Annotated in this window: 118 protein-coding genes and 2 pseudogenes; 60 read left to right on the top strand and 60 right to left on the bottom strand. The window is 47.1% G+C overall.

The window, feature by feature from the left end; genetic code table 11:
• Window positions 1-33 precede the first annotated feature (33 nt).
• Window positions 34-420 (top strand): annotated as a pseudogene (locus SFV55_RS30225) (DUF5615 family PIN-like protein).
• A 396-nt stretch (window positions 421-816) separates the two neighbouring features.
• On the opposite strand, the gene SFV55_RS14920 reads toward SFV55_RS30225, so the two are convergent.
• Window positions 817-1,278 (bottom strand): DUF1569 domain-containing protein, encoded by a 462-nt coding sequence (locus SFV55_RS14920; protein ID WP_320030317.1) that lies wholly within the window; start codon window positions 1,276-1,278, stop codon window positions 817-819.
• Between the two features lie 288 nt (window positions 1,279-1,566).
• On the opposite strand from SFV55_RS14920, the gene SFV55_RS14925 reads away from it, so the two are divergent.
• Window positions 1,567-1,773, top strand: coding sequence for a hypothetical protein (locus tag SFV55_RS14925; protein ID WP_320030318.1), 207 nt, complete (start codon window positions 1,567-1,569; stop codon window positions 1,771-1,773).
• Between the two features lie 159 nt (window positions 1,774-1,932).
• Here SFV55_RS14925 and SFV55_RS14930 read toward each other — a convergent pair whose 3' ends face one another.
• On the bottom strand, window positions 1,933-2,436 hold the full coding sequence (locus SFV55_RS14930; protein WP_320030319.1) for a fasciclin domain-containing protein: 504 nt from the start codon (window positions 2,434-2,436) through the stop codon (window positions 1,933-1,935).
• Window positions 2,437-2,640: 204 nt separating this feature from the next.
• On the opposite strand from SFV55_RS14930, the gene SFV55_RS14935 reads away from it, so the two are divergent.
• Complete coding sequence (locus SFV55_RS14935; protein WP_320030320.1) at window positions 2,641-3,066, top strand: DUF4174 domain-containing protein; 426 nt, start codon at window positions 2,641-2,643, stop codon at window positions 3,064-3,066.
• 355 nt (window positions 3,067-3,421) lie between these two features.
• Here the strand turns inward: SFV55_RS14935 and SFV55_RS14940 are convergent, their stop codons facing one another.
• From SFV55_RS14940 to SFV55_RS14950, 3 genes are all read right to left on the bottom strand, one after another.
• Window positions 3,422-4,735, bottom strand: a complete 1,314-nt coding sequence (locus SFV55_RS14940) for a TlpA disulfide reductase family protein (RefSeq protein WP_320030321.1) — start codon at window positions 4,733-4,735, stop codon at window positions 3,422-3,424.
• 618 nt (window positions 4,736-5,353) lie between these two features.
• On the bottom strand, window positions 5,354-6,064 hold the full coding sequence (locus tag SFV55_RS14945) for a hypothetical protein (RefSeq protein ID WP_320030322.1): 711 nt from the start codon (window positions 6,062-6,064) through the stop codon (window positions 5,354-5,356).
• A 129-nt stretch (window positions 6,065-6,193) separates the two neighbouring features.
• Complete coding sequence (locus SFV55_RS14950) at window positions 6,194-6,703, bottom strand: sulfatase/phosphatase domain-containing protein (RefSeq protein ID WP_320030323.1); 510 nt, start codon at window positions 6,701-6,703, stop codon at window positions 6,194-6,196.
• Between the two features lie 262 nt (window positions 6,704-6,965).
• Here SFV55_RS14950 and SFV55_RS14955 point away from each other — a divergent pair, with 262 nt between their 5' ends.
• The 5 genes from SFV55_RS14955 to SFV55_RS14975 all read left to right on the top strand — a co-directional run bounded on the left by SFV55_RS14955 (window position 6,966) and on the right by SFV55_RS14975 (window position 12,150).
• Window positions 6,966-8,405, top strand: coding sequence for a PKD domain-containing protein (locus SFV55_RS14955; protein ID WP_320030324.1), 1,440 nt, complete (start codon window positions 6,966-6,968; stop codon window positions 8,403-8,405).
• 287 nt (window positions 8,406-8,692) lie between these two features.
• Window positions 8,693-9,667: a DUF1593 domain-containing protein gene (locus tag SFV55_RS14960; protein WP_320030325.1), complete on the top strand. Its 975-nt coding sequence runs from the start codon at window positions 8,693-8,695 to the stop codon at window positions 9,665-9,667.
• Between the two features lie 160 nt (window positions 9,668-9,827).
• A complete protein-coding gene (locus SFV55_RS14965; RefSeq protein ID WP_320030326.1) occupies window positions 9,828-10,274 on the top strand; it encodes an AAA family ATPase in 447 nt (148 codons plus the stop codon).
• Entirely contained in the window at window positions 10,264-11,028 is a 765-nt protein-coding gene (locus SFV55_RS14970; RefSeq protein ID WP_320030327.1) for a tRNA(His) guanylyltransferase Thg1 family protein, read from the top strand. The genes SFV55_RS14965 and SFV55_RS14970 overlap by 11 nt, the downstream gene beginning before the upstream one ends.
• Before the next feature lie 171 nt (window positions 11,029-11,199).
• Complete coding sequence (locus tag SFV55_RS14975) at window positions 11,200-12,150, top strand: SH3 domain-containing protein (RefSeq protein WP_320030328.1); 951 nt, start codon at window positions 11,200-11,202, stop codon at window positions 12,148-12,150.
• A gap of 126 nt (window positions 12,151-12,276) precedes the next feature.
• Here SFV55_RS14975 and SFV55_RS14980 read toward each other — a convergent pair whose 3' ends face one another.
• Complete coding sequence (locus SFV55_RS14980) at window positions 12,277-13,218, bottom strand: hypothetical protein (RefSeq protein ID WP_320030329.1); 942 nt, start codon at window positions 13,216-13,218, stop codon at window positions 12,277-12,279.
• Window positions 13,219-13,476: 258 nt separating this feature from the next.
• Here SFV55_RS14980 and SFV55_RS14985 point away from each other — a divergent pair, with 258 nt between their 5' ends.
• Window positions 13,477-14,025 (top strand): hypothetical protein, encoded by a 549-nt coding sequence (locus tag SFV55_RS14985; RefSeq protein WP_320030330.1) that lies wholly within the window; start codon window positions 13,477-13,479, stop codon window positions 14,023-14,025.
• A 353-nt stretch (window positions 14,026-14,378) separates the two neighbouring features.
• Here the strand turns inward: SFV55_RS14985 and SFV55_RS14990 are convergent, their stop codons facing one another.
• From SFV55_RS14990 to SFV55_RS15020, 7 genes are all read right to left on the bottom strand, one after another.
• Entirely contained in the window at window positions 14,379-16,163 is a 1,785-nt protein-coding gene (locus tag SFV55_RS14990; RefSeq protein WP_320030331.1) for an adenylate/guanylate cyclase domain-containing protein, read from the bottom strand.
• 8 nt (window positions 16,164-16,171) lie between these two features.
• The gene (locus SFV55_RS14995; protein WP_320030332.1) at window positions 16,172-16,537 is read right to left on the bottom strand and encodes a hypothetical protein; all 366 of its coding nucleotides are present in this window, start codon (window positions 16,535-16,537) and stop codon (window positions 16,172-16,174) included.
• Between the two features lie 129 nt (window positions 16,538-16,666).
• A complete protein-coding gene (locus tag SFV55_RS15000; protein ID WP_320030333.1) occupies window positions 16,667-16,849 on the bottom strand; it encodes a hypothetical protein in 183 nt (60 codons plus the stop codon).
• A gap of 172 nt (window positions 16,850-17,021) precedes the next feature.
• Window positions 17,022-17,198: a hypothetical protein gene (locus SFV55_RS15005; RefSeq protein ID WP_320030334.1), complete on the bottom strand. Its 177-nt coding sequence runs from the start codon at window positions 17,196-17,198 to the stop codon at window positions 17,022-17,024.
• A gap of 85 nt (window positions 17,199-17,283) precedes the next feature.
• The gene (locus tag SFV55_RS15010) at window positions 17,284-17,544 is read right to left on the bottom strand and encodes a hypothetical protein (protein WP_320030335.1); all 261 of its coding nucleotides are present in this window, start codon (window positions 17,542-17,544) and stop codon (window positions 17,284-17,286) included.
• 108 nt (window positions 17,545-17,652) lie between these two features.
• Window positions 17,653-18,294 carry an START domain-containing protein gene (locus SFV55_RS15015; RefSeq protein ID WP_320030336.1) on the bottom strand — a complete coding sequence of 214 codons (642 nt, stop codon included), beginning with the start codon at window positions 18,292-18,294 and terminating at the stop codon, window positions 17,653-17,655.
• Window positions 18,295-18,615: 321 nt separating this feature from the next.
• Complete coding sequence (locus SFV55_RS15020) at window positions 18,616-19,794, bottom strand: serine hydrolase domain-containing protein (protein ID WP_320030337.1); 1,179 nt, start codon at window positions 19,792-19,794, stop codon at window positions 18,616-18,618.
• Window positions 19,795-19,953: 159 nt separating this feature from the next.
• Between SFV55_RS15020 and SFV55_RS15025 the strand changes: the two genes are divergently transcribed.
• Window positions 19,954-20,490: a GrpB family protein gene (locus SFV55_RS15025; protein WP_320030338.1), complete on the top strand. Its 537-nt coding sequence runs from the start codon at window positions 19,954-19,956 to the stop codon at window positions 20,488-20,490.
• 36 nt (window positions 20,491-20,526) lie between these two features.
• Here the strand turns inward: SFV55_RS15025 and SFV55_RS15030 are convergent, their stop codons facing one another.
• Both SFV55_RS15030 and SFV55_RS15035 read right to left on the bottom strand, forming a co-directional pair.
• On the bottom strand, window positions 20,527-21,783 hold the full coding sequence (locus tag SFV55_RS15030) for an alpha/beta hydrolase (RefSeq protein WP_320030339.1): 1,257 nt from the start codon (window positions 21,781-21,783) through the stop codon (window positions 20,527-20,529).
• Between the two features lie 11 nt (window positions 21,784-21,794).
• Entirely contained in the window at window positions 21,795-22,640 is an 846-nt protein-coding gene (locus SFV55_RS15035; protein WP_320030340.1) for an alpha/beta hydrolase, read from the bottom strand.
• Between the two features lie 123 nt (window positions 22,641-22,763).
• Between SFV55_RS15035 and SFV55_RS15040 the strand changes: the two genes are divergently transcribed.
• From SFV55_RS15040 to SFV55_RS15055, 4 genes are all read left to right on the top strand, one after another.
• Window positions 22,764-23,252, top strand: a complete 489-nt coding sequence (locus SFV55_RS15040; RefSeq protein ID WP_320030341.1) for a peptidylprolyl isomerase — start codon at window positions 22,764-22,766, stop codon at window positions 23,250-23,252.
• A 117-nt stretch (window positions 23,253-23,369) separates the two neighbouring features.
• Entirely contained in the window at window positions 23,370-24,455 is a 1,086-nt protein-coding gene (locus tag SFV55_RS15045; protein WP_320030342.1) for a hypothetical protein, read from the top strand.
• A 69-nt stretch (window positions 24,456-24,524) separates the two neighbouring features.
• The gene (locus SFV55_RS15050; protein ID WP_320030343.1) at window positions 24,525-25,343 is read left to right on the top strand and encodes a hypothetical protein; all 819 of its coding nucleotides are present in this window, start codon (window positions 24,525-24,527) and stop codon (window positions 25,341-25,343) included.
• A 100-nt stretch (window positions 25,344-25,443) separates the two neighbouring features.
• On the top strand, window positions 25,444-26,997 hold the full coding sequence (locus tag SFV55_RS15055) for an arylsulfatase (protein WP_320030344.1): 1,554 nt from the start codon (window positions 25,444-25,446) through the stop codon (window positions 26,995-26,997).
• Window positions 26,998-27,253: 256 nt separating this feature from the next.
• On the opposite strand, the gene SFV55_RS15060 is transcribed toward SFV55_RS15055, so the two are convergent.
• Complete coding sequence (locus SFV55_RS15060) at window positions 27,254-27,835, bottom strand: TIGR00730 family Rossman fold protein (protein WP_320030345.1); 582 nt, start codon at window positions 27,833-27,835, stop codon at window positions 27,254-27,256.
• A 283-nt stretch (window positions 27,836-28,118) separates the two neighbouring features.
• On the opposite strand from SFV55_RS15060, the gene SFV55_RS15065 reads away from it, so the two are divergent.
• Window positions 28,119-30,854 (top strand): family 78 glycoside hydrolase catalytic domain, encoded by a 2,736-nt coding sequence (locus SFV55_RS15065; protein ID WP_320030346.1) that lies wholly within the window; start codon window positions 28,119-28,121, stop codon window positions 30,852-30,854.
• 102 nt (window positions 30,855-30,956) lie between these two features.
• Window positions 30,957-32,426 carry a TlpA disulfide reductase family protein gene (locus tag SFV55_RS15070; RefSeq protein WP_320030347.1) on the top strand — a complete coding sequence of 490 codons (1,470 nt, stop codon included), beginning with the start codon at window positions 30,957-30,959 and terminating at the stop codon, window positions 32,424-32,426.
• Window positions 32,427-32,519: 93 nt separating this feature from the next.
• Here the strand turns inward: SFV55_RS15070 and SFV55_RS15075 are convergent, their stop codons facing one another.
• The 5 genes from SFV55_RS15075 to SFV55_RS15095 all read right to left on the bottom strand — a co-directional run bounded on the left by SFV55_RS15075 (window position 32,520) and on the right by SFV55_RS15095 (window position 41,011).
• Window positions 32,520-33,599: a hypothetical protein gene (locus SFV55_RS15075; RefSeq protein ID WP_320030348.1), complete on the bottom strand. Its 1,080-nt coding sequence runs from the start codon at window positions 33,597-33,599 to the stop codon at window positions 32,520-32,522.
• Window positions 33,600-33,785: 186 nt separating this feature from the next.
• Entirely contained in the window at window positions 33,786-34,688 is a 903-nt protein-coding gene (locus tag SFV55_RS15080; RefSeq protein ID WP_320030349.1) for a DUF2231 domain-containing protein, read from the bottom strand.
• The gene (locus SFV55_RS15085; RefSeq protein ID WP_320030350.1) at window positions 34,689-35,795 is read right to left on the bottom strand and encodes a 6-bladed beta-propeller; all 1,107 of its coding nucleotides are present in this window, start codon (window positions 35,793-35,795) and stop codon (window positions 34,689-34,691) included. It abuts the gene before it with no gap.
• A 152-nt stretch (window positions 35,796-35,947) separates the two neighbouring features.
• Window positions 35,948-37,453, bottom strand: coding sequence for a DUF1501 domain-containing protein (locus tag SFV55_RS15090; RefSeq protein WP_320030351.1), 1,506 nt, complete (start codon window positions 37,451-37,453; stop codon window positions 35,948-35,950).
• A 336-nt stretch (window positions 37,454-37,789) separates the two neighbouring features.
• A complete protein-coding gene (locus SFV55_RS15095; RefSeq protein ID WP_320030352.1) occupies window positions 37,790-41,011 on the bottom strand; it encodes a DUF1553 domain-containing protein in 3,222 nt (1,073 codons plus the stop codon).
• Between the two features lie 139 nt (window positions 41,012-41,150).
• Here SFV55_RS15095 and SFV55_RS15100 point away from each other — a divergent pair, with 139 nt between their 5' ends.
• Window positions 41,151-41,522 (top strand): hypothetical protein, encoded by a 372-nt coding sequence (locus tag SFV55_RS15100; protein ID WP_320030353.1) that lies wholly within the window; start codon window positions 41,151-41,153, stop codon window positions 41,520-41,522.
• A 20-nt stretch (window positions 41,523-41,542) separates the two neighbouring features.
• On the opposite strand, the gene SFV55_RS15105 is transcribed toward SFV55_RS15100, so the two are convergent.
• From SFV55_RS15105 to SFV55_RS15115, 3 genes are all read right to left on the bottom strand, one after another.
• Window positions 41,543-42,301, bottom strand: coding sequence for a hypothetical protein (locus SFV55_RS15105; RefSeq protein WP_320030354.1), 759 nt, complete (start codon window positions 42,299-42,301; stop codon window positions 41,543-41,545).
• A gap of 101 nt (window positions 42,302-42,402) precedes the next feature.
• On the bottom strand, window positions 42,403-43,374 hold the full coding sequence (locus tag SFV55_RS15110; protein WP_320030355.1) for a tetratricopeptide repeat protein: 972 nt from the start codon (window positions 43,372-43,374) through the stop codon (window positions 42,403-42,405).
• A 118-nt stretch (window positions 43,375-43,492) separates the two neighbouring features.
• A complete protein-coding gene (locus SFV55_RS15115; protein WP_320030356.1) occupies window positions 43,493-44,521 on the bottom strand; it encodes a DUF4340 domain-containing protein in 1,029 nt (342 codons plus the stop codon).
• A gap of 184 nt (window positions 44,522-44,705) precedes the next feature.
• Between SFV55_RS15115 and SFV55_RS15120 the strand changes: the two genes are divergently transcribed.
• Window positions 44,706-45,725 carry a DUF4291 domain-containing protein gene (locus SFV55_RS15120; protein ID WP_320030357.1) on the top strand — a complete coding sequence of 340 codons (1,020 nt, stop codon included), beginning with the start codon at window positions 44,706-44,708 and terminating at the stop codon, window positions 45,723-45,725.
• Between the two features lie 264 nt (window positions 45,726-45,989).
• Here the strand turns inward: SFV55_RS15120 and gldG are convergent, their stop codons facing one another.
• The 4 genes from gldG to gldA are packed head-to-tail and all read right to left on the bottom strand — an operon-like array spanning window position 45,990 to window position 50,039.
• Window positions 45,990-47,708 carry a gliding motility-associated ABC transporter substrate-binding protein GldG gene (gene gldG / locus SFV55_RS15125; RefSeq protein WP_320030358.1) on the bottom strand — a complete coding sequence of 573 codons (1,719 nt, stop codon included), beginning with the start codon at window positions 47,706-47,708 and terminating at the stop codon, window positions 45,990-45,992.
• Between the two features lie 2 nt (window positions 47,709-47,710).
• The gene (gldF, locus tag SFV55_RS15130; RefSeq protein ID WP_320030359.1) at window positions 47,711-48,442 is read right to left on the bottom strand and encodes a gliding motility-associated ABC transporter permease subunit GldF; all 732 of its coding nucleotides are present in this window, start codon (window positions 48,440-48,442) and stop codon (window positions 47,711-47,713) included.
• A 4-nt stretch (window positions 48,443-48,446) separates the two neighbouring features.
• Window positions 48,447-49,115, bottom strand: a complete 669-nt coding sequence (locus tag SFV55_RS15135) for a hypothetical protein (protein WP_320030360.1) — start codon at window positions 49,113-49,115, stop codon at window positions 48,447-48,449.
• Window positions 49,116-49,124: 9 nt separating this feature from the next.
• Window positions 49,125-50,039: a gliding motility-associated ABC transporter ATP-binding subunit GldA gene (gene gldA, locus SFV55_RS15140; protein ID WP_320030361.1), complete on the bottom strand. Its 915-nt coding sequence runs from the start codon at window positions 50,037-50,039 to the stop codon at window positions 49,125-49,127.
• Between the two features lie 274 nt (window positions 50,040-50,313).
• On the opposite strand from gldA, the gene SFV55_RS15145 reads away from it, so the two are divergent.
• The 3 genes from SFV55_RS15145 (at window position 50,314) to SFV55_RS15155 (ending at window position 53,767) form a co-directional block, all read left to right on the top strand.
• Window positions 50,314-50,697 carry a DoxX family protein gene (locus tag SFV55_RS15145; RefSeq protein WP_320030362.1) on the top strand — a complete coding sequence of 128 codons (384 nt, stop codon included), beginning with the start codon at window positions 50,314-50,316 and terminating at the stop codon, window positions 50,695-50,697.
• 162 nt (window positions 50,698-50,859) lie between these two features.
• On the top strand, window positions 50,860-52,425 hold the full coding sequence (locus tag SFV55_RS15150; RefSeq protein ID WP_320030363.1) for an adenylate/guanylate cyclase domain-containing protein: 1,566 nt from the start codon (window positions 50,860-50,862) through the stop codon (window positions 52,423-52,425).
• Between the two features lie 112 nt (window positions 52,426-52,537).
• A complete protein-coding gene (locus tag SFV55_RS15155) occupies window positions 52,538-53,767 on the top strand; it encodes an outer membrane beta-barrel protein (RefSeq protein WP_320030364.1) in 1,230 nt (409 codons plus the stop codon).
• Between the two features lie 21 nt (window positions 53,768-53,788).
• On the opposite strand, the gene SFV55_RS15160 is transcribed toward SFV55_RS15155, so the two are convergent.
• The 3 genes from SFV55_RS15160 to bglX all read right to left on the bottom strand — a co-directional run bounded on the left by SFV55_RS15160 (window position 53,789) and on the right by bglX (window position 59,626).
• Window positions 53,789-55,036, bottom strand: coding sequence for a zinc dependent phospholipase C family protein (locus SFV55_RS15160; RefSeq protein WP_320030365.1), 1,248 nt, complete (start codon window positions 55,034-55,036; stop codon window positions 53,789-53,791).
• A 75-nt stretch (window positions 55,037-55,111) separates the two neighbouring features.
• Window positions 55,112-57,184, bottom strand: coding sequence for a M48 family metalloprotease (locus tag SFV55_RS15165; protein ID WP_320030366.1), 2,073 nt, complete (start codon window positions 57,182-57,184; stop codon window positions 55,112-55,114).
• A gap of 144 nt (window positions 57,185-57,328) precedes the next feature.
• Window positions 57,329-59,626 (bottom strand): beta-glucosidase BglX, encoded by a 2,298-nt coding sequence (gene bglX, locus SFV55_RS15170; protein ID WP_320030367.1) that lies wholly within the window; start codon window positions 59,624-59,626, stop codon window positions 57,329-57,331.
• A gap of 406 nt (window positions 59,627-60,032) precedes the next feature.
• Between bglX and SFV55_RS15175 the strand changes: the two genes are divergently transcribed.
• The 3 genes from SFV55_RS15175 to SFV55_RS15185 are packed head-to-tail and all read left to right on the top strand — an operon-like array spanning window position 60,033 to window position 63,665.
• A complete protein-coding gene (locus SFV55_RS15175) occupies window positions 60,033-61,406 on the top strand; it encodes a DUF3500 domain-containing protein (protein ID WP_320030368.1) in 1,374 nt (457 codons plus the stop codon).
• A gap of 22 nt (window positions 61,407-61,428) precedes the next feature.
• Window positions 61,429-62,730 (top strand): HupE/UreJ family protein, encoded by a 1,302-nt coding sequence (locus SFV55_RS15180; protein ID WP_320030369.1) that lies wholly within the window; start codon window positions 61,429-61,431, stop codon window positions 62,728-62,730.
• Window positions 62,727-63,665, top strand: a complete 939-nt coding sequence (locus tag SFV55_RS15185) for an alpha/beta hydrolase (protein WP_320030370.1) — start codon at window positions 62,727-62,729, stop codon at window positions 63,663-63,665. The genes SFV55_RS15180 and SFV55_RS15185 overlap by 4 nt, the downstream gene beginning before the upstream one ends.
• 19 nt (window positions 63,666-63,684) lie before the next feature.
• Here the strand turns inward: SFV55_RS15185 and SFV55_RS15190 are convergent, their stop codons facing one another.
• A complete protein-coding gene (locus SFV55_RS15190; RefSeq protein WP_320030371.1) occupies window positions 63,685-64,575 on the bottom strand; it encodes a helix-turn-helix domain-containing protein in 891 nt (296 codons plus the stop codon).
• Between the two features lie 106 nt (window positions 64,576-64,681).
• Between SFV55_RS15190 and SFV55_RS15195 the strand changes: the two genes are divergently transcribed.
• From SFV55_RS15195 to SFV55_RS15215, 5 genes are all read left to right on the top strand, one after another.
• Window positions 64,682-65,644 carry a VOC family protein gene (locus SFV55_RS15195; protein ID WP_320030372.1) on the top strand — a complete coding sequence of 321 codons (963 nt, stop codon included), beginning with the start codon at window positions 64,682-64,684 and terminating at the stop codon, window positions 65,642-65,644.
• Window positions 65,645-65,774: 130 nt separating this feature from the next.
• On the top strand, window positions 65,775-66,494 hold the full coding sequence (locus tag SFV55_RS15200; RefSeq protein ID WP_320030373.1) for a PIG-L deacetylase family protein: 720 nt from the start codon (window positions 65,775-65,777) through the stop codon (window positions 66,492-66,494).
• 1 nt (window position 66,495) lies between these two features.
• Window positions 66,496-67,113, top strand: coding sequence for a 4-carboxy-4-hydroxy-2-oxoadipate aldolase/oxaloacetate decarboxylase (locus SFV55_RS15205; RefSeq protein WP_320030374.1), 618 nt, complete (start codon window positions 66,496-66,498; stop codon window positions 67,111-67,113).
• The gene (locus SFV55_RS15210; RefSeq protein WP_320030375.1) at window positions 67,085-67,882 is read left to right on the top strand and encodes an NAD(P)-binding domain-containing protein; all 798 of its coding nucleotides are present in this window, start codon (window positions 67,085-67,087) and stop codon (window positions 67,880-67,882) included. Before SFV55_RS15205 ends, SFV55_RS15210 begins: the two co-directional genes overlap by 29 nt.
• Before the next feature lie 356 nt (window positions 67,883-68,238).
• Complete coding sequence (locus tag SFV55_RS15215; protein WP_320030376.1) at window positions 68,239-69,318, top strand: 4-oxalomesaconate tautomerase; 1,080 nt, start codon at window positions 68,239-68,241, stop codon at window positions 69,316-69,318.
• A gap of 5 nt (window positions 69,319-69,323) precedes the next feature.
• Here SFV55_RS15215 and SFV55_RS15220 read toward each other — a convergent pair whose 3' ends face one another.
• From SFV55_RS15220 to SFV55_RS15235, 4 genes are all read right to left on the bottom strand, one after another.
• Window positions 69,324-70,784 (bottom strand): hypothetical protein, encoded by a 1,461-nt coding sequence (locus SFV55_RS15220; protein WP_320030377.1) that lies wholly within the window; start codon window positions 70,782-70,784, stop codon window positions 69,324-69,326.
• Window positions 70,785-70,905: 121 nt separating this feature from the next.
• Entirely contained in the window at window positions 70,906-72,513 is a 1,608-nt protein-coding gene (locus tag SFV55_RS15225; protein ID WP_320030378.1) for a gliding motility-associated C-terminal domain-containing protein, read from the bottom strand.
• Between the two features lie 121 nt (window positions 72,514-72,634).
• Window positions 72,635-73,213, bottom strand: a complete 579-nt coding sequence (locus SFV55_RS15230; protein WP_320030379.1) for a DinB family protein — start codon at window positions 73,211-73,213, stop codon at window positions 72,635-72,637.
• A 66-nt stretch (window positions 73,214-73,279) separates the two neighbouring features.
• Window positions 73,280-73,861 (bottom strand): Crp/Fnr family transcriptional regulator, encoded by a 582-nt coding sequence (locus SFV55_RS15235; RefSeq protein ID WP_320030380.1) that lies wholly within the window; start codon window positions 73,859-73,861, stop codon window positions 73,280-73,282.
• A 184-nt stretch (window positions 73,862-74,045) separates the two neighbouring features.
• On the opposite strand from SFV55_RS15235, the gene SFV55_RS15240 reads away from it, so the two are divergent.
• The 4 genes from SFV55_RS15240 to SFV55_RS15255 are packed head-to-tail and all read left to right on the top strand — an operon-like array spanning window position 74,046 to window position 78,774.
• Window positions 74,046-75,626, top strand: a complete 1,581-nt coding sequence (locus SFV55_RS15240) for a serine hydrolase (RefSeq protein WP_320030381.1) — start codon at window positions 74,046-74,048, stop codon at window positions 75,624-75,626.
• Between the two features lie 52 nt (window positions 75,627-75,678).
• Complete coding sequence (locus tag SFV55_RS15245; RefSeq protein ID WP_320030382.1) at window positions 75,679-76,203, top strand: gluconate 2-dehydrogenase subunit 3 family protein; 525 nt, start codon at window positions 75,679-75,681, stop codon at window positions 76,201-76,203.
• Window positions 76,204-76,219: 16 nt separating this feature from the next.
• Window positions 76,220-77,920 carry a GMC family oxidoreductase gene (locus SFV55_RS15250; protein ID WP_320030383.1) on the top strand — a complete coding sequence of 567 codons (1,701 nt, stop codon included), beginning with the start codon at window positions 76,220-76,222 and terminating at the stop codon, window positions 77,918-77,920.
• An 11-nt stretch (window positions 77,921-77,931) separates the two neighbouring features.
• Window positions 77,932-78,774 (top strand): sugar phosphate isomerase/epimerase, encoded by an 843-nt coding sequence (locus SFV55_RS15255; RefSeq protein WP_320030384.1) that lies wholly within the window; start codon window positions 77,932-77,934, stop codon window positions 78,772-78,774.
• 117 nt (window positions 78,775-78,891) lie between these two features.
• Here SFV55_RS15255 and SFV55_RS15260 read toward each other — a convergent pair whose 3' ends face one another.
• The 3 genes from SFV55_RS15260 to SFV55_RS15270 form a co-directional block, all read right to left on the bottom strand.
• Entirely contained in the window at window positions 78,892-79,725 is an 834-nt protein-coding gene (locus tag SFV55_RS15260; RefSeq protein WP_320030385.1) for an exo-alpha-sialidase, read from the bottom strand.
• A 162-nt stretch (window positions 79,726-79,887) separates the two neighbouring features.
• On the bottom strand, window positions 79,888-80,568 hold the full coding sequence (locus SFV55_RS15265; protein WP_320030386.1) for a hypothetical protein: 681 nt from the start codon (window positions 80,566-80,568) through the stop codon (window positions 79,888-79,890).
• 78 nt (window positions 80,569-80,646) lie between these two features.
• Entirely contained in the window at window positions 80,647-81,546 is a 900-nt protein-coding gene (locus tag SFV55_RS15270; protein ID WP_320030387.1) for an Rpn family recombination-promoting nuclease/putative transposase, read from the bottom strand.
• A 483-nt stretch (window positions 81,547-82,029) separates the two neighbouring features.
• On the opposite strand from SFV55_RS15270, the pseudogene SFV55_RS15275 reads away from it, so the two are divergent.
• Window positions 82,030-82,302 (top strand): annotated as a pseudogene (locus SFV55_RS15275) (DUF2442 domain-containing protein).
• A gap of 53 nt (window positions 82,303-82,355) precedes the next feature.
• Here the strand turns inward: SFV55_RS15275 and SFV55_RS15280 are convergent.
• Both SFV55_RS15280 and SFV55_RS15285 read right to left on the bottom strand, forming a co-directional pair.
• Window positions 82,356-83,045: a hypothetical protein gene (locus SFV55_RS15280; protein WP_320030388.1), complete on the bottom strand. Its 690-nt coding sequence runs from the start codon at window positions 83,043-83,045 to the stop codon at window positions 82,356-82,358.
• Window positions 83,046-83,051: 6 nt separating this feature from the next.
• Entirely contained in the window at window positions 83,052-84,377 is a 1,326-nt protein-coding gene (locus SFV55_RS15285; RefSeq protein WP_320030389.1) for an AIPR family protein, read from the bottom strand.
• Window positions 84,378-85,150: 773 nt separating this feature from the next.
• Here SFV55_RS15285 and SFV55_RS15290 point away from each other — a divergent pair.
• Both SFV55_RS15290 and SFV55_RS15295 read left to right on the top strand, forming a co-directional pair.
• Window positions 85,151-88,870, top strand: a complete 3,720-nt coding sequence (locus SFV55_RS15290) for an NAD(P)-binding protein (protein WP_320030390.1) — start codon at window positions 85,151-85,153, stop codon at window positions 88,868-88,870.
• 24 nt (window positions 88,871-88,894) lie between these two features.
• A complete protein-coding gene (locus tag SFV55_RS15295) occupies window positions 88,895-93,925 on the top strand; it encodes an adenylate/guanylate cyclase domain-containing protein (RefSeq protein ID WP_320030391.1) in 5,031 nt (1,676 codons plus the stop codon).
• Between the two features lie 8 nt (window positions 93,926-93,933).
• Here the strand turns inward: SFV55_RS15295 and SFV55_RS15300 are convergent, their stop codons facing one another.
• The gene (locus tag SFV55_RS15300) at window positions 93,934-94,695 is read right to left on the bottom strand and encodes an RNA methyltransferase (protein WP_320030392.1); all 762 of its coding nucleotides are present in this window, start codon (window positions 94,693-94,695) and stop codon (window positions 93,934-93,936) included.
• Window positions 94,696-94,713: 18 nt separating this feature from the next.
• Here SFV55_RS15300 and SFV55_RS15305 point away from each other — a divergent pair, with 18 nt between their 5' ends.
• Window positions 94,714-97,161 carry a BamA/TamA family outer membrane protein gene (locus SFV55_RS15305; protein WP_320030393.1) on the top strand — a complete coding sequence of 816 codons (2,448 nt, stop codon included), beginning with the start codon at window positions 94,714-94,716 and terminating at the stop codon, window positions 97,159-97,161.
• A gap of 61 nt (window positions 97,162-97,222) precedes the next feature.
• Here the strand turns inward: SFV55_RS15305 and SFV55_RS15310 are convergent, their stop codons facing one another.
• Window positions 97,223-98,626: a serine hydrolase domain-containing protein gene (locus SFV55_RS15310; RefSeq protein ID WP_320030394.1), complete on the bottom strand. Its 1,404-nt coding sequence runs from the start codon at window positions 98,624-98,626 to the stop codon at window positions 97,223-97,225.
• A 193-nt stretch (window positions 98,627-98,819) separates the two neighbouring features.
• On the opposite strand from SFV55_RS15310, the gene SFV55_RS15315 reads away from it, so the two are divergent.
• The 3 genes from SFV55_RS15315 to SFV55_RS15325 all read left to right on the top strand — a co-directional run bounded on the left by SFV55_RS15315 (window position 98,820) and on the right by SFV55_RS15325 (window position 101,699).
• On the top strand, window positions 98,820-99,884 hold the full coding sequence (locus SFV55_RS15315) for a sensor histidine kinase (RefSeq protein ID WP_320030395.1): 1,065 nt from the start codon (window positions 98,820-98,822) through the stop codon (window positions 99,882-99,884).
• Window positions 99,881-100,594 (top strand): LytTR family DNA-binding domain-containing protein, encoded by a 714-nt coding sequence (locus tag SFV55_RS15320; protein WP_320030396.1) that lies wholly within the window; start codon window positions 99,881-99,883, stop codon window positions 100,592-100,594. The genes SFV55_RS15315 and SFV55_RS15320 overlap by 4 nt, the downstream gene beginning before the upstream one ends.
• Before the next feature lie 262 nt (window positions 100,595-100,856).
• The gene (locus SFV55_RS15325) at window positions 100,857-101,699 is read left to right on the top strand and encodes a fumarylacetoacetate hydrolase family protein (RefSeq protein ID WP_320030397.1); all 843 of its coding nucleotides are present in this window, start codon (window positions 100,857-100,859) and stop codon (window positions 101,697-101,699) included.
• 328 nt (window positions 101,700-102,027) lie between these two features.
• Here the strand turns inward: SFV55_RS15325 and SFV55_RS15330 are convergent, their stop codons facing one another.
• The 7 genes from SFV55_RS15330 to SFV55_RS15360 form a co-directional block, all read right to left on the bottom strand.
• A complete protein-coding gene (locus SFV55_RS15330; RefSeq protein WP_320030398.1) occupies window positions 102,028-102,906 on the bottom strand; it encodes a hypothetical protein in 879 nt (292 codons plus the stop codon).
• Between the two features lie 33 nt (window positions 102,907-102,939).
• Window positions 102,940-103,134: a hypothetical protein gene (locus SFV55_RS15335; protein ID WP_320030399.1), complete on the bottom strand. Its 195-nt coding sequence runs from the start codon at window positions 103,132-103,134 to the stop codon at window positions 102,940-102,942.
• 215 nt (window positions 103,135-103,349) lie between these two features.
• Complete coding sequence (locus tag SFV55_RS15340; protein WP_320030400.1) at window positions 103,350-104,456, bottom strand: type I restriction endonuclease; 1,107 nt, start codon at window positions 104,454-104,456, stop codon at window positions 103,350-103,352.
• Between the two features lie 1,050 nt (window positions 104,457-105,506).
• On the bottom strand, window positions 105,507-109,922 hold the full coding sequence (locus SFV55_RS15345) for a DEAD/DEAH box helicase (protein WP_320030401.1): 4,416 nt from the start codon (window positions 109,920-109,922) through the stop codon (window positions 105,507-105,509).
• Window positions 109,923-109,929: 7 nt separating this feature from the next.
• Window positions 109,930-113,106, bottom strand: coding sequence for a VPS10 domain-containing protein (locus SFV55_RS15350; protein WP_320030402.1), 3,177 nt, complete (start codon window positions 113,104-113,106; stop codon window positions 109,930-109,932).
• Window positions 113,107-113,237: 131 nt separating this feature from the next.
• The gene (locus tag SFV55_RS15355) at window positions 113,238-113,738 is read right to left on the bottom strand and encodes a DUF1761 domain-containing protein (RefSeq protein WP_320030403.1); all 501 of its coding nucleotides are present in this window, start codon (window positions 113,736-113,738) and stop codon (window positions 113,238-113,240) included.
• 91 nt (window positions 113,739-113,829) lie between these two features.
• Window positions 113,830-115,005: a DUF819 domain-containing protein gene (locus SFV55_RS15360; RefSeq protein WP_320030404.1), complete on the bottom strand. Its 1,176-nt coding sequence runs from the start codon at window positions 115,003-115,005 to the stop codon at window positions 113,830-113,832.
• A 116-nt stretch (window positions 115,006-115,121) separates the two neighbouring features.
• On the opposite strand from SFV55_RS15360, the gene SFV55_RS15365 reads away from it, so the two are divergent.
• The gene (locus SFV55_RS15365) at window positions 115,122-116,306 is read left to right on the top strand and encodes a DUF5009 domain-containing protein (protein ID WP_320030405.1); all 1,185 of its coding nucleotides are present in this window, start codon (window positions 115,122-115,124) and stop codon (window positions 116,304-116,306) included.
• 23 nt (window positions 116,307-116,329) lie between these two features.
• Here the strand turns inward: SFV55_RS15365 and SFV55_RS15370 are convergent, their stop codons facing one another.
• The 3 genes from SFV55_RS15370 to purL form a co-directional block, all read right to left on the bottom strand.
• Window positions 116,330-117,547 carry an MFS transporter gene (locus SFV55_RS15370; protein WP_320030406.1) on the bottom strand — a complete coding sequence of 406 codons (1,218 nt, stop codon included), beginning with the start codon at window positions 117,545-117,547 and terminating at the stop codon, window positions 116,330-116,332.
• Window positions 117,548-117,895: 348 nt separating this feature from the next.
• A complete protein-coding gene (locus SFV55_RS15375; RefSeq protein WP_320030407.1) occupies window positions 117,896-119,017 on the bottom strand; it encodes a TlpA disulfide reductase family protein in 1,122 nt (373 codons plus the stop codon).
• A 6-nt stretch (window positions 119,018-119,023) separates the two neighbouring features.
• Window positions 119,024-121,267 carry a phosphoribosylformylglycinamidine synthase subunit PurL gene (purL, locus tag SFV55_RS15380; RefSeq protein WP_320030408.1) on the bottom strand — a complete coding sequence of 748 codons (2,244 nt, stop codon included), beginning with the start codon at window positions 121,265-121,267 and terminating at the stop codon, window positions 119,024-119,026.
• 241 nt (window positions 121,268-121,508) lie between these two features.
• Here purL and SFV55_RS15385 point away from each other — a divergent pair, with 241 nt between their 5' ends.
• Window positions 121,509-122,042 (top strand): SRPBCC family protein, encoded by a 534-nt coding sequence (locus SFV55_RS15385; RefSeq protein WP_320030409.1) that lies wholly within the window; start codon window positions 121,509-121,511, stop codon window positions 122,040-122,042.
• A 115-nt stretch (window positions 122,043-122,157) separates the two neighbouring features.
• On the opposite strand, the gene SFV55_RS15390 is transcribed toward SFV55_RS15385, so the two are convergent.
• Window positions 122,158-123,288, bottom strand: coding sequence for a Gfo/Idh/MocA family oxidoreductase (locus tag SFV55_RS15390; RefSeq protein WP_320030410.1), 1,131 nt, complete (start codon window positions 123,286-123,288; stop codon window positions 122,158-122,160).
• Between the two features lie 153 nt (window positions 123,289-123,441).
• Here SFV55_RS15390 and SFV55_RS15395 point away from each other — a divergent pair, with 153 nt between their 5' ends.
• Window positions 123,442-125,823, top strand: coding sequence for a LamG-like jellyroll fold domain-containing protein (locus SFV55_RS15395; RefSeq protein ID WP_320030411.1), 2,382 nt, complete (start codon window positions 123,442-123,444; stop codon window positions 125,821-125,823).
• Window positions 125,824-125,878: 55 nt separating this feature from the next.
• Here the strand turns inward: SFV55_RS15395 and SFV55_RS15400 are convergent, their stop codons facing one another.
• Both SFV55_RS15400 and SFV55_RS15405 read right to left on the bottom strand, forming a co-directional pair.
• Window positions 125,879-127,537, bottom strand: a complete 1,659-nt coding sequence (locus SFV55_RS15400; RefSeq protein WP_320030412.1) for a choice-of-anchor B family protein — start codon at window positions 127,535-127,537, stop codon at window positions 125,879-125,881.
• Between the two features lie 5 nt (window positions 127,538-127,542).
• A complete protein-coding gene (locus SFV55_RS15405) occupies window positions 127,543-128,190 on the bottom strand; it encodes a YigZ family protein (RefSeq protein ID WP_320030413.1) in 648 nt (215 codons plus the stop codon).
• A gap of 219 nt (window positions 128,191-128,409) precedes the next feature.
• On the opposite strand from SFV55_RS15405, the gene SFV55_RS15410 reads away from it, so the two are divergent.
• Together SFV55_RS15410 and SFV55_RS15415 are read left to right on the top strand one after the other, a co-directional pair.
• Window positions 128,410-128,979, top strand: coding sequence for a DUF1599 domain-containing protein (locus tag SFV55_RS15410; RefSeq protein WP_320030414.1), 570 nt, complete (start codon window positions 128,410-128,412; stop codon window positions 128,977-128,979).
• 73 nt (window positions 128,980-129,052) lie between these two features.
• On the top strand, window positions 129,053-130,510 hold the full coding sequence (locus tag SFV55_RS15415) for a MauE/DoxX family redox-associated membrane protein (protein WP_320030415.1): 1,458 nt from the start codon (window positions 129,053-129,055) through the stop codon (window positions 130,508-130,510).
• Window positions 130,511-130,583: 73 nt separating this feature from the next.
• On the opposite strand, the gene SFV55_RS15420 is transcribed toward SFV55_RS15415, so the two are convergent.
• The 4 genes from SFV55_RS15420 to SFV55_RS15435 all read right to left on the bottom strand — a co-directional run bounded on the left by SFV55_RS15420 (window position 130,584) and on the right by SFV55_RS15435 (window position 137,457).
• On the bottom strand, window positions 130,584-133,448 hold the full coding sequence (locus SFV55_RS15420) for an SDR family NAD(P)-dependent oxidoreductase (RefSeq protein ID WP_320030416.1): 2,865 nt from the start codon (window positions 133,446-133,448) through the stop codon (window positions 130,584-130,586).
• Between the two features lie 74 nt (window positions 133,449-133,522).
• Entirely contained in the window at window positions 133,523-134,869 is a 1,347-nt protein-coding gene (locus tag SFV55_RS15425) for a TlpA disulfide reductase family protein (protein ID WP_320030417.1), read from the bottom strand.
• A 2-nt stretch (window positions 134,870-134,871) separates the two neighbouring features.
• Entirely contained in the window at window positions 134,872-135,405 is a 534-nt protein-coding gene (locus tag SFV55_RS15430) for a hypothetical protein (RefSeq protein WP_320030418.1), read from the bottom strand.
• A 135-nt stretch (window positions 135,406-135,540) separates the two neighbouring features.
• Window positions 135,541-137,457 carry a caspase family protein gene (locus tag SFV55_RS15435; RefSeq protein ID WP_320030419.1) on the bottom strand — a complete coding sequence of 639 codons (1,917 nt, stop codon included), beginning with the start codon at window positions 137,455-137,457 and terminating at the stop codon, window positions 135,541-135,543.
• 244 nt (window positions 137,458-137,701) lie between these two features.
• On the opposite strand from SFV55_RS15435, the gene SFV55_RS15440 reads away from it, so the two are divergent.
• The 15 genes from SFV55_RS15440 to SFV55_RS15510 all read left to right on the top strand — a co-directional run bounded on the left by SFV55_RS15440 (window position 137,702) and on the right by SFV55_RS15510 (window position 161,422).
• The gene (locus SFV55_RS15440) at window positions 137,702-138,139 is read left to right on the top strand and encodes a hypothetical protein (protein WP_320030420.1); all 438 of its coding nucleotides are present in this window, start codon (window positions 137,702-137,704) and stop codon (window positions 138,137-138,139) included.
• Window positions 138,136-140,304, top strand: a complete 2,169-nt coding sequence (locus SFV55_RS15445) for a sensor histidine kinase (RefSeq protein ID WP_320030421.1) — start codon at window positions 138,136-138,138, stop codon at window positions 140,302-140,304. Before SFV55_RS15440 ends, SFV55_RS15445 begins: the two co-directional genes overlap by 4 nt.
• 26 nt (window positions 140,305-140,330) lie before the next feature.
• A complete protein-coding gene (locus SFV55_RS15450) occupies window positions 140,331-140,990 on the top strand; it encodes a response regulator transcription factor (protein WP_320030422.1) in 660 nt (219 codons plus the stop codon).
• A gap of 64 nt (window positions 140,991-141,054) precedes the next feature.
• Complete coding sequence (locus tag SFV55_RS15455; protein ID WP_320030423.1) at window positions 141,055-142,812, top strand: CHAT domain-containing protein; 1,758 nt, start codon at window positions 141,055-141,057, stop codon at window positions 142,810-142,812.
• Complete coding sequence (locus SFV55_RS15460) at window positions 142,809-144,839, top strand: hypothetical protein (protein WP_320030424.1); 2,031 nt, start codon at window positions 142,809-142,811, stop codon at window positions 144,837-144,839. Before SFV55_RS15455 ends, SFV55_RS15460 begins: the two co-directional genes overlap by 4 nt.
• The gene (locus SFV55_RS15465; protein WP_320030425.1) at window positions 144,836-146,965 is read left to right on the top strand and encodes a WD40 repeat domain-containing protein; all 2,130 of its coding nucleotides are present in this window, start codon (window positions 144,836-144,838) and stop codon (window positions 146,963-146,965) included. The genes SFV55_RS15460 and SFV55_RS15465 overlap by 4 nt, the downstream gene beginning before the upstream one ends.
• A 345-nt stretch (window positions 146,966-147,310) precedes the next feature.
• Complete coding sequence (locus SFV55_RS15470) at window positions 147,311-148,036, top strand: hypothetical protein (RefSeq protein WP_320030426.1); 726 nt, start codon at window positions 147,311-147,313, stop codon at window positions 148,034-148,036.
• Window positions 148,037-148,288: 252 nt separating this feature from the next.
• Window positions 148,289-149,146 (top strand): hypothetical protein, encoded by an 858-nt coding sequence (locus SFV55_RS15475; RefSeq protein WP_320030427.1) that lies wholly within the window; start codon window positions 148,289-148,291, stop codon window positions 149,144-149,146.
• A 346-nt stretch (window positions 149,147-149,492) separates the two neighbouring features.
• Window positions 149,493-151,913, top strand: coding sequence for a TonB-dependent receptor (locus tag SFV55_RS15480; protein WP_320030428.1), 2,421 nt, complete (start codon window positions 149,493-149,495; stop codon window positions 151,911-151,913).
• Window positions 151,914-152,263: 350 nt separating this feature from the next.
• Window positions 152,264-152,581, top strand: coding sequence for a hypothetical protein (locus SFV55_RS15485; protein WP_320030429.1), 318 nt, complete (start codon window positions 152,264-152,266; stop codon window positions 152,579-152,581).
• Between the two features lie 509 nt (window positions 152,582-153,090).
• Window positions 153,091-154,983 (top strand): CHAT domain-containing protein, encoded by a 1,893-nt coding sequence (locus SFV55_RS15490; RefSeq protein ID WP_320030430.1) that lies wholly within the window; start codon window positions 153,091-153,093, stop codon window positions 154,981-154,983.
• Entirely contained in the window at window positions 154,980-156,065 is a 1,086-nt protein-coding gene (locus tag SFV55_RS15495) for an ATP-binding protein (protein WP_320030431.1), read from the top strand. Before SFV55_RS15490 ends, SFV55_RS15495 begins: the two co-directional genes overlap by 4 nt.
• Complete coding sequence (locus SFV55_RS15500; RefSeq protein WP_320030432.1) at window positions 156,066-156,683, top strand: hypothetical protein; 618 nt, start codon at window positions 156,066-156,068, stop codon at window positions 156,681-156,683.
• A complete protein-coding gene (locus SFV55_RS15505) occupies window positions 156,683-160,933 on the top strand; it encodes a WG repeat-containing protein (RefSeq protein ID WP_320030433.1) in 4,251 nt (1,416 codons plus the stop codon). Before SFV55_RS15500 ends, SFV55_RS15505 begins: the two co-directional genes overlap by 1 nt.
• A 126-nt stretch (window positions 160,934-161,059) precedes the next feature.
• Window positions 161,060-161,422: a hypothetical protein gene (locus SFV55_RS15510; RefSeq protein WP_320030434.1), complete on the top strand. Its 363-nt coding sequence runs from the start codon at window positions 161,060-161,062 to the stop codon at window positions 161,420-161,422.
• The last annotated feature ends 653 nt before the right edge of the window (window positions 161,423-162,075 follow it).

A 162,075-nucleotide genomic window follows, 5' to 3' on the forward strand; every position in this document is an offset into this window, starting at 1 on the left:
AAACGAAATCATCATTGAAGTACAGACGGCGGCATGATCAGCGTCAAAGGCCTGAAATATTTAACGGATGAAAACATCGATGTTGAACTGCTCGAATTTTTGAGGGAGCAGGGTTTTGATGTTTTCGACATCAAAGAAGCCCGGCTTTTTCGCTTGTCAGATCGGAAAATTCTTGAAATGGCCCACAATGAGTAAAGGGTTGTAATCAGTCAAGATAGTGATTTTGGCACCTTGATATTCAGAGACAGCGTCCCATTCTGGGGGATAATTTATTTGCGGCCTGGGCATGCATCTCCTGATACACATGTACAAACCATGAGGACCATTTTGGAGACGAACCCTGACCTTTCTTTACCTTTTTTGATTGTTGGCGAAAATCACGGTGAAAAAGTAAAATTGAGAATTCGTATTTTTGAATAGGTAGTGTAAATGGTGAAGGTGTTTTATCTTTCGCCCGTTCTGGTGAAACCAAGTCAACAAGTGATGCAAGGGCAAGTTAGCAGCACTGACCCAATGGGTAAAGACCCGCCAGGATCAGTGCCCATTGTTTAGGATTTGAAATTGACGCGGCAATGCGTTTTGATAGTCAGGGGTTTAGCAAATAAGGTTGCTCCTCACGGGATCACAACTTCTTTTTCAAAAGCCTCATCCTTAAAGATTCATTTAAGAGTGAGGCTTTTTTGTTGCAAAGATCAATGCTAACTCGTATCTAACATCTTAAAGTCGACCCCTCCACCAGATCGCCAAGCCTTCTACTCCCCTCACCTCTATCACCCCTCTAAAGGACGTATCTACGACCAAGAGTCCCTTTTTCGCCTAATTGCTGAATTGTTTAAGGTGGTAATCCATATGAACAAACACCAATTTTCCCCACTCATTGGCGGTCAATTTACCCAATAAGGGGTGGGGGTGTAGGGAATCTTGTTGGTTTTTAAATTCAGCCAACAGGTTCAACAAAATCATTCTATCATTTTCAAAACCAGTTGGTAAGGTTCCAGCATTGCCGATTCCTTGTTGTTGTTCCTTGATTGTGGTTAGGTTTTTGGGCATTTCTTTCATCAAATAAATGGCCACCCATTTGTAGATGGTTCTGTAGTACAAATTGGTTTTGGTTAAAGTTGGTTTTTGGTTTAAGGCAAGCCGCAACTGGTCTGAAAGGTGACACAGCATTTGTTCGACTGACATTGTGCCAAACAGCCTGGGGCTATTGATGGTAAGCTGTTGTATCCGATTGAGCATGTATTCGTATGCTTCCTGCTTGTTGATGTTCTTTTGCATGTGGCAATTCGTTTTAGATGACGATGCAAAGTTCCATCAATCAAGAACCAATCGGCAGGACAAATGTCCAAAAGTGATGTTGTTCAGATTTTTCGTTTACGGCTTGCGGGCGGCTTTTATTCTCCGCAATATTTGCGGGTTAATTCGTTTAAACGGCCCGTTTTTATCGCTCTCCTGGCCATGTACTTGAACAAAGGTTCCGCGATTTTTTGAAGCCCAACCATACGTTTTGTCCTCCCCATTGTGGTTAATGCAATAGCGCATTAGCCCTTTATTGATAAAGCCGACATGCTTGCAAACCTGGCCCCCCGCCAAAAAGAACGCTCCTTTTTTAAGTTGTTTTTCTTTAAAGAGTTCCTTGACCCAATCAATCTCGGTTTAGGTCAAGTCAATAATGGATTGTATGTGGCTAATCAATTGCGCTGTCATCCTTGGCTCACTGTCGAAATTACCGCCAACACGCTGCGGCTTTACGAAGTTCTGAAAAAAAAATGAACCCAACAAGGAATTTTAGGGCCTGGAACGCCCTGGGGAGGGAGGCTTTGCTAGAGCTGGCTGTGCTGCAACACAAACCTTTGGGGGTATGAATGGGTGAATTGGAAGGGCTTTGCTTTTAAAGCGCCTTCCAATTCAATACTAAAACACTGTGCTCAATTATTTCGGTAATACTACAGTGTCAATGACATGGATTACACCGTTTGAGCCGGTCAAATCAGTCGCGGTAACGAAAGCAACACCACCGTTTTCGTCCGTCAGTTTCACTTTCTTCTTCTCCAAAGACGCGGTGAGTTTACCTCCACTTACCGTGGTCAGCACAACTTTTCCCTTACCTTTTTTGATGGCAGCCAAAACAGCCTTGGCATTCAAGTTGCCAGCCACTACGTGGTAAGTTAAAATTTGTGCAAGCTTAGCCTTATTGGCTGGCTCCAACAAAGAAGCAACGGTGCCGGCAGGCAATTTGTCGAAAGCTGCATTGACCGGGGCAAACACGGTGAAAGGTCCCTGTCCACTCAGCGTCGTAACAAGATCAGCTGCTTTGAGGGCTGCTACCAAGGTAGTGTGGTCGGCAGAACCAACGGCAATTTCTACAATTGATTTGGTTTGGGCGAAGCTTGTAGTTGATACAAGCAAGGAAAAAATAAAAAAGAAATGTTTCATTTCGATATGGTTTGCCTGCCTAACAGAACCAATGGGTAAAGGTTTTAGAAAATGGTGTACTGGTGAATCTTTCTATTGAAAAGACAAAAAAGCGACATCTTTGGGCAGCGAACAATTGTTGAGCAATTTAGTTGAGTTGAATGGTCAATTTAGGGGCGGTTACGTTCTAGCTGGTCAACATTTGCATCATTTATTCCCATTCCTATGAATAGTTCAATGTTTTGCTTCATTTCCTGTTTAGCCTTTGGCGTATTGGGTGGCTCCACCCTTTTTGCTCAACCATTGGAGCAGTACCGCTGGAAAAATCGCATTTTATTGGTTTTTGCTCCTGATCCTCAAGACCAGCAGCTCAAGGAACAACTGTCACTGCTTCAGCCCAGCCGTGCTGGGCTATTGGAGCGGGACCTGAAGGCAATTGTCGTAAATCCAAAATCAGACACCAATGTAACTGCTGCCGATGACAAGCATTTGTACCAAGTTTACAAGGTTGAAAAAGAAACTTTTAGAGTCGTGCTCATCGGCAAAGATGGTACTGAAAAATTAAGAACCAGTCAGCCTATTTCTCCCGCTGAGCTTTTCCGGATCATCGATGCAATGCCCATGCGACAATCAGAGCTGAAGCGGAATTGAAGGGTGGGCATTGACCTGGTTTGTCCTAGTCAGGGCCCAGTTCGGGCAGGATGAGTGGATAAAGCGGAAGCGTACCTGTATAGCAGTGTTCGGAATTATGTGTTTGAAAATGAGGGGTGTTTGCTGGAACTAGACTTACTGGAGTCGTATTTGCCAAGGAGTAGTTTTGTGTATCTGCCAGGGGTTGATGGTCAAGAATGAAGAGAGGTGATGGATTTTCTTTAGCATCGTGCAAGCTCTTGCGTCTTGAAGACGCAGAGATAATAGGTGCAGGTTATGAGACACTGCACCAGCGTTGCGTTTTGGAGTTCATAGGGAAGACTTGGACGAGCGGGAGAAGTCAAACCAGAATACCTCACTCCTTCAATGCTGAAAGCAATTGCTGAAAAAGCCTGTCCCCCTCACTTGGCGCAAAAGCATTGGGCGTTTGTACCTTGCCATCTTTGCCAATTATCATATAAGTTGGATAAGATCGCAATTGGGAGCTTGGATCAACTTTTCGCCAAAAATCATTCAGCACTGCTTCATTGAGTAAATAATGATAGCCACTTAAGTTAAAGTACTTTGCAGTTTCTTGCCAATGTGGTAGCGGGTTCCTGGTTTTTTCATGGGCTAAATACAAGTAGGCTACTGCCTCGTTTTTAAGTTTATCCTTTAAAGCAGGCAGGTGTTTAAATTCTTCTCGGCAGGGGCCGCACCAGGTACCCCAGATATCGACCAAAATCACTTTCCCAACAAATTCTTTACGATGAATGATTTCATCCAGGGAATTGAACAATAATTCCGGTTCATAAAAATGGACCATTGGCAATTGTTCATTGGTTCGTTTCATGTTTTTTTCTATCTCCTTCATTTTGAGGGCAATGCGTTCTAAATATGGGCTTTGGGGAAACTTTTGAATGAATTTTTCAAATAAAAAGCTTAAATTTTCAAAATCGCCATCTTCTTGTGACTGGTAAATTCTATTGGCGAGAGCTTTTTCAAATGCAGCATCGCACAGCTCTTGTTCACAAAGGACATAAAAAGGTTTATTGTATTTATCCTTCCCCAATAACTCCATCAACTCGTCCATGGATGAGGTTCCAAATTGTTTCAACCAGTAGCTGGAGTCCTGTCCGAGGCCAATTTGAAACTTCCTTTCCAGGTGAGCATGCCAGCTTCCAATGTAATGATTATAATAAGGCCCGAACTTGTGGTCAGGAGCACAAGATTTGCTTTTAAATAAACTATCGTTTCTATTGCTCCAGCTTAAATTATATTGTTTAAGGCTTTTATATCCCACTTCGAGCCCTGCCTTAATTTTCAAAAGCAGGTAGTAATATTCAATTTCGGCTTCCAGAAATTGGTAACTTTCTTTGGCCATTTGGTTTTGCAGGGTTTTTAATAGTTGCTTTTCATGTAGCTCCTCCAGGTGAAAAATGGAGTCAACAAAACGGGAATTGGTTTTTTCCTCAGGCTTTAATTTTCTGAACCTTTCATGGTAATTTGGAAAAGGTCGGCTGTTGATGAATTGGTTTTCCAGACCTAGTTTGCCCCGAAAAACCAGGGAGTTTGCTTTATCCGTACAATCCAAATCAAGGGATAACGTATCGCTCGACGAATTTAAAAGAAGAATTATAGGTTCGCCTGCAATGAGTAACTCAGCAACACGGATTTCCTGGATGTGCACATGGCTTATAAAATGCCCCTTTGCGGTCACTGGAATCTTGACATTGTCACTCTGAAGATGAAATCTCCCAAAAAGAACATTTAATTGAATTTCATTTTGAGTGCAATGTTTTAGATTTCCCAACAGAACCATGGCATTTAGGCTGCTTGAATAAGATAGCGCCAAAATGACCAGTATCTGAACACTAATGTTTGATTTATTCAAGGTGTTCAAAATGAGTGATTTAATGGTCAAATCATTTTGTGGAACAGCGTTTAATTCCAGTCGTACAATTTCAGAGCATGTCTAAATATTTTTGTTTTAGGCGAAAATGAGGTCGATTTAGGGGGAATGAGGCACGAAAAGCGGAGTGTAGCAGCACTACATGAGCATTTTCGGAACGAAATTCACCCTAAATCGGGACATTTGCAGCAAAACAAAAATTTTTAGACATGCGCTCAGACTTTCCTTGAACAAAGATCAGAAAATCGAAACAATTGCAACTAAAAAATGCAGCTTTATGTTTTATACACAATTCCGGATGAATCATGTTGGAGATTCCTGAAGTTTTCTTTGTGAAAAGAATGTCGCTTTAGAATGGTATTGAAAATTCGGGATGACGACTCAGCTTGGTTATGGCTACAGTTGAATTCCGTTGATAGAATACCCCAAAAAGTTGCCGATGGACTGATTTTTGAGCACCACCCGGTAGCGGCGGTTGGTAGATCCCGTTAGTACAAAGACTTTCTGAACTTCATCTTTACCCAGAACATGAGACTGGAAAGGCTGCGCACTGTTGCCGTTGTAAACAAAAATGTTACCAACGGCTTGACCGGAAGTTCGGTGCACGATGATGCGCACCTGATCTCCGCAGGCGGGGCTCAACTCGACCGATTTTTGGGTCTGCCCAGAGAGGTTGCCCGTAACGGGTGCACTGCCCGGTGCCAGCGAAGTGGTGATGCCAATGATTTTGCATTCGTAATCACTTTTCAAGCCTACGGATGAGTTGCTGATGACCACTTTTACTTCTTTTCCGTTCACATTGGTAGCGGTATAACGTTCGGTTCGGGCGTAGGTAACCCCATTGGGGAAGCTAAGGGTTGATTTTAAAACATCATCGACATAAATTTTTGCCAGGGTTTCGGCGCCACTGGGGTTTTTGGTGACTTCAACGACTACCTGATCGGTATTGGGGGTTACGGTAACCCTCGCTGGTCCTGCAGGCAATACGGTACCACTTCGTTCGGCCAAAATGGATTCACAGCCATTGGCTTGACCATACCCGCTGGAAAGGTTGAGCGCGAATACCAGACAAATGGGAATCAATGCAAACAGGCGGCAGTTTTTCATAGTCTTGAGTTTTGAAGATGAAAATAATGATGCAATATTATGCACCATTTGCCTGCGGCGAATCATACTTTTGGGTGAATTTTTAGTTGGATTATCTTTTACTCCCACCAACTGGACGTGCTTCCTTTTTCAAAGTTTGGTCAAATGCAGCCAGTGCATTTTTAAGCTCATTGGCATTTCTGGGTATTCCTGGATAACATTTTTGCTTTCTGAAACATTTTTCTTCAAGTTATAAAGTGCTTCGGTTTGTTGGAATGTTTCCGTCTTCCCATTTTTCCCATTTTTTCCTGGATTGGTAGCAACGGCATCCCTAATGGGTAAAATGTATTTCCAGTTGCCCTTCCGGATAGCGGATGGTTTTTCATTGGAATAATAATAAAAATACCGCTTGTTCAGCTTTTTTATCTTCTTGCCTTGTAGGGCAGGGAAAATATTCATCCCATCAATCTTTTTGGCGGGCAATGGGGTTCCGGTAAGGTGGCAAATGGTAGGAAGAGTATCCATACTGGTAACTAAATCATGGGAAACCTTTCCCTTGGGAATTACCCCAGGCCAGGACACAAGGCACCCTGAACCCGCCTTCGAAGACATCAAACTTCCTGCCCCTGAGAATGCCTGCACTTCCGCCATGATTGCCATATTTATTGGCTTTTGCTTGATGAAATCGACGGAATGTTCGGTATCCCGTTTGGTCAAAGTGCTTTGATCAGCCGGTAATTGGGAAGACTTTTACGAGCGGGTCGGTAAACAACTTTTGCGTTTTGCAATAATTCCTCTAATTTTGGCAACAAAAAGTATGCGTACTTTCCGTTCCTAAGCCTGGTTTTTCTTTTTATTTCTTGCTATCAAATTAATTTTCGCAGAAAAAACAATCAATAGTACACCATACAATCAAAACCCAATGAAGAAGTTGTTATCCTATATTTTTATTGTATTCAGTATTTTAGGATGTAAAAAAGAGCCCGTTGAAGTGCTGCTTGCCGATTTTGACTATGCCTCCTCTACGGGAACCACGATCTGCAGTGTAGCCCCATGTACCCTTTCTTTTACGAACAAATCTACGCCTTCAGAAGGGCTGAGCTACTTGTGGGAATTTGGCGATGGAAGCAGCTCAAGCGAAAAAAATCCTACCCATACTTTTGAAAAGGCAGGGGTTTATCAAATCAGATTGAGCATCAAAAGCAAAAGCGGATCAAGTTCTTCTAGCCAAAAAAGCATTGAATTTAAAGCTACGCCTACGTTTACCAAAAGTTTTCCGGCCAGGCCAGGAGAAACGATCACTGCCAACTTCTGTACTACCTTTTCCGATGGTGATTTCTTAATTGTTGGCCAAAGAATCCTCAACAACAACAATACTGAACTCTACATTTTAGGGCTGGACAATCCCACTGGAGAAGTCAAACCGGGATACCCTAAATCTTTTCCAATTGCTGCTGATGTACTTCCTCAAGCCATCGTCAGGCTCTCCAATGGGGGCTTTGCCCTGACGGGAAGAAAATTAGGCAACCAACAAACTTCAGATCAAGGCGTATTGATGGTTTTGGACGATCAAGCTAATTTATTACCTACTTATCCCCTGGTTTTTGATGCCAAACAACTGCGGGAAGGGACCGGAATCGTTCAGCTACCGGATGAGAGTTTGATCATAGTAGGTTCGGCTACCCCGCAAGGCAATTTTGGTGAACTTGCTTTATTAAAAACCAACCTCAGCGGGAAAATTGCCGCAGGGTATCCTCGTACTTATGGTTTTCAGTTCGGGAGTACAGCCCATAACGTCAAAATTATGGACAATAACCTGGTCATTAGTGGGGAAACCTGGCTGCCCAATAGAAATGCAGAAGGAGTCGTCCTGCTTACCGATCTGAACGGGGCCATCCAGCCTGGTTTTCCACTCAGCAGGGGGACTACCGAGCCGGATTCCTTCATTAAAGCGCTGGGTAACAACCAACGGATTACCTTGGTTGGTTATTCGATTGATCCCGTAAGTACCAGGAAATCAATGTATATTGCCAACTTAAACAATGCATCAGCACTGAATTTTGAATTGGATCAATTGTACAAATCGGGCGTTGAATCAGAAGCACTGGACATCATGCGGCTGGATGATACTCGAATGGTTGTGCTAGGGGCAAGTTGGAAAGCCGTATCAGGTGATCGAGATCCTGTCTTGCTGTTTTTGGACAACAATGGCAAAGTCACCGCAGAATCGAATGCCTTCAACAGCAATCAAGATCAAAGACCCGTCGGTATCCTACCTACCGAAGACAAAGGAATACTCATCGTGGCCTTTGATTTTGCACAAATTGATGTCTTTAAGGTAAAAAGCAACGGCCAGTTTTGAGTAAAAAACCAAGGACTGAGTCCTCCTGAATTGTTTAGGAAACCTTAAAGCTCATTTCTTCATGGTTTTTAGTTTTGATAATGAAAATCATGATGCAATATTATGCACCATTTGCCTGCGGCGAATCCTACTTTGGGGCGAATTTTCAGGGGGGCTTGGGCGAGCGGTGCATACGGGTATCTGCTTGTCACGCTCCTTTGAAAAAATCAATCCTGTGGTTGGAATTCACGAACTTAGTTTTTATATAAAATATTTATGCTGTGTATTTGAATGTAAATATATATTTTATGGCAATTGAAGGCGTTAGGGTAAAATGCACACATGGTCTCTTATTGCTATTCCTCACCGTTGTCTACTCAACAGCAACTGCTCAAAGACATTTGCCGAACATTGTGGTAAGCACCGATATTGGCGGGAGCGACCCCGATGATTATCAGTCGATGGTGCATTTGTTGATGTATGCGGATCGCTTCAACATCAAAGGCTTGATCAGTTCTCCGCCCCATGGAGGCAGAAAGCAGCATATCGTAGAAGTAATTCAGGCTTATGAAAAAGATTACACCAAGCTCATTAAGCACGCTGAAAATTTTCCAAGCCCACAAGACCTGTATCGGGTGACCAAACAGGGGGCTACAGCGATACAAACCCACCACATTCCAGACAAACCCAGCGAAGGCGCAAAATGGATGATCAAAAAAGCCAGGGAAAATAAACGGCAACCCTTGTACATCCTGGTTTGGGGTTCAATGACCGATGTTGCTCAAGCCATTCACCACCGACCTGGGATTAAAAAGAACATCCGGATTTATTCAATCGGTTCCTGGAATACGGTACAGGATACAAATTCAAGAAATTACCTCTATCATCAACACCCGGATTTATGGTGGATTGAAAACAATTCAAGCTTTCGGGGAATGTACCTGGGTGGATATCAGGAAGGAGATTATGGAAATGAATCTTTTGTAGCAGCTCACGTGAAAGGTCACGGCGCATTGGGGGAATTATTCTGGGAAAAGAAAAAGGACATAAAAATGGGTGACACGCCTTCAGTATTGTATTTTTTACATGGGGACATCAACAATCCGGAAGCAGAAAGTTGGGGTGGTTCATTTAGTAAAAATGCGCATGGTCCAAATTTTTGGACTGATAATTCTGCTGATTCACTCCGGCAAAATGACCGAGCTGGGGCAAAAACGGTTAATAAATTCCGCAAAGCGTATCTGGATGATTGGAGCAAAAGAATGCAATGGCTAAAAGATTGAAGTAGTCAATCTGGTATGTTTGAAAAAGTTTCAGCTTTGCGCTTAATGTAAATCTACGCAGGGCCCTGCGGCTCTACCGTGCCGTCTAATTCTACAATTGATCGTTTCCCCGCCCTTGGAATCTTTCACCCCCCATCCTTGTTTACCCTCCAAAAACCTCATGCAAGCCATCCTTTTCATCGGCATCCAAGCCACTGGAAAAACCACCTTTTACCTCAACAACTTCTTTCGCACCCACGTCCACATCTCTCTGGATCAGCTCAACACGCGCAATAAGGAAGCCCAGTTTATCGACACCTGTTTGAGTACCCAGCAGGCTTTCGTGGTCGACAATACCAACCCGACCCGCGCCGAGCGGAAAGGCTACATCGATAAGGCCAAATCCCGGCATTTTCGGGTGATTGCGTATTACTTTCAATCCAGTCTGGAACAGGCGCTGAGGTGGAATGCCCAGCGTGAAGGCAAAGCCCGAATACCTGAAATTGGCATCAAGGGCACTTACCGCAAATTGGAACTTCCTACGCTGGATGAAGGTTTTGATGAACTGTATTACGTTGCCTACGAAGACAACGAGTGGCAAGTCAAAACCTGGAACAATGAAATTTGACGATTTAGACCTCAAAATGCGGATCTACGAAACTGCTCCCGACCGCTGCGTAGTGCCCAATATGTACATGGTGGCGCGGCTGGACGGACGCAATTTTACCCGGCTCACCAAGGAGACTTATGCCTTCGAAGCCCCATTTGACGAAAAATTCCGGGATTTGATGATCGACACCCTCAAACACTTGATGAACTGTGGCTTCAAAGTCATTTATGGCTATACCGAAAGTGATGAAATCTCCTTGTTGTTTGATTTGAATGAAAATACCTTTGGCCGCAAACACCGCAAATACAACTCCATTTTGGCCGGAGAGGCCAGCGCCAAATTTTCCAGTTTGCTGGGTGGTATGGGTGTTTTTGATTGCCGCATTTCGGAGTTGCCCACGGCACAGTTGGTGGTGGATTATTTTCGCTGGCGCAACGAAGACGCCTACCGCAATGCCCTCAACGCCCACTGTTACTGGCGTTTGCGGCAGGAGCAACTGAACAGCAGCCAGGCTACCCGACAGCTCGAAAACATGAGTGTGGCGCAGAAAAATGAACTCTTGTTTCAGCGTGGGATCAATTTCAACGATTTGCCCAATTGGCAAAAACGGGGAATCGGGGCCTATTGGAAGCGGTATTCCAAGGAGGGACTGAATCCAGTTTCGGGCCAAAATGCCCGGGTAGAACGCAGCACTTTGTACATTGATCTGGACTTGCCGATGCGGGAAAATTACAGCCAGATGCTGAGTAGTTTTCTGGGGGTTAAAGGATAGGAGAGGGCTAGAGGACGTCCAAGGCTATGTCTCGTGCCGCAACCCCCAAATCCCCCACCCAGAATATCCCTCCCCACTCCACATTTTTACAAAAAGCCATATCTTGCTCGCGCATCCGTGTAGTGCCCATCCTTGCACGGCTCCGCACCCGATTCACCGAACAACATCAACATGAAAAAAATCAACCCACCTAACCCATACCAACCCAGCACCATTTTCATCACCCTGCTATTGCTTTTTACCTCAGCCCAGCACTTAAACGCACAAGCCAAAGCCCCTTCCCAAGACACGACCTGTCCATCCTGGCATTACCGGGAAGACATCGTACCCGAGTACTTCAAGCCAGGCTTCCAAACCGCCATTTTTGGCAACAATGTCAATGTACGGAAGTCCCCATCACCCACAGGCGCCGTGCTGGAGATGCTGCCCATTGGTCAAGCCGTAGAGGTTATCGCAGTTGACACCGCGCGCCTTACCCTCAATGGCCGCACGGCGGCTTGGCATTTGGTGGCCTGGTCGAACGCCAAAAAGGAGCAAAAGCAAGGTTGGGTTTGGGGCGGGTACCTGTCCTTGGCGGGAGGGGGCTGTCCAGGTCAGCTGAGCTTTTTGCTGGGCTGCACCGAGGTAAAAAAAAGCGAGCAGGGCTGGTGGAATCGGTATGTGCACGAAATAAAGGCCGTCAAGGACTTTCAGATGGTGGACAAAATCCAATTGCCGGAGGTACGCCTTGGTGAAGCGCAGGGTTTTTATTTTGGCATCCAGTCATCAAGGGGATTACCCGAGGTGCAACATGTACTGCTTTTCGACTGGTCGCAGGGTACGTGTGGAGGGCTGCAAGAGAGCATTTATGCGTTGTGGACCAAAGCCGGCCATTTTCAATTGCTCCCGCCCTTGAGATCAATGGGCGAAGCGGGCTTTTATGCACAAACTGAACAGTACATTTTTCCCGATGAAACAGAGAATGTGAAATACAAATATCCCTTGATGTACCTCCTGGAAAAACCGGAAAACAAATCCGCTATCCTTTATATGAAAGAAGACAGCAATGGCGATGAAAACGGAGCTGGCGTTTCCATTTCAATCACCAAGCTCAAATTGGTCAACAATGTTTGGAGAAAGTGAGGCGGCATCAGCTAGTCTGCAATTGGAGTTGCACCCAGAGAATTCAACAAGCTCGGGAAAAGCGCAAAAAAGGTAAAAGGGAATGAATCCCCACCCATTGCTACCTTAGCGCCCCAGCTACAGCTTTTACCAATTCAACGCATTTTTGCCCATTGGATTGGCGCGAATGCCCAAACCCAAAAAACGCTGATCAGAGAAATACCGAATGTTGTAATAGTCTGGCCCAGTGTAGGCACGCAAGAAAAAGGATAGATCAGATTGTTTGCGGAAAGGTTGGAATTCCAGGCTAAGCTGGTAAGCGCTGGCGGGTTCAAAGCGGCTGCCATTGCCCAACATCACATCCAAACGAGTGGCAAGCTGGATGGTCGGGCTCAAATTGAATTCATTTTCGAGCAAAATCCGTTGGTTGTAATACAATTCAGCGAGGTTTTCTTCTCTGGTGGCATAAAAGTGTTGTTCGAAGGAAATACGACCATTGATCGAAAATCCATTGCCTCCGCCACTTATATCCGTCCACTGTAGTCCCAGCTCGCAGTAATCGGTCGTAAAATTTCCACTGCCAAAATTAATTCTGCGGGTTCCAGGTACAAAGAAGTCCTCTTTTTGACCATTGGAATGGTGGGCCAATCTATACACGATGAACAAACGATGCTGGGGCTTGATGAGCCATTTGGTAAGTTTTGCACTGGCTAATTTTGAGGATTTTATGCGCTGGAATAAAGTAAGGGTAGGCATAAATGAAGGCGTTTTGATGGGGAAGCTTTCATTGTCGGCCATACGCAGGATGATTTTGGGGGCAACACTCAGGGCAAACCTGCTGCTATCGCCAAATCGAACCCAATAAACTGGCGCAATTTGCGCCTCCATAAAGTTGCCTCGCTCTATTTCGTCACTGCTGTTCTGGTTACGGGTAGGGATGTTACCGCGCATGAGCTGAATGTAAGATCGCTCGCTCACCGTATGCAGCAGGTTGTTTGAAAAAGTGCTTTGGTCTTGAGCCACAGCAGGCAGCGCTCCAAACGACAACAAGAAAAAAACCAGGGTGTAAAGCGTAGATGGGTGCTTCATGAATGGGTGTGTTTTTAAGGAATGGGTGTCATTCAACTCGCCAAAAGTAGCAATGTTCACAAAATCCATGCTCACCTGAATAGGTGATATTGTTAGCCTATTCCTCTGCGCGCAGGTACTAATGAGCTTGCACTGGCCACAGCCCCCTCACTTAAAAGCCTGCTCATAAGCCCGGATGACCCGAACATTGGGAGAACTATCCCCCGAGTTCACAAACACGGTGATTACAACATCCTCCGGAAAACAGTAATAATAGGCATGAATTCTCCCGCTCGCCCAAGTCTTCCCCATTATCCCATGCCACAACGCTGGTGTAGCCCAGCGATTAATGACATCGAGCGGTTATCTGCCTTGCTCATGCTCAAACACATTTGGGAGCCACAATTCGTTCTTGAGCATCCTGAATTGATCTTTATTCACCTGGAGCCCAAAAACCAAGAGGTTAGCGACTTTGTCGTTTCTCTGCTTGCATATCTTTTCAAAAACGCCGAGATTGAGCGGGAAACCATCAACAGATTCATTAAGCACTTTCCAGACAATTTAAATCACAAAGCGATGACTGCTTACGACATGATTCAAGCGGAAGGAATCGAAAAAGGCATCGAGCAAGGTGCTGAGCTCAAAGAGCGCGAATTCATCAAAAACCTATGGTCATTCCAGGAGTTTTCCCTGGAGAAAATTGCCTTGCTATCTGGCACTAGCTTGGAGCGCGTAATCGAAATTCTTTCAGTACATCTACAGACTGAGGGGCTAAGTGAGGCTGTTGCTGCTCAAACACTGGAAGCTTATCAGGCTAAGTTTGTTTAGGTTGAGCTTGCACTACACGATGGTCCAAGTCTTCCCCATTATCCCAAGCCACAACGCTGGTGCAGCCCAGCGATTAATGAGGAAGACTTGGTCGAGCGGGGGCTGCCTTTCAGCCGGGTTACCCCAAGCCTGTTTTTCGGAGACCCTGATCACCCCCGTCTTCTTTTCATCAAAATCATCATCTTTCAAGCTCACTTCACTCAAGAAATCCCGAGTAAAGTGGGATAAGACCACGAATTTCTGGCGAGAAACCCATCATATTGAAAACAATCAGACGCTTGTTCGTAGTCTACCTAATTTCAACGGTAATCATCATCCCAGTGAAAATGGCATCTAATCGCCCATTCTACATCTCATGATAAAAAGTACATCTTCAAGGCTCCTCTGTTTTTCACCTCAATTTCACCTCGGTATTCACAAGGAAATTCCGCTTTGATTTGTTGATAAGTCGTATCGGATAGGTTGATGCGGCCAGGTTGTGAGGCGGACTCCATCCGTGCGGCAATGTTAACCGTGTCGCCCCAAATATCATATTGCCATTTTTTGATCCCGACAATCCCGGCCACTACCGGGCCTGAATGAATCCCGATCCTGATTTCAAAGTGATTGAGCCCATCCTCCAATTGCAAGGCTTGGTTGACCAATTCAACCATTTCCCTGGCGGCCAGTATCACATTGCGCGCATGCGCCTGGTTGGGGGTCGGCAGCCCACTGGCACACATGTAAGCGTCGCCGATGGTTTTAATTTTTTCGAGGCCATATTTCGAAGTGATTTCGTCAAATCCCTTGAAATAAAAATCAATACTTCGAACCAGGTGCTCAGGCTCAATGTGTTCGGCCTTTTTCGAAAATTCGACAAAATCCGTAAACAGTACCGTCACCTCATCCAGCTTGACGGCCTCTACTTTGCCGTTCTTTTTGAGCTCCTGGGCTGTTTCAGCGGGCAAGATGTTCAAAAGCAGGCTTTCGGAACGTTTGTGCTCTCTGGAAATGGCGCGGTAAAACCAGTACAAAGCCCCTAAAATGATAATGATTAAAACCAAAATAATGGCCAGCGCAATCATCTGATTCTGCTGATTGCGCCTTTGCTCTTTGAGTAGATCGACCTCGGTTTGCTTTTGGGAAACCTCAAAATTGGTACGCAAATCGGCCATGGCTTGTATTGATTTGAGGTTGTTCACACTGTCTCGGTAGGTGATGTGATTTTTGTAGTATTGCAGTGAGGTTTTGGTATCCCCAATTTTTTCGTAGAGTTCTGACAGTTTGAGGTTGGCGTCCCTAATTTGTTCTTTCAACCCATATTGCAAGGCCAAGTCCAAACTTTTTTGGGCATATGTCTTTCCCCGGATTAAATCCCCTTTTGCAAAATAAATGTCTGCCATCGAAATGAGGTACTCACAGATAGGGGGATAATCTTCAACTTCTTCCAGGATCAAAATTGCTTCATTAATGATTTCTTCCGCCTGCTTGTGTTTACCAAGTTTGGTATACAGCATGCCGATGTTGCCCAAACTATAAGCTTTACCGTTGGGGTAGTCTAGTTTTTCAAAAATTTTACTCGATTCCTTAAAGTAACTGAAGGCAGTATCGTAAGTGTTGGTGTTGTAAAATTCATACCCTGCATTGGCCAAAGTTGAGGCAAGTGCAATGGATTCTCCGGATTGACGCAAAGTGTGAATCGCTTTGCTGTAATAAAGTTTAGCGTTGACATGATTATTGGAAACAGAGTATACGTCAGCAATCGTACTGTAAACCATGCCTTCACCTTGACTGTATTTTTCCCTTTTGGCAGCCTCCAAACTCTTGAAATAAGCAGCTAGGGCCTCCTCCAGTTCACCCAGCAGGCGTTTTTTATTGCCTTTTTGAAAATATCCACGGTGTAAGTAAAGGTCGTTTTTTTGTTTTTTGGACAGCACAATCAATTCCTCAGCGTAGGCCAGCGCCAACTGAAGGTCATTGATTTCATTAAAAGCCAGATTTCTGAGCAACTCTAAGTGCTCAAGGCCACGGGTTTTATCCGCTTTATATACAATAGCTAGGCTGTCAGCTATTTGCTGATCCTGGCTATAGCTAGCATGCACTGTAAAAAAAAGAAAGCCTATTGAGAGCCAGTAAGCTTTCTTTTGTGGTAATTTCATAAATCAGATTATGGATTCATTTGAATCCTTGGGTCATAAGTATGCGGATGGCCCTCCGTATCTTCCCAGGAAATGGAGTAATCCTCAAAGGTGTATATCTGGCCCATCGCAACACCAAACCAATAAGGGCCATTCGCGCCTTGTATTTCCTGGGGACCCAATATGAAGAGATTTTGAGACGCATCATTTTTCTTTGTAATGGCGGTTATCCTCGCAATATTTGCTGCGTCAGGACTGATGGTCCACGTAATCCAATCTCCAGCAGCAACAAAAGAGACATCTGTCTCGCCACCATCGGATAAGGTTAATGTACCGGACTGTAAATCGGCTGCTTTGATGATAATGCTATACAATTTGGGCTGTGGGCTGCTCATTTTTATTTGATTTAGGTTTTAGGTGAAAGGGAGAGAATCTCCTATTGTCAGGAACTAAGTTAACAATAATTTTAGCGATTGACAATAGTTGTGTTCTTTTTTTGCAAAGTATTTTCTGCGTTACTTAGGTCACTTTCTGATTTTTGATGATGCGGTCAAAAAGGCCGGCGTCAAGCGTTTTAGCAGCATGGCCAGCTGCTCTTTAGCTCCACCGATGTAAACGTTTTTTTGCCGCTGCTGGATGGCCTTGAGTGCTTTTTGGGCAAATACATCTGCCTGCATTCCCTGGGCATTGCGGCTGGTTTTGAGCACTTATTTTGGCAAAAGTTTACCTGATGGTCAAAATTTTGAAGGAAAAATTACAAATTCCCAAAACTATGAATGAAATTCTCCAAATTTTAAGCGTGTCGATTTTGGACAAAATGCCTGTTTCTCAGCTACTTGGAGTGTATGAAATTGAAAACTCCGAAACTCCAATTTCTAATCAGTTGAATATCTTTTGATTAGAACCGGACACTAGTGAAGTCAAACCTATTTGCCCCCAAATTAATTGTGTATTGGTGTCCAAAGCCACTTCGGCAGGGGTATGATCTTCTTCTAAAGTTTTTATCAAAAAAAAGACACCATCAACTTTACTAAGAATTTCAGTATATTTTTCCATTCTTATATTTTACATCATTAAGTTAAAGATTCCCCCGCTAGTCCAAGTCTTCCCCATTAACCCCAAAGCGCAACGCTGGTGCAGGTCATGAGAGTGATGGACGGGCATCTGCTTTGAACACATTCCTAACGGCGATATTTTTCTTTTCAACAGCACCCCGTAAATTAGCGAGGGCGCTGTTGAAAAGAAAAATATCTACTTTGACGGTCGTTGCTCCCAAGTGCTTCTGGCCGAAAAAATATTTTTTGTCCGTTTGCTTAAATTTTGTCGCGTTACGCTTGGAATTCAACATAGAAGACACTGCACCAGCGTTGTGCTTTGGCGATGTATAAGAAGAATTGGACAAGCGGGAAACTTTTAACTTCTACCGCTCGAAAGTTAGCAAGGAAGTCTTGAACTCAGGCGGTAGGCAGTTGGGAATGCCAATCATTTATACTTCGCATCCCTATCTTTACTATTTCAAAAAAGCTACCTTTGCATTTTCGTATTTGGGTAAAAACTCTTTCAAATTTGCAATGCTTTTGATGGGGCCATCGTCGGCAGCCAGGTTGATCAGCCAATTTGGGATGTTCCCTCCGGGATCTGATTTGAGTTGATATTCCAGGCGTACCATACCATTTGGTAAAGGGGTATAGGTCCATTTGGATTCAATCATTTTAATCCGCACCACGCCGTCTTTTTCGGGTATTGCATTGTAAACGGATTTGCTTACGAACGTAACTTGTTTTGTATAGGGATCCTGTTTCATAGTGTAATGGACAATCATATCCCGATCAGAAAAAGGAAAGGGGAAATCGCTGTACATGTACAAATACCCTTCAGTTTCACTTACCTCTTTTAACTGAGAAGATTCTTTAAGGCGGTAAGCCCAGTTTTTTAGATTGGGAATGTCACAGGCCATTGCGACCACTGCATTTAAACTGGCTTTGACTTCAGTCCGAAATTTTATTTCTAAAATATCGGAAGTGCTGTCTTTGCGTGTAAAAACCTGAATTCCATTTCGATCACTTCGGAATTTCCAGGAATTGTTTTGGGCGGACAAATGATAAGCAGATAAACTCGTTATCAGGCATACAAACAGACTAAGGCGTTTCATTTCGGGTGTTTTTAAATACTGGGCAACGCCAGGTTTTGCGCATGTTTTTTGGTATACAGGTACAAATCCTGACGAGTCGAAGTAAAAATTAGATCCTTTGTCTGAATATACGATATCAACTAAGTTTTGGTTTAATGGCTTGGCTAAGTTTTCCCATTAAAATTTCAGGCACAGCGCAGGTGGACGGTCTCTCATAACCATGTACCAGCTTTGCAGCTCGGAAGTTAACGAGGAAGACTTGAACTGGGGGGCCAAATAGCCCAAGTCTTCTTGCTCCAACATAAAAGCCTCCCACCATGGTGATTTGTCGACCCCTTGCCTTCACTTAAAAGCCTGCTCATAAGCCCGGATGACCCGAACATTGGGAGAACTATCCCCCGAGTTCACAAACACGGTGACTACAACATCCTCCGGAAAACAGTAATAATAGGCATGAATTCCCCGCCAGCTGCCGTTGGGGGTGGGGTGGCCCCAATCGCCTCCGGAACCAAAATGTTCGCCGTAAGCATTTTTGCGAATCTTGAATGGATAATCGAGTTGAAATAAAGTAGCCAGCGCATTACTTGACAATAGTTTTTTGTCGACAAAGGCTGCATTGATCAATTTGGCAGCATCGGCAGCGGAAAGGTACCACCCAAAACCACCCGCGTATTCACTCAGGTCATTGAGGTTCGATTGGCCTGTCCATCCGGTGAGTTCACCTGGTTCATTGGAGTAAGGAAAAGGATATTGAAAAACCGGTTCAAGGTCGGTCATCCTGCACTCAGCAGGAGGGATTCCAGCTGCCTTGAAGAGCGATTGATTGACAAAAGTTTTGTAGAGGTTAGCGGTTACCATACCAACAACCAATGAATCTGCAGCGGGCTGCAACTCCTGATACCCTGTAGCATAAGCAATCACTATTCTCAACAAGCCATAACTGGTATTTTGATAATTGAATTTTCCACGTTTTTCTGGATTGGGGCCTTTTTCCATCAGTTTTCTCAATGAAGCAGTGCCCGATGAAAGGGCATCAAGCGGGCCGTCCAGGCCGCTCCTCATCGCCACCAGATCCAGGATGCTCAGGTTTTCAAAGTCGGGATGGAACTTCCAATACGAAGGTAGATAAGCCTTCACTGGATCATCCCAATTCAATTTTTTTTGATCTACCAATTGAGCAATGGCAAATGCGGTAACGGTTTTGCTTAGGGAGGCAACATGGATTCGGGTAGAAGATAAAAAGGGTAGCCCTTCCTGGTTTAACCGATCGGCCGGGCTTATTTTAAAACCGCCCGATTGATCATAGCGGAGTTTACCTTTTTTCGAAATCGTATAAGCCCAGCCGACGGAACTATCCCGATAAATGTTGCTCAAGTTCGCGCTGAATTTTTCAAGATCCAGGGTCTTTGCATCTTTGCTGGTGTTCAGATAATTTAAGTGTTGGGCTGGTAGAACACTCACTCCAAAAAGACCCAAGAGTAAGGTAATGGTAAGTTTTTTCAGGAAAGAGGGTTGCTGCATGGCGCTGGGTTTAATGGGTATTGCAAAGTTAGGGAAATAGTATTAATCTCGCTTTGGAAGGGAGATAGAGGGACAATGAATTTTTGATGTGGCTGAGCCTTAAGAGTAAAGCAAAAAACTGTAAGCGCGGACCACCTCAACCGTATACAAAACCAACCAATGCTCATCGAAAAATACAACCCAAACTGGGTGAAGCAATTCAACGACATCAAAAGCCAACTTGAACCAGTTCTAAGCGGGCTTGAATGCAGCATTGAACATGTAGGCAGTACCTCCGTGCCCCAGTTGGATTCAAAACCCATCATTAACATTGACATTGTATACTTTGTAAAATCCGATTTTGAAAAAATAAAACTGGGGCTTGAAAAAATTGGCTATTACCACAATGGAAACCAAGGACTTGAAGGCCGGGAGGTGTTCAAAAGGAATGGGCAATTGAGCCATGAGGTATTGGACCGCATCAAACACCATCTTTACGTATGCCCAACGGATAGTAAAGCGCTTGAAAGGCACCTTTTATCCCGCAACCATCTGCGCAAAAATGAGGAGGCCAGGATCAAATACCAGCAAATGAAATACGCATTGGCCGAACAAGCGAATCAGGATCGAAAAAAATACCAGGAGTTGAAAGAACTGTATGTGAATGATTTTATTGATTCGATTGTGGAAATGGAAAAAAGTGGAGGCACAATATAGCCTTGCCTTGGGTGGGCAGGGGACCAATTCCTTCCCTCACTTACTCCACACCTCAATCACCACTTCCTTTCCTTCCCCAATCTCCAGCACATAATCCTTTACATCCCCCGGCCTTTGTCTGCTGAAAACCCTTTGCTTATCAATACTCGGATTCAAGTTTCGTTTTCTCAAGAACTCGCCCCATTCCTTTTTGTCAGCATCGCTGAGGGTATTGTCCCTTTGTTTCGCCATCATTTTGATCATAAAAGGATCGCGGCTATTGCTGGTCCAGCGGGTCGCTTCCTGGCGCACTTCTACTTTGTATTTCCCCTTTACCGGCCCCTGTTCGGCGGGTATGGAAAACCGGCCCAGCTCGCCAGTGCCCGTATTGGTCATATAAATGATCACCGGAGGATCATTGGGATTATCCAGCGGAGTGAGCATGATCATTCCCCTTAAAAGAGGGCTACCATCCAATTTTACCAGCCCATTCAAAGCCAGACGTTTTTTGGGAGAAAGAAACCCATTGGTATGCATCCAGTTCCAGAGCAGCTTGGGCCATTCCCCCAAAATGGGATCACCTACCGCAAAGCCGGCGCCATGTACCCCGTTTTGAAAGAAATGCGCTTCTACCTTGACTTTGTTTTTAACCAAATCCACAAAGAGGGTACTTAGCCCATTCAGACTTCCGGCGTCTTCCACCGTGCCAAACATAAAAGTGGGCGGCACTTGTTTTAGCCGTTCTGGAGAAAGGGCTGCAGGGAAAGGCATGGCGCCATAGGCCAGGATGTCAAAATTGGGCAAAGCAGATTGCTTCTCTAGCGGGTCCGTGGCATTGGCATCTCCCAGGCTTGCGTTGAAGCCCAGGTCTGCCACCAACATGGCTCCAGCCGAGAACCCTACCGCGCCCACCCGATCAGGGTCGATCTGGTATTGGGCGGCATTGGCCCGGATGTATTGCACGGCTCTTTGGCCATCGGCCAGCCAGTCTTTTCGATCATAAAGTGGCCTCAGCCTGTAGCGCAACAAAAAGGCTGTAATGCCCCGCTCTTTTAACCACTGTGCCACCAGCACACCTTCATGATCGACTGCCCGGATGGTAAATCCACCGCCGGGAATCACCAAAACAGCCGTGCCGTTTTGTTTGCTTTTTTCCGGAACAAAAGGAATCACTGCTGGCTTGTCCTCGTCTGAAGTCCCCGTGGCACCGGGAGCGCCCTGTGGCCACAGCAGGATGGGCGCAGCCAGGGAAGACTGAGCATGGCTGCTGGAAATGGATAGGCAAAGCAGGAATGGGTATATCAGGTATTTCATGTGATAAGCTTTTATAAGTGCTTTTTGATAAACTGATCCATCAGGTTCACAAAATCCGGAGCAGAAAAATCTTTGCCTCCGTGCCCCATCTCATTCAAAAAATGCAGCTCACTTTTCACTTTTACCGCCTGTAGTTTCAGGTGCAATTCGATGCTTTGGTTGATGGGCACCTGTGGATCCTGGTTGCCGTGGGCCAAAAAAGTAGGCGGGTCCTGGGCGCCTGCGAGGAAGACTGGGCTGGCTTTTTCTATCAAAGTTGCCTCTACCTTTTCCAGCGGCTTCCCAAAAAAGAGGGCCAGGGCCGGAGTTCTTACATTGATACCATGGGGCGTAGACTGGGCTAAAATGTTTTTAAAATTGCTGGGCCCAAAGAGGTCCAGGAGCAAGTCTACCCTGGAGCTGGTGCTGGTATAATCTCCCATGGTTCCTTCCAAAAAAGCATCTCCATTGCTCAACGCAGCCACTGCGGCCAAATGCCCACCAGCGGAAGATCCCCAGAGGATGATTTTATCCGCCTGGTAGCCATATTTTTTCTGATTGGCCCGGAGGAATCGGATGCTGGCTTTGATGTCGTGGATCATGGCCGGAAAAACCGCTTCGGTAGTCAGTCGGTACTCGATGCTGGCCAAGGCATATCCTTTTGGTAATAACTCCTTGGGCGGATCGGCTTTGGAGCCTCCATGCCAGGCACCCCCGTGTACCCAAATGATCAGTTGGGCATTGGTAGTTTGGGGTGGTAAATAAATGTCTAAAGTGAGGTCTCTTTGGGGTGTTTTGGCGTAAATTAGGTCTTTATGGTCTTGGGCCTGGGTGTTTATTTGCTGGATTAGCAAAAGGAGCAAAAGCCATTTTTTCATAGGGAATTCGAGTTGCTGGGTGTGGAAAGGATCGGACGCTTACCAAAAGTATCCCCAAGGGGAGTGTCCAACAGCTTAAAGATAATACTAAAAATACTACCTTTGCGGCCTCAAAGCACAAACATGCACACAGTTCAAAAAAACACTGTAGTAACCATCAGCTACAAGATTCAAGAAATAGGTGGTGAAGTTTTGGAAGAAAGCCAGGAAGGTTTCCCCTATCTGCACGGTGGGTACGACAACATTTTCCCCAAAGCGGAAGAGGTGTTGGAAGGGAAAACGCTGGGAACAAAAATTGAAATTGACCTTGCACCCGCAGATGCCTATGGCGAGCGTGACCTCAACCTGGTGCGGGTAGAATCCCTGAGCGATCTAAACATTCCCGGACTACAAATAGGGGATATGCTGGAAGAGGATGATGAAGAAACGGGTGAAACCATCATCTGGCGTGTGATAGCGATGAAAGATGACCAGGTAATGTTAGACCACAATCACCCTTTGGCGGGTTTGGGGATTCGTTTTTCTGCTGAGGTGTTGGGCATTCGTGCGGCTACTGCTGCGGAGGCCGAGCATGGGCATGTGCACGACGAGCACGATTCGCACGGGCATTAGGGCGATAAAAAAACAAGCGATCATTTTGCATCATGGGTTAGATTGTGCTGGATTGACTTCAGCACAATCTTGCACTGAATACGCGATTTTTCCTATTTTTGGAGAAATTCCTTCTCCATGAAATCGATCCTCCTCGGTAGCCTGCTGTACTTTGTATCTTTTCTTCCTCAGACCATTGCCCAAAAAACGAGTGTTTCCATCACGGGCAATCAATTCAAGATCAACAAACAATTGACCTACCGGGGACGGGAGTGGCATGGCCACAAAATAGAAGGACTACTCTTTAACTCCCGGATGGTGCAGGGTATCTTTGACGATTTGAACCCAGCAACCCGGGATCAATTTCAATACGCCGACACCAAAAAATGGGATCCGGAGCGCAATACCCGGGAATTCATCGCGGCAATGCCCTTATGGAAAAGTCATGGAATGTTGGCTTTTACCCTTAATCTGCAAGGTGGAAGTCCATTGGGGTATGGCAACAAAGGTTGGATCAATTCGGCTTTTGACCCTCAGGGGAACCTGCGCCCCGATTATTTGCGCCGTCTGGAAATGATCCTCAACCGAGCCAATGAATTGGGTATGGTGGTTATTTTGGGCTACTTCTATTTTGGCCAGGACGAACATTTGCAAGATGAGGCAGCGGTCATCCGGGCAGTAGACAACATCAGCTCCTGGCTGCTCAAGAAAAAATACCGGAACATCCTGGTAGAAATCAACAATGAATGCAACATCAGCTACAATCACCCAATCCTGCAACCAGAGCGGGTACATGAACTGATTGAGCGGGTGCAAAATACGCGCAAAGGAAATTACCGACTTTTGGTCAGTACAAGTTATGGCGGAGGTACTTTACCCCAACCCAATGTGCTTAAAGTGGCTGATTTTGTCTTGCTGCATGGCAATGGGGTACGCGATCCTGCGAAGATTACCAAACTGGTGACTGATACCAAAAATGTGGTGGGCTACCACAATACTCCCATCCTGTTCAACGAAGACGATCATTTCAACTTCGAAGCGGAGCAAAATAATTTTGTAGCGGCCATTCAGGCTTATGCCTCCTGGGGATATTTTGACTACCGTATGAAGGACGAAGGATTTGAGGACGGCTACCAAAGCGTGCCCGTGGACTGGGGAATCAATTCGGAACGAAAGAAGGGTTTTTTTAAGTTGTTGCGGGAGGTGACCGGGTTTAAGGAATGATGGAAAAATTTGAGGCTTCGCCTCGAAGGGTAGGAAACGACAACAAAGGAAAAATGGATGAAACGAAAAATGAAAAGAGTCTCTGCATTCGATTTTGTATGGCCCGGTTTAATGAACATTAGCTGTGGCCTAGTTTTGATGCTGTTTGCTACAGGCTGTAACAGCAAGCCCGAAAAGCAGGCTTTCCAATCTAATCCCGGCCCCTCAGGGTTCCATCCTCTACTGCTTCAACAAGACTCTGGTTTTGTCACCAAAAAAGACGGCCTCCCTTTTTTAATTGCCAATAACCTAACGGACACTGTTGGTCGCTCTTGGGACAACTTGCATGACAGTGACACCCTTGGCAAATACTACAAAGTCAAAGAAAGTGGCCATTTTTATTATTGCAGCATCGATTATAGCCCTGAATACACCTTTGAAACCCACCTGATCATTGAGTTGAACCAGGCTGGGAAGCTACTTCAGTCGGCCCGATTTTTTCACGGCAATTATTCATGTTGCTGGGACAACCTCTACGAAGGCTTCAATCGCTACGGCGATTTTTTTGGCATCAAAACCTGTTCAACGGGTTTGGGTTTTTGTGCCACTGATTTGTATCTGTTTAAAACTTTGAGGCAGCAGGAGGAGCAAACTTCTATTCCTTTGGGCCAATGGGCTGCTTTTGGGAACGATATAGGGGAGCCGCGTAGTATTAGTGCCGGTCTGGAGTGGAACAAGAACGAACTGATCGTGCATTATCTATTGGAAGATGGTGAACTGGACGACGAGGGTAAGTTTAGGGTGAAGCTGACCCGGAAAATGGACGCAACTTTCATTTTCCAAAATCAGCAATGGGTTTGTAAAGACAGTGATAAATTGGCGAAGTTTGACCTGTGGTTGGATAGATAGGTGGTTGGTTGGACGCAAAGGAAATTTCAGCTGTTTGCATTTCCAAAAATCCCCTTAGTTTTAAGCATCCTACTGAATTGCTCGCAAAAGGCCATCAACCATGAAAATAATCCTTCGTCTTTTCTTTGCCAAAAAGCCCCTTTGGGTCAGCATTTGTTTGTTGCTGAGCGGTATTGGTCAAATCCTTGCCCAAAACAAGCCCAATATCCTCATTATTTACGCCGATGACCTAGGCATTGGTGACGTCAGTGCCTATGGCAAAGGCAAATTGGCTACTCCCAATATCGATAAACTGGCGCAGGGCGGCTTGCGCTTCACCAACGCTTATGCGACCTCGGCTACTTGTACGCCGAGCCGCTACGCCCTCCTGACCGGGCAATACCCCTGGCGGAATCCACGTGCAAAAATCCTCACGGGTGACGCGCCAGCCTTGTTGGATACCGCTCAAAAAACGGTCGCTGATTTGCTCAAAACTCAGGGCTACCGCACCGGGGTTGTAGGCAAATGGCACTTGGGCTTGGGCAATGGCAGCATGGACTGGAATCAGCCTATCCAGCAAAACCCCAACGACCTGGGTTTCGATTACAGCTTCATCATGGCGGCTACCACCGATCGGGTGCCAACGGTTTACATCGAAAACCGCCGGGTTGTGGGTCTGTCGGCTCAGGACCCATTGCAAGTGAGTTATGAAAAAAACTTCCCTGGAGAGCCTACTGCATTGACCAACCCTGAATTGTTGACCAAACAAAAATGGCACCACGGCCACAATCAGAGTGTGCACAACGGCATTCCCCGCATTGGTTTTATGCGCGGTGGCAAAGCTGCCCTTTGGCAGGATGAAACCATGGGCGATGTGTTTGTGGAAAAAGCGCTGAACTTCATCGGTAGTGACGCAGCCAAGCCTTTTTTTCTCTATTTCGCTCTTCATCAGCCGCATGTACCTCGGGTGCCACACCCTCGTTTTGTGGGTAAATCGGGCATGGGCCCGAGGGGGGATGCCATTCTGGAGTTGGACTGGTGCGTGGGAGAAATTTTGAAACACCTGCAAAACAAGAGATTGTTGAACAACACTTTGATTCTTTTTTCCAGTGACAATGGCCCCGTGCTGAACGACGGTTATTACGATGATGCAGTGGAAAAAGTGGGCGCACACGACCCCTTCGGTGGCTTGCGTGGAGGTAAATACAGTTTGTTTGAGGGCGGTGCCAAAGTGCCTTTTATCGTGCATTGGCCGGCTCGGGTTAGTCCTGGTGTGTCGGATGCCTTGTTTTGCCAACTGGATTTGTACGCTTCCCTTGCCGCTTTGCTGAAACTCAATACCCCGGCAATGGACAGCCAAAATCAACTGACAGCTTTGTTGGGAAAAGACAAAAAGGGGCGCAAGGAGTTGGTATTGGAAGCATCGGGAAGATTGGCTTATCGTTCCGGGCCATATGCCTTTATTCCACCGTATAAAGGTATGGCTGTGCACAAGGAAGTGAACATCGAGTTGGGGGTTGCACCCAGCGCGCAATTGTACGATTTGCGCAGCGACCCCGGGCAAAAAAACAATCTGGCGAGTGGTTCGGGCAAGTTGTTGACCAAATTGAAGTCGGCTATGCAAAAAGCGGTGGGAGCTTACCAAACGATCAATGAGGATATTCAGTTGAAGTGAATAGTTCTTTAGACGACATTGCTTGACAGTTTACTCGAAGGACATGAATTGCCACGTGCTTTAGCGCGTGGGTAGCAGGATTGTTTGAAAATGGGCTTTAGCCCTCTTTTAAATATAAACGCCAGGACTAAAGTCCACCCAAAAGTCAATACCCTTCCACGCGCTAAAGCACGTGGCAATTCATGTCCTTCGCTTCTGAGATACAAAAATGTCCAGTTGTATGACCATGGACTTGTTTGAAATTTTTACACCTCCTTTACACATCCTCCTTCCGAATCCACTTAGGCACATGAATCGGCTGATAATTCCTCATCTTTTCCAATAATGCTTTAGGCTCTTTGGCATCCAGAATCAGCCCCCGATTTTCTGTTTTTAAAAACTCATCCGTCACTGCACGGCCCAAAAACTCAATCAGACTATCATAAAAACTCAGGATGTTGAGCAGCCCCAGGGGCTTTTCATGCAAACCCAATTGCGCCCAGGTACACAACTCAAACAACTCATCTAGCGTGCCGAAACCACCCGGCATGGCGATGGCCCCATCCGATATTTCGAACATCTTCATCTTGCGCTCGTGCATGGTTTCGGTGTAAAACATTTCGGTCACTCCTGGATGTTCCACTTCCTTGTGGGCCAAAAAATGGGGAATCACCCCGATTACTCTACCTCCATTTTCCAATACCGCATCGGCAATCACGCCCATGAGGCCTACTTTTCCACCCCCGTACACCAGGGTGAGGTTTTCTTGCACCAACAATTCGCCCATTTGGCGGGCTACCTGGGTATACTTAGGGTCGGCACCGGTATTGGCTCCGCAAAAAACGGTTAATGCACGCATGAGTACTTTTTTTGCAAAGAAAAGCAGCTTGGGGGCGATAAAAAAATAAATGTTCATTTTGCTAGAGGATTAGATAAGTAAACGGTTCAATTTAAGTGTCTTATCTAATCCTCTGGCTAAGGAAAAATGAACATTTATTTTTGCCCCAATACTTGGTTTATTCCATACTGTTTTTTCAAAAAAATTATCATAATAGGGATAAATCGTGGAAAAATCAGGATATTTAATTCAACTGCTCCATTGCAGACACAGCCTATTCAGTAAAGTCCTACAATTTTTAACCATGTCAGCAAGAATATTAGCCCTGTTCGTCTTTTTTTTACCCCTGACCCTCAACGCCATTGCGCCCTTACAGGTGGCTCAACTGACTTGTGAGTACCTGGAAAACCCGCTGGGGATTGATGTGGCCAAGCCACGTTTGTCCTGGACTATTAGTGCTACTGCCCGCAATCAAAGCCAGTCCGCCTACGAAATCGTCCTCCATACCGATCAAAAACAATTGGAGCAAAACAAGGCCAGCATCTGGTCAACTGGCAAAATCAATTCCGCTCAAAACCTGCATATTGAATACGCCGGACCAGCCCTGCAATCCTTCACCCGCTACTTTTGGAAAGTAAAAGTTTACAACCAAAACGGGGAAGCTTCGGAGTGGAGCAAAACCGCCTGGTTTGAAACAGCCATGATGAGCCCCAAGGACTGGCAGGCGAGTTGGATCAACGATGGCAGTATACCTCCCACTCAGGAAGAAAAATACTACGAAGATGACCCGATGCCGATGTTTCGCAAGCAGTTTTCGACCAGTAAAAAAATCAACTCAGCGCGTTTGTACATCTGTGGACTGGGTTACCACGAAGCCTTTTTGAATGGGCAAAAAATTGGGGATCATGTGCTCGATCCTGGGTTTACCACCTATCGCAAACAGGCCTTGTACGTGGTGCATGATGTGACCAACCAGGTACAAAAAGGAAACAATGTTTTTGGAGTCCAATTGGGCAATGGCTGGTGGAATCCCCTGCCACTGCGCCTGTTTGGCCGCTGGGATTTGCGCAATTTTCAGGAAACGGGCCGCCCTTGTTTGCGGGCCGAAATCCACCTGACTTACAGCGACGGCAGCAAAGAAATAATCGCCAGCAATGACACCTGGGAAACCGCGCCAAGCTCCATCATCCGCAACAACGTCTACCTCGGTGAACACCAGGACGCCCGCCTGGAACGCAGCTTCAATGAGGCAAAACCCTGGTCAAAAGCCAGCTTGTGCAAAGGCCCTAGTGGTGAACTGACCGCTCAAATGCAGCCACCCATCCGCATCACCAAAACGATTCGCCCGCGCAGCATCAAGTTGATCGGGAAGGATACTTTTTTGGTGGACATGGGGCAAAACTTCGCCGGGGTGGCCAGCTTCAAAGTCAAAGGCCCGGCCGGGGCCAAAATCACCATGCGCTATGGGGAGGATACCCTAAAAAACGGCCACCTGAACTGGTGGACTACCGTGGCCGGCCAAATCAAGGAAGCCTGGCGACTCAGCGGTGGCCCGGGAGCTCCCAAAACCGCCTGGCAAAAGGACGAATACATCTTGCGCGGCGATGCCCTCGGGGAAACTTTTGTGCCTCGCTTTACCTTCCACGGCTTCCGTTACATTGAGATCGTGGGCTGGCCGGGTCAGGCACCTGCTCTGGACGATATCCAGGGCCTGCGGATGAATACGGACTTATCACCCAATGGCAGTTTTGAGTGCTCCAATGCGCTATTCAACCAATTGCACGAAGTCATTCAATGGACTTTTTTGAGCAACGTATTTAGTGTACAATCGGACTGCCCCGCCCGCGAAAAAATGGGCTACGGTGCGGATATGGTGGTGAGCTCCGAAGCGTTTTTGTACAACTACAACATGGCCAATTTTTACGGCAAGACCGTACGCGACTTTGCCAATGAACAGCGCCCTGAGGGGGGGATCACCGAAATTGCCCCTTTTACCGGTATCGCCGATCGGGGCTATGGCGACCAGTCGGGTCCACTGGGTTGGCAGCTGGGTTTTCCTTTTTTGCAAAAGAAACTGTACGAGTTCTATGGCGACAAACGGGTAATCGAGCAGTATTACCCGGCCTTCGAACGGCAGATGGCTTTCCTGCAAAGCAAGGCTGTCGGCAATCTCTTCTACTGGGACATTAGCGACCACGAAGCGCTGGACACCAAGCCGGAGGCCCTGACTGCCGCCGCTTTTTATTACCACCATGCCCTGCTGATGACGGAGTTTTCCGAGATTTTAGGGAAAAAAGAAGCCGCGGAGAAATACCAGAAACTGGCCGCTAACATCAAACGCGCCATTGTGAACCATTACCATGTGAATGGCACCGGGCGTTTTGACAATGCAACCCAGTCGGCGCAATTGTTTGCCTTGTGGTACGGTCTTGCACCCGATCGCAAACAGACCTTGGACGTGCTCCAGCAGGAGTTTCAACGCCACAACATGCACGTTTCCACGGGTATTTTTTCCACCAAATACCTCTTTGACGTGCTGCGGGAAGAAAATCTGAACGAGTGGGCCTACCAGATCGCCAACCAGCGCGATTACCCGGGTTGGGGCGATATGCTGGCCAAAGGGGCTACCACCTTGTGGGAAACCTGGGGCGACCCTGGGTTCACCTATTCGGCCAATCACCCCATGTTTGGCTCCATCGATGAATGGTTTTACCGCTCGCTGCTGGGAATCAACCCCACCGCTCCCGGTTTTTCCAAAGTCATCATCAAGCCCCAACCAGCTGGGGATTTGACCTGGGCAAAAGGGGCTTACCAGTCGGTGCAGGGTAAAATTGAAAGTGATTGGAAAATTCAGGGTTCCACTTTTTCGCTGCGGGTGAACATTCCTGCGAATGTGCAGGCGGCGGTCTGGATCAAGTGTAAGGAAAATGGCCGGGTCACGGAGAATGGAGTGGCTTTGAGTGGGCTGAAGTATCGGGATGGGTATGCGGTGGTAGAAGTGGGATCGGGGGAGTATCGCTTTGAGGCTGAATACCAATAATTTTGAGGGCGACAATTGTTGTGTTGTATGTTAAAATAAATTATTTTCGTCTGTAGTTTAAATAAATACACACCAACACTTGTCACCTCAAAATTAGAATAGATGAAATTATCCTCTTTTTTATTACTAAACTGGCTGCTGTTGGCCTGGAACGCCAATAACCTCGCTCCAAAAGAAGTCACAATCTCGGGGAAAGTCAATGCAGGCACCCTTAAAGAAGTGATTTATACGATCCCCCATCGAGGGATTTTCCATTGGGTGCTTAAAGCGAGTGCCCCGGTTGATGCGCAGGGGAATTTTCAGATTAAAATTCCATGTGAACAAACTTCCATTGTGGCCATTGGCGGGTCCGACCAAACCAAAAAGACCCTGATCCTTAGCCCAGGGGAGCACTACACACTCAGTCTCGGCGCAGAAAAAGACGAAGATTTTTTTGAAGCAAAAGGCCCCAACGAGGCCGGGCAAAAATTGTTTCATGCCCTGCCGAACCCAGGATTTGTGCAAGCCGCTGCCCGTAAGTATTTTAAAGATACCGTCATCAGCGAGATCAAATCCAAAATCGCGGCAGAAAAAGCCAAAGACCTGGAACCCTTTTCTGCCTTGCTCAAGGCCAAAAAAATCACCCCGGCTTTTTTTGAATTGGTCAAAGCAGATCGGGATTGTTATTATGCTACCATGCAGGCACAGATCGTTTGGGTGAAATTGCTGCGAACCGATCCTGATAAAATCAAAAGCTTTTCTCCTGTCTATCAATCCTGGTTTGCGGAAACAATGAAAGAATACCCTATCAACAACAAGAGCTTAACTCGCTCCTTTTGGTGGCAGGAGTATGCGGATACCTATCAGGGTGTTTCGATGTTTTTAGACAAGGATTTTGACCCCAAGCAACTCGAAGCGCACTATAAAAACGAAACAATTCATACGTTTAAAATGAAAGATGCCCCAAAACGGTTTAGTGGGGAGTTTTTGGAGTATTTTCAATTTTCTTACCTCTATAGTGCCTGTTTGCAAAAGGAATATGAAAAGGAGCTGATTGCTTTGGTGGAACAGTTCAAACAACAGTATCCTCAAAGTCCCTTCACCAAGTATCTCCAACCTTTGGTCGATCCCATTGTTGAATACCATCAGGCTCAAGCCGCTGGCTTTTCAGACCAATACAAATTTGTAGAAAACTACGCCGACCTCAATTCCCTGGAAGAAGCACTCCAGTCATTTAAAGGGAAAAAATTGTACATTGATGTATGGGCAACCTGGTGTGGCCCCTGCAAGGCCGAGTTCGCCCATAAAGAAGGCCTTAAAAAACTGTTGGCGGAAAAAGGCTACGACATCTTGTACATCTCCATTGATGAACCCGAGCGGGAGGAGGCCTGGAAAGGTATGATCAAGTATTACAAATTGGAAGGCAATCACCTGCGGACCAACAAAGACTTTACCAATGATTTGGTGAAGATTTTTGATCAAGGGGGCAGTTTGTCCATTCCTTGGTACCTCATCGTCAACGAGGAAGGAGAAATCGTAACAACCAAGGCCAAAAGACCTTCCAATTTAAAGGGTTTGGAAGGGCAGTTGTAGGAATATAAGCCAATTTTTTATCCGAAGTACGGATGAGTGTTGCTCAAATACAAGGAGGAATCTTATTCGTACTTCGGATTTGGCAAGGATGGGTTAATTTTTCGGCAATTCCTCCGTGGGTGGCGGCGGCGGACCAGATTCCAGTATTTTGTCCAATTCCTGAATGTTTTTGATTTTTTCCCGAGGAATAAAAACCACTGATTTCAGCTTGCTATTGGGATCAGTCTGGTATTCAAAGGCCAGTTGAAACAACATTTTTTTATTGGCTATAAAATTGAATACCTGAAAAGTATGCTTGTCTTTTTTTGTTTCATCTTCGGGCCTGGTCATCGCAAAGGCCCCGCGATTTGCCTTAAAAATGGTTTGTGCTTTGATTAAAGTTGGTTTGGCTATATTAAAATTCTGAACACCAATGAATTGATCGCTAAGTTTGTCGGTGATTGATTCCTTAAGGGCTTCGATCACATTCCAGGCTGATCTGCTATAGTTTCTTCTGAGTTCCCAAAAAATACGGTCACCCCAGATGGCTGCTTTTGAATCTGCACTGGCATTGATCATGGTCGAGCAATTGGTAAAGAAATAGCCAGAGATAAGGCTACTAAATTGTTTGCTGGAATTTTGATCCTGGAACTTGTAATCCAAAAATAATTTTGAACGGTGATCGGCCATATTTGCCTGAGAGCATTCAAGCAAAATTTGATTTCTCAGGGAATCTTGTTGCTTGTAAGTCAACTTTTGCTGGTCGATGGTTCCCGCTTTTTTCTCCAGACAATCACAAACAACTTTTCCAAATTCAACGAGGGTAGGTTTTATATCGTTGTTGTTTGAACTTTTGCCATAAAGTGACAGGTGAAATTCACTGCCTTTGAGGGCTTTGCGCGCAATAGGTACCAGGACTTCTCCGCCCAATAATCCTGCATCCGGTTTTAAGCCCCCTTTCAAGGTGAGGTACTGAACAAGGTCTTTGTTGTCAATGCTAAATATTTTTTGGTCCCATTCCTTTTCAACTTTGATGTACTCGTCGGTCAAGTAAAAGAAAGGGATGTGTTTGGCCAAACTATCCCGCCAGGCATTGGCGATTTTATCTTCGAGTTGTTCAGGCGTTTGTGCGAATCCAAAGGTGGTGATGGCAAGCAAAAAAGCCAGGGAAATCAGTTTTTTTACAGGATTCATGGGATTAGAATCTTGGTGTGATGGAATAGACAGCAAGATAGACTTTGTCGCTTAGTTAGTCAAGATAAAAAACAAAATAATTACCAGTTTGCGCGTCTTTTACTTGGATTCAAGTCATCCCAATAACTCCAAGGCGTCAAATTTTGACTATGCATTTTACTGGTCTTCTTGATGCAAAACTCAAGCTTATTGCTTCCAATGGTAAATCCTCTTTACACCTGAATTTTGTAGCTTTTCAACCGTACCAGTACTAACCTGAGTCTCGTTCAGGTTCAATGCTTCCAGGTGTTTTAAGCCCATTAAAACTTCCAGTACCCCATCCCCAACCGGATTTTTCCCCAATTTTAACTTCTCCAGATTCCGACAAGCTTTTAACCAGGACAAATCTTTTTCCGAAAGCCCATTGTCCGACAAATTCAACCAAACGATACTCGGGGCAACTGCTTGTAAAGATGGCTGCATTTCTGCGATGGATTTTCCCGATTGGGCCGGCAAGGTCAGGTCCAACATCACCGGGCGTTTGAGCATGAAACGCACATTGAAACCCAATTGGCGCAATTGTTCCACTGCCTGGGTATCCACCTCCATGGGCAGATCGGGATTGACTTTGGGTATTTCGAGGGCCGTACTATCCACCACAGCAACTTTGCGGATTGGTTTTTCAGCTTCGTTCGCTGCCCGCCAGGAGAGGTAATCACTGCCATGCGTCAAACTGCCGCCCTGGTGCCCGGTGTAGGCGATCAAACCGCCCAAAGCAAGGAGTAACGCGCTCACCCAGCGCGAACCTGCCTGGCTTTGTTTGCGAAAAAACACCGCATTGAGCAGCCAAAGTCCGCCGCTGGCCCCTGCTACAATCCAACCTGCCTGTTGGTGGGTTTGTAAACTGCTGAAATCGTAGTCGCCCGAATTGGCCAACAAATACCCCGTCAAACAAGACAAAAGTGCGGCTACAAAGCCCAAAAACAAGGTTATGGGCACCGCAGCGCGGTATTGTACAAACGCGCTGCGGTAAGCCAATAGGTCCATCAAAATGGCCAGTAGCAAAAAGCCAATGGGCAAATGAACCAGCAGTGGGTGGAAGTAGCCCATTTAAACTCTGGTTAATTTAACTGGAGTACTGTGGTTGGCATTCCACTGGCACACATAAACGTTTTTGTCATTGTCCACACACACATCGTGGCCGTGGTGGAACACCCTATTGCTCAGTGCCAGGGAAGGCTGCAATACCCCATTTTTATAAACTGGTGCCGTACCGCCTGGATTGGAAACAACTTTGTTGTTGGCATCCAGAATGGTCACAAAACCAGAATCACCCTGGCGATTGCCCGCTGCATCCTTGGACCAACACACCCCTGCATACAAATTTTGGCCATCCATCACCGGGCGACAAACGTACAAGCCCGGCAGGTCGATGCGCTTGATGTATTTGCCATCCAGGCTGAACACCTTGAAGCAGTTTTCTTCCCGCGAGGTACAAATCAGTACTGGGTTTTTAGGGTCGCGGGTATCTACCACTACGCCGTGGGCATTGACAAGATTGTGCTCTTTGTTGGCGTTGTTGCGGCCACCAAAATGCCGGATGTATTGGCCTTTGCTGTTGTATTGGATGATGTAATCGGAGCCGTAGCCATCCGCCACATACAGGTCACCATTGGGCGCAACAGCGGTTTCGGTGGGTTGAAAGCGCTCATCATCCTTGTAAATGCCAATGGTGCGGGGATGCCCGATGCTGAAGATGATGCGGCCAGTCAGGTCGGTTTTGATGACCTGACCAGACTGCGCTTTGCCAGCTCCGTATTTGTCCTGGTAATACCCACAATCGACAATCCATAAAAAGTCCTCGCCCCCTTCTTTGCTGAGGGTCAAGCCGTGACCGCCGGGGTAGGCGTGCCCCCAGGAATCGAGCAAGTTGCCGGATTGGTCAAAGATCAGGATGTTGTTGTGGGTATGGTCGCCCAATAGGATCAAACGCCCCTTGCTGTCCTGAACCATCTCGTGGCAGTTGATCAGCGGGTTGGTATTGGCGCTGATTTTGGCCCAGCCTCTGTTTACTTTGTAGGTGAATTCGCCATGTCCGATGATGGTATCTTCGGGCTGGAGCTCTGGATGCAAAATGGAAAAACCAAAGCTGGGACTGGCCACTGCGGCAGCGGAGGCCAAAGCAGCATTGCGAATGAATTTTCTGCGTGGATGCATAACTGATGTATGTTGGTGTGAGGTTGAGAAAGTTGATAAGTTGAGTAGTTGAGGCTACCGCAAGAATGGGTGTGAGTGTGATGTGTGGGTGTGATGTGTGTCACCACTGCGCTAGCCTCAACTACTCAACTTATCAACTACTCAACTAATTTTCAAGCCAAAATTCCCTTCACCACTTTCCCATGCACATCCGTCAACCGGAAGCGCCGCCCCTGAAACTTGTAAATCAACTGCTCGTGGTCAATGCCCATCAGGTACATCAAGGTCGCATGAAAATCGTGCACATGCACCGGGTCTTTGACAATGTTGTAACTGAAATCGTCGGTTTCGCCAAAACTAAATCCCGCTTTGACTCCGGCACCGGCCATCCACATCGTGAAACAACGCGGATGGTGATCCCGCCCGTAATTGTCCGCGGTAAGAATACCCTGAGAGTACACCGTCCGCCCGAATTCTCCACCCCAAATAACCAAGGTATCCTCCAACAAGCCCCTGCGTTTGAGGTCGGTGATGAAAGCCGCCGTAGGCTGATCGATGGTCTGGCATTGCTGCTTCATGCCACCTGGCAAACCGCCGTGGTGATCCCAGCCCTGGTGGTACAATTGCACGAACTTAACATCTTTTTCCAATAGTTTGCGTGCCAAAATACAATTGGCCGCATAAGTTCCCGGATCCCGGCTAGTAGGGCCGTACAATTCAAAGGTTTCATCCGTCTCTTCCGAAATGTCCATCACTTCGGGCACCGAGGTTTGCATGCGGTAAGCCATTTCGTACTGGGCGATGCGGGCATTCACCTCCGGGTCGCCGTAAGCCTCGTTTTGTAGTTGATTGAGCTGTTTGAGGTAATCGAGCATTTCCTGGCGGTCGGCCCCGTCGTAACCTTCCGGGTTGTTGAGGAACAAAACGGGGTCTTTACCCGAACGGAACTGCACGCCCTGGTGCTCGGAAGGCAAAAAACCATTGCCCCACAAACGAGCGTACAAAGGTTGGTCGCGGGGAGCATCCTTGGAAACCAGGACGATAAAAGTGGGCAAGTTTTGATTGTCTGAACCCAGGCCATAACTGATCCAGGAGCCAATTGAAGGCCGCCCCGGGAGCTGATTGCCGGTTTGGAAAAAAGTCAGTGCCGGGTCGTGGTTGATGGCTTCGGAAAAAACCGATTTGACGATGCACAAGTCGTCTACCACCTTGGCCGTATGGGGCAACAAGTCACTAACCCAGGTTTGGCTTTGCCCATGCTGGTTGAATTGGCAAAAGGCAGGAGCGATGGGTAAACTGGCTTGATTGGCGCTCATGCCAGTTAGGCGTTGGCCTTTTCGTACCGAATCGGGCAGGTCTTGGCCTAAAAGATTTTGGAGTTTGGGTTTGTAATCAAAGGTTTCAAACTGCGACGGCCCACCACTCATGAAAAGGTACACAATTCTTTTGGCTTTGGGGGCAAAATGGGGCAAGGAGTTGAGCATGGCTTGCTGGAAATCTTCGCCTGGCATGGATGAAGGTCCCTTCGAAATGGAACGGGTGCCCAAGAGTGTCCCAGTAGCGATGGCCCCCAAACCCAGCGCCGTTTTGAGCAAAAAAATGCGCCGATCCCATTGTTTGTTCAAGGAATCAAATTCGGGGGTATGGAGCCGAAATGGGTCGTGGTTATGAGTTGACATCTTGCTTGATCACTTTACTATTGAAATTACAAAAATTGGGCTTACACGATTTGTCAGACAAAGGCGAATAGCGGCAGAGCCGCGTAACGTCATTAGATACAGAGCCTGAATATTGGATAAAGGTGCAGCGCACCGAAACCTTTAAATCTGTACAATCCATCTGAAAATCGTGTTATTGTTTCGGTGCTACGCACCTTTAAAACTGATCTTCGTTCCCTTGGCTACAGACGTTTCGCGGCTATGCCGCTGGTCGGCTCAGTCTGGTAAATTACAGGCCACCACTTTTGTCGCCTTAAACTGAATCTGACTTGGAATATAGCTTTAAATCCAGGTTTTTCATCGTTTACTTAGCGTCGCATCCGAATTCATAATTGTATTCGCCACCACCGCATTCGCCGCCAGTGCCGCTTTATCCAATTTTGGATCCAGTTTGTACAAACCCGCTTCCAGCCAGCCTTTGGCCTTTTCTGGATATTGGTGAAACTTTTCCTGCTCTACGCGTTGTAAGCGCAGCAAAAGCGCCAATTCCGCCTTCGAAGGCTGCAAACCCGTTAACTTCCGGTACACCGTAGCAATGGCCTTGGGCGCATCCGGGATTTTGCACATTTGTTCTCCCAACACCTTCGATGCTTCAATAAAAGTGGGGTCGTTCAAGGTCACCAAGGCCTGTAAAGGGGTGTTGGTTTTTTGCCGCCGCACCACGCAGTAACTGCGCGAACCCGCATCAAAAGTAGCGAGGGTTGGATTGGGTACTGAACGTTTGACCAGGATGTACAAACTCCGGCGGTACACCGCATCGGTAGTATCGGCCTCGTAGTTGGCACTATTGATTTCCCATAGACCCGCTGGTTGGTAGGGTTTGATGCTTTTGCCACCGATTTTTGGATTCAATAAACCGCTGGCCATTAAGGCGTTATCGCGAATTTGTTCGGCTGAAAGCCGAAAAGCCGGGCCGCGTGCCAGCAGGCGATTTTCGGGGTCTTTTTCCCGCAAAGTTTTGTCTACCCGCGAATCCTGCCGATAGGTGGCCGATAGTACGATGAGCTTTTGCAAGGCTTTGACATCCCAACCCGACTCAATGAATCGCAGCGCCAGCCAATCCAACAATTGCGGATGACTGGGCATTTCGCCTTGATTGCCAAAGTCTTCGGTGGTTTTGATCAGCCCGGTGCCAAAGTAGTTTTGCCAAAAACGATTGACCGCCACCCGGGCCGTCAGGGGATGTTCGGGCAAACATAGCCATTTGGCCAGCCCCAGGCGGTTTTTGGGCAGGTTTTTGGGCCAGGCCAAAATGGAGGCTGGTGTATTGGGAAAAACCTGCTTGCCGGGCATGTCGTAGTTCCCCCGGTTCAGCAGGAAGGTCTTTTTGGGCTGCTTCATTTCCTGCATCACCATCAATTCTTCGACCTGCTCGATGGAGTCAGAGAGTTCGGTACGGCGTGCCTGGAGGGTTTTGCGGGCTTCTTGTAGGAGGGGCGAAACGGCTTGTTGGTAATAAGCCAATAAATGGTCCTTTTCGGCTTTGCTCAATTGTGCCACTGCTTTATTCGCCACCTTGGCCCAGCTCTGTTTTTGCGCCAGCACCGCCACTTCAAAAGGCGTCAACTCCCGATTGTACACGCTGATGTCGTCCACCTGCCCACCTTTAAAGCCGAGGCCCCGCCACCAGGCACCGATTTGTAAACCCGGCTGGGGATTGCCCACCAGCAGGATGTCTTTGTACAACTGATCCATGGTGGTTTCCATAGCCAGCACTTGTCCATCCTGGTACAAGTTGAACCCCGCAGCACGCGAAGAACCATCGTAAGTGAGGGTCAGATACAACCAGCGATTGCGGGGCACGGATGCGGTACTCACTCGGGTAAGGGCATTGGAGGGGGCGGTATGCGCCATGTTGATTTCGAGGCGGTCATTTTTGAGGTAGACGTGAAAGCCTCGGAAATTGTACAAACGTTCGGCGCTGCTTTTGTGGAACAATACACCTTCTTTCAGCGCCTTTGGAATCCAGACCTTGATGCCGATGCTGAAGGGCTCGGATTTGCGGAAAACGCCCACTTCGCCCAGGTCGAGGTATACGTCGCCGTCGAGCGCGAGGGCTTTACCTGAGTTCACATTGACAAAATTGGGCTTATCTCCGGTCATGCCTGTTTCCCGTTTCATGATGCCGAGCTGTTTGGGGTTGACCTGGTTTTTTAGGTCACTGGCATCGAAGCTATAATGGGCTTGCAGGCCGGGTTGGGGGATCTTTTCCGTGGTTAATTTTTGTTGTTGGCCCTTTTTTAACCAATCTTCAAAGGCTGCTATGGTTTGGGGGCTGAGTTTTTCCACCGCTTGTTCCTGCTCGGCAATGGATTTTTGGATGGAGGCCAGCATTTTCTCCTGCTTTTTTGTGGGCAAGAGCAAAGTTGGCGTAGGGAGGGCGCCATCCCAGGAGATTTGGCCCGCTTCTTTGACGTTGTTGAAAAAGGAAAATAGCTCGTAATAATTCTGCTGCGAAAGGGGATCGTACTTATGGTCGTGGCACTTGGCACAACCTACCGAGAGGCCTAAAAAAGCATCGCCGAAGGTATTGGTGCGGTCCACCACGTACTCGGTCTGAAACTCTTCTTCGATGATGCCACCTTCCAGGTTTTGGGGGTGGTTGCGGTTGAAAGCAGTGGCAATCAACATTTCTCGACTGGGTTTGGGCATTAAGTCGCCGGCCAATTGCCACTGGATGAATTGGTCGTAGGGCTGGTTGCGGTTGAAAGCCTGAATGACCCAATCGCGGTACGGCGACATGTCGCGCAAGCGATCCACGGTGTAGCCATGAGAATCGGCAAAACGCGCCAAATCCAGCCAATCCACCGCCATTTTTTCGCCGTAATGGGGCGACTTAAGCAGGCGATCTACCTGTTTTTCGTAGGCATTGAGGGATTTGTCTTGTTCAAAGGCGTCGATTTCAGCCAGGGTAGGAGGGAGGCCGGTCAGGTCGAGTGACAATCGGCGCAAGAGCATAGCTTTTGAGGCTTCTTTGGCAGGCTGGAGTTTTTCGGACTCCAGTTTTTGCAAGACAAAATTGTCGATGGGGTTTTTGACCCAGTCGTTTTTCTTTACTGTAGGGATTTTAGGTTGTTTTGGTGCGACAAAAGCCCAGTGGGGCTGGTATTCTGCTCCATTTTTGATCCATTGGATGAGGATGGCTTTTTCCCGATTGCTCAAACTGAGGTGAGACTCGGGCGTGGGCATGAGGTACTCGGGGTCATCGGAAATGATGCGGTGAAAGACTTCACTGCGGCGCAAACTGCCTTTGGTGATGGCCACTTTGCCGGGACTTTCTTCCAGTTGGGCGTAAGCGCCTTCAGGCAGGTCGAGGCGCAGGCCTGCTTTTTGCTTGGCTTTGTCGGGCCCATGGCAGGCAAAACACTTGTCGGAAAGAATGGGTTTGACGTGGAGGTTGTAGTCCAGCTCAGCGGGCAAGCTTGCGAGTTCTGCTTGCAGTTCCGGCGGTAGCTCGGAGGAACAGGCGCAGCAGAAGAGTGCGATGATGAGGCCAAGAAACCATTTTTTTTCTAACATCTTAAAATCTCTTAAAATTCAGCCATGCCAAAATAAGAAAATTTAGAATGATTCATGGTGGTGAAAAAAATAATTATTTGTTTGTTTTTTTAATTAAAAAAACTATTTTTAATCTCTGGCAAAATAAAACACCTACTTTATGGCCAAACCCATTGATTATGACGCTTTATTAAAGGATTTTGTAGATTTACCTAAGGATTTGGAGAATGAATTTCAGCAAACTCAATTTTCATTGGCATTTCCAAACGAAGAAAAAATGATCATCAGTGAAGGAACTAAAGACTTTGCATTAGGCTTGTACGAACACATCTTCGGGTACAATCCAACTCAGGCATTAAAAGGAGAGCGCCAAAAGGCAGAAGAAGAGCGCCAACGCATCAACACCACGATTCTTAATCTTCATCAATCGGCCAAGATATCTGCAGCTGAAATAGCCAATATCGTAGTAATCGATTTGGAGAATGTTGAAACATTGATCGCAGAAAGTCAAAATTCAGTACACACCTCGTGATTCTGGCTGCTTCCCTGAAGTTAAAATTTAGGCCGCCCCATATTTTTCAAATCCAAAACTACCACCGTATCCTCCGCCATCTCCGTAAAAGTGTAAATCTTCACCTTCCCATCCTTCATTTTGGTCACAAAACCAGGAAATGCATTAAAAGCCTTAACTAATTCCTGGTTCAAACCATCATCATCATCCGTTTCATACAAGCCATCGCTGCCCATCAGGCCGTAAGTTTTTCCAGCTTGAGGCAGAGGTGGGATTTGCCATTCCCGGATTTCAAAGGTGTACAATTCTTTCCATTGGTTCTTTTTATAACTCAACAAGCGGCAAAAATTGATTGAAGATTGTTGGGGGGAACTGGCTACGTAAGAAACTTCATCACCACCATCGCCATCCAGATCACCTTCGTTTTTGAGCCAAATCGGGCCGAGAATGCCGGAAACCGGGATGGTGTCCAGTTTTGAATTGCTGCAAAGCAAAAAGGATTGGCACTTGCGGACTTCTGCAGAGTCATACAACACCCATACATCCTCAATGCCTTTGAAATATTTATTGGTTTCTTTTTGGTCTCGGTGGCTGTAGTAAAATTCAGTTAAGGTTTCTTGCTGACCGTCGCCATCGAAATCGCCAGTTATTTTGAAGCGGTGGCCCCAGATTGGTTTGATTTTTTCAGGCGCTGTGGTTGCTTTTTTTTCAGAAATCACCACTTCTTTCTGTTCATTATTGGAAGGTGTGCAAGTATTGAGTAAGATGAAAATTAGCGTAGCTTGGATTTTAATATTCATGTTTTGATCATTATCACTTGAATCAAAAAGAGTGAAATTAATTAAAACCGCATGGAATTAATCGAAGCACGTATTCGTGGATTTGATTCGAAACCCCAACATCATTTATTCACTATTTGCCCAGTTTTGAAAAACTTGATCCATGTCTCTTTCAATGGGCCGGGGATACTAGCCTCTTTGATGGCCCTGAAATTAGAGTAGAGGGCTTGTTTTCCTTGAGTAATGTACCAGAGTTGAGATTCCGGCCTTTTGTCATTTTTAAAATTTGGGGATTCAATTGTGAAAATAATCCAAGGATAAGTAGCGGTTTCATCTTTTTCAATAAAAGTCAACTTTGCTTTGGGTGCATTGAGTTTGGCTTGTTCATACATGATGTTCATTACCTGATCCATTGGCATGGGTTTAGCGCCAAAGAATGAGGTCATTGTACCCATTTCGGTCCAATTTTCCAGTGTTTCATTGGCACGGATCAATTCCAGCATGGCCATTTGAGTATTTTCCTGACTGCTTCCAATTTTCCAGTTTTCTTCCTCTGGCCAGTTGAGCATAAATGATTCACCGGGTAACTGCTCATTGCCACAAAACTGGGCAAGATAGCGATCAGCTTGTTTGTCTCCATTTTGTCTGGCAGAGGAGAAGTCTTCACAAGCTCCTTTTTTGTTGCCAGTTTGGGCTCGGATTTGCCCACGCAGGGTCAAGGCATTGGGGAAAGCAACATCCAGTTCAATGGTTTTGTCGAGGTCAGGTAAAGCTTCCAGGTATTTTTCTTGACTAACCCAAACGCTTGCTCTGCTGTAATAGGCTTTGATGAATTTGGGGTCCAACTCAATGGTTTTGTCAAAATCACTCATGGCCAGTTTGAAATTTTTCAAAGCCAAAGCACAAACTCCTCGATTGAAGTAGGCTTCTTTGTAGTTGGGGTCAGCTTTGACGGCTTTTTCGTAATCTTTGATTGCGCCCTTATAGTCTTTTTGATTGTGCTTGGCAATGCCGTTCTGGAGGTGTTCGGCAGCGGTTTGGGCAAAAATGGACAATGTGAAAAGTGTAAATAAAACAGTTACGAAGTGTTTCATTTTGACATTATTTAAGGTTTGTTCTGCATTTTGTTTTAAGGAAAATTACCCTGGCTAAACGTTGTTTTTGGGGGTTTTGTTTTTTTCGCATTGAGCTGTATAGGTTTTATATTACTACCTACCGCCCATAAAAAAAATCATACCCCCGCAACACCTTTCGAAACACCCGATCCTGAATCAGCATAAAATCGCCTGAGCTATGGTCCACAAAATAACGCTCCACGGTAGCTCCATCGGAACTGACCCATTGCCCGGTTTTGGGATCAAGGGACATGACTGATTCGGGGAAGATGGGAAATAATTTGGCTTGGGTGGTTTTGCCTTGTTTGTTGGTTACTGTAATCACACTGAAGGGCACAATTTGCCGTACGGAGTCCTTGGCTGGCGTTTCATTTTCAAAAGCTTCGGCCACCAGGCTTTCGAAACCGATCAAAAAGGCTTCCGCACTGCCTTCGCGGTATGGCAAAGGAAGCTTGGGGGTAATTTTATAAAAAGGCCGGATGTCAAAACTACTTCCGCCTTTGCGCTCCAGTTTGAAGGAGCGATTCTTCTGTTTGGGGTATTCAATGCTGACACTTTGGATGTTGTCGGGGTCTTCGGCGAACACCGTTTTGTCGCGCCAATCATCGCCGCGTAGGTTGTAGCGGTAGCGCAAATTGCCTTCCCAGCCGGGTATATGACAAACGAAGGGCTGATCAAAACCATCCATGATCATGTATACGCCGCGTTCATCCTGGGTGCCACTGCCGATATAGTAGGTTTTGACGGGCTGCTCCCCGGATTCGTACAACTCTACCTTGATGCCTTCTCCAGCCAGGTTGTTGACAATGTTTTTGATGGCGGCCTTGGCGGGGATATGGTCGATTTCAACCCTTTGAATGGCATCCAGCAGGTTGTCCATGGCATTGGGTCGGGCTTTGTATTTGCCGTTGTAGAGCCACTCCGGGCCTTTTTTTTCCAACAAAGTAGTCTCGCCATCACGCTGGGCGATGAAGATTTTTTGCAGGCGACTGACGTCTTTGACGGCAAAATTGCGCTCGGCTTTGAGGCCACGCATGAGGGCGTCTTCGCGGTTGAAATAGACGTATCCAACAGCAATTACGCCAAGTATAAAAAAGGAGAGTAAAAGCCAGGTGGTGCGGTTCATGAAAACAAATTAGTTTGGCCGAAATGGTGTGCAAAATTGGAAAAAATCTACATCGGTTTTTAGCTTTTAGCAGTCAATTAGTAAAATTATTTGCTTTATTTTGAAAACCAGGGAACCTGTGTGTAGCATTTCCTGTTTACACGATATTATGAAAAACCAATACCTATTTGAGCAATTTGACTCAATGCTCAAGTCTAAAGACCCTCAAAAAGTTTACGAATTTTACCAACTAGACTTCTCCGAATGTACTGAAGATGATATCCTCCAGATGGAGATGAAATTATTTGAGCAGAGCTGGCACACCCTTCACGATGAGTTGGCAAGCAGTTTTCAAATTAAGCGGAACCCATTAGTAGTCCAACTGCTTTGCAAATCGGTTTTAGAAGAAACAATTCCAGAACTAGAATACAAACCTGTTTCACGAAAATGTACTTGGGCTTTAGCCGATATCGGCACTCAAGAGGCGTTTGATTGTTTAAAAGCCATTGCCCAATCAAAAGATGAAACCCTTGCCGGATATGCCCAAAAACGGATCCTACAATGGGAAGATGAACTGGAACGAAAGGGGCAACTGATTCCAGCTTCAAGGGTGCCATTTGGGAAAAGAATCCGCATTGAACCTTATTCCTTATACCTTGAACGGATGCCCAAAACAGGCAAAAGCATCATTGGCTTCCAAACGGAAGATGAAATTGTGGTTTATCAGGCCTATAAACCAAGTATTGCCCATTACGCTGTAGAAAACCAAACTTTTGGTGGAAAAGACTTTAGTTTCAATCGGATGTCCTGGATCAAGCCCAATTTTTTGTGGATGATGTTCCGTTGTGGTTGGGCTGAAAAGGAGAATCAGGAGCGGGTATTGGCCATTTGGTTGAAAAAACGAGCATTTGAACAAATCCTGAATGAGGCTGTACTCAGCACTTTTGACCAAGAAACGTATAGTACTCATGAAAATTGGCAAAAAGAATTGTCAGAAAAAAACGTGAGGGTACAGTGGGATCCCGATCATGACCCTCAAGGAAATAAACTTGATCGAAAAGCAATTCAACTGGGGTTAAAAGGCGAAACCTTGCATTTTTTTGCCCACGAAGCCATCCAGTACATCGAGGACATCACCGCTTTCGTTAAAAAACAAAATTTATACGTAATACGGGATGAACTGGAAAAACTGTGGGTGCCATCCGAAAGTATCATGAAGTTTTGAGTATCAAACGTTTCTAGGTAAATTTTTCACTCAAGTTTGTCAGAAGTATAGCGCATCAATTGCCACGTGCTTTAGCGCGTGGATGGAGATTGCCTTTTTGATGGGCTTTAGCCCAAGCATTAATTTTTAAACTAGGGCTAAAGCCCATTTTAAAAAAACCTGCTATCCACGCGCTAAAGCACGTGGCAATTGAAGTGCACTGCACCAACGAACGGTTATTTCAAAACACTTCATTATACTTCTAATTGAAATACAAATACCCATTTACACCCTCGCATACCGCCGCTTCCGCCACCATCCATACCCAAACCCGAAAATACCAATCAAAATCAGCGGGAAAACAATATTCACGACCTGCCACCCCGTTTTTTCTTCCTGGGCTCGGGTGGTATCCAACATGCGCAAACGCACCTCTTTGCCCCGTGCGGCAATGATGCCATTTTTGTCCAGCAGGTATTCCACCGCGTTTTGCAGGAATTCCTTGTTGGCGTAAATGAAATTTTCCGCGTCGCTGTAACCGAGGGGCACCACTTGTTCCCGGGTAGGCAAGTACTTGTTTTTGGCCACGTCGCCATCAGATACAACGATTTGGCGAGTAGGAGCACTCACACTTTTGAATTGTAAGCCCAATTGGGTCAGGCCACTCTCCATTTCCGGCGTCAGGCGGTTTTCGTACATCGAGGGGAAAGTACCTTCCAGGGCTACCGCTACCACTTGTGGTCCTTTGTTGAACTTGTCTGGTTGGATGTAGCGCAAAAAGTCCAGTCCCAGGCGTGCCGGCAAGTACTGCAAGCGAGTGCGAGGAGTGGTGCTTAGCAGGGCTGTTTTTTTGACCGACGTTTTGGTGCGGATGGCTGTATCGATGGTGCTCGCGAAAAGCATGTTGACCGGCGCCACCGATTTAGACACCGGGTGATCGGGATTCGACAAAGTCAGAATGTGGTAAGGGAAAGGAATCGGTTGTCTTTGCTGCCGCGAGCCTTGTTTGCCCGTAGCTACCCAAATTTGCGAACATTGTAGGTCAAGCACGAGATTGGGTTGTACCCGTACACCGTATCTGAACAGCAAGTCATCCAGATTGAGTTGGTAGTCTCCGGGGATGTATTCGGGATGAGCAAAGAGACTGTCTTTATCCATGCGCACCATATCGAGCATCCAGAGGATTTTTCCCCCGCCCATCACGTATTGGTCAATTTTGAACTTGTCTTTTTCCGAAAAAGGGCGGAGTGGTTTGGCTACAATCAAGGCTGAAATTTCGGGGTTGATCGAAGTCACACTGTCCAAAACCAGGGTGCCCGTATTGCAAAATTTGCGCAGGGACCCTTCAAAATCGGCCCGTTCGTACTCCCCCAATTCCCCGTGGCCCATGGTAAAAACTACGTTAGGTTTGTTGGCTTCCTGAAGCTTTTGAATGGCGTTGGCCAGTTTGTATTCCAGCAGCGAAACGGCGTTGTTGAGTACCACATCGGGCGATTGGGTATTGTCCTGGTTTTCCATCAGGTTTACTGGATAGGCTCGACCTTTGTAGTTTACCACCGCGTAGGGAAACACGGGCGTATCATCGCGCTGAGCACCTTTCACCACCGTAAAAGACATGGGAAACATGCCTTCCTTGCGCAATTGTTCCATCCGGGCATTGACTTGCTCGGGTTTGCCAGCCATGGGGTTTTCGAAATCGTAATCAATCAGTGCTGATTGACCCCGAAAATCATCCAGGATGTCGATGGTGGAGGCACGCAGGCGCTTCAACTCGGCGGGCAATTTGCCGTCGAGCATCACTTTGACATAAACCACCTCATCCAGATTGCGCAGCATGTTTTTGGTGCCATCGGTGAGGGTGAAACGTTTTTCCTCGGTGAGGTCAAAACTGCGGTACAGGGCAAAATTGCCCAAGCGGGCATTGGCCAGGATATTGATGAAGACCACAATCCCCAGGAAAAGCCCCATTTGCAGGAGGGATTGTGTTTTTTTGCTTTTGCTCATGTTTACCATTTTCTTCTTTCCAGTGAAAAGAGCGTTAATGCCAAAAATAAAGTACTCACGGAAAAAAAGTACACCACATCCCGCGTATCCACAATGCCCCTACTGATCGAGTTGTAGTGGTAGTCGATGCCCAATTTTTGAATCAAATCATCAAAACGCCCTACAAAAACAGGCAGTTTGCTGAAGTAATAAAACCCGTAGTAAAACAAAAAACAGAGGAAGGTCGCCAGCAAAAAGGCCAGGATCTGATTGCTGCTCAGGGAAGAGGCAAAAACCCCGATGGCGGCAAAAATGGCGGCCAGCAAAAACAAACCGAGATAAGAGCCCAGGATTGCCCCGGCGTCCAGGTTTCCTTGCGGAGAGCCCAATTGATAGACCGTGTAGTAGTACAAAACGGTGGGTAGTATTGAAAACAAGACCAGGGCCAGTGCCGCAAAATATTTCCCCAAAATGATGTCGAGGTCGCGCACGGGTTTGGTAGCCAAAAATTCAATGGTCCCGGTCTGTTGTTCTTCGGCAAACATCCGCATGGTGACCGCCGGGATGAGGAACAAAAACACCAGGGGCGCTGTATCAAACAAGGGGGCCAGGGTGGCAAATTTGTTTTCCAAAATGCTGGAGTCCGCAAACACAAATACAAACAGCCCCAAAATCACCAAAAAAACGGCGATGGCGATGTAGCCAATCAGGGAACTGAAAAAGGTGTTTACTTCTTTTTTAAAGATCGTCCACATAAATTTATTTTAAATAGAACGGATTTCGCTCATTGTAAGTCAGGACCATTCTGGGAAGGAGTTCAGCAGTTTTATCCGCTGTAAGGGCTTTGACCGCTTTTTGCAAATCGGGATAATCAGCTACCCACTGAGCCAGGTTTTGTTGATTAAAAGTAGCCCACTCCCCATTCTCCAGGCGTAGCATCTTTTCCTTGATCAGGGTTTCGGTATTCCGTACTTTGCCCTTGCGAAAGGGAATTCCGGTTTCTGGAAAATAGGCCTTGATTTCGACCAAACGTTCCACCTCCGTTTCGTAATTGAACAAACAAATATTCCCAACTACCTGTAGTTCAGCAAAAATAGCCAATTTGCGTTTGACACTATCGGCCGGAATCCGAATGTAGGGCCGCCCGCGCCAACAAATGCCCCAGATAGAATCCAAACTTAGAGTATCCCCACGTTTGTGCCGAATCCATTCCACCTGTACGACTTTTTTCTCCTCATTCACCACTGCTGAAAATTCCACGTTGAACATGGAATACTGCGGTTTGTCTGCTTGGAATGCCGCCAGGTTTGGGTATATCCCATCCTTGAAGGTATAATTGGGTTTAACAGCCGTGCGGTTTTGGGCGCTGGCCGAATAAGATCCCAGGAAGCAGGCAAGGATGCAGAGGTAGATTAAAAGTCGAATCATTTTATTTTTTTATCTGCCTTTGGCTGTCAATTTTTGGAAAACGTCTTCAACGGAATAAGCCTCCTTGTGCATTTCAATCAGGGTCAAACCCTGATCAACCGCAAAGCGGAACACTTCCGGGCGAATATCTGCTTTGGCATCGCTGGAAAGTTGCCAACTGTGCTGATTAATTTTTTTTACGGAATTTACCCCTTTGATTTTTTTCAACACTTCTGCCTTGACTTCCTCCAAAAATGCAACACTGACCATTGCTTCTCCCTTGATCAGGTTGGGCAGTTGTTCAATGCGGTCATCCGCGACAATTTTGCCGTTGTTGATGATCAACACCCGGTTGCAGATGGCTTCTACTTCCTGCATGATGTGGGTGGAAAAAATCAGGGTTTTTTCTTTACCCAATTGTTTGATCAGGCTGCGGATTTCGACCAATTGGTTAGGGTCGAGGCCGGTGGTGGGTTCATCCAGGATCAGTACTTCGGGGTCGTGCAGCATAGCCTGAGCCAGGCCGACCCTTTGGCGGTATCCTTTGGAGAGCGCGGCAATGGGCTTGTGCTGTTCTTTTTCCAGACCAGTCATGTCGATCATTTCCTTGATTCGTTGCATGGGTTTTTTGAGCTGATGCAAACCCGCTACAAACTCCAGAAATTCCTTGACATACATGTCTTTGTACAATGGATTGTGTTCGGGCAAGTACCCGATGCGCTTGCGCACTTCCAGCGGGGCTTTGTTCACATCAAAACCACACACTTCAGCATCACCTTCCGTTTGAGGGATGAAACCGGTGATGATTTTCATGGTCGTGGTTTTTCCGGCACCGTTGGGTCCTAAAAAGCCTAAAATTTCACCCTTCCCGGCGGTGAATGAAACCTGATCAATGGCCTTTTGCTCTCCGTATACTTTGGTCAACCCCTTGACTGTTACCGACATGCTTTATTGTTTAACAAACTCTGATGGATCTGCGCGCAAAACTATAAAAGTACGGGCATTTCCAATTAACTAATTTTTGCCCCACTACTAACGGCAACAATAGGGTGGGGCAGTATGTGGCAGCATAAATTTGTTAATGTCCGTATGGCTACTTTTTGAACCCTCAAAATGTAACCCTGGGAACATTTTTTTCGTATACAACTACTGAATTTTGCCCCAGATGATCCAATTCGTCATTCGTCACTCAAACATTCGTCATTTAAAACACCTAATCATGCCAAAAATTTCAGTTTCTCTGATCCTGGCTTTAGCCGCTGCAATCATCATGCTGCAAACCTTGTATTTCAAATTTACAGCTCATCCCGATAGTGTTTTTATCTTCACACAACTAGGGATGGAACCCTATGGTCGCATCGGGATCGGAGTGATGGAGCTGATTACCTCCATTTTACTGTTAATTCCCCGTACCCGACCTTTCGGGGCCGTAATTGGTGTTGGAATCATCAGTGGGGCTTTGTTTTTTCACCTGACCAAACTGGGAATAAACGTCAACAACGATGGCGGGGAGCTTTTTGGCCTGGCTTTGGCAGCATTTATTTGTTGTGCCATTCTGGTTGTCTTGGAGCGCAAAAAACTGCCAATTCTTAACAAGTTATAGCATATTTAAGTCTTTTGGGTGCTTGGAAAAGAAGTCGAAATCAATTTCCAAGCATCCGTTTGACTACAAATAATGAATTTTTGGTAGGACTACCTAAAGATGTGGTTGTAGGTACTTAAAATATTATCTATCTTTACCTGACCTTCTTATAATCCTGCTATCATGAAATCTATTTTGACTACAATTGGCATCATGTGCTTTTCCTGTTTTTTGATCGCTCAGGACGGCATTACCGACAAAAAAGCACAACTCAATCAGTATCTTTCTCAAGCACAACAACTCACTGCACAAGGTAATCATACTCAAGCTGCCGAAATAGGAGAAAAAGCAGTGGCGGTTGCTACTGAGTTGTATGATTTCAGCTATCTGGCTACGGCCCTCAATGTGTATGGGAAAGCCTTGAACAACATAGGAGGGAAGCAAAAAATTAAGGCTGTCGCCAATTTGGAAAAAAGCCTACAGTTGGCGAAAGGCAAAAAGATGATTGAGCTGCAAAAAGAGAACCTGGAAGTGCTCTCGATCATCGCCCGTGAGCGGGGAAAAGATCGAGACCTGAAGGAATACACCGAGCAATTAATGGCTTTGAATGGGGTAGCTGTTCCTTTACCGTCCAAAAGTCCAACCGTCACCCTCGACAATAAATCCAACCTCAAAGAAGAAAATGCCAAGTTGTACGAACAGGTTGCTGTATTGTCTTCAGAATTGTCGAATAGCCATCAGAATAAATCGCAAAGCCAGGAATCCCTCAATCGGGAGCGCCAAAAATTGGTTGAAATTATCAGTACCCAGCAGGAGGCGATCAAGGACATGAATGAAAGGCAGGCTAAAGATGCCCTGTTGCTGTTGCAACAAAAGAAAATGGTAGATTCTCTATCCTACCTTAAAGCCTTCGACTCCATTCAACTGGCCTCCAATAAAATGGCTTTGAATCAAAAAGAAGCGGAATTAAAACTCAAACACAGTGAGCGAAACCTCTTGCTCGTGCTGGCCGGAGTAATTTTCATTATTGCGGCGGGTTTGTACAATCGCTTCCTCAACTTCAAGCGCAACAACGCAGTTCTGGAAGAAAAAAACCGCATTATTCAGGAAGAACGCCAACGTTCAGAGAACCTCTTGCTCAATATCTTGCCTTCTTCCATCGCTGAAGAACTCAAAACCCTTGGACACGCCAATACCCGCCGTTACGACAGCGTCTCGGTACTGTTTGCCGACTTTAAAAACTTCACCAATATTGCAGAAAAATTGACTCCGGAGGAACTAGTTTCCGAGCTCGACCTCTGTTTCAAAGGATTTGACAAAATCATGGGTAAATACGGCATGGAAAAAATCAAAACCATCGGTGATGCTTATATGTGTGCGGGTGGTTTACCGGATCCTTATCAGTCCAATCCCACCAAGGTGATTCAGGCCGCATTTGAGATGCAAAACTTCCTCGAAGTGCTCAAAGAACAACGCATGCGCGAAGGGCGGCCCTATTTTGAAGCCCGCATCGGTATCCACACTGGCCCCATTATTGCCGGGGTTGTGGGCGAAAAGAAATTTGCCTACGACATCTGGGGTGATACCGTAAACGTGGCTGCCCGGATGGAATCCAATAGCGATGCTGGAAAAGTCAATATCTCTTCATCTACGTATGAACTGGTCAAAGACAGTTTTAAGTGTGAATACCGGGGAAAAATCAGCGTGAAAAATAAGGGTGAGGTGGAAATGTATTGGGTGGAGAATTAACCAAGAAAACCTAATATTAACAATAAAAATACCTTTATTGAGCTAATGGTTTAACTAACTCAATTTACATTTGTGTTTAATGACGTGGGAAGAAATTAGAAACCATTTAATCATGAAGGTATTACAAATGAAAACAGGAATTATCCTGATTTTTTGCTTTTCGAACATTTTTGCTCAAGCCCAGATCAACTTTGAAAAAGGTTATTTTATAGACAATCAAGGTAATAGAAAAGAATGTTTGATAAAAAACAATGGCTGGCAAAACAATCCTGAACGATTTCAATTTCAAGAAATTAATGGGGAGCAAATCCTAGATGCCAATTTGGAGACCGCCCAGGAATTTGGAATTTCTAAGCAGTTCAAATACATACGTGCTAGCGCTAAATTAGATAGAGCTCGTGATTCAGACAAGAGTCTAGACCTCGAAGATGAAACCCTTTTTTTAAAAACATTGGTGGAAGGCCAGGCTAGTTTGTATGTCTTTAGGCAAGGCAATCTGGTTCAATTTTATTTCAGACTAAATGGCCAGCCTTTTGAACTGTTGATTTACAAAAGATATTTAAGGGTAGTCGAGAAGGAGAGTTTGTCTGGATTTAATATAGCAGAAAAAGTAGAGCAGGATTTGACCTATCGTAGGCAGCTTTGGGAAAAAATTCGTTGCGAAGGAATGGGGTTTGCAAGCGTTGACACTACCAAATACAGGGAGGAAGAGCTAATTGATTATTTTGTACAATACAACCAATGCATCGGAAGCCCAGTGGTCAATTACGCGGATTTTAAGCCACATAAAGACCTTTTTAACTTATCGATTCGCCCCGGTTGGTCGCTTGCCTCTTTGAGCACATCGGACCTCGATGACAATGTGGATATTGACTTTGCAGGTGCCCAAAACTTTCGTCTGGGAGTCGAAGTAGAATTTTTTTTATCATTTAATCACAACAAATGGGCTTTTACAATTGAGCCAAACTATCAGTCCTATCGAGCAAGTTGGATCAGAAAGATCCCTGATACAGCCTATCAACAGCAACGTATATCCGTCAGCTATCACTCGATAGAAGTGCCAATTGGGCTTAGGTATTACCTGTATTCGAAAAACCCAGATCGATGGTTCATCGACCTGGCAGGGAGCCTTAACTTTGCGATTGATTCCAAAATTGATTTTGAAACAATCGACGACCTGCGAATTGTACCCAATCCAAATTTGGTGGCAGGATTGGGCTACGCTCATAAAAACTATAGCATTGAACTTCGGGGGAGCACAAAACGTGAGATATTGCGCAATTACCTTTTCAGGGAAAGTAACTTTCGGTTCCTGTCGATTGTTGCAGGGTATAAATTTTGAAACTCATTATTGTGGTGGGCACTAATTCTCATGCTCCCGCCCCTGAATTTTCCCCTTTTTCAAGCCTGCCTCCAGCGCCTTTATCTCCTCCAACTCCTTTTCATCTGGTTTGAAACTGAGTTTGCGCAGATCTGGTTTGCCCGCATCCACCCAGGCACTGTACCAGGCGTTGCTCACCGCCTGAATGGAGGCCCGCCAGCGAGCTTCAACCATGCCTCGCATGGCCTCCTGGTAGGCTTGCGCAAAGGCCGTGCACTGGGTTCGAATGGTCACCCCCAGGCGTTCTTCAAAACAAAATTGCTCATCAAGCCGCAGGGTTTGCTTCAGGCGTTTTTCGATTAACAAAACCGAATCCACCAAACTGTTGCTCGCCAAGACTATTTTCCAATAATAATCCTGAGGGTTGGTGATGTATTCCGCTACGCCTACAAAGTTGTCATATGTTTTATCCGCAAACAATTCTGGGATGCGGCTTTCCCAAAAAGCGTGGATGCCGATTTGATCACTCAATTGGCCATTGTAGTTTTTAGTGGTGTGTAGTGGCACATGGGCATCACCAATGTAATGCCCAATTTCGGCGGATAAACGCAGGATGGCAGCCACATTGCGGGTATAAAATGCCTCGGTCAGGCGGCGTTGCATGTGCAGCAGATTGTAAGGCAAGATGCCGTGTTCGGAAAGGCGATCTTCGGCAAAAACGCTGCGGCAGGGCAATGCTGCGCCTAATAATTTGGCTAAACTGTCGGGTGCGACCTGCCAGTTTTCCTCGTAGTATTGGGGAAAGATGTTTTCGTTGTAAAATTTTTGATAATCTTTCCAACTGAGACCTCTCCCGTTGATACTGCGGTTGTTGTCAAGTCCAAGCAGGCGTTGGTTTTCGTAGCGGGTAACACCATCCCCAATGATTTTGATGGTGTCGCCTTGTAAATCGACCAGAAAAACATCGGTGTAACGGGCCAGTGCCTCGTTCCAGCCCCGGGGTAAGTCTGGGAAAGGCGCTTTACCATATTGATCCAGGTCCATGAAATGCCTGGGCCCTTCATGGCGGCTGGCGTAGCGGCGCTTATCGGGATCAACCGCGTGCTCGGTGATGTATTCGATGTTTTGTTTGTAAAAAGGAATCAACTCAGGTGGCAGCGCAAAAACGGCCAGACGGTTGATGCGGCGATGGCCAAAGAAGCCCCAATCTGGCTCAGGACCGGGATCGGGTCCATTGGCGAAGCAGGTGATGGACCAGAGGAATAGGCAGGAAAAAAACTGAATTTTCATGGCGGAATTTTTGGGCTATAAACCTGGCCTAAATTAGGGGGTTCTTGGCTTATTTTTGCAAGTCATCAAGCGGAATTATTTGTCCTTGTTTTCTTCCAATTCAACCTGGAGATTCAGTAAGTCCTTTTTGAGCTTGAAGTAGGTATCCTGCAAGACCGTTTCATAGCCGCTTATACTGCTAAATAATACATTTAAGGCATCATCATTGTAGGCAGTTTGGTTAAAATATTGCCATTGTTTTCCGCAATACACACTAAGGTGCTTCCTCATTTCAGGAACAAGGGCAGCTTGATAAATGGGCTCATCCAATATATGCCTAATGGCCACCTTGAGTTTTTCTTCCCATCCCTGGAGCACGGCTAGGTTGCCTTCAATGGTTTTAACGGGCAATTTTTCTTCGGTGAAAGTAAGTAAATTGCGTATCTCCTGAGCGAGTTGCTGTTTTTCAGGATAAGCACGGTCATATTCAATGAAGGTTTTATAGTGTTGAACCAGGGTTTCAGTGCGTGAGGCCTTTTGCGCCAGCGTATAAAAATACCTGAAAATAGCCAGGTCATGGGTTTTGATCTTTGCTTTGGCAGTTTCCAGCTCTTGTTGCAAACGGGGAATCAATTTTGGTATTTCTTTCAGGCGGTATTTTTTGCCAGCATAGTCCAGGGTTTTTACCACATATGTGCCTTTTTGGATGGATTCTAGCCAGGCCAGATCATTTTCCAGCCCATGAAATCCATACATCAAGTCAATGGCGGAGGGATCGAAAAGAGCAGTACCAGCTGGAGCCAATTCAGTATGCCCAACTGAGGCTAAAAGTTCATCCGGCATGTGGCTTATGGGATTGTGCTGATCGTAATACCCATTGTAAAAACTGGAAAAACTGCTTTTTTCATAATTGGCCGAATAGGCTTCCTGAAAACTGCTTAAGTCCTCGTCCTGGGGTGGAGTTTGGTATTCAACAGGCTTGAAGAGCATTTGGGTTAATTGGATTTGCCACTTCGGGAGTTGGTCAAACAGCTGATCAGCTGGCTGCTCTTCCAGCGCACTGGCCGGGATGTTCAAGACTTGTAAAGCTTTAACCCGGTCAGGGGTGCTGGGGTGAGAAGCCCATTGATCGTTGATCACCAACTTAGACTTGTTGTAGCGATTGTTGCCAAGGTCGATTTGGGGAAGCCCGTTTTGGATAGGATATTCGTACCTTTTGGCTAGAAACTGCATCACAAAACGATGTTGTGGGTACACGTTTTGTGTTTTGATGGAGTTGGGAATCTTGCGGGTGTATTGATCAAGTACATCATTGAATACAGCATCTATAAAATCAATACGAGACAAACCGGTAATCATTGGTGCAGAACCAGTGACCCGGGCCGCCACCTCATCAGCATGAAACTCCATGGCCCGGCTGAGGCCCATGTAACTCACATTGACGAGGTTGTAAATTTTGCCCAAAATCCATTGAGTGAATCTGATGAATTGTAAGCCCAACCAGACAAAAATCCAGAAATAACCCGATATGCTACTCCAACGTTGCAGCCAAAGGTTGAAGGTTTTGTTTTCAAACAGCAGGTTGTAAAGTACTTGATTCACCTGGTAAACGTAAGAGCCTACCTTCATCGACCCCTGTGAAAAGTGGCCGAATTCATGCGCTAAAATGGCCTTGAGCTCCGCTTTGCTGACGCCATTGACCAATCCAAGCCCAATTTCCAGGTTTTTTCTAACGGGGAAAAACATGCTCCAAAAACTGGAGTTATAAAACACTCCAGCATTGACGTTTGAAGAGAGGTAAACTTTTTTGGGAAATTGGGTTTGCGTTTCCTCAACAATTTCCTGCAGCAAAGCAAACAACCTGGGCTCATCCGCTGCCTTTATTTCAATGAGATGTGAACGGTCAATGATGTTTCTTCGAAAAATAAATTTGATCAAAAAAATAAATACCATCACTCCCATCCCAATTACGCCCAGGCCTAGCAAGATGCCAAACAGGCCCAGATTGTCCAAAATAATGATACCGCCCAGCGAAATCGCAAATAATGAAATGAGGCTACCTGTAAGAAATAGGATCAGGTATACAATGATGAATAGTACAATCGAAAAAATAGCCTTAGTCAAGTTGTTTTTGAAATCGGCAGAAATGGAGACCTGTTTAACTTCCATGGAGTTTGAGTTGTTAGGTGGTTAACGGATTTTAGGGGAAAGCAGTTCCGGGGATTTTTTAAGTAAGGTAAAAAATATTTAAAAGAAAAGGGCCAATTCAAGGCTGAAAGCTTGAATTGGCCCTTTTCTCCTTTTGGTATTGCATTATTTCAAACTAAACCCAGCCTCCTTTACCTCACTGCTGCTCGTACCCACGAATACCAGAAACTCACCTGGCTCGGCTACGAATTTTAATTCTCCATTGTAGAATTTCAAATCTTCAACACCAAGGGCGAAAGTTACGGTTTTAGATTCTCCTTTTTTCAAAGCGATTTTTTGGAAACCCTTCAGTTCCTTCACTGGTGGAGTGATGCTGCGCACCTTGTCACGGATGTACAATTGCACGACCTCTTCGCCATCGTAATTGCCCGTATTGGTAACGGTTACACTGACGTTGATGGCGTCTTTGGGTACGGCCATCGACAGGGTGTTTTTGCTCAAAGTGATTGGGCTGTACTCGAATTTGGTGTAACTCAAGCCATGTCCAAAAGGATACAGCGGGCTATTGGGTACATCCAGGTAATTGGATTGGAATTTCGCAAAATCTACCCCATTGCCGCCATAAGGACGCCCAGTGTTTTTGTAGCTGTAATAAATCGGGATTTGCCCGGCGTTGCGTGGGAAAGTAGCCGACAATTTACCGGAAGGATTCACGTCGCCAAATAACACATCGGCGATGGCATTTCCTGCTTCAGTACCGCCAAACCATACGTTCAGAATGGCGGGAATGTTGTCGTGCTCCCATTGAATGGCCAGCGGGCGGCCAGTGAAAAGCACCAAAACCACTGGTTTGCCAGTTTTGATCAAAGCCTTCAACAAGTCTCTTTGGTTTTCTGGAATCTCGATGTCCGAACGGCTGGAAGCTTCTCCGGTCATCTCTGCAGCTTCGCCAAGCGCAGCTACTACCACGTCTGCTTTTTGAGCGGTGGCTACAGCTTCCGCAATCATGTCCGCATCGCTGCGGGGGTCGCGGTTGGTCGGTTTGCCAAAGATGCTTACGTTGGCATCCAGGCGGGCGTTGCTGTAGATGTTGCTGCCGCGAGCCTTGAGAATGGTCACATTACCAGCTACATTTTTGATGCCTTCCTCCAGAGAAACACATTTGGTAAAATCACCGGATACACTCCAGGTGCCCGCCATGTTTTCCTTGTTGTCGGCGAGTGGGCCGATCAGGGCAATGGTACCCCGTTTGGGCAGAGGCAAGGTCTGTTGGTTGTTTTTCAACAATACAAAAGATTTACCTGCTGCTTTGCGTGCTTCGGTGCGGTGCTCGGTAGTGAAAATTTCGGTTTTGGCCCGGTTTTCATCACAATATCGGTAGGGGTCGGTAAACAATCCCAGGTCGTATTTCATCTCCAGTACTCGGCGGCAGGCCAGGTCAATTTGGGCCTGAGTTACTTTTTGTTCCCGCAGCGACTTACCCAGGGTATTCACATAACTTTCACTGACCATATCCATGTCATTCCCAGCCATCAAAGCCTTGGCTGCTACGGTTTGTAAATCGCCCAAGCCGTGATTAACCATCTCGCTTATCCCCGTATAGTCTGAAACCACCAATCCTTTGAAGCCCCATTGGCGGCGCAGCAGGTCGGTCAGCAACCACTTATTGGCAGTAGCGGGCACCCCGTCAATTTCGTTGAAAGAGGCCATAATCGAGCCCGCTCCGGCATCCAGCGCGGCCTTGTAGGGTGGCAGGTATTCGTTATACATGCGCACCTTGCTCATGTCGGTGGTATGGTAATCGCGGCCCGCTTCAGCCGCGCCATAGAGCGCAAAGTGTTTGACGCAGGCCATCATGGTATTGGTTTGGGCATAGCCCTTGCCCTGATAACCTTTCACCATTGCTTTGGCAATTTGGGAACCCAGGTAGGGGTCTTCCCCCGAACCTTCGGCAATGCGCCCCCAGCGTGGATCCCGCGCAATGTCGACCATTGGAGAGAAAGTCCAAAAAATGCCATCGGCGGTGGCTTCTACGGCTGAAATTCGTGCCATTTTTTCAATCAGGCTCATGTCCCAACTGCTGGAGATGCCCAGCGGAATGGGGAATAAGGTTTTATACCCATGGATCACGTCCATCCCAAAAATCATCGGAATTTTCAGGCGGCTTTGGTTGACGGCCAACTCCTGGATTTTGCGGATGCGGCCAGGAGTAGAAACACTAAAAATACCACCGATTCTGCCAGCTTTGATCTTGGTTTCTACATCGGTACTTACCGATGAACCTGTGGTGGCTTCACCGCCAACCACCAGATTCAATTGCCCCAACTTTTCGTCCAGGGTCATTTTTTTCATCAAAGCGAGGACATAGGCCTCACGTTTGGCCAGATAAGCGGCATTCGGTTGTTGAGCAAAAAGACTCAGTGCAGTGCTGAGTGCTAAAATGAGTGCGAGTTGATGCTTCATGATGCAGTTTGTATTTAGGAGTTGCCGTTACCGCACAGGGTGGGTATAGCAGCTTTGGAAAACAAATTAAGGACAATTTTGGGGATTCAAGTTAATTCAAAGATTGATGAGCATAGGCTTTATCGGGAGATTTTCATCAATGAAGTAGTCAGAGTGAGGTGCCCTCCAGGCCATGACCTTTTTATTCGCGAATCAGAAAGCACAAATGGAATGTTCTTTTTGTATCTGTATTTTACGAAAAAGTCCTTGTGTTGCATTGTTATTCCTGTCAATTTTGTGCCTTCAAGCAATCACAATTAAGCTCAATATTTAAGATCTAAGCGACTTAATGGTTGCTATTGGATTAGATGTGGCCATTTATAGATGTTGCTTTAGTATCCACGATTCTCTAATTAAAATCATCTGAATGAGAACTTCAATCATGCTGGCATTGGGTACGATCGCCCTGCTTTTTTGTGCTTGTAAAAAAACGGAAGTTACACCGACTACCTTGACGCCAACGGTAAGCACACTAAGCTGTAGTACCGTTACTTTTTCCGCAAATGCTACTGTTAGTGCAAACTACAATGGTACTGCGCTAATCCCTTATACAGGAGGCAATGCACAATCCTATTCGGCTGGTTCGGCCATTGCTTCTACTGGTGTTACAGGACTAAGCGCAACTTTACAGGCTGGAACTCTGGCCAATGGTGCCGGAACCCTTAGTTTCAACGTTTCGGGCACCCCAGGCACCTCAGGAACAGCCAACTTCGCCGTTAATTTTGGGGGGCAATCCTGTACCATTGCACTTACCGTTGCTGGTTCGACTAGCTCGGCGGATTGTTCCACGGCCACTGGATTGCAAAAAGTGGTTTGTTTGGCAGAGGCCTTTAAGGCCACGCTAAATGCAAGCCAATTGTCCAGTTTACAACTCAGTTATTCAAAAACCAATGCGGTGAAATGGTCAAACCTTCCACAGGCATTGGTCCAGACAAAGCGGGTTGGCCTGGCGCTGAGCAGCCTAAGTGCTGAGCAGCTTACTGCTTTTAAAGCCTTACTCGCATCCGTAATGGGTACTTCCAGTAGCGAAGGTTACGCTGAAGCATTGGCCATTCTTGCTGCCGATGATTACCTGAGTGCAAATGGTGGCGGTTCCACTTATGGCTCAGGAAACTATTATGTTGCCTTTTTAGGCACACCGAGTGTTACTGGTTTGTGGGAGTTACAATACGGGGGGCACCATATTGCTGTGGCAAATACGTACAATGGCGGTAAGTTGGTGGGAGCAACGCCCTCTTTTCGCGCAGTGGAACCCTTTGCGCCATTTTCCCAAGCCAGCGTCAATTACGAACCTATGGGGCAGGAGCGGGTTGCGTTTGCTGCAATGTTGACCGGCTTGAGTGACGCAGAGTTGACAAGTGCCAAACTGAGTTCAACTTACAGCGACATTTTGCTTGGCCCCGGTCAGGACGGGAAGTTCCCAACTACCCGCTCAGGGTTAAAGGTATCTGCGCTTTCATCGGCAAAAAAAGCACTGGTGTTGGCGGCGATAAAAACCTATGTTGCCGATATTGACGATGAGAGTGCAGCGCTTATTTTGGCTAAATATACTGCCGAATTGGACGAAACCTACATCGCATACGCTGGAACGACGGCCATGGAGACCAAAAACGATTACGTGCGTATCGATGGACCCAGCGTCTGGATTGAATATTCAACCCAGGGAGGGATTGTAATTAGGAGTGCCAATCATCCTCACTCGGTGTGGCGGGATAGAACTGGTGATTATGGGGGCAATTAATGCTCAAAAACGGTTCAGGGCCTTGAGCCTTGTACCGTTTTTATCGCTGATTGTTGGGGCAATTCTTTTTGCCCATCCACAGCTGAAAGCCCACCCGATGCCCAATTCCTTGCTTCAATTGAGCGTAGGGGTGAAGCAAGTCCATGTACAGGTACAAATTCCCCTCAATGAATTGACTGCCGCCTGGGGCTTAAATGAAGACCTTGACCCTGCGCAATTTATGCAGCAATACCAACCCAGGTTGCGCGCATATTTGCAAGCCCATATTCAGGCCAAAACCTTGAAGGGGGATGCCTGGACCATTCAGATCGAGGATTTCAAGCTCGGCAAAACCGAAAATCCAATCAACGGGCTGTACTACGAATTACAAGGTACAGCCACAATGTTGCCTCCCAAAGGTGAAGACCTGCACCATTTTATGTTGCATTACGATGCTGTGATTCATCAGGTGGTTACCCACACCATCCTGGTGTCGGCGTTTTCGAAATGGAGAAATGAAAAGAACAGGCAGCAGGTTGGTACGATTCATTTGGACATTCCTACGGGAAAAATTCTCCCGTTAGAGGTAAGGCTTGATGAGGAAAACAACTGGGCTGAATTTTCAAAGATGTTTTTCCTGGGCGTGGAGCACATTGCTGCGGGAACAGATCATTTGTTGTTTTTGTTGGCCTTGCTCTTACCCGCACCCTTACTTTCTGCGGGGAGGCGTTGGAGCAAATATGGGGGCTTCAGGTATAGCTTAGGGCGTTTGTTCAAGCTGACCTTGGCGTTTACCATTGGACATTCACTTACCTTACTCATTGGCACCATGCGCTGGATCAGTGTCCCTGCCCAGCCCATTGAATTGTTGATTGCCATTTCAATATTGGTTTCTGCACTCCATGCGGTTAAGCCCGTTTTTGGAGGAAAAGAATGGTGGATTGCACTTGACTTCGGCCTGATTCACGGCATGGCTTTTGCTGAGACACTGTCGAACCTAAGGCTGGATTTACCCCAACTCCTCCTAAGCCTATTCGGTTTTAACCTGGGAATTGAAGCCATGCAAATTGGCGTCATTGTGCTGTGCTTACCCGCTCTAATCTTGATCAGTCAATGTGCAGTTAATGGAAAATTTAGAAATGTTTTCGCCGCTACGGTCTCCATTGCTGCTTTGGCCTGGCTGCTGGAGCGGATCAGTGGGGAGCCAAATTTATTGACCAAAGCAATCGCACAAGGCATAAATTACGCGCCATTCTGCTTGCTCGCCCTGACTATTGTTGCCTTTTTCCTCTATTGGGCTGAACACAAATCTTTTTCCTTCAAATTTCAAAACCTAAAATCATGAAAATCAAGCTATTTCTTCAACTCTTTCTTTTTATGGCCACCATGCCTGTTTTTCTTGGTTGTCAACCCCCTTCCGCCAATACCTCTTTTGTGCAGAAAAAATGGCTTGATATTGCCTATGCCAGCGCTTCTTCAGCGCAAAAAATGGACATTTACCTCCCCAATGAGGGGTCGGGACCTTTCCCTCTGATAGTCCATATTCACGGAGGTGCGTTCAAAATGGGCGACAAGGCCGACGGCCAACTTACCCCCGTATTGGAAGCACTAAAGCGCGGGTATGCCATTGCCAGCATCAATTATCGTTTGAGCGGCGAGGCCATCTTTCCTGCTCAAATTTTTGATGTAAAGGCAGCCATTCGTTTTATTCGTGCCAATGCCAAAAAATATCAACTTAATCCTGATCAAATAGCAACCTGGGGTGGCTCAGCAGGCGGACATTTGGCAGCCATGGCGGGCACCACTGGGGGTGTTGCTGCACTGGAAGACCTCACTATGGGCAATGCTAAGGAGTCAAGCGAAGTCCAGGCGGTAGTGGACTGGTTTGGCCCCATCAATTTCAATACCATGGATTTGCAATTTAAAGCCTCAGGAAAAGGTCGCAGCGACCATGACGAGGCGAATTCCCCAGAATCCCTTTTAATTGGCAAAAAAATCACCGAAGCCCGTGATTTGGTAAGCAAAGCCAACCCGGCTACCTACGTTACCGCGAATGACCCGGCATTTTTTATTCAACACGGTACTGCAGATCATCTGGTTCCTTTTGAACAATCGGCAGATTTTGCCAAGGTTTTGACCACGACATTGGGAGAGGATAAGGTACAGTTTCTTCCATTGGAAGGCGCCAAACACGGTGGACCTGCTTTTGGTACCCCAGAAAACCTAGAAAAGGTGTTTGCTTTTTTGGATAAATGGCTCAAGGTAGCGGGGAAAAAATGAGAACTTATTTTTTATCGCCCTAAACAGACTCCTTGCCCCGCTCCTTTGCCCGGTATTCCATAGGTGAAACCCCGGTATGTTTCTTAAACAGCCTGGCAAAGTAGTTGGGGTATTCAAAATTGAGCTGGTAGGCAATTTCCGAAACTGAATAGGAGGTATGGGTCAGGTATTTTTTGCCTTCGCCAACCAAGTGCTCCTGTACCAACTGGATGGCTGGTTTACCTGCCACAGCTCTGCAAATGCGGTTGAGGTGCACGGTGGTAATGGCGAGTTCGGCAGCAAATTGGGGAATGCTCTTAGGGAAATTGGCAGTTTTGATGCATTTTTGAAACTTTCTAAAATGGCTCATCATCACATTGTCTTTTTCCTGCGCGGCATGATCCATAACTTGTCGGTAAAACTGAATGAAAAAGCTGGCAAAGTGGGCACGAATTTGTTGTTCTCGGGCAGGTTTTTCACTAAACAGTTCCAATTCAATGGATTGAATGAGTTGGATGAAAGCAGAAAAAGGGAAGTCCAGCTCGAAATCCCGGAGGACTTGGGCCTGGTGAAAAGTCTGCCACAGCGGCGAGGATGTTGGAAAAATAGCCTCAACGATGCTTTCAGAAAGTGTCAGAATATGCCCATGTACATCCGGGCTGTACACCAAGCCATGCAGCACGCTGGGTGGAAAAAGCAGGATGCAAGGAGCCTGTAAATCCATACTACCAGACTCCCCTAGAAAACAAACCTTACCTTTTTCAATGATAAAAAATTGAAACAGATGGGTATGCAAATGTGGGGAAATGTTCCAGTCAAAAGCTTTGCTGCGGGTAGCAATGAGCTCCAGAAAAATGTAATCGGCCGAAAATTGGGTGTTCTGATCGCCGTACAAGCCTTCGAAGTTGAGCAAGGGTTTGATTTTGCTCATTTGATGTTCGATTTTTATCTACAATACTAGCAATAGTTTTCGTCAATTTTGCGCAAAGCGCCCGAAATTTAACCCTTACTTACATCAGCAGCATTTACACCAACTTATGAAAACCATCATTCGCGACCTGGCCCATTTGGCACACGTGGAAATGTACACGCCCAAACTGGATCAAAGTGCCCGTTTTTTTACCGACATCATGGGCATGTACGTCAGCGAGGCCAGTGGAGACTCGATCTACTTGCGGGCTTACGACGACTACGAGCACCACACCCTCAAACTCACAGCTCGTCATCAGGCAGGCATTGGCCATTTTGCCTGGCGCACCCAAAGCCAGGAGGCCCTGGAGCGAAGGGTAGCAGCCCTGGCCAAAACCGGAGCGGGCATCGGCTGGCATGAAAGCGTTGGGCATGGACCTGCCTACCAGTTTCGGTACCCCAGTGGACATGTGGCTGAGTTGTATTTTGAAAGCCAGAAGTACAAAGCGGAAGGCGATATGCAGTCGGCCTTAAAAAATACCGCCAGCAAATTCCCGGCCAAGGGTATCAACGTACGCCGTATCGACCACCTGAATTTATTGGCACCGGATATCCGGGCATTTCGCGATTTTCAGTTGGACACGCTGGGCGGAGTCCTCACCGAAACCATCATTGATAATCTGGAAGATCAAAACCCACTGGCAGTTTGGTTTCAGGTGAACTCAAAATCCTACGATCTGGCCGTTACAGGCGATCACCTGGGTCTGGACAATCGCCTTCACCATGTCACTTACGCCGTCAACAGCCGAGAAGAAGTATTGATCGCCGCCGACATTTGCCTGGAAAATGGCATTTTTATCGAAACTGGCCCGCACAAACATGCCATCCAGCAAACCTTTTTCCTATACGTGTACGAACCCGGCGGCAACCGTGTCGAAGTTGCCAATACCACCGCTCGCCTGGTGCTCGATCCCGATTTTGAAACAGTCAAATGGACCTTGGAGGAGCGGAAAAAGGGGCAGGCCTGGGGATTGGCTACGGTGGCGAGCTTTCATACGAGAGGAACACCAATGCCTGATATTGAAAGTTGAGGGAGGTTGAGATAGTTGAGGAAGGTTGAGGCTGCCGCAGCGACTTAGACGCGACCTTGTCAAAGTCGCTGCTGTAGCCTAAACCTTTCTCAACTATCTCAACCTTCTCAACCAACCTAAACAATCACCTATGAAAAAGAAACTACTAGTCGTCGGTGCCCACTCCGCCGATTTTGTATGGCGCGCTGCTGGCACCATTGCCAAAGCCATCGAAGAAGGTGCCGAAACCCTGGTGCTCGCCTTATCCTACGGTGAACGCGGGGAATCCGGCGAACTCTGGAAAGAAGATCCCCAGCGCAGCGAAGAGAGTGTCAAAATCATCCGCCACGAACAAGCCCAACGCGCTGCAGACGCCATCGGAACCCCCATACAATTTTGGGATTGGGGCGATTATCCCATGCTCTTGTCGGAGGAAAGAATTGCCCAATTGACCGCACTGGTGGGCGATTTTGAACCAACAGTTATCCTGACCCATTCGGAAAAAGACCCATTTAACCCCGACCATCCCCTGGCTTTTCAGGCTGTTCAACGTGCTCGTTTGCTTTCCTCCGGGGCCGGAGTGCCCAGCGCTTTCAAAAACATCGATCCTCCAGCCTGGTACAGTTTTGAACCCCATCAGCCGGAATTGTGCGGTTTTGTGCCCGATACCTTTATCGACATTACTTCGGTGATGGACAAAAAACTGGCCGCCATGGCCTGTATGGGTGCTCAAACCTATCTGCGCGACTATTACGCAGAGCTGGCCGCCCGCCGGGCCAACCACGCCCGCCGGATTTCCGGCAAAAAACAAATTCAATTTGCCGAGGCACACCAAAGTATGGTACCTCGGATCGTTTCAAGCATTTTTTGATATGGATGCCATTCAACAACTCCGCCAATTTTCGGCAGCTACCCTGCATGAAGCCCTGGGGCGAACCGGGAATTTGCCTTCAGCGATTAAGCCGATTCATCCAGGCATGAAGGTCTGCGGCCCCGCTTATACCGTACAAACCATGCCTCGCGACAATGTCCTTTTGCACCGTGCTTACGCCTATGCCTCGCCCGGTTCGGTGCTGGTTGTCAATTGTTCCGGCTTTTACGAAGCGGGGTATTGGGGCGATTTAATGAGTTTAGGCGCTAAAACCAAAGGCATTGCCGGGCTGGTCATCGATGGCTGTGTACGCGATGCTGATGACATTGAAGCCATGGGTTTTCCGGTGTTCAGTCGAGGGCTCTGCATTCGTGGGACAAGCAACTACGGTGAAGGTACCCTCAACGAACCCGTCCTCATCGGTGAATGCCTGATCCATCCCGGTGACATCATCGTGGGAGACCGCGATGGGGTAGTGGTGGTACCCCAAAAGCGGATCGAAGAAGCCATCGAAAAAGCCACTGCCCGGGAGGCTCGGGAGGAAGCGGTAAGGGCTCAATTGCGTCAAGGAAAAACGTCAATTCAAATTTATGGCTGGGATGAAAAATTCGGATACTGAAATTTGTATTGCCATTTTAGGGCTTGGAGAAGCGGGCAGCCATTTTGCGCGGGATTTGGCCGAATTGGGCATCAAAGTGCAAGGCTGGGATCCCAATCCTCAACGGCTTCTGCCAGCTGATTTTGTTTTGGCGGCAAGCAACGCTGAGGCAGTTAAGGGGGCAGATTTCATTTTTAGCGTCAATCTTTCGACCGTATCGGAGGAAGTTGCGAGAGAGATCTTGCCTGTGCTGCAACCCTGGCAAGTGTTTTTGGAAATGAATACTTCGGCGCCGGGCAAAAAACAAGCCATTGCTGAAATCCTGCAAAGCTCCGGCGCGCAATTTGTAGACCTGGCCATCATGGCTCCGGTGCCTCCCTCGGGTATTCGCACCCCAATGCTGGCTGCCGGGCTGGGAGCGGCTTTGTTTCAGGAGAAAATGGCGATCTACCCCTTGCAAATCGAAGTATTGCCCGATGCCGCCATTGGTACAGCCGCCGAACTAAAACTCCTGCGTTCGATTGTGTACAAGGGCATTGCTGGGGTGATTTACGAAGCGGTAGAGGTGGGCCGAGCCTTTGGGCAGGAGGCTTACATCCGTGAGCAGATTCGCTCCATTATTGGAGGTAAAGATGAATTGATTGACCGTTTTGTGAGCGGAACTTACACCCATGCTGCCCGCCGCAGGGAAGAAATGGCCGCGGTGGTGGAGATGCTGGAAGCAAAGGGACTGGAGGCTAGGATGTCAAAAGCGGCAAGGGGTCAGTTGGGAGACTTGGTTGAACGATAGGGTTGAAGAGACTTCATGAGGTACTAACTCACAGTACACATTTTTTTACCGCAGAGTTTCACAGAGTACACGCAGAGTTTCGCAGAGTTTTTAAGTTTTAAGGAGTTTGCCACCTGCGGTGGCTAGAGGTTGTGCTCCAGGAAAATCATGCTTAAGATCAAGTCATGATAATGTTGTCACTTAATAAAATGTAAGCACCCAAACTTCAGCAAAGGTGACCTCCGTGGCCTCTCCGCACCGCAGGTGCCCCTAAAAAAACTCCGCGAAACTCTGTGTGTACTCTGTGAAACTCTGCGGTAAAAAAGTGCGTAATTTAAGTTACCAAATAAGATAAGTTAAAAAACAAGCAATTCGCTATGCAAAAATCCATCCCCTATATGCAATTGCGCGGTGGCACCTCCAAAGGCCTGTTCTTTTTGAGCAAAGACCTGCCCGAGGATGTAGAAGCCATCAAACGTACTGTTTTGCTGGCTATGGAAGGTACCACCGAGGGCGACCCTCGCCAAATTGACGGCCTCGGTGGAGCCCATTCCCTGACTAGTAAGGCCGCAGTTGTAGGCCCATCAAAGCACCCTGATGCCGATGTGGATTACCTTTTTTTGCAGGTAGTGGTAGGTAAAGGGCAAGTTTCGACTGGACAAACCTGTGGGAACATCCTGGCAGGAGTGGCACCTTTTGCGATTGAAACAGGCCTGGTCAAAGCAAGTGACCCACTAACCCGAGTGCGGGTAAACATGCTGAATACCGGGGGGATTTGTGAGGTTTTGGTGGAAACACCTGCGGGGCAGGTAAATTACTCGGGCACTGCCCGGATCGACGGGGTCCCGGGCACCGCTGCGCCGGTCATCTGCAATTACCTGGATGTGGCAGGGAGCACTTGTGGGGCTTTGTTGCCAACGGGCAATGCATTGGATGAGGTGGGTGGCTTTAGGCTGACTTGTATCGATAACGGCATGCCAGTGGTGCTGCTGCGTGCTGCCGATTTTGGACTCAGTGGGTATGAGTCGGTGGAAGATTTGAGCAACAATTTGGAATTGAAAGCGCATATTGAACAAATTCGGATTCAGGTTGGTCCCCTCATGAATCTGGGCGAGGTGGCGCAAAAAACGGTGCCCAAAATGTGCCTGATTGCTCCGCCAAAACACGGCGGTGTGTTGCACACCCGCATGTTTATTCCCCAGGTCGTGCATGATGCGATTGGGGTATTGGCAGCGATTTCAGTGGCGACAGCGGTGGTGGTCCCGGGGAGTATTGCGGAAGGGGTCGCTCAGTTGCTGAATCCAGATGTCAGCCTTTTTTCCATTGAACATCCTTCGGGGGAGTGCAAGGTGCAGTTGAATTATGAGCTGCTGGATGGAAAAATAGTGGTAAAAAAGGCAGGGGTGTTGCGGACAGCGAGGTTGTTGAGTAGGGGGGAGTTGTTTGTTGAGGTGTAGATAAATTAATGCTTTTTATGACCCAACAATAACTCAATCTCCGCTTTCACCTCCATATCTTGAGTCGAATGATTGTTTAAAGCTTTTGACTCTTCAGCGGTGAGCGGACTAAATCTTCCGCGATAGTCATTGTAGAATCCCTGGTAGGTCAATTGATACAATAGGTTTGCTTTTTTAAGGTAAAGGTCCAGGTGTTTGGGCTGGGCTAAAATTTGCTGCCAATTTTTTAGATAAAATTCATTCAAGATTCTTCTGGTCGATTTGCCCAGTTGCCAACGACTTTCATAAACCAATGCCCAATATTCGAGTGCAGTAATTTCTTCCAGCTTAAGGCTTTGAATGAGTTCGCTCTCTAATTTCACTCTTTCATTAATTGGTAATTCAGTGCGCAGTAAGGTAATTTTTTTTTGTAAAAGCGCAGACCCTTCATAATCAATGCCATGATCGCGGCAATAAGCGGTCAATTCCGCTGTTTTTGTGATGAAGGCACAAGGGAAAATAGGGATGAAATCATTTTTTACCATACTAAAATCAAAGTATTCACTTGCTGCGGATATTACCTTTTGGGGCGGACAAGAACTTAGTTGAATGAAAGCATCCATGGCTAAAGAATCGTTCTCATTGCTCAGCAATTGAAACAGGTATTCTTCTTTTTCCAGCGGCCTGACGGAAAGCTGTGGATTGATGAACCTAAGTTCTTGTTCATTCCAGGCGAATTGCTGGTGATGTTTTACAAAGAAAACCAATAAATTGAACCGGGGCTCGTCATAAAAAAACTCATTTACCTGCCATACGAATTTCCCTTGGTTATCTTTTACACCAATCTCCAGGTCGGTCAAAAATTGGAGCAAGTCAATGTACATTTCTGGATAGGAATAATTGTCACTCTTCCTGCGGTGTTTGAACAATTGAACCGCAATTAAGTGCAAAGCTTCTGGGGACTTTTGAACGATCATTGAATCGATCCTGGCTGCTTTGACCCAACCCAAATTCAGTAATTCTCCAGCCTGACCTTGTAGCTCTTTTTTCTTCAAGGGCGAAAGCTCCCGGATTTCATAATGGACCATTCGATTTTCCAGGGGGGTAAGAATAAACGATGTGGCAATTTTTGAGAAAAAGATTTTTTGGCGATTCTCGAATAGAAAATCAAAAAATTGCTTTCCACTTGTCGAATCATTGATCATAATTTCTGAATCCAGAAATTGGCAATTTTCTCTAACGATTCTTTTGGCTTTTGTTGCTTCTTTGGTTGTCCATTCCTTGAAATCTACGTATTCAACAAAATCCTTTTTACTGTCAAAATAGAGTGCGATTTCAAATAAAGCATCTTTATCGCCTTCCATAATTCTTTCTTCTAATTCATAAAGCGGATGGTCAAAAGCTTGGCCGAACAGCCCCCCACTCGAATTAGTAGCACAGAAGAAAAGCATCAATAAGAACAGGTGATTTGAAGCTGTACGACACATGATTCAGAATGTTGATCGATTTGTTTAGAATCAATAACATAATGCGCCACTAGGTTTTTGGTTACTATGGGTAGCTGCAAATTTTAAATAGCCTTTTGGAGTACAAAAAAGTGATGGTGCCTCACCGCACCAACGTCACCCCCCCATACCGCACATGCTCCCGCCCATCCGCCAAAATGAGCGTAGCCACATAGGTATACAAACCCTGAGGTGCCGGTTCCGAGCGGGCAGTACCATCCCAAAAGGCTGCTTCTTCTCCGGGTTGAACGTCCTTTGCCGACCAGACCAAACCACCCCAACGGTCGTAAATATAAAAGGACGCAATGCGTTGGAGCTCTTCCCCACCATAAAAACCAAAGCGGTCGTTTTTGCCGTCGTCGTTGGGGCTAAAACCAGTAGGGAAGAAAATTTTATAAAAATCCAGGTTAAGCAGCACTGTGCTGTCACAACCAATGGTCGACTTGAGGGTGGAAAGGAATTGTCCCGGAGAACCGTAAAGCCGACTACCTACCTTGAATTGTTCCCCTTCTAAAATCCGCGCTTGAACGGTATCTATCAAATCATCTTCAATGCTCAAACTCAGCCGTACAATGCTGTCACAATTGTGGATGGTTTTGACCGTATCGATGTATTCTCCTGCGCTGCGGAGTTGCCTTTGGTTAAAATTATAGCTTGTACCCGGGCAGATTTTCCGAGCAATAAAATTGGTAGAACGGGGAAACAAATGCACATAGGGCACCGTAACTCGGCAGCCATCATCGTCGCTGATGCGCACCTGGTAACGCCCTTCGCCTGTTTTGACTTGTAGGTTTGCTTTGGTTTCGCCGACCAGGGCTATACCTTCCTTGTACCATTGATAATTGGAACCATCGATTTTGGGAACCTCCAGAAAAAACTGATCATTTGTACAGGGAAAACCTTTGGCGCTGATGGCATATTCAAAATTGCGCCGCTCATCCAGGACTAAATTGTCAAAAAAATAATAAGGATTGGTAGCCGGGGCAGAAACTTCACAATCCGGCCCAATGGCTATGGCGTGAATGTTTTGCTGGGGAGTGACGTTGATTTCATATTGGATCCATTGATTAGCCCCCTGAATGAATACTCGCCCCAGTTCTACCCAACCCGGCCCGTTGAGCGGACAACCATGAGCTGTATTGCCTTTGCCAAAGGGTAGGGAAGCACAATCGGTTGCACCATAAAAAACGATATTGGTCGGTGGTGATTCTCTCGCTACCGTAAAGCCTACCCAAAATTTGAACTTATAAGCCGTTTTTGCTTTTAAAGGCCCCAACAGGCAGGCACCTGTGTATTCCTTCCAGTTTGGATCGTCCATTTGTTGGTTGAAGCGGCCATTGCGGAACCCTACTGCTGCGTTGCCATCAGGAAATGGAAGTGGGGCTGGTAGATTGTCCCAACCCATCCAGCCACAGGTGTGCAAATAATCGGTGGTGGCTTCGGAGGCCTGAATCCAGGTTTCAGCGCAGTTGAGCTGACTACGGGTTTGGGGGCAACAGCTGAATTCTTCAAAAGAAGGGTTTGGGATCAGCGATTTGGGTTGGATGATTGCGCAGGTACAGTCGGGGTCATTGAGGTCGATCAACCCGTCGCCGTCATCGTCCCGTCCGTTCTCACAGATTTCTCCCCCGGATTGGGCCAAACACAAGCCGGGAAGCTGCATTATCCCCAGGCAAAGCAACAGCACGACACAATTGGATAATTTTCTCATGGCAATCGCTGGTTTCAATCGGATGATTTAGAGAAGGTTCTGCCTTTTTTTAAATCACCCACATTAAGGTACAACAAAACCAGCAAAAGCGTTGCCTGCTTAAAGAACAGGCAACGGTAAATTACTTCTCTACCGCCATTACCGGATTCGAAACCGCCTCCAAAGCCCGTTCCGCCTGCAATACATGCCGCCGATGGTGCGCTGTATAAAATCCAAAAGTATCGCCCAATTTTAATCGAATCCATTGCGCAATAGAAATAGGAATTCGCACCTGATTCAAGTTCACCGTCCGAGCCGCTTCGATCAGCTTCAACATCCGCTCCTGTTGGTCGATGAATTGGGCCAGGGTTTCTGCAGGGTTCAAGAAAGTGGGCGGAATGGCGTTAGCCGGTGATTTCATTTTGGTTTTGGAATCCGGTTGCATCAGCTTGGTAAAATAAGCCCCCAGCCAGCTACTCCGAAACTCCGTTGCAGGTGTACTGCCTGCCTGTTGCGCCTCCTGAATGGCTTTTTCGATGGCAGGCAAATAATAATTCCCATAAGCGTTCAAGTGTGCCAGGCATTGTGCTGCACTCCAACGGCCTGGAGCTGGCTCCACATTCAGTTTTTGCGGCGGCATATTTTGCCATTCGTGTACGGCTTTGTCCAGTATGGCTTCGGTTTGCTGGTAAAGGGTGTCCAAAAGTGTTTTGGCTTGCATAGGTATTTTTTTCTGCAAACCTACGGGGCCGCAGCTTCAAAAAACTTGGTAAAAACCAAGATTTCATTAGATCTTGATTTGACCCAACAATTTGCTGAAATTGGTGGGATCCATACCCAGGTAATTGGCGATGTATTTGTGCGGGACGAGCTGCAAGAGGTGCGGGCTCCGGGTCATTAGGGTGCGAAAGCGTTGTTCAGCGGTAAAAGATTGTAATTCGATTTGGCGCACCAATACCCCTTCCAGGGTTTGGCTCAGGGCCAGTCGAATCAAGCGTTCTAAAAGTGGATGTTTGAGCAAAACGGCATCAAAATCCCGAAAATTGGCGCGCAGAAATTTACTCGGGGTGAGGGTTTCAAACCAATACCGAGAAGGTTTTTGCAACAAAAAAGAATCGGCCACTCCCGAAAAAGAAGGTGCATAGGTAAACACCAGCGTTGCCTCGCGCCCGTCACTTCCGATGGCATACGCCCGCTGCACCCCATCCTGCACCAGATAGAGGTATTTTTCCACTTCCCCTTCGGCGGTGAGTACCGTTTTGCGCTTGGCGCTGAACTCCTGAAAAATGGCCGCAAGGTCTTCCAGCACTTCCCCGGGAAGCATTGGCCAAATAGACAGTAAATAATCGCGTGCATTGGTATTCAACATGTCGACGAAGGTAATTTATCTTCTCTAAATTAGTACAGATTTGGAAATGCGGCTGCAGCTTATTGGTTTTTCCAGAAATAAAAACATAAATTTGGCTGAACTATAAACAGGCGAAATTTATGCTTTTTACCTTAAAAAGCGCCATAGAAACCCCCTGTTTGCATAAACTATAAACACAAAACTAATGGGTTCAACGCGCCGGGCATTTGTCGCTCAAATCGGACTAAGCAGCCTGTATTTTGGTTTGGGCGCTGGTTTTTCCAAAGATTTTTTGCTCAAAACCAATAGCAGCCTCCCTCGCAGTACTCCGGCAGCCCAAGGGGTTGATGCTGCTCGGATCATCAATTTTATCGAGGCAATCAACCAAAGTAAACACGAGTTTCACAGTTTTATGCTTTTGCGCCACGGACAAGTGATTGCCGAAGCTTGGTGGGCACCTTATGCCCCCGAGTTGCGGCATACCATGTACTCGATGAGCAAAAGTTTTGCCTCTACGGCAGTAGGTTTTGCGGTGATGGAAGGCAAACTCAAGGTCACAGATCAGGTAATCAAGTTTTTCCCAGAGTCCCTACCTGCAAACATCAGTCCGGAATTGCAACAGTTGACCATCAAAGACCTGTTGACCATGTCGGTTGGCCACGAAGTTGACACCTCGCAGGCCATGCGTAAAGAAGAAGATTGGGTCAGAGCCTTCCTGGCCTTCCCCTTCAAATACAAGCCTGGCACCCAGTTTTTGTACAATAGCGGTGCAACCTATATGTGTAGTGCCATCGTGCAAAAAGTGACGGGCCAAAAAATCGTTGATTACCTCAAACCTCGTCTGTTTGATCCACTCCAGATTGAAGGAATGGATTGGGAAACCTGTCCGAAAGGCATCAATGTGGGCGGTTGGGGATTGAGGGTCAAAACCGAAGACCTGGCTAAATTCGGACAACTGTTTTTGCAAAAAGGACTATGGAACGGCAAACAGCTCGTGTCGAAGGAATGGGTCGAAGAGGCGACCAGTTTCAAAATACAACAACCTGCCCCAGAAAAACCTACCCGCCCCAATGCTGAGAACGATTGGCTGCAAGGCTACTGCTACCAGTTTTGGCGCTGCCGCAATAACGCCTACCGGGGCGATGGCGCCAATGGTCAATACACCATTGTGATGCCCGAACAGGACGCTGTGCTGGTGATCACCAGTGAAAGCCCGAACATGCAGGGGCAACTGGATCTCGTTTGGGAGCATATCCTGCCCGCTTTTGATGCCCGCAATTCCGATGCAAGTGCAATAACAAACCTGAAGAGCAAAACCGCAGGACTGGCTTTGCCTCTGGAAAAAAGCGAGATCCCGGCACCTTGGTCTAAACGCAGTTTTCAATTGGAGCCCAATGAAATGGGTTTGAAAAGCATTAAACTGGCTTTTTCCAAAGGTAAATGTACCCTCGATTGGCAAGGTGAAAAGGAAAACTACAGCATGAGTGCTGGACTCGGTGCCTGGAAATTTGGAGAAACCACTTTTCCTGGAAATGCATTGACTGTAAAACCCACTTCTCGTGCCAGTGGCATTCGGTTGAAAAAAACCGCCATTAACGGGTATTGGAAAGACGAGAATACCTTTGTGCTTGTCCTGCGCTACATCGAAAGTCCACACCACGATTTATTGACCTTCAACTTTACGGGAGACCAGCTCGAACTGAGCTTCAAAAATAGCCTTACCCGCGTGAATGCGAATAACAAGGATGTACGGCCCATCCTTAAAGGTCGGGCGGGGTCTATTTGATTTTTTTGGTAGGCAACTCAAGATCACAACAACTTTACAATACTACTACTACATGCAACGACGCAAATCCATCAAAAATATGGCACTGCTGGCTGGAGGGCTGGTGGCGCTACCGCACTGGGCCAAGGCCTGGTCGCTGGAATCTTTGCCGCCAATGGCCCTGCCACCCCTGCCTATGCTGGAGGGCAATACCCTGGCACTCATCATCGAAGCCATCATTCCGGAATCGGAAACCAAGGGGGCCAAATCCCTAGGGGTACCTGCTTTCATCAATACCATGCTGGCCGATTGTTATGAAAAGAAGGTGGTAGACAACGTAGAAAAGAGCCTGGCTCGGGTGGAAGGTATCGCACAAGCCAAATTCCAGCAGGGATTTGCGGCGCTTCCACTTGCTCAAAAGCAGGCTCTACTACTGGAGCTTGAAAAAGGGGAGGACAAGGATCTAAAAGATTTTTACAGCCTCATCAAAAACCTCACCATCCAGGGCTACACTACTTCGGAGTATGTGCAGACGACTTTTTTGAAGTACGAAATGGTGCCAGGGCATTATTATGGGTGTGTTCCGGTAAAAAGCTAGTTAAATTTCAACAAAAATGGCCAATCTCAATATAAACGCCCGCAAAAAAAACACCTACGACGCGATTGTCATCGGTTCGGGCATCAGTGGTGGCTGGGCCGCCAAAGAATTGTGTGACGGTGGACTCAAAACCCTTGTACTCGAACGGGGGCGGGATGTCAAACACATCGAAGATTACCCTACTGCCAACAAACACCCCTGGGAATTTGAACACCGGGGGCAAGTGCCCTTGGCGGTTCGTGAAGCCTATGGCCGCAGCTTTTTGCGGGAAGAAACCCTGCATTGGGCCATCAAAGCCGATGAGCAACCCTTTGTACAGGAAAAACCTTTCACCTGGACGCGAGGCTATCACGTCGGTGGCAAATCCCTGTTGTGGGCCCGCCAAACCCAGCGTTGGAGTGACTTTGATTTTGAAGGCCCGGCCCGGGATGGTTATGCCATCGACTGGCCGATTCGCTACGCGGACATTGCGCCCTGGTACAGCCACGTCGAAAAATTTGCGGGCATTTCAGGCAATAAGGATGGCTTGCCACACCTGCCCGATGGCGAGTTTTTGCCCCCCATTGAATTGAATTGTGTGGAGCAGCATTTGCAAGGGGTGCTGGCTAAAAATTATACCGATCGGCAATTGATCCAGGGGCGTTGTGCCCACATTACCAGTCCACAACCCATTCATTTGCAGCAAGGGCGGGGCAAGTGCCAACACCGCAACCTGTGCAATCGGGGTTGTCCTTTTGGCGGCTATTTCAGTGCCAATGCTTCCACTTTGCCCTGGGCTGCTAAAACCGGGAAAATGACTTTGCGGCCCCACTCGGTGGTGCATTCCATCATTTACGACGAGAAAAAAGGCAAGGCCAGTGGTGTGCGCATCGTCGACGCCAATACCAAAGAAATGATCGAGTACTACGCCAAAGTGATTTTTGTAAACGCTGGCGCGGTGAATAGCAACATGATCATGCTCAACTCCATTTCGGATCGATTCCCAAACGGCCTGGGCAATGACAGCGGGGTATTGGGTAAATATTTCACTTGCCACAATTATCGGGGTAAGGCCAATGCCTCAGTGGAAGGCTTTTTGGACAAAACCACCTCGGGTAAAAACCCTAGCAATGGTTACATCCCACGCTTCCGCAATGTCTTGAAGCAAGACACCGATTTCCTGCGTGGCTACTCCATCGGGATTGGCGCAGGGCGAGGCACGGTGACCAACCGGGACGGGATTGGCGAAGATTTGAAAAACCAGCTCATCCATCCCCAGCTTGGCAATTGGGGCGTCAGTGCCTGGATGCAGGGTGAGTGTGTACCTATCGAGTCAAATCACCTGCGCCTGCATACCGAACTCAAGGACAAGTATGGCATCCCACAACTGATTACCTCCGTGGCCTGGACTGAAAACGACGACAAGATGGTCAAAGACTTTCAGGAACAGGTGGAGGAAATGTTCAGCAAAGCGGGTTTCAAAAACATCAACGCGAATGACACCAAGTCAAACCCAGGTTCCGACATCCACGAAATGGGCGGCGTGAGAATGGGTGCTGATCCCAAAACTTCCATTCTGAACAAATGGAATCAGGTGCACTCTTGCAAAAACGTCTTTGTAACCGATGGGGCTTGTATGACTTCTACGGGCACACAAAACCCGTCTTTGACCTATATGGCCATCACGGCACGGGCGGCGAATTACGCGGTGAGTGAATTAAAAAAACGCAACTTATAAATAAATCGATCATGCAAAAATACCTTTTTCTACTGCTCTGCATCTTGTGCCTCGGCGAGATCCAGGCCCAAAAATCCATCTACGGCTTTCCATTAGGGGTACAAACCTACACCTTCCGCCGCAGCTTCCCGCTCCATGCCATGAAGGCGCTGGACACCATTAAAATGTTTGGTTTTACCGAAATCGAGGGCGGTGCTCCACGCGGCATGAGTCCTGAGGATTTCCGCAAAGCCTGTGATGACCGGGGCATTAAAATCCCTTCTACTGGAGCGGGTTACGAACAATTGGTAAAAGACCCGATGGAAGTGGTCAAAACCGCTAAAATCCTCGGCGCTTCCTACGTGATGTGCGCCTGGATACCGCACAAAGGCAATGACTTTACCATCGTGGAGGCCAAAAAAGCGGTTGAAGACTTCAACAAAGCGGGCAAGGTGCTGAAAGAAAATGGCATCACGCTTTGCTACCACGACCACGGCTACGAATTCCGCCCCTACGAGGATGGGACGCTGATGGACTACATCATCAAAAACACCAATCCAGAATACGTCTCCTTTGAAATGGACGTACTGTGGACCATCCATGGTGGTGGCGACCCGGTTTCACTGTTGAAAAAATACAAGGGTCGCTGGAAAATGTTGCACCTGAAAGACCTGCGCAAAGGGGTGGTTGGTGACAACACTGGACATACACCCGCTGAAAATGACGTGGTGTTGGGGACTGGGCAGGCCGATTTCCCGGCTATCCTGAAAGCGGCGAAAAAAGGTGGCGTGAAACATTGTTTCATCGAGGATGAAAGCAATTATGAAATGATCAATGTGCCGAAGAGTGTGGCGTATTTGAAGGCGCTGAAGTAAAAAATCACTATACTCCTGGACATTTTACTCGGAGGACTTGAATTGCCACGCGCTAAAGCACGTGGCAATTCATACCCTTCGTTTCTGAAATACAAAAATGTCGAGTAGTATTATTTTTCAACATCCTCCATCTCTGGGGATGGCATAAATCACATTGCCCGAAACAGATAAATTGAAGACCTTATTGCCCATAGAAGGCAGCAACAGCGTCCAGGTTTTCCCCTTGTCTGATGATTTAAAAATGCCATTAGGATGCCCACAAAAGAAGTCATCACCAACCTGCACAATGGAGGCAATGGACAGGCTTGCCGGAAGTCCCGCATCAATAGCCTGCCAGGTTTTACCTCCGTCGTAGGATGTGCGCACTCTTCTGGTCTCCGATGTTGTATTGAAAGTGATGGCCGCGAATCCACCTTTGATGTTTTCGACAGCGATGCCCACACCGCCCTCACTAATCACAGCATCCCAGTTTTCTCCACCATCGGTTGATCGGATTATCCCCACCTGGCTGGTTGCCATCAGTACCCCGTTTGACTCTACGATTTTCATTGCCCAGCCGCCGTTATGGACTTGCTTCCAGGTTTTTCCATTGTTGGTGGATCTAAAAAGGCCATTGTCGCAGCCGATAAAAACGCGGCCTCCGGTAGTTTGTAAAACGGTGCGTACGTCTTTCTGGGGAAAACTGGGGTAGATGGGCAACTTATTATTGGCAAAGAAACCCTCGCCCTGCGCATTTCCGGTTAGCCCTTCGCTGATGTCCTGCCAGGTTTGTCCGCCATCGCTGGATTTTAAAACGGTGTTTGCAATTTCCGCCCTGGTGCTATCTGAATTTTGCTGACTAAAGTTTACAATTTCTGTCCTAGAGCTATCTGATTGTAGTTGACTAAATGCCACATCACAGACAAAAAGGAATTGGAAAAGCAGCAAAAAAGCAAGGTTATGGATTTTCATGGCCATCATTGGTTTGGTGAAACAATGGGGTAAAGGTATGGGGGGAGAATTGCCTTGTAGCGTTTTAGTTGTAAAAGCTTGTAAAGGATATGTAAAAGGTTGGGGAAGTGGCGGAAACTTGGTCAATTGCCCTGCGGATATACCCTTTCAAGTATTCGAAGGCTAAAAAGAGTACCCCACAACCAACAAGAACATCGTATTCCTGGTGGGGAGTTTTCCCAGCCCTTGCCCGATGTCGTCAAAGATGGCGTACTCCTCCATTTTTCTAAGCCCGTACTGGTAACCCGCCTTGGCGTAAATGGGGCCAATATCCCCCCGAAGGTATCCCGAAATACCAAAGTCATACCCCTGCTGGAAGTTGACATCTTCCCGCCAGGGGATGACATCGCCTACTTTTATTTTTTGGGTACCCAAGCTGAAATGGAAGTAGGGCATGGCCTCTACGGCGAGGCCTTTCGACACATTGTACCCTATGCCTCCGGCAAAAGCTAGCTGGTTGAACTGATAATCCAAATGATCCGCCCGGATGAGAATGTATTGCCCCTGATCATTAAAGGTACTCACGGTACCGCCCGTGCTGACCGAAAAGCGCTTGTTGTAAAAATCTAACTGGAACGGGCTGTAGAACCGGGTAGAATAACGGTAGCTCGATGATAGGCCCAGCGCATAGGAGAGCCTGAATTGGGTTTCCGGGGGCTCCCAGGGGCTGTCCTTAGGTTTATCGGCCCAAAGCATTTTGGTGTACGTCGCGCCCCCGTGGGCACCCCACTGCCACGATTGGGCATGGGATGGGAGGGAACAGAGCCAAACAAGGAAGGTAAATAGTGTGATTGATGGTTTCATGGGTGGAAGTTTTTTGGGATAACCTTTTTATCAACAACTTAGTCAAGCGGTTAGTAGCCATGCATAGTTTGACGAAGATTATTTATGCTTCCGCAGTTTTTTTACTTCTGCAATGTCTAACCCAGTCGCTTGTGCAATTTGCTCGTCCGGGAAGTTCATATTTACCAGATTTAATGCAATTCCTTTCTTTTCATCGTCTCGAAACTCCTCTTCAACTTTTCTAGCCGCATTTGCTGCCGCCTCCTCTGCTTCTATTTTTATGGTCTCTGCATAACTTGCTTCATCATGAAGGCTTTCTAAAAACTTATTGTATCTTTTGAGTTCATCATTGGGCAAATTCATCACATTCAATTTCTCGCGAACTTCACTCATGCCCTTTGCCCGAAACTCGTCCAAGACCTCGCTGTTCTTGAAAAAGTAAATCCACTCATCCAACCTGTCATTCACGATGTCGTTGAACTTGGTTGTGCGGATGAGGTAATATTCTGGATAGGCTTGGTGAATGGTCGGCTTGCCGAGTAATTTTTTCTGCGCTGTGGTGAGTTGAAGTACGGTGTCAGTGTGCAAGCCCTTGAACTTGGTTTGCCCGACATAAACGTAATCTTCCCCCTTGCCCAAGTCGAAGTACACGATGCTCACGGCAATTACCTTTTTTATCTCCCCGTATTTTGCTCCAACAGGTAGGTATTCCGTAATGGCTTTTGAGGTTGCAAAAAGCATCCGCATGAGGTAGTCCAACTCCCTCGTGTTCTGGATTTCGATGATGATGTGCTCGCCTTTTGAGTTTTCAGCGAATAAGTCGACCCGATTAAATTTTTCATCTTCGTCCTCTTGGTTGCTCTCACTCTCCAAAAGACCTTCGATTTTAATGTCTTCGCCCAAAAGCTCAGAGAGAAAGCCTTCGAGAATGCCGAAGTTCTTTTTGTCTCGCAGCATTTTTTTCGCTGCCCAATCGAATCGGATGTGCTTTTTGGCCATCAGCAATTACTTTTCAACAAAGATAAGATGTTTTAGGGATGAAAAGTGAAAATTTTTTGTGTTGTGATTTGGAGTTTAGTGAACGGATAGCTTACTTCCGTGACGACGTTTGGGAGCGAGCATTGCTTTTATCCCTAAGTACCCTTATTTTGCAAAACAAAACAGCGCAGTTTAGAAACATTGCCTGGTAAGCCTGAATGCTTAATTAACCTGAGTTTTGAATTAATGGAATTGAAAATCAATTCGATTAATTCCAGACGAGGTGTTTTGCTGCCTGGAGGGCAGCTACTTGGTAGATACAAGGTAATCGGTATATTGTTGCGGCTGCCCGGCGGGCAGCTATCTTTGAAAAAATCTTGTAAATAGCTGCCCGCCGGGCAGCCTGGAACCTTAAACATTCCATTATTTCTACCCGGATAACTGCCCTCCTGGCAGTTTTAATTCAAAACTCACGTGAACTAAACCCGCTCCATATTCCAACGTATGAGTTCTTTAGCTGAATACAAAACGATCAAAGCAACCCAAGTGCGCATTGCCGCAGAGCGCTTTTATGTCCTGCTGGAAGATGGCCGAGAATTGGGCATTCCTTATGATTGGTACTGGCGACTTGCCGAAGCTACACCGGAGCAATTGAACAACTGACGCGTGATTGCCGGAGGGCAGGGGATTTCCTGGGAAGATTTGGATGAGGATTTGTCGGTCCTGGGGCTGCTGGAGGGGCGGAAGAGTGTGGAGAGGGAGATTGTTTCGGAGTGAGGCTATTTGTTTGATTCGATTCGGTTTGGCAATAATAATATTTTTGCTATGTTTCATTCCTTTAATTTCATCGTCTTACTATCAACTCTGTCCTCGTCTATACCAACAATATTTCCTTTTTTGTCAAATAAAATTCCATCTTTTTGCCTGAACTTTTTGCCTTGCTCAATAAGCTTGTTTGTTGCAGTATAAATCTCCTTTTCGCTACAATTTAGCTTTAGTGCTATTTCTTTATGAGTTCCTGGTTTCCAAGGTTGTTTTGGTAGCAACATTTCAACTTGATCAATGAACTCTTGGCTGACCTCAGTCGATTTTTGAGGTCTGTTTCTTCCTGGATTTATAGAATTACCAAAAGGTGTAGATAGTGTGTTAACTAATCTTTCGTAACCCTTCATATTATATGATTTGCTCATAGTCTTACATAACGATAAAAATACTCCTCCTTTTATTTTTGACCTACTGAACTGAACAGGTAACTCATTCTTCAATAAAGCCCAAGATTTTTCAAATTCAACATTGGTGATTGTCGATAAATTAAATTTTATTAAATCTGGAACACTAAAATTAAAGTCCCCCATCAAGCGACTTACTGTCAAAAAACTTATTAACTGTCTTCTGTTTTTTAAAAAATGCTCGCTAGAGCTATTGGCACTAGGGCGTTTAGTTTCCAAAAATTGGTCAGTCTGCTTAAGAATCGCAGCTATCTTATGCCATACTTGCAAATCAGTTTTAGTTGAAAACACCTTGTTTTAGGAATCTTCATTACGCATAAATCTTGCTTTAAGATTTGTCGCTTGTTCAGGCGATTTTAAGATTAGGTTTACAAATCCTGAGGCGAGATATAATGGTGTTAATATTTTGTCAGGTGTTATTCCTTGATTTTTGTAATAATTCGTTCTTCTCTCGTAGAAGAAGTCATTTAGTTTTAAAGCATCTTCAATATCCCTTTGAATTTTATCGGTTGCGTGCAAAGCCGAGAGCTCCACTGTTGTTTGATTATTAGTCGCTCTAATAATTTCATCTCGATTTGCAGTGTTATTTGACACGATTACTTTAACCAGAACAGAACGGTTATTCGAGTCCTTCGCACCTAATCCGAAATACCTGAATATTGATTCAGATGTTTGCAAACCATTTACTATTTGAATATCTTGAATCTGTATAGATTTCCCAACAATGACTGCATTTGTTGCTAATATTGTTACTCCATTATTGAGCCACCAAAAATCTGGTGAGTTCTCATTCTCAAGGGTGTTTCTAATATCTTCATTAACCCTGTTTAACCCCATAAAATCTCTAACGTTGGAATCAAATAAATATCTTCTTAGTTTATTTTGGTCAGAAATAAAGTGGTAGTAGTCTTTGAGCTTAGCCAATAGTATGTATGTTTCTCCGCTTGATAAGTAATCGGAAAAAGGCAGCTCTAGTGTGAAATTGGGTTTCTTTCGAAATAAATCAATTAGTTCTGTAGAACCATAAAAGAAAAAATTTGTTACGCAGTTTCCGAAACAATCAATAGCTAATTTTTCTAACTGATTTGCTCTGGAAATTATTGACTCTCCTAGTTCCTCTGTGTTGCCTCTTGAAGCGTAATAAAAGTTGAGTTTAAAGCTTGTAAGCTTTGATGAAGCCTTTCTATAAGCAAGTTTAAAATTGTTTCTTTGTAGTAGGAGTTCCTCTGAATAGTCACCTTGTAAATGTTCGTTTTCTATTCCAAAGTCAAAAAGCTCAGAAATACTTGCAACTAGATTATCTAAAGGTGCTTGTTTAAATGTGTCGTGATGTTTGCAAGTAATAATCCAAAGTTCTAGAACTGAGCCAGACTTTGGCCACACAAATTTTTCTGTTCCAGTCAGTAAATGTCCATTGACGAAGATGAAGAAGCCGTCTATTCCTCCATCGTTTCTCCCGTCCACGCTACCAAATAAAATTTCATCTTTTGATAAGTCATAGTCTTTAAGTAATTGTTCAAATACGAAATACTCAAATACTTCGTCTCTCTTGTCAGAGGGTATCTTGAGTTCCACTTTTTCATCAATTATACCGTCTATTAGAATTTTGTCATTTTTAGCCATTCTCTTGAATTATTTGAAGTAGCTTGAATTTAGATACCAACAAGTCTATATTGTAAACAACGACTCGATAAATAATCCACATCACAACCTTTACTAGGTTCATTTAAGGTTAAGCTCGCATCGTTTTATCCGAATACACTTGCAACACTCCCCCAAATATAATCCATTTCCCTCAAGTATACAACCCAATAACAAAATAATTTCACACGCCTCAACAGCATCCCAGAAGTAGCCAATCATCCCCCGCAGCTCCACTCACCCAAATTTTGATCCACAACGCAGAATATTCGTCATCCCGAATTTTTGAGATGACAAACCGCGGATGCGGTTGAATTTAGAATAGCCCCGGTCGTCCGGGGTCATTTTGAAAGCAAGAGGTTTCGCAACCGCGGATGCGGTTGAACTTTTTGCTCAATTGAGTTCAACCACTGCCGTGGTTGCCGCCAATTTGACCCAACTATTCACCCCGGACGACCGGGGTTATTCTAAATTCAATCGCTCCGCGATTAGGTTTATACCTGATTTTGACTTTTCAAAAATTCAGGATGAGGCATATGCAACACCAGCATCATCCCGAATTTCAATACGTTGCCCAGTTATCCAACTACCTCCCCAAAAAAACACTCACCCACCCTTTCACCCATCTTTCACTTTATCTTTCCCGATAAGAATTAATTTTTTACATTGTGATCAGATTAGTCAGTCCTGATGTAGCCATTGATTCCACTTTCCCAATTCCCACAACCTGTGAAACCCATAAATCGACTAACTGCATGCCTGAAATCAAAACGATCAAACGTGTTGCTGTACTAGGAGGAGGTATTGGCAGCATTTCGGCTGTTTACGAATTGTTGAAAGCCACCCAAAATGATCCCAATACAGACTATCAAATAACCCTTTATCAGTTGGGTTGGCGGCTAGGTGGAAAGGGTGCCAGCGGTCGAAACCCCGACGTATATGAGCGCATTGAAGAACATGGGCTGCACATCTGGTTTGGCATGTACAACAATGCCTTCAATCAAATCAAAACCATCTATGATGAGTTAAATCGGCCACCAGGAAGCCCCCTGGCAACCTGGAAAGAGGCGTTTACCCCTGAAAACTGGTTGGCAGCTACCGAGTGGATCGATGGGCAATGGCGCAAAGATGATGTTAAGTTGCCACAAAACGACCTCGAACCGGGTGGTGACCATGTCTTTTTGAGCCCCATCGAATACTTGGAAGACATTTTGAGCATGGTGATCAAAAGAATGGCAAAAAGTGCGATTCGTGAAAAGATTGCAGGCAAAGACGATGAGCACATCAGCATTTTAATTGACGACAAACCCATCGGCAAACCCCTGGCTCATGTTTTGGATTGGATTGAATCCATGATTGAAAAAGGTTTGTTTTTGATCTATGACTCGCCGCTGCTGCGCCCCATTTTTGTGGACACCCTCATAGCTATACGAAGCCAGTTAAAACTTCTGCTGGGGGATTTGACCAAACACGATGAAGATACCCGTTGCGCCTATATTTTACTTGACCTGGCTTTTACGGTAGTTATTGGGGTATTCAAAGACAATGTTTTTGAAAAAGGTTTCGATTCCATCAATGACTATGATTTACGCGAATGGCTGACCAAACATGGTGCAGCTACGGAAGCCGTTCAATCTGCATTTTTGAGAGGCGGCTACGATGCCTTGTTTGCCTTTGAAAATGGAGATACCAACCAGCCCAATATCGAAGCGGGTACTGCGTTGAAATGCAGCCTGCTTGCCTTTGGTTGCCGCGGTTCCGTTATGTACAAGATGAATGCCGGAATGGGCGATGCTATCTTCGGCCCAGCCTACGAATTGCTTCGCCGTAAAGGGGTCAAATTTGAGTTTTTTCACCGAGTAAAGTCACTCGAACTCAGCGCGGACAAAAAGCAAATTGCCCGCATCCAGCTGGGTCGACAAGTCCGGTTGAAGGATGGCTCGGCGGAATACCAACCCTTAAAAGAGGTTAAAGGCCTTCCCTCCTGGCCAAGTCGACCACTTTACGAGCAGCTCAATCCCGAAGATGCTGCAGCGCTACAAGCAGGCAACATCAATCTGGAATCTTATTGGGCCGATTGGCAAGATCGGGAAGAACTGACGCTTGAACTAGGCAAAGATTTTGACCTGGTCATCTACGGTATGTCACTGGGGCCAGTGGGCCATACCTGTCAGGAGTTGATGGAGGCCAACCCGCGCTTCAAGGCCATGTACGAAAATGTACAAACCGTTCAGACCCAGGCTTGTCAAGTCTGGACCAATAAAACCCTGGGCGAAATGGGCTGGAGATCTCCGGCCAAAGTCCTGGGTGCCTATGCAGAACCCCTGGATACCTGGAGTGAGATGAATCAGGTGCTGGACCGTGAGGAGTGGCCAGCAGACTTGTCGGTCAAGAGTATTTCTTATTTCTGCGGCCCGATGAAGGGCTCACGCGAACTGCCACCACCTGACGACCATCAATTTCCACAGGAGAAAAAGGCGCAGGCTTTTGCCCAGTCACAGGAATTGTTTAATCAACATATTGCGTTCCTCTGGCCGCAAGGGGTACAGGCCAATGGCGTGCTGGACTGGGACAACCTGGTAGCGCCATCCACGGTCAAAGGTGAAGAACGGCTCCAGGCCCAGTTCTTCCGGGCCAATATCGACCCCAGTGAACGTTATGTGCAAACCGTCAAAGGCAGTTCCCGCTACCGCCTGATGGCCGACGAAACGGGCTTCGACAACTTATACATTTCAGGCGACTGGACCAACAATGGCATGAATGTCGGGGCCGTAGAATCCGCGGTCATCTCAGGGATGTTGTGCGCCAGTGCCATCAGTGGGAAAGCTATCCGGATAGTTGGTGAAGAAATCCTCCACAGCGACATTGTACGACCCGCAGCCCCAGCTGGATTGTACGAAAGTATGAAGACCCAGGCACGAGCTAAAGTCGAGGCCATCAAGAATGATCCGCAAGCCAGGATCGCCCTGCGCAGGGCCTTTTACGAAAAATACGGCGCCAGCCTGCTCGCGAAGCATGGCCTCGGGTACGGAGATGCCGAGATCGCCTTTATGGAATGGGAAAGCAGAAGGGGAGTCCTCAATCCTTTGCAAGGCCCTAAGCCAGGTAGTCCTTGGTGGTTCAACGTCAATTTGGAATTTCTATATTGGGGTGAATTGAGCCAGTTGGTTTACGAATCAAGGTATCGTTTTGATGAGCTGGATATTGAAGTGTCCCTGTGGCAGGCTTACATCAAAAAACCTTCACCGACAACCTGGTATCGGGCCCACAATCGATCCATTGCTTCGGGGTATCTCCGCTTTGCCGAGTTGGCCAAAAAGGAAAACGTTTTCGAGCGGATTTTTATGAATGAGGTATTGTACCGCTTGTTGTATGTCGGAGTATTACAAATGGGGCCAGTGTCCAAATTGCCTTTCCGCAAATTGATGGATACCATCTTTGATCCTGCAGTAGGCATCATGAACATCGTTGAAGACATTCCGGCCTTTTATCCCCAAAACTACCCCATGAGTGAGGAGGACGCCATCAATGTGGTTTATCAGGGTAAGTCGATCAGTGGGATCGCCAATAAAGAGTTGAATACCCTGTTGATGTTGCCCCATATTGACACCATTTACGCATTGAGTGAAAAATGGCTCAGCCTACCTGGACTCAGTAAATACGCTGACCACAATCGCCCGATTTATCCCGAAATCAGTGCCAATTTGCCTGTAGCCAAAGGCCCGGTGAAAGGGAAGGTGCAGAGCTTGATTGTTTCGGCAGCCCTGGATATCGCTACGGTCGCTCAGTTTTTGTCCCCCGAATTGGAGTTGAGCCCACAACAAATCAGTCCTGAGGGGACTCACCCGGTGTTGGTCTTTTTTAATCAAAATCGCCTCCATTCTTCTTGGATCAGTTGGCCTGTTTTTCGCTATGAAGAACTGGCTTTTTTGGTGCCATACGTCAATTTTAAAGGCGAAACGGAGACTTATTCCTATACACCGATTCTGTTCGTGGACAGTTTAGTGGTTGCCTGGTTGGGGGAATTCGTCTGGAAATTCAACAAATTAATGGCTGGGTTTAAAATCACGCCGAAAATAAGCAAAGGTTGGCGCTGGTTTCTGGATACCCAACAAGTGTCGTATCTGGTGGAGCAAGACCATAAAATCATTGCCCAAGCCAATTGTAGCAATGACGGCCAGCCAGATATGTTGTACAATTTACCCAATGCAGATGGACTCAGAACCATGTTTCAATTGCCTGGCCTGATGGGGCGAAATGGCAAATTCTCCAAGGTTACCGTTACGATGGACCTGGAGACTGCCGAGGTTTTACCTGTCCAAGGCAATGTTGTGATTGATCATTTGGAAGGCCTGACTGTGCCCAAAATCGAAATCCCATTCGGCCCCTTAGGTCAATCAACTTTCGGTGGAATGCGCATCAATTGGGACATTACCTTGGGTAGCCCTTTTAAGCGGGGCAAATCGGATTACTAACACACCCTAAGCACCAAAAAACTGATGGACAACAAAACACTCATTTACGAAAGTGCCAATTCCCGCCTATTTTTGTTGGAAGGTGGAGAATCAGCCTCCAGATTGGTACTCAAGGAACAAAAGAGAACGCATAAATCCATCCATAAACTGGTTCACATCTACGAGCTACTCAAGCAGGTGGATGTGCCGGGCATTGCCCAAACCATCAGTTATGATTATACGGGTGCTACTCCTCACGTCGTTTTTAAGTTCGTAGAAGGGGAAAGCCTACACAACTTGTTGAGAAAGGGGCCCCTTCCCTTGGAGCAATTTTTTAACATTGCTATTTCCATTTGTGAGAGCCTCAGTGAATTGCACCAATTGGGAATCCTGCACAAAGACATCAATCCCAACAACATCATTTGGAATGCAGCCACTGCTCAAGCTACCCTGATCGATTTTGATGGCGCAACTTCCATTAAACAGGCCCAAAGACAGCTAAACGACCCCGGCAGATTAGAAGGTACCTTGGCCTACATTTCACCTGAACAAACCGGGCGGATCAATCGGGAAGTAGACTTTCGCAGCGATCTCTATTCTCTGGGGGCTACCTTTTACGAGCTCTTGAGTGGGGTAACCCCTTTTGATTTTGAGGACCCCGCAGCAATGATTTATGCCCAGATCGCCAAAACTCCTCCGCCCCTCAACGCACACAATGCCCATTTGCCTTCTGCACTGGTGAAGCTAGTAGCCAAATTACTGGAAAAAGAAGCCGCGAAACGGTACCAATCGGCCAAGGGCCTAAAATACGACCTGGAATCCATCCAGACTGCATTAAACAATGGGGGAAGCCCTGATGCTGAGATGGACATCGTGCTGGGGAGTCGCGATTTTTCGGATACCCTACAATTTGCTCAAAAACTATACGGCAGGTCTTTCGCTGTTGAGCAGTTGCAGGAGCAATTAGGTCTGGCGCGCAGTGGGCAAACCCGACTGGTCGTAATAGAAGGTGGCTCGGGCACCGGAAAATCTTCGCTGGTTAATGAGTTGAATAAATCGTTTTTGGAATGCAACTGCCTGTTCACCAAAGGCAAGTTTGATCAGTATCGCCGCGACACCCCTTATCTGGCCTGGATTCAGGTGTTTGAACATTTTATTGCTCAAGTGTTGAGCAGCAGCGACCTCAACCTAAATCGTTGGAAGGACATCCTCAACGAAGCACTGGGTGAAAATGGACAAGTGCTTTCAGCGCTTATCCCTTCATTGCAATTGGTAACAGGTAAAGCCCCTTCAGTTGAAAAGCTGGGTGGTATTGAGGCACAAGTCCGTTTTAATTTTTTGTTGGAAGCATTTCTAGTGGCCATTTGTCGACCGGAGCACCCCCTTGTGATTTTTCTTGACGATTTGCAATGGGCAGATCCCGCTTCCCAACAGATTCTACAGCTCATTATTGACAATAAGAACCTGAAACATTTATTGCTCATCACAGCAATTCGCCCTCCCGAGGAGGACCACAGTGGGAGTATACAGTTATTTGGACAAGGCCTCAATACCAACGAGGTTTTGTATCTAGAGTTGGCCGATCTCAACAAGCAAGAAGTTGGAGAATGGCTCAGGGATACCCTGACGCCGTGCAACCCCCAAACGCTTGATCAATTGGGGGCTCTGGTGTACAGCAAAACCTTGGGAAATGCCTTTTTTACCCGCCGTTTCGTTCAATCGCTATACGACCAGGGGCTGCTTTATTTTGATCACCAGGTAGAAAAATGGGCCATCAAAGAAAGTGAAATTGCTAAAGCCCAGATGACGGATAATGTGGTCAAATTTATGACCCAAAAAATCACTGAACTCGATCCTGAATCTGTCAATGCCCTGAAAAAAGCAGCGGTCATTGGCAATGAATTTGATGGAACCTTACTGCAACACCTTCTCGGTGAGGCGGTCGATCTGGACTATGTGTTGCAGCTCCCTCTGCGGGAAGGGTTCATCGAGATTTTCCCTCAGCTGGAAACCCCGCGTTATGCCTTTGTGCACGATCGCATTTACCAGGCGGTGAGTGAAATGAACGAAGCTGAAGAGCAGGTAAAAATCAACTATGAAATCGTTCTTCGTTTGTTGAGCGATATCCCGGAGGAAGAATGGCAGGAAAAAGCTTTTTTATTGGCCACCCATTTAAACCAGGCTCGTCCCTTGCTGCATCATCCTGATCACCTGCAGGCGCTCATTCAGGTGAACCTGCTGGCGGGCAGAAGGGCGAAATCTGCCAATGCCTACGCTCAGGCCATTCAGTTTTTGGAAATAGGTTTCGCTGAACATACTCGTTTGGGGCAGCAGACTGAAAACCTCGAATTCAGTTTCTTGTGTGAGCTGCTGGAAACTTACTACCTCGATGGCCAATTTGACCAGGGTGAGCAATGTGTGGCCAAACTTCGGGCCTTGTCGCTCAACCGGGCGCAACAGCGTCAGGCACTGCAACTTGAAATCCGTTTGCACAAAGCCAAAATCGATTTTCCGGCGGCCATTCGAACCGGCATTGAGGCCCTGAATTTATTGGGGGTAAAATTGCCTCAGAACCCCGGACAGTTTGACATTCTGAGCAGTTTTATATCCACCCAACTCAGTTTGCGCAAAAAGTCACCCGCACAGATTCTGAAGCAAGCCAAAATTCAGGATGACGACAAACTGGCTGCGCTACAAATCATGTCAGAGCTAGGTTTGGCTGCGTACCAAAGCAAGCAAAACCTGTTGCCGGTGATGACCCTGAAAGCTGTTCAATTGGCAGCCACTTATGGAAACTCAGAGTACAGTCCGGCGGACTACAATGTATACGGGTTCATCCTGAGCCAGATGGGGAATTTCAAAAGCATGCAGGCCTATGCTTTGATGTCTTTGCAGTTGGTTGATCAAGTAGAAATCAGTACGTCCATGCGGGCCAAACACCTGATGACCTACAATGGCCTGACCCGACATTGGTTTGAACATCCGACCAAAACCTTGAGTTCTTTGTTGCATGGCCATCAACTTGGACGAGCTTCGGGTGACCTCGATGTAGTGGTGACTTCTCTGTTGTTGTATTACGACACCGCTTTGCTTACGGGCCAAAATCTTGAAGAATTGGCTGAGTTTGTTCGGGAAGGGCAGCGACTTTGCCTGCAACTCGGGCAAAAACTGGGGGATCAATACTTCAATTGGAGCATCAAATACGTTGATGCCTTGTTGAATGCGAGCACCCATTTTGACTTCAATTTTGAGGATGAAGAAAATGCTTTTGTCAGTACCAATGACTCAAATGGGCTGTGCAAACTGGCCATTCTCTCGAGTTTTCACCATTATCAGTGCGGACGATATGAAGAAGGCCTTGTTATGCTGCAAAAATTGCATCGTTTTCCACTTAGTTTGAAAGGAATACAGATATCGGCCTGGTTGCCTTTTTTTCAGGGCCTCCTTGCCGCCGAAGTTTTGGAAAAAGATTCCCAAAGCAAAGCTGCTCGCCGGGAATTTAAGCAGGCCACTCAACAATTGAAAAGCTATAGTGCGTTCAATCCCAATAACTTTGGGCACCGCAAACGCACCCTTGATGGCCTCGGGTTGTGGGTAAAGGGTAAAAAATACAAGGCCATTCAGGTGCTACGGCAGGCCAATGAAGAGGCCATCGAACAGGAATTTCACCTCGATCAGGCGCTGATTTCCTGGAAAATTGCGCGCAGTTATGCCCAACTTGGCGAACATGACCAGGCCAACACCTGGGCAAAGGCTGCTTACCACTTGTTTGCAGGGCGCAATCATCACCTGGCCACCCAGCAAATTTCCCAAGATTTTGCAATTCAAAGTTTTGAAAAAGAACCTGGCTCCACCAAATCCAGCACAGAAATAGCCGACAGCAGCAGATTGGACCTCAATACCGTGATCAAGTCTTTACAAACCATCTCCGCTGAAGTAGTTTTTGATAATTTGGTGCAGAAACTACTCGACTTCGTGGCTGAAAATGCAGGAGCAGACAAAGGGGTTCTCTTTTTGGATAAAAACCCTGAATGGTTGGCTGCCCACGATCCGGGTCGCAAAATCCTGGAACTGCTGTCCTTACAAGATATAGATCAACACCAAGATAAGTTGGCGGTCCAAATCGTACAGTATTGCCTACGTACCGGAGAGTCCATCATTCTAGAAACCGCACACCGCAACGAACAATTTGCCAGTGATCCCTATCTGCTTCAACGGCAGCCCAACTCTTTGCTGAGTATCCCGCTTAAAACCCAGGGTAAGGTGATTGGGTTGCTTTACCTGGAAAATACCCTGGTGGAAGGGGCCTTCAAAAATGAACGCAGCGAGCTGCTCCGCCTGTTGGCATCACAACTGGCCATTTCGGTTGAGAATGCATTTTTGTACGAAAACCTCGAACACCTGATTCAAGAGCGCACGCAGCAGCTTGAACATGAAAAACAACAATCCGAACGTTTGCTCCTCAATATTCTACCGCTTGAAGTAGCCAACGAACTCAAAGCCAAGGGCAGTGCTGAGGCTACCCAATACGACTCCGTTAGCGTTTTGTTTACCGATTTTATCAACTTCACCCAGGTCAGCGAACAGCTTAAACCCAAGGACCTGGTCGGAAAACTGGATACCTGTTTTCGTGCTTTTGATGAAATCATCGAGCGCCACGGGCTGGAAAAAATCAAAACGGTGGGCGACGCGTATATTGCCGTTTGTGGATTGCCGATTGCCGACCCGGAGCACGCCGTCAAGACAGTACGGGCTGCGCAGGACATCCGCCATTTTATCGAGGACTTCAACCAAAGAGAAAACATTTTTGCCATAAGAATTGGGATACACTCAGGCCCGGTGGTAGCGGGCATTGTAGGATCTAAAAAATTCCAGTACGATATTTGGGGCGATACCGTTAACATGGCTGCGCGGATGGAACAACACTCCGAAAAAGGAAAGATCAATATTTCTCAGGCGACTTACCAATTGGTTTCGTCCAATTTTGAGTGTGTACATCGGGGAAAAATCAAGGCCAAAAACAAGGGGGAAATTGATATGTATTTTGTAGGGGATGTTGGGGGAGGTGTTTTGTAAACCCTGGGTTACAAATCCTTTTTCCGCATCACCCCACAAATTATCCCCGTCGCCACTCCCGCATTCAGCGACTCCGCCCCGCCATTCACATGCCTTGGAATCGAAATCGCCCGATCAATCAAGGGAATGTACTCCTCCCGAATCCCCTTGCCCTCGTTGCCGATGATCAGCAAAGCCGGATGTTGCACCTGTACCGAAAACACATTCTCCCCACTCAAGAGCGCCCCATAAGTCGTCAAGCTGGGAATTCCCGCTTTGAGTGTAGGCAGCTCCACGATCGCCGTTTTGATCCGCAAAAAGGAGCCCATCGTGGCCTGGATCACTTTCGGATTGTAGAGCTCCACACAATCCGGCGACAAAAACACCTGCAGAATCCCGAACCAATCGGCGATGCGCAAGATGGTGCCCAGGTTGCCCGGATCCTGAATGCCATCGAGGTACAAAGCCAAATCCGTAGAAAAATGCTTAGCCCAGTCAAATTCGGCGGGCATTTTGACAATAGCCAGCACCTGATTGGGCGTTTGAAGGGTAGAGATCTTTTCCAGTTCGGTGGCACTGATGGAAATGATTTCTATTTTTCGCCCGGCAAATAAGGGTTCATGGCTTTCCAACCATTCCGGAAGCGCCAAAATACACTCCAAATCCCAATGAGGGGAAGCCACTAATTCGCGCACTATTTTATCACCTTCGGCCAAAAAGCATTGCAGTTCGCTGCGAAACTTCTTCTTTTGCAGTGCCGTAATATATTTAATTTTGTTTTTTGAAAGCATAGTGATCCAGTAGAAACCATGTCGAAATCAAAGTACAATCCACTGTGGATAAGTTTGGCCTTAGGCCTGTTGCTGAGTAGCTGTAATACTACAAAGTTTTTGGATGTTGATCAATTTCTGCTGAAAAAAAACCAGCTGCTGATCCACGAGGAAGAAAAACTACCCAACAAAGGTACCCTCACCTACGAGATGGAAACCTTGTACAAACAAAAGCCCAACAGCAACTTGTTCTTTGTGTTTCCCCGGGAATGGTTCTGGTTCAAAACCAATGAGCCCGGCGATACCTCGGGATTTGACCGTTGGCAACGACGGGTTTTGAGTGAAACTCCAGCAATTTTTGACGAAAAACTGTGCAACGAAACAGAAATCGCCATCGAAGATTACCTCAAGAACAAAGGTTATTTTAATTCAGAAGCGATTTACGAAGAAGTGCTGCGCAAAAAAAAGGCCTGGGTGACCTACCATGTTTATCCTAAAAAACGCACTTTTATCGATACCCTGATTTACCACTCCACCGATCGGAAAGTAGATTCCATGTTGCAAGTCCTCAAAAGGGAAAGCCTGCTCAAAAGTGGAGAGCCCCTGGATAGCAGACTTTACGATCAGGAAAAAGAACGCATTGCCTTGTACATGCGCAATCAGGGTTACGCCAATTTTTTGTCCAATTACGTGGCCCAATTGACAGCAGATACCAGTAGAAAAAATAAAGGCGCCCTCGTCAATCTGGAAGTGCTTCCACCATTGGAAGATACTGTTCACCAATCGTTTAAAGTGGGAAAAATTGTGGTTTTCCCCTATTACTCTCCGGAACAGGAGTCGCCCTTACACCCCATGAAAGATACCCTCATTCAGGGGCTTATTTTTAGAAATGAACCGGACAGCAGTTTGTATTTCAGAAGTACAGTTTTGGTGGATGCCGTAAAAGCAAAAGTCGGAATGCCTTTTCGCCAAACCGATCTGGAAGCAACTCAACGCGAATTGGCGGCCAGTGGGGTATTCAAGTTTGTGCGCATCAAACAGCTACAAAATGCTGAAGACCCCCATTTGTTGGACATCTGGATCTTTTTGACACCCAACCCTCGCTTGGAAATGGGGCTTGACTTTGAGGTGAGTTTCACCAACCGGGCAACGCGAAATCAAAACCTGAACTTGATCGGGCTTTCTCTACGGCCTTCGGTCCGCAACCGAAACATCTTTAAAGGTGCAGAAACCCTGGTGACCAGCTTGAAAGCAGGGGTTGAAATCAATCGACTCGCTTCCCAGGAGCGTTTGTTCAATACCCTGGATATTGGGTTTCAAAACGACCTTTACCTACCTAAATTCAAGGATTACCTGGGCATCTGGAAATTGGTGGATGATGTGACCAGCAGCAAAAAAAAGCCACAACCAGGGGGCGGTTTGTACAACTTATTGAAGGAAAACGCTTCCAGTAGATTTTCACTGGGTTATAGTTACACCAGATTCATTGATTTTTACGACATCAGCATTTTTAACATGAACTATGGCTTTGAATTCAAACAAAGCAAACAAAGAACCTACTCCATCACCAACTTTGCCGCCGAATATTTCAAATCCAAATTAACCCCTACCTTTATTGATGTATTTGACAACCCGCTGCTGATCCGCAGCTTTGACTCTCGTTTCATTGTCAGCTTATTGTTTCGGGAGATCAATTACGATTACATTGGCAAAACCAATAGCCGGGGCGAAAACATCCAGACCGGGATTAGTTTTGAAACGGCGGGTAGTGAATTGTCGGCCATCAACAGCATTACCAATGCCATCACAGGGAAGAAGGATACTTTCGACATCGACAAAATTGATTTTGCCCAATACGCCTTATTGGAAACCTCCTTGAAATACTATCGCCAATTTACTCCCAAAACCACGTTGGCTGCCCGCCTGGGGTTTGGCATTGTGCGCCCATTCGGCACTTCGGATTTGGTGCCCTTTATCAAACAATTCAGCGCAGGAGGGCCCAACAGTATCCGGGCCTGGCCTGCCCGTGGACTCGGCCCCGGAGGCTTCATCGATACCACAACTTTTAAAAATACGGGTGCCAACCGGAACCTGTACCTGGTGAATACCGGCGACTTGTGGTTGGAAGGCAACCTCGAATACCGCTTCAACATTTATTGGTTGCTCAACGGGGCTTTCTTTTTGGACGCTGGCAATGTTTGGAACATAAAAAAGGACCCCAGCCGCCCGGGATCCCCTTTCTTTTTCTCCGATCCAGACCGCCCTTCTGAAAACCCTATTCTAGGGCAGTACGATGCCTTTTACAAACAAATCGCCATAGGCAGCGGATTCGGTTTGCGTTTGGACATCCGCTATTTTATTCTCCGCCTCGATTTAGGTATGAAAATCCGCTATCCATACCGTTGGGATGGGGAGCATTTTTGGAACCCTCCCAATCGTTGGTTCAAACGGATGAATTTGAATTTGGGGCTGGGTATGCCTTTTTAAATGAGAAGTTGAGGCTGCCGCAGCGACTTGGGTAAGGGGCCTCAACTTCTCAACTCCTCAACTAATTCCCCGCCATTATCCCCGCAATTTTCCCTTCATCCAATTCCATCTCGATTGTCAGCGGTGAGCCCGTAAAATTGATCGTAAAACCCCGGTCATGGACGTTGATGGTTGCCAATTCCAGGTTTTTGACTTCGCTGCCCAGTTGGGTCAATATCTTTACGTGTTGTTCAATCGGGAAGTCTTCTTTAAAGCGGGTGGCAAAGAGCTTGTCGATCATTGCCCTGATTTCCTTTTCCTCTCCCGAACTGATGGACTTGATGAAACTTTTGATCAAAGCATCATGTTCAGACTGATCCACTGGCACAGTTTTGGACGGGTCATTGATTTTGAGCGCAGGCACAAAGTCGGGCAAAATACAGGCGCGCGCACATTGGGAAGCCAATTGATGGTATTCACGTCTGGTTGCGTTGGTCATCAGGATCACGGTCAGGTCTTCGTCGATGTAGCGCAGGAAATCGCAGAAGTAAATACCGTTGCCGCCATTGTGCGCAATCAAGGTCGTTTGGCGTGGAGTGGGGAAATTTGTCCAACCATAGCCGTAAAAACTTCCTGCACCTTCTCCTTCTTCAATGTGGCGGGCGTAGTACTTGGCTTTGGCCTCTTTGCTCAGGATTTTTTCACCCAGCAGTGCCTCGTGCCATTTGTAGAGTTCTTCGACATTGCTCAAAATACCACCATTGGCGCGGAGGTGCCAGTATGGACCATCGACGGCCCAGTTTTTTTCATTGATCTTGCCCCAATTGCGCTCGCGCCGGTAGCCAGTGGCCACATTGGTCGATTTGAAGCCGGGCAAAACGTAACCCGTTTGGGTCAAACCTGCTGGTTTGAAGAGGTGTTTGTTGAGGAAAACTTCATAGGGCTCTTTGGTTACTATTTCCAGGATAATGCCCAGCAAACTATACCCTACGTTCGAGTATTCGAAAGCATTACCTGGTTTGAAAAGCAAGGGTTGATTCATTGAAAGTTTGACAAACTCCGCTGTGGAGATGCTGTCGTAATCGTCGCCAATGCTACCCGGAAAACCAGCGCTATGGGTAAGCAGGTGGTGAAGGGTAATGCCCTGTTTGTCGGCAGGAACATTGGGGAAATACTTGCTGATGGGGTCTTCCACTTTGAGTTTGCCCATCATTTCCAGTTTGAGGATGGCCGCCCCGGTGAATTGTTTGGTAACGGAGCCAATGCAGGAAATGGTTTGGGGGGTAAAGGCGGTTTTGGCCTCGCGATCGCTCAAGCCGTACCCTTTTTTGAATACCTGTCCTTTCCAGGCTACCAGCACGCTACCGCTGAAGTTGTGTTGTTGGTTCAATTCGCTTAAAAAGCGGTCAATTTTGTCAAAAGCCGGGTTTTGCCCACTCAAATGGAAACAAAAAAGCAGGAGTAGGGCCAAAAAATGAATTTTCATAAGGATTGATTTTAGCATGCATTTTTTTGATTTCGATTCAAAATTGGGGGCTTTACGGCTGTTTTTCTGGAGCTTTATGTGAAATACCCCGGCTTTTATGTGAACTGGGAAGGGAAGTGGGAAAAAAGGGCCAATTTTGTGCTGTGCAATAACCCAAATCAAAACGGTGAAGATAAAACAATCGAATTACTGGATGCTACATCTGGCATTTTGGCTGCTCTACCTGCTGGTACAGTCGCTGGTGTACATGAATTTTTATGAGTTTGAAACCATTAAGGTAGTGCAAGAAACTGGGGAAGAAATTGTTGAACGTACCGTCTTTCCCAACACCTTTTTGATCTCCATGTGGGTGCAGTTGGTGGAATTACCGGGGAAATTACTGGCAGTTTACCTGCATTTGTGGATTTTGCTGGAGGCTTATTTATTTCGCCAGCAAATTGGGCGGTATTTCTTGGGGCTGGCACTCGTGCTCCTTTTTGCCAATTTTATGCAAAGTTTTTTGCTGCTCTTTCTGCCTGTACCCAGGTTCATGTACGACAACCAGGTGCCACAATTCATCTCGGCTACCCGGAGTTTGCAATACATCTTCACCTGTATTGCGGTGCTGGGTGTTACGGGGGCTTTGGAGGTTTTGCGCCACTATTATCAGGAGCTGACCCGCAGGCAAGAAGTGGAGAAACAACACGTCGCTACCGAATTACAATTACTCAAAGCCCAGATTCATCCTCACTTTTTCTTCAATACCTTAAATTCATTGTATGGCCTGGCTTTGGAAAATTCGGAGCACACTCCGGCCAGCATCCTGCGCTTGTCCGAATTGATGAACTTTGTGCTTTACGAAGCCAAGGCCAAAGACGTTCCCTTACAGCGGGAAGTAGAAATCATCGAAGATTATATCGCCCTGGAAAAATTGCGTTACGGCGAAAGGGTACAGGTTGCCATCAACAAAAATGGTGCATTGGCGGAATGGAGAATACCGGGCCTACTGCTGTTGCCCTTTGTGGAAAACGCGTTCAAACATGGGGTATCGCCCGAAACCGGACAAGCCTGGTTGAACATCAGTTTGCAAGCAGAGCCCAAACAGTTGAAATGGGTGGTGGAAAACAGCATTGGCCATTCGACCAGGCCAGAGCAATCTTCTGGACTGGGGCTGGAAAATGTGCGCCGCCGCCTGGAACTCCTGTACCCTGGGCAGCATCGCCTGGAGATACTGGAAGAAGAGGATGTTTTTATGGTTGTACTTGAACTCAAGCAATGAAAAAAATTCGTTGTGTCATCGCTGAAGACGAAGCCATCGCGCGCCAGATTTTGGGCAAATACCTGGCTGAACTAGAGGACTTTGAGTTGTTGGCCAGTTTTGATAATCCGCTACTGGCCCAAACTTATTTGCGGGACAATCCGGTTGATTTGTTGTTCCTCGACATCGAGATGCCAGGACTGAATGGTTTGTCCCTATTGCGCGCGCTCGCCGCTCCACCCAAAGTGATCATCACCACTGCCTACCGGGAATACGCCTTGGAAGGCTACGACCTCAATGCGGTGGACTATTTGCTCAAACCCATTTCTTTTGAACGTTTTCAATCCGCATTGCACAAACTTTTTGAACTCAATGCTTTTGCTCCAAAAACTGCACCTGCTTTAGAGGCTGCACCCGCCTTTTTGTATTTCAAATCGGGTAACAAATGGGTGCAAGTGTTTTTGGATGAAATCCTCTACATCGAAGGCTTGAGCAATTATGTCAAAATTGTAGGGACGAAGGGCGTGACCGTGGTGTACCAAAAAATGAGTTACCTGGAAGAAAAATTGCCGAACAGGCTTTTTTTGCGCATACATAAGTCCTACATTGTGGGGCTAAACAAAATCAAAGCTTTGTACAGCAATGAGCTGGAAGTAGATGGGAAATTGTTGCCCGTAGGGGAGAAGTACCGCCCACTGATCAAAGCGCTGATTGAGCAGCAAAGTATTTGAGTTTTGTGAAAATTTAGCACCCCACCTTCGGTGGAGTGTTTTTTTAATTCAGCCACAAATGACACAAATTTTCACAAATTAAAGCACAAACTAGCGTTTGTGCTCCCTTCACGAACGAAGTTCGTGCCTTAATTTGTGAAAATTTGTGTCATTTGTGGCTGAAAACTTGTTTATCACATCGACGAAGGCGAGGTGATAAACTTTCACTGAGTCTTATTTTTTTAACCAGCCAAAGGCTGGAAACTATAACACAAACAAAAACATGAGAATTTTCCGCACAACCCAAGGCATCGTCATTGAGTCTGACGGCCAGTTTTTCCTGTCTGCTTCCAGCAATTGGGACAGCTTCCTCAACCGCGAAGATTTGTTCCAGGCCCTAAAGACCGAAATCCAGTCCTTGAGCCCCAATGGCGATTTAGCAACCTTATTGAGCAAGGAAACCCTGGCACCGATTGTTAGCCAGGAAGTATGGGCATCGGGCGTGACCTACCTGCGCAGCCGCGAGGCCCGCATGGAAGAATCCAAGGATGCCGGAGGTGGCGATTTTTACGCCAAAGTTTACGACGCCGAACGGCCAGAATTGTTTTTCAAAGCCACTGCTGCCCGCACCGTTGGCCCTGGCGCACAGGTGCTGATTCGCCGCGATTCCAAATGGAATGTACCCGAGCCAGAATTGACGCTGTGTATGTCTTCCTCCGGTAAAATCATCGGCTACACCATCGGCAACGACATGAGTTCGCGCGACATCGAGGGCGAAAACCCCTTGTACTTGCCCCAGGCTAAGAGTTACGATGCTTCCGCCGCTCTCGGCCCTGGCGTTCTGGTGACGGAAGAGCCGATCTCCCCTGAAACAGTGATCTCCATCCAAATCAAACGCGCTGGCCAGGTGGTTTTTGAAAACAGCATCCAAATCAATCGCATGAAGCGCCAATTGCCGGAATTGGCTTCCTGGCTGTTCCGGGAGACTTCCTTCCCTCATGGGGTGTTCCTGATGACGGGTACGGGCATTGTGCCACCGAATGAGTTTACGCTGGCGGTAGGTGATGAGGTGTGTATTAGCATTGAGGGAATTGGGGAATTGGTAAATGTGGTGGGGATGCGGTGAGGAAGGTTCCTTTAACCAAGAGTTCGGAGATTTTTCTCTAAACCAGCCCAGTCTTGCCACCACTAACGTGGTTCAAATGGCGTAGGGCATAATTGCTATAAACCTGGCCACCGCTAACGCGGTTTGGAGTTTACGTAAAATTTGATACTGTCGGTAAAATCTAACCGCCTTGGCGGTGGACCGGTTTATAGAGTAGCAGTTACCCCTTGGGTATCTAAAGCCGCGCTAGCGGCGTGGACGCAGCAAAATCAGTGTTATCCACTCTCAAAAAGCAAGGGAGTGGTACAATGGACACATTTGGCTAAAAGGAGGTGTGATGTAAGAATTTCTAAGAAAAGGATATAGGTATTCTTGGAATTGGAAGTTTAGGAAGATTGAATTTTTCTCTAATCAGAGCAATCGCATAGTCAATTTTTGTCGATATAATAAAATCGCGTCTATACTCAATCATAATTCCAACAAGCTTCAGGACGGGCTCATTTTTATTAATGTCATAACCTACAAAATCCCATAGCCCGCCGCCACTCATTCCTTCAAGTGCAGGAAGTTTCTGTTTGGCCTTAGTAACTTGGTTTGTCATTTTTTTGGTATAATTAACAAAGAGATGATAATGAAATCTATCTACGTGTAATCTTTTATTTTTGAAATGATTAATGGTGTTGAAAGCAAAAAAGAAGAGAGGTTCTGCTATCCAGTGCTGATTTTTACTTTTTATTTTAGTGGCAGGAAATCCAAAGACGAAATAATAATCACTAATCTTGTTTTCTTCTTGTCCGAAATATTTCTGCTGGTGACCTAGTTCAACGTTTGAAATACCCAAAAAACTATAGTCGATTTTAAGGGCATCAGCCACTTTTTTTTCTAATCGTATGATTGCCAAATCCAGAGAATCTACTAAAATCTCATTTTCATATTTAAGCGATGGCAGTGAGGGAGCTGTAATATAAACTTCGCCTAAAATTTCCTCAAATCTCATTGAAGTGGGAATAAGCATGTCGTCAATTTTCCTGTCTTCAAAAATATGTCCTGCAGTAATAAAAAAAATTTGATTTTGAAACTCAAATAAAACTCCACTACCCAAGTGTTGTGGAGCGTTATAGGCATTTATGGTATAGATTGGAGGTGTTGACGATTTTGCAAAGACGCTAGATTTGTATGATAAATCTAAATCGAAACCTTGAAGATCAAGTAGTTGTAGCGAGCTCACAAATTAATTTTTAGGTCTTTTAATAAAAAGTAGTTACGCATCCTGATCCTTTCTTCTGAATTTAATCCCTTTGGTATCTAGGCTTATCGCTTTAAATTCTTTGACTTGAGGCGGTGAAAGATCAATTTTTTGATTCTCCTTTTGAACTAGGCTAATTAACTTTAACCGCTCCAATGCTAATAGAATGTTTAGAGCATTTTGATTAAAAACCTCAATAGTTATTTTCATTTCAAATTCTTTACAACAAAAATAGGTTGATGCTGACAGAAAGTCAAGTTTTTAAAAAATATGTTAAAATCATCTCAGTATGCGCAAAATATTCTGGAAGATGCTTCCATCAGGTTCAATTCTAATCGCGGAACGGTTGAATTTCTGGTGAATTGTTCAATCGCTCCGCGATTAGTATTTCGCAAAAAATGATCAAAATTTGGGAAGGCTCACATTCACCCTTCCCCCTGACTCCCCCCACGATCATAATATTCAATCACCTTCTGCAACTGCTCGGCATAACAATAAATATCATCCAGAGATTTCAGCTCGAACTTATTCTCCTTTTTGGTATGGTCAAATAGGCCGATGGATTTTTTGCTGCCATTCAGGTACAGGCGGCAAATGGCCTTGCGGTTGTTGTCATCCAGCAAAACCGAAAAATAACTTTGGGCATCCCGGTAATGGATACGCGTGCCATCGACAACGGGGCGCAGGATCGATTTTACGATGTAAAAAGCTTCTTTTTCCTCTTCGGTGGTTTCGACTACACGCTCCTTGGGGATGTTGTCCGCATTTTCGTCTTCGCTGGCACTTTGGCCGAGAGCGGTGTTTTCTGCATTCAGTTCATTTTCCCGATCCAGCGCAGATTTTAACCGTTCGCTGATCATTTCACTCAGCAATTGGTTCAGAGAGCGTTTGGTCAATTCCGAAAACTGCATCAACACCTTCTCGGTAATTCTTCCAGTGTAAATCTGACTGACAAAAAAGCGTATAAAGGGATCGGTAGGTGCCTTGAATTGAGCGGCCAATAGCCCTTTGATTTCATTGGTATATTTCAAATCGCTGGCAGCGTTAACGATGTTTTCGATGTTGAAATAAGACTTGTGGAATTTTTTCAGTTCTTCAACATCGCTATCTTTCATTTCGGAAATGTTGAACTCAAAAAATGGTTTTTCGTCCATTTTATTGGTTTCCATCAAATCGGTGTAAAACTTGTAGTGCATCCCATTGGTCAGAATCGCGAATCTAGCGTTGCTGACGTGGAAATAGCGGAACAATTGGGAATTGTGGGGATCCAGTTTTTCTTTGTAGTATTTGCATTCGATGAGGATTTGGGGCACTCCATCTTTCCGAATTGCGTAATCTACCTTTTCTCCTTTTTTAATGCCAATGTCTGCAATGAATTCCGGAACGACTTCCAATGGATTGAATACATCATAGCCCAGGATTTGGATAAAGGGCATGATCAGGGCATTTTTGGTTGCTTCTTCGGTTTGTATCTGTGGCAAGAGCGTTTCTACGCGGGTAGCCAGGTTTTTTATTTGATCTTTAAAATCCATGATTGAGCTGTTTAGTAGTTTTCTATACAACTCTTTACGAATAAGTGTAAAAAAGGTTACAAAAAAGAGGTGGGCCTGAAAAGTAAGTTGCAGTAAAATTCAAAAGCGACACAATAGCAGCGCGGGTGACGCGGATTGGGCGGATTTACGCGGATTTTTATCCCGCCTTCGGCGTGATGGTAAAATTGCCACTAAGGCACAAAGGCACAAAGAAAACATTTTCGATTCAACGGACTTTGTGTCTTCGGTGCGCCACGAGGCGTGCGGTAAATATAATACAAAATCCTAGTGGATGAAAGAGCCACGCAAGCAAAGGTGTCGATCAGCTTGAAGCCGTTATGATTGTGCTGGAGGAAACGAAAGTACAAAAGCTCATGACGAGCGAACTCATAAGCTGCATTAGTAAGGCCTCGTTACACGTTGGTAGTGGTCAGTCTGCCGGAGATGATGAAACCTGCCACCCTATCGGAAGAATCGGCAAGAAGCACGATAGGGGCTACCCGGGGTAAGATAGTGTTGCGTGTGAGTTGAAGGAGCCGCATGAACGTGGGAGACCCTAACGATGGCCGTCCAACCAGTCGAGGGAGTCGGAGATGCCCATAGTAGTGAAGATTCCTGAAAAGGTAAAAGCAGGAGGAGCGAAGGGGCATTACTATGAACAACGCTTAGATCAAGAGTCCAACCGGTCCTGATTGAGAATTAAGTATCATCAAAGACGAAGCATTTTAGGTGCACAGAGGTAGACAAATGGATAAGCTATATTGACAAGCCAAGCAGCAGAAACCCCAAAGCTGCCAACTCTGTGGACGAGAGACTCTGGATACAGTATGGAGGGGAAAAAGCTGTGAAAGCTGGAAATGAAATTCATAGGGAAGCCGTATGCGGGAAAACCGCACGTACGGTTTGACGAGGGGGAGAAGCGGCACCGCCGCTTCTCTCTACTCTACTGCCTTGGTGGCTGAAAAACTTTGCCGCAGGCAAAGCAAAATCCGCGTCAATCCGCCCAATCCGCGTCCGTCATCCGCGTTGCTATTAATGCCGCTCTTGTCTTTACCTCTCCTTCAACAAATTCAACAAATCATCCGCCGACAATCGCGCACTCACATCCGAGCCACTCAGCAACGAATCCGCCAAATCCCGCTTGGTGCCGTGCAGCTTCAGGATTTTTTCCTCAATCGTATCCTCCGCAACGAGGCGATACACCGTAACCGGTTTCTCCTGACCGATGCGGTGGGCCCGGTCGGTTGCCTGGTCTTCCACGGCGGGGTTCCACCAGGGGTCCATGTGGATCACATAATCGGCGGCGGTCAGGTTGAGGCCCACGCCACCCGCTTTGAGACTGATCAGGAAGAGGTCGCCCTCACCCGCCTGGAAGGCTTCGATGCGTTTTTGGCGCAAGGGTAGGGGAGTCTGTCCGTCCAGGTATTGGTAAGCGATGCCTTTGCTTTTGATGTAATTTTCTAGGATGTGCAAGTGGTCTACAAATTGGCTGAAGACCAGGGCCTTGTGATTGTTTTCCAGTAACTCTTCTACAATTTCCCCAAACAGCCGCAACTTCGCACTTTGGTCTTTTACAAACTGTTTGTCCACCATGCCCGGGTGGCAAGCTGCTCGGCGCAGGCGCATGATTTCGGCCAGAATGCGCAGGTGTTTTTGTCCACCCTGCATCCCTTCGATGGACTGTTCAAGTTCTTCCAGAGCTTTGCGGCGCAAGGCTTCATAAAAGGCCCTTTCTTCCCCGCTCAATTCTACCGTCAGGGTGATTTCGGTTTTTTCTGGCAATTCTTTCAGTACCTCATCCTTGCGGCGGCGCAGGATGAAGGGTTGGATCAAACGCCGCAACTGGTCCCTGCGGATATTGTCGCCCAGGCGTTCGATAGGGACCGCAAAACGGTCGTTGAAGCTGTCCATCGAACCCAGCAGGCCGGGATTGATAAACTGGAAGAGGTTCCACAATTCACCCAGGTGATTTTCCAGGGGGGTGCCCGTGGTGATGAGTTTAAAATTACCTTGCAAACGCATGGCCGTTTCCGAACGTTTGGTGCTGCGGTTTTTGATGGCTTGTGCCTCGTCCAAAATAATGGTTGAGAACTGTTTCTGGGTGAAACTTTCCGCCTCCCGGGTCATCAAATCATAGGTAGTAATGAGGATTTGCCCTGCTTTGGCTTTTTCAATTTCAGCGTCGCGATCCCCTTCACCAAACAGAATAGGCGTAAGGGTAGGCGTGAATTTGCCAATTTCGGCCACCCAGTTGCGGCAGACCGATGCAGGTGCAACCACCAGGGCAGGGCCTTGTTCCGCACGCAATTGCAATAGCGCCAGGGCTTGGACGGTTTTTCCCAGACCCATATCGTCGGCCAAACAAGCACCAACTCCCCAATCAGAAAGGCGACACAACCACTCAAAGCCCTCCACTTGATACTCGCGCAAAGTGGCTTTAAAACTTTGGGGCACCGAGTAGTTCCGGGAAAAGGAGTCCTTCATCCGTTGAATCGACTCTTTGAAGCGTTTGTCTGCTTCTACCTGATCCAACAAGGAGGCAAATCCTTCTAAAGCCGGAGCCGCCAGGGGGTGCAACTGAAAACTGCCATCCTTGTTTGGCGACATCAGGGCATTGATTTCCTGTAAACGCCGGCGGAATTCTTCGGTCAAGGCTAAGAACTGCCCCGGACCGATTTCGACAAAACCATTGCGTTTTTGTTGCGACAATTCGATCAATTGGCGCATGTTCAGCACCATGTTTTCATCTACCCGCAATTCGCCATTGACATTGAACCAGTCCTGCCCCGAACTGATCTTCATGCTGAATTGCCCCATACCAGCTACTCGGGTGATGCGGAATTTTTCCCCTTTGGGCCATTCCAAAATGATGTCCTGGTTTTCTATAAAAGGCTGCAATTGAAGCAAGAGCTCCAGGCAGAGATCGGCGTCTTCCAGCTCCCAGATGTTGTTGTGAGGAATATTGTCGCGCAGAACACTCACGGATTCCAGTAGGTGCCCTTGTTTGAACAGCTCAATCTCCAGGTCTCGCTCAGTGCGTAGCCATTCTTCGCCAACTTTGGCAGCCAGATTGACTTCTCCTTCCCCCGCCCGCAAATAGGGCGGGTTTTCGGAAAAAGGTTTGACGTACAATTCAACGTGGAAGCCATCCCCAACCGGCAACAAGTGTACACAGGGGCGGGCATCCGAGATTACTTCTCGCGCCTCCTCGTTGAGCCCAACTACGGTTGATTCCACATCCACCAAGGCCATCAGGCCGGCCAATGCATCCTTGAGTCGACTTTGGGCGTGGACGGGCACAAAGAGTTTTTGTTTTTGAAGCGCTTTGGCCACTTTATAATGCTCCTCGGTATATTCGATCAGTTTGTAGCGGGTAGGCGATTCCTTGATGATTTCGTAACCCACTTCGTCTATTTCATGGGAAAAAGACAACTCATAACCACCTTCTACTTCACGGGTTTTGAGCACAGGTTTTTCGGCCAGCAATTGCACAGCAATTTCGGGAGACTTCATCAAAAACAGGAGCGGATGCCCCACCAGGCTAGGGAATACAGCCTCGGTATTGAGTTCGTATTGGTCAAAACCGACTCTGGTTACTGCTCGTTTAACCGCAGTCATGTCCTGTTCGGTCATCCCTTTCGCTTCGCGGTTCATCAGGCGATTGAGCGAGATGTTGCGACCTGAAGTCCAGCCTTTTTTGCCAAAGGTTTGTTCCTTGGCTACTGCGTCATACCTTTCAAAATCAACCAGCCAAATGACCCGGGTAGCCCCTTCAACGGCGGAAGGTTTGATTTTACCCGTGAGGTTAAACAAGGCATTGAGGGCGCTTTCCCAGATTTCTACTTTGGGGAAAATCTGGATCATCGGGCTCCAATCGTCTTTTTGGTCTTCCAAAGACTGCATACTGGTTTCCCAGCGGGTGTTTTGGGGGTTCAAATGGTGCAAGGTAGCCCAAAGTTGCCAGGCCATCCAGCGGTAACCCTTGTATTCCAGGTCTTGGGCCAGGCTGACCAACTCTTGTTCATCCAATGCACTATCATCCACCCACGCTACCGACAAGGCCTGGAAAAACAGGGCGATATTGTGGTTGGGGGGGAAACCCAGGGTTTGTTTGGCTTGCTCTAAAGCGCCCGTAAATGAACCCAAAACCGCCTCCAGGTACATGTAGACAGCGGTGTAATACCCTTCCTGTTTGATTTGTCGGCGCAGTTCGTCCAGCAAGGCGTTTGACGCCCCCATGTCCAGGTCTTTGCAACGGGCCAACAAATGGAAAATGCCATTGAGTGCAGGCAGCAGGGACTTGTTGTTGCGGTTTTGTTTGCGGTAGGCTTTTTGGGATAAATCAAAACCCAGTGCGGCTTCGGCGTACTTGCCTTTGACAAAGTGGTGTTGAGCCGCAAAGCCGTATTGGCCAAACTCGTCAAGCGTTGAGGATAATTTCCCCACAGTATCCCAATCACCTTGAAAGACTGCAATTTGACACATCAGGCGCAAAACACTATTGCGTTGATCTGGGTTACTCGGCAGGTTTGTTGGATCCAGTAAATAGTCAAAATACCCATCACGTGGCTCCAAATAAAGCAACACATGGGTTAAGTGGGTAATCAACAATTGATGGCGAATGCCTGAGGGCGCTTTTTCCAATTTGTTTTTGTCAAAAACGCGAGGTAAAAAGATCCGCCAAATGGGCTCACCCGTTTTTGGAGAATGGGTTTCGGCAATCTGGATTTCTTTGGTAAAAGTAGCCAGATCGTTTTGGTAGTAGGCAAGTCGGGCATTTCGGAAAGCCCGTTTGGCCTTGTCTGGGGAATTGGTCAACCACCATTCGGAATCAGAAAACCGTTTGACCGAGGGTATGGCTTTCACAAAATCGGGCTCGGTCAAAAATTCCTGATCAAGCAGGTAATCCGCAAATTCAGGATCAATCACATACCGATCGGCCTTTTCGCGGGTTAAAAACCCACTTTGTACCAGGCGATTCAAATTGTTGCGCAGGATTGCCTGGCTGAAACTTACCTTAAACCGTGCGTCGGTAATGATGTAGCTGAACTTGTTGATGTTCATCCCTTCATAAGCGATGGCCAGGATGCGCAAAACCAATTTGTCATCAGCGGAAAGGGCCCTATATTCACGGTACAATTGCTCCGCTGTTTTGCGGGTAGCCAAAGTTTGCGCGATGACGGGGTCTTTTTCCAATTTTTCCCGCAATTCCATAAACACGGCCACCCGGTGTTTACAAATCGGTCCAGCATAATACGGACAAGAACATTCATGCTCTTCAACCTTGCCGTCTTCCAGCAAGATGTCAACCCGGTATTTGTCATTGTCCCCACGTACCAAGGCCTGCCATTGATTGGGGCCTGCGGGAGCCAGTTCCTGCACCGCGTCTTCCAAAAACAGGAGTTTACCCCGTTCCAAAATGGTGGGGTGGATGTATCGTTCCAAGTCTTTAAGTGGAAAAGACATACGTTATTTACCTTTCTTTGGTCATGATCAATTGAATGCTCTGCTGCTGCAACAAGCGGTTGAAGGCCGCAACCTCGTTGGTTCTGATCGCATTCAATTGGTTTTGCAATGGGGCAAAAGCTTTTTTCAGGTCCTCCAATCTTTCATAACAACCAGCGTTGGGACGATCATCCTGGTTGTTTACAATTGAGTATAAATAGGCCATTTGGTCATCGATTTGGGAGGGGTAATTGATGGGGTCTTGCCCTACCTCACTTTTGGTTTGGATCAATTTTTCCTCCAGTTCCGTTAAGGATTTGACCAAAGGGTCGCCAGCTGTTTTGATGGCTTTGGCCACATTGGGTTTGTATTTGTTGCTGCGCTCCAGCACGTCCTTGATCTGGGTCCGCCAGGAACGCAAATCGGCGATGGCCGCATGGCAGGTGTTGAACAAATCTTTTACCTGCATGGCCAGTTCGTATTGGGCTTGCAGATCGGCATCACTTTGGGTCCAGCGAGGGTCCTTTTTGATTTCAAGGGTTTGTTCCTGACGTACTCCTTTGTATTCCAGTACAATTTTGTGTGGGCCGGGCATGGCTTTTACCGGGCTCATATCGGCCAATGAAAATTGCGCACCAGGCAAGGCTTCGGGGCCTTCATAGGTCAAATCCCAATCCAGTCGATTGAGGCCATCCCGCCAGGCCAACAGCTCTTCTTTGTCGCCAGGGCTGGAAGCATACACTTTTCTGGTTTTTCCTTGTGGGTCTATGATTGAAAGGCGCAACACCGCGGTATCGCCTGCCTTTTTTTCCTTAGCAAAATAATACAGAATGGCGCCATTGGGGCTGGGGTCGGGAGCCGCTGCGCCGCGGAATCCACTGAACTGGTTACGGTAAGCTACCCGTGGCTTGAACAAAGTGACTTCCGCTTCAACGTTTTGTGGAATGCTGTGCAAGGGAGTCAGGTCGTCCATGATCCAGAAGCCCCGACCATGGGTTGCCAACACCAAATCATCATTCTTTAAAGCCATGTCTGCAATGGAAACCGGGGGCAAATTGAATTGGAAGCTTTGCCAGTTTTTTCCTTCATCAAAAGAAACGTACATGCCGTATTCGGCTCCTGCATACAACAACCCCTTGCGTTTCGGGTCTTCGCGCACCACTTTGACGTAGTGGTCTGCCGGAATGCCATTCTTACCATCGGTCAACAAAGTCCAGTTTTGACCATAATTGTTGGTCAAAAAGATATATGGTTTGAAGTCGTTTTCCCGGTATTTGTGCACGGCGATCAATGCGCGCCCAGGGGCATGGCTGGATAATTCAATCATGTTTACGGTGCCTTCCAGCGGAATGTTGTTGGGAGTGATTTCTTTCCAGCTTTTGCCATTGTCACGGGAGAGGTGGACCCGCCCGTCGTCGCTACCCGCCCAGAGTTCACCTGCGGTTTGAGCAGATTCTTCAAAAGCAAAAATGGTGGTGTACAACTCAACCCCAGTGTGGTCGTGTTGGATCGGGCCGCCAGGGATATCCTGAAATTTATCCTTATCGGTGGTCAAATCGGGGCTGATGACCTCCCAGCTTCGGCCCCCATCCGGCGAACGATGTACGTATTGGGAGCAATGGTAAATGACATCGGGGTTGTGCGGGGAAACCCGAATCGGTGCATTCCATTGAAAGCGATAACGGATATCGCGGGGGGCAGTGCCGTCGTGCATTTGAGGGTAGGCCACTACATCGCGGCGATGGCCCCGACTCAGGTCTGTTTTGGTGATTTGACCAATGTAATTCCCCGCATAGACGATATTGGGGTTGCGTGGGTCAACGGCAATATGGCCACTTTCTCCACCCCCGACTTCGTGCCAAAGTTCCTGCGGAGTCAAGGCATTGTCGAAACGGCTGGGTATGGAGATGGTAGAATTGTCTTGTTGTGCGCTGTACAAACGGTAGGGAAACTGATTGTCGAGTGTAAGGCGGTAAAACTCCGTGGTGGGCTGATTGAGTTGGCTGCTCCAGGTGCGGCCAGCATTGAGGGTTACGCAGGCCCCGCCATCATTCCCCTGGATCATCAGGTTGGGGTTGTCGGGGTTGATCCAGAGTACGTGGGTATCGCCATGAGGTACTGGGATGCGGGTGAAACTTTTGCCCCCATCGATGGACTTCATGAAACTGACGTTGAGGTTGTATACCGTGTTTTCGTCCTTGGGATCGGCATAGATACGGGAGTAGTACCAGGCCCGTTGGCGAATGCTATGATCGCGACAAACTCTGGTGAAACTTTTTCCGCCATCTTCCGAGCGGTACAAACCACCTTTGGTTTCTTCCTGGGCTTCTATTTGGACCCAAACGCGGGAAGGTTTTACGGGCGAAACGGCAATACCAACCCGGCCGACCAGTCCAGTAGGTAAACCTCCACCTAGTTTTTCCCAGGTATCGCCACCATCGAGACTTTTCCAGACTCCTCCTTCGGCACTGCCGTCGATGAAGGTCCAGGACTTGCGTTCGGCGGTCCAAAAACCGGCGTAGAGGATACGCGGGTTGCTGGGATCGGCTACCAACTCGATGGCTCCGGTTTTGTCGCTGACATAGAGGACCTTTTCCCAGGTCTTGCCAGCATCTTTGCTGCGGAAAATGCCACGTTGCTCGCTTGGGCCAAACACATTGCCCAATACGGCTACGAAAAGTTGATCCGGATTTTGGGGGTGTACCACAATTTTGCTGATCTGCCCGGCTTTTTCCAAACCAATTGGCTTCCAGTGTGCTCCTGCATCAGTACTCCTGTACAGGCCATCTCCTGGGATGACATTGCCACGAGGGTCTGCCGAACCCATGCCAACGTACACGACATTGGGATCAGAAGGGGCTACTGCAATGGCGCCTACTGAAGCGGTTTTGATGTCCTGATCAGAGATGTTGTTCCAGGTTAAGCCCGCATCACTTGTTTTCCAAACGCCGCCGCCAGTAGCCCCCATGTAAAAGGTATTGGGCTCTTGCTGAACCCCTTCTACTGCTGTTGAACGTCCCCCGCGACTTGGCCCTACAAAGCGGTACTTCAGTGCTTTGAGTTGCTTGGTTGTCAAGGGTGTAGGGATCGGTGCGGAGACAGTCTGAACCGGAGGCGTGATCTGAGGCGCTTTTTTGTTTTTTTGGGCAAAAGACGTCAACGCAATGACACTCAGGAAGATGCAAAGGAGCGGCTTGGAATTCATGGTCTTCGGTAAAGGTTAAGCCGCGAAGATAGTGGGAAAAGCTGGGTTTTTTCAGGAATAGTTTAGTTTTTTATACGTGTAAAAAAATAGGAACCCATCAAACATGGGTTCCTACCTTTTAGGGATAAAAGCTATCCAAACGCACAAATAATCCCGCCCATCAGCATCAAATTCAAAATCCAGTATCCGGCATTTACAGCTACGTATTTGAACCCTTTCATTTCGAACATCGCATTGATAGCAATGAGTGGTAGTGCAATGAATACACCTGCAATGGTTCCATGCAAGGCACCATGTTTAAAGGTACGGTAATTGCCGCTGTATTTGCCCATGAACTCCTCAATGTAATTCATTACATCCGAATTTTCCTGTCCAAAACCTGGTGTGTCCAACAAAATCGAATAAAGGTGGGTTTGGTGAATAACAATGGAGAACAAGATCATCGACAACATCAGGCTGAACAGATAAGTTAGCCCAAAGACGACAAGCATGTTCATTTTTTTGCCCTGCTCCGGGGTTACTCCAGCTGCTTTCATCCAGATATTGCCAAAAACTTTGGGGTTGTACCAGACAAAACCAGTCAACAATGGAATCAATCCGGTAAGAAAGACGAGAGGATAATTTAAAGCCATTTTATTGTTTTTAGAGTTAAATAAGGCGTTTATGCTCAAAAATAAATAAAAAGTTGAAAAATTCTATCAACAAGACAATTTTTTATATAGTTTACCCCCAGGTTCGCAAATACTCGGCAATTAAAATCCCAAAGTAAGTCCCAACAGCATTCCCCAAGGCCCCAACCAGGATGGCGGGCAAGTGCAAATCAGCTCGGTTGAGCCCTTTGGATAAAGCCAAAGCCGATGCTGAGCCCCCAACATTGGCTTGTGAAGCAATGGACAGAAGATCCCAATCCTGCTTCAGCAATCCACCAATACCAAAAAGTACAGTGCCGTGGATGAGCACCAGCACTGTCACCAACATCAGCATAGAAATGGCCAGTTGTCCATCCCGCAGCAAGGCGGCCAAATCACAATTGGCGCCAATGACGGCCAAAAACAGGTAAATGCAAAACATTCCGATCAAGCGTAAGCCCCGCAAACGTTGAACGATGGGAAACTGAGCCATAATCAGGGCCAGGGTGGTCAAAAAAATGATCATCGGGATACTCGGGAATAAACCGGCGAACCATTGAGCAATGTACAAGGCCAGTGCCCCTACACCCAGCAGGATGCTCAATTCCAGTGGATTGAGTTGTTCCTGATCGTTGACGTGGGCGTGGGCTTCATCCGTCAGGCGTTGTTGCTCCTCGGCCTCAAGCGGACCTTTTTGTTGGCGGGGAAAATAGCGCTGCAACAGGGGGGGCAACAAAAGGGTCACTACCATCCACAGGGCGGTGATGATGTTGTCGGCCGCTGTTGCCGCAGCGTAAAGATTCCCTTCCTTGTTGACATTGTAGTGGAGTGCCAGTGCGTTAAAATTGCTGCTGCCACCGATGTAGGTTCCGGTGAACATGCCACCCAGGGCAAAAAAAGAATCGCCCAGGGTTTCTGGCCCCTTGATCAGATACATACCCGCCAACACGCCCAGCATGGTTCCCACCGAGCCCAAGAGAAAAAACAAAATCATAGGCGCGCCTGCTCTTTTCAGGCCGCGCAAATTGACGGTGAGCAGCAGGTAAAAAATGGACAAAGGAGCCAGGTAAGTGAAAATTCCATCGTACAAAGGTGTGGGGGTACTGGCCGAAGGAATGATGCCCAAATTGGCCGTGATGGCGGTGGTGATGATCACCAGTAACGCACTGCCAAAGGCTCGGAAATAGGGCAGTTTGCACAGTTGCTCGCAAAGGATGATGTTGAGCATTAACACGGCGAAAATGGCTAGTGGGTCTTGAAAGAAGGGCATGGAGGATGATTTTTTGCTTCATACTTAGTGCCGACCAAGATAGCTTATTTGGATTGGAAGTACGAATTGGTAAGGAAAAAAGCTATTTTTGGTATTAAGAAAAAACACCTACATCTATGCCTAACATCCCTCTGCCTACCCGCCTCGCCTCTGTCGACATCTACCGAGGGTTTGTCATGTTTCTGATGATGGCCGAAGTATGGGAATTTGGCCACGTTGCCAAAGCTTTTCCCGATAGCGGCTTTTGGGCCTTTTTACATTTTCACCAAAGCCATGTACCCTGGGTAGGCTGTTCTTTGCACGATTTGATCCAGCCATCCTTTTCATTTTTGGTGGGCGTGGCCCTGCCTTATTCCCTAGCCAGTCGGCAGGCCAGTGGGCAAAACAACTGGCAGGTATGGGGGCATACTTTTCGCCGGGCACTGATTTTGATTTTACTGGGCATTTTCTTGCGTTCGATGTACGCCAAACAAACGAACTTCACCTTTGAAGATACGCTCACCCAGATTGGCCTGGGTTATGTATTCCTTTTTGCCTTGGGCTGGGTAAAAGAGCGCTGGCAGTGGATTGCCTTTGCGGGCATTTTGCTGGCCTATTGGGCTTTGTTTGCACTTTATTCCTTGCCTGGTCCCGATTTCAACTGGGCCGAGGCGGGCGTAGCCGCAGATTGGCCCCATCATGCGCAAGGTTTCGCGGCACATTGGAACAAAAATACCAATGCCGCCTGGGCTTTTGACCGCTGGTTTTTAAATCTTTTTCCGCGAGAAAATGTATTCCGATTCAATGGGGGCGGTTACGCGACTTTGAGTTTTATCCCTACCCTGGGCACCATGATTTTGGGCCTGATAGCCGGGCAATGGCTCAGAACTGCCGAATCTACCCGCTTGCTGCTGCGTAAGTTGTTGTTGTTTGGGGTGGCATTTCTGGCTACTGGATTTCTGCTGAGTATTCTGGGCATTTGCCCCAATGTGAAACGGATTTGGACGCCGAGTTGGACTTTGTTCAGTGGTGGTTGGTGTTTTCTCTTGTTGGCTGGCTTTTATTACGTAGCTGATTTGAAGCATCAAGGCTCCTGGTTTTATGTTTTTAAAGTATTGGGCATGAATTCCATTGCAGCTTACCTGCTAGCGCATACCGTAATCGGGTTCATCGATTCCTCTTTCCGCATCAATGTGCATCCTCAGTACGATATGATTTTTGGAGAAGGGTACCGGACTTTGGTGAGTGGTACGGTGTTGCTCACGATGCAGTTTTTGGTGCTGAATTGGATGTACCGGAAGCGGATTTTTGTGAAGATATAGCTTTGATTGTTTGTCCAGTAAGTTTATTCAGCCTTAGTGTTTTTTTGCAACACAAGCATCAAGCCAATTGCGACGATCATCAGTCCCAAACCCACCAACAATGAAAATTGATAAGACCCCGTTTTGTCAAACCCAACACCAAACAACATCGGCCCGAACGCCGCACCAATGGTATATGCTGAAAAAACAAAACCATACACTGTGCCCATCGAGCGCATGCCAAAAAAACGACTAACCATGTACGGCATGATGTCGGATTCGGCACCCATGGCCAGGCCGATCATCACGGTTGCCAAATAGACGGTGAATCCGGTGGGGTACAACCAAAGCAGTAGAATTCCGACAGCTGCTCCGCCAAAAATTCCTGCAGCTACCAGTGGTGCAGAAAAACGATCGGCCAAAAAACCGTTGGCAATGCGCCCCACCAGTGAAGCGCCTCCAAACAGGGAAATGGCCAAGGCTGCGATTTGAGGGCTCAGCCCTCTGTCGGTCAACATCGCCGAAAGGTGGGTCATGATCCCGGTACAACTAACCGCAACACACAAAATGGACAAACTGAGGAGCCAAAAAGACCGTGTTGCTGCAGCTGCCCCAATGCTCATGGCACTACTTTCGGTCGCCGAAATTTCAAGCTGGCCCTGTGGTTGCATACCCATGTCTGCGGGACTGTTTTTTAGAAGAAAATGGACCAGAGGCAGGGCAACCAGTACACAAGCCAGGCTCAAAAGGATGTAGACCTGCCTCCAATCGGCGGATTGAATCAGAAATTGGGCTAGAATTGGAATCAATAAAGCGCCTAGGCCCACTCCCGCATTGCCTAGTCCGATGGCCAAAGCCCGGTTTTGATTGAACCAGTTGGCCACTATTCGGGAGTAAGCCAAAGGAGAATTGCCCGATCCAATGAAGCCGCCTAAAAAATAACAGATGTAGAGGGAAATGATTGGGGCTTGCACCCGCGAGAGTGCAAACAAACAAATAGCCATGCCGATTAAGGCAAAGGAAATGACTTTTTTTCCACCCAATTTATCGATCAAACGCCCCGAAATGGGCGAACCCAGGGCGACACCAACACTCACCAAAGAAACTGCCAATGAAATGGATCCCCGATCGGTTTTAAAAGCTTCTGCCAATGGTTTGACAAACACGCCAAAGCAATAAACCAGCAGCGAGCCTACGCTCAAAAACTGCCCAATCAGCGCAATGAGGACGATGCGCCAGCCGTAAAAAAATCCTGATTTCATAACGATCAATGTAGGTGTGCAGGTGAAGGTAGATTTTTTTCTAAAGAGAACAAAATATATCTGGTTGCCTGACAATAAAAAAGGCAGCTCTGGTGCTCGCCAGACCAAACATGAATCAGCCCTGAAGGGGCGATATCCCTCCAAGAATGGGTAACGCCCATTCTATGTGACGAGTAATCCATTAAACGAATAAGCCCTGAAGGGGCGACATCACTTGGCATGGTTATGTCGCCCCTTCAGGGCTTGTCGTGTGAACACAGGCAGGCTGCTTGGCCGAAAGGGCTGCACCCTTTCTTGATGGGCTGTCGCCCTTTCAGGGCTAATTAGCTGACTGCGTAACGTGCGTTATTACAAATGCTTCAGCAACTCTGCTTCGATATTCGCAGCACCACGTACTTCGGTGGCTACGATCAAACCTTCTTTGTTGATCATGAAAGCCCTCGGAATACCTTGCACACCGTACATGGCAGCTGGAGCAGCACCCCAATGCTTGAGGTCACTGACATGGTATGGCCAAGTCAGGTTATCCGCTTTAATGGCTTGGATCCAGGCTTCTTTGCCTCGTTGTCTTGCTTCGCTGATTTGAGCAGGTGTAGCACCCTGAGCCCGGCGATCGTCAAAACCATCCAGCGACACACTAAAGATGGTAAATCCCTTGTCTTTGTACTTGTTGTAAACTGCTACAACGTTTGGATTCTCGCCCCGGCAGGGTCCACACCAACTGGCCCAAAAGTCGAGCAAAACTACTTTTCCCTTCAGATCTGACAATTTAAGTCTTTTGCCACTGGGATCTGGCAAGTCGATATCTGGGGCAGGTTTGCCGATTTGTACGACCTGATTGCTTTGTTCCGCCTGGTATTGTGCTTCGATGACAGTAAGGTATTCGTTGTAAGCCGCTGCAACATCTGAATTGGGATCGGTTTGTTGCAATTTTTCTATAGCGCGTCTTTGGGTGCCGAGGTAAGGCCCAGCATTGCCCAGCGACAAATATGCTAAGAACGCGCCAACCAATGGGCTTTTGGTCGTATCCACAAAAGTACCTACATCGTTGGCCGACATGCTGCGCTCCATGATGCGTTTGGCACAATCGGCCAGCATTTTGCTTTCTTTGGAACCATCAATTTCTACAGCGTAGTCCTGAAACGTATTCAAATCCCCATTTACAGTCACTACCTTCTCGGCACCAGTCATGATCAGGTTGATGCGTTTGGCGCCTACCCGCAGGTTGTAAATCCCAGGTTTGAGGCCTTCGGGAAAATTGATGGAGTATTTTCCACTACCATTGATGTCGGCTTTGGACAGAACGGTGCTCGCTCGGCCAATAGCTACCTCATCAACGAAGACTTGTAAATTTTCTGCACCCTTGATGGTGCCTTCGATGGTGGTGCCTTTAGGTGTGCAACTCCAGAAACCCAGAGACAACAACGCAAGTGCCAGGACTTGAATGAAGCGGTTCATGCGATTGATCATTTAATGTTAGATTGCATTTTCCATTTTTTGACCCAAAGTATGGTCATAAATGGCTTTCCAGTCGTTCAGTGGGCCGTAGTCTTCGCCATCTACCACGATGCGTTTTCCTGTCACCTCACCGATTCTGGTAAAAGGAACATTATGGGTGTTGAGGTAGTTGACCAGATCGTCTTCTTTTTCCGAAGGGGTAGTCACCACAATCCGACTTTGGCTTTCGCTGAAAAGATAAACATCCTTGCGGAAATTGTCGTCTGTTTCTACTTCAAAACCAATGTTTCCGGCCAAGGCGGATTCGACCAAACAGGCAAAAAGCCCTCCTTCTGAAATATCGTGGGCTGACTCAATCAAGCGACGGCGGATCAATTTTGAGATGTTCAACTGAATGTGGAACTCTTCATCCAAATCGATGCCGGGGGCGGGTGACAATTGCACCTTGTGCACCAGACGCAGGTATTCTGAGCTGTTGATGTCGTTTTGTGGCGTACCAATCATGTAAATCAAATGGCCATCTTTTTTAAAATTAAGGGTCATTTGGTATTTTACATCATCCAGAATTCCCAACATCCCGATGGTGGGGGTGGGGTGGATGGGTTCGGTACGGTCCTTGAATACCGATTGGTTGTAAAAACTTACGTTGCCACCGGTTACCGGGGTGTCAAACTTCCGACAAGCATCCCCCATTCCCTTGATGGCATTGACAAATTGCCAATATACCTCTGGGTTTTTAGGGCTGCCGAAGTTCAGGCAGTTCGTGATGGCCACGGGAGTACCACCAGAGCAAACAATGTTGCGGGCAGCTTCCGCCACGGCAATCATAGCCCCAGTATAGGGATCAGCGTGTACGTAGGTCGAGTTGCAATCCACCGTGAGTGCCAGTGCTTTGTTGGTGCCTTTCACCCTTACCAGTGAAGCATCCGAAGGGGCATTGGTACCCATGTTGTTGGTGCGCACCATGGAGTCGTACTGCTCGTAAATCCAACGTTTTGATACAATATTGGGCGAAGCAAATACGGTTCGTGCCACCTTTTTCAGGTCCTTAGGCTGGTTGATGTTCTTTACATTGAACTTGTTGACCTGATCGATGTATTTGGGTTTCTGGTAATCGGGTTGGTAAACGGGTGCGCCGCCACCCAAAACCAGGGATTCGGCAGGTACATCGGCAACCAGTTCGCCGTGGTGATAAAACTCCAAGCGACCGGTATCGGTTACCTCTCCAATTTGTTCACACTCGAGGTCCCATTTATCAAATACATCCAATACTTTTTGCTCCTGGCCCAGGTGTACCACGATCAACATGCGCTCCTGGCTTTCGGACAACAGAATTTCCCAGGCTTTCATATTGGCCTGACGGGTAGGTACCTTGCTCAGGTCGATGCGCATGCCACACTTGCCCTTGGCGCTCATTTCGGAGGTAGAACAAGTGATGCCCGCTGCGCCCATGTCTTGCATGCCTACTACTGCACCGGTTTTGATCACTTCCAAGGATGCTTCCAACAGGAGTTTTTCCTGGAAAGGGTCACCTACCTGTACTGCTGGCAAGTCGTCAGCAGAATCTTCGGTGAGATCGGCCGAGGCAAAAGTTGCGCCATGGATACCGTCTTTGCCGGTTGCAGAACCGACAATGAACACGGGATTGCCTACTCCTTCGGCAATGGCGGAAACCGTTTGACCTACCCGGACGATGCCTGCGGACATGGCGTTCACCAGGATATTCTGGTTGTAACAATCGTTGAAGTATACTTCTCCGCCGACGGTAGGTACCCCAAAGGAATTGCCATAGTCACCAATACCTTTCACCACCCCTTTGATCAGGTGTTGGGTATGGGCATTGTCGAGGTTGCCAAAACGCAGGGAATTGAGTGCGGCAATGGGCCGGGCACCCATGGTAAAAATATCGCGGTGGATACCACCTACTCCGGTAGCTGCTCCTTGATAGGGCTCGATGGCGGATGGGTGGTTGTGAGATTCAATTTTGAAGGCACAAGCCAGGCCATCTCCGATGTCGACGAGGCCGGCATTTTCTTCACCAGCTCCTACCAACAGGCGTTTGCCATCGCGGGGTAAGGTCTTGAGCCAGTGGATAGAATGCTTGTAGGAACAGTGTTCAGACCACATGACGGAGAAAATACTCAACTCCGTAAAATTGGGCGTACGCCCCATGACTTTGACAATCCGGTCAAACTCGTCCTCGGTGAGTCCCAGATTTTGGGCCACTTGGGCATTGATTTCCGGTTCGGATACGTGCTGCATCAGCATTTGGGTTTAAAAGCGCAAAGATATAAACCCGGTACTCAAATAGCCATAAGCGTGTTGAAATTTTTCGGCTTAATGTGAGATTGAAGTTTTTAAATGGTAATTCGGGGCCAATTGCACGAATTTGGCGGAATCACCCCGCTATTTTGGTTAAATTTTCCATTTTTTTGTTTTAAAAATTAATTTAACTTTGTTTTTGTATTGATTTAATTGATAATTGTTTCAAAACGCTAGTTACATGAAAGCACTTAAAAAAATCCTATTGGGCATTGTTGCCCTGATCGCCCTTGTTTTGATCATTGCCCTTTTTGTCAAAAGGGATTTTGCGGTGGAGCGCTCCATCACCATCAACAAACCCAATCAGGAGGTTTTTGACTATGTAAAAATACTGAAAAACCAGAAAAATTGGAGCACTTACAGCCAGGCTGATCCCGAGATGAAAGAATTTTACAAAGGTACTGACGGTACGGTCGGTGCAGTATATGGCTGGGAAAGTAAAATGATGGGAAATGGAGAACAGGTGATTACCAAAGTAGTGGAAGGAGAGCGGGTAGATATTGACCTCATCTTTAAAGGAATGATGGGTGGAACTTCTCCGGCCTATCTGGCTACTAAAGTATTGAGTGATTCTACAACTCAGGTGACCTGGGCCATGAGTGGGAAAATGAACTACCCTATGAATTTTATGGGGCTGTTTATGAGCATGGATGACATGATCGGCTCGGAGTATCAGAAGTCTTTGGAGCAGTTGAAAGGCGTGTTAGAAAAGTAAAACTTCTTAGGTGCCTCTTCGGTGCCTTGGGATTCTTAGGTGGTGAAAAGAAAGAGCTGCATTCTTTTCACCACCTAAGAATCCTAAGGCACCAAAGAGGCACCTAAGAGGCAACTTATTTTCCCAATTGAATCGGTTTAGCCATACTCTGCGCTTTCAAAGCCAGCTCTGTTGCCAACAAACAATGTGCCTGTGGCATCGCCGTTTCCGTACGGTTCAGCACATCATCCACCAATAAAGTCCCAAAAGGCAGCGGTTCCTTATTACAATCGATGTATTTGGTCTCTTTTTGATTCACCAGATACAGGTGATTCCCGTTGTCATGACTGGCAATGTCGATGTTTTTACGGATTTCAATATAGCCCTCGGCACCCAGGATGGTCAGTCGGCCATCGCCCCAGGTCTTCAAACCATCCGGCGTAAACCAATCCACCCGAATGTAACCCGTGCCTTTATTGCCTTTGATCATCACATCCCCAAAGTCTTCAAACTGCGGATATTGGGGATGATTGACATTGCCCACTTGTGATGCGACGATTTCTGCCTGGGTTGAACCCGTGAAAAAAAGAAACTGATCAAATTGATGCGAAGCAATATCCGTGATGATGCCTCCATAATTTTTGACATCAAAAAACCAGGGCGGACGGGTCGACACATTCATGCGGTGGGGCCCCATGCCGATGGTTTGAATCACTTTGCCAATGGCACCTGCTTTCACCAACTCTCCAGCTTTTACCGTGGCGCGGTTTTCGTGCCTTTCGCTGTACATGATAGAATAAATGCGTTTGGTGGCTTGTTGTACTGCGCGTACTTTTTTCAATTGAGCCAGACTGGTGACGCCAGGCTTGTCCACCAAATAATCCTTGCCGTGTTGCATTACTTCGATACCCAAGGGTGCCCGCTCGATGGGGATACCTGCGCTCAGGATGAGCTGGATGGAGTTGTCTTCCAGGATTTCCCGTTTGTCTTTGGCCTGTTTGGCGTTGGGGTATCTTTTGGCAAAAGCGGCAGCAAGGTCTGCTTCCTTGGCGTAAAAAGCCACCAACTGGCCACCGCCTCGGGTCACTGCGTCGACCATGCCGTTGATGTGGCCGTGGTTGATGCCAATGACCGAAAATTTGATGCGGGGCTCGGCAATTGGTTTTGCAAAAGTTGTTTGTGGGAGGGAGGAGAGGATGGCCATGCCCGTAGCGGTGGTGGCGGTCTCTTTTATAAAGCGGCGGCGGTTGAAAAGGGTGGTTTTCATTGGTTGATGTTTATAGTTTTAAACGTGAGTTTTATCTGAAGTAAAATTAAAAAAAACCAGCGCTCAGCCATCCCCAAAAATCCCCTCTTGCCAATCTCCGCACAAATCCCTAACTTTCCCCATTACTTTTTTGTCCCACTAACCGATTTACAAATGCGTCCCCAAATTCTGTTGTTACTCTGCCTGCCGCTGTGGCTGTGCGGACAAACTGCGCCTATTGGCTATTATCCTTTTGAAGGCAGTGCCGAGGATAAAAGCAGTCTGCGCAATGATGCCCAGATTTTTGGCAATCCCCGCTGTGTACCAGGGATTAAAGGCTCCGCCTATCAACTGGATGGCAACGACTACTTTGAAGTGCCCAATGTACCGGACATCAACGACCTCACGTCCGAGTTTACTTTTGCCTGTTGGGTGTTTCCAACGGCTACCAGCGGCAATACGGTTTCGATCATCACCAAATCCAATTCTAATTCTTTGAACACCCCTTTTAACATGGCTTATCAGGGCGGCAGTTTGATTCCATATGTGCGCTACACCCAACCTGGACTATTTGCCAATGCAACCCAGGTTTTTGTGAACCAGGCGCCTTTTGCGGTTAAACTCAATGAATGGAATTTTGTGGTTTGGCGCTTCAATCGAGGCAAACTGGACATCTTTTTGAACGGCAATTTAGTGGCCAGTGTTACCTTGCCGTTCACTGCGGTACGCCAAAACAATGCTCCATTGGTAGTTGGCCACGATGAACCAGGCGCCGAAGAATTTTTTATCGGGATCATCGACGAACTTTACATTTACAACAAAGCTGTATCGGACCAGGACTTACTGGATTTATACAACTCCTATACCTTGCCGGAAAAAATAGCCAAACCAGTCAGTATTTGCGACGGCGAAGTGTACCGTAAGCGCAGCGTTGCCGGTTTTTATGCCGACACCATTAGGACCGCCAGAGGATGTGATAGTGTGAGTTATTTTCAACTTTCGGTAAATCCCAGTCCGCGCTTCACCATTGATACGGCCATTTGTAATGGTCAAAGCGCCTTTGGCTATACCTATACAAATACCTATTTTGACACTTTTCAAACCCGTTTGGGCTGTGATAGCATTCGGACCATCAACTTGAAAGTATTGCCCCATACCGCTTCAAATATCATCAGGGGAATTTGCGCCGGACAGTCCTTTGAGGGCTACACTACCGCTGGTACTTATGTGGATGTATTAAGAAACGCCGTAGGTTGTGATAGTGTGCGTACCATTCAATTGTTGGTTTTTAGGCCCGATACTACACTTATTGAACAAAGCATTTGTGCGGGTGAATCTTTTTTGGGTTATACGGGTACAGGTATTTATCAGGATACATTCAGAAACTTTCGAGGCTGCGACAGTTTGCGCATTGTGCGCCTGACGGTACTTAGGCCAGATACTACCCAGGAAACGATGCAAATTTGCTCGGGTAAAAGTTTTGGAGGCTACAGCAGTTCAGGAACCTATACGAATAGTTATCAAGGCAGTGATGGATGTGACAGTGTTCACATTTTACGCCTAACTGTTTTGCCTCCGCTTAGCTCCGCAACAACCTCAAATATTTGCTCTGGCCAGGCTTTTGAAGGGTATTCCCGCAGCGGGATTTATCGCGATACCTTTCAAACCGGTTCAGGTTGTGATAGCATCCGAACCTTGACCCTTACCGTGTCTCCACCCCTAAGTGCTCAGCGTCTGGAGAGTATTTGTGCTGGCGAAATTTTTGAAAGGTATACGCGTAGTGGAATTTACCGTGATACTTTTAAAACGGTAAAGGGTTGTGACAGCATTCGGGTGCTGCAACTGGCCGTTTTACCCCCTGTAAGCCGAAGTGTCAATGCGAGTATTTGCCCGGGGGAAGTAGTAGAAGGTTATAGCCAACCAGGTACTTATGTGGATACCCTGGTATCGATGATTGGCTGTGATAGTGTGCGCACTTTGGTATTGAGAGCCACCGATGCCAAAAGATTCAGTTTGACCAAACGGATTTGTGCGGGCGAATCTTTTCTGGGATACAAAGTTACAGGGACTTATATCGATACCCTTCGTGCTGGAGGTGCAGGTTGCGACAGTATTCGCACCTTACTGCTTACCGTAAACGCCAAAGCTGAAAATACCCGCGAAGTGAACATTTGTGCCGGTGGGAATTTTGAAGGATTTACCCAATCAGGGACCTATTCCAAAACCATTCAGCGCCCGGGTCTGTGCGATAGCACCTACACGCTTAAACTCAATGTTGGAGCCGTTTTTGTGCCCAATGCTTTTTCTCCAAACGGAGACCGCATCAACGATTCATTCAAAATTATGGCAGATGCAGGTAGCGAATTGAAGGTGCTCCGCTTTTTTATCAGGGACCGCTATGGTAGCTTGGTCTTTCAAGGCACAGACTTGAGCAGTGAATGGGATGGTACAGTCCGTGGTCAAAAAGCCAATATTGGGGTGTATTTTTATGCCATTGAACTGGAATGTGGCGGTAAAAGGTCGGTTTTGAATGGGGGAGTGCATTTGCTTAGGTGAGTGAAAAGCGAATAGTGAAAGTGTTTGTGCAAAAAATCACTATTCGCTTTTCGTTCTATTGTTTTACCACACTTACTGCCTTACTACTTCCCTCAACACACTGCACTTGCACCCAATATTGGCCTTTGGGCCAATTTTCACCAATCTGGATTTGGCCGTTTCCGGGCAACAAGGGATATTTTTCAAGGACTGTACCGAGGGAATTGTACACCCTCAGTTCCGCCGCGTATCCTTGGTTTTGCCAAGTGTAGTTCAGGCGTAAAGACTCGTAAAATGGGTTGGGGCTGGCAAGGAGCTGTAAGGGCAATTGTTTGATGTTCTTGAGGCTGGTGGTAAAGCCATCTGGACGCAATTTTACATTTTGAATGTTCACTTTCCCGTTGGTAAAAACGACGGAAAGGGTATCAGGTTGATAACCTTCCTTGTAATAGACAACCTGGTAAGTGCCACTCTGGGCAATGCCTGTAGCGTATTCTCCAGAGGTTTTGGAATATTCCAGGTTAACCTGTGGCGCTAATATTTTTACTTCTACTTCTGTCACCGGGTTGTTGGTGCGGGCGTCGGTAATCAAACCCTCTAGGAAGCAGGCTTTTTGGTAGTTGGGCTTGAACACCCACAAACCACTTTGAATATCCGAGGCAATCAACAAACCACTGGGAAAATAGGGATAGATGCCCCAAACCCCGGCAAATCCACCATCGGGGCCAGGGTAGGTATCGTAACTGCCAACTTCAACGAGGTTGCTCGGGCGACTGGCATCCACAATTTTTACCCCATCGGTATAATAGGCTGTAGGTAAAAAGCCCTTCAGGTAATGGGTATTGTGCGGAACTACCCCACGCCCCCGCGTAGCAGCCGCGGTGAAAACGTCCAGCAATTCGATGTTGTTGAGGTCGCTCACCTTGTAGGCATCGATACTGGCGTTGAGGCGTTCATCGGTGGTAAACAGGTATTTGCCATCGTCGGACAACCAACAGTTGTGCGTAAAGCGTGAGGTGGTGGTGATGGAGTTCAGAAGCACAGGGTTGGCCTTGTTTTTGACGTCCAGAATGTTGACCCTGCCACTGTAGATGTCGGAACTCCATACCGTATCCCCTCGGGTGAAGTTGTCGTGAGAATAGAGGCCTGTTTTGACCGCCCCCAGGTATTTTGGCGATTCCGGGTTTGCCTTGAGGTCATACATCACCACAGCGCCATTGTTTACATTGCAACCTGAGAGGTACATCACCCCATTTTCATCAATCCAGATGGTATGGCATCGTTCGACCAATCCGGGCATGAGGGGATCAATCGGAGCCTGGGGTTTGATGAGTTTCCAGGTGATGGCGTCCGGTGCATTTTTCATGTTGATGACCAGCAATCCATCGGGCACATTGTCAATGGTGACGTAGACGTAATCTTTGTAGGATTTCATTTCGCGCCAAATGCTGCGGGAACCGGGAATGAAGGCTACTTTTTTAGGCTTTTTGGGGTCCGTCAACAAATAAATGGCCGTGCCAATGCGGGTTCCCAAAACGGCGTATTCGCGCCCCTGTCCATCTACATAGCCCCATATGGCACTGTAAAGATCGGTAGGGTATTCATTGACATTGGCCTGGAGTTCCAGGTTGAAGTTGGGTTGTTGGGATTGGGCCAAGCCTTGGGGCGAACCCCCAATCATTGCCCCAGTACACAGCAAAAAAGCAATTAGAATGTGGTACAGCGGGTATTTCATGTGTATCATTTTATTTGTTCAATTTCCAGCCCTGCTACATTTTCAAGGTCAAGGGCTTCTTCCAGGCGCAGCCCAGCTACCCAGGCTTTGAGTTTAAAGAGGCTGTCTTTTACCTCACTTTTGGGAATGGCAATGGTGACCTTGCCCAAGTCCCCAAAATCCTGCTCCAGCATGGGTAAGCCCAGTTTTTTAATGGCATTCATCACATCACTCATGATGGCATAATCGAAGGTGAGGCGGTAAAAATCTTCCACCGTTTTTTCAATGATCTCGGCTTTCTCCAGGGCGTCGGCTGCACAAAGGCGATAAGCGTTGATAAGTCCGGAAGTGCCTAGCAAGGTGCCGCCAAAATAGCGCACCACCACTATGAAGACATTGGTTAGGCCAAAACTGTCGATTTGGCCCAGGATAGGTCGGCCAGCGGTGCCGCTGGGCTCTCCGTCATCGTTGGCGCGGTAATTGTTTTTGTCCAAACCCAATCGAAAGGCAAAACAATGATGAGTAGCCTTGGGGTGTTCCTTGCGGATGGTCTCCAGGAGGGGTGGCCAGTCTAGTTCCGAAGATATAGGATAGGCATAGGCAATGAATTTACTGCCCCGATCTCTGAATTCACCTACACTTGCCTCCTTAATCGTCAAATACTCATCACTCATTTCCACTACGCATAAAGTCTATTGTCAAATATTTACAAGCTGTTAACAGGCATTCTCAGCGCCTCTGTTGATCTTTGTAACGCATAAACCTGTGATCAGTGTTTAAACGAGGTAGCACTATTCGTGTCAATTAAACGTCGATTCCCAAAACAGCAAGCAGATCAATGGTTTCAATTTACTGCATTTGTTTACTTTTGTGCCGGAAAACCATCAAGTACAATGGATACTTTAGCACAGTATGATGCCGTAATGGCGAAATGTAAGGAGATTTTTTTGAAAAAAACGCGGGATTATGGCACCGCGTGGCGGATTTTGCGCCCCACCTCGCTAACGGATCAACTGTACATCAAGGCCAAACGTATTCGCAATCTGGAGGAAACTAAAACCCAAAAAATTGCCGACTCCATTGATTCTGAATACCAGGGCATCATCAATTACGCCATCATGGCGCTGATTCAACTGGAGCTAGACGAAGCGGCACTTCGGCCTGGCTCAGTGACCGCCGGATTGGAATTGGAAGCCAGCAAGGTGGAAACCCTATACGACGCGCAAACTCAGGTTATTCGGGATTTATTGGCGCTCAAAAACCACGACTACGGAGAGGCCTGGCGCGATATGCGCATGAGCTCTTTTACAGATATGATTCTGATGAAGTTGTTGCGCATCAAACAAATCGAAGAAAACGAGGGAAAAACCCTGATTTCAGAAGGTTTAGATGCCAATTATCAGGATATTGTGAATTATGCGGTATTTGCATTGATTAAAAAGGTTGAGGAGTTGAGGAGTTGAGATCGGCACTTCGACTTCGCTCATTGACCGATCTCAACTCCTCAACTTCTCAACTCCTCAACTACAAACAACCATGACCATTTTTACCCTCGTCCTTTACGTCGCCATTGTAGCGGCAGTGTTTACCGGGATTACCCACTTTGTTTTGAAAAAAGTGAACAATCTTTTGGTAAGCTTTTTGCAACACTTTTGTGGCGCTCTTTTTGTGTTCTCGGGTTTCGTCAAGGCCATTGACCCACTGGGCACAGCATACAAGATGGAGCAGTATTTTGCCAAATTCGAAAGCACCTTTGAAAGCACCTGGTTCTCGTTTATTGCACCCTTGTTTCCCTTGTTGACCAAATATGTCAATGGTTTTTCGGTGTTTATGATCGTTTTTGAGATTCTTCTGGGTGTCATGTTGATCATCGGTTCCAGCCGCCGGTTTACCGCCTGGGCTTTTTTCCTGCTGGTGTTGTTTTTCACCTTCCTGACCGGGTTCACTTATTTGACTGGCTATGTATCTCCCGACGTCAATTTCTTTGCCTTTGGCAAATGGGGACCATATGTAGAAACCAATATGCAGGTAACCGATTGTGGTTGTTTTGGTGACTTTTTGAAATTGAAACCCAAAGTTTCTTTCTTCAAAGACCTCTTCCTGATGATTCCGGCGATCATTTTTATCGCAAGAGCCAGCAAGATGCACCAGTTGTTTACCCTGCCGACGCGCAGCATTTTGAATGCAGCAACGGTTGTGGGGATTACCTTGTACTGCTTCAATAACTACATTTGGGACATTCCTGCGATCAACTTCCGACCTTTTAAACCGGGCGTAGATGTGGTGAAACAAAAAGAAGCGGAAGAAAAGGCCTTGCAAGAGGTAAAAATCCTGGCTTATCGCCTAACTGATAAAAAGACCAAAGAGGTCATCGAAGTGCCATACGAGCAATTCCTAAAGGAGTTGGACAAATATCCTGGCGAGAAATACGAATTTGATCAGGTAAAATCCGAACCCGCTATCCCGATCACCAAAATCAACGATTTCGACCTGACTGGCCCTGATGGCAGCAGCGTAACGGAAGACTGGAAAGGCATCAAAGGCTACCACTTTATGATTGTAGCGTACAAACTCTATGGTGAGGAGTCTGGGACCAAAACGGAAACGGTTCAGGACACCCTTTTCAAAATGGGACCGGATTCGACCAAAGTAGTGGATTCTATCGCAACGCGCAACATTACCCACAAGTTGTATACCTGGGATGAGCATTATGTAGCCAAGTGGAAAAAACTGGTAGCCGAAATGACCAAAGCAAAAGAAGCTGGTGCTACAGTGTATGCCATCACTAGCCCTTATGACCCAGCGATGATCGATGCATTTAAGGAAAAAACAGGCTTCAACTTTCTGACGCTGCGTGCTGACGATATCTTGTTGAAGACGATTATTCGTTCTAATCCAGGGGTACTGTTGTTCAAGGATGGAACGATTGTGGAAGATTGGCACATCCGGAAATTACCGAGTTTCGAAGAGGTGAAGGCGAAGTATATGAAATAAAATAGATTTGCATAAAAAAAAGGGGTGCGCAGATAAATTCTGTGTACCCCTTTTTTATTCCAATCAATTTTACTTACGGCCTCCCAGAGCGATCTATCACCGTTGCACTCGCCTGTTGCGTTCCATAAATCACCACATCCTGAATATTGACATGGGATGGCTGGGTAGCCATGTAATAGATGGTATTCGCCACATCCTGCGAAGTCAGCGGTTGGAAGTCATTGTAAATTTTGGCCCGATCGGCGTCACCATCGAAACGCACCAGCGCAAACTCCGTTTCTTCCACGTGGCCGGGGGCAATTTGACTTACCCGGATGTTGTATTTGTGCAAGTCCAGGCGCATGGTCCGGGTCAGCATATCAACTGCCGCTTTCGAAGCACAATAAACATTCCCCATTGGGTAGGGTTCCTTGCCTGCAATCGAACCAATGTTGATGATATGGCCTCTGTGTTGGGCCACCATCATTGGGCTGACGCAACGGGTTAGGTAAAGCAGACCTTTGATGTTGGTATCGATCATCTCTTCCCAATGCTCCAGCGAGCCTTCCTGGATTTCAGACAAACCTTTTGCTTTGCCTGCGTTGTTCATCAACAGGTCGATGCTGCGCCATTCTTCTGGTAAATTCTGGATGTTTTCAGCGACCTTGTGGTAGTCGCGCACATCAAAAACCAAGCCTAAGACTTCAGCCCCAGCCTGCATCAATTCCGCTTTAACCGCTTCCAAACGATCTTCACGACGCCCGGTAAGGATCAAACGCCAGCCCGCCTGGGCAAAAGTACGGGCCGTGGCCAAGCCAATTCCAGAAGTCGCGCCAGTGATCAGGGCTGTTTTGGCAGGAGGCATTTCGAAGGGCTCCTCTACAATGGGCTCTTCCTCTACTACCGCTTCTTCCACCTGGGCCGCTTTGGCTTTCAGTAATTCTTCCAGGCGCAGGATGTTCTGTTTAAGGGCCTCAATGGTGTCGTGTTCGATAGAAAGCAGCGGTGAAAGTGGTGGAGCGCTAATTTCTTCGACTACCCCTGCAATTTCTTCGAGCGCCACAGGCTCTTCGTCTGCAACGGAATCCTCAATTGCAGTAGGAACTTCCTCTTCAATTGCTTCAACTTCTGGTTCGGTAGGAGTACCTAGCCCTCTGAAGGCAATTTCATTTTCCGGCGTTTGCAACTCAGGGTTGTTGGCGATGGCTGCTTCGTAATATTCCAGTGCCTTGGCGGCATCACCAGCAGTATGGTAAATCAGCGCCAGGTCGTAATTGGCAAAAGGGTGTTTGCTTTGAATCTCCAGGGTTTTGAGAAACCATTCTTCAGCTTTGGTCGTTTTTCCCATCACATCGGCCAGGATAGAGGCATACTGGTAATGAGCGTCAGCATTGCCGGGGTTGCGTTTGGCTGCTTTTTTAAAACATTTGGCAGCGTACTCTACATCTTCCGGGAAATGGGCTTGAAGTACCGTACCTAAGCGGTAGTGAACGTCCGTAAATTCATCATTGATGTCGATCAGCCGCTCATAGTGTTTGCGGGCGGCATTGAAATCTCCCTGGAGTTCAGACAATTCTCCAAGCAAGAAGAAAGCTGCTTCGTGGTCGGGATCAATTTCAGTAGCCAAGGCCAATTGTTCCAGTGCTCCGTTGAGGTCGCGGGTATTTTGGGCCAGAATCAATCCGTAGAAATAATGCATTTCCGCACTACCAGGATAAATTTTGATGGCTTGTTTCATGTAATTGATGCCCGCTTCTACCTGGCCTGATGCTACTAACCCCCGGGCCTCACGAATCAGGTCGCTTACCTTATCATTACTTTCTTCTTCGTCCACCTCATCGTCGTTATCGTCATCTGTCTCGTCGGAACTGGCCACTTCACTGCTGGAATCTTCATGAGCATCAGCATCGGGCGTATCCAAGTACGCATCGGTATGCGTAACTGCCACTTCAGCAGTTTCTGGTTCAACTACTTCGTTAATGTTTGCTTCGGCGATTGTTCCTATTTCGGGTTCCAGCGCAGGAATTTCCAATGGGATTTCTTCCAGTGCCGTTGAGGCATGTTCAGCAATAACGACCCCAAGGTCTTCCAGGTTTTCGGCCAACTCAGCGCCCGTCCATTCCTCCAGATTTTCTGCTAATTCATGCCCGGGTTCTGCCATTGTTGAGGGCTTTTCTGTTACCAGTTCGGGTTCTTCGGGCCTTGCTTCTATTTCATTTTCCTGAAACAATTCGGCAATGGGGTTTTCCTGTAGCGCGGGTTCAGTTGGCAACTCTGTTGTACCGACTGCAACTTCAGTATCCACTTCTGCCGATGGGTCGTCCTGAAAATTCAAATTCGGAACATTGGATTTGAAAGCTGACCACTCTGCAGAATCCTCCACAAATTCAAAAAACGCCCGCATGTGGTTTTCGATAAAATCCCCAAACTGGTAGTAACGCATGTTGCGCAGCACCCGCAGGAATTCACTTGCTTCGCTGGAAACCTGGCGGAGGATGCGCAAATTTTCATTCAGTTCTTCTCGTTTGTCTGCCTCGTTTTCTGCTTCAAATTTGCGTTTTTGGCTTCGCAGGTCCAGGTATTTGTTTTGCCAATAATTGATATAGGGAATGATGTCGCCAATGCGCTCAAATTTGGTGGGCGTATTGACCCACTGGCCGCTGGCTTCATCCTTGTTGCGGCCATCAATGACCAGAGGAAGAATGTTGCTCGTTTTTTGTTGCACCAGTTGCAGGGCGCGATTCATACAATGTTCCGAGCGGAGAAAATTATCGCTAATGAGCAGCAAGATGGTGCCATCAAAGTCGCGCAGTTGTTCCGCCAGTGTGGCTTCCTCTGCATTTTTTTTGCAGTAGTAGTGGCTTACACTATATGATGTCTGACTTAGTGCTTTATAAAGCGATTCTGCAACCGGGAGGTTATCGATACAGTAAGCTAGTGCTATTTTTTTAGTTGCCATGGTTTTCTTTCGGTTTCTAGGTTGTTTGGTTTTGAAAAAAGACATTATGCCTAAAGGCGAAAAATTCCGTTTTGCTATTGCTGTACGGATTTAGTGGTCAAAAGTTGCGATATGAAACGGCTAAATTCCATTTTAAATTGCTTGTATTCACTGGTAGCAGGCCCTGCAAAGCCCGTATGGATGAGTTGCACCCGATCATTTTGATCCACTATGATCATGGTTGGAAAGGCCAACACAGCGTTGAGCATGGGCAAAACCTGTGAGGCTTCGGCTTTGTCGGAACTTCCGGCCAGGAGCAATTCATAGTCCATTTTGAAATGCTGCTTGTACGTACGCAGGGAGCCCATGGCTTTTTCTTTGTCTTTGTAACGTTCAAAGGCCAACGCAATGACCTCCACATCTTGATCGGGATGTTCTTTTAAATATTCTACCAAAAACTCCGTTTCATCCCGACAATTGGGGCACCAGGTGCCCATTAGTTGGATGATTTTTACCTTGTTTTTGTAGCGGGCGTCTTTGAGGCTTACTTTTTTGCCATCTGGATTTTCGAAGGAAAAATCAAAACGGTCGTAACCGGATTTGAGGTAAGTCAGGCTATGTGCATCAGCCAATTTGGCTTTGGGATTGAATTTTGCCTCCCAAGAGGTTTGGTACAAATGCCCGGAGCGGAAAGAGCCGATCATGGTGCTGTCCTTGGGGTCTATTTTTCCCTCAAATAAAAAAGCATGAGTGCCGTCAAAGCAGGAAAGATACAATTTATTGGCTTGTACGGTGCCTTCCAAATAGCGGTAATCACCCGTTTCAGTCATAAACGTGCCAGTAAGGTAATTGCCATTTTGTTTGAACTCTCCAACGCCTTTGTACTCGTCAGGGGTGCCGATTTCAAATGTGGTTTCCCAACGCCCACTCACATCCATTACGGGTTCCTTGCGCAAGTTGGTGAACCGGTAATCGCGTCCGTGGCGGGCTACAAAGGGAATGCTGTAATTCTCCTTGTTGCGCACCACCCACTGGCCATCGATGGCATTTTCCAAAAAGTAACCCTTGATGTAGGAATCAAAGACCGGGAAATTGATCAGGATGGTGTCTTTAGCCTGGCTTTTGTCGCGGCCAATTTTGATGTCATCTACCACAATCCGCTCCTCACCGTTGATGATTTCGATGTAAAAACTATCCGGCGTCACATACTTTACTTCAAAAAGAAAAGGCAATTCCCCATTGCTGACTTCTTCAAATTTTAAATTGACCTTATCGGGAAGCGGCTCACCACGGGGGTTGGGGTTGATGGGGTTGTTTTCCAGTTTAAGCACTGCCCGCCAAACGCCAGGGGGCAAACCTGTATAAGGATTTTCTGCCGAAAAAAAACAGGAATTCAATCCAAAAATGACCAGTAAATAAAAAACCGAATGGGCGATTTTCATTGTTAACTTTTTTCTCCAGTAAAGTAATGCTCTTTATACCGAAAAAGGACATTGAAAGTTGTCAAACTGCCGTAAATTTTAGTAATGTACTGCTGCAAGTTGACTTTTTCGGCGTCGCTGAGTTGAGCATTGCTGTTGATGCGTTGTTCGAGTACGCGCAGGCGGTCGCGGGTCATCACGATTTTGTGGAAAAAATCTTCGATGGGCAGCTCTTTGGCTTTGAGGCTTTTGTCGGCGGGTTGTAGGATCAGTGTTCCGCCTTCCCAGCGGTCGCCAATGGGGACTTCCTCCATGCCATCAAGGTAGGTGCGCAGGATTTTGATCAGCGATTTTTCGGCAGCGCTAAAACTCACCGGGTCCTCGGCAGGAATTGCTTCTACAATTTCCATTTTGTCGTAGTCTTTGCCCACTAATTTGATGCCGTAAAGGCTGAAACAAATGTCGTAGGCCACGGCGTGTAGGCGAATCACCACCCCATCGCCGTATGCAGGGTGTTTTACACGGGATCCCACTCCCAGTAGCGTTTGCTCAGACATGGTACTTTGTATTTGCGGCGGAAATTAAGGAAGAATTGTGGAAAATGGTGAAAGGGAGGGGTGTTGATTTGGGAAATTTGTTATATTTTGTTTTTGGTATGGGTGAGGGATTGAGTAGATTCTATACTTCTTGCTTTACTCATGGCTAATCCTCACCCAAATCTCCAGCGTCCGCCAATCTTTCGTTTCAACCTCTTTCACTCTACCCACGGCGCGGGTTGGGCTGATGGGCTGAGCCTCATCCGGAGGCAATCCCTTTTGGTTGAACAAATCCGTGTTGAACTCTTCGGTACTGATGAACACTTTCAGGCACTCTTCGATGGCATGGATGCCATTGGCAAGATGGGTTTCCTCCATGCGCAAGGGGATCACCAAATAAGGATAACCATTGATCACATCGGTGGCATTGGCTTCTTCGCCGGGGTTCAAAGCCTGTTTGGGCAGGAGCACATTACTGATCCCAAAGTCATCGCCCAGGTAAAGCAGACTGATCCAGAGCGGACGCAGGCCCGTATTTTTGATTTTGAGTTTAAAACCCGGTTGGTGCCATTGGCCCTCTTTATTTAGATACGGAAACGAAACCGGAGGCACCCGCCAATCCACTCGTTCTGAGGGCGCATCGTTGCTGTCATTACCCGCTTCGGTCACCCGTTGCAAATCCAAGGTGATCTCTTCGTCGCGAATCCGGGTATCCAGGTTGTGCAGATCAAGTACTTGTCGCCAAGCAGCGATGGTTTCCAATTTTTGCAAAAAGAAGATTGCTGCTGTTTCATCATCGCCGGGCACCCGTTTAAAAAGTGGCGCATAATCGTGTTGACGGCTCAAAAAAAAGGCTCCGTCCTTGGCGTGAAGCAAAAAATCAGCAGGCCGATCACGGGTAAGGGTAAACAGGTTAGCTTTTGCTTTTTGGAGTTGTGCTTCTACCGCTGCGATACCCGCCGGATCACTTCCTGGCGCAATCCCCAGGGTGTAGGGAGAAATGGCCCGGCGTTTCATCACTGCGGCATAAGTACGGAGCGGATCGTAGTGCTCCATTCCGGTAATTTTGGAAAGAGAAGGTTCTACTTCAGCTACTTCGATTTCATGCTGGTCGTGCAAAAGTGCCAGCAGCGTGCGGTTGCCCGGTTCTCCAACGTTAATGCCATGAATAGCTCCGGCGTTGAGCCACCAGACATTGAATTTATCGCGCACAATGGCATAAGGTGCTCGTTCGGCAGCAGGAGACGTAGAGAGAAAGCCCAGCTTTTTATCTTCGGCTTCGGTTGATTCCAATTGTGGCGACTGTTCACTGACCAGGCGGCGTACCCGCAGATTGACCTGCCCCAACAGGCTTTCATACGAGAGGAATTCCCCCGATTGTGCCAAGGTTTCCACTAAACAATAGGTGAATGCGCCCCGAGGAGTTCCTTTAATTCGCGCCTCTTTGGCCGTTTCTACATCTCGCGCTGCGCCCAGATGGATTCTGCGCCCCTGTGGAGGGCTCAGTTCACCTTTGCTACTCTTTTGGTAATCGGCATAACCCAAATATTGCTCCAAAGTGGACTTGCTGCCTATTTCACGTAGATCACGGGTACGCAGCGTTTCCACCTCTGTGTCACGCAAAGAACCCGAGTGACAACAATCGGTGATGGTAATAAACGGAATGTCTTTGTCTTTGACTGCCAGCCAAATCAACCAGGACAATTCTTTGTCCATCAAATCGCGCCCGCCTTCTGTACGGCTGTCCCAACACACCAGTGAATCACTGAGGTGATCCGATTCCAGATGCCAAAACTCCTCAGGAGCCGGGCTGCGTGAACCATGCCCCCCGTAAAACAACAAACATTGGTCGCCAGCTTGGGCGGCTTGAAAATGGTCGAATCCGGCGATAAAGGCCTCCCGGGTGACTTGTTCGTCGGTCAGTGTATGCAACTTTAAGGTCAAACCCGCTTTAGTACAATGTGTTTCCAGGTAAGTTTTAAAATGTTGTAAGTCGCGTACACATCCCTCCAGCACATGACGTGGATTGGGGTATTTATCAATGGCGGTGAGGAGGGCGTAAACTGTGGGCATTGTTATAATTATTATTTAGGTGATCATTCAAAATATTACCTCAATGTAATGATTATACAAAATTAAACTGAACTTTCAAGCCTTTTTCCATTATATTTGATCATATTTGTTACACTTCAATTCTCCTACTCTCATGTTCTACTTGATTCTAAGTAGAGCGAAATACTGTTTTAAAAGTAGCATATCACCTGTCAATTGCCTTGATCTTTGTAGCATCAAAACATTCATCAAAAATTAAAACACTATGAAATTTTTCCATCCAGTCCTTCAGTTAGGAAAAGAAAGTGGAGAACTCGCTGACAATTATTTTCTCCACGTCATTAACTTTTGCCCACGCAGCAATTTTCAGGCCGACGGCTTCAGCATCAACAAAGAAAATTTGGCCAATGGTTTGCTGAAAATTACGGTCAAATTAAAGCAAGTTGCTGCGATGCCCAATTACGAGTTCATTACCCCCGTAGTACACAGCATTGATCTTGGTGCGATCAATTTTCCGATTGTGGAAAGCATGGTTGAAGTAACCGTAATCGGCGATGTTCTCCAAGAACCTACATCGAACGCAAGATCTACTGATGCCCCTACAACAACCAAAACGGGTGGTACAGGGACGGTTAGTACAGGTTCAGCTACCGACCGTGAACGCCCTGGCGATGACCCAACTTTATTCGGTTTTGTAAGATGAGAATCCTGCTTATCGGCGCATTGGGATTGCTTTGGTTTTGCCTCCCGTGCGGAAATGCTCAACAAAACACTACGGGAGTTGCTTCACAAGGAATTCCACTGTCAATTTGCTCCCAAGTAGATTCTCTTAATGAGTTAGCCTTTCAAAGTCTCGAAGCTGAACGGATCGAGCAATTTGCTCGGGAAGCTTTGAAATTGGCACAAAAAGGCAATTGCGCTAAAGGGTATGCCGATGGTTACTTCCGACTTGGCTTGGCTAAGTCGGAAATGGGCGACCTGTTGCAAGCAAAAATGTACTATCAGCAAGGTTTAATTTTACGTGAAAAATTGGGGGATAGCCTTGATATTGCCAAAGGTTATAAAAACTTAGGGCAATTGTATACCCGTTTAAACCTCTACGATAGTGCACAATACTATCTCAGGAGAGCCATTGAATTCATCCAATACCGAAAGGAGCTTGCTTTAGCTAAAATGTACAATGACTTGGGTACCTTGTACAAGGATAGTAACCGTTTTGGTTTGGCCAGGGTTTATTATCAACGTGGAATGCTTTTATACTCCCTGCTGCGGCCCAACGAACTTGAGACACTTGAGGAAATCCGATCTGGTCGTGCAACCCTACGGATGAATTACGCTGTGTTGATTCAAGATCATTTCAATCAAAGGCAAGCGGCCAAAGATTCCCTCTTGCGGTCGCTACGCGATTTCAAAAGTTTGGATGCCAATGCCAAAAAGTATATTCCGTTGTGCCATTTTTTTCTTGGCAACAATGCCTACTACCGACGAAATTTGCAACTGGCTGAATCTTATTATTTAAAATCAAATGCAGACAGTCTGCACTTCGATTTGCTTTATCGGGCAAAGACATACAAAAACCTTGGTCGGGTATACCTCGACCAAGGTAAATATCCTCAGGCCCGGCAGAATTTGGAGCTAAGTCGCAAAATATTAGCGCCTTTAAACAACGAGCCTGAACTTGCTTTGCTGCAATTTGAGTGGGCCAACTTTTTTTATGAACAGGCCAAATTTGCCGATGCAGCCCGCAATTACCTCAAGGTGTTGCGGCTTCAACCCAAAGACACTTTATTGGTGGGGCGAGCCCTGTTTTTTCTCTCCGATGCGTACCAGGAGCTCAAACTGCCCAAGCAAGCCAAAAGGTATGAAGACCAACTCATCCGCTTGCTGAACAACTTAAATTCCGATCAGGGGAATTTAGCTTTTCAGGAATTGTTTCGTTACCAAATGGACAAACAAGGGCTGCTCAAACAATTTTTGCAATACCAAAAAGAACTCGTTTACCAGCGCAGCCTAACCTGGGGCGCGGTACTGGTTGGTTTATTGCTGCTTGCCATGGGGGGTGTTTATTTGTTCCGCCAAAGGCAAATTGCGGCCATTCGGGAAGCGAAAATCGCCCAGCAAAACGAAGAAATCGCGCTCAACAACAAAAACCTCGCCCTACAGGAAGCCGAACTGGCCAGAAAGAAGGAACAGGTAGCTATTCAACAAAATTTAGCCTTGCTGCGCCAAAAGGAACTGGAAACCCAGTACGCCCGACTGGAAGCACAAGATCTCATTCAGCAAAAAATTGGTGAGGAATTGCACGATGGTGTAGGCTCTATGTTGGCTACGGTCAAAATGAACCTGTTGACTGTTGAAGAAGTACTGGATCGTTTGCCCAAAGAACGCATCATTACTTACAATCAGGCCAATCGTTTGTTGGATCAAGCTTGTGACAAAGTGCGCAAACTCAGCCACGAATTTGGCGAAGCCCTCCTGAAACAGTTCGGCCTTAAAGCCCAGTTGGAAGCCCTGCTGGAAGCAATTGGTACTTCCAAAATAGCAGTCGAACTGGTGACCCACGGGCTGAACCAGCGCCAGGATTTCCAGTTGGAACTCAACCTTTACCGGATCATCCAGGAACTGGTCCATAATGTGATCAAACACGCCCAGGCCACGCATATCTCCATCCAGGTAAGTTACTTTCCGGAGAATGTAAACGTGGTGATCGACGACAATGGGCGTGGTTTTGAGGTACAATCGATCCAGGATAGCCCCGGGTTGGGCATGTTGTCCATCCAATCACGGGTGAATGAGCACTCAGGCCACATTCACTTTGACTCAAAACCCGGACGGGGCACTACCGTAATGATTGATATTCCTTTGTAGAAAGCTGTTTTTAAAAGATTTGAACCATGAAAAAAATCAATATCCTGCTCGCCGACGACCACCAAATCATTTTGGATGGACTTCAGTCTTTTTTGGCACAAGAGGCAGAACTGGACATTGTGGGCACTGCACTGAACGGAGAAGAAACCCTGCAATTGTTGCAGGGACAGCAGGTAGACGTGGCCGTTTTGGACATCAACATGCCCAAGCCCGATGGCCTGGAATTGGCTCGAATCATTCGCAAACAATACCCCAAAACCAAAGTCATCCTGTTGACCATGATCGGCGATGGCAACTACATCCTCAAAGCCATGCAGCAGGGCATTGATGGCTACGTGATCAAAGAGCGCAGCAAGGATACTCTGATTGGTGCCATTCATGCCGTTTACCGTGGAGCGACATTTTTTCCGCCCGACCTTTGGCCCCGGGTGCAAGAGGCCCAGCTCAACGCAAGGCCTTCTGAGGAAGAAGTACAATTGACCATCCGGGAAAAAGAGGTCATCTGCCTACTGGTAGAAGACCCTGGTTTGTCCAATAAAGAAATTGCGGAACGGATGTTCATTGCCGAGTTTACGGTGCAAACCCATTTTCAAAATGCGCGCAAAAAACTGGGGGCGAAGACCAAGGGGGAGTTGATCAAGTTCGCCATGGAGAATGGGATGTGTGCGGAGTTGAAGAGAAATTGAAAATTTGTTAAATTTACAAAACCAAGCCTATAGCCCTTTCACCGCATCTAAAATCCTGCCCCATATGGACGTCCTCTACTTCGCCTTCGCCAATGACCCCGATCGCCCACTGGACGAACTCAAACGGGAAGACACCGAAATCAACCGCCTGCTCGAACCCCTGGCGGCTCGCGGCCTCTTCAAAATTGTGCGCGACTCCTTTGCTACCCTCGACAGCGTAGCCGACAAGCTCGATCTGTACAAACGCGAGCTGGTACACTTCCATTACAGTGGCCATGCCGGGCCCGATAGTCTGGAACTCTTGGGCGAAACTGCCCGCAGCAAGGGCATTGCCAACCTGCTTGGCGAATGCAAACGCCTGCAACTGGTGGTACTCAATGGCTGCGCCACCTTCCCCCAGGTGGATGCTTTATTGGGTTTGAACATCCCGCTGGTGATCGCCACTCAGCGCCCGGTAGAAGATCTCAAGGCTTCCGCCTTCGCCATCCAGTTTTACCGCTCCCTGTCTATGCTGGATACCGTGGAAGGCGCATTCAAGTCAGCTCGGGGGCGTGTATTGAGCATGGACGACCAATTGAACATCTCCCGCGGCCTGGCGCTGCGCAATGACCCCTCAGCGCAGCAAAGCGACTGCTGGGGCTTGTACTGCTTGCCCCAGCGGGAGGATGCGGCCAAATGGCGTTTCTCCAACAGCGTCAATGCCCCGCAACTCAAACGGTTTGAGCCCAATGCCCGCCTGATGGCTGCCCTGATGAAGGCCCTGGCCCCTTTTCGGGAACCCATTCAAACCCTGCTAAAGGACGAAGCCGAGGGCTCGGAGGTGGACATCGTCGACAAAAAAAGGGCGGTTTTGGAAGCCTTGCCTCACCCTATTAGTGAGTTGGTGCGTTTTTTGCTGGTGCCAAGCACCAACGATGCCAAAGACCAGGATCAATTTTTTGACCAACCCGGCCCTGGTCGCCTTCGGCAAATTCTCGCCTTGTACTTCACGCTGTTGGAGCTGATGACCTTCATCATGCTGGCCGAACTGTGGAATGTATTGCAGGAAAAAGAAGATGCCTCTGTTCCCGAAGCCACCCGCCAACTCATCCGCCGGTTTTTGCTGGCCGAAGACGAAGACCGCAGCCGCATCGATCACCTGGCCATCATTCGCGCCATTCGCGAGTACCTGGATGCTCAGGGACTCCCTTATTTTGTAGAAGAGCTGCAAAAACTCCGGCACCTGGCCCAGGAAGATACCGAATTCATAGCTGCCAACACTTTTTTCAACGAACTGAGCCCGTTGTTGGCATCATTGGGTCAAAACGAAGCAGAGCTGCTCTGCATCGATGCTGAAGAACACCTCGCCAGGGTTTTCGCCCAACTAGGCTTCCTGGCGCGTTACACCTTTGCTTCGGTCAAAAACATTGACGTACTCAAGTACCGGCACCAGCCCAATCCCCGCTACCGGCACAGCATGATCACCCTGGAGCAAAAATTTGTGGGTCTATCCGAAAAAAAGAGCGTCACCCAGGGCTTGCTCGATAGTGCCTCGGTGCTCCTGCTCAAAGCCAGCAAGGAGGGTCCACAACAGTTTTTGAACCTCACCCCTTTCATCATCGATCAAAATGCTTTTGACAGCGAAGTACATACCCTGGCTAAATTGCATTTTTTTGGGCGCTATGTCCCCTTCCAGAACGCCTACGCCTTTCGGCACATTTACCAGCCCGATGATCTGCCCCTGGTGATCAGCGAGCAAAAGGAATACCTCATCGTCAAAGCCCAATTGGACGCTTTTGCCCAACTCCTGTTTCAAACACCCATGCAAAAACTTCAGCTATGAAGAGTCCGTTCAAGTTCCTGGATGCCTACGAGCTGAAAGACCGTGCGGTATTTTTTGGCCGCGAGGAAGAAATTGAAGCCCTGTACAACCTGGTGTTCAAAACGCCCCTGCTTTTGTTGTACGGCCTGTCGGGCACGGGCAAAACCAGTCTGATCCGCTGCGGTTTGGCCAGTCGGTTTTCAGCACCCAATTGGTACCCCTTCTTCATTCGCCGGGGCGAAGACCTGAATGAATCGATTCGGCTGGCGCTAGGCAATGCCCTGCCGGCGGGAAAAACCCTGCCCGAAACCCTACCCGAGCAGGTGAGCCTGCTGTTTCGGAATTATTTGCGCCCGGTGTACCTGATTTTTGACCAGTTTGAAGAATTGTTCATCCTGGGCAAAAAAGAGGAACAACTGGCCTTTGCCCGCTCCATCCGTGCCCTGCTCGATGCCGAATTGCCTTGCAAAATCATCCTGATGATGCGCGAGGAATTCATTGGGCAATTGTACTTGTTGGAAAAAGAAATCCCCGGCATTTTCGATTTTCGTTTGCGGGTGGAACCCATGGGCCTCAAAAAAGTCCAGGAAGTGATTAGTGGCTCGTTGGAGCATTTCCAGGTGCGAGTGCCCGATCCAAAACGGAACATTGAGCACATGTACAACAACATCAGCGTGGGCAAGTCGGGTGTTCAGTTGCCCCACCTGCAGGTGTACCTCGACATGTTTTGGCGGGAAGATTTTAGTCGTACTTATCCTGTTGCCGAACAGCCCCTGTTGTTGGCAGGGATGGCTGCTGATCCACCCGTGTATCCGCCCCTGGAATTTACCCAGAAAGAGATCGATAACTTTGGCAACATCGAAAGTGTATTGGCACGTTTTTTGGCCGAACAGGAACGCAGCCTGCAAGCAGAACTGCGGAAGGAGTTTGGAGACAGCATTCCCGATCACGCTGTGCGCCAGGTGCTCGATTTGTTTGTGTCAGAACAAGGCACCAAAAAGCCTAGGCTTTACCGTCGCGATGAACAAGGACTGCATTTGGTTGAAGGCATTGATCAAGTTTTGATCAAGCTAAACCCAGATGCCCTAATTTATGCCTTGAATCATTTGTACGAATCCCGCTTGCTGCGCGAGCGCGACGATGCGTTGGAAATTGCCCACGATTCTCTGGCTGCCCTGATTTTCCGGGAACGCAGCGACGAACAGCGCAAAATAAGCGACTTGCTCATTCGCTTACAAAATGCGAAAAGAGAATTCGAACTGAGTCAAGAAGAGGAGCTGCCCAGTCGCAAACTGATGTTGGATACCCAAGAGCTTTTGGCATTGTTGCCGCTCAGCCCTCAATTGCGGGCATTTTATACAAAAAGCCAGGAAAAATGGGAAGAGCGCGAGGCTAAGGAAAATGAAAAAGCTGTTGAGCAGGCACGGATTGAGGAGATTGCTAAAGGGGCAGAAGAAGAGGCTCGTTTGCGGAAGGTAGCGGAAAAGGAACGGCGACGGGCAACCCTAGGAGCCTACCTGGCTATTGGCTTGGCTGTAATCACCCTATTGACCACCTGGCAGAACTACAAAATCATGAAAGAACTAAAATTAGAAAGAGCGGAGAATGAAGAGTTGATTATTAAGTTAAAAACCTCTTCCATTAAAAAGGCCGAATCGGATTCTTTAAGAGCTAAAGCAGATCGAGTTGCCCAAGAACAGGTGGCAAGTTTAGAGGTAAAGACATTAATTTTGACTAAATCAATGACTGGCCAAAAAGCTGAATCCGATTCATTAAGGTCTTTAGCTACGACCAGGCTAAGTCAATTGAAAGTAGAAATCAATAAAATAAATTTATTTGAAAATGCTGATGCCCAACTTAAGTTTAAGGTTAATGCTGAATATTTACAGAACTTTCTCAATGTGGGTGATTGCCAGGGAGCCCAAAAAACGCTAGGTGTTCTGGAGTCATTGTCTAAAAAGCTCCTCCAATACCCCGATATACAAGCACAAATCCAAGATTTACGTGATCAGGTCAATAATTGTAAACCCTCAAACACTTCCAAATGAAAGCATTCCTTTTTGTATTGATATTTTATTACCCCTGTGTGGCAATGGGTCAAATACCCTGTGGACTAGAGGAGTACAATAAGAACCTGGCTAGTGCACGCAAAGCCTATTTGCAGGGGCATTTTCGCTCTGCCTACAATCAGTTTACCGCACTAAAAGGATGTGAAGAAGGACAAAAAGAATTGAACCAACTCAACGCAAAGATCAAACTGGTGTTGGATGCGATTGAAAATGATGAAAAGGCGTCATCAATGTTGGTGAAAGCGCATGAAGCAGAGAAAGCGGGAAAATTTTATGTAGCACTCCATTGGGCTAATGAAGCTTGTAATATTTCAAAAAATGGAAATAATCTGGCGCTCCAAAAACGTGCAGAATTGTTAAACAAAGAGTTAATTGTCAAAAATAATACCGGAGTGGGATACATTGGCCGCATCAGGACTGTTGCTTCCTCCAATAATGATGTTGTTCAAAGTGTTGGTAAAGAGGATACACTTCGTGCCGAAATTTTAGCACGCATTAGACACTCAGCCAAAATTACCTCCCTTGCTTTCTCACCGGATGGGCAATTCTTTGTTTCCGGGAATAGGGATAGTACAGCCAAATTGTGGAATCTACAGGGCAAGGAAATTTGCACTTTTAAAGGACACCGTGACCAAGTCTATGATGTAGCCTTTTCCCCCAACGGAAAATTAGTCCTTACTGGAAGTAGGGATGGTACAGCCAAATTGTGGAATCTACAGGGCGACTCAATTTGCACTTTTAAAGGACACAGCAAAATCATCTATGATGTAGCCTTTTCCCCCAACGGAAAATTTGTCCTTACAGGGAGTATGGACGGTAAAGCAAAACTGTGGAACCTCAAAGGTAAAGATACCCTAACTTTCCTGAAGAGTTGGAAATACTGGAATATGTACATCCATGCTGTAGCTTTCTCCCCAGATGGAAAATTAATTCTTACAGGAGGCGATGACGGAATCGCCAAACTGTGGAATTTTAAAGATAAAAAAATTCAATCTTTTAAAAAGCATACTAACAAAGTATCTTCTGTCGCATTCTCTCCTGATGGCCAATGCGTTCTGACCGGAAGTTTAGACGGTACAGTAAAATTGTGGAATCTAAAGGGTGAGGAAAAAAAGACTTTTAAACGGGATACCGCTCAAATCTATGATGTCGCTTTTTCTCCTGATGGAAAATTTGTACTGATCGGAGGTACTGACAAAACTGTCAAATTGTGGAACCTAGAAACGAACGAAATTCAAGATTTTAAAGGACACCTGAACTCCATTTTTGCTGTCACTTTTTCTCCCAACGGAAAATTTTTTCTTACTGGGGGGGATGACAGTACTGCAATATTGTGGGGCCCCAAAGGTAACGAAATGAGTAAAATTTCCGAGATTGCTTCGGGTGCGCTTGCCCCAAATGGAAAATCCATATTTATTGGAAGCAAGGATAAAGTCGCTACTTTATGGGATCTCCAGGATCAGCGAATCGGCTCTTTCAAAGGGCACTCGACCGGTATCGATTCCGTAGATTTTTCCCCCGATGGAAAATTTTTACTTACTGGAAGTACTGATTCAACTGCCAGGCTATGGGACCGGGATGGGAATGAAATCAGGACTTTTAAAGCAAGTTCTGGAATTACTTCGGTCGCTTTTTCCCCTGATGGAAAGTTTATACTCGTTGGGAGTCGGGACAATTTTATCAGGTTATGGCATTGTGATATCGGGGGCTTCGAGGCAGAACAAGCAGCGGAATATTATGATTTTCAAAGCCAGATCAGTACAATAGATTTTTCCAAGACTGGTGATACTATTCTCATTGGAACTGGCAATCAACTCTATCTAGCCTTTAACCTGGTGAAACGTTTGCAAGAACAAAAAGAAGCATTAAACATTGCTAAACTTTTAGAGGAAGGATCCTGGTCTGAAAAAGATTGTGCTATTACTCAGGATCCTGATGCGCTGTTGGGCTGCGTTCAGTATTATTTTAGTAGGGGAAAACTGAACAGAGAATTTGTGAGTCGGGGCATTTCAGTACTGGATGAGACCAAAAGCGCGGTGGACAAGCTAACGGTCGTTAAAATCAAGGAGCAATTGGCAGATTATTTAAAATTGCTGGAGCAATAGGAGAAGTGAAAGAATCGGGCATTGTATACAAGCCAGTCTAGAGCGGTTGATTATTCTCTTAAAATCCAATAAAAACGTGATTATTCGAATTTACTAATTCAGTTAGGTTATATCCCACGTGGGGTGGGGTATAAGTAGTGAATATTTGTCTTTGATGAGTGTATAAATTGTTTTAAATATTGTCTACTCAATTTAAAGTACCCTAAAACCCTCAATACCAAGTACATCGCGCCTGCCTGGTTCACGGCAATTTTGTCTTGTCAAGCAGCACCAATGAAACCTGCTGATCTCCAAAAGATCCTGTAGCAATGGTGCATGCTGGCAATCACCAAAATTGAACATGCCATGAAAAAGCCAGCAGTTTTCCCTTTGTATTTGAGTCTCCTATGGTTGGGATGGAGTACAATCATTCCAGTGATGTCTTGCCCAGACAATGGCCTTTATTACCAGGAAACCCTGAATGACGGCAGCGTCCGACATGTGATTGAAAAAAATGTAGTGGTACTCAACCAAAAGCTCAAGGCCATTCCTGCGGATGCAGATGAAAAGATGATTGAAAAGTTAAGCCGAGAAAACAAAAAAATTGAACAAGCGAATCAGTCCAGACTGAATAGTGTCAAGGAGTTTGAAAAATTCTTCAATGGGTACTCGATAAATGGAGCAAAAAACAGCTTGGGTGAGTCTGTACTTTTCAAATTCAACATCATTGAGGAAAATGTTGAAAACACTGCCTGCATTCAAACCTCGAGGATATTGAGTCGAAAATATGCTTTGCCTTCGGCACTGACCACTCAAAATGGAAATAAAGTAATGGTTTATGCCGCGATATTGACAACGGTGTCCGCCAACGGGGAGATGGGAAAAGCACAAGGCAATATCATTTACCAGGTTTCTGCCAAAGCCCCCGAGGGCACCCTTTCTCATGAGCTAGGCCATGCATTGTATCTCCTGGACAGCTATGGCTTTGCAAGCAGTGAATTCGGAGATGGATTGATGGGTGCCGAACCCAAGCCAATCACCCCACAAGAAGTGGATCAAATTATAGCAAAGTGCTTAAAACGAGATAAATAGTTTGCCTAAGTGCCATAGAGAATTAAGATTGGTTAACCTAAGTATGGGTCCGTCTGGAGTGCGCTCTGGTCGGACTTTTTATGTGTTTTCTTAAAAGTTTTGTACCTGCTGAGCACCCACCCACAATATCCAATCCCGCTAATTTGCCCTGGTCACAACCCGCGAAAAGTGCCTTGCCCGACCTGATCCGCTGCCCTATCTTTACTCCCGATAGCTAATTTTTCCACGTTGTTCAGTGCTTTAATCTCCTCTATGGCCAACAATTACGATCGAATTTTCAAAGAAAACATTGAAGCACTGCTACTACCACTCTTGAAAAAGGTATTGGGACTGAATCCACCCAAGCTACTGCCTATCGATGCCAAGTTGCAGGTCACGCAGGAAGCTGAGATGGATAACATTCGGAGGGTGGTGCACGATGATCCAGCACTGGATTATGGATTACAAATTGAGTTCCACATTGCGGATGAAGACCTGCGCAAGCGCAACCTGCTCCACCATGCCTTGTTCCACTCCATCACCGGGCTACCGTTGAGGCAAATCGTCATCTACGGTGGCAAGAGCGACCCTCGCCACATCATCCAGAATCATTTGTTTACCCAAGGTCTGGAATTGAGCTTTGAAGTCCTTGTGCTAAAGCAGATTCCCAAGGAGTTGTTCACCCGCTCCAAGGTACCCGAGGAAGTGGTGCTGGCCATTTTATGCGACTTTGGTAAAGACCAGCCCGAACAAGTAGTCCAGCAGATTTTACAGCACCTGCACAAAATCTGTCGTAGCCCCAATCGCATCAAAAAATATCAGAAACAATTGTTAACTTTATCACGTTTAAGAAAAATGGAAATCATTGTCAAATCTCAAGTGGAAGCCATGACTATTCATTACGATATTGAAACGGATGGCCTTTTTCTACAAGGCATTGAGCTCAAGGAGCGTGAATTCATCCGAAATCTTTGGCTACTCCAGGAGTTTCCCCTAGAGAAAATCGCCTTATTATCGGGTACCAGCCTGGAGCGAGTAATCGAAGTCCTTTCAGCTCATCTACAGTCGGAGGGACTAAGTGAGGCTGTCGCTGCTCAAACATTAGAAGCTTATCAGACTAAGGTTGTCTAGGTTTATCTTACTATTCCTAAGTCAATTCAACGCAAAAATCCTTAAGTCCATTACCTTGCCCTTTGCGTCGGGGCTTGAAAATCGACGTAATCCGTTTAAAATCAAACCTAAAAATTTTGTATCCTAATCGCAACTCTTCCAGAAAAGGGATAGGGGAACTCATGCCCAATCTTGTGCTGGATGCCAGATTGGGCACCTGATGGTAGCCTTCCTACTCAATTCTAAGTATTCAAAAACCCTCCATTCCAAGTACATCACCCACTCTCATTTCCCCGCAATTTTGTCTTGTCAAGCAGTACTAAAAAAACCTGCTGATTTTCATCACCATCCTTCAAACACCAATAATATGAAAACCTCATTCACTGGCCTTATGCTGGTCTGCCTGTGCTTTGCCCAAACCTTAGGCGCACAAAACACCTTAGCCGGTCAAATCATCGATACAAAAGGGGAAAAACTACCGGGCGCAAGCATCCAGTTGCTACACTTTGCAGATCGTACCTACGCTGGGGGGGGCGCAAGCGAAATCGAAGGGAAATTTTCAATACCCAACCTCGCGGCGGGTAAGTACCTGCTAAAAGCCAGTTTTACTGGGTACTCCATTTACACTTCAGAGCCAATTGACCTTACATCCGGCCATAAAGACTTAGGCATAATTGTATTAAAAGACAGCATCAATCAATTGGGTGGCGCTACGATAACGGGAAAAAAGCCCTTGTTTGAACAACTGATTGATCGCTTCATCATGAATTTGGACAATAGCCCGGTGGCCATTGGTGGTTCCGCCCTGGATGCCCTGACGCGGATGCCTGGCGTGAGGATTGACCGGCAAAACAAGGCCATCTCGATCGTGGGGAAATCCGGCGTACAATTGATGATCAATGGAAAAATCAAGTACGTCCCCGCAGCTGCCCTCGTAGAAATGTTGGAGGGAATGAGCGCGGATAACATTGTAAGGATTGAAGTCATCACCGCGCCATCCGCCAACCTGGATGCCGGAGGCAATGCCGGCTACATCAACATTGTACTGAAATCCAGGCTGAACAATGGATTCAACGGGGCTTTCACCCTGTCTGGAGGATATGGCCGCGGTACAGTTGGTTCGACAGCCACCAATTTTAATCTCCGCCACAATAAACTAAACCTGTTCGGCGATTACTCCTGGACCCACGCTGCCCAGGATCAACATTCCAATTTTTTTCGCTCCAATCCCTACCTGGGGCAAATTGCCACGACTGAAATTTATAGCCGTCGTGACCCAGTTGCCAACAACCAGTTTGCTCGCCTGGGTGCCGACTACCAATTGACCAAAAAGACCCTGATCGGCGTATTGTTTTCGGGGTACAACAACGATCAACGCATCAAGGCCCTCAATACCTCGCAACTGGGGATCAATGGGTCAATTGACACCCTGATCCGCATCGACATGCGGGAAACCCATATCCTGAGCCACCTGGCGGGTAACTTCAACGTACAGCACCAGTTGAATGCCGATGAGTCGATCAATGTCGACCTGGATTATTTGCATTATCTCGATCAAAATCCGAGTTCCTACGTCAACAACTACGCTGATGGGCAGGGGAATGGGCTGTTTGCAACTGAAATCCAAAGCAGGAAAAACACCCCCATCAACATCCTGGTAGGGAAAATGGACTACACCCGGAAATGGAGCAAAAACATCCGCATGGAAGCAGGAATCAAAGCCGTTCATTCCACTTTCACCAATGATGTAGGGGTTGACTACCTCAAAAATGCCCAATGGACTGGCGATCCAGATTTGACGGCCAAGTTCGATTTGGTGGAATCCATCGCCGCTGCGTACAGTTCCTGGGACATTCAAGCCAGTGACAAAACCAGTTTAAAACTGGGCTTGCGGTACGAATTCACCGACTCCAATCTGGGTTCCGAAGAACAGGCCAATATTGTGGACCGGCGGTATGGCCGCTGGTTTCCCAGCTTTTTCATCAACCATAAATTGACGGACAAAGACGGAGTCAATCTGGCCTTCAGTCGCCGCATTACCCGCCCGACCTTTACTGAAATGGCTCCCTTTGTCATCTTCAACGACCCCAATAATTTTTTCTCCGGCAATGCGGCCTTACAACCTGCCCTGGCCAACAACATCAGCGTGGGATATCGGCACAAGAGCATTTTTTTGCTGCTGCAATACACCCATGAAGACAGTTCGATGGCACGTTTCCAGAGCCGCATTGATGTGGAACGCAACCGCAACGTCATTGTCTCAGAAAACATGCGCAACCAAAAAACTGCCAATGTTTCCCTGAACTTTCCACTGAAAGTAAGCGACAAATGGAATATACAATTCAATGTATACGGCAACTGGCAGCAATCCAATACCTGGTACAATGGACAGTTGTACCAGATCGCCCAAACCAATTACGGCTTCACTACCAACCAACAGATTAAAATCAACGAGCGCCTTTCGACTGAGGTCAATGCCTGGTTCCGTTCCAAAAGCCTCTTGTTTGGCACGCTTACCATGAAAGCCAATTATGGGGTTTTGGCAGGCATGCAATACAAATTTGGGAAAAAAGGGGATGTATTAAATTTCTCAGTCAGCGACATTTTCAACTCTGTAGCCGGAGTAGTTAGTCGCAAGCTGGAAACCGAAAATATCAATTTAACTGCCCGGGTCGACTTTAGTCAGACGACCTTCAAACTCAGTTACCGCCACAACTTTGGCAGTGATAAAATCAATCCCTCCCGTGCACGGGTGCAAACCGAAGAAAAAGGAAGGGTACAACAATGAGGAGTTAGAGCTTGTCTAAATATTTTTGGTTTGTAACTATTTAGCAGCCGCCTGCGGCGGTTTTTTATTTTATACCACGAAGACACTAAGTCACAAAGACATTAAGCGCTAAAATGTTGTTTCTTTGTGTATTAGAGTCTTCGTGGTGAAAAATCCAGCCGCAGGCGGCTGCTAAATAGTTACGATTTTTTAAAGTTTTTTGTACCTGTTTAGCACCCTCATACTCAATTTCAAGTAGTCAAAAACCCTCCTTTCCAAGTACATCGCCCCCTGTCATTTTGCGGCAATTTTGTATGGTCAAGCGGTGTTAATTAGCCCGCTTCAGCACCATCCTTCTAAATCGACGCAACATGAAAACCATACACCTTCTTTTGACCCTTACCCTGGTGATTTTGGGCAGCGCAGCAAAGGCTCAATACATTCCTCTAGGAAAAAATGTACCTACCACGAACAATTATTACGGAGGAAAAGGGGCTTACCCAAGCAGTGCTTTTAGGCAAAAAGCGAAGCCTGCTTCAAGTACCCCAGCAAAAAACATCCAAACCCCCAATAAACCACAAACCCCTTCTGCTCAGGTCATCAAAAAATCGATAATCAGCCATCCTTCGATGATCAATGGGTATACGCTCGTAGCTGGTGAAGACCAGAGGGTGTATGGCGGCAGGTAGCAGATGGACGAAAGAGACCTTCGAATTTGAAATGTAATAGACTTGAGCTGAGTTGATTATCAAGAAATTGATACAATGTCATTTTGGCTTAGGGCTTTTTTGAGTTCCGAGTTCCGAATACATGACTTACGATTTTAGAAGTGAGCTACCGCAGCGACTTGAACCAGGACAGGGTCTAAATGCTGCGCGGTGCAAAAATCCCCCTGAATATTGCCCTGATAAAGAAGTTTTTGCTTATTTTTAGACGTACCTAAAGCCCAATGTCATTGACTTAAGGAATTTTGCGTTGAATTTGGTAGCGTGCATTTGTCCCAGGACCCCCGACCCCTACAGGGGAGCACAGCCTACGTAAGCTTGGAAATTTATTCCTTTCAACTGAAAGTAAAGATCTTAGGCATACGTAAAATGTACTCCCCTTTAGGGGTCGGGGGTTCTGGGACAAATGCACAATGCTGCGCTGAATGCACCTTTTTGTCTTAAGTCAATGACATTGACCTAAAGCCCCCACTATGCCCAACATCATCTTTCTAGCCTTTGCCGACGAACAACAAAACTCCCTGCCAGCTCTGCAAGCAGAGTTTGAAAGTTTGCGCGACCTCCTCCGCCCCCTCGATGCCCGGGAGTACATCAAGCTGGTGGCCCATGGCGCCAGCACCAGAGAGCAGTTCATCCAAACCCTGAACCACTACCAGGGGCAATTGAGTATTGTACATTTTAGTGGGCATGCCAGTGGGCAGGAAGTAGCCCTGGCCGACGGGGCGGCATTTGCCAAAGGGCTGGCAAATTTGTTGGGGCAAGAACCCCAGCTCAAACTCCTCATCCTCAACGGTTGCGCCACCCGTGGCCAGGTAGCGCAAGCCCTGTCCCTTGGGATTCCCTTGGTGATCGCCACCTCCAGGCCGGTGGCCGACGAACAAGCCAGCTGCTTTTCCATCGCTTTTTACCGCGCCCTGGTCAACAAACGAACCATCCTAGAAGCCTTTAATTTTGCGCGGGCTGAGTTGGAACTGCGCTTCAAACAGCCCCCTGAACTCGCGCTGCGCGGACTTGCCCTGCGCCAGGAGGAGGAGCGCTCCGAGGAACTGCCCTGGGGTTTGTACACCACAGCTGGCACCACACCCGAAGCCCTGCACTGGCGGCTTCCCTACTACCGCGACTCGGGCCTGTCGGATCAGCTCAAGCAGGACATCAGCCAGCGGGTGAGCACCAACCAGTACATTGTGCAGGTACTCGACCGCATGTGCGCGGTCAACAAAGACATTACTGCCAATTACCTCATCCGCTACGTGGACGGCAAACCCCAACCCGTAGACCCCAGCAGCTACCTCGATGCCGTGATCCAGAACTTCCCCTGGGTGATTGGCTCGCAAATTGGTTTGCTGCGCCAAAAACTACCCGCTAATCTGGAGCGGTTGGAACAGCTGTTGAGCACCTACGTCCTCAGCTCCCAGTTGCTTTTTTACATCCAACTGGCCGATTGTTGGGAACAAAAAAGCCGGAAGCACTGGCCAATTGATGCCCCACCCGGCTTTGCCCAGTTGCCCCGCAGTGCCGAGGAATTGAAACAAACCAATTTCCTGGCGCGCTTGCTGGAAGTCTACCACTGGATGTGCCGCCCAGAACTGCCCGATAACCGTACTTTTTTTGCCCCCGAACTGGCCGATTTTTGCCAACACCTGGCCGATCCGGGGCATCGGCTGTACAAGGCCCAGCAAGCACTGGAGCAATTAAGGCAAAAACATGCCGCCAGGGACCTGGGGGACCTGAACGCCGCCTGCAAACTCGCCGAACAAACCCTGGCCATCGTCCTCGGTGAGATGTCCTTTCTGGCGGCTTACCATTTTTTGACCGTGCGCAACATCTTTTTGGATTTCACCCTGACCAAACCCCTGGAGTACGACCTGGAAATGGGCAAACTCAATACCCTGACCGCTTCGAGTTTGGGCATCTACCAGGATGCGAACTACCGCCGCAAAACCAATTACACCAACAGCAAATCGATTGTGCTGACCGCCAACGAGCGCGACCTGCAATTTGCGCTGCCTTTGACGCCGTTTCTGATCGATGCCAATACCTATTTGGGCGAACCCCTGCCCAACCTATTCCTCTTTGCGTTTGTGGAGGGTGAAAAATACCATTACTACTCCGTGATCCACGATTTTTATACGGCCATTGCCGGGGGCAAGGGTTTTGACCTGATCCATACCAGCTTGTGCAAAGAAGATTTCCTGGAAGGCACCAACGATTCCAGTCTCAAAGCAGAGGAAGACTGGTTGGACGACGGGAGTTTTGGCACTTCCGGCCGCGCCCAGGGGGGCAAAACCCCGGTGTTCACGATTCTGGAAGAACAACTCGCCCGTTTCCATTCCGATTTCAGTCCCTACCACAATCCCCAGTCATGAGCAGCACTTCACCCTTCAAACTCCTGGACGCCTACAACAAAGGTGACGATGCCAGCTACTTTGGTCGCAAGCGGGAAGTGGCCCAGTTGTACAATGCCGTTTTTGCGGGCCGACTCACCTTGCTGTACGGTGCCTCTGGAACGGGCAAAACCAGTCTGGTGCAATGCGGCCTGGAAAACAAGTTTTACCCCACCGACTGGCTGCCGCTCTTTGTACGCCGCAATCAGGACATCAACCAGGCACTGCGCCAGGCCATTGCCACGGCGCTACCGGAAGCAACTCGCCCGCAGAATTTGGCTACCCTGGCCTTGGAAGAACAATTGCATCTGCTTTACCTCCAACATTTCCGCACCATCTACCTGATCTTTGACCAGTTCGAAGAATTGTTCATTGAAGGAGAAGAAGCCGAGCAGTTGCAATTTTATCAGGACATCCGCGACCTGCTACAATCGGAACAACACGCCAAAGTGCTGATCATCATGCGCGAGGAATGGCTGGGCCACCTCAATACCTTTGAGCGAATTGTACCCACCCTGTTCGACAACCGCCTGCGCATCGAGCGCATGCGCGAACACCTGCTCTGGCGCACGGTCATCCCCGGCCTGATCCGCTCGGCCAACATCGAACTGCACGAACCCCGCGAAACAGTGCCCCTGATCATCCAGCAGATCAAAGACCCCCGCGAAGGCGTCGACCTGGCCGACTTGCAGGTGTACCTGGATCGCCTGTACCGCAAGGCTGCTGAAGCGCAAGCCCCTGCTGCTGCTCCCGCACAAAAGTTGAGTTTCGACCGCGCCCTGGTAGAACAGGTGGGCGAAATCAAAAACGTACTCTCGGTTTTTCTGGACGAACAAATGTTGGAACTGGAGAAAAAGCTGAAGGAAAAATTCGACCTGGACGACCCCAGCAATATCCCCCTGGACATCCTGTACACCCTGGTGACCAATGAGCAGACCAAACGCAGCCTCGACTTTGCCGCCATCCTGGAGCAATTGCCCCAAAATCGCGGCATCACCCCTGAAGTAGTGGCCTACTGCCTGGAACAAATGGAAGACATGCGCCTATTGAACCTCAATGACTAAATGATGCGCTACGAACTGAAACACGATAAATTGGCCGCCCAGATTTTTGTGCGGGCGAGTGCCGCAGCGAAGGCAAGGCGGCGAGCTGCGGAGGTGTATGTGCTGTACACCGAAAAAAACCGACTGCTGACGGTTGAAGAATTGGAGGATCTGGCCCCTTTTTTACCGGTATTGAGCCCGCCTCCGGCGCTGCAACAATTGATGGAACGCAGTCGGGACAGTATTCGGGAGAAAGAAGCCGCTGAAAAAGTGCGTTTGGAGCGGGAATTAAAGGAAAAGCAGGGTTTGTTGGAGCAGGCGGAGCAGCAACGAAAGCGGGCAACCTTATTTGGTGGAGTGGGTTTTGTGCTGGCTGCAGTGGCCATTATGGCGGGGTTATGGGCGTATCAGGGTCAATTGAAAGCCAAAGCAAGTCAAGAAGAAACTGAAAAAACACTCGAAGCCTTAACCCTTGAAAAAATCCAACGCCAGGAAATTGACCTGCGGGAATGGCAACGCAAAAAGGCCGTTTTTGCAAAAGGCGAACGACTCGATCTGGTGGAAATGGCTGACGACAGCATTCGGAAAATCGAACTATCCAAGCAAAAAAATCAAGCAAAACTCAAAAACCCAAACTAATGAAATCACTACTTGCACTTTTCCTCTGTCTGGGGCTAGTGGTATCTGCTTACACCCAACCTTGTCCCAAATACGCTTCCATCCTGCAAGAAGCCGAGGTTTCGCTAAAAAAGGAAAAATATGTCGATGCCCTGAACAAACTCAGTACCGCCCGGGAATACTGTCCGGAAAAAGCGGTGGAAGTAGATCAAAAGGCGGAGGAAGTAGTCAAAGCCATCGAGCGTAAAAAATTCGATGCAGATCAACTACTGAAAATTGCCAATCAATTGGTTGGTTATTTTCAATTTGGGCTAGAAAAAGTGGCCTGGGCCTACAACATCGAAAAGGCCCGCTTTGCGGTGATTGATCGAAATGGGGAGAGAAAAAGTGAGTTTGTGTACGAAAGCCCGGAAGCCTTTCAAAATGGGGTGGCCATGGCGAAAGTGAACAATCAATATGTATTGGTGGGTACGGATGGACAGGAAAAAACGGAGCGGTATGATTTTATGATGAAAGCGGAGGGCGAGTATGTGCTCGCATCCAATGCAGATAGTATTGATGTGTTGAGTAAGCAAGGAAGTAAGCTGTATGTAATGGCAAACGAGAACAGCGAGGATAGATTTATTACCATCCACCAAAATAGAAAGATAGGTTTGTTGAATAAAAAAGGTGAGGTCAAAATAAAACCAGAATACAGTAGCATAAACCGTTCACCCAATGGCTTGTATTGGGTGGAAAAGCATGAAAAATGGAGACTCATTGATTCCTCTGGGACCATCCTCCTAAAATCTTTTTTTGATGGGTACAAAAACTTCTCCAATGGACGCGCTTGGGTCAATGAAGGGGGGACATGGGAGAGTGCTTGGTTCTTAAAAGATGTTTGGGTCACTGGCGGAAAATGGGGGCTCATTGATCCCACGGGCACCATCCTCCTAAAACCAACTTTTGATGCTGTCAAAGACTTCTCCAATGGACTTGCCTGGGTCAATAAAGGTGGAACATGGGAAGAAGAAAAGATCACAGGTGGAAAATGGGGACTCATTGACCCCGCTGGCACCATCCTCCTAGAACCTACTTTTGATGCTGTCAAAGACTTCTCCAATGGACTCGCCTGGGTCAATAAAGGTGGAACATGGGATAATTTTAACAAGATCGCAAGTGGAAAATGGGGACTCATTGATTCCGCTGGCACATTCATCCTAGAACCTTTTTTTGATGCCGTCGAAAACTTCTCCAATGGATTTGTCTGGGTCAATGAAGGGGGAACATGGGATAATTTGGGCAAGCTCAAAGGTGGAAAATGGGGACTCATTGATTCCACTGGCACCATCACCCTAAAACCTTCTTTTGACGCCGTCAAAAATTTCTCCAATGGACGCGCTTGGGTACTTGAAGGTGGAAAATGGGGACTCATTGATCCTGCTGGCACCTTCATCCTAAAGCCTGCTTTTGATGCCGTCGAAAACTTCTCCAATGGACGCGCTTGGGTCAATGAAGGGGGAAGAATAGATTATGAGGGCAAGATCATAGGAGGAAAATGGGGACTTATTGATCCTGCTGGTACCTTCATCCTAGAACCTTTTTTTGATGCTGTCGAAAACTTCTCCAATGGACGCGCCTGGGTCAATGAAAGGGGAAAGTGGGGACTCATTGGTTACTCTGGTACCATCCTCCTAAAACCTTCTTTTGATGGGTACAAAAACTTCTTCAATGGCCGCGCCTGGGTCAATAAAGGGGGAACAAGGGATAATGAGGACAAGATCAAAGGCGGAAAATGGGGACTCATTGACTCCGCTGGTACCATCCTCCTAAAACCTTTTTTTGATGCCGTCGAAAACTTCACAAATGGTCGCGCCTGGGTCAACGAAGGGGGAACAAGAGATAATGAGGACAAGATCATAGGAGGAAAATGGAAACTCATTGATTCCTCTGGGTCCATCCTCCTAAAACCTTTTTTTGATGCTGTCGAAAACTTCTCCAATGGGCGCGCCTGGGTTAATGAAGGGGGAACAAGAGATAATGAGGGCAAGATCACAGGTGGAAAATGGGGGCTTATTGATTCCACTGGCACCATCCTCCTAAAACCTTCTTTTGATGGGTACAAAGATTTCACCAATGGGCGTGCCTGGGTTAATGAAGGGGGAACAAAGGATGATGAGGGCAAAATCACAGGTGGAAAATGGGGACTTATTGATTCCACTGGCACCATCCTCCTAAAACCTTTTTTTGATGATTTCGAAAACTTCACCAATTGCCGCGCCTGGGTCAATGAAGGTGAAAAATGGGGACTCATTGATCCTGCTGGCACATTCCTCCTAAAACGTTCTTTTGATGCCGTCAAAAACTTCACCAATGGACGCGCCTGGGTCAATGAAAGTGGAAAATGGGGACTCATTGATCCCGCTGGCACATTCCTCCTAGAACCTTCTTTTGATGGGTACAAAGATTTCACCAATGGCCGCGCTTGGGTACTTGAAGGTGGAAAATGGGGACTCATTGATCCCGCTGGCACATTCCTCCTAAAACCTTCTTTTGATGTGTACAAAGATTTCACCAATGGACGCGCCTGGGTCAATATAGGGGGAACAAGGGGTGATTTTGGCATGACAACAGGTGGAAAGTGGGGACTCATTGATTCCGTTGGGACCATCCTCCTAAAACCTTTTTTTGATGCCGTCGAAAACTTCACCAATGGACGGGCTTGGGTCAATATAGGGGGAACAAGGGGTGATTTTGGCATGACCATAGGTGGAAAGTGGGGACTCATTGATTCCGTTGGGACCATCCTCCTAAAACCTTTTTTTGATGGGTACAAAGAATTCTCCAATGAACGCGCCTGGGTCAATGAAGGAGGAACATGGGATGAGGGCGAGTTCACTGGTGGAAAATGGGGACTCATTGATTCCGCGGGCTCCATCCTCCTAAAACCTTTTTTTGATGCCGTCGAAAACTTTACCAATGGACGGGCTTGGGTCAATATAGGGGGAACAAGGAATAATGTGTACCGTGTCACTGGTGGAAAATGGGGACTCATTGATCCCGCTGGCACATTCCTCCTAGAACCTTCTTTTGATGGGTACAAAGATTTCACCAATGGACGTGCCTGGGTCAATGAAAGTGGAAAATGGGGACTCATTGATCCCGCTGGCACATTCATCCTAGAACCTGCTTTTGATGGGTACATAGATTTCACCAATGGCCGCGCTTGGGTACTTGAAGGTGGAAAATGGGGACTCATCGATTCCGCGGGCTCCATCCTCCTAAAACCTTCTTTTGATGCTGTCGAAAACTTCTCCAATGGCCGCGCCTGGGTCAATGAAGGAGGAACAAGGGATGATCAAGGCGGGGTCAGTGGCGGCGGGAAATGGGGGCTCATTGATGCTGCTGGTACCTTCATCCTAAGACCTGCTTTTGATGGGTACAAAGATTTCTCCAATGGCCGCGCCTGGGTCAATGAAGGAGGAACATTGGATGATTATGGTCAGCTCACTGGCGGAAAATGGAGACTCATTGACCCTGCTGGCACCCTTCTCCTAAAGCCTTCTTTTGATGCCGTTGAAAGCTTTTCCAATGGACGCGCTTGGGTCATGGAAGGTGGAACATTGGATGATTATGGCCAGCTCACTGGCGGAAAATGGGGACTCATTGACTCCGCTGGAACCATCCTCCTAAAACCTTCTTTTGACTTGTACAAAGACTTCTCCAATGGATTCACCTGGGTCAATAATGGTGGAATATGGTATGATGAGGACACTGTAATTGACGGAAAATGGGGACTCATTGACTCCTCTGGTGCCATCATCCTAAAACCAATCTATGATGAATATTCCGATTTCATAAACGACTTCATCAAACTCCGCCAAGGCAACAAATATGGCCTCTTTGACCTTCAAACCCATCAAACCCTCCCCTGCCAATACACCAAGATCTACCCCTCAGGACTCCACCGCTTCCTCTTGGAACAAAACGGTCGTTACGGTCTATACGCCCCACGCAAAAACATTCTCCTCCCCTGCGATTATGAAGCCATCGGCTTTATCGGAGAAGAAAAAGGCTGGATCAGGGTGCAACAAAACGGCAAATGGGGCTGGGTGGAGTGTGTAAAAAATAAAAAAGGAGAATTTGAGGTAATCACCAGAATTCCTTGTCGTTTTGATGGAGCCGGGCCATTTCAAAACGGCAAAGCGCGGGTGCGGCTGGAGCCTTATCCTAATGAGATTTTGATCAATGATAAAGGGGAGTTTTTATTTGAATCGCTCACCCAAAAATAGCTTTAGCAATTTCAGCTGAGGGAATGGGAAAAGAGATACTTGGGGATTGGCGCTGAATAGGGGTAAATGCAAAAAGTTGCATCTATAAAAGAAGCACTTTAAAATAGCTTTAAAACACCAACGACCATGAAAAACGCCACCCTTATTCTTCTTTTCTTTTCTTTCAGCCTTTCCATTTTTGCCCAACAGTCCCTGTCCCAAAAAATTACCAACATCACCTGGACCCTACAAAGTGATGAAATGAGCGGTATGGGTACCCATCAAAGTTTGCCAGCCAAAACTACGCTGGTGCTGGATGCAGCAGGGCAATGGAAGTCCTCCAATTCGATTAACGGCTTGAGCAACGGAATGTGGAAAGTGGATAAAAAAGGCCGTTTGATCCTGCAATTAGATAAAAAGAAACGGGGCTTTTGTGATTTGGAAGGTGCCTTGTTTGTGGTGACTGTTCCCGGGGTGGGGAAGGAGCGGAGGATGGTTTGGGGAAGGTAGGGATACACCTGAACATTTTGCTCGGAGGACATGAATTGCCTCCAGCTTCAGCTGGTGGATAAATGGTAGACTCTAGATTTTGGGCTTTAGCCCAATTTTACTGACTTTAGGAAAAAGGTTCATTCAGCGCAGCATTGTGCTGAGGTCTACCAACCCCCGACCCCTGGAAGGCAGGGTCGATTGGTTCTAGGTTTGGAAATAGAATCTGGCGTGGTAGAGACGTTGCATGCAACGTCTCTACGGTGTTTCGCGGAACACAACAATATTTTTTCACCCCAAAATAAAGAAATACAGGGTGAATAGACCTATTGGAAATCAGAACCAATCGACCCTGCCTGGAAGGGGAGTACATTTTCGGTAAGCAAAAATTCTACCTTTTGTTCGAGAAAAAGGTAGAATAGTGAGCTAACGTAGGCTGTACTCCCCTCACAGGTAGGGTCGATTGGTTCTGGCCTCAACCCCGAAGGGGTGACATGATTATAGCAAATAACCGGTGTTTATTCCATGAAGAGAAACCCCGAAGGGTAGGCTGTTCAGAATTAGAAAAAAAGTTCCCCCCGTTTTACCTTTGAAAAGGTGCTAAAACGAAGGGAACGTGAAAAAAAGTCAAGCTAAAGATATTCCAAAGGGATGGAAAATCAAAGCGATAGAGC

The organism is Haliscomenobacter sp. (genome assembly GCF_033763495.1).
In the GTDB taxonomy this organism is placed as follows: Bacteria; Bacteroidota; Bacteroidia; order Chitinophagales; family Saprospiraceae; genus Haliscomenobacter.

Excerpts from the sequence above, each read along its gene's own strand:
- SFV55_RS15415 (WP_320030415.1), top strand. The coding sequence starts at position 129,053 with ATGACCATTTTTACCCTCGTCCTTTACGTCGCCATTGTAGCGGCAGTG.
- SFV55_RS15410 (WP_320030414.1), top strand. The coding sequence starts at position 128,410 with ATGGATACTTTAGCACAGTATGATGCCGTAATGGCGAAATGTAAGGAG.
- SFV55_RS15075 (WP_320030348.1), bottom strand. The coding sequence starts at position 33,599 with ATGAATCCTGTAAAAAAACTGATTTCCCTGGCTTTTTTGCTTGCCATC.
- SFV55_RS15235 (WP_320030380.1), bottom strand. The coding sequence starts at position 73,861 with ATGTTGAATACCAATGCACGCGATTATTTACTGTCTATTTGGCCAATG.
- SFV55_RS15350 (WP_320030402.1), bottom strand. The coding sequence starts at position 113,106 with ATGAATTCCAAGCCGCTCCTTTGCATCTTCCTGAGTGTCATTGCGTTG.
- SFV55_RS15120 (WP_320030357.1), top strand. The coding sequence starts at position 44,706 with ATGCTCAAGTCTAAAGACCCTCAAAAAGTTTACGAATTTTACCAACTA.
- SFV55_RS15030 (WP_320030339.1), bottom strand. The coding sequence starts at position 21,783 with ATGAAATACCTGATATACCCATTCCTGCTTTGCCTATCCATTTCCAGC.
- SFV55_RS15430 (WP_320030418.1), bottom strand. The coding sequence starts at position 135,405 with ATGTCTGAGCAAACGCTACTGGGAGTGGGATCCCGTGTAAAACACCCT.
- SFV55_RS15320 (WP_320030396.1), top strand. The coding sequence starts at position 99,881 with ATGAAAAAAATTCGTTGTGTCATCGCTGAAGACGAAGCCATCGCGCGC.
- SFV55_RS15100 (WP_320030353.1), top strand. The coding sequence starts at position 41,151 with ATGGCCAAACCCATTGATTATGACGCTTTATTAAAGGATTTTGTAGAT.
- SFV55_RS15155 (WP_320030364.1), top strand. The coding sequence starts at position 52,538 with ATGAAGGTATTACAAATGAAAACAGGAATTATCCTGATTTTTTGCTTT.
- SFV55_RS14990 (WP_320030331.1), bottom strand. The coding sequence starts at position 16,163 with ATGAAATTACCACAAAAGAAAGCTTACTGGCTCTCAATAGGCTTTCTT.
- SFV55_RS15255 (WP_320030384.1), top strand. The coding sequence starts at position 77,932 with ATGCAAAAATACCTTTTTCTACTGCTCTGCATCTTGTGCCTCGGCGAG.
- SFV55_RS15315 (WP_320030395.1), top strand. The coding sequence starts at position 98,820 with ATGCTACATCTGGCATTTTGGCTGCTCTACCTGCTGGTACAGTCGCTG.
- SFV55_RS15360 (WP_320030404.1), bottom strand. The coding sequence starts at position 115,005 with ATGCCCTTCTTTCAAGACCCACTAGCCATTTTCGCCGTGTTAATGCTC.
- gldG (WP_320030358.1), bottom strand. The coding sequence starts at position 47,708 with ATGAGCAAAAGCAAAAAAACACAATCCCTCCTGCAAATGGGGCTTTTC.
- SFV55_RS14950 (WP_320030323.1), bottom strand. The coding sequence starts at position 6,703 with ATGGCAATCATGGCGGAAGTGCAGGCATTCTCAGGGGCAGGAAGTTTG.
- purL (WP_320030408.1), bottom strand. The coding sequence starts at position 121,267 with ATGCAGCACGTATCCGAACCGGAAATCAATGCCCAAGTGGCCCAAAAT.
- SFV55_RS15220 (WP_320030377.1), bottom strand. The coding sequence starts at position 70,784 with ATGTGTCGTACAGCTTCAAATCACCTGTTCTTATTGATGCTTTTCTTC.
- gldF (WP_320030359.1), bottom strand. The coding sequence starts at position 48,442 with ATGTGGACGATCTTTAAAAAAGAAGTAAACACCTTTTTCAGTTCCCTG.
- SFV55_RS15295 (WP_320030391.1), top strand. The coding sequence starts at position 88,895 with ATGGACAACAAAACACTCATTTACGAAAGTGCCAATTCCCGCCTATTT.
- SFV55_RS15305 (WP_320030393.1), top strand. The coding sequence starts at position 94,714 with ATGTCGAAATCAAAGTACAATCCACTGTGGATAAGTTTGGCCTTAGGC.
- SFV55_RS15035 (WP_320030340.1), bottom strand. The coding sequence starts at position 22,640 with ATGAAAAAATGGCTTTTGCTCCTTTTGCTAATCCAGCAAATAAACACC.
- SFV55_RS15150 (WP_320030363.1), top strand. The coding sequence starts at position 50,860 with ATGAAATCTATTTTGACTACAATTGGCATCATGTGCTTTTCCTGTTTT.
- SFV55_RS14960 (WP_320030325.1), top strand. The coding sequence starts at position 8,693 with ATGGCAATTGAAGGCGTTAGGGTAAAATGCACACATGGTCTCTTATTG.
- SFV55_RS15250 (WP_320030383.1), top strand. The coding sequence starts at position 76,220 with ATGGCCAATCTCAATATAAACGCCCGCAAAAAAAACACCTACGACGCG.
- SFV55_RS15115 (WP_320030356.1), bottom strand. The coding sequence starts at position 44,521 with ATGAACCGCACCACCTGGCTTTTACTCTCCTTTTTTATACTTGGCGTA.
- SFV55_RS15355 (WP_320030403.1), bottom strand. The coding sequence starts at position 113,738 with ATGGCTTTAAATTATCCTCTCGTCTTTCTTACCGGATTGATTCCATTG.
- SFV55_RS15455 (WP_320030423.1), top strand. The coding sequence starts at position 141,055 with ATGGACGTCCTCTACTTCGCCTTCGCCAATGACCCCGATCGCCCACTG.
- SFV55_RS15165 (WP_320030366.1), bottom strand. The coding sequence starts at position 57,184 with ATGGAAGTTAAACAGGTCTCCATTTCTGCCGATTTCAAAAACAACTTG.
- SFV55_RS15230 (WP_320030379.1), bottom strand. The coding sequence starts at position 73,213 with ATGCAAGCCAAAACACTTTTGGACACCCTTTACCAGCAAACCGAAGCC.
- SFV55_RS15490 (WP_320030430.1), top strand. The coding sequence starts at position 153,091 with ATGCCCAACATCATCTTTCTAGCCTTTGCCGACGAACAACAAAACTCC.
- SFV55_RS15445 (WP_320030421.1), top strand. The coding sequence starts at position 138,136 with ATGAGAATCCTGCTTATCGGCGCATTGGGATTGCTTTGGTTTTGCCTC.
- SFV55_RS15335 (WP_320030399.1), bottom strand. The coding sequence starts at position 103,134 with ATGAAAATAACTATTGAGGTTTTTAATCAAAATGCTCTAAACATTCTA.
- SFV55_RS15325 (WP_320030397.1), top strand. The coding sequence starts at position 100,857 with ATGAGAATTTTCCGCACAACCCAAGGCATCGTCATTGAGTCTGACGGC.
- SFV55_RS15265 (WP_320030386.1), bottom strand. The coding sequence starts at position 80,568 with ATGAAACCATCAATCACACTATTTACCTTCCTTGTTTGGCTCTGTTCC.
- SFV55_RS15020 (WP_320030337.1), bottom strand. The coding sequence starts at position 19,794 with ATGCAGCAACCCTCTTTCCTGAAAAAACTTACCATTACCTTACTCTTG.
- SFV55_RS15365 (WP_320030405.1), top strand. The coding sequence starts at position 115,122 with ATGCCTAACATCCCTCTGCCTACCCGCCTCGCCTCTGTCGACATCTAC.
- SFV55_RS15160 (WP_320030365.1), bottom strand. The coding sequence starts at position 55,036 with ATGAAAATTCAGTTTTTTTCCTGCCTATTCCTCTGGTCCATCACCTGC.
- SFV55_RS15475 (WP_320030427.1), top strand. The coding sequence starts at position 148,289 with ATGGCCAACAATTACGATCGAATTTTCAAAGAAAACATTGAAGCACTG.
- SFV55_RS15105 (WP_320030354.1), bottom strand. The coding sequence starts at position 42,301 with ATGAATATTAAAATCCAAGCTACGCTAATTTTCATCTTACTCAATACT.
- SFV55_RS15505 (WP_320030433.1), top strand. The coding sequence starts at position 156,683 with ATGAAATCACTACTTGCACTTTTCCTCTGTCTGGGGCTAGTGGTATCT.
- SFV55_RS15390 (WP_320030410.1), bottom strand. The coding sequence starts at position 123,288 with ATGAAAACCACCCTTTTCAACCGCCGCCGCTTTATAAAAGAGACCGCC.
- SFV55_RS15345 (WP_320030401.1), bottom strand. The coding sequence starts at position 109,922 with ATGTCTTTTCCACTTAAAGACTTGGAACGATACATCCACCCCACCATT.
- SFV55_RS15435 (WP_320030419.1), bottom strand. The coding sequence starts at position 137,457 with ATGCCCACAGTTTACGCCCTCCTCACCGCCATTGATAAATACCCCAAT.
- SFV55_RS15145 (WP_320030362.1), top strand. The coding sequence starts at position 50,314 with ATGCCAAAAATTTCAGTTTCTCTGATCCTGGCTTTAGCCGCTGCAATC.
- SFV55_RS15005 (WP_320030334.1), bottom strand. The coding sequence starts at position 17,198 with ATGGAAAAATATACTGAAATTCTTAGTAAAGTTGATGGTGTCTTTTTT.
- SFV55_RS15385 (WP_320030409.1), top strand. The coding sequence starts at position 121,509 with ATGAAAGCACTTAAAAAAATCCTATTGGGCATTGTTGCCCTGATCGCC.
- SFV55_RS14965 (WP_320030326.1), top strand. The coding sequence starts at position 9,828 with ATGCAAGCCATCCTTTTCATCGGCATCCAAGCCACTGGAAAAACCACC.
- SFV55_RS14970 (WP_320030327.1), top strand. The coding sequence starts at position 10,264 with ATGAAATTTGACGATTTAGACCTCAAAATGCGGATCTACGAAACTGCT.
- SFV55_RS14935 (WP_320030320.1), top strand. The coding sequence starts at position 2,641 with ATGAATAGTTCAATGTTTTGCTTCATTTCCTGTTTAGCCTTTGGCGTA.
- SFV55_RS15285 (WP_320030389.1), bottom strand. The coding sequence starts at position 84,377 with ATGGCTAAAAATGACAAAATTCTAATAGACGGTATAATTGATGAAAAA.
- SFV55_RS15425 (WP_320030417.1), bottom strand. The coding sequence starts at position 134,869 with ATGAAAATCGCCCATTCGGTTTTTTATTTACTGGTCATTTTTGGATTG.
- SFV55_RS14995 (WP_320030332.1), bottom strand. The coding sequence starts at position 16,537 with ATGAGCAGCCCACAGCCCAAATTGTATAGCATTATCATCAAAGCAGCC.
- SFV55_RS14920 (WP_320030317.1), bottom strand. The coding sequence starts at position 1,278 with ATGCAAAAGAACATCAACAAGCAGGAAGCATACGAATACATGCTCAAT.
- SFV55_RS15090 (WP_320030351.1), bottom strand. The coding sequence starts at position 37,453 with ATGTCAACTCATAACCACGACCCATTTCGGCTCCATACCCCCGAATTT.
- SFV55_RS15080 (WP_320030349.1), bottom strand. The coding sequence starts at position 34,688 with ATGGGCTACTTCCACCCACTGCTGGTTCATTTGCCCATTGGCTTTTTG.
- bglX (WP_320030367.1), bottom strand. The coding sequence starts at position 59,626 with ATGAAGCATCAACTCGCACTCATTTTAGCACTCAGCACTGCACTGAGT.
- SFV55_RS15200 (WP_320030373.1), top strand. The coding sequence starts at position 65,775 with ATGAAAAAGAAACTACTAGTCGTCGGTGCCCACTCCGCCGATTTTGTA.
- SFV55_RS15110 (WP_320030355.1), bottom strand. The coding sequence starts at position 43,374 with ATGAAACACTTCGTAACTGTTTTATTTACACTTTTCACATTGTCCATT.
- SFV55_RS15450 (WP_320030422.1), top strand. The coding sequence starts at position 140,331 with ATGAAAAAAATCAATATCCTGCTCGCCGACGACCACCAAATCATTTTG.
- SFV55_RS15190 (WP_320030371.1), bottom strand. The coding sequence starts at position 64,575 with ATGAGCAAAATCAAACCCTTGCTCAACTTCGAAGGCTTGTACGGCGAT.
- SFV55_RS15485 (WP_320030429.1), top strand. The coding sequence starts at position 152,264 with ATGAAAACCATACACCTTCTTTTGACCCTTACCCTGGTGATTTTGGGC.
- SFV55_RS15340 (WP_320030400.1), bottom strand. The coding sequence starts at position 104,456 with ATGGATTTTAAAGATCAAATAAAAAACCTGGCTACCCGCGTAGAAACG.
- SFV55_RS15050 (WP_320030343.1), top strand. The coding sequence starts at position 24,525 with ATGAAAAGAGTCTCTGCATTCGATTTTGTATGGCCCGGTTTAATGAAC.
- SFV55_RS15460 (WP_320030424.1), top strand. The coding sequence starts at position 142,809 with ATGAAGAGTCCGTTCAAGTTCCTGGATGCCTACGAGCTGAAAGACCGT.
- SFV55_RS15440 (WP_320030420.1), top strand. The coding sequence starts at position 137,702 with ATGAAATTTTTCCATCCAGTCCTTCAGTTAGGAAAAGAAAGTGGAGAA.
- gldA (WP_320030361.1), bottom strand. The coding sequence starts at position 50,039 with ATGTCGGTAACAGTCAAGGGGTTGACCAAAGTATACGGAGAGCAAAAG.
- SFV55_RS15135 (WP_320030360.1), bottom strand. The coding sequence starts at position 49,115 with ATGATTCGACTTTTAATCTACCTCTGCATCCTTGCCTGCTTCCTGGGA.
- SFV55_RS15300 (WP_320030392.1), bottom strand. The coding sequence starts at position 94,695 with ATGCTTTCAAAAAACAAAATTAAATATATTACGGCACTGCAAAAGAAG.
- SFV55_RS15040 (WP_320030341.1), top strand. The coding sequence starts at position 22,764 with ATGCACACAGTTCAAAAAAACACTGTAGTAACCATCAGCTACAAGATT.
- SFV55_RS15055 (WP_320030344.1), top strand. The coding sequence starts at position 25,444 with ATGAAAATAATCCTTCGTCTTTTCTTTGCCAAAAAGCCCCTTTGGGTC.
- SFV55_RS15370 (WP_320030406.1), bottom strand. The coding sequence starts at position 117,547 with ATGAAATCAGGATTTTTTTACGGCTGGCGCATCGTCCTCATTGCGCTG.
- SFV55_RS15420 (WP_320030416.1), bottom strand. The coding sequence starts at position 133,448 with ATGGCAACTAAAAAAATAGCACTAGCTTACTGTATCGATAACCTCCCG.
- SFV55_RS15015 (WP_320030336.1), bottom strand. The coding sequence starts at position 18,294 with ATGAAACGCCTTAGTCTGTTTGTATGCCTGATAACGAGTTTATCTGCT.
- SFV55_RS15395 (WP_320030411.1), top strand. The coding sequence starts at position 123,442 with ATGCGTCCCCAAATTCTGTTGTTACTCTGCCTGCCGCTGTGGCTGTGC.
- SFV55_RS15195 (WP_320030372.1), top strand. The coding sequence starts at position 64,682 with ATGAAAACCATCATTCGCGACCTGGCCCATTTGGCACACGTGGAAATG.
- SFV55_RS14975 (WP_320030328.1), top strand. The coding sequence starts at position 11,200 with ATGAAAAAAATCAACCCACCTAACCCATACCAACCCAGCACCATTTTC.
- SFV55_RS15240 (WP_320030381.1), top strand. The coding sequence starts at position 74,046 with ATGGGTTCAACGCGCCGGGCATTTGTCGCTCAAATCGGACTAAGCAGC.
- SFV55_RS15025 (WP_320030338.1), top strand. The coding sequence starts at position 19,954 with ATGCTCATCGAAAAATACAACCCAAACTGGGTGAAGCAATTCAACGAC.
- SFV55_RS15175 (WP_320030368.1), top strand. The coding sequence starts at position 60,033 with ATGAGAACTTCAATCATGCTGGCATTGGGTACGATCGCCCTGCTTTTT.
- SFV55_RS15510 (WP_320030434.1), top strand. The coding sequence starts at position 161,060 with ATGAAAAACGCCACCCTTATTCTTCTTTTCTTTTCTTTCAGCCTTTCC.
- SFV55_RS15070 (WP_320030347.1), top strand. The coding sequence starts at position 30,957 with ATGAAATTATCCTCTTTTTTATTACTAAACTGGCTGCTGTTGGCCTGG.
- SFV55_RS15260 (WP_320030385.1), bottom strand. The coding sequence starts at position 79,725 with ATGAAAATCCATAACCTTGCTTTTTTGCTGCTTTTCCAATTCCTTTTT.
- SFV55_RS15375 (WP_320030407.1), bottom strand. The coding sequence starts at position 119,017 with ATGATCAATCGCATGAACCGCTTCATTCAAGTCCTGGCACTTGCGTTG.
- SFV55_RS15205 (WP_320030374.1), top strand. The coding sequence starts at position 66,496 with ATGGATGCCATTCAACAACTCCGCCAATTTTCGGCAGCTACCCTGCAT.
- SFV55_RS15405 (WP_320030413.1), bottom strand. The coding sequence starts at position 128,190 with ATGAGTGATGAGTATTTGACGATTAAGGAGGCAAGTGTAGGTGAATTC.
- SFV55_RS14980 (WP_320030329.1), bottom strand. The coding sequence starts at position 13,218 with ATGAAGCACCCATCTACGCTTTACACCCTGGTTTTTTTCTTGTTGTCG.
- SFV55_RS15215 (WP_320030376.1), top strand. The coding sequence starts at position 68,239 with ATGCAAAAATCCATCCCCTATATGCAATTGCGCGGTGGCACCTCCAAA.
- SFV55_RS15060 (WP_320030345.1), bottom strand. The coding sequence starts at position 27,835 with ATGCGTGCATTAACCGTTTTTTGCGGAGCCAATACCGGTGCCGACCCT.
- SFV55_RS15045 (WP_320030342.1), top strand. The coding sequence starts at position 23,370 with ATGAAATCGATCCTCCTCGGTAGCCTGCTGTACTTTGTATCTTTTCTT.
- SFV55_RS15480 (WP_320030428.1), top strand. The coding sequence starts at position 149,493 with ATGAAAACCTCATTCACTGGCCTTATGCTGGTCTGCCTGTGCTTTGCC.
- SFV55_RS14925 (WP_320030318.1), top strand. The coding sequence starts at position 1,567 with ATGCTTGCAAACCTGGCCCCCCGCCAAAAAGAACGCTCCTTTTTTAAG.
- SFV55_RS15500 (WP_320030432.1), top strand. The coding sequence starts at position 156,066 with ATGATGCGCTACGAACTGAAACACGATAAATTGGCCGCCCAGATTTTT.
- SFV55_RS14945 (WP_320030322.1), bottom strand. The coding sequence starts at position 6,064 with ATGAAAAACTGCCGCCTGTTTGCATTGATTCCCATTTGTCTGGTATTC.
- SFV55_RS15085 (WP_320030350.1), bottom strand. The coding sequence starts at position 35,795 with ATGCATCCACGCAGAAAATTCATTCGCAATGCTGCTTTGGCCTCCGCT.
- SFV55_RS14985 (WP_320030330.1), top strand. The coding sequence starts at position 13,477 with ATGAATTCTCCCGCTCGCCCAAGTCTTCCCCATTATCCCATGCCACAA.
- SFV55_RS15245 (WP_320030382.1), top strand. The coding sequence starts at position 75,679 with ATGCAACGACGCAAATCCATCAAAAATATGGCACTGCTGGCTGGAGGG.
- SFV55_RS15185 (WP_320030370.1), top strand. The coding sequence starts at position 62,727 with ATGAAAATCAAGCTATTTCTTCAACTCTTTCTTTTTATGGCCACCATG.
- SFV55_RS15065 (WP_320030346.1), top strand. The coding sequence starts at position 28,119 with ATGTCAGCAAGAATATTAGCCCTGTTCGTCTTTTTTTTACCCCTGACC.
- SFV55_RS15290 (WP_320030390.1), top strand. The coding sequence starts at position 85,151 with ATGCCTGAAATCAAAACGATCAAACGTGTTGCTGTACTAGGAGGAGGT.
- SFV55_RS15465 (WP_320030425.1), top strand. The coding sequence starts at position 144,836 with ATGAAAGCATTCCTTTTTGTATTGATATTTTATTACCCCTGTGTGGCA.
- SFV55_RS15270 (WP_320030387.1), bottom strand. The coding sequence starts at position 81,546 with ATGGCCAAAAAGCACATCCGATTCGATTGGGCAGCGAAAAAAATGCTG.
- SFV55_RS15310 (WP_320030394.1), bottom strand. The coding sequence starts at position 98,626 with ATGAAAATTCATTTTTTGGCCCTACTCCTGCTTTTTTGTTTCCATTTG.
- SFV55_RS15495 (WP_320030431.1), top strand. The coding sequence starts at position 154,980 with ATGAGCAGCACTTCACCCTTCAAACTCCTGGACGCCTACAACAAAGGT.
- SFV55_RS15095 (WP_320030352.1), bottom strand. The coding sequence starts at position 41,011 with ATGTTAGAAAAAAAATGGTTTCTTGGCCTCATCATCGCACTCTTCTGC.
- SFV55_RS15210 (WP_320030375.1), top strand. The coding sequence starts at position 67,085 with ATGGCTGGGATGAAAAATTCGGATACTGAAATTTGTATTGCCATTTTA.
- SFV55_RS15225 (WP_320030378.1), bottom strand. The coding sequence starts at position 72,513 with ATGAGAAAATTATCCAATTGTGTCGTGCTGTTGCTTTGCCTGGGGATA.
- SFV55_RS14930 (WP_320030319.1), bottom strand. The coding sequence starts at position 2,436 with ATGAAACATTTCTTTTTTATTTTTTCCTTGCTTGTATCAACTACAAGC.
- SFV55_RS15400 (WP_320030412.1), bottom strand. The coding sequence starts at position 127,537 with ATGAAATACCCGCTGTACCACATTCTAATTGCTTTTTTGCTGTGTACT.
- SFV55_RS14955 (WP_320030324.1), top strand. The coding sequence starts at position 6,966 with ATGAAGAAGTTGTTATCCTATATTTTTATTGTATTCAGTATTTTAGGA.
- SFV55_RS15470 (WP_320030426.1), top strand. The coding sequence starts at position 147,311 with ATGAAAAAGCCAGCAGTTTTCCCTTTGTATTTGAGTCTCCTATGGTTG.